At 69.3% G+C, this 227,963-nt stretch carries 202 protein-coding genes and 1 pseudogene (1 of these 203 running past the window's edge); 106 read left to right on the forward strand and 97 right to left on the reverse strand.

The features are described from left to right. Positions 1-354 precede the first annotated feature (354 nt). Complete coding sequence (locus ABJF88_12755) at positions 355-3,606, forward strand: amidohydrolase family protein (GenBank protein ID MEP0547796.1); 3,252 nt, start codon at positions 355-357, stop codon at positions 3,604-3,606. Between the two features lie 156 nt (positions 3,607-3,762). Here the strand turns inward: ABJF88_12755 and ABJF88_12760 are convergent, their stop codons facing one another. Together ABJF88_12760 and sppA are read right to left on the reverse strand one after the other, a co-directional pair. Continuing rightward, on the reverse strand, positions 3,763-5,322 hold the full coding sequence (locus ABJF88_12760; protein MEP0547797.1) for an FAD-dependent protein: 1,560 nt from the start codon (positions 5,320-5,322) through the stop codon (positions 3,763-3,765). Positions 5,323-5,623: 301 nt separating this feature from the next. Then, positions 5,624-7,414 (reverse strand): signal peptide peptidase SppA, encoded by a 1,791-nt coding sequence (gene sppA, locus ABJF88_12765; protein ID MEP0547798.1) that lies wholly within the window; start codon positions 7,412-7,414, stop codon positions 5,624-5,626. Between the two features lie 104 nt (positions 7,415-7,518). Here sppA and ABJF88_12770 point away from each other — a divergent pair, with 104 nt between their 5' ends. The 5 genes from ABJF88_12770 to ABJF88_12790 all read left to right on the forward strand — a co-directional run bounded on the left by ABJF88_12770 (position 7,519) and on the right by ABJF88_12790 (position 11,759). Continuing rightward, positions 7,519-7,971, forward strand: coding sequence for a DUF2231 domain-containing protein (locus ABJF88_12770; GenBank protein ID MEP0547799.1), 453 nt, complete (start codon positions 7,519-7,521; stop codon positions 7,969-7,971). 120 nt (positions 7,972-8,091) lie between these two features. After that, positions 8,092-9,183, forward strand: a complete 1,092-nt coding sequence (gene hrcA / locus ABJF88_12775) for a heat-inducible transcriptional repressor HrcA (GenBank protein ID MEP0547800.1) — start codon at positions 8,092-8,094, stop codon at positions 9,181-9,183. Positions 9,184-9,263: 80 nt separating this feature from the next. Further along, complete coding sequence (locus ABJF88_12780) at positions 9,264-9,860, forward strand: nucleotide exchange factor GrpE (GenBank protein MEP0547801.1); 597 nt, start codon at positions 9,264-9,266, stop codon at positions 9,858-9,860. Positions 9,861-9,967: 107 nt separating this feature from the next. Continuing rightward, positions 9,968-11,128: a molecular chaperone DnaJ gene (dnaJ, locus tag ABJF88_12785; protein ID MEP0547802.1), complete on the forward strand. Its 1,161-nt coding sequence runs from the start codon at positions 9,968-9,970 to the stop codon at positions 11,126-11,128. Between the two features lie 61 nt (positions 11,129-11,189). After that, the gene (locus tag ABJF88_12790; GenBank protein ID MEP0547803.1) at positions 11,190-11,759 is read left to right on the forward strand and encodes a flavin reductase family protein; all 570 of its coding nucleotides are present in this window, start codon (positions 11,190-11,192) and stop codon (positions 11,757-11,759) included. 71 nt (positions 11,760-11,830) lie between these two features. On the opposite strand, the gene ABJF88_12795 is transcribed toward ABJF88_12790, so the two are convergent. Continuing rightward, positions 11,831-12,547, reverse strand: a complete 717-nt coding sequence (locus tag ABJF88_12795) for an FKBP-type peptidyl-prolyl cis-trans isomerase (protein MEP0547804.1) — start codon at positions 12,545-12,547, stop codon at positions 11,831-11,833. A gap of 218 nt (positions 12,548-12,765) precedes the next feature. On the opposite strand from ABJF88_12795, the gene metG reads away from it, so the two are divergent. The 4 genes from metG (at position 12,766) to ABJF88_12815 (ending at position 19,953) form a co-directional block, all read left to right on the forward strand. Next, positions 12,766-14,853 (forward strand): methionine--tRNA ligase, encoded by a 2,088-nt coding sequence (gene metG / locus ABJF88_12800; GenBank protein MEP0547805.1) that lies wholly within the window; start codon positions 12,766-12,768, stop codon positions 14,851-14,853. Between the two features lie 375 nt (positions 14,854-15,228). Further along, positions 15,229-16,932, forward strand: a complete 1,704-nt coding sequence (locus ABJF88_12805) for a M1 family metallopeptidase (GenBank protein MEP0547806.1) — start codon at positions 15,229-15,231, stop codon at positions 16,930-16,932. Positions 16,933-17,104: 172 nt separating this feature from the next. After that, a complete protein-coding gene (locus tag ABJF88_12810) occupies positions 17,105-19,432 on the forward strand; it encodes a reprolysin-like metallopeptidase (protein ID MEP0547807.1) in 2,328 nt (775 codons plus the stop codon). Between the two features lie 191 nt (positions 19,433-19,623). Continuing rightward, positions 19,624-19,953, forward strand: a complete 330-nt coding sequence (locus ABJF88_12815; GenBank protein ID MEP0547808.1) for a hypothetical protein — start codon at positions 19,624-19,626, stop codon at positions 19,951-19,953. Between the two features lie 223 nt (positions 19,954-20,176). On the opposite strand, the gene ABJF88_12820 is transcribed toward ABJF88_12815, so the two are convergent. Beyond that, a complete protein-coding gene (locus ABJF88_12820; protein MEP0547809.1) occupies positions 20,177-21,316 on the reverse strand; it encodes an endonuclease/exonuclease/phosphatase family protein in 1,140 nt (379 codons plus the stop codon). A gap of 96 nt (positions 21,317-21,412) precedes the next feature. Here ABJF88_12820 and ABJF88_12825 point away from each other — a divergent pair, with 96 nt between their 5' ends. Then, a complete protein-coding gene (locus ABJF88_12825) occupies positions 21,413-22,237 on the forward strand; it encodes an SDR family oxidoreductase (protein MEP0547810.1) in 825 nt (274 codons plus the stop codon). A gap of 62 nt (positions 22,238-22,299) precedes the next feature. On the opposite strand, the gene ABJF88_12830 is transcribed toward ABJF88_12825, so the two are convergent. Both ABJF88_12830 and ABJF88_12835 read right to left on the reverse strand, forming a co-directional pair. Further along, positions 22,300-22,635, reverse strand: a complete 336-nt coding sequence (locus ABJF88_12830; GenBank protein ID MEP0547811.1) for an SCP2 sterol-binding domain-containing protein — start codon at positions 22,633-22,635, stop codon at positions 22,300-22,302. A 131-nt stretch (positions 22,636-22,766) separates the two neighbouring features. Beyond that, positions 22,767-23,381 (reverse strand): septal ring lytic transglycosylase RlpA family protein, encoded by a 615-nt coding sequence (locus tag ABJF88_12835; GenBank protein MEP0547812.1) that lies wholly within the window; start codon positions 23,379-23,381, stop codon positions 22,767-22,769. 202 nt (positions 23,382-23,583) lie between these two features. Between ABJF88_12835 and ABJF88_12840 the strand changes: the two genes are divergently transcribed. After that, on the forward strand, positions 23,584-24,435 hold the full coding sequence (locus tag ABJF88_12840; GenBank protein ID MEP0547813.1) for a hypothetical protein: 852 nt from the start codon (positions 23,584-23,586) through the stop codon (positions 24,433-24,435). An 83-nt stretch (positions 24,436-24,518) separates the two neighbouring features. Here ABJF88_12840 and ABJF88_12845 read toward each other — a convergent pair whose 3' ends face one another. After that, on the reverse strand, positions 24,519-25,862 hold the full coding sequence (locus ABJF88_12845; protein MEP0547814.1) for a DUF3999 domain-containing protein: 1,344 nt from the start codon (positions 25,860-25,862) through the stop codon (positions 24,519-24,521). 191 nt (positions 25,863-26,053) lie between these two features. Next, the gene (locus ABJF88_12850; GenBank protein MEP0547815.1) at positions 26,054-28,789 is read right to left on the reverse strand and encodes a DUF2339 domain-containing protein; all 2,736 of its coding nucleotides are present in this window, start codon (positions 28,787-28,789) and stop codon (positions 26,054-26,056) included. A 122-nt stretch (positions 28,790-28,911) separates the two neighbouring features. Here ABJF88_12850 and ABJF88_12855 point away from each other — a divergent pair, with 122 nt between their 5' ends. From ABJF88_12855 to ABJF88_12865, 3 genes are all read left to right on the forward strand, one after another. Next, on the forward strand, positions 28,912-30,288 hold the full coding sequence (locus ABJF88_12855; protein MEP0547816.1) for a M28 family metallopeptidase: 1,377 nt from the start codon (positions 28,912-28,914) through the stop codon (positions 30,286-30,288). Between the two features lie 98 nt (positions 30,289-30,386). Next, complete coding sequence (locus tag ABJF88_12860) at positions 30,387-32,027, forward strand: PA domain-containing protein (GenBank protein MEP0547817.1); 1,641 nt, start codon at positions 30,387-30,389, stop codon at positions 32,025-32,027. Positions 32,028-32,059: 32 nt separating this feature from the next. Continuing rightward, positions 32,060-32,557: a hypothetical protein gene (locus ABJF88_12865; protein ID MEP0547818.1), complete on the forward strand. Its 498-nt coding sequence runs from the start codon at positions 32,060-32,062 to the stop codon at positions 32,555-32,557. Positions 32,558-32,584: 27 nt separating this feature from the next. On the opposite strand, the gene ABJF88_12870 is transcribed toward ABJF88_12865, so the two are convergent. From ABJF88_12870 to ABJF88_12880, 3 genes are all read right to left on the reverse strand, one after another. After that, complete coding sequence (locus tag ABJF88_12870; protein ID MEP0547819.1) at positions 32,585-32,815, reverse strand: hypothetical protein; 231 nt, start codon at positions 32,813-32,815, stop codon at positions 32,585-32,587. Between the two features lie 138 nt (positions 32,816-32,953). Further along, complete coding sequence (locus ABJF88_12875; protein MEP0547820.1) at positions 32,954-36,277, reverse strand: hypothetical protein; 3,324 nt, start codon at positions 36,275-36,277, stop codon at positions 32,954-32,956. Beyond that, on the reverse strand, positions 36,274-37,626 hold the full coding sequence (locus tag ABJF88_12880) for a mechanosensitive ion channel domain-containing protein (GenBank protein MEP0547821.1): 1,353 nt from the start codon (positions 37,624-37,626) through the stop codon (positions 36,274-36,276). Before ABJF88_12880 ends, ABJF88_12875 begins: the two co-directional genes overlap by 4 nt. Before the next feature lie 139 nt (positions 37,627-37,765). On the opposite strand from ABJF88_12880, the gene uvsE reads away from it, so the two are divergent. After that, positions 37,766-38,722: a UV DNA damage repair endonuclease UvsE gene (gene uvsE, locus ABJF88_12885; GenBank protein ID MEP0547822.1), complete on the forward strand. Its 957-nt coding sequence runs from the start codon at positions 37,766-37,768 to the stop codon at positions 38,720-38,722. 12 nt (positions 38,723-38,734) lie between these two features. Here uvsE and ABJF88_12890 read toward each other — a convergent pair whose 3' ends face one another. From ABJF88_12890 to ABJF88_12910, 5 genes are all read right to left on the reverse strand, one after another. Further along, positions 38,735-41,461, reverse strand: a complete 2,727-nt coding sequence (locus ABJF88_12890; GenBank protein ID MEP0547823.1) for a T9SS type A sorting domain-containing protein — start codon at positions 41,459-41,461, stop codon at positions 38,735-38,737. 188 nt (positions 41,462-41,649) lie between these two features. After that, positions 41,650-44,370: a T9SS type A sorting domain-containing protein gene (locus ABJF88_12895; GenBank protein ID MEP0547824.1), complete on the reverse strand. Its 2,721-nt coding sequence runs from the start codon at positions 44,368-44,370 to the stop codon at positions 41,650-41,652. A 143-nt stretch (positions 44,371-44,513) separates the two neighbouring features. Next, positions 44,514-47,252: a T9SS type A sorting domain-containing protein gene (locus tag ABJF88_12900; protein ID MEP0547825.1), complete on the reverse strand. Its 2,739-nt coding sequence runs from the start codon at positions 47,250-47,252 to the stop codon at positions 44,514-44,516. A gap of 89 nt (positions 47,253-47,341) precedes the next feature. Next, a complete protein-coding gene (locus ABJF88_12905; protein MEP0547826.1) occupies positions 47,342-50,080 on the reverse strand; it encodes a T9SS type A sorting domain-containing protein in 2,739 nt (912 codons plus the stop codon). 110 nt (positions 50,081-50,190) lie between these two features. Continuing rightward, positions 50,191-50,412, reverse strand: coding sequence for a hypothetical protein (locus ABJF88_12910; GenBank protein MEP0547827.1), 222 nt, complete (start codon positions 50,410-50,412; stop codon positions 50,191-50,193). 138 nt (positions 50,413-50,550) lie between these two features. On the opposite strand from ABJF88_12910, the gene ABJF88_12915 reads away from it, so the two are divergent. Both ABJF88_12915 and ABJF88_12920 read left to right on the forward strand, forming a co-directional pair. After that, positions 50,551-52,839 (forward strand): TonB-dependent receptor, encoded by a 2,289-nt coding sequence (locus ABJF88_12915; GenBank protein ID MEP0547828.1) that lies wholly within the window; start codon positions 50,551-50,553, stop codon positions 52,837-52,839. Positions 52,840-52,989: 150 nt separating this feature from the next. Beyond that, the gene (locus tag ABJF88_12920; GenBank protein MEP0547829.1) at positions 52,990-53,916 is read left to right on the forward strand and encodes a DUF4249 family protein; all 927 of its coding nucleotides are present in this window, start codon (positions 52,990-52,992) and stop codon (positions 53,914-53,916) included. 85 nt (positions 53,917-54,001) lie between these two features. Here ABJF88_12920 and ABJF88_12925 read toward each other — a convergent pair whose 3' ends face one another. The 5 genes from ABJF88_12925 to ABJF88_12945 all read right to left on the reverse strand — a co-directional run bounded on the left by ABJF88_12925 (position 54,002) and on the right by ABJF88_12945 (position 58,537). Next, complete coding sequence (locus ABJF88_12925) at positions 54,002-54,616, reverse strand: fasciclin domain-containing protein (GenBank protein MEP0547830.1); 615 nt, start codon at positions 54,614-54,616, stop codon at positions 54,002-54,004. A 162-nt stretch (positions 54,617-54,778) separates the two neighbouring features. Continuing rightward, positions 54,779-55,315: a fasciclin domain-containing protein gene (locus ABJF88_12930; protein MEP0547831.1), complete on the reverse strand. Its 537-nt coding sequence runs from the start codon at positions 55,313-55,315 to the stop codon at positions 54,779-54,781. A gap of 145 nt (positions 55,316-55,460) precedes the next feature. After that, a complete protein-coding gene (locus ABJF88_12935; GenBank protein MEP0547832.1) occupies positions 55,461-55,790 on the reverse strand; it encodes a hypothetical protein in 330 nt (109 codons plus the stop codon). A gap of 27 nt (positions 55,791-55,817) precedes the next feature. Then, positions 55,818-56,015, reverse strand: a complete 198-nt coding sequence (locus ABJF88_12940) for a hypothetical protein (GenBank protein ID MEP0547833.1) — start codon at positions 56,013-56,015, stop codon at positions 55,818-55,820. Positions 56,016-56,170: 155 nt separating this feature from the next. Next, complete coding sequence (locus ABJF88_12945) at positions 56,171-58,537, reverse strand: DNA polymerase domain-containing protein (protein MEP0547834.1); 2,367 nt, start codon at positions 58,535-58,537, stop codon at positions 56,171-56,173. A 181-nt stretch (positions 58,538-58,718) separates the two neighbouring features. Here ABJF88_12945 and ABJF88_12950 point away from each other — a divergent pair, with 181 nt between their 5' ends. Beyond that, positions 58,719-59,264 (forward strand): GNAT family N-acetyltransferase, encoded by a 546-nt coding sequence (locus tag ABJF88_12950; protein MEP0547835.1) that lies wholly within the window; start codon positions 58,719-58,721, stop codon positions 59,262-59,264. A gap of 351 nt (positions 59,265-59,615) precedes the next feature. On the opposite strand, the gene ABJF88_12955 is transcribed toward ABJF88_12950, so the two are convergent. Together ABJF88_12955 and ABJF88_12960 are read right to left on the reverse strand one after the other, a co-directional pair. Next, a complete protein-coding gene (locus tag ABJF88_12955; protein ID MEP0547836.1) occupies positions 59,616-60,572 on the reverse strand; it encodes a DUF5715 family protein in 957 nt (318 codons plus the stop codon). A gap of 138 nt (positions 60,573-60,710) precedes the next feature. After that, positions 60,711-61,304, reverse strand: coding sequence for a superoxide dismutase family protein (locus ABJF88_12960; protein MEP0547837.1), 594 nt, complete (start codon positions 61,302-61,304; stop codon positions 60,711-60,713). A 97-nt stretch (positions 61,305-61,401) separates the two neighbouring features. Between ABJF88_12960 and ccmA the strand changes: the two genes are divergently transcribed. Beyond that, positions 61,402-62,049 (forward strand): heme ABC exporter ATP-binding protein CcmA, encoded by a 648-nt coding sequence (gene ccmA, locus ABJF88_12965; GenBank protein MEP0547838.1) that lies wholly within the window; start codon positions 61,402-61,404, stop codon positions 62,047-62,049. Here the strand turns inward: ccmA and ABJF88_12970 are convergent. After that, positions 62,046-62,771, reverse strand: coding sequence for a phosphoribosyltransferase family protein (locus tag ABJF88_12970; protein ID MEP0547839.1), 726 nt, complete (start codon positions 62,769-62,771; stop codon positions 62,046-62,048). The genes ccmA and ABJF88_12970 overlap by 4 nt on opposite strands. A gap of 127 nt (positions 62,772-62,898) precedes the next feature. On the opposite strand from ABJF88_12970, the gene ABJF88_12975 reads away from it, so the two are divergent. Further along, positions 62,899-63,132, forward strand: coding sequence for a hypothetical protein (locus tag ABJF88_12975; protein ID MEP0547840.1), 234 nt, complete (start codon positions 62,899-62,901; stop codon positions 63,130-63,132). Positions 63,133-63,166: 34 nt separating this feature from the next. Beyond that, positions 63,167-64,300, forward strand: coding sequence for a DUF3524 domain-containing protein (locus ABJF88_12980; GenBank protein ID MEP0547841.1), 1,134 nt, complete (start codon positions 63,167-63,169; stop codon positions 64,298-64,300). Here the strand turns inward: ABJF88_12980 and ABJF88_12985 are convergent. From ABJF88_12985 to rplU, 6 genes are all read right to left on the reverse strand, one after another. Continuing rightward, positions 64,255-64,674: an SET domain-containing protein gene (locus tag ABJF88_12985; protein MEP0547842.1), complete on the reverse strand. Its 420-nt coding sequence runs from the start codon at positions 64,672-64,674 to the stop codon at positions 64,255-64,257. The two genes, ABJF88_12980 and ABJF88_12985, sit on opposite strands and share 46 nt — an antisense overlap. A 166-nt stretch (positions 64,675-64,840) precedes the next feature. Then, complete coding sequence (locus ABJF88_12990) at positions 64,841-65,605, reverse strand: FliA/WhiG family RNA polymerase sigma factor (protein ID MEP0547843.1); 765 nt, start codon at positions 65,603-65,605, stop codon at positions 64,841-64,843. A 65-nt stretch (positions 65,606-65,670) separates the two neighbouring features. Then, positions 65,671-65,904, reverse strand: a complete 234-nt coding sequence (locus tag ABJF88_12995) for a hypothetical protein (GenBank protein ID MEP0547844.1) — start codon at positions 65,902-65,904, stop codon at positions 65,671-65,673. 383 nt (positions 65,905-66,287) lie between these two features. Next, positions 66,288-67,532: an aminotransferase class V-fold PLP-dependent enzyme gene (locus tag ABJF88_13000; GenBank protein ID MEP0547845.1), complete on the reverse strand. Its 1,245-nt coding sequence runs from the start codon at positions 67,530-67,532 to the stop codon at positions 66,288-66,290. Positions 67,533-67,630: 98 nt separating this feature from the next. Further along, entirely contained in the window at positions 67,631-67,891 is a 261-nt protein-coding gene (gene rpmA / locus ABJF88_13005) for a 50S ribosomal protein L27 (GenBank protein ID MEP0547846.1), read from the reverse strand. 78 nt (positions 67,892-67,969) lie between these two features. Beyond that, positions 67,970-68,305 carry a 50S ribosomal protein L21 gene (gene rplU / locus ABJF88_13010; protein MEP0547847.1) on the reverse strand — a complete coding sequence of 112 codons (336 nt, stop codon included), beginning with the start codon at positions 68,303-68,305 and terminating at the stop codon, positions 67,970-67,972. A 251-nt stretch (positions 68,306-68,556) separates the two neighbouring features. Between rplU and ABJF88_13015 the strand changes: the two genes are divergently transcribed. The 5 genes from ABJF88_13015 (at position 68,557) to ABJF88_13035 (ending at position 73,325) form a co-directional block, all read left to right on the forward strand. Further along, positions 68,557-69,231, forward strand: coding sequence for a fumarylacetoacetate hydrolase family protein (locus ABJF88_13015; protein MEP0547848.1), 675 nt, complete (start codon positions 68,557-68,559; stop codon positions 69,229-69,231). Positions 69,232-69,234: 3 nt separating this feature from the next. Next, positions 69,235-69,651 carry a hypothetical protein gene (locus tag ABJF88_13020; GenBank protein ID MEP0547849.1) on the forward strand — a complete coding sequence of 139 codons (417 nt, stop codon included), beginning with the start codon at positions 69,235-69,237 and terminating at the stop codon, positions 69,649-69,651. Positions 69,652-69,817: 166 nt separating this feature from the next. Next, complete coding sequence (locus ABJF88_13025; protein MEP0547850.1) at positions 69,818-72,235, forward strand: DUF5686 family protein; 2,418 nt, start codon at positions 69,818-69,820, stop codon at positions 72,233-72,235. Positions 72,236-72,345: 110 nt separating this feature from the next. Further along, the gene (locus ABJF88_13030) at positions 72,346-72,828 is read left to right on the forward strand and encodes a hypothetical protein (protein MEP0547851.1); all 483 of its coding nucleotides are present in this window, start codon (positions 72,346-72,348) and stop codon (positions 72,826-72,828) included. 107 nt (positions 72,829-72,935) lie between these two features. Beyond that, positions 72,936-73,325 carry an MmcQ/YjbR family DNA-binding protein gene (locus tag ABJF88_13035; protein ID MEP0547852.1) on the forward strand — a complete coding sequence of 130 codons (390 nt, stop codon included), beginning with the start codon at positions 72,936-72,938 and terminating at the stop codon, positions 73,323-73,325. 228 nt (positions 73,326-73,553) lie between these two features. Here ABJF88_13035 and ABJF88_13040 read toward each other — a convergent pair whose 3' ends face one another. Beyond that, positions 73,554-76,580, reverse strand: a complete 3,027-nt coding sequence (locus ABJF88_13040; protein MEP0547853.1) for a PQQ-binding-like beta-propeller repeat protein — start codon at positions 76,578-76,580, stop codon at positions 73,554-73,556. 172 nt (positions 76,581-76,752) lie between these two features. Here ABJF88_13040 and ABJF88_13045 point away from each other — a divergent pair, with 172 nt between their 5' ends. The 3 genes from ABJF88_13045 (at position 76,753) to ABJF88_13055 (ending at position 80,935) form a co-directional block, all read left to right on the forward strand. Continuing rightward, positions 76,753-77,469, forward strand: a complete 717-nt coding sequence (locus tag ABJF88_13045) for a superoxide dismutase family protein (GenBank protein ID MEP0547854.1) — start codon at positions 76,753-76,755, stop codon at positions 77,467-77,469. A 140-nt stretch (positions 77,470-77,609) separates the two neighbouring features. Then, entirely contained in the window at positions 77,610-80,360 is a 2,751-nt protein-coding gene (mutS, locus tag ABJF88_13050) for a DNA mismatch repair protein MutS (GenBank protein ID MEP0547855.1), read from the forward strand. A 68-nt stretch (positions 80,361-80,428) separates the two neighbouring features. Continuing rightward, positions 80,429-80,935 (forward strand): hypothetical protein, encoded by a 507-nt coding sequence (locus ABJF88_13055; GenBank protein ID MEP0547856.1) that lies wholly within the window; start codon positions 80,429-80,431, stop codon positions 80,933-80,935. On the opposite strand, the gene ABJF88_13060 is transcribed toward ABJF88_13055, so the two are convergent. Together ABJF88_13060 and ABJF88_13065 are read right to left on the reverse strand one after the other, a co-directional pair. Next, the gene (locus ABJF88_13060) at positions 80,932-81,366 is read right to left on the reverse strand and encodes a BLUF domain-containing protein (protein ID MEP0547857.1); all 435 of its coding nucleotides are present in this window, start codon (positions 81,364-81,366) and stop codon (positions 80,932-80,934) included. The two genes, ABJF88_13055 and ABJF88_13060, sit on opposite strands and share 4 nt — an antisense overlap. A gap of 96 nt (positions 81,367-81,462) precedes the next feature. Then, entirely contained in the window at positions 81,463-81,900 is a 438-nt protein-coding gene (locus tag ABJF88_13065; GenBank protein MEP0547858.1) for a BLUF domain-containing protein, read from the reverse strand. Between the two features lie 176 nt (positions 81,901-82,076). On the opposite strand from ABJF88_13065, the gene ABJF88_13070 reads away from it, so the two are divergent. After that, positions 82,077-82,637, forward strand: coding sequence for a YetF domain-containing protein (locus ABJF88_13070; protein MEP0547859.1), 561 nt, complete (start codon positions 82,077-82,079; stop codon positions 82,635-82,637). Positions 82,638-82,748: 111 nt separating this feature from the next. On the opposite strand, the gene ABJF88_13075 is transcribed toward ABJF88_13070, so the two are convergent. From ABJF88_13075 to ABJF88_13105, 7 genes are all read right to left on the reverse strand, one after another. Continuing rightward, positions 82,749-84,971: an amino acid permease gene (locus ABJF88_13075; GenBank protein ID MEP0547860.1), complete on the reverse strand. Its 2,223-nt coding sequence runs from the start codon at positions 84,969-84,971 to the stop codon at positions 82,749-82,751. Between the two features lie 116 nt (positions 84,972-85,087). Beyond that, a complete protein-coding gene (locus ABJF88_13080) occupies positions 85,088-85,606 on the reverse strand; it encodes a hypothetical protein (protein ID MEP0547861.1) in 519 nt (172 codons plus the stop codon). 72 nt (positions 85,607-85,678) lie between these two features. Then, positions 85,679-86,164: a hypothetical protein gene (locus ABJF88_13085; protein MEP0547862.1), complete on the reverse strand. Its 486-nt coding sequence runs from the start codon at positions 86,162-86,164 to the stop codon at positions 85,679-85,681. A gap of 55 nt (positions 86,165-86,219) precedes the next feature. Next, positions 86,220-86,597 (reverse strand): hypothetical protein, encoded by a 378-nt coding sequence (locus ABJF88_13090; GenBank protein ID MEP0547863.1) that lies wholly within the window; start codon positions 86,595-86,597, stop codon positions 86,220-86,222. A gap of 44 nt (positions 86,598-86,641) precedes the next feature. After that, on the reverse strand, positions 86,642-87,304 hold the full coding sequence (locus ABJF88_13095; GenBank protein ID MEP0547864.1) for a hypothetical protein: 663 nt from the start codon (positions 87,302-87,304) through the stop codon (positions 86,642-86,644). Between the two features lie 99 nt (positions 87,305-87,403). Beyond that, the gene (locus ABJF88_13100; protein MEP0547865.1) at positions 87,404-87,679 is read right to left on the reverse strand and encodes a polyhydroxyalkanoic acid system family protein; all 276 of its coding nucleotides are present in this window, start codon (positions 87,677-87,679) and stop codon (positions 87,404-87,406) included. Between the two features lie 28 nt (positions 87,680-87,707). Next, on the reverse strand, positions 87,708-87,875 hold the full coding sequence (locus ABJF88_13105; GenBank protein MEP0547866.1) for an alanyl-tRNA synthetase: 168 nt from the start codon (positions 87,873-87,875) through the stop codon (positions 87,708-87,710). 77 nt (positions 87,876-87,952) lie between these two features. Here ABJF88_13105 and ABJF88_13110 point away from each other — a divergent pair, with 77 nt between their 5' ends. The 6 genes from ABJF88_13110 to ABJF88_13135 all read left to right on the forward strand — a co-directional run bounded on the left by ABJF88_13110 (position 87,953) and on the right by ABJF88_13135 (position 93,876). Further along, positions 87,953-88,504, forward strand: a complete 552-nt coding sequence (locus ABJF88_13110; protein ID MEP0547867.1) for a gamma carbonic anhydrase family protein — start codon at positions 87,953-87,955, stop codon at positions 88,502-88,504. 422 nt (positions 88,505-88,926) lie between these two features. Next, positions 88,927-90,204, forward strand: coding sequence for a M48 family metallopeptidase (locus tag ABJF88_13115; protein MEP0547868.1), 1,278 nt, complete (start codon positions 88,927-88,929; stop codon positions 90,202-90,204). A 40-nt stretch (positions 90,205-90,244) separates the two neighbouring features. Then, positions 90,245-90,964 carry a hypothetical protein gene (locus tag ABJF88_13120; GenBank protein ID MEP0547869.1) on the forward strand — a complete coding sequence of 240 codons (720 nt, stop codon included), beginning with the start codon at positions 90,245-90,247 and terminating at the stop codon, positions 90,962-90,964. Between the two features lie 172 nt (positions 90,965-91,136). Beyond that, positions 91,137-91,703, forward strand: a complete 567-nt coding sequence (locus tag ABJF88_13125) for an NfeD family protein (protein MEP0547870.1) — start codon at positions 91,137-91,139, stop codon at positions 91,701-91,703. 73 nt (positions 91,704-91,776) lie between these two features. Then, positions 91,777-93,288 (forward strand): flotillin family protein, encoded by a 1,512-nt coding sequence (locus ABJF88_13130; GenBank protein MEP0547871.1) that lies wholly within the window; start codon positions 91,777-91,779, stop codon positions 93,286-93,288. 60 nt (positions 93,289-93,348) lie between these two features. Next, a complete protein-coding gene (locus ABJF88_13135; GenBank protein ID MEP0547872.1) occupies positions 93,349-93,876 on the forward strand; it encodes a gluconokinase, GntK/IdnK-type in 528 nt (175 codons plus the stop codon). A 9-nt stretch (positions 93,877-93,885) separates the two neighbouring features. Here the strand turns inward: ABJF88_13135 and ABJF88_13140 are convergent, their stop codons facing one another. Then, positions 93,886-94,431, reverse strand: a complete 546-nt coding sequence (locus ABJF88_13140; protein ID MEP0547873.1) for a hypothetical protein — start codon at positions 94,429-94,431, stop codon at positions 93,886-93,888. A 188-nt stretch (positions 94,432-94,619) separates the two neighbouring features. Then, positions 94,620-95,444 (reverse strand): DUF1206 domain-containing protein, encoded by an 825-nt coding sequence (locus tag ABJF88_13145; protein ID MEP0547874.1) that lies wholly within the window; start codon positions 95,442-95,444, stop codon positions 94,620-94,622. 150 nt (positions 95,445-95,594) lie between these two features. Between ABJF88_13145 and ABJF88_13150 the strand changes: the two genes are divergently transcribed. Continuing rightward, complete coding sequence (locus ABJF88_13150; GenBank protein MEP0547875.1) at positions 95,595-96,371, forward strand: DUF2071 domain-containing protein; 777 nt, start codon at positions 95,595-95,597, stop codon at positions 96,369-96,371. Positions 96,372-96,385: 14 nt separating this feature from the next. On the opposite strand, the gene ABJF88_13155 is transcribed toward ABJF88_13150, so the two are convergent. Beyond that, positions 96,386-96,979 carry an HmuY family protein gene (locus ABJF88_13155; GenBank protein MEP0547876.1) on the reverse strand — a complete coding sequence of 198 codons (594 nt, stop codon included), beginning with the start codon at positions 96,977-96,979 and terminating at the stop codon, positions 96,386-96,388. Between the two features lie 241 nt (positions 96,980-97,220). Here ABJF88_13155 and ABJF88_13160 point away from each other — a divergent pair, with 241 nt between their 5' ends. Beyond that, a complete protein-coding gene (locus ABJF88_13160) occupies positions 97,221-97,877 on the forward strand; it encodes a hemolysin III family protein (GenBank protein MEP0547877.1) in 657 nt (218 codons plus the stop codon). Positions 97,878-97,935: 58 nt separating this feature from the next. On the opposite strand, the gene ABJF88_13165 is transcribed toward ABJF88_13160, so the two are convergent. From ABJF88_13165 to ABJF88_13185, 5 genes are all read right to left on the reverse strand, one after another. Continuing rightward, positions 97,936-99,099, reverse strand: coding sequence for a glycosyltransferase (locus tag ABJF88_13165; GenBank protein MEP0547878.1), 1,164 nt, complete (start codon positions 99,097-99,099; stop codon positions 97,936-97,938). Further along, the gene (locus ABJF88_13170) at positions 99,096-99,785 is read right to left on the reverse strand and encodes a polysaccharide deacetylase family protein (protein ID MEP0547879.1); all 690 of its coding nucleotides are present in this window, start codon (positions 99,783-99,785) and stop codon (positions 99,096-99,098) included. Before ABJF88_13170 ends, ABJF88_13165 begins: the two co-directional genes overlap by 4 nt. Beyond that, positions 99,782-100,984, reverse strand: coding sequence for a glycosyltransferase (locus ABJF88_13175; GenBank protein ID MEP0547880.1), 1,203 nt, complete (start codon positions 100,982-100,984; stop codon positions 99,782-99,784). The genes ABJF88_13170 and ABJF88_13175 overlap by 4 nt, the downstream gene beginning before the upstream one ends. Continuing rightward, a complete protein-coding gene (locus ABJF88_13180) occupies positions 100,984-101,949 on the reverse strand; it encodes a lysylphosphatidylglycerol synthase transmembrane domain-containing protein (protein ID MEP0547881.1) in 966 nt (321 codons plus the stop codon). Before ABJF88_13180 ends, ABJF88_13175 begins: the two co-directional genes overlap by 1 nt. Before the next feature lie 296 nt (positions 101,950-102,245). After that, positions 102,246-103,448, reverse strand: a complete 1,203-nt coding sequence (locus ABJF88_13185) for a hypothetical protein (protein ID MEP0547882.1) — start codon at positions 103,446-103,448, stop codon at positions 102,246-102,248. 341 nt (positions 103,449-103,789) lie between these two features. Here ABJF88_13185 and purD point away from each other — a divergent pair, with 341 nt between their 5' ends. The 6 genes from purD to ABJF88_13215 all read left to right on the forward strand — a co-directional run bounded on the left by purD (position 103,790) and on the right by ABJF88_13215 (position 113,490). Then, the gene (gene purD, locus ABJF88_13190) at positions 103,790-105,091 is read left to right on the forward strand and encodes a phosphoribosylamine--glycine ligase (GenBank protein MEP0547883.1); all 1,302 of its coding nucleotides are present in this window, start codon (positions 103,790-103,792) and stop codon (positions 105,089-105,091) included. Continuing rightward, complete coding sequence (locus ABJF88_13195; protein MEP0547884.1) at positions 105,088-106,023, forward strand: hypothetical protein; 936 nt, start codon at positions 105,088-105,090, stop codon at positions 106,021-106,023. Before purD ends, ABJF88_13195 begins: the two co-directional genes overlap by 4 nt. Then, complete coding sequence (locus tag ABJF88_13200) at positions 106,020-106,367, forward strand: tRNA-binding protein (GenBank protein ID MEP0547885.1); 348 nt, start codon at positions 106,020-106,022, stop codon at positions 106,365-106,367. The genes ABJF88_13195 and ABJF88_13200 overlap by 4 nt, the downstream gene beginning before the upstream one ends. Positions 106,368-106,462: 95 nt before the next feature. Beyond that, positions 106,463-108,043, forward strand: a complete 1,581-nt coding sequence (locus ABJF88_13205) for a PA domain-containing protein (protein MEP0547886.1) — start codon at positions 106,463-106,465, stop codon at positions 108,041-108,043. A gap of 38 nt (positions 108,044-108,081) precedes the next feature. Next, positions 108,082-109,683 (forward strand): PA domain-containing protein, encoded by a 1,602-nt coding sequence (locus ABJF88_13210; GenBank protein ID MEP0547887.1) that lies wholly within the window; start codon positions 108,082-108,084, stop codon positions 109,681-109,683. Positions 109,684-109,956: 273 nt separating this feature from the next. Then, a complete protein-coding gene (locus tag ABJF88_13215) occupies positions 109,957-113,490 on the forward strand; it encodes a hypothetical protein (GenBank protein MEP0547888.1) in 3,534 nt (1,177 codons plus the stop codon). 35 nt (positions 113,491-113,525) lie between these two features. On the opposite strand, the gene ABJF88_13220 is transcribed toward ABJF88_13215, so the two are convergent. From ABJF88_13220 to ABJF88_13240, 5 genes are all read right to left on the reverse strand, one after another. After that, positions 113,526-114,959 carry a PP2C family protein-serine/threonine phosphatase gene (locus ABJF88_13220; GenBank protein MEP0547889.1) on the reverse strand — a complete coding sequence of 478 codons (1,434 nt, stop codon included), beginning with the start codon at positions 114,957-114,959 and terminating at the stop codon, positions 113,526-113,528. A gap of 120 nt (positions 114,960-115,079) precedes the next feature. Then, on the reverse strand, positions 115,080-115,247 hold the full coding sequence (locus ABJF88_13225; GenBank protein ID MEP0547890.1) for a DUF2256 domain-containing protein: 168 nt from the start codon (positions 115,245-115,247) through the stop codon (positions 115,080-115,082). Between the two features lie 100 nt (positions 115,248-115,347). Next, positions 115,348-116,250, reverse strand: coding sequence for an SDR family oxidoreductase (locus ABJF88_13230; GenBank protein ID MEP0547891.1), 903 nt, complete (start codon positions 116,248-116,250; stop codon positions 115,348-115,350). Positions 116,251-116,357: 107 nt separating this feature from the next. Next, positions 116,358-117,161, reverse strand: coding sequence for a CPBP family intramembrane glutamic endopeptidase (locus ABJF88_13235; protein ID MEP0547892.1), 804 nt, complete (start codon positions 117,159-117,161; stop codon positions 116,358-116,360). Between the two features lie 62 nt (positions 117,162-117,223). Then, on the reverse strand, positions 117,224-117,706 hold the full coding sequence (locus tag ABJF88_13240; protein ID MEP0547893.1) for a peptidylprolyl isomerase: 483 nt from the start codon (positions 117,704-117,706) through the stop codon (positions 117,224-117,226). 117 nt (positions 117,707-117,823) lie between these two features. Between ABJF88_13240 and ABJF88_13245 the strand changes: the two genes are divergently transcribed. Further along, positions 117,824-118,348 carry a TonB-dependent receptor plug domain-containing protein gene (locus tag ABJF88_13245; GenBank protein MEP0547894.1) on the forward strand — a complete coding sequence of 175 codons (525 nt, stop codon included), beginning with the start codon at positions 117,824-117,826 and terminating at the stop codon, positions 118,346-118,348. Here ABJF88_13245 and ABJF88_13250 read toward each other — a convergent pair. The 3 genes from ABJF88_13250 to murA form a co-directional block, all read right to left on the reverse strand. Then, entirely contained in the window at positions 118,345-118,773 is a 429-nt protein-coding gene (locus tag ABJF88_13250) for an ester cyclase (protein ID MEP0547895.1), read from the reverse strand. The genes ABJF88_13245 and ABJF88_13250 overlap by 4 nt on opposite strands. Before the next feature lie 68 nt (positions 118,774-118,841). Continuing rightward, positions 118,842-120,659, reverse strand: coding sequence for an ABC transporter transmembrane domain-containing protein (locus tag ABJF88_13255; GenBank protein MEP0547896.1), 1,818 nt, complete (start codon positions 120,657-120,659; stop codon positions 118,842-118,844). A 66-nt stretch (positions 120,660-120,725) separates the two neighbouring features. Next, a complete protein-coding gene (gene murA, locus ABJF88_13260; GenBank protein MEP0547897.1) occupies positions 120,726-122,048 on the reverse strand; it encodes a UDP-N-acetylglucosamine 1-carboxyvinyltransferase in 1,323 nt (440 codons plus the stop codon). A gap of 212 nt (positions 122,049-122,260) precedes the next feature. Between murA and ABJF88_13265 the strand changes: the two genes are divergently transcribed. Then, positions 122,261-123,430, forward strand: a complete 1,170-nt coding sequence (locus ABJF88_13265) for a cysteine desulfurase family protein (protein ID MEP0547898.1) — start codon at positions 122,261-122,263, stop codon at positions 123,428-123,430. A 6-nt stretch (positions 123,431-123,436) separates the two neighbouring features. On the opposite strand, the gene ABJF88_13270 is transcribed toward ABJF88_13265, so the two are convergent. From ABJF88_13270 to ABJF88_13285, 4 genes are all read right to left on the reverse strand, one after another. Then, the gene (locus tag ABJF88_13270; GenBank protein ID MEP0547899.1) at positions 123,437-124,012 is read right to left on the reverse strand and encodes a mechanosensitive ion channel domain-containing protein; all 576 of its coding nucleotides are present in this window, start codon (positions 124,010-124,012) and stop codon (positions 123,437-123,439) included. Positions 124,013-124,118: 106 nt separating this feature from the next. After that, on the reverse strand, positions 124,119-124,667 hold the full coding sequence (locus tag ABJF88_13275) for a YqgE/AlgH family protein (GenBank protein ID MEP0547900.1): 549 nt from the start codon (positions 124,665-124,667) through the stop codon (positions 124,119-124,121). 75 nt (positions 124,668-124,742) lie between these two features. Further along, the gene (locus tag ABJF88_13280) at positions 124,743-125,609 is read right to left on the reverse strand and encodes a hypothetical protein (protein MEP0547901.1); all 867 of its coding nucleotides are present in this window, start codon (positions 125,607-125,609) and stop codon (positions 124,743-124,745) included. Between the two features lie 110 nt (positions 125,610-125,719). Continuing rightward, positions 125,720-126,418, reverse strand: coding sequence for a diacylglycerol/polyprenol kinase family protein (locus ABJF88_13285; protein ID MEP0547902.1), 699 nt, complete (start codon positions 126,416-126,418; stop codon positions 125,720-125,722). A gap of 51 nt (positions 126,419-126,469) precedes the next feature. On the opposite strand from ABJF88_13285, the gene ABJF88_13290 reads away from it, so the two are divergent. After that, positions 126,470-127,345 (forward strand): dienelactone hydrolase family protein, encoded by an 876-nt coding sequence (locus ABJF88_13290; protein MEP0547903.1) that lies wholly within the window; start codon positions 126,470-126,472, stop codon positions 127,343-127,345. 9 nt (positions 127,346-127,354) lie between these two features. On the opposite strand, the gene thiE is transcribed toward ABJF88_13290, so the two are convergent. Continuing rightward, positions 127,355-127,987, reverse strand: coding sequence for a thiamine phosphate synthase (thiE, locus tag ABJF88_13295; protein ID MEP0547904.1), 633 nt, complete (start codon positions 127,985-127,987; stop codon positions 127,355-127,357). Positions 127,988-128,170: 183 nt separating this feature from the next. Here thiE and ABJF88_13300 point away from each other — a divergent pair, with 183 nt between their 5' ends. Then, positions 128,171-128,383, forward strand: coding sequence for a cold-shock protein (locus ABJF88_13300; GenBank protein MEP0547905.1), 213 nt, complete (start codon positions 128,171-128,173; stop codon positions 128,381-128,383). A gap of 116 nt (positions 128,384-128,499) precedes the next feature. Here ABJF88_13300 and ABJF88_13305 read toward each other — a convergent pair whose 3' ends face one another. The 6 genes from ABJF88_13305 to cruF form a co-directional block, all read right to left on the reverse strand. Beyond that, positions 128,500-128,931, reverse strand: a complete 432-nt coding sequence (locus tag ABJF88_13305) for a LapA family protein (GenBank protein ID MEP0547906.1) — start codon at positions 128,929-128,931, stop codon at positions 128,500-128,502. A gap of 78 nt (positions 128,932-129,009) precedes the next feature. Continuing rightward, positions 129,010-130,080 (reverse strand): glycosyltransferase family 2 protein, encoded by a 1,071-nt coding sequence (locus tag ABJF88_13310; GenBank protein MEP0547907.1) that lies wholly within the window; start codon positions 130,078-130,080, stop codon positions 129,010-129,012. A gap of 96 nt (positions 130,081-130,176) precedes the next feature. Beyond that, the gene (locus tag ABJF88_13315; GenBank protein MEP0547908.1) at positions 130,177-130,800 is read right to left on the reverse strand and encodes a hypothetical protein; all 624 of its coding nucleotides are present in this window, start codon (positions 130,798-130,800) and stop codon (positions 130,177-130,179) included. A gap of 219 nt (positions 130,801-131,019) precedes the next feature. Beyond that, a complete protein-coding gene (locus ABJF88_13320) occupies positions 131,020-131,760 on the reverse strand; it encodes an acyltransferase (GenBank protein ID MEP0547909.1) in 741 nt (246 codons plus the stop codon). 1 nt (position 131,761) lies between these two features. Continuing rightward, a complete protein-coding gene (locus ABJF88_13325) occupies positions 131,762-132,766 on the reverse strand; it encodes a phytoene/squalene synthase family protein (protein MEP0547910.1) in 1,005 nt (334 codons plus the stop codon). Continuing rightward, complete coding sequence (cruF, locus tag ABJF88_13330) at positions 132,763-133,650, reverse strand: bisanhydrobacterioruberin hydratase CruF (protein MEP0547911.1); 888 nt, start codon at positions 133,648-133,650, stop codon at positions 132,763-132,765. Before cruF ends, ABJF88_13325 begins: the two co-directional genes overlap by 4 nt. A 339-nt stretch (positions 133,651-133,989) precedes the next feature. On the opposite strand from cruF, the gene ABJF88_13335 reads away from it, so the two are divergent. The 17 genes from ABJF88_13335 to ABJF88_13415 all read left to right on the forward strand — a co-directional run bounded on the left by ABJF88_13335 (position 133,990) and on the right by ABJF88_13415 (position 155,217). After that, positions 133,990-134,289, forward strand: a complete 300-nt coding sequence (locus tag ABJF88_13335) for a DUF4235 domain-containing protein (protein ID MEP0547912.1) — start codon at positions 133,990-133,992, stop codon at positions 134,287-134,289. A 22-nt stretch (positions 134,290-134,311) separates the two neighbouring features. Continuing rightward, positions 134,312-135,490 carry a thioredoxin domain-containing protein gene (locus tag ABJF88_13340; protein MEP0547913.1) on the forward strand — a complete coding sequence of 393 codons (1,179 nt, stop codon included), beginning with the start codon at positions 134,312-134,314 and terminating at the stop codon, positions 135,488-135,490. Between the two features lie 94 nt (positions 135,491-135,584). Next, complete coding sequence (locus tag ABJF88_13345; protein MEP0547914.1) at positions 135,585-138,101, forward strand: ATP-binding protein; 2,517 nt, start codon at positions 135,585-135,587, stop codon at positions 138,099-138,101. Then, the gene (locus ABJF88_13350) at positions 138,094-139,578 is read left to right on the forward strand and encodes a sigma-54 dependent transcriptional regulator (protein MEP0547915.1); all 1,485 of its coding nucleotides are present in this window, start codon (positions 138,094-138,096) and stop codon (positions 139,576-139,578) included. The genes ABJF88_13345 and ABJF88_13350 overlap by 8 nt, the downstream gene beginning before the upstream one ends. A gap of 235 nt (positions 139,579-139,813) precedes the next feature. Continuing rightward, complete coding sequence (locus tag ABJF88_13355; GenBank protein ID MEP0547916.1) at positions 139,814-141,058, forward strand: hypothetical protein; 1,245 nt, start codon at positions 139,814-139,816, stop codon at positions 141,056-141,058. 52 nt (positions 141,059-141,110) lie between these two features. Further along, complete coding sequence (locus ABJF88_13360) at positions 141,111-143,000, forward strand: choice-of-anchor J domain-containing protein (protein ID MEP0547917.1); 1,890 nt, start codon at positions 141,111-141,113, stop codon at positions 142,998-143,000. A gap of 58 nt (positions 143,001-143,058) precedes the next feature. After that, positions 143,059-143,475, forward strand: a complete 417-nt coding sequence (locus ABJF88_13365; GenBank protein ID MEP0547918.1) for a hypothetical protein — start codon at positions 143,059-143,061, stop codon at positions 143,473-143,475. A gap of 125 nt (positions 143,476-143,600) precedes the next feature. Continuing rightward, positions 143,601-144,368, forward strand: coding sequence for an NRDE family protein (locus tag ABJF88_13370; GenBank protein MEP0547919.1), 768 nt, complete (start codon positions 143,601-143,603; stop codon positions 144,366-144,368). Positions 144,369-144,447: 79 nt separating this feature from the next. Then, the gene (locus ABJF88_13375; GenBank protein MEP0547920.1) at positions 144,448-145,512 is read left to right on the forward strand and encodes a formate/nitrite transporter family protein; all 1,065 of its coding nucleotides are present in this window, start codon (positions 144,448-144,450) and stop codon (positions 145,510-145,512) included. Next, positions 145,505-146,503, forward strand: a complete 999-nt coding sequence (locus tag ABJF88_13380; GenBank protein ID MEP0547921.1) for a zinc-binding dehydrogenase — start codon at positions 145,505-145,507, stop codon at positions 146,501-146,503. The genes ABJF88_13375 and ABJF88_13380 overlap by 8 nt, the downstream gene beginning before the upstream one ends. 8 nt (positions 146,504-146,511) lie before the next feature. Then, positions 146,512-147,294 (forward strand): glucose 1-dehydrogenase, encoded by a 783-nt coding sequence (locus ABJF88_13385; GenBank protein ID MEP0547922.1) that lies wholly within the window; start codon positions 146,512-146,514, stop codon positions 147,292-147,294. 133 nt (positions 147,295-147,427) lie between these two features. Continuing rightward, positions 147,428-148,621: an acyl-CoA dehydrogenase family protein gene (locus tag ABJF88_13390; protein MEP0547923.1), complete on the forward strand. Its 1,194-nt coding sequence runs from the start codon at positions 147,428-147,430 to the stop codon at positions 148,619-148,621. After that, positions 148,621-149,703, forward strand: coding sequence for a phosphotransferase family protein (locus ABJF88_13395; GenBank protein MEP0547924.1), 1,083 nt, complete (start codon positions 148,621-148,623; stop codon positions 149,701-149,703). The genes ABJF88_13390 and ABJF88_13395 overlap by 1 nt, the downstream gene beginning before the upstream one ends. 94 nt (positions 149,704-149,797) lie before the next feature. Next, entirely contained in the window at positions 149,798-150,442 is a 645-nt protein-coding gene (locus ABJF88_13400) for an NAD(P)H-binding protein (protein MEP0547925.1), read from the forward strand. 127 nt (positions 150,443-150,569) lie between these two features. Next, positions 150,570-151,289, forward strand: coding sequence for a hypothetical protein (locus ABJF88_13405; GenBank protein MEP0547926.1), 720 nt, complete (start codon positions 150,570-150,572; stop codon positions 151,287-151,289). Positions 151,290-151,392: 103 nt separating this feature from the next. After that, a complete protein-coding gene (locus ABJF88_13410) occupies positions 151,393-152,793 on the forward strand; it encodes an NAD(P)/FAD-dependent oxidoreductase (protein MEP0547927.1) in 1,401 nt (466 codons plus the stop codon). Positions 152,794-153,006: 213 nt separating this feature from the next. Beyond that, positions 153,007-155,217, forward strand: a complete 2,211-nt coding sequence (locus ABJF88_13415) for an amino acid permease (protein ID MEP0547928.1) — start codon at positions 153,007-153,009, stop codon at positions 155,215-155,217. Positions 155,218-155,241: 24 nt separating this feature from the next. On the opposite strand, the gene ABJF88_13420 is transcribed toward ABJF88_13415, so the two are convergent. Then, positions 155,242-155,466, reverse strand: a complete 225-nt coding sequence (locus ABJF88_13420) for a cation transporter (GenBank protein MEP0547929.1) — start codon at positions 155,464-155,466, stop codon at positions 155,242-155,244. A 65-nt stretch (positions 155,467-155,531) separates the two neighbouring features. Continuing rightward, a complete protein-coding gene (locus ABJF88_13425; GenBank protein MEP0547930.1) occupies positions 155,532-155,705 on the reverse strand; it encodes a hypothetical protein in 174 nt (57 codons plus the stop codon). 201 nt (positions 155,706-155,906) lie between these two features. Here ABJF88_13425 and ABJF88_13430 point away from each other — a divergent pair, with 201 nt between their 5' ends. The 3 genes from ABJF88_13430 (at position 155,907) to ABJF88_13440 (ending at position 159,981) form a co-directional block, all read left to right on the forward strand. Continuing rightward, on the forward strand, positions 155,907-156,581 hold the full coding sequence (locus ABJF88_13430; protein ID MEP0547931.1) for a hypothetical protein: 675 nt from the start codon (positions 155,907-155,909) through the stop codon (positions 156,579-156,581). 90 nt (positions 156,582-156,671) lie between these two features. Beyond that, the gene (locus tag ABJF88_13435; GenBank protein MEP0547932.1) at positions 156,672-157,730 is read left to right on the forward strand and encodes a bifunctional oligoribonuclease/PAP phosphatase NrnA; all 1,059 of its coding nucleotides are present in this window, start codon (positions 156,672-156,674) and stop codon (positions 157,728-157,730) included. A gap of 43 nt (positions 157,731-157,773) precedes the next feature. Continuing rightward, the gene (locus ABJF88_13440; protein MEP0547933.1) at positions 157,774-159,981 is read left to right on the forward strand and encodes an FG-GAP-like repeat-containing protein; all 2,208 of its coding nucleotides are present in this window, start codon (positions 157,774-157,776) and stop codon (positions 159,979-159,981) included. Positions 159,982-159,997: 16 nt separating this feature from the next. Here the strand turns inward: ABJF88_13440 and ABJF88_13445 are convergent, their stop codons facing one another. The 10 genes and pseudogenes from ABJF88_13445 to ABJF88_13490 form a co-directional block, all read right to left on the reverse strand. Further along, entirely contained in the window at positions 159,998-160,624 is a 627-nt protein-coding gene (locus ABJF88_13445; protein ID MEP0547934.1) for a class I SAM-dependent methyltransferase, read from the reverse strand. A 6-nt stretch (positions 160,625-160,630) separates the two neighbouring features. Further along, positions 160,631-161,470, reverse strand: a complete 840-nt coding sequence (locus ABJF88_13450; GenBank protein ID MEP0547935.1) for a neutral zinc metallopeptidase — start codon at positions 161,468-161,470, stop codon at positions 160,631-160,633. Positions 161,471-161,551: 81 nt separating this feature from the next. Then, the gene (locus tag ABJF88_13455) at positions 161,552-162,139 is read right to left on the reverse strand and encodes a DUF3124 domain-containing protein (protein ID MEP0547936.1); all 588 of its coding nucleotides are present in this window, start codon (positions 162,137-162,139) and stop codon (positions 161,552-161,554) included. A gap of 22 nt (positions 162,140-162,161) precedes the next feature. Next, on the reverse strand, positions 162,162-163,871 hold the full coding sequence (locus ABJF88_13460) for a M20/M25/M40 family metallo-hydrolase (protein ID MEP0547937.1): 1,710 nt from the start codon (positions 163,869-163,871) through the stop codon (positions 162,162-162,164). A 270-nt stretch (positions 163,872-164,141) separates the two neighbouring features. Then, positions 164,142-164,219: pseudogene (locus tag ABJF88_13465) on the reverse strand (isocitrate dehydrogenase). 109 nt (positions 164,220-164,328) lie between these two features. Beyond that, positions 164,329-164,628 (reverse strand): putative toxin-antitoxin system toxin component, PIN family, encoded by a 300-nt coding sequence (locus ABJF88_13470; GenBank protein MEP0547938.1) that lies wholly within the window; start codon positions 164,626-164,628, stop codon positions 164,329-164,331. Then, complete coding sequence (locus tag ABJF88_13475; GenBank protein ID MEP0547939.1) at positions 164,625-164,876, reverse strand: hypothetical protein; 252 nt, start codon at positions 164,874-164,876, stop codon at positions 164,625-164,627. Before ABJF88_13475 ends, ABJF88_13470 begins: the two co-directional genes overlap by 4 nt. A 211-nt stretch (positions 164,877-165,087) precedes the next feature. Then, entirely contained in the window at positions 165,088-165,624 is a 537-nt protein-coding gene (locus ABJF88_13480; GenBank protein ID MEP0547940.1) for a hypothetical protein, read from the reverse strand. Further along, the gene (icd, locus tag ABJF88_13485) at positions 165,624-166,886 is read right to left on the reverse strand and encodes an NADP-dependent isocitrate dehydrogenase (GenBank protein ID MEP0547941.1); all 1,263 of its coding nucleotides are present in this window, start codon (positions 166,884-166,886) and stop codon (positions 165,624-165,626) included. Before icd ends, ABJF88_13480 begins: the two co-directional genes overlap by 1 nt. 44 nt (positions 166,887-166,930) lie before the next feature. Then, complete coding sequence (locus ABJF88_13490; GenBank protein ID MEP0547942.1) at positions 166,931-167,704, reverse strand: polyprenol monophosphomannose synthase; 774 nt, start codon at positions 167,702-167,704, stop codon at positions 166,931-166,933. Between the two features lie 216 nt (positions 167,705-167,920). Here ABJF88_13490 and pdhA point away from each other — a divergent pair, with 216 nt between their 5' ends. The 5 genes from pdhA (at position 167,921) to ABJF88_13515 (ending at position 173,983) form a co-directional block, all read left to right on the forward strand. After that, complete coding sequence (gene pdhA, locus ABJF88_13495; GenBank protein MEP0547943.1) at positions 167,921-169,084, forward strand: pyruvate dehydrogenase (acetyl-transferring) E1 component subunit alpha; 1,164 nt, start codon at positions 167,921-167,923, stop codon at positions 169,082-169,084. A gap of 105 nt (positions 169,085-169,189) precedes the next feature. Then, positions 169,190-170,188: a pyruvate dehydrogenase complex E1 component subunit beta gene (locus ABJF88_13500; protein MEP0547944.1), complete on the forward strand. Its 999-nt coding sequence runs from the start codon at positions 169,190-169,192 to the stop codon at positions 170,186-170,188. A gap of 76 nt (positions 170,189-170,264) precedes the next feature. After that, on the forward strand, positions 170,265-171,680 hold the full coding sequence (locus tag ABJF88_13505; GenBank protein ID MEP0547945.1) for a pyruvate dehydrogenase complex dihydrolipoamide acetyltransferase: 1,416 nt from the start codon (positions 170,265-170,267) through the stop codon (positions 171,678-171,680). 110 nt (positions 171,681-171,790) lie between these two features. Beyond that, positions 171,791-172,651 (forward strand): metallophosphoesterase, encoded by an 861-nt coding sequence (locus ABJF88_13510; GenBank protein ID MEP0547946.1) that lies wholly within the window; start codon positions 171,791-171,793, stop codon positions 172,649-172,651. Between the two features lie 66 nt (positions 172,652-172,717). After that, positions 172,718-173,983, forward strand: a complete 1,266-nt coding sequence (locus ABJF88_13515) for a L,D-transpeptidase family protein (protein MEP0547947.1) — start codon at positions 172,718-172,720, stop codon at positions 173,981-173,983. On the opposite strand, the gene ABJF88_13520 is transcribed toward ABJF88_13515, so the two are convergent. From ABJF88_13520 to pckA, 5 genes are all read right to left on the reverse strand, one after another. Beyond that, positions 173,955-174,746: a M23 family metallopeptidase gene (locus ABJF88_13520; GenBank protein ID MEP0547948.1), complete on the reverse strand. Its 792-nt coding sequence runs from the start codon at positions 174,744-174,746 to the stop codon at positions 173,955-173,957. The two genes, ABJF88_13515 and ABJF88_13520, sit on opposite strands and share 29 nt — an antisense overlap. Positions 174,747-174,856: 110 nt before the next feature. Further along, positions 174,857-176,104: an OFA family MFS transporter gene (locus tag ABJF88_13525; GenBank protein MEP0547949.1), complete on the reverse strand. Its 1,248-nt coding sequence runs from the start codon at positions 176,102-176,104 to the stop codon at positions 174,857-174,859. 29 nt (positions 176,105-176,133) lie between these two features. Continuing rightward, positions 176,134-176,925: a pyruvate formate-lyase-activating protein gene (pflA, locus tag ABJF88_13530; protein MEP0547950.1), complete on the reverse strand. Its 792-nt coding sequence runs from the start codon at positions 176,923-176,925 to the stop codon at positions 176,134-176,136. 85 nt (positions 176,926-177,010) lie between these two features. Continuing rightward, the gene (gene pflB / locus ABJF88_13535) at positions 177,011-179,269 is read right to left on the reverse strand and encodes a formate C-acetyltransferase (protein MEP0547951.1); all 2,259 of its coding nucleotides are present in this window, start codon (positions 179,267-179,269) and stop codon (positions 177,011-177,013) included. A 309-nt stretch (positions 179,270-179,578) separates the two neighbouring features. Continuing rightward, on the reverse strand, positions 179,579-181,177 hold the full coding sequence (gene pckA, locus ABJF88_13540) for a phosphoenolpyruvate carboxykinase (ATP) (protein MEP0547952.1): 1,599 nt from the start codon (positions 181,175-181,177) through the stop codon (positions 179,579-179,581). 546 nt (positions 181,178-181,723) lie between these two features. On the opposite strand from pckA, the gene ABJF88_13545 reads away from it, so the two are divergent. The 5 genes from ABJF88_13545 to ABJF88_13565 all read left to right on the forward strand — a co-directional run bounded on the left by ABJF88_13545 (position 181,724) and on the right by ABJF88_13565 (position 186,004). Then, positions 181,724-183,160, forward strand: a complete 1,437-nt coding sequence (locus ABJF88_13545) for a GWxTD domain-containing protein (protein ID MEP0547953.1) — start codon at positions 181,724-181,726, stop codon at positions 183,158-183,160. Further along, positions 183,157-183,786, forward strand: coding sequence for an L-threonylcarbamoyladenylate synthase (locus tag ABJF88_13550; protein MEP0547954.1), 630 nt, complete (start codon positions 183,157-183,159; stop codon positions 183,784-183,786). The genes ABJF88_13545 and ABJF88_13550 overlap by 4 nt, the downstream gene beginning before the upstream one ends. Before the next feature lie 189 nt (positions 183,787-183,975). After that, positions 183,976-185,484: an asparagine--tRNA ligase gene (locus ABJF88_13555; protein ID MEP0547955.1), complete on the forward strand. Its 1,509-nt coding sequence runs from the start codon at positions 183,976-183,978 to the stop codon at positions 185,482-185,484. A 2-nt stretch (positions 185,485-185,486) separates the two neighbouring features. Then, positions 185,487-185,750 carry a DUF4160 domain-containing protein gene (locus ABJF88_13560; protein MEP0547956.1) on the forward strand — a complete coding sequence of 88 codons (264 nt, stop codon included), beginning with the start codon at positions 185,487-185,489 and terminating at the stop codon, positions 185,748-185,750. After that, positions 185,735-186,004 carry a DUF2442 domain-containing protein gene (locus tag ABJF88_13565; protein ID MEP0547957.1) on the forward strand — a complete coding sequence of 90 codons (270 nt, stop codon included), beginning with the start codon at positions 185,735-185,737 and terminating at the stop codon, positions 186,002-186,004. Before ABJF88_13560 ends, ABJF88_13565 begins: the two co-directional genes overlap by 16 nt. Before the next feature lie 62 nt (positions 186,005-186,066). Here the strand turns inward: ABJF88_13565 and ABJF88_13570 are convergent, their stop codons facing one another. After that, positions 186,067-186,534: a hypothetical protein gene (locus tag ABJF88_13570; protein MEP0547958.1), complete on the reverse strand. Its 468-nt coding sequence runs from the start codon at positions 186,532-186,534 to the stop codon at positions 186,067-186,069. A 191-nt stretch (positions 186,535-186,725) separates the two neighbouring features. Here ABJF88_13570 and ABJF88_13575 point away from each other — a divergent pair, with 191 nt between their 5' ends. The 4 genes from ABJF88_13575 to ABJF88_13590 all read left to right on the forward strand — a co-directional run bounded on the left by ABJF88_13575 (position 186,726) and on the right by ABJF88_13590 (position 191,274). After that, positions 186,726-187,400: an SIMPL domain-containing protein gene (locus tag ABJF88_13575; protein MEP0547959.1), complete on the forward strand. Its 675-nt coding sequence runs from the start codon at positions 186,726-186,728 to the stop codon at positions 187,398-187,400. Positions 187,401-187,407: 7 nt separating this feature from the next. Next, positions 187,408-187,887: a nucleoside deaminase gene (locus tag ABJF88_13580; GenBank protein MEP0547960.1), complete on the forward strand. Its 480-nt coding sequence runs from the start codon at positions 187,408-187,410 to the stop codon at positions 187,885-187,887. 112 nt (positions 187,888-187,999) lie between these two features. Continuing rightward, positions 188,000-188,614: a nitroreductase family protein gene (locus ABJF88_13585; protein ID MEP0547961.1), complete on the forward strand. Its 615-nt coding sequence runs from the start codon at positions 188,000-188,002 to the stop codon at positions 188,612-188,614. A gap of 113 nt (positions 188,615-188,727) precedes the next feature. Beyond that, the gene (locus ABJF88_13590; protein MEP0547962.1) at positions 188,728-191,274 is read left to right on the forward strand and encodes a proprotein convertase P-domain-containing protein; all 2,547 of its coding nucleotides are present in this window, start codon (positions 188,728-188,730) and stop codon (positions 191,272-191,274) included. Between the two features lie 78 nt (positions 191,275-191,352). Here ABJF88_13590 and ABJF88_13595 read toward each other — a convergent pair whose 3' ends face one another. After that, positions 191,353-192,192, reverse strand: a complete 840-nt coding sequence (locus ABJF88_13595) for a lysophospholipase (protein ID MEP0547963.1) — start codon at positions 192,190-192,192, stop codon at positions 191,353-191,355. Between the two features lie 76 nt (positions 192,193-192,268). Between ABJF88_13595 and ABJF88_13600 the strand changes: the two genes are divergently transcribed. From ABJF88_13600 to ABJF88_13650, 11 genes are all read left to right on the forward strand, one after another. After that, complete coding sequence (locus ABJF88_13600) at positions 192,269-192,556, forward strand: family 4C encapsulin nanocompartment shell protein (protein MEP0547964.1); 288 nt, start codon at positions 192,269-192,271, stop codon at positions 192,554-192,556. 49 nt (positions 192,557-192,605) lie between these two features. After that, positions 192,606-192,887, forward strand: coding sequence for a DUF427 domain-containing protein (locus ABJF88_13605; GenBank protein ID MEP0547965.1), 282 nt, complete (start codon positions 192,606-192,608; stop codon positions 192,885-192,887). 120 nt (positions 192,888-193,007) lie between these two features. Next, the gene (locus tag ABJF88_13610) at positions 193,008-193,550 is read left to right on the forward strand and encodes a hypothetical protein (GenBank protein MEP0547966.1); all 543 of its coding nucleotides are present in this window, start codon (positions 193,008-193,010) and stop codon (positions 193,548-193,550) included. 178 nt (positions 193,551-193,728) lie between these two features. After that, positions 193,729-195,684 (forward strand): protein translocase subunit SecD, encoded by a 1,956-nt coding sequence (gene secD, locus ABJF88_13615; protein MEP0547967.1) that lies wholly within the window; start codon positions 193,729-193,731, stop codon positions 195,682-195,684. A 66-nt stretch (positions 195,685-195,750) separates the two neighbouring features. Beyond that, the gene (gene secF / locus ABJF88_13620) at positions 195,751-196,665 is read left to right on the forward strand and encodes a protein translocase subunit SecF (protein MEP0547968.1); all 915 of its coding nucleotides are present in this window, start codon (positions 195,751-195,753) and stop codon (positions 196,663-196,665) included. Between the two features lie 95 nt (positions 196,666-196,760). Further along, on the forward strand, positions 196,761-197,120 hold the full coding sequence (locus ABJF88_13625; GenBank protein ID MEP0547969.1) for an STAS domain-containing protein: 360 nt from the start codon (positions 196,761-196,763) through the stop codon (positions 197,118-197,120). 258 nt (positions 197,121-197,378) lie between these two features. After that, positions 197,379-198,671, forward strand: a complete 1,293-nt coding sequence (locus ABJF88_13630) for an adenylosuccinate synthase (protein MEP0547970.1) — start codon at positions 197,379-197,381, stop codon at positions 198,669-198,671. A 32-nt stretch (positions 198,672-198,703) separates the two neighbouring features. Then, positions 198,704-199,087, forward strand: coding sequence for a hypothetical protein (locus tag ABJF88_13635; GenBank protein MEP0547971.1), 384 nt, complete (start codon positions 198,704-198,706; stop codon positions 199,085-199,087). Between the two features lie 217 nt (positions 199,088-199,304). After that, complete coding sequence (locus tag ABJF88_13640; GenBank protein ID MEP0547972.1) at positions 199,305-200,690, forward strand: HAMP domain-containing sensor histidine kinase; 1,386 nt, start codon at positions 199,305-199,307, stop codon at positions 200,688-200,690. An 18-nt stretch (positions 200,691-200,708) separates the two neighbouring features. Continuing rightward, positions 200,709-201,983, forward strand: a complete 1,275-nt coding sequence (locus ABJF88_13645) for a sialidase family protein (protein ID MEP0547973.1) — start codon at positions 200,709-200,711, stop codon at positions 201,981-201,983. Continuing rightward, positions 201,980-202,807 carry a lysophospholipid acyltransferase family protein gene (locus tag ABJF88_13650; protein MEP0547974.1) on the forward strand — a complete coding sequence of 276 codons (828 nt, stop codon included), beginning with the start codon at positions 201,980-201,982 and terminating at the stop codon, positions 202,805-202,807. The genes ABJF88_13645 and ABJF88_13650 overlap by 4 nt, the downstream gene beginning before the upstream one ends. Here the strand turns inward: ABJF88_13650 and ABJF88_13655 are convergent. The 3 genes from ABJF88_13655 to ABJF88_13665 form a co-directional block, all read right to left on the reverse strand. Next, entirely contained in the window at positions 202,782-203,579 is a 798-nt protein-coding gene (locus ABJF88_13655) for a hypothetical protein (GenBank protein ID MEP0547975.1), read from the reverse strand. The two genes, ABJF88_13650 and ABJF88_13655, sit on opposite strands and share 26 nt — an antisense overlap. 23 nt (positions 203,580-203,602) lie before the next feature. Continuing rightward, positions 203,603-204,598: a hypothetical protein gene (locus ABJF88_13660; GenBank protein MEP0547976.1), complete on the reverse strand. Its 996-nt coding sequence runs from the start codon at positions 204,596-204,598 to the stop codon at positions 203,603-203,605. Positions 204,599-204,661: 63 nt separating this feature from the next. Beyond that, positions 204,662-205,459 carry an SAM-dependent chlorinase/fluorinase gene (locus ABJF88_13665; protein MEP0547977.1) on the reverse strand — a complete coding sequence of 266 codons (798 nt, stop codon included), beginning with the start codon at positions 205,457-205,459 and terminating at the stop codon, positions 204,662-204,664. Positions 205,460-205,595: 136 nt separating this feature from the next. Between ABJF88_13665 and ABJF88_13670 the strand changes: the two genes are divergently transcribed. The 3 genes from ABJF88_13670 to ABJF88_13680 are packed head-to-tail and all read left to right on the forward strand — an operon-like array spanning position 205,596 to position 207,572. Beyond that, positions 205,596-206,210, forward strand: coding sequence for a hypothetical protein (locus ABJF88_13670; GenBank protein ID MEP0547978.1), 615 nt, complete (start codon positions 205,596-205,598; stop codon positions 206,208-206,210). Continuing rightward, positions 206,203-206,595, forward strand: coding sequence for a YraN family protein (locus ABJF88_13675; GenBank protein ID MEP0547979.1), 393 nt, complete (start codon positions 206,203-206,205; stop codon positions 206,593-206,595). Before ABJF88_13670 ends, ABJF88_13675 begins: the two co-directional genes overlap by 8 nt. Continuing rightward, complete coding sequence (locus ABJF88_13680; protein MEP0547980.1) at positions 206,592-207,572, forward strand: isoaspartyl peptidase/L-asparaginase; 981 nt, start codon at positions 206,592-206,594, stop codon at positions 207,570-207,572. Before ABJF88_13675 ends, ABJF88_13680 begins: the two co-directional genes overlap by 4 nt. A gap of 1 nt (position 207,573) precedes the next feature. Here ABJF88_13680 and ABJF88_13685 read toward each other — a convergent pair whose 3' ends face one another. From ABJF88_13685 to ABJF88_13695, 3 genes are read right to left on the reverse strand one after another with little or no spacing between them, the layout of a single operon-like run. Next, positions 207,574-208,863: a SpoIID/LytB domain-containing protein gene (locus ABJF88_13685; GenBank protein ID MEP0547981.1), complete on the reverse strand. Its 1,290-nt coding sequence runs from the start codon at positions 208,861-208,863 to the stop codon at positions 207,574-207,576. Between the two features lie 56 nt (positions 208,864-208,919). Then, on the reverse strand, positions 208,920-209,762 hold the full coding sequence (locus ABJF88_13690) for a LytTR family DNA-binding domain-containing protein (protein ID MEP0547982.1): 843 nt from the start codon (positions 209,760-209,762) through the stop codon (positions 208,920-208,922). Positions 209,763-209,801: 39 nt separating this feature from the next. Next, positions 209,802-212,378 carry a histidine kinase gene (locus ABJF88_13695; protein MEP0547983.1) on the reverse strand — a complete coding sequence of 859 codons (2,577 nt, stop codon included), beginning with the start codon at positions 212,376-212,378 and terminating at the stop codon, positions 209,802-209,804. 112 nt (positions 212,379-212,490) lie between these two features. On the opposite strand from ABJF88_13695, the gene ABJF88_13700 reads away from it, so the two are divergent. The 4 genes from ABJF88_13700 to ppdK all read left to right on the forward strand — a co-directional run bounded on the left by ABJF88_13700 (position 212,491) and on the right by ppdK (position 217,878). Further along, positions 212,491-213,306, forward strand: coding sequence for a TatD family hydrolase (locus tag ABJF88_13700; protein MEP0547984.1), 816 nt, complete (start codon positions 212,491-212,493; stop codon positions 213,304-213,306). An 83-nt stretch (positions 213,307-213,389) separates the two neighbouring features. Beyond that, a complete protein-coding gene (locus ABJF88_13705) occupies positions 213,390-214,199 on the forward strand; it encodes a PA domain-containing protein (GenBank protein ID MEP0547985.1) in 810 nt (269 codons plus the stop codon). Between the two features lie 37 nt (positions 214,200-214,236). Next, positions 214,237-215,049 carry a PA domain-containing protein gene (locus ABJF88_13710; GenBank protein MEP0547986.1) on the forward strand — a complete coding sequence of 271 codons (813 nt, stop codon included), beginning with the start codon at positions 214,237-214,239 and terminating at the stop codon, positions 215,047-215,049. A 141-nt stretch (positions 215,050-215,190) separates the two neighbouring features. Further along, on the forward strand, positions 215,191-217,878 hold the full coding sequence (ppdK, locus tag ABJF88_13715) for a pyruvate, phosphate dikinase (protein ID MEP0547987.1): 2,688 nt from the start codon (positions 215,191-215,193) through the stop codon (positions 217,876-217,878). Position 217,879: 1 nt separating this feature from the next. On the opposite strand, the gene ABJF88_13720 is transcribed toward ppdK, so the two are convergent. The 4 genes from ABJF88_13720 to ABJF88_13735 form a co-directional block, all read right to left on the reverse strand. Continuing rightward, positions 217,880-218,581 carry a hypothetical protein gene (locus ABJF88_13720; protein MEP0547988.1) on the reverse strand — a complete coding sequence of 234 codons (702 nt, stop codon included), beginning with the start codon at positions 218,579-218,581 and terminating at the stop codon, positions 217,880-217,882. A gap of 141 nt (positions 218,582-218,722) precedes the next feature. Next, on the reverse strand, positions 218,723-219,733 hold the full coding sequence (locus tag ABJF88_13725) for a sugar-binding domain-containing protein (protein MEP0547989.1): 1,011 nt from the start codon (positions 219,731-219,733) through the stop codon (positions 218,723-218,725). Positions 219,734-219,831: 98 nt separating this feature from the next. Continuing rightward, a complete protein-coding gene (locus tag ABJF88_13730) occupies positions 219,832-220,536 on the reverse strand; it encodes a response regulator transcription factor (protein ID MEP0547990.1) in 705 nt (234 codons plus the stop codon). 10 nt (positions 220,537-220,546) lie between these two features. After that, on the reverse strand, positions 220,547-222,190 hold the full coding sequence (locus tag ABJF88_13735) for a HAMP domain-containing sensor histidine kinase (protein MEP0547991.1): 1,644 nt from the start codon (positions 222,188-222,190) through the stop codon (positions 220,547-220,549). A 188-nt stretch (positions 222,191-222,378) separates the two neighbouring features. Between ABJF88_13735 and ABJF88_13740 the strand changes: the two genes are divergently transcribed. Together ABJF88_13740 and ABJF88_13745 are read left to right on the forward strand one after the other, a co-directional pair. Then, positions 222,379-222,783 (forward strand): hypothetical protein, encoded by a 405-nt coding sequence (locus ABJF88_13740; protein MEP0547992.1) that lies wholly within the window; start codon positions 222,379-222,381, stop codon positions 222,781-222,783. Positions 222,784-222,873: 90 nt separating this feature from the next. Further along, positions 222,874-224,031, forward strand: a complete 1,158-nt coding sequence (locus tag ABJF88_13745; protein MEP0547993.1) for an AI-2E family transporter — start codon at positions 222,874-222,876, stop codon at positions 224,029-224,031. Between the two features lie 125 nt (positions 224,032-224,156). On the opposite strand, the gene dnaK is transcribed toward ABJF88_13745, so the two are convergent. Beyond that, positions 224,157-226,067, reverse strand: a complete 1,911-nt coding sequence (gene dnaK, locus ABJF88_13750; protein MEP0547994.1) for a molecular chaperone DnaK — start codon at positions 226,065-226,067, stop codon at positions 224,157-224,159. Positions 226,068-226,314: 247 nt separating this feature from the next. On the opposite strand from dnaK, the gene pgsA reads away from it, so the two are divergent. The 3 genes in view from pgsA to ABJF88_13765 are tightly spaced (at most 60 nt apart) and all read left to right on the forward strand, a layout consistent with a single transcriptional unit that may run on beyond the window. Then, the gene (gene pgsA / locus ABJF88_13755) at positions 226,315-226,935 is read left to right on the forward strand and encodes a CDP-diacylglycerol--glycerol-3-phosphate 3-phosphatidyltransferase (GenBank protein MEP0547995.1); all 621 of its coding nucleotides are present in this window, start codon (positions 226,315-226,317) and stop codon (positions 226,933-226,935) included. A 14-nt stretch (positions 226,936-226,949) separates the two neighbouring features. Beyond that, complete coding sequence (pyrE, locus tag ABJF88_13760; protein MEP0547996.1) at positions 226,950-227,615, forward strand: orotate phosphoribosyltransferase; 666 nt, start codon at positions 226,950-226,952, stop codon at positions 227,613-227,615. A 60-nt stretch (positions 227,616-227,675) separates the two neighbouring features. Further along, positions 227,676-227,963: the 5' end (the start) of a competence/damage-inducible protein A gene (locus ABJF88_13765; GenBank protein MEP0547997.1), read on the forward strand. Its footprint extends 999 nt past the window's final position; the window shows 288 of its 1,287 coding nt (coding positions 1-288); its start codon is at positions 227,676-227,678; its stop codon lies off the right edge, out of view.

Here is a 227,963-nt window from a genome sequence, read left to right on the forward strand (position 1 = left end):
CGGTGGCGTCGACGGTGAGGGCGAAGACGGAGCGCTTGTGGAGGTCGAGGCCGGTGTAGAGTGTCGTGGCAGACATGGCAGCGGGCGGCTGATGAGAGGGACCTATCCATGAGGCGCTGTACCTTGTTGGAAAGATCCCGCGCTCGTAGGCCGACGCTAGGCTGTGCGGTTCTGCCCGTTACGGTCGCCGCGCCTACTTTGTCACTGTTCCATCGCTTGTGCCACCCGGCGCGGCTGAAGCGAATCATGTTATCGCCTGAGGGGCAGCAGACAGGGCGGATTCCTTTGCCGTGATCGCCACGACAGCCGACGATGCGGTAAGTTCGGGCTCCCGTTCAACCCGCTTCCGCCGCCATGCTCGCTCGTGCCCTCTGCCTCGGTCTGCTCGTCTCCTTCGCCTTTCCCGCTGCTGCCCAGGATGAGGAGGAAGCGACGTGGGACGTGAACGCCGCCCACGGCCCGACGCGCTCCATCGAATTCACGACGACGGAGGGGACGTGGATGAACCTCGACGTGCACCCCGACGGCACCGAGATCGTGTTCGACCTCCTCGGCGACCTCTACCTGCTCCCGATCGACGGCGGGACGGCGCGGCGGATTACGAGCGGCCCGGCGTTCGACATCCAACCCCGCTTCTCGCCGGACGGGACGGAGATCGCGTTCACCAGCGACCGCGCGGGCGGCGACAACCTCTGGGTCGCGGACCGCGACGGCGAGAACCCGCGGCAGGTGACGGAGGAGGACTTCCGCCTCGTCAACGGCCCGGCGTGGACGCCGGACGGCTCTTACCTCCTCGGCCGCAAGCACTTCACGAGCACGCGCTCGCTCGGTGCGGGCGAGGTGTGGATGTACCACACGGCGGGCGGCGCGGGGCTGGGACTCACCGAGCGCCGGAACGACCAGCAAGACCAGGGCAACGAGGTCGCCGTCTCGCCCGACGGCCGCTACGTCTACTTCTCCGAGGACGCCACGGGCGGCTCGTTCTTCGAGTACAACAAGGACCCCAACGCCGGGATCTATCGCATCCGCCGGCTCGACCGCGAGACGGGCGACATCGAAACGGTCGTCGGTGGGCCGGGCGGCGCGGCGCGGCCGACGCCGAGCCCGGACGGGCGGCACCTCGCGTTCGTCCGCCGCGTGCGCGACGAGGAGGTGCTCTTCCTCTACGATTTCGAGACCGGCGCGGAGATGCCGCTCTTCGACGGCCTCTCGCTCGATCAGCAGGAGACGTGGGCGATCTTTGGTGTCTACCCGGCCTTCGACTGGACGCCCGACGGCGAGCATCTCGTGTTCTGGGCGCACGGCGGGCTCCACCGGATCGACGTAGCTAGCAAGACGGTGACGCCGATCCCGTTCTCCGCTGAGGTCGAGTTGACGACGACGGAGCCAGTGACGGGGGACTACGAGGTCGCGCCCGAGCGCTTTCGCGTCCGCATGCTCCGCGACGCGGCGACCGCGCCCGACGGCCGGACCTTCGCCTTCCATGCCGTCGGCGATCTGTGGACAGCGGCCGGGGTGAGCGCTGAGCCGCAGCGCCTCGCGACGAGTGATGCGTTCGCCTACGACCCCGCGTTTTCGCCGGACGGCCGACGGCTCGTCTACACGACGTGGAGCGACGACACGTACGGGCACATCGAAGTGCGCGAGCTCGACTCGGGCGCGACGCGGCGGCTGACCGAGCGGCCCGGCCACTACGCCACGCCGCGCTTCTCGCCCGACGGCCAGCGGATCGTGTTCGCCCGCGAGACCGGTAACGGCCTGCGCGGCGCGCTCTACGGCGTCGACGACGGTCTCTACTGGATCGACGCCGACGGCGGGCCGATGACGCTCGTCGCGGACGACGGCCGCGAGCCGCGCTTCTCCGCCGATGGCGAGCGCGTCTATTTCCTCAGCGGCGGCGGGCTCGAGAAGGAATACAAAAGCGTCCGCCTCGACGGCGGCGACGAGCGCACGCACTTCACGCTGAAATACCCGACCGACGTCGTGCCGAGCCCGGACGGCGAGTGGGTCGCGTTCACCGAGGCGTTCAACGTCTACGTCGCCCCGTTCCCCAAGACCGGCGGCGCGGTCGAACTCAACAAAGACACGAAGTCGATCCCCGTCACGCGCCTCAGCCGCGACGCCGGGACCGACCTCCACTGGGTCGGGAATGACCGCGTGCGCTGGCTCATCGGGCCGGAGGTCTACACCCGCTCGCTCGACGACGCCTTCGCCTTCCGCTCCGACGCGCCGGACGATCTGCCCGAGCCCGACTCGGTCGGCGCCGCCATCGAGTTGATGATGCCGTTCGACGCGCCGAGCGGGACGGTGGCGTTCGTCGGTGCGCGCATCATCACTGTCGATGGCGACGCAGTGATCGAGGACGGGACGATCGTCGTCGACGGCAACCGGATCGCGTCGGTCGGGTCGAGGGCGGACGTGGACGTGCCGGCAGGGGCGACGGTAATCGACGCCGCCGGCCACACGATTATGCCGGGGCTCGTGGACGTGCACGCGCACTCCGGGCATTTCTACGACGGCGCGCTCCCCGAGGCGAACTGGACCTATTACGCGAACCTCGCTTACGGCGTCACGACGATGCACGACCCGTCGGCGACGACGGAGACCGTCTTCAGCCTCGCCGAACTCGTCAAGGCAGGCGAGGTCGTCGGCCCCCGCGTGTACTCGACGGGGACGATCCTCTACGGCGCCGACGGCGACTTCCGCGCCACCGTCAACTCGCTGGACGACGCGCGCAGCCACCTCCGGCGGATGAAGGCGGTCGGGGCGCACTCGGTGAAGAGCTACAACCAGCCACGCCGCGACCAGCGCCAGCAAGTCCTGAAGGCCGCGCGTGAGCTAAACATGCTCGTCGTGCCCGAGGGCGGCTCGACGTTTCACCACAACCTCAACCAGATCGTCGACGGGCACACCGGGATCGAGCACGCGATGCCCGTCGCGCCGCTCTACGACGACGTGCTGACGCTGTGGGGCGAGAGCGGCGTGGCGTACACGCCCACGCTCGTCGTCGGCTACGGCGGGCTGTGGGGCGAGAACTACTGGTACGCGACCGAGAACGTGTGGGAGGACGAGCGCCTGCTCACGTTCACCCCGCGCGGCCTCGTCGACGCCCGCTCGCGCCGCCGCACGCTCGTCCCCGACAGCGAGTACTGGCACCAGACGCTCGCCGCCTCCGCGAAGGACTTGAGTGATCGAGGCGTCGGGGTCAATCTCGGCGCGCACGGGCAGATGCAGGGCGTCGCGGCGCACTGGGAGCTGTGGATGTTCGGGCAGGGCGGGATGACGCCGCTCGAAGCGATCCGCGCCGCCACGCTCAACGGCGCGCGCTACGTCGGGCTCGACGGCGACATCGGCTCCATCGAAGCGGGCAAGCTCGCCGACTTCGTCGTCCTCACCGCGAACCCCCTGGATGACCTCCGCCACACGCGCGACATTCACTACACCGTCGCCAACGGCCGGGTCTACGACGCCGCAACGATGGACCAGGTGTGGCCCGTCGCCGCGCCGCGCCCGCCGCTGTGGTTCGAGCGCGAGGGCGCGAGCGATGCCTCTGTCTGGCGCGACGGCGAGGTGCGCGCCTTCGGCTGCTCCTGCGGCACGCACTGACGCTGACAAACCCCCTTCACTTGTCATTGCGAGCGACTGAAAGGAGCGCGGCAATCTCCCGATTCCAGCAGCCTGAAGGAGATTGCCGCGTCGCTGCGCTCCTCGCAATGACAAGCGGGGGTGTTAGGGGACGACCATGCGCTTCGGCATGAGCGCTCACCGGCCGACCATCTGCACGATCGCATCGGCGCAGCGCTCGCCGTCCATCGCCGCCGATGCGATGCCCCCAGCGTAGCCCGCGCCCTCGCCGCATGGGAAGAGCCCCGGCACGCCCACATGCTGGAGCGTCTGCGGGTCGCGCGGGATGCGGACGGGCGACGACGTGCGCGACTCCGGCGCGTGTACGACGGCCTCGTTCGTCAGGTAGCCACGCATCGAGCGGTCGAACTGCCGGAAGCCCTGCACGAGCGCCGCGTGGATGAAGTCCGGCAGCACCTCCCCCAGCTCCACCGACGCGATACCGGGCGCGTACGAGGTGTTCGGCAGGTCGGCCGAGACGCGGCCCTCCACGAAATCGACGAGGCGTTGCGCGGGGGCCACCTGCGTGCGACCCCCGGCCTCCCAGGCTCGGCGCTCTACGGCCTGCTGGAACGCCATCGCCGCGAGCGGGCCGTGCTCCGCGAAGGGCGCGAAGTCGGCCTCGCGTAGCTCGACGACGATGCCCGAGTTGGCCGTGGCGCGGGCGCGTCGGGAGGACGACCAGCCGTTCGTGACGACCTCGCCGGGGCGCGTGGCGCAGGGCGCGATCACGCCGCCGGGGCACATGCAGAATGAGTACACGCCGCGCCCGTCCACCTGCTTCGACACCGCGTAGGGCGACGGCGGCAGGTACGGCCCCCGCTCGGGGCAATCGTACTGAATCGCGTCGATGAGCGCCTGCGGATGCTCGACGCGCACGCCGATTGCGAGGGGTTTCAGATCAATTGCGATGCCGCGCCGGTGGAGGAGCTCGAAGATGTCGCGCGCCGAGTGGCCCGTGGCAAGAAGGGCGGCGCGGGCCCGGTGCACTGTCCCGTCGAGCGTGCGAACGCCGGCGAACGCCCCGCCCTCCAGCACGAAGTCGTCCACGCGCGTGTCGAACAAGACCTCGCCGCCGTGGTGGCGGATGCACTCGCGCATCGCCGCGATGATGGGCGGCAGCTTGTTGGTCCCGATGTGGGGGTGGGCCTCGACGAGGATCTCGTCCGTCGCGCCGAAGGCAACGAGCAGTTCGAGCACGCGCAGCACGTTGCCCCGCTTCTTGGACCGGGTGTAGAGCTTGCCGTCGGAGTACGTGCCGGCCCCGCCTTCGCCGAAGCAGTAGTTTGAGTCCTCGTTGACCTCGTGGCGCGTGTTGATCCCTTTGAGGTCCGCGATGCGCGCGCGCACGTCCTTCCCCCGCTCCAGCACGATCGGCCGCAGGCCCCGCTCGATGAGGCGCAGCGCGGCGAACAGGCCGGCCGGCCCCGCCCCGATCACCAGCACCTCCTCGGCGTCGCGCACGTTGGGGTAGTCCGGGAGCGCGGGCGGCGACGGGGCGTACGGCTCGTCGGTGTACACGTCCACGGTGAGGTTAACGTAGATCGTGCGCTGTCGCGCGTCGATGGAGCGGCGCACGGGGACGACGTGGCGCACGTCGGCGGGCGCCACGCCGAGCGTGCGGGCGACGTGCTCGGCGAGCGCGACGGGCTCGCCGGCTACTTCGGGAAGGACGCGTAGCTGGAGGGAATGAGGCATGGGCTGGAGGCTGCTGGGGCGGGCTCGGTGCAACGCACGGGCCGACCTCGGCGTGCCCCAAGCTCCGCGATACAACGGATTCTTCTCCCTCGCAACGGCAGCGCGGATCGGTTCGGGGCACGTCCGAGGTGCGCACGAATCACCCTTACATGTCATTGCGAGGAGCGAAGCGACGCGGCAATCTCCTCCATATCAGCAGACCGAAGGAGATTGGCTCCGCCGAACCCTTCGGTATTGCCACGTCGCTACGGGACAAGTCCCTGCGCTCCTCACAATGACAGGGCTAATGGGTATGAGACGCTCAGCGTACCTGCACGTCGGAGAGGAGGCGGGCTTGCGGGGTGGCGTGGAGCGTGGCCGCCTCACGGAGAAGCGTGACCTGCTGGCGGAACGCCCGCTCGTGCAGCGTCTCCCGACGCGCCTGCACGGTGCCGAGTGCGGCCTGCACGAACGCGCCGTCCGTGAGTAGTTCGAAAAACCCTTTCTCTTCGGGCAGCACACGGAGGCCGTAGTCGGTGTCGAGCCCGGCCATCGCGGCGGCGACAGTGAGCGCGCCGTCGAGGTCGGCGAGGCCGTCGATGAGGCCGAGTTGGAGGGCGCGGGCGCCGGTGTAGACGCGGCCCCCGGCGAGCGCGCGGACGGAGTCGGGCGAGAGCCCGCGCCCGCTCGCGACGCGGTCCACGAAAGCGGTGTAGACCTCCTCCGTCGTCCGTTCGAGGATTGCCCGCTCCTGCGGCCCGAGCGGCTGGCCGAGCGCGCCGAGGTCGGCGGCGGGGCCGGTCTGCACGGCGTCGAACGTGACGCCGAGCTTGTCGTTGAGGAGCTCCGTCGCGTCGAAGAGGACGGAGATCACGCCGATCGAGCCCGTGATCGTGTTCGGGTCGGCGAGGATCGTGTCGGCGGCGGCGGCGAGGTAGTACCCGCCCGAGGCCGCGACGCCGCCCATCGAGACGACGACGGGGACGTGCCGCCGCGCTTCGCGGACGGCGTGCCACATCGCGTCCGACGCCGTCGCCGCTCCGCCCGGCGAGTCGACGCGGACGACAATTGCGCGGACGGTCTCGTCGCGGACGGCCTCGCGGAGGGCGTCGGCGAAGGTGTCGGCCCCGAGGATCGCGCCGCTGCCGGTGTCGGGCGTGCTCTCGCCCGGCATGATTTGCCCGACGGCGTAGACGAGCGCGATCCGCTCGCTCGCATCGCCGAGCGCGAGTCCGGCTTCGGAGGGCGTGACGGCGGCATAGTCCTCGAACGCGACGGTGCGGAGTTCGTCATCGGCGTCTTGATCGGTGTACGCGCGGAGTCCGTCGCGCACCGCTTCTTCGTAGCGGAGGCCGTCTACGAGCCCGGCAGCGAGCGCGGCCCTGGCGTCGTAGAGCCCGCCGGCTTCGACGATCCGGTCGAGGTCGGCGAGGGTGACGGGGCGCGAGGCGGCGATGGCGGTGCGGAACGTCGTGCTCACGCCGTCGACGAGGTCCTGGTATTGCTCGCGGTTCTCGGGCGAGAATTGGCGGTTCGTAAACGTCTCGGCGGCGCTCTTGTACGACCCGGCGCGGATCACCTCGGGCTCCACACCGAGCTTGTCGAGCGCGCCGGCGAAGAACGGGACGGTGAGGTAGAAGCCGTTGAGTTCGAACGTCGCCTCGGGCGGGGTGAAGACGGAGTCGGCAGCCGAGGCGAGGTAGTAGGCGGCCTCGCTGAAGCCGTTCGACCCGCTGGAAGCGATCAGTGGCTTCCCGCTCGCGCGGTACGTGTCGAGTGCGCCGCGAATCTCCGATAGCACGGCCCACGACGCGCTGACGCCCTCGGGCCGGAGCCACACGACCTCGATCCGGTCGTCGGCCGCCGCTTTGCGGAGGGCTTCGGTCACGTCGCGCAGCGTCAGCCCTTCCTGCCCGATGAGGGCCCCGACGGGGTCGAGCGGGGCGATCTCGGGGATGAATCCGCCGAGGTCGAGGTCGAGGACGGAGTCGCTCGCGACGGGCGGCGTGGCCTCGCCGCCGACGAGCGCGGCGGTGACGAGCAGGAACAGGAAGAAGAGCGCCGCGAGCGTGCCGAAGAACGCGGCAGTGAGGTACAGCAGAAAACGCTTCATGAACGGGGTGATAGCGAGAAGGAGGGCGGGAAGCTACGCGCGTCCGATATTGCCGGGGCGGCGAACGCGCGGTTCGCCGGTTTCTACCCGCTCCGTAGCGCCTCATGCCGAACGTCGAGATCCCGTACTGGCACCCGGTCATCGTGCACTTCCCGATTGCCCTGCTCATCTTTGGGGCGGGCATGGCGGCGGTGTACGCCGTCGTCGGGCGGGCGTTCTGGCGCGGCGTGACGCTCCTCGCGTTCGCGGCCGGCACGCTCGGCGCGTGGGCGGCCGTGTGGACGGGCGAGGCGATCTACGAGGGGGTCGAGGGAACGCCCATCGTGGAAGCCCTCGTGGAAACGCACGAGGAGTTCGGCGAGTGGGCGCTGTGGCTGGGCGTCGCGACGACACTCGTGCTCGTCGGCGTCACGGTGTGGGCGCGGCACACGAAGCGCGACGCGGCAGACCCGGTGGCGGTGCGGCTCATCGTGCTCGCGCTCGCGCTCGCGGCGGCGGGGCTCGTCGCGCGTGCAGGGCACCTCGGCGGGACGATGGTGTGGGGCGTCGCCGGTTGAGACGCCCTGCCAGCGGCCGGCGCTCCATAAAAAACACACTCACGCCCCTGAACACACCGAACGGAGCCCGGTATCAGTGGGGCTTACCCCGACCGACTGAGTGGTAGCTTTCGACCCGTCATGGCAGAACCCGAATCCCAGCAGACAACGTCCGATGAGCGCCCGCGCTTGAACGAGCGCGAGGCCATCATCCTGCGCTCCGTCGTCACGCGGTTTATCCAGACGGCGGCGCCCGTCGGTTCGAAAGTGCTGGCGGAGCAGGGGATCGTGGACCTCTCGTCGGCGTCGATCCGCAACACGCTGAGCGCGCTCGAGTCGCACGGCTACCTCGACCACCCGCACACCTCGGCGGGCCGGATCCCGACGGACCTCGGCTACCGGGCGTACGTGGACGATCTGACGGACCTGCCGGGCGTATCGCCGGCCGAGCAGCTCCTCCTCCGCACCGGGCTGCAACAGCTCTACGGCGACGTCGAATCGCTGATGCGCGAGGCGTCGCGCCTGCTCGGGCAGTTCACGAACCTCCTCGGCGTCGTCCTCAGCCCGCGCCTCGCGACGGGCGTGTTGGAACGGCTCGACGTGGTGCGGCTGTCGTCGTCGCGGCTGATGTTCGTCGTCTCCGTGCGCGGCGGCCTCGTCAAGACGATCGTGGCCGAGCTCGACGCCGAGATGCAGCGGACGGACCTCGACCGCGTGGTGTCGGCGATGAACGAGCGGCTGGTCGGGCTGACGCTCGAAGAGATCCGGCAGACGGCCGTCGAGCGGATGCGCGACCTCGACGCGGGCGACGGCACCGGCGTCGTGCGCCTCGTGCTGCACCAAGCCGCGGCGCTCTTCGCCGACCTCCCCGAGGAGCGGCAGGCGGAGCTCGGCGGCGCGCAGCAGATCGTGACGCAGCCGGAGTTCCAGGAGCCCGGCGAAGTCCGCAGCGTGATCGAGCTGATGGAGAACCACGACGTCGTCGTCCACCTGCTGGAAGCGGGCGTGCAGCAGCCCACGTCGGCAGGCCGTGCCGTCGTCCTCATCGGCCACGAGAGCGACGACGCGAACCGCTTCGGCGGCAAGTACTCCGTCGTGAAGGCGCAGTACCGCTTCGGCGACACGACGGGCTCGCTCGGGGTGATCGGTCCGAAACGGATGGACTACGCCTACGTTATCACCCTCGTCGAATACCTCGCGGGCTTGCTGAGCGGCGCCACGTCCGAGGCGTGAGCGGCGCGCACCCCGCTACTTCCCACTTTATGACCGTGCGGCCCGGCCGCGCGGAAGACCCAAGCCGAAGACCCAGACGCATGACTGAGAAGGACACGCAGACCCAAACCGCTCCCGAGAACTCGGCACCCGAACCGCAGGAGCCCGAAGCCGCTGCGCCGCAGGATGCCGCCGACGGCCCGACGGCGACGTCCGTCGACGACCTCGCCGCCGAGCTCGACCGCCACCGCGAGCAGACGCGGCAGCTCGAAGAGCAGCTCCTCCGCCGCGCCGCCGAATTTCAGAACTACCGCCGCCGCACCGATACCGAGTTGGGCCAGGCCACCGAGCGCGGCCGGGGCGAGGTCGTCGTCCAGATGCTCGACGTGCTCGACGACCTCCAGCGCTCGCTTGCCGCCGCCGAGACCGCAGCGGAGACGGAGCAGGGCGGCCCGACGTACGAGGCGCTCAAGACCGGCGTCGACCTCGTGTACAAGAAGTTCGGCGACACGCTCCGCAGCCTCGGCGTCGAGGAGATCGACGCCGTCGGCGAGCCGTTCGACGAGCATTTCCACGAGGCGATGATGCAGCAGGAGGTGCCCGGCACTGACGCGGGCACCGTCGTCGGCGAGGTCCAAAAGGGCTACCGGATGGGCGACCGCGTGCTGCGCCACGCCCGCGTCATCGTCGCGCAGTAGGCAGCACGCGGCCTGAACCTCGGGCAGCGTGGCGCGTAGCTCGGCGCTGCTAGGCGGCCTCGGGCTCGTTGTTGACCCTCTATTTTTCAAGCAGAAGCAGCAATAGTATGGCAAGCTCCACCGACGCGATGGACTACTACGAGGTGCTCGGCGTCTCGCGCACGGCGCAGCCGGACGAGATCAAGAAGGCGTACCGGAAGAAGGCGCTCCAGTATCACCCGGACCGCAACCCGGGCGATGCCGAGGCAGAGTCGCGCTTCAAAGAGGCGGCCGAGGCGTACGAGGTCCTCTCGAATCCGGAGAAGCGCCAGCGCTACGACCGCTTCGGCAAGGCCGGCGTGAACGGCGGCGGCGGCGGCGCGCGGCCCGGCGGCTTCCAGGACATCTCCGACATCTTCAGCGCGTTCTCCGACATTTTCGGCGGTGAGGCGGGCGACGCCTTCGGACGGCGCGGCGGCGCTCGGCGACGGACCGGCAGCGACCTCCGCGTCCGGCTCGCGCTCACGCTCGAAGAGATCGCCGAAGGCGTCGAGAAGAAGATCAAAGTCAAGAAGTTCGTCGTCTGCGACGAGTGCGACGCGACGGGTGCCGAGGGCGGCGAATCGGGCTATCAGGTCTGCCCGACCTGCAAGGGCTCCGGCGAGTTTCGGCAGGTGTCGAGCACGTTCTTCGGCCAGTTCGTCAACGTGCAGCCGTGCCCGGCGTGCCGCGGCGAAGGCCGGATCGTCACTGATCCGTGCTCCAATTGCAGCAGCGAGGGCCGGGTGAAGGGGGAGGAGACCACGACGGTCGAGATCCCCGCCGGCGTTCGCGAGGGCCACTTCCTCTCGATCCGCGGCGCCGGGAACGCGGGCCGTCGCGGCGATCCGGCCGGCGACCTCCGCGTTGAGATCATCGAGACACCGCACGAGGAGCTGACGCGCGACGGGCTCGACGTCCGCTGCGACCTCCACCTCTCGTTCCCCGACGCCGCGCTCGGGACGGAAGTCGAAGTGCCGACGCTGAAGGGCCGCGCCCGGCTGCAGATCGACGCCGGCATCCAGAGCGGGCGCGTGCTGCGGATGCGCGGGCGCGGCATTCCCGAACTCGGCAGCGGACGGCGCGGCGATCAACTCGTCACGGTGCAGGTGTGGACGCCGACGAAGCTCACGAGCGAGCAGCGCGAACTCATCGAAGAGCTCCGCGGCGCGCCGTCGTTCCAGCCCCGGCCCGACGAGCCGGAGGAGAAGAAGTCGTTCTTCAGCAAAGTCAAAGACGTGTTCTCGTGATGCGTAACGCGTGACGCGTGGGCTTGGAGACGAGCGCCGCGTCTCCCGAATCCCCCTGCCCGTGGCCCTCGACCTTCGCCATCCCGATCACGCTCCGACCGATGCGCCCGTCCACGACGACGAGGCGCACGCGGGCGAGGGCGGCGCAGGCGGCGAGATGCTGCGCGCGGTGATGCGCCGCGTGGCGTCGCCGGTGACGGTCGTCACCGCAGCGTCGGGCGGGGAACGGCGCGGGGCGACGATCGGCTCGTTCACGAGCGTCTCGCTCGACCCGCCGCTGATTTCGTTCAACGTGCAGAAGGACTCGTCGCTCCACGCCGCCCTCCTCGGGGCCGACACGTTCGCCGTCCACCTGCTGAGCGAGACGCAGGCCGACCTCGCCAACCACTTCGCCGTGCCGGACCTGACGAGCGAGGAGCAGTTCCGCGACGTGGCCCACGGCACGGCACAGGGCGGAGCGCCGATCCTGCCCGATACGTTCGGCGTGCTCCACTGCGAGCGTTACGCCGTCCACGACGCGGGCGACCACTCGCTCTTCCTCGGCCGCGTCCTCCGCGTCACCGAGGCCGAGGCGGCGGGGCCGCTGCTCTACTACGACCGCTCGTACCGCGCCGTCGGTGGCGAAGTGTGACGGGGCAGAAACGAACGTAGGGGCGCAGCATGCTGCGCCCCTACGGCGAATCTCGATGGGGGAAGAGGGGGCTAGTTGCCCGCCTGCGGTGCCGCTCCCTTCATCACGTCGAGTAGCTCCACGTCGAACACGAGCGCGCGGTTCGGGCCGATCTGCGGCGGGGCCTGCTCGCCGTAGGCGAGGTCGGCCGGGATGAACACCCGCCACTCGGAGCCGACCTGCATCAGCTGCAGCGCCTCGTTCCAGCCGGGGATCACCTCGCCGACGACGAAGCGGGCCGGACGGCCGCGGCGGTACGACGAGTCGAACTCCGTGCTGTCGGGGAGCGTGCCGCGGTAGTTGACGAGGACGGTGTCGCCGAGCGTCGGCGACTCGCCCTGACCCACCTGAATCACCTTGTACTGCAGGCCGCTCTCCGTCACCTCGATGCTGTCGCGGCCAGCGTTGGCGGCGAGGAATTCCTCGCTCGTCCGCATGTTCGTGACGGAGGCGCGGGCGGTAAGGGTATCCTGGAAGGCGCGCATGATCGAGTCGACCTGGACCGTCGTGAAGCGGAGGGAGTCGCCGTTGAGGCCGGCGCGGACGGCCGTGAGGATCAGTTCGTCGTCGAGCACGATGCTCTCGTCGATCTGCTCCATCTGGTCGTGGAGGGCCGTGCCGAGGTCGTGGCCGACGATGTACGCCACCTGATCGTCGAGCGTGTCGAGGCTGCCGGGGTCGGCGGAGCGCTCGCACGCGGCGAGGGTGAGGGTCGCGGCGAGGAGGGCAAAGACGTAGCGTCGGGTCATAGGGGGAAGGCGGGGTCGGCCCGCATCGGGTGTCGGTTGCTCGAGCGTGAGGACGGGGGAGCCCCGCCAAAAGCGCAGCGCGCAGTATACCGATGGGCCGCCGACGCATCCAAGACGCGGAGCCGCCGGCGGGCATTTCTGCTCAAACCTTCGCGAGCGAATCGGACCCGGCGTTGCGCGGCTCCGTAGCTTTTGGCCCTCGCTTTCACCGCCCCGCCATGTCTGAACGCATTCTCGTCACGTCCGCCCTCCCGTACGCCAACGGCCCGCTCCACGTCGGCCACCTCGCCGGGGCGTACCTCCCGGCCGACCTCTACTGCCGCTACCAGCGGCTCCGCGGGCGGGACCTCCTCTACGTCTGCGGCTCCGACGAGCACGGCGTCCCGATCATGCTCCGCGCCCGCGAGGAGGGCGTCGATCCTCAGGACGTCGTGGACCGCTACCACGCGCAGATCGAGGCCAGCTTCGAGCGCCTCGGGATGTCGTTCGATTATTACGGCCGGACGACCTCGGCCACGCACCGCGCGACGAGCCAGGCCTTCTTCCGCACGCTCTACGACGCGGGCGTGTTCAAAGAGAAGACCGAGGAGCAGCTCTACGACCCCGAAGCCGGCCTCTTCCTCGCCGACCGCTTCGTGCGCGGGACGTGCCCCGTCTGCGGCTACGAGGATGCCTACGGCGATCAGTGCGAGAACTGCGGCTCCTCGCTCTCGCCGAAAGACCTCATTGACCCGCGCAGCGCGCTCACCGACGCCGTGCCCGAAGTCCGCACGACGACGCACTGGTACCTCCCGCTCGGCGACCTCCAGCCCCGGCTCGAAGCCTATGTCGAGACGCACCCCGAGTGGAAATCGAACGTGCGCGGCCAGGTCAAAAGCTGGTTCGCCGACGGCCTCGCGGACCGCGCCATGACGCGCGACCTCCCGTGGGGCGTACCCGTGCCCGTCGAAGACGCCGACGGGAAGGTGCTCTACGTCTGGTTCGACGCGCCCATCGGCTACATCTCGGCGACGAAGGAGTGGGCCGCGCGGCAGGGCGACCCCGAGGCGTGGCGGCGCTACTGGCAGGATGAGGGCACTGACCTCGTCCACTTCATCGGGAAGGACAACATCGTCTTCCACGCGCTCATCTTCCCGGCGCTCCTGATGACGCACAACGAGGCCACCGCGAGCGGGCCGCGTTTCGTGCTCCCGGCGAACGTCCCCGCGAACGAGTTCCTCAACCTCGAAGGCCGCAAGCTCTCGACGAGCCGCGGCTGGGCCGTCTGGCTCCACGAAGTCCTCGACGACTTCGAGCCCGACCTCCTCCGCTACGCCCTCGCCGCGACCCTGCCCGAGTCGAAGGATGCTGACTTCTCGTGGGCCGACTTCCAGGCCCGCGTCAACTCCGAGCTCGCCGACATCTTGGGCAACTTCGTCAACCGCACGCTGACATTCGCGCACCGCTTCGGCGACGGCGTCGTGCCGCCGCTCGTGGAGCCGAGCGAGACGGACCAAGCCGTGCTCGACGCGCTCGCCGGATTCCCGGACCGGATCGGCGCGGCGTACGAAGGCTTCCGCATCCGCGAGGCCGTGCAGGAAACCCTATCGCTCGCGCGGCTCGGCAACAAGTACTTCAACGACACCGAGCCATGGCACACGCGCAACACGGACCCGCAGGCGATGCGGAACACGATCCACGTCTGCCTCCAACTCTGCGCGTCGCTGTCAGTGCTGATGGATCCCGTGCTCCCGTTCTCGGCGGCGAAGCTCCGCACGATGCTCCAACTCGAAAACGTCCGCCCGAGCACACCCGATGGGACGCCCGGCACGATCGGCTGGGAGGCGGCCGGCATCGCGCTCCTCCCCGAAGGCCACGTGCTCGGCGAACCGCAGATCCTCTTCGAAAAAATCGATGACGACGCGATTCAAGCGCAGCTCGACAAGCTGGAGGCGCGAGCGGGCGAGGTGCAGCAGGAAGGGCTCCCGTATGAGCCGGTCAAAGACGAGATCACGTTCCCCGATTTCGTCGGCCTCGACCTCCGCGTCGGCCGGGTCACGCTTGCTGAGCCGGTCGAGAAAGCCGACAAGCTGCTCCGGCTCGAGATCGATCTCGGCTTCGAGCAGCGACAAGTGCTGGCGGGCGTGGCAAAGCACCTCGAGCCAGAAGCGCTCGTCGGCAAGCACGTCATCGTCGTGGCGAACCTCGCGCCGCGCACGATGATGGGGCTCGAAAGCCAGGGGATGGTGCTGATGGCTGAGGACCGGGAGGGCAAGCTGACGCCGGTGCTCGCGCCCGATGGGGAGCCGGGCAGCGTCGTCCGGTAGCGGGAGCGCGCCCGCACCAAAACAGAGATAGGCCGCCTCTCTCCCCAGAGAGGCGACCTATCGTGACGGCTGCGAGCCGTCTGGAAAATCGGGTGGCAGGCCCCACCACCAAGCCTGCCACCCGAATAGCGCCCTGGTTGGACCTGTCGGGCGCTATAGTGATTACGTCTCCATCCATCGACGTAATGGCACCTGTTGAGCGGAGAGTGCGGAGGACACCGGCCGCTCATCTACATATACGCGAGGGAGCCGTGCAGGAGGTCAAAGAAGGACGAAAAGTTTTTATTCCCTGATCTTTACTACGGATACGACCGGGCGGAGATGCAGGGTCTCAGGGTAGGAATCGCTGGCTTCCCGATGCCGGGGGCATTGCTCGTGTCCGTAACGTCCGGCCGTACCTTCGCCCTCTCCGAACGCTCTGCCTACGCCGTGATGTACCGATTCCTCCTCGTCGCCCTCCTCACCGCCGCCTCGCTGCACGCGCAGCCCGCTCCTTCCGACCCCTCGTCTTCCGGTGGGCTCCTGATCCTCGAGCAGGCCGCGTTCGACGTGCACTACTACGATCTCGAGATTGAGGTCGAGCCTGTTGCGGAACGCATCGAGGGGCACCTCGGGATGTACGCGACGATGGTGCTCCCGAGCGACGCCATCGCGCTCGACCTCGACACGACGTTCGCCGTCGCGCAGGTCACCGACGTAAAGAGGGGGGAGACCCTACCCTTCGAGCGGTTGGGAGGGCGGCTCCTGATCGACCTCGGCTGGACGATGCAGCCGGGGGATTCAGTCGCCGTTCGCGTGGACTACGCGGGCAAGCCTCGTGTCGCTCCCAACCCGCCGTGGGACGGGGGTTTCACGTGGGTCGACCGAGCGGACGGGACCCACTGGGTCGGCGTTTCCTGTCAGGGCGAGGGGGCGGACCTGTGGTGGCCGGTGAAAGACCATCCGTCGGACGAGCCCGATTCGCTGCGCATCCGCGCTACCGTCCCCGCCGGTCACACCGCCGTCTCCGCGGGCCGTCTCCGGGGCGTCGTGGAGAACCCCGACGGCACGCGCACCTTCGACTGGTTCGTCTCGACGCCGATCAACAACTACGGCCTCTCGCTCTACGTCGCGCCCTACGAAACGGTCGAGGCGGACTACACCAGCGTCGCGGGCGAGGCGCTGCCGATCCGGTTTTACGTGCTGCCGGAGGACCGGGCGAAGGCCGAAGCGCTGATGCCGCAGATCGTCGAGCAGATGCGGTTCATGGAGGAGACGTTCGGGCCGTACCCATTCCGCGCGGACAAGTACGCCGTCGTCCAGTCACCGTACCTCGGGATGGAACACCAGACCGCGATCGCGTACGGCGACACGTTCACTGACAACGCGTTCGGGTTCGACTGGCTCCACCTCCACGAGTTCGCGCACGAGTGGTGGGGCAACCTCGTCACCGTGCCGGACTGGAGCCATTTGTGGATCCACGAGGGGTTCGCGATGTACGTCGAAGCGCTCTACGCCGAGCACCTCGGCGGGCGGGATGCCTACCTCCGCTACCTCCAGTCGAAGCGCGGGCGGATTCTCAACGCGCGGCCCGTCGTTCCGAGCCGGACGGTGGATACGCAGGAAGCCCACTTCGGCACGAGCTCGACCGACGCCGACGTGTACTTCAAAGGGATGTGGTTCCTCCACACGCTGCGCTACGCCGTCGACGACGACCCGGCGTTCTTCCGGGCGCTCCGTCGCATGGCCTATCCCGACCCCGCCATGGAGGCCATGACCGATGGGCGGCAAGCCCGCTTCGCGACGACGGAGGACTTCCAGCGGATCCTAGAGCATGAGACCGGGAGGAATCTCAGCACGCTCTTCCGGCTCTACCTCTACCAGCCCACGCTTCCGCGCCTCGTAGCCGAGCGGGAGGGCCGCCGGCTCCACCTGCGGTGGGAGACCCCCGAAGGGTACCCGGTCGAACTTCCGGTCGAAGTCGCCGTCGATGGCGAGGTGCGCCGGGTCCCGATGCGGGCCGGACAGGGACAGGTCTTGCTGCCGCCGGACGCCGAGGTAGCGATCGACCCCAACGGCTGGGTGCTGAAGGCGGAGTGAGCGTATCGCTGCTAGCGATCGATCTCGGGGCGTGAGGGGTCGGTTCTCCACACGCCCTTTACAAACCTCTGACTGGGCCTATATTCTACGTCTTCGCAGGCGGGAGAGACCGGTCGGGCTCTCTGTACCATCATGGGCCTCGAATCGTCCTCTCACTCAACCCAGGCGGACTATGCATAGCGCACCCTCCTTCTCACTCTCTCGCACCTTCCTCGCGACGGTGCTCGCTCTCCTGTTGGCCGCGTCGCCTGCGTTTGCGCAGGATCTCGCGGATCGCCTCTGGACGGATGTCGTCTCGGCGTCGGTCACCACGGGCGCGGAGCGGCAGATCGTCCCGAACGCGTACCGGAGCGTCCGGATGGACGGGGCGCTGATGGCGAGTCTCTTGGCCGAGGCCCCGCTCGAAGCCGCCCCGTTTGACACCCGCAGTGGCGTGATCGTACCGTTGCCGACGCCCGACGGGGGCTTCGCGTCGTTCCGTGTTGTGGAAGCGCCCATCATGGAAGCAGGGCTCCAGGCGCGCTATCCCGAGCTGCGCACCTACTACGGCCGCGGCGTGGAAGCGAAGGGCTCTATGGTTCGCATCAGCGCCACGCCAGAAGGGTTCCACGCATTTGTGCTCGGGAAGGGCGGCAGCATGCTGATCGACCCGATGCAGGCCTTGGACACCGAGCACTACGTCGTCTATCGCAAGCGTGACTACGTGCCGGACCAGGCGCGCGTGCTCGAAGCCTTCGGCAACGAAGAAGTCATCGAGGCACCGGGCGATGACGAGCCGGTTGACGTGACGACGGCGCGGCCCGAGAACGGGGAGTTGCTCCGGACCTACCGCCTCGCGATGGCCGCCACGGGCGAGTACACCGCCTTCCACAGCGCGCGCCGGAACCGGCCGTCGAACGTAGCCGATGGCCTCGCCGCGATCATCATCGCGATGAACCGGGTCAACGGCATTTACGAGCGCGACCTCTCTGTGCGCATGGTGCTGATCGACGAGACTGACCAGGTCATCTATACCGACGGGACGTCGGATCCGTATACGAACAACAGCGGGGGGGCGATGCTCGGGGAGAACCAGTCGAACCTCGACGCCGTCATCGGGTCCGACAACTACGATGTCGGCCACGTCTTCTCGACGGGCGGCGGCGGCGTGGCCGGGCTCGGCGTCGTGTGCCGGACCGGGCAGAAGGGGCGCGGTGTGACCGGCCTTGGTTCGCCCATCAACGACATCTTCTACGTCGACTTCGTCTCCCACGAAATCGGCCACCAGTTCCGCGGCAACCACAGCTTCAACGGGAGTTCCGGCAACTGCAGCGGCGGCAACCGCAACGGCTCGACGGCCTACGAACCGGGGAGCGGCTCGACGATCATGGCCTACGCCGGCATCTGCAACCCGCAGAACCTACAGAACACCAGCGACGACTATTTCCACGCCGTATCGCTCATCGAGATCGTGAATTACATCTCGGTCGGCGCGGGCAACGACTGCGCCGAGGAGACGGAGACGGAGAACAGTCCGCCCGTCGTGATGTCCGACGTCGACGGCCTCTCGATCCCGATCGAAACCCCCTTCGTGCTCACTGGCAGTGCGGAGGACGACAACAACGACCCCGAGGATCTCACGTATACGTGGGAAGAGTTCGACCTCGGCCCGGCCGGCCCCCCGGCCGGAGGGACGGGGTGGAACGGGACGCCGCCGTTCTTCCGCTCGTTCGACCCCGTGGATGAGCCCGTCCGCTACTTCCCCGCCCTCGACCGCCTCATCGCAGGTAACCCGCCGGTGATCGGGGAAGGGCTCCCCTCTTCTGACGGGAGGCTCCGGTTCCGGCTCACCGCGCGCGACAACGCCGGCGGTATTGGCGACCTCCAGGTCACGCTCGACGTCGTCGAGGACGCCGGGCCGTTCGAGGTCACGTTCGCCAACGAAGGAGACCTCGTCTACGGCACGGGCTCCGAGCAGGAGGTCACGTGGGACGTGGCCGGCACCGACGCCGGCGACGTGAACACGCCGACCGTGGACATCCTCTTCTCCGCCGATGGCGGCGACACCTTCGACATCGTCCTCGCAGAGGGCACGGACAACGACGGCGCCGAACTCGTGACAATGCCGAGCGAGGTGACCGACGAAGCTCGCATCATGATCCGGGCCGTCGACAACGTTTTCTTCGCCGTGAATCGGGAGGAGTTCGCCCTCGAGATCGGGGTGGCGAACGAGGCCCGTCCCGAGGCCACGCACTCGCTCAGCGCCGTCTACCCGAACCCGTTCGGCGTGACGTCGTCGCGCGCCACGCTGAACCTGACGGTGGAGCAGAGCCAGGCCGTGCGCGTCGCGGTCTACGACGCGCTCGGGCGGCAGGTGGCCGTGCTCCACGACGGCACGCTCGCCGCCGGGCAGAACCGCCAGCTCTCGCTCGACGCGGCAGCGTTGGCGGGCGGCACGTACTTCGTCCGCGTCGTCGGCGAGACGTTCACCGACGTGCAGCAGATGACCGTCGTACGCTAGCGGACGGACAAGCCACAGGCAGGGCGGAAGGGGTTCCTATCCCTTCCGCCCTTTCTTTTTGGGCGGCGTGAAGAGGGAATGGACGCGAAACGTTCGCACCCTGACAGGGTTGTACCGGGCCACCACGAACGACGATACAGATGATGGAACGGCTCAAATGCAAGGCCTGCGGGTGCTATAGCATGGTCCCCGTGGCAATCGACAGCGATACGGAAGAGGACGAACTCCTACTCTTCACCGACGAACAGGAGTCCCGATTTTTCACCTGCCACGTGTGCGGCGACAACTGGCTCTCCGTGAAGCAGGTCGAGGAGGGAGACTGCCAGATCACGTTCGTCCACCAGATGGGGATGCAGCCCCTCCTCAAGCGCACCGCCCACATGGCGACGCCCATCGTGCTCAACGAAGGCACCGTCGGCCAGTGGAGCTACTACCTCGGCGACGACGAGGTCGCGGAGAGCGAGTGGCGTCACGTCCTCGGCAAGCGGCGCCGGGTCCTACGCGCGATCTGTACGAACTGAGCGCGCGGAGCGGGGAGTACAAAAAAACTGCTCGACTCGCCGGTCACCTCTCAAGGCTTCGGCGAGTCGAGCAGTTGTTCTTCCCGCATTAATAGGGTGGGGCGTTCTTGGCCCGCGACTACAACATAGGGGAATCCCCCAGCGAAGTCAAGGGCGTTCCACCAAAACGACGAGAAAGAGTTCCAGCGTGGGGCTCTTTCTCGCCGCTTGAGGGGCGGCCTGCTCAGTTCTCGATACGCAGCGTGGCGATGACCCCTGCGTGGTCGCTGGGCCACAGCAGGTCGCTGCCGACGGCGACGCGGTCCTCCGATTCATCTCCGACGATCTCAGCCGACAGCGTCTCTACGTTGCCGCGGTGGAGGATGAGGTCGATCCGCGTAGCGAACTCGGAGGTCATGTTGCGGAGGTCGGGAGCCTGGCAGCACGTCCCGCCATCGACACCGGCTTCAACGAAGGAGTCGGTATAGGTGACGTCCAGCAGGGCGTAGCTCCGGGTGCCGGAGCCGTCCGCCGGGCTGTTGAAATCGCCGACGAGCACGACGGGATTGGTTTCACTGCCGAGCGCTTCGATGAGTTCGAGCGCCTGGCCCTCCTGCGGCTGGCCCGGCGCGCCCGGCGGAAGCTGGACCTCCACCTCGAGGTGGGCATTGGCGAACGTGAACGTCACGTCGCCGACCGTCGCATCGACCCACTGCGCGCTCCGCGTGAACTCCAGCGTGTTGCCGCTGGCCGGGGGGACTTCGAGTCCGACCTGGATCTCGAACGTGCGGACCATCGGGTTCGCCGTCGTCACGCCCGAGCGGGCGAGGATCACGTCGCGGTCGGTGAGGCGGACGTCGAGGAAGTCCGTGGGGAGCATCGGGTTGGCGACGAGGGCCGTGGGCAGTTCCACGTCCGCGTTGTCCTCTTCGAGCACGACGCGGTAGTCGAGTCCACGCTCGCCCAACTCTGCCATGAGGATCGCGAGGAAGTCGATGGCGGGCGTCGAGGCATTGGGGGTCCGGGTGCCGGTGACGAAATCGCTCGGAGTCTGCGTCTGGTAGCGCGTGACCTCCTGCAAGCCGATGAGGTCGGGCGTCTCGGCCTCGATGATGTCAGCGATGGCCTCGGCGCGGAGGTCGAAGCGCGATGCTTGGACGGTCGCCCAGAGCGCGGTCGCCGCCGCGATGGCTTCGGCTTGGGTCGTCGTCGCCGTGACGGGGAAGAGGTCGCCGCCGAGGTAGAGGTTGTAGCTCATCACCTTGACGTCGGCGGAGACGCCTTCGGGTTCGGGGTCGTCGCTGTCGCAGCCAGCGAGGGGGAGGACGGCGAGGAGCAGGAGCGTGGCGAGGCCGACAGGCCATGCGTGGAGCAGTCGTTTCATGTCGAGAAAGGGCGTAGTGGGTATAATCGTGGGGCGCCCGGTGTCGCGGCACCCCACGTATTGGCTATGTTAGACGGACAAGATAGGAGCGCAGATATGAAACTCCGAACGATCAGCGTGCTCGGCTGTGGCTGGCTCGGGCTCCCCCTCGCCGAGGCCCTCGCACGCACGGGACATACCGTCCGCGGCAGCACCACCTCAGCGGAGAAGCTAGAACGGCTCGAAGCCGCCGGCATCGAGCCCCACCGCATCGTCCTCGGCGACGAGGTCGAGGGCGACGACCCCGAGGCCTTTTTCGAAGCTGACGTGCTCGTCTTCTGCGTCCCGCCCTCGGGGAGCACCGCTTCGTACCCGGCCGTGGCGAGCGCCGTCCGCCGCGCTGCCGAGAGGGCCGGCACGGGCTGGGTGCTGATGACGAGTTCCACCTCCGTCTACCCCGACCTCGACGGCGTCGTGACGGAGTCCGATGCCGGGGCGCACGAGGGCGTCCCGCTGCGGCGGAACGGAGAGGACGTGCTGGTCGCCGAGCGTGTGTTCTACGGGGCGACAGCGTTCGATACGACGATCCTCCGGCTGGCCGGACTGTACGGATACGGCCGGCACCCGGCCCGCTACTTCGCAGGAAAACGCGACCTCGCGGGCGGTGAAGCCCCCGTCAACCTCGTCCATCGCGACGACGTGATCGGGGCGGTGATGGCCGTGCTGGAGCATGAGGCGCGCGGCGCGACGTTCAACGTCTGCGCCGACCATCACCCGACGCGCAACCGACTCTACCCCGCGACCGCGGAGCGCCTGGGGCTGGAGCCGCCGACGTTCAACGGCGCCGAGGCCGACGGCTACAAGATCGTGTCGAGCCAACGGCTCCGGGACCGGCTCGACTTCCGCTTCGCGTACCCCGACCCAATGACCCCTGCGCCGTAGCGGCAAAAAAGAAGAGGGCGCTCGTCGGAGCGCCCTCTTCGGCATTCGGGGGACTCAGTCGTTCAGCCTTTGCCGCCGAACATCCCCATGAATTTGGTGGCGAAGGGGACCGAGCCGCGGAGTTTCACTTTGCCCGACATCATCGCCATCATCGGGTTGGTCTGGCCGTTCTCGACGCTGAGCCACACGTCGGCGGGGGCGCTGAGGGTGAGCGTCGGGTCGTCGACGGTGCCTTCGGAGACGTCAACCTGCTGATCGTGGACGTGGATGACGTAGTTGCCGCCGCCCTCGCCGCTGAGGTTCATCTGCACGGTGTCGTCAACGCCTTCGGCCTTGTCGGCGTTGAAGCGCTGGGGGTAGGAAGCGATCACTTCGTCGATGGAGCTGTAGCGAGGCATAGGAGTGCGAGGTGGGCGAGCGGAAGGGGAGGCCCAAGACGAACGGGCTGCGACGGGAAGATAACACCGTTAAGCGCGTGTCCGAAAGCCCGCACCGAAAGACGATGCGGGGCGGGCCGACGCGGACGGCGTCAGACGTTCCGGGGGAGGAGTTCGAGCTTCACGCGCGCGGTGCCGCGCTTCAGCATGCCGATCTGCTTCGCGGCCGCCTTCGAGAGGTCGATGACGCGCTGGCCGTGGAAGGGGCCGCGGTCGTTGATGCGGACAACGACCGCGTCACCGGTACGCGTGTTCGTGACGCGGACGCGGCTGCCGAGCGGGAGCGTCCGGTGGGCGGCGGTCAGCTTCGTGGGGTCGAAGCGTTCCCCGCTGGCCGTGGGGTTGCCGGCGAGTTCCTCGCCGTAGTAGCTGGCGTCGCCATCGCCGAGCGGCTTAGCAGGCGCGGCCTCCGGTGCGGCTTCGGCCGAGCGAGCCGGCGCTTCCGGCGCAGTAGCGTCGAGCCCGCGTGGGGCATTCGTGACGCCTTCGACGCCGGCCTTGCCTGTGCCGAGCGGGACGGGCTCCGGCTGCTCGTTGGCCTGGACGACCGTGAAGGCCGCTAGCGCTACGAGCGCGACGGCTGTGGTCGCGGCGACGGTGCGGTAGAGCGTAATGCGACGACGGAGTCCGCGGAACGCCCGTGCGAGCGGGACGCGCTTCCGTCGTGTAGGGAGGGATTCGTGGTCGCGGTGGGGAGCGTCATGCATAAACGAGAGCCCGAGGGCACTTGTGAGTGTGGCGCTAAAACTAACAGGTCTTGTACGGGCGCGGCCCCCGTGCTCGTTCCGCTACGGCTCCAGACTCACGATACCTCCGCGGAATGCGCCGAAACGGAGTCAATTTCGGAACTGCATCAAGGTGTCGAGCCGTACAACACGTCCCATCTCTCCTTCGCCTATCATCCGATCCATGTCGCAATTCATCTGTGCCGTCAGCACCGCCGCTTCGTCCAACACCCCCGCCGCCTACGTCCTCACCGAACAGGCCACGCGCAACGGGGACGATCAGCCGGGGTATTACATCCGGGATGTCGGTCACTTCGGCGACGACGACCCGGTGGAGACGATTCAGGATCTCCTCGCCGATGAGGAGCAGTACGCCGGGCGCGTCACCGTTGTGGTGATGGGCGGGCAGAAAATGGCCGACCGCTTCGGCAAAGTTGGACTGAGCGCCGTGCCCGTCGAAGTCGGCGGGAGCGGGGGCGATGACACGCTCCGCGTAACGGAGCAGACGCTCGTCGACACGTTCGAGGCCGTGTACCGGCACCGCACCGTCGAGATGCCGAACGAGGACGAGAAACTTTCGGCCGTGCTCGCTGCCCTTTACGGCGCGATGAGCGACGACGCCGGGGCGACCGAGGCCTCGCCGCAGATGGAAGCCCTCGCCCGCGAAGAGACGACCGGCATTCCCACCGAGACGATTCCCGAGGACGGCCCGAAGCCGGCCGTGCCCGAGCTCTCCGGTTCCAGCGCCGCGGTCGGTGTCGCCAAGATCGGCGGTGACGCCGACGACCGCACGGCGACCGTAGCTGAGGCGATGACGGCTCCGCCGCGCCGCCACGGGCTCGAAGACGACAGCAACGCCGGGCCCGCCAGTCTCGGCGAGCACCGGGACCTCGCCCTCGCCCTCGCGCTCTCGTGCTGGTACGGTGAGTACGACGCCGACGAGCTCCCGATGACAGACCAGGCCGACGAGACGGCGCGCGACGCCCGCGTGCGCGAGAAGCGCCGTCGGCAGGCGCAGGACAAGAAGAATCGGTAGGGCGAGCGCAGACACACGGGCGCGGGGCGACGGGAGTGTATCCCCTCGCCCCGCGCTCATTTCGTATGACTACGCACTGTCGTTTACGCGCCGTGCTCGGTGCGGATCTGCCGGGAGAGTCGCCACGCCATCCAGCCAAGGAACCCGACACCCAGGACGAGTACGGCCCACAGCAGGAGCCGCTGTGTCGGGATCTCGTCCGACGGTCGGAGCGCGGCCGGACCTGCGAGGTCGAACGGTTCGCCGACGCTTGCCGGAGAAACCAACGCGGAAGCTCCGACGCGGGGCACACTGCCGAGTACGGTGGATGGGCTGAGTCCGGCCGGCTCTGCCGCATAGCTGCCGAAGGCGAGGCGGAACGGGTCGGTTCCGCGCGCGACGAATAGCACCGTCTCGGGCACGTAGCCAACCTCGAGCGCTGGCGGCTGCTGGCCGAGAGCCCCCTCGGGCTCGACCGTCAGCCGCCAGTAGCGGGCGGACGTGGGGGCGAACGAGAAATCGGGCGTCGTCAGTTCGGTGCCGTCGATGCGGAGGCGGTAGATCGGGCCGGAGGCGCGCGTGCGCCACGGGCCGTCCGGCGTCTCCGCGGATGCGAGCGTGGCGCTCGCGAGCGTGTTGACTTCGGGCAGCGCGATGCGTGCGCCGTCGGCGGGCGGCCGGGCGTCGAGGTCGAAGGTGTACATGGAGCCCGACGCGTCGAGCAGCGGGGCCGGCAGCCACGCGCGCTCCACCGGCCGCTCGGCCTCGACGACCTCGGCTTCGGCGCGGGTGAGCGGCGGCAGCGTTTCGTCCTCGGGCCACGTCACGCGGAGAAAGCGCGCCGTCGTCGGCACGTCGAAGGCGACCGTGCGGCGGACGAGCCGCTGATCGCCCTGCCGGAGATCGGCGAGCGCGGCGTCGCGGACGAGCGGCGTCCACCGGGCGAGGTCGGAACTCGCGCCGATCTGCACGGACGTCACGAAGCTCGGCGCGTCGTCGGCCCACGAAAAGGTGAGGCGGCGGATCGGGCGATCGGTGCCGCGGGTGTCGAGGAGGTAGGCTGCGCGCGGTCGGTCGGCACGATCGGTGCGCGGGGCGAGTTCGACGACCGTGCCGGTGGCGTCGCGGCGGACAGTGAGGGCGGGATCGCTCGCGCGCGTCGTATCGCTGAGGACGAAGAAGGGGAGGGCGACGGTGCGGACGGAGCGCGTGCTCGACGCCGGGCGCTCGACGGCGTGCGGCACGGGCTCGTCGGAGGCGTTGAACACGCGGAGGTCGCCGAGGTCGGTGCGGACGGCGCTGCGGTAGACGGCGGGCGGCACCGTGACGCGGTAGATCGGCCCGTCGCCGTCGAGCGTGAGGTCGGCACCGAACGCGAAGTCGGACGGGGCGACCTGCGCCGTCGCGACGGACGCGGCGAATAGGAAGAGGAGCGGCAGCAGACGCATCGGCGGGCGAGAGTTTGAGACTGTTTAGTAACTATCGATGGGAAGTCCCCCTCCTGACAGGAGGGGACAGGGGTGGTAGAAAGCGGGCCGCGGAAGCGTTCCTGGTCTACCCCCTCCCCGCTGCGCGGGACTCCCCCTGTCCAGGGGGAGGGCACTATTGCCCGCTGCCACATAGTATCTAAACTGCCTGCTTAGGATAGGACCATTGGCTCGGGCTCGACGTCTTCGGGCTCATCGCGGCGGGGCGGGGCGGGCGAGAAGTACCCGATCAGGAGGACCAGCAGGCCGACGCCGACGAACGACACGATGCGCGCGAGCGTGCCGGCGTTCGAGAGGTCCACGACGAGCAGCTTGACGCCGACGAGCGCGAGGAGCGCCGCGCCGACGAACCACGGCGTCCGCAGCCGGAGCCGCGTCGCCGCGATCATCACCGCCATCGCCAGCAGCGCCCACGTGATCGAGAGCGCGGTCTGGAAGAGCGTCGAGGCGAAGAGGATGTCCGGGTCGAACGGGACGGCAGCGAGGTGGTGCACCGCGCGGGCCACGAACCCGCTGACGGCGACGAACACGCCGAGGCTGAGTGCGCTGTAGAGCAGCGATGCCGTAGCGGGCGTCGTGCGCTCGGCGCGGATGAGCACGCGGACGTAGAGCGCGAGCACGAGGAGCGAGGCGATGTGGGCGAGGTCGAACGGGTTGAGGAGCGGGAGGTACGGCAGCGGCGACGGATCGCCCGCGCTGTAGAGGTCCGTGAGGATCGACCACCCGAGGAGGGCCACGGCGAGCCCGCCCGCGCCGATCCGGAGGTAGGCCGTTCGGTGCGACGCCATCCACCGCGCGAGCACATCCGGCGGGCGCATCACCGCGAGCACGAGCGCGGCGAGCACGACGCCGACGCCGGCCTCGGCCCAGCCTGCGCCGCCGTCGGTCCACCGGTCCAGCAGCCACGCCACTTCGCGCGTAGCGACGAGCGCGAAGAGCCACAGCGCCGCCGCGTGCGCGACGCCGAGGCGGCGGGGGAGCGTCGCGCCCTCGCGCCGCCACAGCACGACGCCGAGGAGGACGAACGCCAGCGGCCACGCCAGCCAGCCGCCGTGCGCGAGGGGGTGCTCGTGGAAGAAGAGGAAGAACGGGAGGAGGAGGTAGCCCGCGCCGAGCCCGAGCGGCAGCGCCGTCGCGCCGAGCGCCGGCCACCGCAGCGAGCGAGCCAACTCCACGAATCCCCACACCGAGACGGCGAAGAATGTCAGCAGCACGCTCGCCACGGAGTCGTCGGGAATCCGGTCGGCGAAGAACGTCAGCCCGCTCGCGCTCCAGAGGTAGACGCCGAGCAGGAGAACGACCGGGCTTAGCCGGCGCTCCCACGGGCGCACGCCGTCGCTCGCGTGGAGCCAGTACGCCGACGCGCCGAGCGTGAGCGCGGCCAGCCAGCCCGAGAGCCGCACGCCGAGCGGCACCGCGTCGAACGCGAGCGCGTCCTCGCCGACGAGCAGGAAAACAGCGACGAGTTGGAGCCCGAGGCCGGAGATCCGCAGCCACAGTCGCCGCTGCCGCACGCCCGTCCACACGAGCGCCGCCCCTTCGAGCAGCCACAGCGCGCCCGACCACACGGCGTCGAGCGCGAACGGGATCGTGAGCGTGGCAAACGTCAGCCCAATCGCGAAGAACGCCTCGACGAGCGGGCGCGTCTCGGGGCGCTCCGACCGCGCGAGCGCTGTCGCCGTGCCGAGATAAATCAGGGCGAGGGCGAACGCGCTCCACGCCCGCCCGAACTCGAACGGCTCGACGAGCACGGCTTGCAGCGCGAACGCCGCGACGGGCAGGCCGAACACGAGCGAGCCGTCAATCGGCGCGTTGAGGCGCGGGGCGCGGCGGCGCGTGGCGAGGACGGGGATCGCGAAGTAGAGCGCGAAGAACAGGAGCAGGAACGGCTCCGTTGAGGCGAACAGCGCAGGCTCGTAATTCAATCCGCCCCAGAGGCCGCCGATGACGAACGTGCAGACGAAGCCGACGAGGTAGAGCGAGCGCCACGACTTGACGTACGCGATCGCGAACACGCCCGCGTTGAGCACGGCGTAGTACGAGAAGAGCAGGACGTGGTCGCCCTGCCCGGTCGAGGCCAGCACGGGGGCGCCGAAGCCGCCGAGCACGCCGACGACGGCGAGGACGGGCGCGTTCTGCACGATCGCGAGCACGGCCGAGAACGCGGCGATCGCAGCCAGCAACACGAACGCGGGCGCGGGCGGGAGCACGTCGTAGAGTTGGAATGCGGCAAACACCGTGAGGTACATCACCGCCACGCCGCCGCCCTGCAACGTCACCGCGTAGACCTCGGCCCGGCGGCGCAGCAGCCACCCCGCGACGACGAGCGCGAGCCCGGCCGCGGCCGTCGCCAGGAGGCGGATCTCGATCGAGAGGTAGCCCTGCTCGGTCGCGTAGCCGATGAGGAAAACGAGCCCCACGAACAGCATCGCAATCCCGATGCGCGCGAGCGGGTTGCCGCCCGTCAACAGCGTCCACGCCTGCGCGACGAGCGACGGCTCGGCGGGCTCGCGCTCCACAACAGGCGGCGGTACCGGGCGCGGATCCGCCGCTGGCTCGGCGTCGAACTCGGGCGGCGGATCGTGAGCCGAGATCGGGTCGCGCAGTTCGACGGGCTTCGCGACGGGCTCCGTCGGCACGAACTCCTCCGGCATCGCTTCGGGCGAGACCTCGTCCACCGGGATGTCAGCGGTCGCAGAGACGGGGGCGGCGGTGCCGCGCGTTTCGAGGTCGAGGACGCGGTCGGAGAGGGTCTCGATCTCTTCCCGCATTTCGAGGAAGAGGGCCGCTGCGAACCCGATCGCCGCCCCGATCAGCAGGCCGGACGAGGTGAACGTCGAGACCCCGGCGAAGGCACCGAGCGCGGTCAGCAGGATGCGGCGTTTCATAGGCGGGGCTCGTGGGGAAGCCCGAAATTAGATCGGCGGAGGTCGGGAGGCAACGCGGGCGACCTTTTCGACGCAGAGCGGGGAGGCGTACCTTCCGCCGCCCCTCCACTATTCGCCCCGCCATGCGCTCTCTCGCTCTGCTCCTCCTCGCGCTCGCCGCCCCCGTCGTCGCGCAGCCGACCCCCGATGCCTCGCCCTTCCGCGCCACCGCCGACCGCATCATCGACGCCGCCCTCGCCGACAGCACAGCGTACGTCCGGCTCGCGGAGATGGCCGACGCCTTCGGCCATCGCCTCAGCGGAAGCCAGGCCCTCGAAGACGCCATCGACTGGATGCTGGAGATGATGGAGGCCGACGGGCTCGACAACGTCCGAGGCGAGCCGGTGATGGTCCCGCACTGGGTCCGCGGCGAGGAGTCGGTGACGCTCATCGAGCCCCGGCGCGAGCGGCTCGCGATGCTCGGCATCGGGAATAGCGTCGGGACGCCGGAGGGCGGCGTCACGGCCGAGGTCCTCGTCGTCGGCTCCTTCGATGAACTGGCGCGGCGGGCGGACGAAGTGCCGGGCAAGATCGTCCTCTTCAACGTGCCGTTCACGACCTACGGGCAGACGGTGCCGTACCGCACGCGCGGCGCGAACGAGGCCGCCCGCTACGGCGCCGTCGCGAGCCTCGTCCGCTCGGTCGGGCCGGTCTCGCTCCAGACTCCGCACACCGGCACGCTCGTCTACGACGACGACCTCCCGCGCATCCCCCACGCCGCGCTCACGATCGAGGGGGCCGAGATGCTCCAGCGGATGCAGGACCGTGGCGACCGCGTCGTGGTGAACCTCGACATGGAGGCCGAGATGCTGCCCGACGCGCTCTCGCACAACGTCGTCGCCGAGCTTCGCGGGCGCGAGACGCCGGAGGAGATCGTCGTCATCGGCGGCCACATCGACTCGTGGGACGTGGGGCAGGGCGTCGTGGACGATGCCGGCGGCGTCGTCGCGTCGTGGGAAGCCGTGCGGTTGCTCAAAGAACTCGGGCTCCGGCCGCGCCGCACGATCCGCGTCGTCGGGTGGACGAACGAGGAGAACGGGCTGCGCGGCGGCCGGGCTTACCGCGACGCCCACCTCGACGAACTCGACGACCACGTCCTCGCCGTCGAGACCGATGGTGGCGTGTTCACGCCCGTCTCTTTCGGCGTCACGGCGAGCGACGAAGCGTTCGCCATGCTGGATCCGTTGAACGAATTGCTTGCGCCCGTCATGGCGGCGACCGAGGCGCGGACGGAGACGGGGATCACGCGCGGCGGCGGTGGGGCCGACATCGGCCCGATCATGGCGGAGGGCGTCCCCGGCGCGGGCCTCAGCGTGGACGGCTCGACGTACTTCTGGGTCCACCACACCGAGGCCGATACGATGGACAAGATCGACGTGCGCGAGCTGCAGCGGTGCGTGGCGGCGCTCGCCGTCCTCGCCTACTACGTCGCCGAGCTGCCCGAGCGGCTGCCGCGCTGAGGGGCGTACGGTTTCGTTTGGATTCGGGTGAGTAGAGGGTTTACTTGGTGTTAGGGGCGGCGCTCGCCGTGCCGTCCGCTCACCGACCGGGCCTCGCCATGAACGCCGTTCGCTACGTCCTGCTCGCCCTCTTCGCGCTCGCTCCTGTATGCGCCTCCGCGCAGGGGCCGGACAGTGTCCACGTTGAATACCAGGGGACTGAGTATCCCGGTTACGGGGCCGCCTTCGGCCAGCGATTTAACCTCGGAGAGGAGATCGGGCCGCTTCCGCTCGTCACCGTCGAGTCCGGTCCAACGGGAGAGTTCCCCGATTCGCCTCCGGATGAGGGCTGCAACCCTTACACGCCCGAGAGCGCGGCCGAGGTCGAGGGCAACATCGCGATCGTCGAGCGCGGCGTATGCACGTTCGTCCTCAAGGTGCAGAATGCGGTCGCCGCCGGTGCCGTCGCCGTCGTCGTCTTCAACGACGAGCGCGAAGGGCCCGAGAGCGAGACGCTCGTTCAGATGGGCGGCGACTGCGAACCAGAGGAGGGCTGCACGATCCCAGCGGCCTTCATCTCCCGCGCCAGCGGTCTGGAGATCCTCACGAACTTGGAGTTCGGCGGGCCTGCTATCATCATCCCGATTCGCGTGAGCTATGAGCTGCCGTGCTTCCACTGTGTGGGCACGCACGACACGGGCACGGTCAAGTTCGACGTGTTCGACCAAGGCTTCCTCGGTACAGACATTGGGTTCGCTGGACAAGGCTTCGTCTTCGATGGGGTCAACGGCCTCTTCGTGAGCACCGTCCTCGTCGGCGTGGACGGCAACGTAGCTACGAACCCCTACGACGGGGCGTCCGAATGGACGAGGTTTGGTGACGGGATGATGCTCCCCGCTCCGTTCCCGGAGCCGTTCGACGACTTCGACCAGGGCTTCATCGCCGCGTTCGAGAACACCGACCTCGGCGTCCGCGTGACGGAGCGCTCGTACTCCCGCGCGGGCGATCCCTTCGTGATCGTCGAACTCGAGGTGGAGAACGTCTCGGGCAGCGATCTCGAAGATGTCTACGTCGGCATCTTCGCCGATTGGGACGCGGGCACGACGTCCGCCGACGATCGCGGCGGGGTGAACGAGGAGTTGGGCCTCGTCTACGTCTTCGACCCTGTCGAGGCTGGGCCGTACTTCGGTGTATCCTGGTCCGAGAAGGCCATGGGCCCGCTCTCCGGCTACAGCACCGACACGGCGATGGGCACGGACGCCCAACTGTGGGAGGCGCTCACGACGGCGGTCGCGCCGGGCGCTGAGCCGGCCGAGCGCGCGGCCGTCACCGGCACCGGCCCGTACGACCTCGCGGCGGGCTCGTCGCAGACGGTCCGCTTCGCCTTCGTCGCGGGCGTGGACCTCGCCGACCTCCTCGCGAATGCGCGGCGGGCCCAACTCCCCATCGCCACATCCGCGGAGGCGACGCCGGCCGGCACGTTCGCGCTCGGCGCGGCGTACCCGAACCCGCTCTCGGACCGGGCGACGATCGGCTTCACGCTGCCGACGGCGCAGCGCGTCCGGCTCGCGGTCTACGACGTGCTCGGGCGCGAGGTGGCCGTGCTCGTCGATGGCGCGCGGCCGGCCGGGGCACAGGCGGTGGCGTTCGACGCGGCGGGGCTTCCGAGCGGGGTTTATCTTTACCGGCTCGAAGTCACGGACCCCGCTCGCGGTGCGGGCGGGACCGTGCTCACGCAGCGGCTCACGCTCGTCCGCTGACGCCGTCCCGCATTCCCATCGCATCGCCCCGCATGTCCCGCAACCTCACGGTCCTCGTCTTCGCCATCGCCACGCTCGTCGCCTGCAACGCAGAGCCGGACCGGGCCGAGCCCACCGTCACCGAGGCGACCGTCCCCGACGTGCGGGCGGACACCCTCATCGCCGACCCGCGCCCGAACACGGAAACCGACGCCGACCCGAAGGCGCAGGCGCTCAACGTCGCGCTGGACTCGCTCGAAGCGTTCGTGAGCGTGCTCGCGCGGGTGGAGGGGCCGATCGCGGCGTGGAACCAGGCGGAGGATGCGGCCCGGCTTCTGCGCTACCTGGAGCAGAACCGCGCCGCATTCGCCCTCGACATGTCGGAGGAGGAGGCGATGGAGCGCTACCCCGCTCAGATCCGCCGGCTCAACGAACTGGAAGCGCGCCGCTCGGCCGAACTCAGGCGGATCGACAGGGACGGCGTCGCCGGGCGCGTGCTCGTGGAGGAGATGGCGAAGGCGGACGCGGCGGCAGAGGCGGCCGGGCAGTAGCGCGTCGCCGAAGCGGCGCCCTGCGACTCAGCGGACGCGGCGCACGGGAGTCCAGCGAGCGCGGACGACGGGCGGGCGGAGCGGGGCACGGTCGCGCCGGCGCGGGGCCGGGGGCACGGTCGGGAGCGGCGACTGCGGATCGGGCGGCGGCGGGGGCTCGTCGGGTCCGTCTTCGCCGCGTCGCCGGACGAGGTGCCACGCGTACACCCCGATCAAAAATGGCATCAGGCCGAAGAGGAGAAAGAGAGCGCCGAGCATGGCAGGCTGCCGGGAATCGTCATTTTCTAGCAGATAGGTACGGGGTCTACTTCAATCCTTCATCGAAGGTTCTACCCGGGCGTGATTTTGCACGGCCTCGCCCGAAGCCACCGCCTCCCGCCGTCCGTCGGGTCCCGGTCACAGCATATTCTTCGCACGCAGCGCGTCCGTCACCGGGGCGACGGCGAGGGGGTGGAGCCGGTAACGTACCCCTTCCTGCACGGGCTGCGACACGCCGGGCACGCCGTTGCGCCGGGCCGGCAGCCCCGCCTCGGTCCCGTCCGTCGGCTGGATCAGACGGAGGTTGTGGAGCGACTCGAAGATGAGGAAGCTCTCGTCGCGCGTCGTGCGGAAGATGCGGTCGTGCTCGGAGAGGGTGAGCGTGCCGTGCTGGAGGAGGGCCTTGAGCGCGAATGAGCGCGGGAGGTCGAACGCGCCGACGAAGGCGAAGTCGAGCGGGCGGACGGGGCGGAGCGTGAGGGTGTCAGCCGTGACTTCGAAGTCGGCGGCGCGGAGCCAATAGAGCAGGGCCAGCATCATGTTCGGTCCACTCGCGCGGTAGAGCCCATCGAAGAACTCGCCGTGGAGGATCTCCTGCCGGGCCTCGGGAGACGTGGCTTTGCTCAGCCGCCGCGCCAAGAGCGGCGACGGCTCGGCGGGCTCGGCGAAGGTGAGGGGGAGGCCGCTGCGGGCGTGCCGCTTCATGAGGGCCGCCTCGACCTGGGCCCGCGTAAACGGCGGGAGCACGACGGCGTCGACGAGCCCGGTGATCTGCGGGGCCGTCCGCTCGACGAACCGCCACCCCGGCAGCACCATCGTCCCGACCCACAGCACGGGCGCGTCGGTGCGGGACATGAAGATGAACGTCCGCTCGACGAGGTCGAGCCCGCCCGGCGCGCGGAGGAGGAGGTGTTCGAGCCCTTCGATGAGGCAGACGCGCTTGCGGCCGACGTGCTCCGGCGCGAGGAGGTGGGCTTCGAGCGCTTCGAACGACGCGGCCCCGTCGACGCCCAGCGTCTCGCCGATCAGCCGGGCGAGGGTCGCCTCGTCCGCGGTGCGGTCCGTGAGGTCGAGGTGGACCGTCTCGTCGTCGGCGAAGGTCGTGGCGCGGAGGAGGTTGAGGAACGACGTCCGCCCGCTACCGGGCTCGGCGGTGACGATGAGGGCGCTGGAGTCGCGGTCCTCGCGCCAGCGCTTCGCGTGCTCGGCGGCGCGGGCGAGCTGGTCGGCCCGGTCCTCGAAGAGTGTCGCGTCGGTGAGGGGGGCGAAGGAGAAGAGGCGGCGGTAGACGAGCGGGAGGCCCGCATGGAGGCGGGCGGCCTCGGCGAGGGCGTCGAGCGTCCGCTGCCGGTCCGCCTCGGTCTGCGCGGCGAGGCCCGCCGCGGCCTGCCCGATCTGCACGAGCCGCTTGGCCCCGACGCGGCCGAAGCGCAGCCACTTGCGGAGCGCGAGCGCGGTGCGCTCGCCCGTCTCCCGCGTCTGCCGCTGCGCCCGCGTGAACGTCTGCTGCGTGCGCGTCTTGAAGTCGAGGAACTGCGCCTCGACGAGGTTGGCGGCGTTCGCGCGGCCGTGGAGCGTGGTCCAGCCGTTCTCGAACGTCTCGGTGGCGCGGCGGATGAACGCCTGCCACGGCTCGCCGAGGGGAGCCGTGATGCTGTGGAGCCGCTCCTCGGCCCGCGCGAGCCCGTCGACGGTCAGCTCGCGCGCGTTCGCGAAGGCGTCCTCGCCCTCGTCGTCGCTCCTGGCGGCCGTCTCCGTAGCCGGGTGGCTGGCGACCGCTTCCAGCTCTTCGATCGCCGTCTCGATATTGTAGCGGACGACATCGCGGATGCCCTCGGCCCCGGAGATCGCTTTGAAGAGGGGCTGGCGGAGGGCATCGGCGCTCTTGAGGAGGTAGGCGACGAACTCCTCGCTGAGCGTCGTGCGCACGATGCGCTGGAGCTCCACCTCGGCGGTGCGGCCCGCGTGGCCGGCGCGGTCGGGGCCGAGGCTCGCGTAGAGCGTGACGCGCTCGGGGAGCGCCGCGACGGCCTCGTTCAGCCGCCCGCGCATCGCGGCGAGCGCCTCCTCCACCGCGCGGTCGAGCGAGAGGGTCTGGAGCGCGGGCAGCATCGCGCGGTCAACGTGGTGGAGGGCCGTGTCGAGCACGCCGCGGAGCGCGTCGGCGAGGGCCGCCGGGTCGTCGATCCGGTCACAGACCTCGGTGGCCTCGGCGCGCAGCGTGCCGAACACGCCCGCTGCCGCCTCCACGGTCTCGATCACGGGCAGCACGACGGCGTCGGTTACGCCGTCGATCAGGCGCTCGACCTCCTCGACGAGCCGCTCGCGGAGGTACAGCAGCAGGCGGTCCACGCCCATGCGGCGCACGACCATCCGGTGCCAGTCGGCCCAGCGCTCGACGTCGCTGCGGATCTCGGCGAGGGGTTCGCCGTCGCCCGGCGCCGCGACGCGGTCGCTGTCGTAGCCGCTGCGGCGGACGCGCTCGACGAGGGCGTCGCGGGCGGGCGCGAGCGTGTCCTCGTCGTCGAGCGACGGGGCGAGGGCGAAGCCGTGGAGCGCGGCGTCGAGGGCCTGCGCCACCTCGCGCACGCGGCGGACTTCGGCGATGGGTACGGGCGGCGGCGGCGCCGGAGCACCGTCGGGCGCGGCGTCGGGATCGGCCGGAGCGGGCGCGGCCCACGCGAGGGCGTCGGTGGCGTGGAAGCGCGGCCGGTCGAGCTTGGACTCCAGCCGGAGCAGCTCGTTGGCCCACGTCGCGAAGGCGTCTTCGAGCCGGGCGACGGCGCGGCCGAACTCGGCCTGCACCCGCTGGTGCTCGGCGGCGAAAGCGTGGGGCAGCCGGACGCTGACCTGCTCCTCGACGAGGGCGCGGAGCGGGACCGACTGCGCGACGGGCTCGGCCGGGCGCGGCGCTTTGCGGACGACGCCGCGGAGCCCGTTCGTGACGGAGCGGCCGAGTTCGCGGCTGCGGCGGCGCGTTCGCTCTGTGAGTTTCCGGCCGAGGAGGGCGACGCTGTCTCCGGCCTCGGCGGCGACGAGGCCCTCGGGCTCGGGGCGGAGGACGACGGCGGGCTGGTCGTCGGCTAGCGTCGCGAGCGAGGCCAGCATCTTCGTGTACCGGCCGCCGAGCGTGGCGCCGAGGTCGAGGGCTTCGAGCCCGTCCCGAAATGCGGTGTGCGCGTCGGTCATCTCCCGGCGGTACGCGGTGAGCGCGTCCCACAGCACCTCGGGCGGGCGCGGCGGGGCGTCGAGCGGGCGGTCGAAGCCGTAGACCTCCATCGTGCGCCGGTGGACGGCTGCGGCCTCGGCGGTGAGGGCGCGGAGCGGCTCAGCGGCGTCGGCGCGGACGGCGTCGCGCAGCACGGCGTGGGCCGCGCGGGCGTCCCGGTCGAGGGCGTCGAGTCGGAGCTGGAGATCGGTGTCGGCGTCGAGCCAGGCGTCGGGGGGGAGGGCGTCGGTCATGCCGTGTCGGGCGGGGATTCGGGCTGCGGATGGGGGGCGGCGCGGCGGGCCGAGGCGCCGTCGCCGTTCGCGCCGTCCCCGCTGGGGCGTTCGCCCGAGCGCTCGTCGACGATCTCCTCGTTCATGTCGTTGAGCGCGTCCACGTACGCATCGACCGTCGGCATGGGCCGGAGGAGGCCGGTGCGGAGGAACTCGACCTTCGCCGCCTCTGTGACGTCGCTCATCAGGAGGAACTCGTAGCGTGTGTCGAGCACGTAGGCCTTGACCTTGAGGTGGAGCAGGAACGTCTCCTTGAACTCGTCCTTCACGATGACGACGATGGGCTTGTCGAGGTAGACGTACTTCGAGTTGGCGGCGGCGGCGTAGGCGATCCGCTTGGCGAGGGCGACGTCGACCCAGCCGGGGAGGTAGAGGTCGGTGACGACTTGGAGGTTCAGCTCGCCCGCGTTCGCGTTCGCCACCTGGTCGGCGACGACCTGCGAGTTCGGGACGGAGACGAGGTTGTCATCGGGCGTGACGATCCGCGTCGAGCGGAGGCCGATGGAAACGACCTCGCCATACGTCCCGCCGACGGCGATCTTGTCGCCGACCTGGAACGGCTGGTCGAGGATGATGACGATCCCGCCGAAGATGTTCTTGAGTACCTCCTGCGCCGCGAACCCGACGGCGACGCCGACAGCGGCAGCCGCGGCGAGCAGGCTGTTCCCGGGAATGCGGAAGACGGCGGTGATGACGAGGTAGACCGTGAAAGCCCAGACGAGCAGGCGGACGATCGGGATGAGCTTTTTGTAGAACAGGCGCCGCTCGGCCCCGCGCGCGGCGAGTTCCTCGAGCAGCCAGACGAACCCGCGCACGATGTAGAGCGCGAGGATCACGAGGAGGATCGACACGAGCAGCTTCGGCCCGAAGTTCTGGAGCGCCTGCGTCGCCGTGCCCGCGACGTCGTCGATGGTCGCCTGCGCGGTGGCGCGGGCCGTCGTATCGCGGGCGGGGCGCCGCGCGAGGGCCCGCGCGAGGCTGTCGTTCCGGGCGGCCAACCCGGCGACGGTGCCGAGCGATCGCATCAAGCTGTCGTTCTGCGCCGCGAGCCCGAGAACGGCGGCGCGGAGTGTGGCGAGTTCGGCGCGCACGTCGTCCGCCGTCTGCGGAGGGACCGTTTCCCGAGTCGCCGGTGCGGCTTGAGGCACTACAGCGGTGGCGGGGGGCGAAGCCGCAGTGTCGCGCGCGGTGGGCGTCGGCGCGACGGTCTGGGGTGCGACCGAGTCGGCGGCCTGCTGGGCCGCGGCGGGGCCGCCGAGCGCGAAGGCCAGAGCCAGTACGAGAGACAGCGCGAGGCGCGGGAGGACCATGGGAGGCAGGTGGGCGACGGAACGATGCCCGAATGTACGGCGGCGCTCCAACTTCGGGGGGCGCCGGAGTTCTCGGCGGGCACGGACGCGGGAATGGTCCGTACAACGTGCTCCCTTCGCCCCATTTCGCCCCTCCGCCATGCGCCTCCGTCACCTCGGCTACGCCTGCATCAACCTCACCCTCGGCACGAAGAGCCGGACCCTCCGCCTCGCGAACCTCCGCACGGAAAGGCTCATCCCCGTCATCACCCAGAACCTCCAGTCGATCCTGGACATGCTGCGGTGGAACGCCGAGCACGGCATCCACTTCTTCCGCGTCTCGTCCGACGTGATCCCGTTCGCGACGAAGCCGGAGTTCCCGTTCGACTGGGCCGAGGCCTACGACTGGCTGTTCCGCGACATCCGCCGCGTCGTCAAAGCGGAGGGCATCCGCGTCTCGTCCCACCCCGGGCAGTACACCGTGCTCAACTCGCCGAAGCGGCGCGTCGTCGAGGAGTCGATCGCGGAGCTGGAGCACCAGGCCCGCTTCCTCGATCTCATCGACCCTGTCCACGGGACGCTCACGCTCCACGTCGGCGGGGCGTACGGGGACAAGGCGGCGGCCGTCGAACGGTTCGTGGAGACCTTCGGCCGCCTCTCGGACCGGGCGCAGCAGATGCTCATCCTCGAAAACGACGACACCACGTATTCGCTCGACGACGTGCTCCCGCTCTGCGAACGGCTCGGCATCCCCCTCGTCTTCGACTACTTCCACCACCAGTGCCTCCACTCGGGCGACGACTACCGCGAGGGGCTGACCGAAAAGCTCGACCGCGTCGTGGCGACGTGGGGCGGGCGCGTCCCGAAGTTCCACCTCTCGTCCGCCCGCCCCGACGGGCCGCCCACCGCCCACGCCGACTACGTCCGGCCCGAAGACCTCGACGAATTCGTCGCCCTCATGGACACGGTCAGAGGCGACGGGGAGTACGACATCATGCTGGAGGCGAAGGCGAAGGAGCGCGCCACGCTCGCCCTCGCCGACTACCTCCGCGACGGCACGGTGCCCGCACCCCTCGGCCCGGCCGAAACCGTGGCCGAGGGGGTGGACGCCGGCTGAACTGACGCTGGGCTAGCGGACGACGAGCACTTTCGACGCCTGCCGCTGCCCGCCCGCTTCGAGCACGACGAGGTACACCCCCGTCGCCAGCCGCGAGCCGTCGAATGTGGCGCGGTGCGGGCCCGCTGCCACGTCGCCCTCGACGAGCACGGCGACCTGCCGCCCGAGCACGTCGAAGACGGAGAGCCGGACGGGGCCGGGGCGCTCGACCTCGAACGGCACCGTGGCCGTCGTCGCGAACGGGTTCGGGAACGCCGCGCCGAGCCGGAATGCGGTGGGCTGCGTCGGGCCGTCGTCCTCAGCGTCGACCGTGAGCCGGTCGTTGGAGTCGAACCGGATCACGGTCCCGGCGGGCGGCGTGGTGCCGTCGCCGGCGAGGTCGGCGAGGACGAGCCCTTCGAGTCCGCCAATCGGGGCAACAACGCGGACGAAGCCACTCGTGGCGCGGTAGCAGAAGTTGGTGTAGAAGTTCTGGCTGCGGCAATCTCTCCCGTCGGGGAGCATGTCGACCTGCTCGTCGCCGTCGGTCGCCGGATCATACGTCGCGCCCGGCCCGCCGAAGCCGTTCGCGGCGGCCTCGAAGAGGGCGTAGCCGTTCGGGCGGTCGGGCATCACGCCAATCACGCGCTGCGTGACCGGGATCGTGAGCGTATCGTCGCCTGCGATGACGTCTCGCTCAGCGGGGAACGTGTCGACCCACGCGGCGGCCGGCTCGGTGCCGGAGAGGGCGCGGAGGAGAGGGATCATGCGCACGTCATCCTCCGGTATGTCGACGACGGCGCTGCCGACGTTCCACAGCTCGAACGGCACGCTCGCGATGAGGTTGGAGCCGTCGGGGAGCGTAGAGGCGTAGACGCCGAGGCAGGCGCCGGGCGCAGCGCAGGCTTCCGTAAAGCGAATCTCGAAGTCGTCGCCGTCGAAAACAGCCCCATCGACGAGGAGGTCGGAGAGATCGTTGTCTGGGTTGGTGAGGACGTAATCGGCTGTTGAGTTCGGGTCACGCCAGACGGTGTTGCCGGAGTAGCCCTCGGTGCAGCCCGGGTCGTCCGCGTCGGGGCAGACGTTGGTGCCGGGGGAGGCCGTCTCGATGACGCCGACGCCACCGGCGAGGCCGTCGAAGGCGTAGCGGTAGAGTGTGAACGAACGGGCCTCCGAGTACGATGTCGATGCGAGGCCCGCCCCAACCGCCTTGACGCGCCAGTAGTAGGTTTCTACTTCGTTCGTCGGCCCGGTAAACGTGAGCGCCGGGTCGGTGGGATACGACACTTCGAGGTCGATGAAGTCGGGGTCGGTGGCGATCTCGACGCGGTAGCTCGTAGAACCGAGCACGGTCGACCAGGAGAGGTCCACAGGCTCGTCGATGACTACGGCACCGTCGGCTGGAGACTCGAGCGTGGGGGGGAAGCCGGCCGGCGGGGGCGGGGCGAAGCCGGGGGCGAAGAGGGAGCCGCTGTCGTAGCGGGGTTGCACAGCGTCGGAGGCGTCCCGCAACTCCGTCACCGAGTCGAGGTTGTTCGTGCCCTGCGCGAAGAGCAGCGCGAGGTCGAACACGCGGCTCTCGCCCGGAGCCAGCGTGAAGGCCTCCGACGCGAGGAGGTTGCGGCGGTCGCCGGGGGAAGTGTTTGACCCCGTGCCGTCGCGGTTCACCTCGCTCCAGAACTGCTCCGTGACGGGGTCGCCGGGGAACGCCCGCGTTGTGATGGGTCCCGAGGTCATGTACCCGTCGCCGCCCTCCGTCACGGGCGTGCCGTCCTTCCACAGCCCGCGCAGGTAATTGTAGACCTCGTCGCCGTCGTCGGGGTCCGAGGTCGGAGCACTTGGATTGTTGCTGAAGTACATCGCCACCTCGGCACCGGAGAGGAGGTCGTACCCGAAGGCGGGCGGCATCGTGCCGTAGCCGCCGTTGAGCCCGCCGAAGTCGGCGTTGTCGGCGTTGTAGACGATGGCCATCCCCCGCGTCGAGTCGCTCCCGACGTAGTCGTCGGCGGGGTCACCGAGGTCGGGGTCGGCGAAGAACCCGAACCGCGCCGCCTCGAAGGGCTGGCTGTTCCGGTTGACGAGTTCGTACCGGTAGAACGTGTGCTGGTCGAGGAGGGCCTCGGCCGAGGTGAACGCCGTGACGCGGACCTCCAGCCCGATGGGTTCTGTGAGCGAGTTCTCGTGCTCGTTGCCGACGTCGTTCATCACCCAGAACGCCGTCTGGTGGCCGTACACCTCGGGCCGGTCGCCCGCCGCGAGGTCGTAGTTGTCGGGGTTGCCGTCGCCGTCGACGACTGGCGCACCGAGATGGAAGGGCCAGTTTAGCATGTCGCTCGTTGCCTCGCCGGTCGCGTCATAGCGCTGGAGGTCGAAGGCGTCGACGACGTAGATCCGGTCGAACGCCGAGCAGTCGTCGTCGGGGAGCGTGGCGCCGGGCTCGAGGGGGCCGGGCCAGAACTCGAAGTCGGCATACGTCGCTCCGGCGACCCGGATCTCGCCGCCGATGAGCCCGCCGACCCAGATCCCCGCGGCGAACAGGGGCGAGCGATCCGGACGGTCCGAGATCTTCGGCGCGATGTAGCCGTCGCCGCTGACGGTGCTGTTGCCGAAGAAGAGGGAGCCCGTGTTGAAGAGGCGGGCGCGCACGTCGGCGATGGCGAGGTCGGCCTCCGCGCGGCCGGTCTGGCAATTGCCGGGCGTCTGCGCGAGGGCAGGAACGGCGCCACAGAGGGTGAGGACGAGGGCGATGAACAGGCGCATGAGCGAGGAGGTAAGGGTCGATAGCCGGATGATGCGTCGCCAGGATACGGTGTCCCAAAGATAGAAGCCACTCGATTAGGGATAGGCCGCGCCGCACCGTGTTGCAACGCGCGACCCTCGTCGGATCGAGTCCGACGAGGGCCGCTTGCAGGGATACCGAGACTCGCTGCACGGAAGCATTGACAGGGTCAACGCACGACGAGGACCTTCGACGCCTGCCGCTGCCCGTCCGCTTCGAGCACGACGAGGTACACCCCCGTCGCCAGCCGCGAGCCGTCAAACGTGGCACGGTGCGGGCCTGCCGCCACGTCGCCGTCGACGAGCACGGCGACCTGCCGCCCGAGCACGTCGAAGACGGAGAGCCGGATCGCGCCGGCGCGCTCGACCTCGAACGGCACCGTCGCCGTCGCGGCGAACGGGTTCGGGAACGCGGACCCGAGCCGGAACGCCTGCGGTGCCGTCGGGGCTTCGCCCTCGGCATCCACGAAGAGGATGTCGTTGGAGTCGAACCGGATCACCGTTCCGGCGGGCGGCGTGGTGCCGTCGCCGGCGAGGTCGGCGAGGACGAGCCCTTCGAGCCCGCCGATCGGGGCGACGAAGCGGTTGTTGCCACCGCGGTAGCAGAAGTCGGCGTAGAAGTCCTGGCTGCGGCAATCGCGGCCGTCGGCCGGATTGATGTCGACCTGCTCGTCGCCGTCGGTCGCGGGGTCGTAGGTCGCGCCCGGTCCGCCGAAGCCATTCGCGGCGGCCTCAAACAAGTCATAGCCGTTCGGCCGGTCGGGCATCACGCCGATCACGCGCTGCGTGACGGGGAGCGTGGGCGCGTCGTCACCGACGAGGACGACCTGGGAGCCGGGGAAGACGTCGGCCCACGCGGCCGTCGGCGCTGCGCCTTCGAGGGCGCGGAGCATCGGGATCATGCGCACGTCGTCCTCCGGCACGTCCTCAGCCAAACGGCCCACGTTCCACAGCTCGAAGGGCACGCTCGTGATGAGGTCGGAGCCGCCGGGGAGGGCCGAGGCGTAGACGCCGAGGCAGGCGCCGGGCGTGGCGCACGCTTCCGTGAAGCGGATCTCGTAGTCGTCCGGAACCGCGACGTCGAGGTAGCGGAAGAGGTCGCCGAAATCGTTCTCGGGCGTCGTGAGGACGTAGTCAGACGTCGAGTTCGGGTCGAGCCAGACGGTGTTGCCGGGGTAGCCCTCGGAGCAACCGGGATCGTCGCTATCCTCACAAACGTCGGCGCCGGGGTAGGCCGTCTCGATGATGCCCGTGCCGCGGCCGAAGTCATCGGACTCGTAGCGGTAGAACCGGAACGAGCGGCTGTCGGAGAACTCGCTCGTGGCGAGCCCGTCCGCCACGGCCTGCACGTGCCAGAAGTAGTCGATCACGGCGTTGGATACGCCTTCGAACGTGAGCGACAGATCGGCCGAGTAGAACACCTGGCGGTCGCTGAAGTCGGCGTTGGTCGCGACCTCGATGCGGTAGCTCTCGGCGCCGGGCACGGCCGACCATTCGAGGACCGCTTCGTCGTCGAAGAAGGCCCCGTCGGCGGGCGATACGAGTTCAGGCGTGGCGAGGCCGCCGGGCTCGGGCGGCGTGAAGCCGGGAGCGAAGAGGGTGCCCGCGTCGTAGCGGAACTGCACGGCGTCGGATGCATCGCGGAGTTCGCTGACGGAGTCGAGGTTGTTCGCGCCCTGCGCGAAGAGGAGCGCGAGGTCGAAGGTCCGGCTCTCACCCGGCGCAAGCGTGAAGGCCTCCGACACGAGGAGGTTGCGACGGTCGCCGGGGTCGTTCTCGTCGCCGGTGCCGCCGATGTTCACCTCGCTCCAGAACTGTTCGGTGACGGGGTCGCCGGGGAAGGCCCATGTCGTGACGGGCCCCGAGGTCATGTACCCGTCGCCGCCCTCCGTCACCGGCGTACCGTCACCCCAGAGCGCGCGGAGGTAGTTGTAGATCTGTTCCGCGTTGTTGGGGTCCGATGTCGGACCACCTGCAGTGTTCGTGAAATACATCGCCCCGGCAGCGCCGGAGAGGAGGTCGTACCCGAAGGCCGGCGGGTTCATCCCGTAGCCGCCGCCGAGTCCGCCGACGTCGTCGTTGTCGGCGTTGTAGACGAAGGCCATGCTCCGCGTCGAGTCGCTCCCGACGTAGTCGTCGGCGGGGTCGCCGAGGTCGGGGTCGGCGAAGAACCCGAACCGCGCGGCCTCGAAGGGCTGGCTGTTCCGGTTGATGACCTCGTAGCGGTAGAACGTGTGACGGTCGAGCACGGACTCGGCCGAGGCGAACGCGGTGACGCGGACCTCGAGCCCGATCGGCGCCGTCAGCGAGTTCGTGTGCGCGTTCCCCACGTCGTTCATCACCCAGAACGCCGTCTGGTGCCCGTAGATCTCGGGCCGGTCGCCGCCCTCCAAATTGTAGTTCCCCTCGACGCCGTCGCCGTCGACGACGGGTGCGCCGAGGTCGACGGGCCACGCGGCGAGGTCGTCGGAGGCCGTGCCGGTTTCGTCGTAGCGCTGGAGGTCGAAGGCGTCGACGACGTAGATGCGGTCGAACGCCGAGCAGTCGTCGTCGGGGAGCGTGGCGCCGGGCTCGAGGGGGCCGGGCCAGAACTCGAAGTCGTTGTACGTCGCCGCCGCTACGCGGAGACTATCGTCGATGCGCCCGCCGACCCAGATGCCTGCGGCGAACATGGGGGCGCGGCCGGAGCCCTTCGGCGCGATGTAGCCGTCGCCGCTGACGGTGGTGTTGCCGAAGAAGAGGCTGCCGGTGTTGAAGAGACGGGCCTGCACATCGGCGAGGTTGAGGTCGGCCTCGGCCGTGCCGGTCTGGCAAGTACCGGGCGTCTGCGCGAGGGCAGCGGGCACGGCCAGGAGGCCCCAGAGAAAGAGGAAGAGCGTAGCGAGTCGCATGATGAGTGGGGGTTGGTGAGCAGGGATTAGAGCTTAGCGAGTGAGGAGTTAGGAGGCAAGGCGAATGGTCGTGCCCTTCTGCGCTGGAGCCAGAGCCTCGGGCACGCTCCCCCGGCTCCGAGCGCATCCGAAGCCCCGTGCCGCTAACGCACGACGAGGACCTTCGTCGCCTGCCGCTGCCCGTCGGCGTCGAGCACGACGAGGTACACCCCCGTCGCGAGGCGCGACCCGTCGAGCGTCGCCCGGTGCGGGCCGGCCGCCACGTCGCCGTCGACGAGCATCGCTACCCGCCGCCCGAGCACGTCGAAGACGGAGAGCCGGACCGGGCCGGGGCGCTCGACCTCGAACGGCACCGTCGCCGTCACCGAGAACGGGTTCGGGAACGCCGCGCCGAGCCGGAACGCCTGCGGTGCCGCCGGGCCGTCCTCCTCCGCATTCACAGGGGCGCGGTCGTTCGAGTCGAGGCGGATCGTGGTGCCGGCGGGCGGGGTCGTGCCGTCGCCGGCGAGGTCGGCGAGGACGAGCCCTTCGAGCCCACCAATCGGGACGACGATGCGGTTGCTCCCGCCGCGGTAGCAGAAGTCGGCGTAGAAGCGCTGGCTCCGGCAGTCGGCGCCGTCGGCGGGGTTCGGGTCGACCTGCTCGTCGCCGTCCTCGGCCGGGACGTACGTCGAGCCGGGTCCGCCGAATCCGAGCGCGGCAGCTTCGAAGAGGGCGTAGCCGTTCGGCCGGTCCGGCATCACGCCGAGCACGCGATTTGTCACGGGGAGCGTGAGCGTGTCGCCGCCGGCGATGACGGCCTGCTCGATGGGGAACGTGTCGGCCCACGCTGCCGTCGCTGCTGCGCCTTCGAGCGCACGGAGGAGCGGGATCATCCGCACGTCGTCCTCGGGCACGTCGTCGGCGGCGCTGCCCACGTTCCACAGCTCGAAGGGCACGCTCGCGATGAGATCCGAGTTGCTGCCTGCCCCTCCAGGCAGCACCGAGGCGTAGACGCCGAGGCAGGCGCCGGGCGTGGCACAGGCCTCGGTGAAGCGGATCTCGAAATCCTCTCCGTCGAAGATGTCGCGGTTGCGGAGCAGGTCGCGGAACTCATTGTCCGGGTTGGTGAGGACGTAGTCGCCGGTGCTGTTCGGGCTCAGCCAGACGGTGTTGCCGGGGTAGCCGGCGGCGCAGCCGGGGTCGTCGGCGTCAGGGCACACGTCGGCACCGGGGTAGGCCGTCTCGATGATGCCGATGCCACCGGCGAGGCCGTCGAAGACGTAGCGGTAGAACGTGAACGAGCGCGTCTCGGAATCGACGCTCGACGCGAGCCCGTCGCCGAGCGCCTGCACGCGCCAGCGGTACGGGCTCACCTCGTTCGTCACCCCCTCGAAGGTCAGCGTCGGCTCGATGGGGTAGAACGTCTCGGTGTCGGCGAAGTCGGGGCCGGTGGCGACCTCGACGCGGTAGCTCTCGGCGCCGGGCACGGCCGTCCACGTGAGCACGGCCGGCTCGTCGACGAAGACCGCGCCGTCGTCGGGCGTGAGGAGCGCGGGCGCGGAGAGGGCGCCGGGCGGCGGCGGGGCGAAGCCGGGGGCGAAGAGGGTGCCTGCGTCGTAGCGAGCTTGCACGGCGTCCGAGGCGGCACGCAACGCGACGATCGAGCCGAGGTTATCCGCGCCCTGCGCGAAGAGGATCGCGAGGTCGAACACGCGGCGCTCGCCCGGTGCGAGCGTGAAAGCGGGCGAGGCGATGGTATGGCGCCGATCACCGGGAGGGTTGGGGTCACCAGCTGGATCTGGGTTCACCTCACTCCAGAACTGCTCCGTGACGGGGTCGCCGGGGTAGGTCCACGGGAGGACGGGCCCCTCGGTCTCATAGCCGTCGCCGCCCTCCGTCACCGGCGTACCGTCTAGCCACAGGCCGCGGAGGTAGTTGTAGATCTGGGGGCCATTGTTCGGGTCCGAATTCGGAGCGCCTGCCGTGCTTGCGAAGTACATCGAGACGGCGGCTCCAGTGAGGAAGTCGTAGCCGAGGGCGGGCGGCGTATCCCCGTAGCCATTGTTGAGCCCGCCGCGGTCGTCGTTGTCGGCGTTGTAGACGAACGCCATTCCCCGAGTCGAATCCATCCCCACGTAGTCGTCGGCGGGATCGCCGAGGTCGGGGTCGGTGAAGAACCCGAACCGCGCGGCCTCGAAGGGCTGGCTGTTCCGGTTGACGAGTTCGTACCGATAGAACGTGTGCTGGTCGAGGAGCGCTTCGGCTGAGGTGAACGCCGTCGCTCGTACCTCCAACCCGATCGGCTCCGTCAGCGAGTTGTCGTGCTCGTTGCCGACGTCGTTCATCACCCAGAACGCCGTCTGGTGCCCGTACACCGCCGGGCGGTCGCCCGCCGCGAGGTCGTAGTTGTTCGGGTTGCCGTCGCCGTCGATCACCGGTGCGCCGAGGTCGGCGGGCCAGCCGGCGAGGTCGTCGGAGGCGACGCCGGTGTCGTCGTAGCGCTGGAGGTCGAAGGCGTCGACGACCCAGAAGCGGTCGAAGGCGGAGCAGTCGTCGGGATTGGGGAGCGAGCCGTCTTCGTTCAGCGGCCCCGGCCAGAACTCGAAGTCGGCGTACGTCGCTCCGGCGACCCGGATCTCGCCACCGATGAGGCCGCCGATCCAGAGCCCGCCGGCGAATAGGGGCGAGAGGCCGGAGCCCTTCGGCGCGATGTAGCCGTCGCCCGCAACCGTCGTGTTGCCGAAGAAGAGGCTGCCGGTGTTGAAGAGGCGGGCCCGCACATCGGCGATGGCGAGGTCGGCTTCGGCGCGGCCGGGCTGGCAGTCGCCGGGCGTCTGCGCGAGGGCAGCGGGCGCTGCCGTGAGGCCCGACAAGAGCAGGAAGAGCGTAGCGAGGCGCATGGTGCGAGGGGATAGATGCGAAGGGGAGAACAGCGCGAGGCGCGAGGCGATTCGACGGTCGTCGAGTACCGTGTTCACGTGGCTCTGGGCTAGCGGACGACGAGCACTTTCGACGCCTGCCGCTGCCCGCCCGCTTCGAGCACGACGAGGTACACCCCCGTCGCCAATCTCGACCCGTCGAGCGTCGCCCGGTGCGGGCCCGCTGCCACGTCGCCCTCGACGAGCACGGCGACCTGCCGCCCGAGCACGTCGAAGACGGAGAGCCGGACGGGGCCGGGGTGCTCGACCTCGAACGGCACCGTCGCCGTCACCGCGAACGGATTGGGGAAGGCCGCGCCGAGCCGGAACGCCTGCGGGCTCGCGGGCGCGTCGTCCTCGGCGTCGACCGTGAGCCGGTCGTTGGAGACGAAGCGGATCGTGGTGCCGGCCGGCGGCGTGGTCCCGTCGTCGGCGAGATCGGCGAGGACGATCCCTTCGAGCCCGCCAATCGGCGCGACGATGCGGTTGCTGTTCCCCCGGTAGCAGAAGTCGGCGTAGAAGCGCTGGCTCCGGCAGTCGGCGCCGTCAGCGGGGTTCGGGTCGATCTGCTCGTCGCCGTCTTCGGCCGGGACGTACGTCGCACCGGCGCCGCCGAAGCCATTCGCGGCGGCCTCGAAGAGGGCGTAGCCGTTCGGCCGATCCGGCATCACGCCGAGCACGCGGTTCGTCACGGAGAGCGCGAGCGTGTCGTCTCCCGCGATCACGTCTTGCTCGGCGGGGAAGGTGTCGGCCCATTCCGCGACAGGCTCGGCGCCGGTGAGCGCGCGGAGGAGCGGAATCATCCGCACGTCGTCGGCCGCGTCGTCGCTCGCCCCGAGCCCACCGCGAACGTTCCACAGCTCGAAGGGCACACTGGCGATCAGGTTGTTGCCGCCCGGAATCCGTGAGGCGTAGACGCCGAGGCAGGTGCCGGGCGTAGCGCAGGCTTCGGTGAAGCGGATCTCGAAGTCGTCGCCATCGACCGTGAGGATGTCCCGGAGGAGGTCATTGGGGCGATTCGCGGGGTTCGTGAGGATGTAATCGCCAGTCGAGTTCGGGTCGCGCCAGACGGCGTTGCCGGGGTAGCCCGCGGCGCAGGCGGGGTCGCTGCCGTCGGCGCAGACCGTGACCCCGGGATAGGCCGTCTCGATGAGGCCGAGGCCGTCGCCGAAGAAGTCGCCCACGTAGCGGTAGAACGTGAACGAGCGGACGTCGGAGAACGCGCTCGACGCGAGGCCGTCGGCGAACGCCTGCACGCGCCAGCGGTAGGCGAAGACCTCGTTGGCCCGGTCGTCGGCGAAGGTGAACGCGGGCTCGAGGGTGTAGAACGCGCGGCGGTCACTGAAGTCGGGCTCGGTGGCGATCTCGATGCGGTAGCTCTCGGCGCCGGGCACCTCGGTCCACGTGAGCGTCGCGGACTCGTCGATGAAGACGGACCCGTCGGCGGGGGTGAGGAGGGCGGGCGCGGCGAGGGCGCCGGGCGGCGGCGGGGCGAAGCCGGGGGCGAAGAGGGTGCCGCTGTCGTGGCGGAACTGCACGGCGTCGGAGGCCTCGCGGAGTTCGGCGACGGAGTCGAGGTTGTCCGCGCCCTGTGCGAAGAGGATCGCGAGGTCGAACGTGCGGCGCTCGCCGGGGGCGAGCGTGAAGGCCTCCGAGGCGATGACGTTGCGGCGGTCGCCGGGAGCCGTGTCCGCCCCGGTGCCGTCGATGTTCACCTCGCTCCAGAACTGCTCGGTCTCGGGCGCGCCCGGGAACGCCCACGTGAGGACGGGGCCGCCGGTCATATACCCGTCGCCGCCCTCCGTCAACGGCGTGCCGAACCGCCACCTCGCTCGGAGGACGTTGTAGATCTCAGGCCCGTTGTTGGGGTCTGCGATCTCTGTCCCGGCGACACCCGAGAAATACATCGAGGCCCCGGCGCCGGTGAGGAAGTCGTAGCCGGCCGCCGCGGGCCGGTCGCCGTAGCCACCGTTGAGCCCGCCGTTGTCGTCGTTGTCGGCGTTGTAGACGAACGCCATCCCCCGCATCGAGTCGCTCCCGACGTAGTCGTCGGCAGGATCGCCGAGGTCGGGGTCCACAAAGAGGCCGAACCGGGCGGCCTCGAACGGCTGGCTGTTCCGGTTGACGAGTTCGTAGCGGTAGAACGTGTGCTGGTCGAGCACGGACTCGGCCGAGACGAACGCCGTCGCTCGCACCTCCAGCCCGATGGGTTCCGTGAGCGAGTTGTCGTGCGCGTTCCCCACGTCGTTCATCACCCAGAACGCCGTCTGATGGCCGTACACCGCCGGGCGGTCGCCTGCCGCGAGGTCGTAGTTCCCCTCGACTCCGTCGCCGTCGATCACCGGTGCGCCGAGGTCGGCGGGCCAGCCGGCGAGGTCGTCGGAGGCGACACCGGTGTCGTCGTAGCGCTGCACGTCGAAGGCGTCGACGACCCAGAAGCGGTCGAAGACGGAGCAGTCGTCGGGATTGGGGAGCGAGCCGTCTTCGTCGAGGGGGCCGGGCCAGAACTCGAAGTCGGCGTACGTCGCCGCCGCCACGCGGAGGTCGCCGCCGATGAGCCCGCCGACCCAGATCCCGGCGGGGAAAATCGGCGAGAGGCCGGCGCCCTTCGGGGCGATGTAGCCGTCGCCGCTGACGGTGCTGTTACCGAAGAAGAGGCTGCCGGTGTTGAAGAGGCGGGCCTGCACATCGGCGAGGTTGAGGTCGGTCTCGGCCGTGCCGAGCTGGCAATCGCCGGGCGTCTGGGCGGAGGCGGGGACGGTGCCGAGCAGGAGGACGAGCGCGACGAGGCGAGCGGTAGCGAGGCGCATGGGACCGGAGGTGGATGAGCAGGAGCTACAGCCTAGCGCCTAGCTAGTTAGGAATCAATCCCATCCTCCGTGCCCTCCGCGTACCTCCAGCCGGAGCCCGCGCGGCACCGTCAGGCGGCGAGCAGCGGGGCGGCGTCCGGCGCAAAGCGGGACCCCGTCGCGTCCTGCGTCCCCGGCAGCGGGCCGTCCGGGTCGATGATCTCTTCCATGTCGTTGGGCTCGTGGCAGCCGCGGACGGAGATGATCGCGCCGACGATGAAGATGACGACGAGGGTCGCGATGATAAAAATCGTGGTGGATTTGCGGTTGGTCTCTTGCTGGGAGTCGGCCATGAGAGGAGAGAGGCGAAGAGGAAGTGAACGAATAGTCAGCGCGGGGCCGCTCGGGGTACGGGATCGGGGGCACGCCGCGTTCCCACAGAAACCGGGCGGCACCCGTCGCGTTCCTGCCGCCCTCTCCATCGCCCCGCTATGCTCCGCGCCCTGCCGCTCGCCCTGCTCCTCCTCTCGCTCACGCCGACGGCCGCGGCGCAAACGGCTTCCGTCAGCGGCACCGTCCGCGACGCTGAGACGGGCGAGACGCTGATCCAGGCGACGGTCGTCGCCGAGGGCACCGGGCTCGGCGTGGCGACGAACCGCGAGGGGTTCTACGGGCTCACCGGGCTCGGCGCGGGCGAGGTCGCGCTCGTGGTGTCGTACGTCGGCTACGAGCCGTTCCGCACGACGCTGAACCTCGGGCCGGACGAGCGGCGGCGGCTCGACGTGGCGCTGCGCCCGTCGGCCGTCGAGGGTGGCGAGGTCGTCGTCGAGAGCGAGGCGCCGCTCGAAGAGGAGAAGGCCGTCGGCGTGCAGAACGTGCCGATCCGGCTGATCCAGCAGATCCCGTCGGCGATCGAGAACGACCTCTTCCGCGCGCTCCAACTCCTCCCCGGCGTCAAGGCCGCGAGCGACTTCTCGTCCCGCCTCTACATCCGCGGCGGCTCGCCCGACCAGACCCTCATCCTCCTCGACCAGACGACGGTCTACAACCCGACCCACTTCTTCGGCTTCTTCTCGACGTTCAACACCGACGCCATCAAGGACGTCCGCGTGTTCAAAGGCGGCTACCCGGCGGAGTACGGCGGCCGGCTCGGCTCGGTGATCGACGTGAGCAACCGCGACGGCAACCGGAACGCGCTCGACGGCAAGCTCAGCGTCGGCCTCCTCGCCTCGCGCGTCAACGCCGAGGGGCCGTACCGCCTGCCGAAGGCGCTCGGCGGGGCCGAGGGCTCGTGGTTCCTCGCCCTCCGCCGCTCCACGCTCGAACCCCTCCTCGCCGCCCTCCGCGACTCCGAGGAGTTCATCCCCGACGGGTTCTACTTCCTCGACTTCAACGGCAAGGTGAACCTCGACCTCTCGCCCAACGACCGGCTCTCGGTCTCGGGCTACGCCGGCGTCGACGACGTGGACTTCCCCTTCGCCGAGAACGCCCGCTTCAACCTCCGCTACGGCAACCAGACCGGCAGCGTCCGCTACACCCGCATCTTCTCCGACCGCGTGTTCTCGACGCTCCGGTTCACTGGCTCGCGCTACTTCAGCTTCCCGAAGGCGGAGGTCGCCGGGACGGAGTTCGAGCAGCGCAACACGATCGACGACGTCTCGGCGAAGGCGGACGTGGAGTGGCTCGCGAGCCCGCAGTTCGAGGTCAAGGCCGGGGCGTGGGGCGGCGACCTCTCGCTCCGGCTCAACAACTTCTTCGACGGGCGAGAGACGCTCGACTCCCGCATCGAGAGCCGCTATTTCTCGGGCTACGGGCAGGCGACGTTCCGCCCGACGCCGGCGTGGATCCTCACCGGCGGCCTCCGCGCGGCGTACTTCTCCTCGGGCGACTACCTCCGGCTGGAGCCGCGCCTCTCCGTCGAGCGGAAGTTCGGCGAGCGCGTCCTCGCGCAGGCCGCCTACGGCCGCTACTACCAGTTCCTCACCCTCGTCTCGAACGAGGCGTTCTCCGCCTTCGACGTGTGGGTGACGGCCGCCGAAGCCGTGCCGCCGTCGTACGGCGACCAGTTCGTGCTCGGGCTCAAGACGCGCCCGCTCGACAACTTCGGCGCCGACGTCGAGGTCTACTACCGGACCCTCCGCGACCTCTTCGAGATCGACCCGAACCTGCCCGACGTGGCGGGGCTTGAATACGCTGACATCTTCCGCTTCGGCGAGGGCTACGCGACGGGCATCGAGATGCAGCTGGAGCGGCCGAAGGGGCGCCTCAACGGGTTCATCGGCTACACGCTCGCGCTCACGCAACGGAAGTTCATCGGCGCCGACGGCGACCCGGTCAACCCCGACGCCAACGGCGAGCCGCAGTACTACTCGCCGAAGTACGACCGTCGCCACGACCTCTCGCTCGTGGCGAACCTCGAGCTCGGCCGGGGGTGGACGCTGACGGGCACGTTCGTCTACGCCACCGGGCAGGCCTACACCCGCGCGAACGGCCGCTACGACGTGGACCTCCCCGTCGGCAGCATCGAGGGCGGCGCCATCGAGACCTCGGGGCTCAACCGCGCCCGCCTCCCGGCGTACCACCGCGCCGACCTCGGCTTCACACGCGAGGGCTCGTTCTTCGGACTCGGCGACTACGAGCTCCGGCTCCAGACGATCAACCTCTATTCGCGCCGCAACGTGTGGTTCATCCTCACCGACCTCGACGAGGAGTTCGCGGCGCAGGACCCGGTGCGGATGCTGCCGCTCCTCCCGAACGTCTCCCTCACCGTCGATTTTTAGCGCCCTACCTCAAAAATCTGAGTGTCATTGCGAGCGGAGCGAAGCAACCCCTCAGGGCTCGGCGCAGCCAATCTCCAAAGGGATAAGGAAGCCTCAGGAGGTTGCCGCGTCGCTTCGCTCCTCGCAATGACAGCCCTTTTTAAATCCGCCATGCGCCGCTCCCTGCTTGCCCTGCTCTTCGCCCTCGTCCCCCTCGCCGGCTGTGATCTGAACGAGGACGACTTCGAGCCCCGCGTCGTCGTCGAGGCGTTCCTCGTGGCCGACGAGTTCTTGCCGACGATCCGGCTCTCGGAGACGGCCCCCATCGACGCGCGCTACACGTTCGAGGCGTACGCGCTGACGGGGGCGGAGGTGGAGGTGGCCCTGCTCGACGGGAGCGGCGAGGTGGAGCAAACGTTTGGGTTCTACGAGAACGTGGGCGTCCCCGGCAACGAGGGCAGCTTCCCCGGCAACTACGTTCCGACCGACGGCCACCGCGTCCTCCCGAACCGGCGCTACCGCCTCACCGCCCGCGTACCCGACCGCACCGACCTCGTCCCGTCCAGCGAACTCGTCCGCGCCGAAACCCTCGTGCCGGACACGTTCCGCGTCGTCCGCTTTCCGCCCGACACGATCCGTTACAACATCCTCGCGCCCTCGCCCGCGCTCGACGTCACGCCGAGCGTCGGCGAGGGGCAGGCCGTCTACATCTTCAGCATCGAAGCCCTCGACCCCGACAACTACGAGTTGACGCCGACGATCGCCTCGCTCCTCGAAAACGCCGACGACGTGGACGAGAGCGACTTCGTCACGACCTCGTCGCCCCTCCTCAACGAGGGGAACTACGAGCGGAACCCGGACGGCACGCTCCGCCTCCGCGTCCCGTGGTTCGCGATCGCTTACTACGGCCCCAACCGCCTCAGCGCGAGCGCCCTCGACGACGCGCTCTACGATTTCATCCGCTCCCGCGACGCGCAGTTCAACCCGACCACGCTCTCGCCGGGCGAGATCCAGCGCGTGCTCTCGAACGTGGAGAACGGCACCGGCGTCTTCGGCAGCCTCGCCACCGTCCGCACCGAGGCGTTCATCGCCGAGTAGGGCGCACGCGCAAACGGAGCACAGAAGAGGGCGACCGGCACGCGGCCGGTCGCCCTTCGTAGTGGCAGTCGTGGGGCCGCTGCGGCTAGAACCCGTCGGGGTTGAGGACGAGGTTGATGAGGTGGATCACGCCGTTGCTCGACTCGACGTCGTACACGATGAAGTCGGCGTTGCCGATGCGCTTCGCCGTGAGGTCGTTCTCGTCGCGGCCGATGGGGAACTCCTCGCCGCTGAGCATGACGACCATCATGCCCTCGTTGAGCGAGCCGTACATCGTCGCATCGTCGGCGACGTGGGACTTCAGCAGCATCTGGAGATTCGCCTTCTCATCCTCCGACATCGTCATGCTGAACTCGTCCATGTCGGCGCGGTCGAACGCCGCGTTGATGGGAGCGAAGACGGTGAACGAGCCGGGGCCGTTGAGCGTCTCGGCGAGCCCCGCAGCCTGCACGGCTTCGACGAGGTTGGAGAGGTTCGGGATCGCCAGCGCGTTCTCGACGATCGTGTTCGAGGGCGACGTGGTGGCGCCGAGGAGCTCCATCGCTTCTTCGGTGCCGGCCTCGACGGGCACAGGGATGACGGCGCCGTCGGCCATGGTCATGTCGCCGTCGTTCATCATCTCGCCGCTGCGGGCGCAGCCGGTGAGCACGAGCGGGAGGGCGATGGCGAGGAGCAGGAGGGGATAGGCAATGCGTTTCATGGAAGTGGAGGTGATGAGAAGAGAGGGGAGAAGAGAGCTAGGTATACGTGCGTAACCGGATACGGTTCAACGTCCAACGACTACACGCCGCCCGCCCCGGCACCAACTAAAGGAGGGGGCGACACGTCGTGCCGCCCCCTCGTCCCTACGTGGTTCCGTCGATCAGTACGAGCTCGACGCATCCTGCATCTCGGCCGGCGGCAGCAGCACGCTGTCGATCACGTGCGCAACGCCGTTCGAGGCGGCTACGTTCGGCGTGACGACGGTCGCGCCGCCCACCATCACGGTGCCGTCTTTGATGGTCACGCGGAGCGGCTTGCCGTTGAGCGTCTCCAGCACCTGCCCGTCGCTGAGATCGGCGGCCATGAGCTTGCCGGGGACCACGTGGTAGGTCAGGATGCCTTTGAGCTGCTCGATGTTTTCGTCTTCGAGGAGCCCGGCGACGGTGCCTTCGGGGAGCGCGCCGAACGCGTCATCGGTGGGGGCGAAGACGGTGAACGGGCCTTCGCCGCTGAGAGCGTCGACAAGGCCGGCTTCCTTGACGGCCGTTTCGAGTGTGCTCAGCGCGTCGGTGCTGACGACGACTTCGACGAGCGAGGGTTGCGTGTCCGCCGCGCCGTACTGCGCGAGGACGACGGGGGATGAGAAGAGGAGCGCCGCGAGAGCGACGAGGGCGGAGAAGCGAGTGAGGGTAGACATGGCAGAGGAGGGTTGAGAGGAGGATGAACGTTTTGAACGTTTTGCTCCTCTGGTACCACACACCACGCCCTAAGTTCTGTCTATTCGTAAGTCCCCGAGCCTGGGGCATGGCAAGCGGCCTCTCCCCCCTCGGGAGCCCGATCGCTCAGTACAGGATCTCTCGTTTCAAGTCCTCTTCACACACACCGACCGGCTCGCGTTCGCTGTCCAGCCCGCGCTGCCGTAGCCGCCAGCACTCGCCATAGACCGAGCAGTAGCACAGTTCGAAGGCAAGGCGAGGGGCCTCGGTGAGGTAAGCATCACGGACGCGGGCGGCACGCTCGCCCCCGGCGGCCGAGAGCGTGTTGAGCGACGACTGAGCCGGGAGGACGCGGCCGTTCGTGAGGTCCTGCGCCCACGAACTGTCGGCCACGCCAAGCGCTCCGAACATGTCCTCCCAGGAATAGACGAGCGCCCCGTCCACCTCCACGCGCATCGAGCGGATGAGCGCTGGCCCGATGCCTTAATTGTACGTCTTAATGTGGAAGCCACCGCCACTGAAGCCTGGTCCGATCTCGACGTAGGGCCACGCCGCCGCGCGCTGCTGCTCGCGCATGACCCGCGCCTCGTAGAGCAGGACGACGAGCGTGCAGAGGCTGATGAAGATGGCGGCTCCGGACACGATGAGGTCGGTATTGATACGGCGGGGCGAGTCGGGCACGGGCGTGTGGGCGGGAGCTGGGAAAGCTACCGAAAGGGATATTTTTCGGACCACGGACCACGGACCACGGACCACGGACCACGGACCACGGACCACGGACCACGGACCACGGACCACGGACCACGGACCACGGACCACGGACCACGGACCACGGGCTAAAATGGCACGTCGTCCTCGACCTCTTCCGGCGCCCGCTCCGTCCGCTGGAGCGTAATCCCGCTCGGGTCAAAGCCGAAGAGGTCTTCGGGCGAGAACACGAGGCGGAAGTCATGATCCCCCGCGAAGAAGGGGGCGAACTTGGCGGCGAACTCGTCGAGCCGCTTGAGATAGTAGGCCGTGTTCTCGTCGGGCGCGGCGGGGGCCCACGCGTCGGCGAGGCGGGCGTTTTCGAACGCCGTGATATTCGCACTCGTGCCAGTGAGGTAGTAGCTGATCCGGTCGCCTTTGACGATGGGCTGGCCCGTCGCCTCCATCCGCTGGATCGCGAGCTCGTACGAGGCCGCCCGCGTCCGCTTGCCCGCCTCGACGTCGGCGCGGTACTGCTCGACGGAGTCCTTGATCGTCTCCGTCCGCTGGAACGACTCGACGCCCTCCCAATCGTGGGCAATGACGGCATCGCGATAGCGGAGGTAGAGGTCGTGCAGGCCTTGGATGTCTTCTTCGAGCAGGAGCGGGACGGCCTGCCGGAGGAACCGCCGCCCGAACCGCTCCGACGAGCGGGAGACGAGCGACGAGCCCTTGAACTTCAGCGTGCCGTCGTAGCCGAGGAGCGCGTAGTTCTTCTTCTTGTACGAGAGCATCTTCTGGAACCGCCCGTCGAAGCCGACGCGGATGCCGTCGGGGAGCGCGTCGCTGAGGGCGGCGACGAACGCCCGCTCGGCCGCGTCGCCGCGCACGTCGTCGGGCGGGACGAAGAGTACCCCGTCGGTGTCGACCTCGACGACGGTGCCGCCGCGCTCGCGGATCGTGCGGATGATCCGGCGGAGGAGGTCCTGCCCGACGCTCGCCACGCGATCGGCCTCGGCGAAGTCGTTGAAGAGGGCCATCCCAAAGCCCATGTTTCCGTAAAAGCTATTGATGATGTTCTTGTAGGCGGTCTGCCGGGCGTCGAGCTCGCCGCGCTGCTCGTCGGAGGCGGCGGTGCGCATGAGCGCCTTCGTGGCGAAGCGGAGCTCGGTGAGGGTGCGGAGCAGGCCGGGGAAGAGCCCGAGCGTGTCGCCCTTCGGCTGCACGCCGTAGTTCAGCATGATCGACGGGTAGAGGCTCTCGACGTCGGCGTAGACCACGGGGCCGACGACGCCGGTGACGAACACGTCGGTGTAGCCGCCGACAACCTGGCTGCCCCACTCGGATTTGGGAAGCGCCTGCCGCCGCCGGAGGTACTCGCGCACGAAGAGGGCCTCGATCTTCGACGCCGGGCCGGTGCGAGCGCACTGGTCGTAGGGCATCGGTACCATCTGGGTGAGGTAGAACGTGCTCCCCGAGAGGTGCCGGCTCAGCCGCTCCGTCTCGATCACGTCGTCGAGCGCATACGCGAGGAGGCGCTCGGGGTCCTCGTCCCACACGCGCGGGATGTCGCCGCCGTCGACGTAGGTCCGTCCCTCGGGTGCGAAGCCGAAATACTTCGCCGCCGCTTTCAGCCCGTACGCCGGGAGGTCGCGCTTGAACACGTCGTAGCTCATCACCTGGAAATACGTGTCGATCACGTGCCGCCCGGCGATGTCGAGCGCGGGGAAATCCACTGTCCGCTCGGCGAAGCGCATGGACGACGGGAAGCTGCGCGGCACCGACCCGTCGCGGCCGATGGCGAACGGCACGCCCCAGCGTGCGCACCGCGTCATCAAATACGGGAAGTCGAAGGCGTATGCGTTGTGGCCCTCGATCACGTCGGGGTCTTTCTCGCGGATGAGGCGGACGACCTCTTGCAGGATCGTCTTCTCGGGGAGGCTGCGTGCGTCGAGCAGGCGCGTCCAGCCCCGATTGTCGGAGAGCGAGACGATGATGACGGCGTCGCCCGGCCGCTCGGCGTCGGGGAAGCCGCCGGCGCTGGCGTACGTCTCGATGTCGATCTGCATCCGGTAGAGGTCCTCGAAGGGCATCCCTTTGAAGAGCGTCCGGCCCGTCTGCATGAGGTACTGCTGCTCGGGCGAGCCGGCGAAATAGACCTCCTCGGGCCGCTTCGCGTTCGTGTCCGTCACGCGCTCGATGTGGCGCAGGGCGTCCCAGTACGCCGAGCGGTTTGGGAAGACGACGAGCCAGCGGAAATATCCCTCACCGGCCAGCTCCTGAAACTGGAAGCGGTCGCGCGGGAAGTCGCGCAGTAGCTCAGCGTCGGAGAGGAAGAAGAAGGGATAGAACGGGACGTCCTCGTGCTCGACCGTGTCCGGCCCCGTGCGGCGATAGACCCGCATCTGCTCCGCGCCGTCGCCCGCCGCGACGAGGTGGAGCCCGACGATCCGCTCCGTCCGGTCGCGCCCGTAGAGGGCGACGTCGTAGGCATCGGGTTCGGGCACGTCAGGCATCAGGCGTGGAGCGGGTTGGGGAGAACATAACGCGCAGGGCCTGTCAACGCTCCGTCGCGGGCGCAGCGTCGAAGATCGGGCGAAGCCCGAGCGAGGTGCGGATGAATTGACGCGGTGCGGCGAACCCTTCCGTCCGGCGGGGATAACCCTCGCTTCCCCCACGGACCAACAGCTAGCCCGCATGCACTGGTACGAGAAGCTGAATCAGTATTTCCCCGTCGAAGAGATGAAGTCGCAGCGCCACATGGAGACGTTGCTGCGCGAGAAGCCCGAGGTCTATCACAAAGACGAAGGTCCGCACCACGTCCTGATGTACGTCGAGGCTGACGACTTCGTCTTCATCGACTACGTGTTCGTCGCGGCCGAGGCGCGCGGGCAGGGGATCGGCCGCAAACTGATCGACACGCTCAAGGCGAAGGGGAAGCCGATCCTGCTCGAAGTGGAGCCGCTCGATTACGAGAACTCGGACACCGAGAAGCGGCAGCGGTTCTACACCCGCGAGGGGTTCCGCCACGCCACGCGCGTCGGCTACCGCCGCCGCTCCCTCGCCACCGACCGCGTCAACGAGCTCGAGATCCTCTTCTGGACGCCCGGCACGCACGGCGAGGACGACGTGTTCGACGCCATGCGCCGGACCTACGAGGGCATCCACACCTTCCGCGACGTCGAGTTCTACGGCAAGCCCTACCAACCCGTCCATGAGGTGCTGACACTGGACGAGGCGTAGGATACTGGGTAGTTCACGCCGGGTGGATCGTCGCGCGTCCCGCGCTCTGTCATCCTGAGCTTGCCGAAGGATCTGTTCGGGCACGGATCTAACAGGCTGGCAAGGTTTCGCCCGGAGAGATCCTTCGACTTCACTCCGTTCCGCTCAGGATGACGGGCATGAGGTACAGCTTGGGCTTAGAACGCCTAACAAAACCCAACAACGCTGTCATTGCGAGGAGCGCAGGGACTCGTCCCGTAGCGACGCGGCAATCTCCCTCGGTCTGCTAGAATCGGGAGATTGCCGCGCTCCTTTCAGTCGCTCGCAATGACGGCATGGGGTTTTGTTAGGGCCTCTTAATCCATCAGGCCCTTATGGGGCCGCTGTCGGCTCGGCGAGCGGCCGGGCGACGGTGGTGTGGAAAACGGGCTGCCGCCGCTCCATCACGGTGATGAGTTTGCCCTCGTCCTCCAGTTCGATCATCGTCTCGCCGAGGAGGGCGAGGAGCCGCGATCGGTACAGCTCTTCCATCCGGGCGTAGAACGCGGTGAGCTCTGCCGCGAACTCCTCTTTGAGGAACGGGAACGCCGGCTCCCACAACTCATCGGCGGGGTCGCCCGCGTAGCGGTAGGCTCGGAATTGGAGGTCGAACGTGGTGCCGAACTCGTGGCTCGACGTGCCCTGCGCGGCGTTCACGTTCACCCCGCGCAGCCGCTCCTGATCTTCTTGCGTGCGGAGGACCGACGTAACGAAGAACTTGTAGGGTGGCAGCCCAAAGCTCGCGAGCTTCTGCTGGAACCGCACGCCGATGGAGTCGAGCGCGGCGGCGGCGTCGGGCGTCGCGTAGGGGACGGAGTGCGTGAGGTCGTCGACCCAGTAGTACGGGTTCTCCGTGTTCACATTCACGAGCCCGGCTTCGTCGGCCTGGTCGAGCACGTCGTCGCGCTCGGCGACGGGGGTGATGCCGAGGCGCTGCGCGGCTTCGACGTGGACGGCGTTGGTAGAGCGGCGGAGCTGGGCGCGCTGCCGGTCCGTCAGCAGGCCGATCTTGAGGTAGCGCGCCTCCTGCGCTTCGAGGTAGTCCGCGAACCGGGCACGCTCGGCGAGGACGATCTGCCGCCGCTCTTCCGCCTGCTTCGCGAGGTGCGTCACGACCGCAAACGCGCCGAGGGCGACGAGCAGCAGCCCGATGGGAATCAGGAACCGCTTCTTCCGGTACAGCGGACGCGACCGCTTCTCAGGCCGTGGCATCGGCGACGGCGCGGACCGACGCGGAGGCGTCGGGCGGTTGGCAGAGGGCTTGTACGGGTGGCCGATCAGGTCGGGCACGGGCTTGGCGGACTGGTTCGAAGAGAGAGGGGAGGGTAGCAGCAGGCCGTCTTCGAACGCTGCCACCCCTGCCAAATTGCATGGCTTCGGCCTGCCGGGGGTTCCAGCCTTTCGTGCGAAAGACAGCGCTCGCAGCGGCTAGCCCGCGATCGTTTCGATGACGCCGCAGGCGACGCGGCCGCCCGCGTCGCCGCTGGGCTGCGAGGTGAAGTCGTCCTGTCCGGCATGGACGATGACGGCCTTACCGATGACGGACGCCGGCCCGCTCAGCGCCACGTTCGGATCGATGCGCTCGTAGCGGGCGATGCCGTCGGCCCCGGCTTCGAGGTTGCCGAGGTCGCCGTCGTGCCGTTCGGGGGCGGGCGCTTCGGGTGCGCCGTGCGGGGTGTCGTCGGGGTTGAAGTGGCCGCCGGCCGAGGTGGCGTCGGGCGCGCTGCAGTCGCCGGTCTCGTGGACGTGGAAGCCGTGCATCCCCTCGGAGAGCCCGCTGATCTCGGCGACGATGCGGACGCCGTCCGGGGTATCCGCGAACGTGACGCGCCCGCGCACGTCGTTCCCTTCCGTCGGGCTGAGGGTGGCGACGGCGTCCGCCGCTGCACGGCCGCCATCCATGCTCATCGGGGTTGAGGTCGTGTCGAGGCTAGTCGTCGGGTCGGGCGTGTCGGCGTCGGGCCGGTCGGCGCAGGCGGCGAAGGAGAGGGCGGCGAGCAGGAGGAGCGGGCGGAGAGGCATAGCGGAAGCGGATGGGTGAGAGAGAGGCCGCGCCGGGTCGGTGGGCCGCGGGTATTTTACGACTCCGCCCGCCTCCCCCGTTCCGTCCTCGCCGATTATGCTTTCCGAGCCGAGGCTCTCTGAGCCGCGCCTTTCCGTCGAAGGCCTCGCCAAGCGCTACGGCCGGCGCTCCCTGTTCCGCGGGCTCGACTTCGACCTCGGGCCGGGCGACTCGCTCGCCGTCACGGGAAGGAACGGGGCGGGGAAGTCCACGCTGCTGCAGATCGTCGCGGGCGTGCGGACGCCGACGGCGGGGACAGTTCGGCTATGGCTGCGCGGCGAAGAGGTGGAGCCGGAGGCCCGGCCGCTGCGGACCGGCTTCGTCGCGCCGTACCTCAACCTCTACGACGCGTTCTCCGCACGCGAGAACCTCGACTTCCTCGCCCGCGCCCGCCGCCTCGCCGATGCCGAGGCGCGGATCGAGGCCGTGCTCGACCGCGTCGGGCTCGGGGGGCGGGGGGACGACCTCGTGCGGACCTACTCCTCGGGCATGAAGCAGCGCGTCCGCCTCGCCGCGGCGCTCCTCGCCGGCCCGTCGCTGTTGCTGCTCGACGAGCCGACGGCGAACCTCGACGCGCCCGGCCGCGCCGTCGTCGAGGCCGTCGCGGGCGCGCACCGCGAAGCCGGCGGCATCCTCCTCGTCGCGACGAACGTGGACCACGAGGCGGCGCTGTGCGAGCGCGCCATCGAGGTCGGCGGCGATTAATCCCGCGTGCAGGCGAGCACGGCGAGGTCGACCTCGGCCCCGGCGGATCGGAGGACGCGCGCTGCGGCGACAGCGGTAGCACCGGTCGTGAGCACGTCGTCCACGAGGAGGACGCGGCGTCCGGCGACGGCCTCCGCGTCGGGCACGGCGAAGGCGGCTTCGACGTTGCGCCAGCGCTCGGTTTTGGAGAGGCTCGTCTGCGAGTGCGTGGGGCGCGGGCGCGTCAAGCCGTCCGCCCGGACCGGACGGCCGAGCACGGCGGAAATTCCGGCGGCGAGGCGTTCGCTCTGGTTATAGCCGCGTTCCAGCCGTCGCCGTCGGTGGAGCGGGACCGGCACGACGAGGTCTGGCGTCGGCGCGCCGCGCGCTCGCCACGCTTCGCCGACGAGTCGGCCGAGGCGGACGCCGAGCGTCGGGCGGTTGCCGTACTTCAGGGCGTGCTGGATCCGCTGGAGCGTCCCGCCGTCGTCGAAGAGCCAAAGCGCGTCAGCGTGGCCGAAGGCGGCGGGGCCGCCGGGGAGGTCGGCGAGGCGGGGGCGGAGGAGGTCGGGCTCGGCGGGGGGGAGGGCGCGGAGGCAGTCGGGGCAGAGGGGCGGCGCGGCGGTGTCGGGCGGTAGGCGGCCGTCGCAGCCGAGGCAGAGCGAGGGGTAGACCACGCCGAGGAGGGCGCGGCCGAGGCGGCGGAGCAGGAGGACCGGGCCGGATGGAACCGCTTCATTCACTCGATTTTCCTCCGTTTCGGGGCAGGTCTTCAGGTCGGATTGCGGGGGCGGGGATATCTTGCGTACTCTCCAATCTAGCCCGTTCGCGCTAGCGCTGTCCCCTCGCACGCTTCACCCCTCTCCGACTATGGCCCGAGACCGCCGCGGCATGCTCATCAAGAACCTTAGCGAGCAGTCGCTCACCATCCGTATGGCGACGCGGAAGCTGGAGCTCGACGCCGGCGAGGAGATCGCCGTCACCGCCGAGGAGGTCCGCGACGCCGTCCTCCGCGACCACCTCCAGGTCCGCACGATCGCCGTCGTCCGCCCGACGACCGCCGAGGAGAACGACGACCTCGAGCGCGTGCTCGCTGGCGAGTAGCGCCCACGTCCCCTCGTAGAGCCGAGCACCCCCGATGAACGTCCTCGCGCTCGAACCGTGGTACGGCGGCTCCCACCGTCACTTCCTCGACGGCCTCGCCCGCCACAGCGCGCACGACCTCCGCCTCATCACGATGGCGGACCGCTACTGGAAATGGCGGATGCAGGGTGGGGCCGTGACGCTCGCCGCGAAGGCGCGGGAGGCGGCCGACGAAGGCTTCGTCCCGGACGTGATTTTCGCCACGGGGATGGTGAACGTGCCGGCGTTCCTCGCGCTCACGCGCGACCGGTTCGCGGACACGCCCGTCGTCCTCTACTTCCACGAGAATCAGCTCACGTACCCCCTCCGCGACGGGCAGCAACGCGACCTCACGTACGCGTACATCAACTACCTCTCGGCCCTCGCCGCCGACCGCGTCGTGTTCAACTCGGCGTTCCACCGCGACGAGTTCTTCGAGGCCCTGCCCGAACTGCTCCGCCGCTTCCCGGACTACACCCACCTCCGCACGGCGCAGCGCCTCCGTGACAAGAGCGAGGTGCTCCATCTGGGCCTCGACCTCGACGCGCTCGACCGGAACGCGCCGCTTAGGAAGAAAGATGGCGGCGCGCCCATCGTGCTCTGGAATCAGCGGTGGGAGCATGACAAGAACCCCGAGGCGTTCTTCCGCACGATGAACCGGCTCGACGACATCGGCGCCCCGTTCCGGCTGATCCTCGCGGGCGAGCGGTTCGAGGAGCAGCCGCCGGCGTTCGAGACGGCCTTCCGCCGCTACGCCGACCGCATCATCCACTACGGCTACGCCGAAGACCTCCCCGAGTACGCCCGCCTGCTCCACCGCGCCGACCTCGTGGTCTCGACGTCGAAGCACGAGTTCTTCGGCGTCGCCATTATGGAGGCGATCCGCTGCGGCTGCCACCCGCTTCTGCCCGACCGGCTGACCTACCCCGAGTTGATCCCCGCGCAACTCCACCGCCCGCTCCTCCACGCGCCCGTGCTCTACGAGGACGAGAACGAGCTCTTCGAAGTGATGCGGCGCATCTTAACGGGGGAGGAGCAGCCGCTCCCGCCCCCCGTGCTGCGCGCAATCCCCGAGCACCTCGCGTGGTCCGTGCAGATCGGTGCCTACGACGCGCTGTTCGAAGAGGCTTCCATCTCGGCCTCGTCGTAGAGCGTGATGCCCTTCTCGGCCGACTCGGCGTCGAAGGTGAGGTAGTTCGAGGTCAGCTCTTCGCCCGCCTCGATGTCCCGGTTGGCGATCGTGTAGCGGCCCTCGGGGTCGTCGCAGTTGGGCGAGAGGGAGTGGTTCATGAACTTGGCGTTGTCGCCGCAGAACACGTAGATCCCTTCGGGCGAGAGGTAGCAGTACATCCGAAAGCGGGACTGGTACGGCTCCGGGAACAGCTCGAGCTCCTCCGGGCTGATCTTCCAATCCGTGGCGGGGTTGAACTCCCAGAGCAGCGTGCCCTCGGCGATGGGATGGGGCGTGTACACACCGATGCCGTGGATGGAGCTCTCTTTGAGGAAGGTCGGGACGAGGAACATGGGGCTGAGCGAGGGGAAATTTGGTGGGCTGCTATTGGGCGTCCCAATACTAGCAAAAGCGCGAGCGATCCCTGCACGTCCACGAGGGCGATCCATAAAAAAAGGAGGTGCGACCGCATGGCGGCGGCGCACCCCCTCGGAGGGAAGCCGGGAAGTAAAGCGGGGCTCAGGCGGCGGTCCGCGTCTCGACGAGGCAGCCGCGGAGGGTGCCGAGCATCTTCGAGAGGATCTGCGAGATCCGTGCCTCGGTGAGCCCGAGCTGGCCGGCGATCTCGCGCAGCGTGAGGTCCTCGAAGTAATAGAGGTTCACGATCCGCTGCTCGCGCTCGGGGAAGCACTCGATGAGCTTGGCGACGTGCTGGTAGAGCGAGTGGCGCTCGAAGCGCTCGTGCTCCTCGGCCGCGGCCGGGTGCGGGATCGTGTCGATGGGGGCGACGCCGCGCCCGCTCTCGCTTTGGTGCTCGGCGTGGAGCGAGAGGGTGAAGCGGCGCTGCGCGTCGGAGAGCAGCCCGTGGTAGTCCTCGACGCTGAGGCCGAGGTGGTCGGCCACCTGCTGGTCGTGCGGCTCCCCTCCGAGCTGCTGCTGGAGCTGGTCGGCGGCGTGCTGGGCCTCGGCCACGCGGCGGCGGCGGTCCCGGCTCAGGAGGTCGATGGAGCGGAGGAAGTCGATGAACGCGCCGCGGATGCGGGCGTAGGCGAACGAGGCGAACGAGGTCCCGCGCTCGGCGTCGTAGCTGTCGAGCGCTTGCAGCATCCCGAACATCCCGGCGTTGACGAGGTCTTCCCGTGTGGCGAGGGGGTGGTCGGGGAGCGTGATGCGCCGGGCGATCGAGCGCACGAGCGGGAGCGCGGCGACGGCGACGGCCTGCCGGTTCTCAGGCGTGGGGGAGGCGGCGTAGCGTTCGGCAGCGGGCTGGAGCTCGTAGGCCATGGGGGAGTCGAGGGCTGAGGCGCGGCGGCGGTCCGGCCTGGGGTGTGCGAGAGAGTGGGGGTGGATCAGGCGTCGTGACCGGGCGAGGACGGCTCCGCGGCGTGCTGCCGACGGGCGGGCGCTTCCGCGGCGGCTACACTTCCGAGCACCGCATCCACGGCCAGCAGCGCGACGGCCACCGTCGCCGTCGCGAGCAAGCCGGCGACGAAAGCGTCGGTGAGCGATGCGAAGACGTGCAGGCGACCGACGAAGAACAGGATGCCGGCGAGCAGGGCGTAGTGGGCGAAGAAGTCACGCATGGGAGTCGGGGGTGAGAGGCGCTCGGTGAGGTCTGCCTATGCCCTCGACAACATGGGTGCCACTCTCTCCCGCAGGCCTTCGCTGCCCCGTGCGGACGGCCCCTCGGTGGCGCACCCGGGCCTGACCTCGACCGGCTTAAACGGGGCTGAGAAACGCCTGAGCCGCTTTCCAATTGCCGATGCTGAAGCCGCGGCGCTTTACGAACGGCTCATCCAAAAAAGTTTTCGGCGCCCCGTCCGATACCCCCGCATGGGGGAAACTCCGGTACCAATCGTAACAGGCCCGGTAGTTACCGTAACGGGAGCGTGGCGGGCAGACACGAAACGAGCGGCCCGGGGCATCGCGCTCCGTCCGCTCGTTCTCTCTCAGCATGGTTGGGTACTTACGTCACCGGCCCGGCTTCGGCGGGGGCCTCGTACCGGAGGTAGTCCCCCGTTCGCAGCCCTTCGGCGATGACGTCGAACGCGCGGTCCACCTCGTCGGCCGTGTTCCAGACCCACGGCGCGAGGCGGAGGTAGCGCCGCTGACGACTATCGGTGAACACGCCCCGGCTCTTTAACCACGCGCACAATAGGTCGGCACTTTCGGCCTCTAGGATGACCATCGCGCCGCGTCGTTCGGCGGCGCGTGGGGAGCGGAGGGCGAGCCCGGCGGCCTCGGCGCGCTCGATGCAGCGCGCGGTGAGGGCGAGCGAGTGCGCCCGCACGGCGTCGAGCCCGGCGTCGAGCAGGAGGCGGACCCCTTCGACGGCGTGGTAGAGCGAGGCGACGGCCGTCGTTCCCCCGAGGAAGCGGCGGCGCACGTCGGGGTGCGGCTCCGGGGCCGTGTGGAACGCGAACGGCTCGGCGTCGGCGAACCAGCCGGCGAGGCGCGGGGTGAGCCGCAGGCCGGGGCGGACCCAGAGATAGCTGTTGCCCGACGAGCCGCACGCCTCTTTCAACAGACCGCCGAAATAGACGTCGGCCCCCGTCGTCTCCACGTCCACAGGCATCGTCGAGGCCGCGTGGTACCCGTCGACGGCGAAGAGGGCACCGTGCGCGTGGGCGCGCTCGGCGACGGCGCGGAGGAAGTTGTGTTCGAGCCGCTCGCCCGTCGTGAAGCCGACGTGGCTGACGAAGACGAGCGCGGTTTCGGGCCCTATTGCGGCGAGCACGGCATCGCGGTCGACGAACCCGTCCGCCGCGGCCGGGAAGATGCGGGGGGCGAGGTCGCGCAGCCCAGCCCACTGCTGGACGGAGTGGAGCACGGACGGGAACTCGTTCTCGGTCAGCACGACCTCGCGCCGGCCGTCGGCGAAGGGCTCATCGCAGGAGAGGAGCGCCTGCACGGTCCAATGCACGTGCGGCTGCATGATGCAACTCCCCAACGTCGCGCCGAGGAGCGGCGCGACGAACGCGTCGCCGAGGTATTCGGGCAGCGTCCACCACCCGACGCGGTCGCCGGAGCCCGGCCGCCAGCGGTTGGGCACCTCGTTCCACGCATCGACACCACGCGACTTCCAATCCTCGACGAAGCCCTCCATCATCGCGGGCACCGTTTTCGGCATCAGCCCGTGCGTGAAAGCGCGGAACTCCACCGCGTCGTCTGGGAGGAAGAAGTGGTCGCGGAGGTTCATCGGGAGCGGCATCAGTGGCGGGGAAGAGCGGAAGCTACCATCGCCCCAAACAAAGAAGCCGCGCCGGAAAGAACCGGCGCGGCTTCGGGAGTCGCGGGGGCAGCATCGACCTACGCTTCGGCGGGGTCGATGTGCACGAACTTCCTGTCGCGCTGGCCGCGCGTGAAGCGGACGGTGCCGGCGGACTTCGCGAAGAGCGTGTCGTCGTTGCCGCGGCCGACGTTGAGGCCGGGGTGGAACTTGGTGCCGCGCTGGCGGACGATGATCGAGCCGGCGGTGACGGTCTCGCCGCCGTACGCCTTGACGCCGAGCATCTGCGGGTTCGAGTCGCGACCGTTTTTGGAAGAGCCTACGCCTTTCTTATGTGCCATGAGTCGGGGGGTCTGGAGACGCAGCGGGCTGCGTCTGTAACGGGATCGGGTTCGTTCGGGCCGAGCAGCGGCCGGGGCTTACGCCTCGGAGCTACCGTTCTTTCCGTTGAGGTTCAGCGCGTCGATCGAGATCTGCGTGTAGGGCTGGCGGTGGCCGTTCTTGACGCGGTAGCCCTTGCGGCGCTTCTTCTTGAAGACGATCACCTTGTCGCCCTTCATGTGGCCGAGCACCTTCGCCGTGACGGACGCGCCGCCGACAGTCGGAGCGCCGACCTGGATCTCGTCGCCGGAGACGAGGAGGACGCGGTCAAACGTGAGCGTGTCGCCCACTTCTGCCTTCTGGCGGGGGATGTAGAGCTTGGCGTCCTGCTGGACTTTGAACTGCTTGCCGGAGATATCGACGATGGCGTACATAAACGTGTGCGGGCTTGGTGAACCCTCTGCGCGGCGGGCGCGGCCCGTTCGGGGGCGGCTGGCCTGCAGAGGAGCGCGGTGGGCAAAGACTTGCTAAGCTACGATCCGAAACGAGCCGGCGCTAGCGCTGGGACCCTGCTCGGCCCCCGGCGCGGGGGAATTCAAACAGGCTTGACGTGGCGGGGGCGCGCGTAAAAGTCGGCGCTGCCGTACCCTTCGGCACCGTTCCTGTTCCGCTCCTCCCCGCGCCGATGCTCCTCACCCTGCCTCCCACCGGCCCTACGCTCACCCCCGGCAAGCTCCTCTGCATCGGCCGCAACTACGCCGAGCACGTCCGCGAGATGGGCGACGTGAAGGACCTGCCCACGGAGCCCGTCGTCTTCCTCAAGCCGTCGACGGCGCTCGTCGCCTCGGGCGGGGAGATCGTGATCCCGCCGCAGTCGGAGGACGTGCATCACGAGGTCGAGATCGTGGCGGTAATCGGGCGCGGCGGGAAGGACATCGACGAGGCGAAGGCGCTGGAGCACGTCGGTGCGTACGCCGTCGGCCTCGACATGACGGCGCGGGACATTCAGCGCAAGGCGAAGGAGGCCCGCGCGCCGTGGTCGGTGGCGAAGGGGTTCGACACGTTCGCCCCGCTCGGGCCGCTCACACGAGCGGAGGACGTACCGGACCCGCAGACGCTCAGCCTCCAACTGACGGTCAACGGCGAAGTCCGGCAGGCGGGGCACGCCCGCGACATGATCTTCCCCCTCCCGTTCGTGATCGCCTACCTCTCGCGCATCTTCACGCTCGAGCCCGGCGACCTCATCTTCACGGGCACGCCCGAGGGCGTCGGCCCCGTCCACCCCGGCGACGAACTCGTGGCGACGGCAGAGACGGACGATGGCGTCGCCCTCGAGCCCCTCCGCGTGACGGTACGCTAGCCGATGGTTGCAGGCTACACCAGGCGGCTCTTCTTCCGCAGCGCCGTCGTCACGGCGGGGCTGCCCCTCCTCGCCCTCCCGTTCTGGATCGCCGACGCGCGCGTCGGGGAGTGGGCAGGGTCGCTCGGGCTTTACGAAGTCCTCGTCGCGCCCCTCCTGCTCGTGCTCGTGGCGTTCACGTTTTACCGCAAGACGCGGTGGCTGCGGGTTCGGTGGTACATGCTCGCGATGGGCGGGGCGTCGGCGCTCGGCATCGGGCTGTGGTACCTCGGGCTCGGGATCCACGGCGGCACGCTCTTCCGACCGGACGCGCTGACGCTGGAGCTGATGGGGATCGCGTTCGCCGCCCACATGCTGGCGGCTTACGGCGCGGTGATGGTCATCGCCGGGATGCGACGGATTCGGGAGCGTGAGGCGTAATACGTGATGCGTGAGTCCGAGCCCAACGGCAGCACTCGATCTCACGCATCACGCATCACTCGTCATGCATCACGGAGGGCGTTACGCCGTGCCCTCTCGGGGCGGCCTCCGGTGTAACCGCCCCGCGCTGCCCGCGTAGCAGCGTCCCCTCCAGCCTCCGCCCGCCATGCCCGTTTCTCGGCTCGTCCCGCTGCTCCTCCTCGCCCTGCTCACCGTCGCCTCGGCGCAGGCGCAGCACGTCCTCACCGGCCGCATCACGGACGCGCAGACCGGCGACCCGCTGCCCGCCGCGACAGTGCAGGTCGAGGGCACGTACACGGGGACGATCACGAACGGAGCCGGGGCCTACGAGCTCCGCGTCGGCGCAGTCCCCGCCGTGCTCGTCGTACGGTTCATCGGGTACGAGACGGCACGGCGGACCGTCGCCGAGGCGGGCGCGGTGGACGTGGCGCTCGCGCCCGTCGCGCTGCAGGCACCGGAGATCGTGGTGACGGGGGAGAACCCGGCCATCAACATCATGCGCCGCGTGATCGAGCGGAAGCAGGTCTGGCAGGCCGGGCTGCACTCGTGGCGGGCCGAGGCCTACGCCCGGCAGGTCCTGGGCCGCGACACGAGCATCGTCGGGATCTCCGAGGGCGTGACCGAGGCGTACTGGCGGCGCGGCGACGGCGTCCGCGAGGTCGTCCGCGGCGTCCGGCGGACGGAGAACATGCAGGACCTCAGCGCCGAGTTCGTCAGCGCCGCCGACGCGATTCTCAACTTTTACGACGACGAGATCGAGCTCGCCGGCTACGACCTCATGGGGCCGACCTCGCCCGACGCGCTCGGCTTCTACGCCTTCACGCTCGAAGGCACGCGCTACCTCGACGACGAGATCGTCTACGACATCGCGCTCAAGCCGAAGAACCGCTTGCAGCCCGGCTTCGTCGGCCGCGTCTCCGTGCTCGGCGGCGCGTATGCGCTGCTCGACGTGGCGCTGCGGCCGAGCGAGTCGGTCCGCATCCCTCTCGTGACGGCGTTCGACCTCGCGTTCGGGCAGCAGTTCTCGTCGTTCGGGCAGGAGGTGGCGGGCGAGGCCGTCTGGCTCCCGGCCGACTTCCGGCTCGAAGGCCGCGGCCAGTTCGGGATGCTCGGCCTCCAGTTCCCCGAGATGCGCTTCCGCGTCGTCGCCCGCCTCACCGACTACGCCGTGAACGTCGCCGTGCCGGACTCCCTCTTCGATTCCGACGAACGCTCCGTTGTCGACTCGGCAGCCGTCGCAGCGGACACCGTCCTCGCGCGAGCGGGCGTCGTCGTCCCGCTCGAACCGCGCGAGGCGGTGGCGTACGCCCGGATCGACAGCACGGACACGATTGCGAAGGCGTACCAGCCGACCGGCTTCTTCGCCCGCTTCGTGGACATGGAAGACAACGACGACGGCGGCACGACCGTCAACGTCGGCGGCGGGCGCAGTGGGGGCCGGGCGCTCCGGTTTGACTACGAGCCGAAGCTGTGGTACAACCGCGTCGAGGCGGCGCACCTCGGCGGCGAAGCGACGGTCGGGCTCGGCGGTGCGCGGCTGCGGGGCGAACTCGGGTATAGCACGGGGCTCGAAACGCTGACGTACGAGTCGGAGCTGTCCTACCGCGTCCCGCTCACGCGGCGCGACGGGCTGCGGCTCGCCGTCGGCGTGCGGCGCGAGATCGCCCCGCGCATCGGCTCGCTGGCGTACGGCCGCCTCGTCAACTCGGTCGCCACGCTCGTCGGCGAGCCGGACTACTTCGACTACTACCGGCGCGAAGGCGCGTTCGCCGAGGCGAGCGGCACCATCCGTCCCCTGCGCACGCGCGTCCGCGTGTTCGGCCTCGCCGAAGTCCACCGCTCGGTCCGGGCCACGTCGGGCTACGACCTCTTCGGCCGCAACGAACTGCCGCTCTTCAACCCGCTCATCCCCGAAGGCGACCTCCGCTCGCTCGGTGCCGAAGTAACAGTCGGGAACGTGTCGAGCGGCGTCGAGGCTGCGCTCACCGGGCAGCGCGGCGTCCGCCTCCGCGTCGAGGCCAGCGACGGCGCGCTCGGCAGCGACTTCGACTTCCTCCGCGCTGACGCCGTCGCCGCCGTGCGTGTCCCGACGTTCCTCCGCCGTCGCCTCTTCCCGAACACACTCGACCTCCGCCTCGCGGGCGGCGTCCACGGCGGCGACCTCCCGCTCCAACGCCACTTCGGGATCGACGGCACCGTGCTCGGCTACGCGCCGAGCGGCGTTTTCCGCTCGCTCCGGGGCCGCCCCGTCGAGGGCGACCGCTACGTCGCGGCGATGTGGGAGCACGACTTCCGCAGCGTCCCGTTCGAGCTCCTCGGGTTCGAAGCGCTCGCCGCCCGCAACATCAGCCTCAGCGTCTTCGGCGCCCACGGCCGGACGTGGCTCGACGGCTATGACCCCGACGCGCTCGCGCTGTGGGTGGTGCAGCCATCCGACGGATGGATTCACGAGGTCGGCGTCTCGCTCCACGGCGGGTTCTTCCTCCCCGTCCGGCTCGATCTCGCGTATCGGATCGACGACCCCGGTCTCTTCGTGTCCTTCGGCGTGGCGCGGCTGTTCTGAACCGGCTCCGTCGTGTGGCGAGATTTCGAGTTGTGCGTAACTCGTGAAGGAGGAGGCCCGTAGCGCAGATACACCAACCCTGCTAAAAATTTAGCAAAGAGGTTTCTGCCATGACACGCGCCATCGCCCTTCTCCTCGTCCTCGCCGTCGCCGCTCCTGCCCTCGCCGGCCCTCTGTCCCCTGAAACCCCCGAGTGGCCCACGCCGGAGGCCACGTGGAAGAAGGCCGATTGGGACGCCTTCAGCCAGAACCTCGTCGTCGGCCTCGCCACGGAGAACGACGGGCTCCGCGCGAGTGCGCTCCAGATGATCATCCGCTACGGCGACAACCTCGACGTTCGCGACGCGACGTTCGACGTCGTCGAGATCTACCGCAGCCATCCGAACGAGCGGATGCGCCGCCTCGCCGCCGTGACGTGCCTGCACCTGAAGAATGAGTGGGCGATGAGCTTCCTCCGCATGTCCGAGCCGTTCGAGGGCTCCGACACCGTGCTCCACACCGTCCGCGCCCTCCTCGCCGAGCACGACGCCCGCAAGCAGGCACGGGTCGAAGTCGGCTCGCTCGGCATGATCGCCGACGAGACCGAGCGCTAGCCCCGCCGGGGTTCGGCGCGTCCGCCGGGGGGTGGCGTGCCGACCCCCGACGACGGCGCGAGGGCTACCTTCCATGTCGCAGCCCTCACCGCCACCGCTTGACTCCGATGCGCCTCGACCGCCTCCGCGACCTCTGCCTCGCCCTCCCCGAAACCACCGAAGGATTGCCGTTCGGCCCCGACCCACTCGTGTTCAAAGTCGCCGGGAAGATGTTCGCCCTCCTCTCGCTCGACACGATCCCGAACCGCGTCGGGCTGAAGTGTGACCCCGATTGGGCGCTCACGCTCCGCGAGGAATACGACGGCATCGGCACGAGCCCGTACCTCCACAAGCGGCTGTGGAACTCGGTGACGCTCGACGGCAGCGTACCGTCGGCGCTCGTGCGCGACCTCGTCGAGCATTCGTACCGCCAGGTCGTCGCCGGGTTGAAGAAGGCGGATCGGCTTCGGATCGAGGCGGCCGAGGGCTACCCGGCCGCCTCTTCGGAGTACGGTTGACGAGGGGACGGAACACACCTCGGAACTGGCATAAGGTGCGAGTCCAAGCGCTATGCCTTTCCACTCGTCATCCCCGCGCAGACACGAGTGTCGTAGGCGGGGACCCACAGGAATAAGCCAGCCGGTGGGTCCCCGCCTGCGCGGGGATGACCCTGTATTGAGGATCGGAGCACAGTTGACTCACGAAGCCGTTCGCCTGAGTGGGCTCGTCCGAGTTCGTGGCCCGGTTTAGCGGACGAGCACGAGCCGCTGCGTGGCGGCCGAGCGGCCCGCTTCGAGCCGGGCGATGTACACGCCCGAGGCCGCGCGAGCACCGGCCGCACCACGCCCGTCCCACACCACGTTGTACGTCCCCGCCGCCTGCGGCTCGGCGACGAGCGTGCGGACGCGCCGACCGAGCACGTCGTACACCGTTAGCCGGACGTCGACCGCTTCGGGGAGCGTGTAGCCGAGCGTCGTCTGCTCGCGGAACGGGTTGGGGTAGCCGCCGTCGAGCGAGAACGCCGTCGGAATCGCGTCGTCGTCGGAGGCCGTGAGGATATCGCCCGTCGAAGCAAGCAACGCGAGGCGGCCGTGGCGCGAGCCGACGGCGATCTCCGGCGCGCCGTTCCCGTCGATGTCGGGGACCACGGCGACGACTTCCGCAGCCTGATCGAGCGTGCCGTTGCCGATGGTGTAGCCCCACACAGTCGAGCCGTCGGCACCGGAGAGGAGGAGGGCACGGCCGCCGCCCGTCGCAGCCGAAAGGTCGGCGATGCCGTCGCCGGTGACATCGCGAAGCGCGGCGACGCCGAAGACCTGCGTGAAGCCGGTCACGGCCCAGATCGGTGTGCCGTCATCTCCGTCGACCACGCGGAGCGCGCCCGACGAGGTGCCCACCGCGACATCGGCGGAGCCGTTTCCGTTGAGATCGTCGGTGACGGCGATGGCCCAGCCCGTCGCGAGGCCCGTCTGCTGCCAGACGACTTCGCCCGTCAGCCCGTCGAGCCGGACGAGGCGGTTCGTGCTGCCGAGCCCGTTATTGCCAGTGTAAAGAAGGTCTTCGCCGCCGTCGCCGAGCGGGTACGGGGCGAACACGAACGGCGTCGTCTGCGGTTCATGTGTCCACAGGAAGAGTCCGTCGTCGGCGGCCCACGCCGAGACGAAGCGGTTCGGGTCCTCGCCGCCGCCCGCCACCGCGAGCACCTCGCCGTTGGCGAGCGCGATCTGCTCGACGACGAACGAGGGGAGGCCCGGCGTCCGCGACCACAACTCCTCGCCCGTCGCCCCGTCGAGCCCGTAGACCCGGCGGTTGTTGAACGGGTTCGGGCTCTGCGCGCTGGCGGTGCCCGTGCCCGTCGCCACGTCCGGCACGCCGTCGCCGGTCACGTCGAAGCGGGCCGAAACGGAGTAATACGACGCGAGGAACGGGTCGGTCTCGGAGCCGACCTCCCAGATCACCGAGCCGTCGACGCCGCTGAGGGCGAAGACGTGGTCGTTGCCGCCGTCGGTCGAGAAGATCACGTCGGGCGTGCCGTCGCCGTCGAGGTCGTGGCCGGTTTCGAGCGCGGTCTCGAAGAGGCCGTCGGTGCCGGAGATCGCGCCGCAGTTGTTGTTGTCGGTGCACGTGTCGAAGGACCACAGCACGTCGCCCGTGCCCCAGCCGTTGCCGTTGACGGCGAAGACGAGGTAGTTCTCCGTCCCGACGATGAGGTCGTCGTTGCCGTCGCCCGTGAGGTCGCCGGCCGAGGCGATGTGGGTGATTTTGAGGTCGTCGAAGCTCGTGTTCGGGTTGTCCGGGACGGTGAGCGTCCACAGCGCGTCGCCGCCCTCGATCTCCGGGTCGACGCCGATGCCGGTAAGGGTGACGTCGATGGTCGGCTCGTTCGGGTTCTCCGTAGCGAGCGTGAGCGTCGCCGCATACGCGCCGACGGCCGGGGGCGCGAAGGCGACGAGGACGGTGACGGTGTCGAAGGTGGCGATCTGGAGCGGGTAGTCGAGGTCGGGAATCGAGAAGGCGTCAGCGTCGCCGGAGATCGTGATGCCCGTGACCGTCGGGTCGAGGTCGCCCGTGCCGATGATCTGGAGCGGCCAGAGCGCCTGCGCGAAGCTGCCGTACGGGTTCTCGATGCGGACCTCGCCGAAGTCGTGCTCGTCCTCCGCCACGCCGACGTCTGGCTCCGCGATTACCCCGAAGCCGACGACGGAGATCTCGACCGTCGCGTTCGCCACATCGTTCGTCGTGAACGAGAGAGTCGCTTCGAGCGGCCCATAGTCGAAAGCCAGCGCGAATAGCTCGACGGCACCCGATTCGCCCGGCGCGAGCGTGAACGGGTCTCCGTCGCTGGCGAGGACGAACGCGCTGCTCCCGGTGAGCGTCTGCTCGCCGATTTCGAGCGGGGCGTCGCCCTCGTTCGTGATCGTCACGGCTCCGCCCACCGGCAGCGATGTGTCGACGACGCCGAAGTCGAGCACGTCCACGTCGTCGGCATAGACCGGCGTGCCCTCGGTCGAGAGGTCGATCTTGTAAATCACGTCGTCGAAGCCGCCGGGCTCGTCCATCACGGCGTAGAGGAACTGCGCGCCGTCGTAGGCGAGGCCACGCGGCCGGCCAGCGCCCGTCGGCACCTCCAGCGTGTCGAGCACGTCACCCGTGATGCGGTCGAGCTTCCAGAGGACTTCGATATCGGAACCGGAGTCATCGCCGACGTTCGTCGCCCACATCGTCCCATCGTAAAGGAGCGCGATCCCGCCGGGCTGCGTCGAGGGGAAGGGTAGGGTGTTGAGTACATCGCCATTGAACGCGTCGATGACGACAATCCCAGCCTCGTCGTCGGGGTGCGCCTTCGCCACCAACAAGGCCTGATCACCTCCAAATCCTTCAATAAAGGCAAGCCCATTCGAGAGCTGGCTGGGCGCGGGGATCTGATCGAGCACGGCACCTTCTGGGCTCACGGTGAAGATCTCGGGCGACGACGTGAAGCTCTCGCTCACGCGGAAGTTCTCGCCGTCCCACGTCAGGCCGAGCGGCGTCGGGAATGCCTCCCCGAGAGAAATCGTCGAGAGCACCGAACCGTCGTCGGGATCGATCTGCAAGATGCGGGGCTCCGACGACGAGCGGACGACGGCCCACAGCGAGCCGTCGTGGAAGTCGAGTCCGTGGAGCGTCGGGTTGCCGGGGATCTCGAAGAACTCGACGTAGGTCTGCGCGCGGACGGAGCCGGCGGCGAGTGTCGCGAGGGCAGCGCAGAGGAGGAATGCGTAGCGGAGAGGCATGGGACCGAGGGTTAGGTCGACGGGAGGGCCAAGGTAGGCGCTGCACGGTATAGCCGCAACGGGGCGATGCCGTCCGGCTGAACATCGGGGAAGGGTGGGCCGTTACAGGTCGGGAAGGCGCGAGTGATAGCGCCTCGGACACTTCTCTCTATCCATTCTCTCCTCTACCGCCATGAACGCCCTCTCTCTCTCCGCACGACGGCCGCTCTTCCTGGCCCTCTTCGCCCTCCTCCTCTTCCCCGCCTGCTCCACGACCGAGCGCGCCGCCGACACCACCGCCGACGCCGCCGAGGACGTAGGCGACTTCACGGTCAACGCCGCCGAGGAAACGGCCGAGTTCGCCGCCGACGTCGGCGAGACGGTCTACGATGCGGCCGGCACCGCGTGGGATGCCACCACCGACCTCTTCGACGACGACGACGACCTCGACGCCGCCGCACTCGTCCGGCCCACCTCCGCCGGCTCGGCGCAGGGCACCGTGAAGTTCTACGAGATGGACGACGCCCTGCGCGTCACCATCAGCCTCCGTGACCTCGACCCAGGGATGCACGGCTTCCACATCCACCAGAACCCCTCGTGTGACGCCGCCGACACCGACGGCGACGGGATGATGGAGCCCGCCGGGGCCGCCGGTGGTCACTGGGACCCCCACAACACCAACAACCACGGCGCGCCGACCGAGAACGTGAGCGACAAGCACGCCGGCGACCTGGGCAACATCGAGGCCGGCCCCGATGGGACCGCCACTACGACCTTTACCGTCACCGATTTCGATCATGATGTGGACGGCCGCGCTATCGTGGTGCATTCGGGCCGCGACGACCTCGAGACCGACCCCGCCGGCGGTGCCGGGACGCCCGTCGCCTGCGGCGTCATCATGGACCGCTGAGGGCGGGACGGTGGGGGATAGAAGGTAGAGGACGGATCTGCCACCCTCCATCCTCTACCTTCTCCCCACGCGCCCGCTGCCACGTCGTTGGCAGCGGGCGCGTGTATTTTAGCGCGACCCTCCCCGCGCCCGACCGACCGATGCCCGACGAGACTCCGAGCCTATTCCCCCTCTCCGAGAAGGAAGAGAAGAAGCGGAAGAAGAAGGCCGGCAAATCCGCCACGCCGCTCATGCGGCAATACTGGAAGATCAAGAACCGCCACCCCGGCGCGATCCTCCTCTTCCGCATGGGCGACTTCTACGAGACCTTCGAGGACGACGCGAAGATCGTCTCCGACGTGCTCGGCATCACGCTGACGAAGCGCTCGAACGGCGCGGCCGACGACGTGCCCCTCGCCGGCTTCCCGCACCACGCGCTCGACGCGCACCTCCCGAAGCTCGTGCAGGCCGGCTACCGCGTCGCCGTGTGTGAGCAGACCGAGGACCCGAAGTACGCCAAGAAGATCGTCAAGCGCGACGTGGTCGAGGTCGTCACGCCGGGCGTGTCGTTCCGCGACGGGCTGCTCACGCCGAAGCAGAGCCACTACCTCGCCGCCGCCGTGTGGGGCCGGGAGAAGAACGAGAAGGGTTGGGTCGGCTTCGCGTTCGTGGACGCGACGACGGGCGAATTCTTCGTCACCGAAGTGCCCGAGGCGCGGTTCGAGGAGTTGCTGCTGACCGTCGACCCGGCCGAACTGCTCGTCGACAAGCGGCAGAAGGAGGAGGCGAAGCGGATCCGGGGGACGCACTTCGCGCTCACGCCGCAGGAGGACTGGGTGTTCGGCTACGACTTCGCCTACGAGACGCTCCTCCGCCACTTCCAGACGCACTCGCTCAAGGGCTACGGCGTCGAGGAACTGGGCCTCGGGCTCGTCGCGGCGGGCGCGGCGCTCTACTACCTCGGCGAGACGCAGAAGGGTCGCGTCCCGCACGTCCGCCGCATCCAGCGCTACGCCGCCGACGACTACATCGCACTCGACCCGCAGACGAAGCGCAACCTCGAACTCGTCGCCTCGATGCAGGGCGGGCGTGAGGGCTCGCTCATCCAGATCCTCGACCGGACGAACACGCCGATGGGCGGGCGGATGCTGCGGCAGTGGCTCGTCCGCCCGCTCCGCTCCGTCGACAAGATCCAGCAGCGGCTCGACGCCGTCGACGCGCTCTTCACCGGGGCGCGCCTGCGCCGCGCGCTCCGCGACGAGCTGAAGCACGTCGGCGACCTCGAACGGCTCGCGGCGAAGGTCTGCACGGGGCGGGCGACGCCGCGCGACCTCGTCACCCTCAAGCTCACACTCCGTCAGATTCCGCTCCTCAAACAGGCGCTCGAAAGCGAGACGTGCGAGACGCTTGCGAAGGTCCGCGACGGACTCACGCTCTGCACCGGCCTCGTCGAGCGGATCGGCGCGGCGCTCGACGACGAGCCGCCGGCGAAGACGGACGCGGGCGGCTACATCCGAGCCGGGTTCTCCGAAGAGCTCGACGACCTGCGCGGGATCGCGTCGTCGGGGAAGGAGACGCTGGCGCGGTTGCAGGCCGAGGAGAGCAAGCGGACGGGGATTCCGAGCCTGAAGGTCGGTTACAACAGGGTGTTCGGCTATTACCTCGAAATCACGAACGCGCACAAGGACAAAGTCCCCGACGACTACATCCGCAAGCAGACGCTCGTCAACGCCGAGCGTTACATCACGCCCGCGCTGAAGCAGTACGAGGAGAAGATCCTCACGGCCGAGGAGCGCATCGTCGAACTCGAAGCGCAGCTCTTCGCCGAGCTGCGGATGGAGGTCGCCGAGGCGGTCGAGCCCGTGCAGCGCAACGCCCGATTCCTCGCGCTCCTCGACGTGTTCTGCTCGCTGGCCGAAGTCGCTGAGCAGCACGGCTACGTCCGCCCCGCGATCGACGACAGCCGCGTGCTCGACATCACCGACGGCCGGCACCCCGTCGTGGAGCGGGCGCTGCCGGCGGGCGAGGCGTTCATCCCCAACTCCGTCCGGCTCGACGACGACGAGCAGATCCTCATCATCACCGGGCCGAACATGGCCGGCAAGAGCGTCGTGCTCCGCCAGGTCGGGCTGATCGTGCTCCTCGCCCAAGTCGGCGGGTTCGTGCCGGCCCAGCGGGCGCGCATCGGCGTGGTCGACAAGATTTTTACGCGCGTCGGCGCGAGCGACAACCTCGCGGCGGGGGAGAGCACGTTCCTCGTCGAGATGAACGAGACGGCGAGCATCCTCAACAACGCCACGCCGCGCTCGCTGATCTTGCTCGACGAGGTCGGGCGCGGCACGTCCACGTTCGACGGGCTGAGTATCGCGTGGGCCGTCGTCGAGTACCTCCACGAGCACGCCGAGGTGGCCGCCCGCACGCTCTTCGCCACGCACTACCACGAACTGAATGCGCTCGCCGACCGGCTCGGGCGCGTCCGCAACGCTCGCGTGCAGGTGCAGGAGCACGACGGCAAAGTCATCTTCCTCCGCAAGCTGATCCCCGGCGGCGCCGACCACTCGTACGGCATCGAGGTCGCGCGGATGGCGGGGCTGCCCGAGGCGGTGATCCGCCGCGCAAAGGCCGTGCTCCACCACCTCGAAGCGCACAACGTCGCCGAGGAGATCGCCCACGCTGGCGGCCCGCCGCCTGATTCACCGGACGCCTCGGGCGACGGCGCGATGCCCGCCGCTCACGCCGCGCGCCCTGCCTCCGTTGCTCCCGCCGTGCCGCCCGCGCTCCCCGAAGCCGCCCACCCGGACCCCGCCATCATCGAAGTCATGGACCGGCTCGACGACTTCGACCCCGACCGGATGACGCCCATCGAGGCGCTGATGGCGCTCGCCGAGCTGAAGCGGATCGCCGAGCGCTGACGGCCCGGTGATCGGCACGGCTCGGTGCGGTACTTTCCCGGAGTCCCTCGTGCCCTGACGCCGTCGCCATGCCTGCCCGGATGCGCCCCCGCTTCGAGTTCGTCGCCCCGTGCCCGCCGGCGCAGGCGGCGGAGCGTCTGCGCGAAGCGCTCGGCCGGCCCGAGGCGTGGTGCCGGGGGAATGTCTACCGCGGCCACGCCGTGTTCTACGTCCCCGCCGCCGAGGAGCGCGTCTGGTCCCCGTTCCTCTCGCTCGACTTCGACGGCGTCCACGAGCAGACGCGGGTGCGGGGGCTCTACGGCCCGAAGCCCGCGACGTGGAGCCTGTTCATCGCGGGCTACGCCATCTGCGGGTGCCTCGCCCTCTTCGCCCTCGTCTACGGCTGGGCGCAGTGGTCGATCGATCAGACGCCGTGGGCGTTCGCCGTGCTGCCCGCCTCTGCCCTCGGCGCGCTCGGTGTCTACGGCCTCGCCCGCTATGGGCAGTGGCGCGGCCGGGCGCAGATGGAAGCCCTCCGCCAGTTCGTCGACGAGGCGGTCGGGGCGCCGGCCGAACCTGAGAGCGTGCGCGGCTAGACCTGGTGGTCGTGGCGCTGCTCGGCGAGGCGCTCGACGTCGGCGACGGTCTCGGGGAGGGCGCGGACGGTTTCGAGCGCCATCGACCAGTGGGGGAAGAGGCGGCGCTCGCGCGTCCCTCGGGCAAGGACCTCGACATCGGTGTGACGGCGGTCTGCGTCGATCCGGTCGTAGGTAGCGCGGACGGCGGCCTCGGGGCCTTCGAGCCACTGCACGAACACGCCCGGCCCCTCGAACGGGACGAGCGTGGTCGGCGGCGGGGCTTCGGGGTCGGGCTCGGGCAGCGGGGTGGGCGGGCCGTAGAGCAGCAACCCCGTCACGCCGACGCGGGCGTTGTTGCGCATCGACGACATCAGGATGGGCAGCAGATCGCGCTCGTCGAGTTCGCGGGTGGCGCGGGAGCGGTAGAGGAGCGTGTGCAGGAGGGACATGCGAAGAGGGCGCTAGCGAGGGGGACCGCAAGGTAACGGTGTCGCACCTCTTCGGGCTCCCCACCGCACCGACGACGTTCCACGGGTATCGGTGGGCTACGGGGTGGGCTGGTGGCGGGCCGCGGCGAGGCGTGCGATCGCGTCGGCGGAGGAGGGGAGAGCCCCGCTCGGCTCCAGGGCCATCGCCCAGTGAGGGAAGAGCCGGTGCGTGCTCGTGCCGGTCCCGAGGAGGACGAGGTCCGTGTGGCGGGTGTCGTGGGCGATGCGGTCGAAGTAGAGCGCCCGCACTGCGTCCTCGGGCCCTTCGAGCCATTGGACGAACGCCCCCGGCCCGTCGAAGGGGACGACGCTCGTGAGCATCGTCAGGTCCGCCTCGGCGTTGGGGAGCGACTCCTTCGGGCCGTAGAGCAGGACCCCGGTGATGCCGTCGCGCGCGTTGTTGCGCAGCGAAATCATGAGGAGGCGGAGGAGGTCGTGCGCGTCGAGGACTCGGACGGAATGGGACCTGTAGAGGAGCGTGAAGAGGTCCGGCATGGGCGTCGGGTTCGGGTCTAAGCGCAAAGTACAAAAACCTTGATCGAAGGGTGTGGCAGGCTCCGGCATGCCTGCGGCGAGCCGTAGCCGGGGGCGTCTCGGTTTCTCGATCGCGAGGACCAAATAGGACGGGCAGGAGGTTAGACCTCTCCCTTCTCCCGGTTAGCCCTTCCGCCATGTTCTTCAACTCCTGGGACGCGCTCGGCCGCATCCTCCTCGTCGGCACGCTGGCGTACGTCGCGCTCGTCTTCGTCCTCCGCATCTCCGGCAAGCGGACGCTCTCGAAGATGAATGCGTTCGACTTCGTCGTCACCGTCGCCCTCGGCTCGACACTGGCCTCGACGATCCTCTCGAAAGACACGGCCCTCGCCGAAGGCGTGCTCGCGCTCGCGCTCCTCATCGGTCTCCAGTTCTTCATCACGTGGTGCTCGGTCCGCTGGGAGTGGTTCCAAAGCCTGGTCAAGTCCGTGCCGACACTCATCTACTACCGGGGCGAGTTCCAGCAGGCGGCGATGAAGCGCGAACGTGTGACGACGGAGGAGGTCCGCTCAGCCGTGCGGAAGCATGGGAACGCGAAGATGGCCGACGTCGCCGCCGTCGTGCTCGAGAGCGACGGGTCGTTCACGGTGATGAGCGACCTGGAGAAAGGCGATGCCCACGATGCGCTGGCGAACGTGGAGGGAACCAGCGACCGACCTCACCTCCAGCCCGGCCAGACGAAGGGGGCTGTCGCTTGAGACGTGTGGAGGTATGGAGGTGTGGACGTAAGCTTGGAGAGGTATCGACTCAATAAATTCTAGCCACGGACCACGGACCACGGACCACGGACCACGGACCACGGACCACCGTCAGGCCAGCACCTGCCCGAAGGCGATCTCCTCGGCGGCGAGGACGAAGACGGTCGAGGGGAGCCCCGCCGTGCGCTCGCGGAAGCGGGCGTAGTAGGCCTCGAAGTCGTCCCCCTCCGTCGGGGCTGCCATGCCGAGGAAGACGAGGTCGGCGTTGGCCGAGGCCGTGCGCAGGATCTCGTCGAACGGGCGGCCCTCGGCGACGATCACGTCGAGCGCCGCGCCGGTGCGCGTCCGGGCGATGATGGGGAGGAGGCCGGCGCGCGTGGCCTCGGCGGCGGCGGCGTCCGGGGCGACGATCTTCAGGCGGATCTCGCTGCCGCGCCACGTCAGGCTCGTCGAGAGGAGGTAGGCGAGGATCAGCATAAGCCCGCCGTTCCCCTTCAGCCCGCCCCACCACACGTCGATCCGCTTGCGCTCTCCGTAGCCTCGGTCTTCGTCGTCGCGCACGATGACGACGTTGCGGCGGGCGGAGTAAAAGTGCTCGATCATCGCGCAGTAGCGAGCGCGGAGGGCGGGGTCCTGGCTGTCGCCGAGGAGCACGGTGTTCGGCGTGAGCGAGCCGAGCCCGTACGACTCGACGAGGCGCTCGGCGCCGACGAACGGGTCGGGTGCGGCGATGACGCGGGCGAGGCCCTGCACGGCGCGCTGGGCGAGGTACTCGCGGATGTTCTTCTCCATCGCTTGCTGGCGCTCGGCCGAGACGCCGGGCGTGGTGAGCACGGTCGAGACGGTGAGGAGCGCGCGGTTGTGCGAGATGGCGCGGGCGAGGTCGATGAGGTGCCAGCGCCGCGTCGGCGCGCCGGAGAGGACGAGGAGGTGGGGCCGCCAGTTCTTCGCATCGGCCTCGTCGCGGAGCCGCATCAGCCCGGCGCGCGTGATCGCCATCCACAGCCCGCTCCGCACGTCGCCCCACGCCGACTCCAGGCTCCGCCGCTCCAGCCACACGTAGACGCCGAGCACGAAGAGCACGGCCACGACCGTCGCCGCCGCGTTGATGAGGAACATCACGGCCACGCAGCCGAGCGCGCCGAGGAGCGAGAACGCCCAGTGGACCTGGAACGTCGGCCGGAACGACGGGCTCCGCAGGAACCGCTCGATGCCCGCCGCGATGTTGAGCACGCCGTAGGTCGTGAGGAAGAACATCGTGAGGACGGGCGCGATCAGGTTGAGGTCGCCGAAGTAGACGGCGACGAGCGCGAGCGCGAGCGTGAGGACGGTCCCGGCGCGCGGCGCGTCGTCGTCGCCGGAGCCCTTGCCGAGCCAGCCGAGCTTGCGCGGCAGCACGCCGTCGCGCGCGAGGGCCTGCAGCACGCGCGGCGCACCGAGGACCGAGCCGAGCGCGCTCGACAGCGTTGCGCCCCAGACGCCGAGCAGGATCGCGTCGCCCCAGTACGCCATCTTCCGCATGATGAGCGGGTCCGCGATCAGCGTCGCCGCGTCGGCGCGCATCGCGAGGAGGACCGGGAGCGCCATGTAGATGAGGTAGCCCACGCCGACGGCGGCGAACGTCCCGCGCGGGATCGAGCGGCTCGGGTCGCGGAGGTCGCCCGACATGTTGACCCCGGCCATGATCCCCGTGACGGCGGGGAAGAACACGGCGAAGACGACCCAGAACGGCTCGCTCAGCCGGTCCGCCGCGCCCCACATCTCGATACTCGTCTCCTCGATCGGGCTCCCGAAGAGGAGGGAGACGAGCGAGAGCGCAATCGCGGCCATGATGAAGTACTGCGCCCGGATCGCCGTCTTCGCCGAGACGAGCGCGAGCACGGCCACCGCCACCGTCGTCACGAGCCCGACGACCTTCTCGTTCACCGCCGGGAACGCCCGCCCGACGCTCTCCGCGAAACCGATCGTGTAGAGCGCGATCGAGAGCGCCTGCGCGAGGTAGAGCGGGATGCCGACCGCCCCGCCCGTCTCGATCCCGAGCGAGCGGCTGATCATGTAGTACGCCCCGCCCGCCCGCACCCGCTGGTCCGTCGAGATCGCCGCGATCGAGAGCGCCGTCAGAAACGTGATCGCCGTCGAGAGCGTGACGATGAGCAGCGCCCCGAGCAGGCCGACGTTGCCGACCACCCACCCGAAGCGGAGGTACATGATGACGCCGAGGATCGTCAGGATCGACGGCGTGAAGACGCCGCCGAACGTGCCGAGCCCGCCCTCTTTGCCGGGGGCGACGAGTTCGTGCGGGGGACGGAGGCGCTGACGGAGACGGCGGAGCATGAGCCGGGGGCGGGGCGAGCGGGCCGCGAAGGATAACGCAGCGGGCCCTCCGAATGCACGACTCGGAGGGCCCGCCTGTCACGTGGCGACCCGCGAAGGCCGCTGACTCCGTGCGCTCACTTCGGGTCGAACTTCGTCCCCGGCGTGCGCGAGGCCGCGTTCGGCTTCACGTCTTTGATGTCGGCGTTCGTGCCCGAGCCCTGCGGCATCGGCCCGGCCGCGCTGGAGTTCTCCTGCACCACGCCGGGGTCGTCGGCTGTTCCGACGCGCGGGTTCGGGACGCCGCTCCGGCCGAGCGCCCGCCCAGCACTCGCGAGCAGGCCCCCGAGCCGTTCGATCTTCGACGTGACGGCGTCGTCGTCGGCCTGGTCGGCGGCCTCGGTCGTCTGCTCACCGAGGCGTTCGAGGATGCGGCCCACCTCGCCGCCGTCGATGGGTTTGGCCGCGAGGGCGGCGCGCAGCTCGCCGAGGACGGTGGCGACGCCGTTCATCCCGTCGTGGTCGGCGAGGGTGTCGAGCCAGCGTTCGATCGTGGAGCGGGCGGCGGCGGGGGAGAGCGCGGCCACACCGCCGTCGAGGACGCCGAGGGTGGCGTCGAGTTGCTGGCGGGCGTCGGTGGTCTGGTTCGAATTCATAACGGGAGAGGGGCGAATAATGAAGAGATGAGGTGCTGCACGCAGACGGGCGGGTCCGCAGACGGGCGGGTCCTACGAGTCGCGCTCGTCGGGATCGGGCGCGAGGCCCTTCTCGGTCTGCGAGACGGGCGCGCTCGCCGGGCCGTCGAGGACGTTTTGCTGATGGGCCTCGACGGGTTCGGCGCCGAGCGTCGTCCCCGCGCGGGAGAGGAGGGTGCCGAGGCGTTCGAGCTTCGGCGAGAGGCGGGCGTCGTCGGCGTCGGCCGCCGCGCTCGTGGTCTGCTCGCCGAGGCGGAGGAGGAGGCTGCCGATGGCGGGACCGTCGAGCCGATCGGATTGGAGTTCATCCTTGAGCTCAGCGAGGAGGTTGGCGATCGCGTGGAGGTCGTCGCGCTCGGCGTTTTTTAGCGTGCCGTACCACGTGTCGATCACGCCGATCGCGGTGCCCGGAGCGAGCGAGGTGACGCCGGCTTCGAGCGCGGCCGACGTGTTCTCGAGGTCGCGCTGGTACGTGTCGTCGAGGCCGGAGCCGCCGGTGATGTCGGAGGAAGTAAGCATGAGAGAGGGGAAAGGAGAGGAGGGGAATAGAGAAGAGAGGAGAAGCAGGGAGCGGTCAGGCGTCGGCGGCGCGGGGGCCGCGGAGGGCGTGGCCGGCGTGGAGGAGCACGTTCCCGAGCCGCTCGACGGCCTTGCCGATCTCCTCGCGCTCGGCCTCCTTCGCCGCCGCGACCGTCTGCTTGCCGAGCCGGGCGAGGATCTCACCGATGGCGTCGCCGTCGAGGTCGGGGCCGAGCAAGCTGGCCTTCAGCTCCCCGAGCCCGTTGGCGATCTCGTTGAGGTCGGCACGGTCGGACTCGTCGAGGATGCGGTGCCAGTCGTCGATCCGGTTGACGGATTTGGAGAGGGAGAACTGGTCGAGGCCGCGTTCGAGGTCGTCGATCGTAGCGTTGAGTTCGGCGGCTTGCACGCCTTCGGGGAGGGACTCGATCATGGGGAGAGGGGCGGAGAGAGGAGAGGAGGGAAGCGGGGCGGGCGTCAGCCGGCCCCGTCGCCGGAGGCCAGCTCAGCGGGGGTGAGGAGGGGCTTGCCATCGGTCAGGAACGTCTGGCGGGCGGCCTCGGCCACCTTCCCCGTCGAGTAGGCGTCCGACGCCCCGCCGATGAACCCGCCGAGGATGGGGAGGCTGCGCCGCGGGAGCCGGCTCGTGACGACCTTCTTCGCCGTCCACTTCGTCGCACGCGTCGCCACGCCGACGGCGCCTTCGGCGAGGAAGCGGATGCCGCGCTCGGCGAGCTTCACGGCCGAGCGGTCGAAGACCTCCGCTGCCTCGTCGCTCTCCTGCAGGTGCTCGGCGTCGGACCCGCTGACGAGGCAGGCAATCGAGCGCTTGCGGACCTCGTCGTCGTGGATGTCGTGGCCGCCCATGAACGCCGTCGCGGCGCAGAGGTGGAGTTGGAGCGTCGCCACGCCGATGATGTTGGCGGGGAGCGTGATGGGGAGCGTGATGAACCCGCCGAGCCCGAACACGAAGCCGGTGCTGCCGCAGAGGAGGGTGTACGTGCCCGTCATCTCTTCGGCGCGTTCGTGGAGCGTGCCGGGGCCGGCGAGGAAGCGGGCGGCGGTTTCGGCGGGCGTTCCGAGGACGGGGAGGCCGTCGACGGCGCGGTTATAGAGCGGCTTGAGGAGGAGTGATTTCATCGAAGGGCGGGGGAAGGAAGGGAAGTGGAGAGGTATACCGGCGGGCCGTGCGATGGGTTGCGTGCCGGGCCGGAAGTGGTGCCGGAAGCCGCCCCGGTCTCACGCCGTGTAGCGGTCGAGGTAGTCGTCGATCTCGGAGCGTATCGTGCGGCGGAGCGGGCGGAGCATGAGCCCGAGGCGGACGGTGACGCGGACGGAGTCGGGCGCGGCGTGGAAGTGGCCGTCGAACCCCGGCCCCTGCGCGACGAGCGTGTCGCCCTCCCAGTACGCCTCCAGCGTCATGTGATCGGCCAGCTCGTGGACGACTTCTTCGGCGGCGTGGCGGGCCCCGTCGAGGCCGAGGTCGTGGCGGCGGGTCACGTCGATGTGCGCCATGGTCAGAGCAGGTTCGGTGGGAGGGAAGTCAGCAGCCGAAGTAGAGGAGAATGGCGGGGAGTGTCAGCCAGAGGAGGCCTTTGACGAGGAAGAAGAGGAACCCCGCCGCCCCGAAGCGCTTGAGCCACGTCGTACTTTTGCGCGCTCCAGCAGCGGGCGGACGGTCAGGAGAGTCTGGCTCGAGAGGTTCGGACATCGGGCGTAGGCGGCTGACGAGGTCCAACGCCGTCTCCCGCGCTCGTGATTCCAACCACCGCTTTCCCGCTCGTCCCCATGATCGAACCCTTCCTCGGCCTCCACCCCCGCCTCGACGGCGCCAACTTCGTCGCTCCCACCGCCGCCGTCATCGGCGACGTGACGCTCGGCCGCGACGCGAGCATCTGGCACGGCGCGAGCCTGCGCGGCGACGTCCACTTCATCCGCATCGGCGCAGGTTCGAACGTGCAAGACAACGCGACCGTCCACGTCAGCCGGGGGACGCACCCCTGCGTGATCGGCGACGGGGTGACGATCGGGCACAACGCCGTCGTCCACGGCTGCACGGTCGAGGACGACTGCCTGATCGGGATGGCTGCCGTCGTGCTCGACGGGGCGGTCATCGGGGCGGGGAGCCTCGTCGGGGCCGGGGCGCTCGTCACCGGCGATACGATCATCCCGCCGCGCTCGCTCGTGCTCGGCTCGCCCGCGAAGGCCGTCCGCTCGCTGACGGACGAGGAGGAGGAGCGCATCCGCGCGAATGCCGCGCACTACGTCCGCATGAGCGCGATGTACCGCGGTGAGGTGACGCCCGAGGTGAACCCGTTCTACGAGCGCGCCGACGGCTGAGACGCCGATGAGGATCTCGCTCTTTTGAGAAGCTCAGCGAACCGTTTCTACGTGTCATCCCGAGCGCAGCCGAGGGATCTCTAACGAGTAACGCGGTGCCTTGGAGAGATCCTTCGACAAGCTCAGGATGACACTGATGAGCGTTTCTCAACAGAGCAAGAGGCCCTAACAACCCCCCCCACCTTGTCATTGCGAGGAGCGCAGGGACTCGTCCCGAAGTGACGCGGCAATCTCCAGTTTGCTGTACTTCAGTTTGCTGTAATCGGGAGATGGGCTGCGCCGAGCCTTCGGATTGCCGCGCTCCTTTACTCGCCTCCGACGACGTAGGATGTGCAGAGAATGTGAGACAGAAAAGGGAGAGGGTTGTAATCGTGGTTAGGGATAGCGTATTCTCGGCGCTGAATTTCTAACCCGGTGCTCTCTTGCTACGTGCTCTGCCCCTCCGTATCGCCGCGCTCCTGCTGCTCCCGCTCGTCGCCGGGTGCAGCGGCAGCCGCCCCGCCGCGCCGGCCGTCCCGCTCCCCGCCGGCCTGAGCCCGTCCGAGCAAAAGCTGTGGACGACGAGCGCGTACGAAGTCGAACGGCTGCAGCGGAGCGGCCTCGTCAACGCCGACCCGGCCCTCACCGCGTACGTGCAGGAGGTGGGAATGCGCCTCGTACCCGAGCGGCTGAACGTCCCGGCGACGTTTCGCTTCCACGTGGTGATGGACCCCGACGCGAACGCCTTCGCGCTGCCGGACGGCAACATCTACGTCCACCTCGGCCTCCTCGCCCGGGTCCAGCGCGAGGATCAGCTTGCCCAGGTGCTCGGCCACGAAGTGCGCCACGTCACCGGCCGCCACTCGGCTGTGAAATACGACCAGGCGCGCGGGATCGCGGGCGCCACGCAGGTGCTCAGCGTGGCAGCGGCCATCGGGTTCGGGGCGATGGGCGGCGGCGGGGTCCAATTCTGGGGCGGCGTCTCCCAGCTCGGCCTCGCGCTCACCGCGAGCGCCGCGATCAACGGCCACGGCCGCGCCGCCGAGGAGGACTCCGACCTCTACGCCGTCCAAGCGATGGATGCCGAGGGGTACGACCTCTGCGCGGCGACCGAACTGTTCGAGTTGCTCCTCGCCGAGCACGGGCAGGCATCGGCCGCGACGACGTTTTTCTACGGCAGCCACCCCCAACTCACGAAGCGAATGGCGTACACCCGCGAGCGCGCCGAGCACCTCCACGGCGGCGACCTCGCCTGCGAGCCGGCCCCGCGCGACAGCGTGTACCTCGCCCGCACGGCCGGCGTCCGCGCCGCCCAGGTCGAACTCTGGGTGCGGTCCGAGCGCTTCGACCGCGCGTTGGAGGCCGCGGACCGCGCGCTCGCCGTTGACTCGACCGACGCGTACCTCCGGTTCTGGCGCGCCGAAGCGCTCCGCCTCGGCCCCGAGGACGCGGCATCGCGACAGCAGGCCGAGGACGACTACTGGCGCGCCACCGAGCTCGACACGACGTACGCCGCGCCGTACCGCGGGATCGGCCTCCTCGCCGAAGAGGACGGTGATGCCGAGGCGGCCATCGATGCCTACGACTACTACCTCTACCTCGACCCCGAGGCGAAGGACCGGCGCTACATCCAACACCGCATCGCCACGCTGCGCGGTGCGGGCAGCGACGCTGTCGAAACCGAATCCACCGAAACCAACGAGTCCACCGACGGGGAGTAGCCCACGCGCGCCCTCGCCTCAACCAACGTTTACGACGAATATGCACCACGCACGCTCCCTCTTCCTCCTCCTCGCCGTGGCGACGCTCGCCGGGTGTACGACCACGCTCCGGACGAGCGAGAGCTTCGACCAGGAACGCGCTTCCATCGAGGCGATCGCCGTCATGCCGCCCGAGGTGAGCTACCAGCTCCGCACCGCGACGCTCAGCGAGATGTCGCCCGAGACGGCCATCGAGGTCAACGCCGTCGTCCTGCAGGCGCTCGAAAACGTGCTCGCCGAGTCGCGCTTCGCCGTCGCCCCGCTCGCGCTCACGGACAGCCTGCTCGCGGCCGACGCCGACCTCGCGCTCGGGCTGACGCGGGCGCGCGAGAGCTTCGGCCTCGCCGCCGACTCGCTCCGGGCGACAAAGCACAAAGTGCTCACGCTCACCGTCGACCCCGAAGTCGGGCAGTTCGCCGACCAGGCCGACGCCGACTACCTCCTCTTCGCTCGCGGCGCCAGCTTCGGAAGCTCGACGGGCGCGTCGGCGCGCGACGCCGTCGTCGCCGTCGCTAGCCTGCTGCTCTTCGGCGGGGCCGGGATCTCGCAGCAGAAGGGTATCGTGCTGGAGCTCGCCCTCGTCAACGCGAATACGGCCGAGGTCGTGTGGTACAACCGCAACAAGCCCGGCCAGACGAGCTTCGACCCGCTCGACGTGGACAGCATCGAGAAGCTGTGCACGGCCCTCCTCAAGCCGCTGGCAGGGCCGAAACGGTCGTAGGCTGCGAGGGCTAACCGGCAGGCCTCGGGGCCGGGGCAGAGGGCGCCTCGGCCCCTTTCTGTGGAGCGCGCGTGAAAGCCGTTATTCCAGCCGGCGTCGGTGTAACAGCCTCCGTTGCGCCCCCGTATCGCAGGCCGTATCCTGTCAGTCCGTTCCACGATCCGGGCGCGCCATGCTGGATGTTTATTGGATCTGCCTCGTCGGAGGATTGATCTTCTCCGTGCTCACGCTCCTCCTCGGCGACGTGCTCGACGGGGTGCTCGATGGGCTCGACGGGATCGACTTCCTCGACCCGCTCTCGATCGTCGGCGGGCTGACGGTCTTCGGCGGCGCGGGCGTTGTGCTCACGGAGTCGATGGACCTTGGCGGCGCAACGACGACCGCTGCCGCCGCCCTCATCGGCGTCGGGCTCGCCGTGCTGATGCACTTCGTCTACGTCCGCCCGATGAAGCGGAGCGAGAACTCGACGGGCTTCTCGCTGCGCGAGTACCACGGCAAGCTCGGCGAGGTCATCACCACGATCCCGGCGACGGGCTACGGCGAGGTCCTCGTCAAGATGGGCGCGGGCAACACGTTCCGCACCGCCGCCTCGTTCGACGGCGCGCCGATCCCGCAGGGGACCCGCATCGTCGTCGTCGAGATCCGTGACGGCGACCTGCTCGTGACGCCGTTCGACGAGTTGACGCCGGTGGATGGTTCGCCTCCGTCCGGCTCGCCCTCTCGCCTGCCCGCCGCCTGATTTCGACCAACCGTGCCATCCCGTACAGACGCAGCATGCTGCGTCTCTACCTGCAACCCGACTCGGAGGATTTATGGACCCGACCCTGCTCGCGCTCATCATCACGATTTCCGCCATCGTTCTGCTCGTGATGGTCCTCGCGTCGCGGTATAAAACCGTCAGCCCGGACGAGGCCATGATCATCACCGGCGCGGCGATGGGTGGCAAGAACGTCCTCACCGACGAGTCTGGCCGCCGCGTCAAGATCGTGCGCGGCGGCGGGGCGTTCATCGTCCCGATCGTGCAGCAGCGCGAACGGCTCTCGCTCCTCTCGCACAAGCTCGACGTGATGACGCCGGAGGTCTACACCGCCGAGGGCGTCCCCGTGATGACCGACGGCGTGGCCGTCATCAAGGTGGGCTCATCGGTGGAGGACGTGGCGACGGCGGCCGAGCAGTTCCTCGGCAAGCCCGACGAGGAACTGCGGGCCGAGGCTCGCGAGGTCCTCGAAGGCCATCTCCGCGCCATCCTAGGGACGCTGACCGTCGAGGAGGTCTACCGCAACCGCGACAAGTTCGCGCAGGAGGTGCAGTCTGTCGCCGCGCGGGACTTGAAGAAGATGGGGCTCCAGATCGTGAGCTTCACGATTAAAGATGTCCGCGACAAGAACGGCTACCTCGAAGCGCTCGGCCGCCCGCGCATCGCCGCCATCAAGCGCGACGCCGACATCGCTGAAGCCGAGGCCATGCGCGACGCCAGGATCAAAAAGGCCGAGGCCGACGAGAACGGCCAGAAGGCCGAGCTCCTCCGCGACACGAACGTGGCGGAGGCGACGAAGGACAAGGAACTGAAGGTCGCCGCGTTCAAGCGCGATCAGGACACGGCCAAGGCCGAAGCCGACCTCGCCTACGCCGTGCAGGAAGCGACGAGCCAGCGCCTCGTCGTCGAGGAGCAGATGCAGGTGGAACTCGTGCGGAAGCAGCGCGAGGTCGAGCTCGAAACCCTCGAGATCGAGCGGCGCGAGCGGGAGTACGACGCCGAGGTGAAAAAGAAGGCCGACGCCGAGCGCTACCGCGTCGAGCAGGCGGCGGAGGCCGCCAAGAGCCAGCGCATCCGCGAGGCGGAGGCCCAACAGTTCGCCATCGAGGCCGAGGCGAAGGCTCGCGCCGAGGGGACCCGCGCCGAAGGCTCCGCCGAGGCCGACGTCATCCGTGCGAAAGGCCTCGCCGAAGCCGAGGCCAAAGAGAAGCTCGCCGAGGCGTTCGAGAAGTACGGCGAGGCGGCCGTGCTCGATATCCTCGCGAAAATGCTGCCCGAGCTCGCCGGCCGCATCGCCGAGCCGATCGGGAAGATCGACAAGATCTCGGTCGTGGACGGCGGCGGCGGGCAGGGTGCGACGCGCGTCGCGGGCTACGTCACCGAACTGATGGCGTCGTCGAACGAGATGCTGAGCAACGTCGCCGGCGTCGATCTCAACGCGCTTGCCCGCCGGCTCGTCGGTGCGTCGGACGACACGCCGCGCGTCCCACCCCGGCTCGCCCAACCCCCGGCGCCCGCCCGTGGCGACGGCGACTCGGTGGAGCCGGAGCCGCGAGACAACACATAAACCCTCTGCGCGCGCCCAAACCAGCCCGACCTATTCGTTCTCTCCTGATTTCCCCGTCGCATGCACGACGCGCCCCACCCCACCGTTCTCGTCCTCATCGGTGTGTCCGGCATCGGCAAGACGAGCGTGGGGCGCGCCGTGGCGGAGCAACTCGGCTGGGCGTTCTTCGATGCCGATGACTTCCACCCGGCCGCGAACGTGGCAAAGATGCGAGCGGGGGAGGGGCTGACCGACGCCGACCGCGACCCGTGGCTCGACGCCGTCCGAGCGGTCATTGAGCGGGGGCTCCGCGAGGGCACGCCACTCGTTCTCGCCTGCTCAGCGCTGAGGGCGTCGTACCGTGCGCGCTTACACGCGGGCCATCCGCAGGTGCAGTTCGTATGGCTCGACGTAGCAGCGACGGAGATCGCGGAGCGGTTGGCATCGCGGGAAGACCATTTTGCCGGCCCCGATCTGCTGGCGAGTCAACTCGATACGTGGGAGCCCCCGGCACGCCACGAGGCCGTGCACGTCCGGGCCAACGGGACCGTGAACGAGGTCGCGCGACGCGTGGTCGCCACGCTCGCACTCCCACGCATCTCGGAGTAACGACGCCGGCTAGCTCGACCGAACCCGCTTCTTGACCGGCTTGTCGTCGTACTCGACGGGCTGCCCGAGGTGATCCTTGCCTTCCTCGAACAGTTCGAGGTACGACGTGACGGGATAGCGGTCCCCGTAGATCTCCTTCATCTTCTGGTAGCGCAGCTTGCACGCCATCTTGAAGGCGGTCTCCTCGCCGTACTTCCGGATCGAGAACGACGTCCCGCGTGCTTCGCCGGGGGCCGGATTCCAGGAGACGGCGTAGACCTCGTGGCGGTGACCGTGACGATCGCGCTTAAACGTGCGCGACACGCCGAGTACGCCCGTGGCGTTGTTCTTGTTGTGCCGGATGAGACGCCGTTTCGGCTCGCTCTCTGGCATGGCATCGACCTCTTCCTTCAGGCTCTCGCGGTACTTCAGGGCTTGCTGGAATGCGTCCTCTTTGCTCCCGCACTTCCGATCGCTGAAGAGCTTGGAGTAGGTCTTTCCGTGCCGATAGACACGGACTTGCCACCCGTGAGTCGAGTCGGAATCGATACGAATAACTCCCTTTGCTCTCGGCATGGATCTGGGTCTCCTGGTGGACTAAGTTGGGCCTGGGTGGGACAATATATGGCGTACCCACGGAGAATACACCCCTTTTCCTAATTGCGCACCGCAAGCAGCGGATTTTAAAGTACTCCGCTTTAGTAATGAACCTGGACCCTAACTAGTATGATGCCGACTACGGGTTTTGACCCGGCCGTTAGCCATCACGACCCGGCCGGGATCCGTCGGTAGCGGGCGAGGACGCCGCAGTACACGCCGTACGCGACGAACCCGAGGGCAACGACCCCGAGCAGGTACGGCCCATAGGGCTGTGCGGCGAGCGTGTCGAGCGCGCCTTCTAAGCCACGCGCTTCTTCCGGGTTCGCGGTGAGAGCGGCCTGGATTAAGAAAACGCCGATGATGCCGAACACCACGCCGCGCGCCGCGAGCCCGGCCTGCCCCACGCGCTTCGTCCACGTCCGCTCGGTCGCGCTCATCTCGCCGGTCTTCAGCTTGTCGAAGAACTCGGCCTCGTACGCCTTGTAGAGCTGGTAGAGGCCGATCCCAATCGTGATGGCGCCGGCGATGCCGACGAGCCACACGCCAAACGGCTGTGCCATGAGTTTCGCCGTCCACGTGTCGGCCCCGCTCTCACCCCCGCTTCCACCGTTGCCGAGTAGGAGCCGCAAGGCCGCCCACCCGAGCCCGGCGTAGATCACGCCGCTGCCGAAGTAGCCGATCCGTTTGATGACGCCCTCGGCGTCGGTCCCTTTGTTGTCCGGGTCGAGGAAGGCCTGGACGAAACGCCAGAGGGCATAGCCGAACAGCCCGATGGCGGCGGCACCGACGAGGATTTGGCCGAAGGGTCCGTCCGCGATCGTCCGGAGCACGCCGCGCGACCCGCTCGTCTCGCCGCCCGAGCCGAAGGCCGCCATCACGGCGAGCACGCCGATAAGGCCGTAGACGACGCCTTTGACGGCGTACCCGAAGCGGGCGAGTTTCTCGACGGTATCGCTGTGCGCAGCCTGTTGCGGAGAGGGGTGATTCATGACGAGAAGAGATGAGGTGAGAAGAGAGGGGAATGGACAAGGCATTGGAGCCGAGCGCGCCCTATCCTCCCCTTCAACCTGTCAGCGTGCCGCTGGTTCGATGCGGTTAGCTCGCGCGGACCGGGTTCGTTACTCACGCAGAGACCCACGATGAATCTCCACGACTTCGCCTCGTCATTCCCGTCCTCCCTGTTGGACGAGGTGGGGCATCGGCCCTACCCCGTTCCCGGTCGGCCGTGGGTACTGCGGCAGACGTGGCGGAGGCTGCTCTTCCTCCACTGGCCCGTCCCGGTCGCGGTACTGCGGGGCTTAATTCCTCCGGTGTTCGAGGTGGACACGTTCGACGGGGAAGCATGGCTAGGCGTGGTCCCGTTCGAGATGGAGGGCGTCCGTCCACGCGGTCTGCCCGCCGTCTCACGCCTCTCCGACTTCGCCGAGTTGAACGTGCGAACGTACGTCCGGCATCGCGGGAAGCAGGCCGTGTATTTCTTCAGCCTCGACGCGGCGAGCCGCCCGGCCGTGCGGATAGCGAGGGGGCTATTCCACCTCCCATACTTCGATGCGCACATGGCCGTGGCGGAGTCGGACGCGGCCGTGCACTACCACAGCTACCGCACGCATCGGGGAGCGAGACCGGCGACATTTGTCGGCGCCTACCGGCCGACCGGACCCGCGGCGCAGAGCGAACCGGGCACGCTCGATCACTGGCTGACGGAGCGGTACGCGTTCGGGACGACGGACCGGCAGGGGCGCGCCGTGCTCGGGGAGATCCACCACCCGCCGTGGCCGCTCCAGCCCGCCGAGGCCGAGGTGCAGACAAACACGATGGCGGAGGCGGCCGGCATCGGGTTGCCGGACACGCCGCCGCTGCTGCACTACGCCGAGCGGATCGACATGCTCGGCTGGGCGCCGAAGCGGGTCGAGTGAATCGGCTGGAAGACTCAGCGGAGTTGTCGGGAGCCGTCGGTCTGGAAGAGGTAGCGGAACGTGTAGTAGCGGAAGCCCACGTCGGGGGCGATCTCGGCAGGGCCGGGGGCACCGAGGTAGTAGCTGTCGATCTGCACCTTCGCGTAGCGTCCGTCGGCGGTGCGGACGGCGAGGACGACGGGACGCGGTGAGACGATGCCGGTCGCGAAGTCGTAGTCGTACCACCCGTTGCCGGCGCCGCCCGGAATCGCCGTCTCCATTCTGTCGATGCCCTGGTCTACGACGTAAGCCTCCGATGGCGGCGCTTCGGTGACGGCCGCGAAGCTCGTGTCGTGGAGCACGACGACGCCCCCTTCGCCCGGTCCGGACGAGCCGCCGTTGACGAGGATCGTCGTGGACTTGAAGGCAAGGTCCCACTTCGCAGAGGCGGAGTCGGCGGCGGGGACGACGGTGCCATCGCGGAGGCTGTAGAACGTGTAATGGCCGTCCTCGCCCCGGGCGTCCAGGTCTGCCACGGTCACCACAGTGGGTGTCGGCGCAGGCCGCGTGGAGAGGCACGCCGTGAGGAGGAGGGGGAGGGCCGCGAGAGCAAGATAACGGGGGCGCATGGCGTGGGGAGTCATTCGAGAGCGGGAGGAGGCTACGTTGCGTAATCCGTTCGGGTCGCGGCGGTTGAATGAATTTTCTGCGGGGGGCGATGGCATGGTAGGTGCTCGTCGTCCGTTGTACCATGAAACGGGTTGCTGTTTCGCGCGTCGTAAGCGGTAGCCCCTCTCCACTCCGACCGCTCCCCCCGTGCACCGCATCGCCGCCCGTAACCGTTTGCTCGCGCGCCGCTCCCGCCAGCGGATGCGGCAGGCACGGGCCGCGCTCGCTGCCCAGCGGCAGCGGCTCCGCGAGGAGATCGCCAGCGGGGTGACGCACGGGATCGGGTTGCTGCTGGCCGTCGCGGCGGTGCCGGTGCTCATCGTGCTCGGCGCGCTCCGCGGCGACGCCGTCCACGTCGCCGGCTTCACGGTCTACGGCTCCTCGCTCGTCCTCGTCTACGCGACGTCGACGCTCTACCACGCCTTCCAGCAGCCGCGGCTCAAGCACGTCTTTCGCATCCTCGACCACGCGGCGATCTACCTCCTCATCGCGGGGACGTACACGCCGGTCACCCTCTTGAGCATGAACGGGCCGTGGGGGTGGACGCTGCTGACGCTCGTGTGGGCGCTCGCCGTGTTCGGCTGCGTGTTCAAGCTGTTCTTCGTGGACCGCTACGAGGGCTTTTCAACGGTGCTCTACCTCGTGATGGGGTGGCTCGTCGTCCTCGTCATCAAGCCGTTCCTCGCTGGGGTGCCGACCGTGCCGCTGCTGTGGCTGATCGCGGGCGGGCTGTGCTACACCGTAGGCGTCGTGTTCTTCGTGTGGGAACGGTTGCCGTACAACCACGCCGTGTGGCACCTCTTCGTCATCGGTGGGAGCGCGTGCCACTACGTCGCGATGCTGCTCTATGTGTGGTGAGTCGCGACGTGTGGGGGTACGGAGGGGTGGGAGTAAAATCACGTCCACACGTCCACACCTAAAGCTTCCGATCCTTCCAGTTGATCTCGGGGAAGAAGAGGAGGACGGTGGGGAGCGTGACGAGGTAGAAGAACAGATACGCTTCGAAGGCGGGGAACGTCCGCAGCAGTCCGCGCCGCCGGCTCGGGCCGAGGGCCGTCCAGAGCACCGCGAAGTCCGCACCGACCTTGACCGCGAGGACCGCGAGCGTGGGGCCCGGCGCGACGAACAGGCCGACTAGCGGGAGGAGGTGTGCGAGGTGCGTGAGGGCGTACGCGGCGTAGACCGCCGGCCGCGCTTTCATTCCCCCGCGCGCCCAGCGCCGACGCTGTTGGTACACGTCGGTGATGCGGTGGAGCGGAAGCGTGACGTTGCGGAGCGCGGGGTCGGCGGGGTAGCGGAGGCGGGCGTCGGTCTGCTCGTGGATGCTCTTGAAGAGCATGTAGTCCTCGGTCACCGAGAACGGGAGCGCGGGGTAGCCGCCGACGGCCTCGTAGAGCGAGCGGCGGAACGCCATGTTGTTACCCATCGCGGTGAGCGGCCGGCCGGCCTCGGCGAGGACGGAGGAGACGGCGAGGAGGTACGCCCAGTCGAGCGCCTGCAACTCGCTCAGCCGGTCATCGGGCGTGTCGATGTACGTCTGGCCGCAGACCATCCCCGTCTCGGGGTCGTCGAAGTAGGCGACGAGGCTGCGGGCCCACTCCGGCGGCGGCGCGCAATCGGCGTCGGAGACGAGGAGGATGTCGTGGTCGCAGGCCTCGACGGCGGAGTGGATGGCGAGGGCCTTGCCCCGGAGCGTGCCGTAGGGCGCGGGCACGTCGACGGCGTGCACGGTTGGCAGCACGGCCGGAGGCCCGCTTTGGTCGTCGTCGAGGTCGTCGCCCGCGAGCACGGCGGCGGCGGTGCGGACGCGGTAGCGCTCGATCACGGCCGCCGTCCCGTCCGTCGAGTGGTCGTCGGCGACGAAGATGTCGATCCGGTCGGCGGGGTAGTCCTGCGCGAGGAGGGCGTCGAGGCAGCGCGAGAGCCGGGTCTCCTCATTCCGCGCCGCCACGAGCACGGCGATGCGCGGGAGTGGAGCCGTCGCCACGGGCCGATGCCGCCGCGACAGCCGGGCCGTGAGCACGGCGAGGCCGAGCATCAGCGCGGCGTAGATGGCGGTGGGAAGGAGGAGGAACGTCATGCGGGGGCGCGGTCGAGCGAGGCGCGGTCGAACGAAGCAGGGTCGAGCGAGGCGAAGCGGTAGCCGTCGGCCAGGAGGTAGGGGAGGGCGCGGGCGAGGGCCGTCGGCGTCACGCGCCGGGCGTGTCCCCCCTCGTGCAGCACGATCACGGAGCCCGGCCGCGCACTCCCGACGACGCGCTGAAAGACGACCTCCGCAGTGGCCGAAGATAGGAAGTCCCCGGGCATCACGTCCCACATCACCATCCGCTGCCCGCGCGCCCGGCACCACGCCCGCATCGCGAACGTGAAGTGGCCGTACGGGGGCCGCATCCACCGCACGGCCTCGCCGGTCACGTCCTCCAGCGTCGCCGTCGCCCGCTCCATCTCGGCGGTGACGGTCGCGGCGGGCGTCTTCCACGGGTCGGGGTGCGTGTCGGTGTGCTGCCCCACGACGTGCCCCGCGTCGCGGATGGCGCGGACGAGGTCGGGGCGGCGGCGTGACGGGGCACCGAGCAGGAAGAACGCAGCCGGGACCTCATAGCGAGCGAGGAGGTCGAGGAGGGCGGGCGTCGCCTCGTCGGGGCCATCGTCGAAGGTGAGGTAGAGCGTGCGCGAGCCGTCGTTCCGCCGCCAGAGGAGGTCGGGGAAGAGGCGGGCCGCCGTGCGCGGGGCCGCAGCGCCGAGAAAAAGCGTGAGCGCGCTCATCGGTCGATCCGCCGGCCCTTCCACTCGTAGCCGCCGAGGGCGCCGGCCGCGCCCATCGCCACGATGTACGGGAGGTGGAGGAGTTGAGCGGGGAGGAAGTACGCCATCAACCGAGCGCGTCCGAAATGGCGACACGCAGGGCCGAGCAGGGCCGCTTCGGGGAGGGCTTTGAGCGCGAACCCGGTCAGCAGCGGGAGCGCCAGCCCCGGCACGAACGGCAGCGCGAGCAGGCCGCCGAGGAGCACGACGTAGAACGTGTAGATCGCCCCGATGAGCGCGACGAGCGCGGGGTGCGGGTAGTGCGCGCCCTTCGACGCCCACCGGCGGCGCTGCTCGAAGAAGGCGCCGGGGCTGTCCGGCGCATCCGTCAGCACGGCGGCGTTGGGGTCGGGGCAGAAGCGGACGCGCCAGTCCGTCGTGTACGCGATCTTCTGCATCAGCAGTTCGTCGTCGCCCGAGGTCAGGTGGTCGATCCCGCTAAACCCGCCGAGGTCGTGGAACACGTCCCTGCGGTACGCCACGTTCGCCCCGTTGCACAGGTTCGGCCGGCCGATCCCGATCGCGCCCGCGCCGACGGCGACGAGCCCGAGGAATTCGAGCGCCGCCACGTCCGCGGCCGGACTGCCGGTCGGGTAGAGCACCGGCCCGGAGACGAGCGCCGTGCCGTCGTCGAACGTCGCGGCCATCGTCCGAATCCAGCCGGGGGGGACCGTGCAGTCGGCGTCGGTCGTGAGGATGATCTCGCCGCGCGCGTGCTCGATGCCTTTCTCGATCGCGCGCTTTTTGTGGGCGCGGGCGCGGTCCTCGTTCTCCGGCATCGAGATGAGACGGAGGCGCGGTGGCTCATCGTCCGATTCGAACCCGGCCGGGATGGCGGCCTCGTTGTAGCGCGCCATCGCCCGACGCACGAGGTCCGGCGTCGCGTCGCCCGAGAGGTCGTCGACGACGAGGACTTCGAAGCGGTCCTCGGGGTAGTCCCCGGCGAAGATCGAGTCGAGGCAGGCGGTGATCGACGCCGCTTCGTCGCGCGCCGGAACGATGACGGTAACGTGTGGGGGTGTGGACGTGTGGAGGTGTGGACGTGGGGAGGGCCCGTCCTCCCTTTCCCGCACGACGCGGCGGAAGCCGACGGCGAAACTGCCGATCGCGAGGGCGTAGACCAACCCCGACCCAAGCAGGATCGCCGCGAATACGCCCATCACGAGCGGACCTCCACCGGCGCGGGCACGGGGCCGTCGTCCGGCGTCAGCCGCAGCTTCAGCACGAACGGCAGGCCGACGAGCGACGGCAGCAGGAGGTTGACGCAGAACAGCAGGAACGCCGCGTTGAACGCCGCCGCCGCCGCGATCCCGAGCGCGCCCATGAAGTAGACCGCCGCGCCCTCGCGGATGCCGAGGTCGGCGAGCGTGAACGACGGGATCGCGCTCTTGGCGAAGAACACGAGCGCCACGCCGCCCGCCGCCGCCAGCCAGCTCGCCGCCGGGGCGAAGGCGAAGACGAGGAAGACGAACTGCGCCGAGAAGATGCCGTAGCGGACGGCCGAGAGCGCGAGGAGCGACCGCGCATCGCGCCGGTCGAAGGCGTCGAGGAAGGCGAGGCGGTGCGCGAAACGCTGCGGGACGACGAGCGCGAGGAGCCGTCGGGCGATGCGCGGGTGCAGCAGGAGGTAGACGAACGCCGCCGTGCCGACGAGTCCAACGCCGAGCACCGTCGCCCACGCGAGCGCCGGCACATCGGTCCGCGTCAGCAGGAACGGGACGAGGGCGGCGAGGCCGACGACGAGGCTGCACGCGAGCGTCGCCATGCGCTCGGCGAACGTGAGCGCGGCCAGCTCCCACGCCGGGGCGTCGCGGAGGTAGAAGGCGCGGCCCGCGTAGTCGCCGAGGCGGCCGGGTGTGACGAGCCCGAGCGGGTAGCCGCTGAGCACGGCCGCGAGCGTCTCCGCGAAGCGCACGTCGGGCGCGATCCGTCGCACGAGCCGGTGCCAGCGGTACGCCTCCAGCCCTACGTTCGCGGGCAGGAGCGCGAGCGCCGCCGCGATCCACCACCCGTTCGCCGTCCGCGTCGCCGCGAGGATCTCCTCGCCGTCCACGAGGTGCGCCACGTACACGACCGTCGCGACGGCGAGGACGAGCTTGAGGACGAAGAAGGCGAACGAGCGCACGCGGCGGACGGGGCGGGTGGGGAGATCGGCCGAGAAGATAGAGCCGTCGCGCAGGGGACGGGGTGAAGAGCGGAAGAGTCGAAGAGCGGAAGAGTCGAAGAGCGGAAGAGTCGAAGAGCGGAAGAGTGGAAGAGAGGAAGAGTGGAAGAGAGGAAGAGTGGAAGAGAGGAAGGGTGGAAGAGAGGAAGGGTGGAAGAGACGGCGCGTTCCGTGTCGCTGTCCTCGATTCGTCGCCGTCCCCGATTCGTCGCCGTCCCCGATTCGTCGTCTCCCCGATCGTCGCCCCCTCTCAGCCGTCAGCGCACGACTGGGTAGAGATCGCGGATCTCGTAGACCAGCCGCACCGTGCCCAGCCGGAACCCCTCGGGCGAGAGCCCCACCTGCCCGCTGATCACGACGCGCTCGCGTTCGAGGTTCACGAACTGCAGGCCCAGCGATAGCGCGGGGCGGAGCCGCGTCCGCGTACCCTCATCCGAGAAGTCCGTCCCGAAGGCGATGCCGGGGGCGAACTGCTCGAACACGTCGTCGTAGGCGTTCGCCGCGCTGACGGCGACGTTCGCGTCGAAGGCGAACCAGTCGAGGAGCGTGAGGAGGGGAAAGTGGTAGCCAGCGGTGAAGACGAGGAGATCGTGCCCGTGGAAGCGCGTCGAGGTGTAGGCGTCGAGGAGGTCGTCGTCGAGCACGGGGAGGGCGTAGAACGGGAGTACGTCGTCGCCGATGGGCCGCGTGAGGGCGAGGATGGCGCGGCCGAAGAGGACGTGGCGCTCGGCCGGGAGCGGGACGAAGCCGTAGGCGCTCGCCGTCCCGGCGTAGTAGCGGAAGGCGTCGTCGCCGAGCCCGTCGTAGCGCCGCCCCGTCAGCAGGAAGAGCGCGCCCCGCGAGCTGTACCGCGGCTTGTCGCGCGTGTCGACGGCGACTTCGAGCCCGTACGTGACCCCCGTTGTCGGCGTGTTGACGGACTCGAAGAGCGTCCGTTGCGAAGCGGCGTCGAGGCGGAGGAAGGCGTCGGGATCGCGGTCGCGGAACGAGTGGACGTTCGTGTGGAGGAGGCGGACGACGGGCTGGAGCAGGAGCGGCCCCGTCCCGAGCGGGTACCACCCCACGCGGAGTTCGGCCTCGACGCGTTCGAGGTCTACGAACACGTTGTCGTCGGCGCTCGACTGCGGGCCGAGGCCGTAGAACCGGTAGACCTGATCCGTCACGTACTGTCCCGCTACGCCGGTATAGAGCGGCGCTTCGAACGGGTCGCTCGTGAAGAACGCCGCGCGGTAGCGCCCGAACCGCTGCATCGCCTGCGCCGTGACGAACAGCTCCGTCCCCGGCGCGAACACGTTTTTGAGCGCGACGCCTCCGCCGACGCCGAACCCTTTCGTCGAGGAGTAGAACGCGTTGGGGATGATGCGGAAGCCGACTTCGATGCCGTCGTCGGTGGTGTCGGCGGGGACGAGGGAGGGCGGAGCGAGGGGGAGGAGGAGCGCCAGCAGGAGGCAGAGCAGCATGGAGGGGCAGTGCGCGTCCGGGAGAAGACTGTTGGAGAGCGTCGGCCGCCCTATTGCAAAGCTCAAAGAAGTGTCATCCTGAGCGAACGCGAAGAACCCGAAGGCTCGGCGAAGCCCATCTCGCCGCCACTCTCGCGCGCTGTCGTGGTCGGTAGCGACGGTTCAGACCTCGCGTTCGAGATCCTTCACTGTGTTCAGGATGACTAAGGTGCTAGGCTTTGCAAGAGAGCGAGCATCGGTCAAATATAGGCGGTGCCAACTGCCCGGCGTCCGTCTATTCGCGCCGGCTCGTTCGCTCGACGCCCTATCTTGCGGCTCGCCCTCTCCCCATCGCCACGCCCATGCACGTCCTGATCATCGGCGGCGGCGGGCGCGAGCACGCGCTGTGCTACGCCCTCGCCCGCAGCCCCCGCCGCCCCACGCTCACCTGCGCCCCCGGCAACGCGGGCACTGCCGCGCTCGCCACGAACGTCGCGCTCGACGCGAGCGACGTGGACGGCCTCCTCGCCTTCGCACAAGAGCATGCCGTCGACCTCACGATCGTCGGGCCGGAGGCGCCGCTCGTGGCCGGGCTCGTGGACCGGTTCGAGGCCGCCGGCCTCGCCGTCGTGGGCCCGACGGCGGCGGCGGCGCAGCTCGAAGGGAGCAAGCAGTTCGCCAAAGCCTTCATGGAGCGCCACGGCATCCCGACCGCCGCGTCGCGCTCGTTCACGGCGAACGACTACGACGCGGCCGTCGCCTACGTCGAGGCCGGTTCGTTCCCCGTCGTGCTGAAGGCGGATGGGCTCGCGGCGGGCAAAGGCGTCCACATCTGCGAGAGCGCCGACGCGGCCCGCGCGTCGCTCCGCGAGATGCTGCTCGACGAGGCTTACGGCGAGGCCGGCGCGACGGTCGTCGTCGAAGAGTTCATGCGCGGCGAGGAGGCCAGCGTCTTCGTGCTCACCGACGGGGCCGACTACGTCCTCCTCCCGCCCGCGCAGGACCACAAACGCATCGGCGAGGGCGACACGGGGCCGAACACGGGCGGGATGGGGGCCTACGCGCCCGCGCCCGTCGTGACGCCGTCGGTGCTCCGCGCCGTCGAAAAACAGGTCGTGCGACCCGTGCTCGAAGGCATGGCCGAGGAGGGGACGCCGTACCGTGGCGTGCTCTACGTCGGGCTGATGATGACGGACGAGGGGCCGAAGGTCGTCGAGTTCAACTGCCGCTTCGGCGATCCCGAGGCCCAGGTCATCCTCCCGCTCGTCGCCTCCGACGTGGTCGACCTCTTCGAAGCGCTCGGCGCGCATCGTCTCGGCGAGGTCGACGTGACCGTAGCCGAGGAGACGGCGGCGTGCGTCGTCCTCGCCTCGGCGGGCTACCCGGGCGCGTATCCGAAAGGCCACGCGATCTCCGGCTTCGACGCCGTGCCGAAGGACACCGTCGTGTTCCACGCGGGCACGGCCGAGCGCGACGGCGAGATCGTGACGGCCGGGGGCCGCGTGCTCGGCGTGACCGGCTTCGGGCCGGATCTGCAGCACGCGCTCGACGCGGCCTACGCCGGGGTCGACGCGCTCCACTTCGAGGGCGTGCAGTTCCGCCGCGACATCGGGCAGAAGGGGCTTGGCCGCGCCGCCGAGGCGAAGCAGGCCGTCGCGGAATGAGGCGGCTCACGCTCGCGCTGTTGTGCGCCGTGCTGCTCGCGGCGTGCGCGCCCCGGCCGGTCGAGGCGCCGCGCGACGAGGCGCCGGCCGACACGCTCGCGGCGCAGCCGTTCGGGCCCATCTTCGAGGATGCCCGCGCGCTCGGCTCGGACCCGGCGGGGCGGCTCTACGTCGTGGACGCGGGCGCGGCGACGGTCGTCACGCTCACGGCCAAGGGCCTGCCGCTCGGCCTGCTCGGCGGGCCGGGCACCGGCGATTACGCCCTCCTCGATCCCTCCGACCTCGACCCGACGAACGGTCTCCGGCTCGACATCGCGGACACGGGCAACGCCCGCATCCAACGGTTCTCCAGCGATGGCCGCCTCCTCGCCAGCCTCCCCGTCCCCTCCGACCTCCGCGACGGCGACGCCCGCCAGCGCGCCTTCCGAGACACGCCGGCGGCGGATCGGGGCGCCGGGCAGGGGCGACCGATCGCCGTCGCCACCGCCGTTTCGGGCGAGGTCTACGCCGTCGAAGAGGTGCAGGGCCTTGTCGTCCGCTGGGACGACCAGCGGCGCTTCGACCGCGTCGTGGGCGGGCTCGATGCGGGGGAAGGCGCGCTGAGCCAGCCCGTCGACCTCGCGCTCGGCCCCGACGGCCGCCTCTTCGTCGCCGACCGAGGCCACGCCGCCGTGCTCGTCTACGACCGCTTCGGCCTCTACCTCCGCCGCATCGCCGACGGCACGGCCCGCGACCTCCGCGCCGTCGCCGTCGTCGGCGACCGGCTCGTGCTCGTGCTGCCGCGCCGCCTGCTCGTCTACGGCCTCGACGGGCGGCTGCTCGACACGCTTGCAGTTGTGCTCTCCGAGCCGCTCGTAGACGTGACCGGGAGCGAGGGCCGGCTCATCCTGCTCACCGCGACGCGGCTCTACGACGCCGGAATGCTGCCATGACCGATTCGCCCGCCGAGATCACGTTCGACGACTTTCTCCGCGTGGAGCTTCACGTCGGGACGGTGCGGAGCGCGGCGCTGAACCCGAAGGCGCGCGTGCCGGCGTACGTGTTAGAGATCGACTTCGGCCCGCTCGGGACGCGGACGAGTTCGGCGCAGCTTACGGAGCGGTACGCGGCGGACGACCTCGTCGGGCGGCAGGTCATCGCCGTGCTCAACTTCCCGCCGAAGCGGGTGGCGGGCGTGAAGTCCGAGGTGCTCGTGCTCGGCGCCGTGGGCGATGCGGCGGGCACGACGCTGCTCACCCTCACGCATCCCGTCGCCGACGGCACACGCGTGGCGTGACGGGCGGCGCATCTTGACTTGGTACGGTCAGGAGGTTTAATTGGGAGAGCCGTGCGCCGCCGTGCGCGGTGTCCTCTCCTCGTCCGGTATGTGCCATGCGCACGATTCGAATCTCTGCCCTCCTCTTCGCGCTCGCTCCGGCACTCGCCCTCGCGCAAGGCCCAGACAGCATCCGCGTCGAGCACAACGGGGTTCAATATCCTGGCTACGGGGCCACGTTCGGTGCCCGATTCCCTCAGCCAGGCACTACCATTGGCCCCGATACCCTCGTGCACGTCGCCGGGAGTGGCGAGACGGCGCCGGCCGGTCAGGGCTGCGATCCGCTCGTCAACGCGGACGAGGTGGAAGGGAACATCGCCATGGTCGAGCGCGGCACGTGCACCTTCGTGCTGAAAGTCCAGAACGCGGTAGCGGCTGGAGCCGCGGCTGTCATCGTCTATAATGACGTGGATGACAAACCCGGTATCGTCGTGATGGGTGGGGAGTGCGAGCCCGATGTGTGCTCGGTCCCTGCTGTATTTATCTCCTACCGAAGTGGGCTTAACATCCTCGCCGAATTAGAGTCTCCCAAGATCGTCACGCTTATTCCGATCCGGGTCACGGAGCCCCCGCCGCCCCCCTCCGTCGGCACCCACAACACGGGCGTCGTACAGTTCGACGTGACCGACTATGGGTTTCTCGGTACCGATGCCCAGTTCGACGGGACGGGCTTCGTCTTCAACGGCGAGCAGGGGCTGTTCGTCAGCAGCGTGCTCGTCGGCATCGACGGGGAGGTGGTGTCGAACCCCTACCGCGGCGGGTCCGAGTGGACGGCGGTATCGGAGGTCACGCCGATCGCGCCTCCGTTCCCAGCTCCGTTCGACCATTTCGACCAGGGCTTCGTGACGGCGTTCGAGAACGCAGACCTCGGCATTCGCGTGATGGAGCGCTCGTACTCGCGGGAGAACGATCCCTACGTGATCGTCAAACTTGAGGTGGAAAACATCTCGGGCAGCGACATCTCGGACGCCTACCTCGGTCTCTTCGCGGATTTCGATGCGGGGACGACGTGGGACGACGACGCGGCGGGGTTCGAGCAGAATCTCAACCTCGTGTATGTCTTCGACCCAGTTGAGGCTGCGCCCTTCTTCGGCCTAGTGGCCATCACAGCGCCGGACCTCTCCGGGTACAGTACCGTCGCCGCAACGGCCGACGACGCCCAACTCTGGGAAGCGCTCACGTCAGAAGTAGAGATCAGCCCCGACCCTGCCCAGCGCGCGGTCGTGATCGGCACCGGGCCCTACGCGATCGCGGCGGGGACGAACGCTGTGGCACTCTTCGCCTTCGTCGGCGGTACGGACATCGAGGATCTCCTCGTCACCGCACAGGGCTTCTTTGTCATTATCGATTCTGCGGAGGCGACGACGCCGGAGGGCACGTTCGTCCTCGGGTCTGCCTACCCGAACCCGTTCGCGCAGGGCACAACGATCCCGTTCGACCTCCCGACGGCGCAACGCGTACGCCTCGCCGTCTACGACGTGCTCGGGCGCGAGGTGGCCGTCCTCGTCGACGGGCCGCGCCCGGCCGGGGAGCAGGCGGTGGCGTTCGACGCGGCGGCGCTGCCGAGCGGGGTGTACCTCGTACGGCTCGAAGCAGGGGCGATGCGGCTCACCCAGGCACTCACCGTCGTCCGCTAGGGTGCTCGCCCACCGCACGCTCACAGGGAGATGAATCGATGACAACCGTCCGCTACGCGCTGCTCGTCTTTTCCACCCTCGCGCCGGCGCTAGCCCTCGCGCAAGGGGCGGATACCGTCAACGTCGAAGTCGCCGGCGCGACGTATGGTGCTTGGGGAGCCAACTTCGGTCCCCGGTTCCCGAGCGGCCTGGTCATTGGACCCGACACGCTCGTCCATGTCGCGGGAACGGGCGAGACTGCTCCGGCCGAGCAGGGCTGCGATCCGCTCACCAACGCGGACGACGTCGCCGGCAACGTCGCGATGGTTCTGCGGGGCACGTGCACCTTCGTGGTGAAGGTGCAGAACGCCGCCGCGGCGGGGGCCGTGGCCGTCGTGGTCTACAACGACGACCGCAATGGGAACGAAGACGAGTCCCTCGTCCAGATGGGCGGTGACTGCGACGAAGAAGAGGGGTGCACGATCCGGGCGGTCTTTATCTCGCGAGCCAGCGGGCTCGCCATCCTCACCGAATTGGATTTCCCCAAGATCGTCACCCTCTACTCCGCGCGCCTCTGCGAACCCACGGGCAATGCGCTCTCCACGGGTCCCGTTACGACATTCCTCTACAGCAATGGATTCGTGGGTGCCGCGCCGAACGTGTTCTGCAACTCAGGCTTTAGGTTTCATGGAGCCGAGGGAGGAGAGAATGGTTTAGCCGTCGCTTCGGTGCTCGTCGGTCAGGCTAGCGAGACTGACACGACCGTGACGGGGAGTCCTTACGTGAGCGAGTCGGAGTACGAGTGGGGGTCTCTGGATTTCGTAGCTCCCCCATTTGCTCCTCCTTTTGAGAATTTTGACCGCGCATTGACGGCGTCGTACGCTTCGGCTCAAGGGGTAGTGGCGAGCGCATACACCAGGGAAGGAGACGCTTTCATCGTCCTCGACCTCGGCGTGACGAACACGACAGATGGCGACCTTGCTGGTATCTACGTCGGCCTCTTTGCCGACTGGGAGGTGGGCGATGCCGGGCAGAACCTCGGCGGGTTCGACGCGAGCACGAACCTCCTCTACGTCTACGATGACAGCGGCACGTCGGAGAATTACTTCGGCGTGGCGGCCCTCGACGTCGATGGGGTGTCGGGGTGGACGCTGGCGACGGACGAGGACGCCACCGATCCCAGCCTCTTCGCGGGGCTCACGATGCAGGGCGAGGCGCTGAGTGAGCCGCAGGACGCGCGCACGGTCGTCGGCGTCGGGCCGTTCGACCTCGCGCCGGGGGACGCCGTCAACGCCCGGTTCGCCATGCTCGCGGGAACGGGCCTCAGCGACATCGTCGCGAGCGCGGCGGCGGCGCAGGCGGCGGTGACGGTGGCGGCGGAGGACGGCGTGCCGGAAGAGGCCTTCGCTCTCGACGCAGCCTACCCGAACCCGTCTGCGGATCGCACGACGATCCCGTTCACGCTGCCGACGGCGCAGCGCGTCCGGCTCGCCGTCTACGACGTGCTCGGGCGCGAGGTGGCCGTGCTCGTGGACGGGGCGCGCCCGGCCGGGGAGCAGGCGGTAACGTTCGATGCATCGGCACTGCTGAGCGGTGTCTACGTCGCGCGGTTGGAAGCGGGGACGGTGCAACTCACGCAGCGGGTGACGGTCGTGCGGTGATGGACCCCCCGTCCCGTTCGCATCGTGCTTCGCACTCAGCGCTCACGGGACTGCCCCCCTTCAAGGGTACAGCCGCGCGTTGCCGGGAGTGAACGGAGGGACGCGTCCCGGAATGAGCGACCGCGAGCGCGGCGGGGGGGCGCGCACCGCCTTGCCGCGCCGCGCCGCAGAGGCTAGCTTAGCGGCCCCGCCCACGCCACGAGGAATCGCCCCGGTCGTTCGTTACTCCCCGCTCCCGCTGTCCGCGCCCGGCCCCGCCGCCGCGAACGACCGATGCTCCGCCGACTTCTCCCGCTCCTCCTCGCCCTCGTGTGCGCGCCCGCGCTCGCACAGACGCCCGTGGCGGACGGCGACCTCGGCGCGTTCCGCGACACGCTCGACCTCCGGCAGCCGCTGAAGCTCCGCCCGTTCGTCCTCCCGCAGACGCTCGCGCTCCGGCTCAACCGCGTCCGCCTCGACACGACGCAGTTCGCGCTCGACGCCCGCTCCGGCGACCTCCGACTCACGCTCGACCCGCGCCCGCAGGTCACCGACACGCTCGTCGCCGTCTACCGCACGCTCCCATTCGCCGACCTCGACCGGACGTTCGCGCGGCGGCGCGTCGAGGCCGAGACCGACACGCTCGGGCGGCGGCGCGTGGTCGAGGCCGTGCGCGACCCCCGCGACGAGCCGCTCTTCGCCGAGGCGCCCCGGCTGCGGCGGCGCGGGTCGATCTCGCGCGGGATCGTCGCCGGCAACCGGCGCGACGTATCGATTGAGTCCGGCCTGCGTATGGAGCTCTCCGGCGATATCGCCGACGGCGTCGAGGTCCAGGCCGTGCTCACCGACGAGAATACGCCGATCCAGCCCGAGGGCACGACGCAGCGGCTCTCCGACTTCGACCGCGTCTACGTCCAGCTCGACACGCGGCGCGGGCAGGCCCGGCTCGGCGACATCGACGTGGCGTTCACCGGGACCGAGTTCGCGCCGTACGTCCGCAAATTGCAGGGCGCGGCCGTCACCGCGCGGGCTCCGGCGCTCGGTGGCGTGTTCGCGGGCGGCGAAGCGACGGTCGCCGGGGCGACGGCGCGGGGGCTGTTTCAGAGTCAAGACATCGTCGCTGTCGAGGGCGTGCAGGGGCCGTACCGGCTGGAAGGGCGCGACGGCGAGCAATTCATCATCGTCATCGCGGGCTCGGAGCGGGTCTACCTCAACGGCCTCCTCCTCACGCGCGGCGAGGCGGCCGACTACGTCATCGACTACGCGACGGGCGAGGTCACGTTCAGCCCGCGCCGACTGGTCACGTCTGAGAGCCGGATCACGGTCGATTTCGAGTACACGACGAGCGAGTTCACGCGGACCGTCATCGGGACCGAGGCCGAGGCGCGGCTGTGGCCCCGCGCCGACGGGACGGCTCGCGCGCGCATCCGCGGCACGCTCCTCCGCGAAGCCGACGGCGCGGCGTTCGCCGACGAACTCGGCCTCACTGAAGCCGACCTCGACCTCATCGCCGCTTCGGGCGACGCGCCCGCCGTCCGCCCCGGTGAAGAGCGCGTGCCGTTCGACCCGGAGAGCCCGTTCGTGCTCTACACTCGCCGCGACACCCTCTTCGCTGGGGTGCCGTACGCCATCTTCGTCCCCGCAACCGCCGCCGCCGACTCCGTCTTCCGCGTCCGCTTCTCGCGCGTCACGCCCGGCACCGGGACGTATCAGCGCGCCGGCCGCGCCGTCAACGGCATCCTCTACGAGTGGGTCGGGCCGACGGGTGGCGACTACGTCCCGCTCCGCATCCTCCCGAAGCCCGCGCTCCAGCAGGTCCTCGACCTCACGGCGAACGTCGAGATCCTGCCCCGGCTCGAACTCTTCGGCGAGCTTGCGCGCTCCACGAACGACCCGAATCGACTGAGCGATGGGGAAACCGCGAACGACGGCGGCGGGGCGTACTACGCCGGGCTGCGCCTGCAACCGACGCCGCTCCAGTTCGGCCAGCGGGAGTTCGGGCGGCTCTCGGCCGAGGTCGTGGGGCGCTACAAAGCGGACGAGTTCCGGCCGCTCAGCCGGATTCGGCCCGTCGAGTTCAACCGGAAGTGGAACGTGTCGCGGGCGGGCGCGGGCTTCGCCGGGCTCGACACGCTCGCCGAAGCGACGGCCGAGGGGTTTGTCCGGCTCGACCTCGCCGAGACCTCCTTCGTGCAGGCCGAGGCGGGGCAGATCGAGATCGGCGACCTTTTCCGAGGGCAGCGCGGTGCGCTCGACCTCGCCCTCCGCCCGGACCGCCTGCCGGGCCTCGCATACCGGCTCGACGTGATCGACTCCGAGAACGGCTTCGCCGCCGAGGACGGGCAGTGGCTCCGCCAACTCGGCCGCATCGACTATCCCGTCTTGCAGGACCGGCTCGTGCCCTTCGTCGAAGTCGAGCAGGAGCGGCGGGACCAACGCGCGCTCGGCACGGACAGCCTCGTCGCGGATGCGCTCGCGTTCGTCGAGGTCCGGCCCGGCGTGCAGTGGGTGAGCCCGACGCTCACGGCCGGGGCGGGCGTCGAGTGGCGTGACGAGCAACTCCCGCTCGGCGGCGCGTTCGCCGACGCGGCCACGGTGTACACGATTCGCACGGATGCGCGCTTCCGTCCGTCGGCGACGTACACGACCGAGGCGCAGGTCGCGTACCGCACGCGGAGCTACACCGACGCCTTCCAGCGCGAAGGGCTGCTCGACAACGAGAGCGTCGTGCTGCGGTGGACGAACCGGTGGTCGCCGCTCGCCCGGGCCGTCGAGCTGAACACCGTCTACGAGGCGCAGACCGAGCGCTCGCCCGTGCTGCAGGAGATCTACCTCCTCGTCGGGCAGGAGCTCGGCGAGTACGTGTGGGAGGACGCGAACGGCGACGGCGTGCCCCAACTCGACGAGTTCCGCGAGGAGGTGACGCCGCTCGAAGGCGACTACCTCCGCACCTTCGTCCCCGGCGACGAGCTGATCCCGACGATCGGCGTGCAGGGCCGCGTCCGCCTCCGGCTCGATCCGGCGCGGCTCTTCGACGGCGACGTGACGGGGTGGCGGCGCGCGCTCGCGAACGTCACCTCGCTCACGACGCTCGACGTGCAGGAGACGTCCGAGGAGCCCGACCTCGCCGACGTCTACTTCCTCCGCCCGAGCGCGCTGCAAGACCCCGTGACGACGCTCAACGGCCGCTTCCGCGTCGGGCAGGAGTTCGCGTTCTTCCCGAGCGAGACGCGCTACGGCGGGCGGCTCTTCGGCCAGCACCTCCGCAGCACGAACCGCCTCGCGACGGGGCTCGAACGGCGGCTCGTGCAGCAGGCCGAGGCCGAAATCCGTGGCGCGCTCTCAGGCCCGCTCACCGGACGATTACGCGGCGCGTTTGACCGCAGCCAGTCCGAGAGCCCGTTCGCCTCGCGGCGCTTCGACATCCGCGGCGTCGAGGTCGAGCCCGAGGCGACGTGGCGGTTCGGCCCGGCGCTCTCGCTCACCGGCGGCGTCCGCTACGCCCGCAACCGCGACGTGGCAGGTGAAGAGCGGACGGCCCGGATCCTCCTGCTCCCTGTCCGTGCCCGCATTGCCGTGGCGAACCGGCTGCAACTGCTCTTGCAGGGTGAGCGCGCCGACGTCCGTCTCGACGGCCCCGAGGCGGTGGGGCAGACGGCGTTCGAACTGACCGAGCGGCGCGGGCGCGGCGTGTCGTACCTGTGGAGCGCGAGCGGGCAGTACAGCATCAACCGCTTCCTCCGCGCCTCGCTGAACTACGAGGGCCGCGCGCCCGCCGAGGCGCCCGTGATCCACAACGTCCGCGTCCAACTCAGCGCCGTGTTCTGATGGTGCAGGGCGCCGGCTCGGATGCCGTGCGTTGCTCAGGCTGGTACGTGGCTCAGCTGGCGCGGGAGCGGCCGGGCGGCATCTGACGGAGCCAGCTCGGGCTTCATCTGCAATACGAGGAACGTCACGTCGTCGCGGAGGGGGTGGCCGCCGTTCCAGTCGGCCATGACGCGGCGGAGGTGGGCGATGAGGGCGTCGGCCGAGCCGGCGATCCCCGCCCGGACGTGGGCTTCGACCTCGCCGTAGCCGAGCATCTCGCCCGCGTCGTTGAACAGCTCCGGGAAGCCGTCGCTCATCAGCACGACGGTGTCGCCGGGGTCGAGCCGGAGCGCCTGCGTCGTGTATGGGTAGTCGGCGAAGCCGCCGAGGGGCATCCCTTTGAGCGGGACCGACTCGACGGTGTTGGTGGCGGCGCGGTGAATGAGCGCGTGCGGCATCCCGGCCCCGGCGAGTTCGAGCGTGTCCCCGCGCAGCCGCCCGAGCGCGAGCGCCATGAACAGCCGGCCCTGCCCGATCCGCTTCATCGGGCCCGAGGCGTGGCTGAGGATCTCGTGGAGGTCGTCGTCGGCCGAGCGGCAGGCGAAGAACATCTTCGTCGCCGTCACCATCACGCCGGCCTCGGCCCCGTGCCCCGTCGCGTCGCCGATGGCGAAGGTCAGCGTGCCGTCCTCGGCGAGGTCGACATCGTAGTAATCGCCGCCGACTTCGGTGGCGGTCTCCATATGGACGGCGAGGTCGGCGTGGGGGAGGGCGGGGAGGGCGCGCGGGAGGAGCGAGATCTGGAGTTGGCGGCTGGCGTCGAGCTCGGCCGACTTCCGCGCGTGCTCGGCCGTGAGCACGCGGTTCTGCTCGTCGAGCACCTGGTTCTTGGCGAAGAGCTTCCGCGCGTAGAACTCGAGGGCGTAGCTGGCGACCATCCCGCTGGTGTTCGCCGACGCGAGGAAGAACGCGTTGTTCGTCAGGACGTGGAGCGGCGTCGGGATGAGCAGGAGCGTCACGAGGTAGTAGATCCCGATGATGGCCCAACTCACCGCCGTGGCGTAGACGAAGCGGAGGCGCAGGAGGGCGTGGACGTAGAACAGGATGAGCATCAGCCCCGCGTAGTAGTCGTAGTACCCGTTCGGGTCCTGCCCGACGTAGGCCAGGACCGCGGCCCCGATGCCGGCCACGAGCGGGACGAGGCTGACGATCCGCTGCATCGTCCGCGCCGTGAACGCGCGGGTGTACGTCACCCCGAGGAGGACGAGCAGGAGGGAGCACACCACCACGCGGATCACCCGGACCTCGGCGAGGGAGTCCGGGATCATCACGGCGTCGAGGAAGCCGAAGAGGGCGTACTGCCCGCAGCCGAGCAGGATGGCCAATCGGACGAGCCGGACGGACTTCCGGTAATAATCTCGCCGGAAGCTCGCTTCGCGGTCGGGCGAGGCGAAGCGGAGTGTCAGCGGGTGGAGCGCGGCGTGATCCATCGGTGCGGCCTGAGGCGCAACCCTCGGCGTGCAAGGGGTTGGGGAAAATAGACTCGACGTAGCCCGCCGTCGTTATGTGGCGCGGCGACGGTGAAATTTTAGCGCTGCTGCCAGGCTCTCCTATCGGGGGCCGGGCCTACCGATCACGGCCGGCGCTTTCACGCGGCGGCACCGCTCGCTGCAATAGACGACGCGGTCCCAGTCACGCGCCCACTTCTTCCGCCACGCGAACGGACGCCTGCAGACCGGACAGACCTTCGTTGGGAGGTGGGGTTTACGGTGGGCCATCGGCTGCGGGGATGGGGGCGAGCTGGGACACAACGCGAACGGGCGGACCGAGAAAGAATCTCCGCCCGCCCGCATTGTTCGTTCGGCGTCCGCCCGAGGACTACATCGTCGGGTTGCCGCCGGTGACGCCGAAGACTTCGCCGGTGATGTAGCCGGCCTCCTGCGTGGCGAGGAAGACGAACGTCGGCGCGATCTCGGCGGGCTGGCCGGGGCGCCCGAGCGGCACACTCGACCCGAACTCCTCGATGTTGTCCTGTGGCTGGCCACCGGAGGGCTGGAGCGGTGTCCAGAACGGGCCGGGCGCGACGGCGTTGACGCGGATCCCGCGCTCGGCCATCTGCTTGGCGAGCGCCTTCGTGAACCCGATGATTGCCCACTTCGTCGAGGCATAGTCGAGCAGGTTCGCCGACGGCTTGTAGCCCTGAATCGACGAGACATTGATGATGGAGGCACCGGCGGGCAGTTTCGGGATCGCGGCCTTCGCGAGCCAGAACATCGCGTAGACGTTGGTCTTGTACGTCTGGTCGAACTGCTCGGTCGTGATGTCGAGAATGCTCTCTTGGAACTGCTGCTTGCCGGCGTTGATCACGAGGACGTCGAGCCCGCCGAGGGCCTCGCGCGCGTCGTCGATGAGGGAGGTGCAGAACGCCTCGTCGGTGAGGTCGCCGGGGAGGCGGACGAGCGTGCCGCCCTCGCCCTCGATCAGCTCTTGCAGCGACTCGGCGTCGTCGCTCTCGCTCGGGAGGTAGTTGATGGCGACGGCGGCGCCCTCGCGGGCATACGCGATCGCGGTGGCGCGGCCGATGCCGGAGTCGCCGCCGGTGATGAGCGCCTTGCGGCCCGTCATCCGGCCGAAGCCGCGGTAGCTGTCCTCGCCGTGGTCGGGGCGGGGCTCCATCTTCTCGATCGTGCCGGGGGCGTCCTGCGGCTGACGGGGAAAGGGGGGCTGCGGATACTGCGTCCGCGGGTCCTGCATGGCGTACTGGTTCGGCGTGTCGGACATGAGAGGGGGGAGATGAGAGAGGGGAAGGGAGCGGGCTAAACGGCGCAACGCGGCGCGGGTTCGCCTAACCCGCGCGTCTTCACCGGGTCTGTCCACCGGCGGACGGACTATTGGACGAGCGTGACGACGAGCACGTCGTAGAGCGCGTGCGTCCACGCGGCGATGCCGAAGCCGCGGACGAGGAAGACGGCGTTGAGCGCGAGCCCGAAGAGAAACCGGAACGTGAACGACGGCAGCGCAAACGGGTCGCCGAGTGGGCCGATGTAGTGGACTGCGCTGAACACGAGCGCGCCGACGAGCGCGGCGACGACGTACGCCCGGCCCCGCGTCCACGGCGTCAGCCGGTGGAGGGCAGCGAACAGCCCGCCGACGAGGAAGACGCGGAACACCAGCTCCTCGTAGATCCCGGCCCCGAGCGAGAGTGCCAGCATCATGAACCGCCCCGGCTGTCCTACCTGCGCCGCCATCACGTCGGGCGCCACGGCGAAGAGCACGCCCACGACGTAGCCGACGAGGGCCGCGAGCACAACGGCATAGACGAGGCTCTCGGCCACCATCCACCCGAAATACCGCCGCCGGATCGGGATGTCCTTCTTCCGCTCCGCCACGAACACGACGAGTCCCGCGACGAGGACGGCGACGCCGAGCGCGAGCATCCCCGTCGCGCCAAACCACGCCAGCAGCCGCGTGATCCACACCTCGGCCCCGACGCGGACCTGCACCGGCCCGCTGCCCGCGTTCGCGACGAGGATCAGCACGTGGTAGCCGACGAGGAGCGGGAGCGCAGCGAGGAAGCTGTACGTCGCCGTGCGCGAGAGGGCGACGTACTCGCGCCGGCCGGGCCGCAGCGGGAGGCGGTCGAGCCACGCGGGGCCGGGCGTGCTGGAAGGCGAGGGAGAGGAATCAGGCATCGTCATAAAAAAGTCGGGACGCACAGAAGTACGTCCCGACGGAAGCAGAGATGCGGGGCACTCTAGGATTCGGTGATCGTCACTTTATCCATCGTGTCGCCCTGCTCGACGGCATCGACGACGTCCTGCCCGTCCATCACCTTTCCGAAGACGGTGTGGCGGCCGTTGAGGTGGGGCTGCGGGGCGTGCGTGATGAAGAACTGGCTGCCGTTCGTGTTCGGGCCGGCGTTCGCCATCGAGAGCGAGCCGGTCTCGTGCTTGAGCGGGTTGTCGCGGACCTCGTCCTCGAACTGGTAGCCGGGGCCGCCTCGGCCGTTGCCGTCGGGGTCGCCGCCCTGGATCATGAAGTTGGGGATCACGCGGTGGAACGTGAGTCCGTCGTAGAACCCGTCGCGCGCGAGCGAGACGAAGTTGTTGACGGTCTTGGGCGCGTGCTCGGCGTAGAGCTTGATCTCGATCGTGCCCTTGCCGGTCTCGATCGTCGCCGTGTAGTTCTTGTCGGTGTCGATTTGCATCGCGGGTGGGCTGTCGTAGGAGGTAGCCATGCGGGGAAGTGGTTGGGTGAGGAGGGGAAGGGACTGCAACGGAGGAACGGACGGCGGGTTCGGCGAAACGGCGTGCCCCTGTTGGGCGACGGGCGATACGGCGCTATCCTGTACCCCATGCACCGCTCCGCCCTCATGCTCTGCTACCTGCTTCGCCCGGTCGGTCTGATCTTCGCCGTCCTCCTCGCGCTCGGCAGCGTCCCCGAGTGTCGGGCGCAGTCGGCCCCCACCGCAGCCGACAGCATCGCCGCGCAGCGAGCGGAGGACGAGCACCTCGCCCGGCGCGGATTTTACCGACGCCGGGCTACCGGCGTGGGGTGGTTCGCAACACGGTCCGATCCAGTGATGGCACGGAGCCTCCGGCTCAGCGACGTGCTCCGCATCGTACCCGGAATCAACGTGATTGAGCAGGGCGCGGGCGCGCTCGTCGTGAGCGGGCGGAGCCCCGGCCACTGCCCGCTCGCCGTGTTCGTGGACGGGACGTACACCACGATCCGAAACGTGGACGAGCTATCGGTCGAAGACACCGCGGCCGTCGAAGTCTACCGGGGACCGACAGACATCCCGGCCGGGTTCCACGCGCCGGGGTACGACCGGACGTGCGGGGCCCTGCTCGTCTGGAGCCGGATGCAGGTGGATTAATCGTCGTTCGGCACGTCGACGAGGCCGAGCTGTTTCAGGATCTGGAGCTGATCGGTGACGCCCCAGCGCTCGACGCATTGTCCGTCCTCGAATCGGGCCATCTGCATGGCAGAGGTCTCGAACCGGCGGCCGGTCGGGGCGAAGCCCATGAACTCGCCTTTGTGCGTGCCGCTGACGTTGTAGCGCATCGTGACGTAGCCATTGTCGTCGGCGTGTAGCTCGATGGGTTCCGGCTTGAGGTCGGGGAAGGCCTGGCGGAAGCCGCGGAAGAACGCCTTGACGCCCTCGCGGTCGGGGCTCTGGTCGCCGGGGTCGTGGTCCACGAAGTCGTCGGCGAGGATGTCGTCGAGCTTGTCGAGGTCGCCGCTGGCGACGGCGTCGCCCCACTGTTTCTGGAGGTCGAGGTTGCGCTGCTTGTCGGTCATGGAGAGGGGAGAAGAGGGAGAGAGAGGAGAAAGGGGTAGCGTAAACGGGCGCGCGGCGCGTGGGTTCGTTACGACGGAGAGGGCACGGGCGCGAGGTCGCCAGCGGGCTCGCGGAACTGGAGGTCGGCGAGGCGGCGGTAGAGGCCGTTGAGTGCCATCAGCTCGGCGTGCGTGCCGTCCTCCACGATGCGGCCGCCGTCGAGCACGAGGATGCGGTCGGCGTCGCGGACGGTGGAGAGGCGGTGGGCGATGACGAACGCGGTGCGGCCCCGGAGCAGGCGGTCGAGGGCCTCCTGCACGAGCGCTTCGCTCTCGGAGTCGAGCGCGCTCGTGGCCTCGTCGAGGAGGAGGATGCGCGGGTCTTTGAGGAGGGCGCGGGCAATCGCCACGCGCTGGCGCTGGCCGCCGGAGAGCTTCACCCCGCGCTCGCCGACTTCGGTTGCGAAGCCCTCAGGCAATGCTTCGATAAACCCTGCGGCGTTCGCTGTCTCGGCGGCGACGCGCACGTCTTCGTCGCTGGCGTCGAGCCGGCCGTAGCGGATGTTCTCGGCGATCGACGCGCCGAAAAGCTGGATCTCCTGCGAGACGAGGCCGATCTGGTCGCGGATGGTCAGCGTCTGCACGTCGCGGAGGTCGTGGCCGTCGAGGAGGATGCGCCCGGCGTCGGGGTCGTAGAACCGGGGGATGAGGTTCATCAGCGTCGTCTTCCCCGCCCCGCTCGGCCCGACGAGGGCGACGGTCTGGCCGGGTTCGACCGCGAACGACACGTCGCGCAGGATCGGCTGGCCCGCGTCGTAGCTGAACGTCACGGCCTCGAACGTCACGCGGCCGTCGAGGCGCGGGAGCGGGCGGGCGTCCGGCGCGTCGCGGATCTCGGGCTCGGTATCGATGAGTTCGAACACGCGCTCCGACGCGCCCGCCGCCGAGCTGTACGACGTGTAGAGCCGTGAGAGTATGCCGACGCTCTGCGCGATCGAGAAGGCGTAGAAGATGAACGCCACGAGGTCGCCCGCCGTCAGCCGCCCGGCGAGGACTTCGACGCCGCCGTACCAGAAAATCGCGACGAGCACGCTGAAGAACAGCAGCCCGACGACGGACCAGAACGCCGAGCTGATGAGCGCCTGCCGCCGCGACGTGCCGAAGAGGTCCTCGACGGCGTCGCCGTAGCGGCCGGTCTCATAGGCCTCGCGCGCGAAGGCCTTTACCACGCGGACGCCCGAGATCGCCTCCTCCGCGATCGCCGTTGTCTCGGCGAGGCGGTCCTGGATCTGCCGGGCGTAGCGGCGGACGATCGCCCCGAAGTAGCGCGAGAGCAGGATCACGACGGGCACCGTCCCGAACACGACGAGCGAGAGCCGCCAGTTCAGCACGAGCATCAGCGCGACCGAACCGAAGAGCGTCAGCGACTGCGAGACGAGCTGGCTGAGGTCGGTCGTCGCCGCCGAGCGGAGGCTGCCGACGTCGTTCGTGAGCCGCGACGTGATCTCGCCGGTCCGGCTGCCGGTGTAGAACCGGAGGTCGAGCCGGTGGAGGTGGGCGTAGATCTGCTGCCGCAGGTCGGCGATGATCCGCTCGCCGACCCACGCCATCCAGTACGAGCCGACGAAACTGACGGCGGTGCGGAGGAGGAAGAGGCCGAAGAGCGCGAGGGCGAGGAAGTCGAGCGTCCCCCGGTCGCCGTTCTGGAACACGGCGTCGAGGAGTTCGCGCAGCCCGAGGGGGACGACGAGCGAGACGAGCGAGCCGACGACGGAGAGGCCGAGCGCTGCGAGGAGCCGGACGCGGTACGGTCGAGCGTAGCTCAGGATGCGCCGCAACATCCGGCCGAGCGGGGGCCGGGGGGCGTCTTTGTCGTCCTTCGTGTCCTTTCGGTCGGTCAGGGCCATAGGCAGGGGGCGGTCGCCTCAGCAACCGCCCCCGCCGAACCCGGTTCCGCCTGACGGCGGCGGGGGCTACTCTTCGTACTGCTCGCGCTCGATGGCGATGCCGGCGCCGGAGAGCTTGCCTTCGAGGTCCTCGTAACCGCGGTCGAGGTGGTAGACGCGGAGGACGTGGGTCTCGCCGTCGGCGACCATGCCGGCGAGGACGAGGGAGACGCTCGCGCGGAGGTCCGTGCTCATCACGGTCGCGCCGCTGAGGCCGTTCCGGCCGTGGCCCTGCACCGCCACCGTGTGGTCCGTCACCGAGCATTCGACGCCCATCCGGCCGAGCTCGGGGATGTGCTTGAAGCGGTCGGTGTAGATCGTGTCGGTGATCTCTGACGTGCCCTCGGCCTGCGTCATCATCACGGTCCACTGCGCTTGGAGGTCCGTCGCGAAGCCGGGATACGGGTCGGTCACGATCGAGACGGGCTGGATTTTCTCGGGGACGGTGACGGTGACGATCTCGTGCGGGCCGTCCGATTCGGGGCGGACGGAGAAGTCGGCGCCGGTAGCGCGAAAGGCTTCGGGGAAGGCGTCGCCGAGGTGCTCGGCGCGGGCACCCGTGATCTCGAACGTGGCGCCGGGTTTACCCGCCATCACGGCGGCGATCATGTACGTCCCGAGTTCGATCCGGTCCGGGCAGTTCCAGAAGTCGACGGCGTTGAGCCGCTCGACGCCCTGGATCGTGAGCGTCTTCGTGCCGAGCCCATCGATCTGGGCGCCCATCTGCTGGAGCATCTCGCCGAAGACGACGACGTCGGGCTCGGCGGCGACGTTGTCGAGCACGGTCTCGCCGTCGGCGAGGACAGCGGCGAGCATCACGTTGATCGTCGCGCCGACGGAAACGGGGTCGAAGCGGAAGTGGCCACCTTTGAGCCGGCCTCCGGGCGCTTTCGCCACGACGTCGCCCTGTTCGAGGGTGACCTCGGCGCCGAGCGCTTCCATCCCCTTGATGTGGAGGTCGACGGGCCGGGGACCCCACGCGCAGCCGCCGGGGAGCGAGACGCGGGCTTTCCCGCAGCGGCCGAGGAGTGCGCCGAGCATGTAAAACGAGGCCCGCATCTTCTTCACGAGGTCGTAGGGCGCCTCGGGGTGGTTCACGTTCGTCGCGTCGATCACCATCGAATCCGGCGTCGAGGGGTCGTCGTCGGGCTTGTAGTTGACGGCGCAGCCCGAGACGCGGAGCACGTTCGCGAACGTGCTCACGTCGTTGAGGACGGGCATGTTGTGGAGCGTCGTGACGCCGTCGGCGAGGACGGCGGCGGCCATGAGCGGGAGGGCTGTGTTCTTCGATCCGCCGACGTGAATGGAGCCGGTGAGGGGGCGTCCGCCCTGAATGACGAGCTTGTCCATGAAGGGATGTGGGTGCATATCCGGCGAGCGCCGGACGTGGAGGGGAGGCGTGGGTAGCCCGCAGCGAGGAGCGTCGGAAGATAGAGCCACGGGCAAGAGAACAGAAACGGGTATCGCCCGGCGGGGGTCCGACCTGTTCATAACTTCGAAGACGCGAGGGAACGACGGGCTAGCCGGGCGTGTGGACGGGTACACCACGCGACGCCTTCCCGATGCCCTCCGTCTACCTCGACCACGCCGCCACGACGCCGCTCGACGACGCCGTGCTCGACGCGATGCTGCCGTACCTCCGCGAGCACTACGGGAATGCGTCGTCGGTCCACGCGCTCGGGCGGCGGGCGCGGTTCGCGGTGGAGGACGCCCGCGAGCGCGTCGCGGCGCTCCTCGGCGCGGAGCCGGGCGAGATTGTCTTTACGAGCGGCGGGACGGAGGCGGACAACGCGGCACTGCGCGGTGTGCTCACAAGTCCGGACCGGCGCGGCCCCGGCCTCGTTACGTCCGCCGTCGAGCACGAGGCGGTCCTCCGACCGGCCGAAGCGCTCGAAGTCGCCGGGCATCCGGTCACGATCCTCACGCCGCAGCCGTCGGGCGCAGTGACGGCCGCGCAGGTCGCCGATGCGATCACGGACGCCACCGGCCTCGTCTCGCTCATGGCGGTCAACAACGAGCTCGGCACGCGGAACCCGATTCGGGACATTGCCGCCGTTTGCCACGCGCACGGCGTGGCGTTCCACACCGACGCCGTGCAGGCCGCCGGGCTCTACGATCTCGACGTGAACGAACTCGGCGTGGACCTCCTCTCGCTCTCGGCGCACAAGGTGTACGGACCGAAAGGCGCCGGCGTGCTCTACGTCCGCGCGGGCACGCCGTTCGCTCCGCTGATGCTCGGCGGGTCGCAGGAGCGAAAGCGGCGCGGGGGGACGGAGAACGTCGCCGCCGTCGTCGGCCTCGCCGCGGCATTCGAGCGGGCGCAGGCATCGGCCGAGGCCGAGCGGACCCGGCTGCGCGGGCTCCAGACCCGGCTCGCCGATGCGATCCGCGCGCGCTTTCCCGACGTCCGGTTCAACACGCCGCTCGCCGACGAGGCGGACACCGCGCCGCACATCCTCAACGTGTCGTTCTCACCCACAGAAGGGCGCGTGGTGGACGGCGAGATGTTGCTGCTCGGGCTCGACCTCGCCGGGGTCCACGCCTCCAGCGGGAGCGCGTGCACGAGCGGGGCCGTCGAGCCGAGCCACGTCCTCCGCGCGCTCGACGTTCCGCGCGCGACGGCGAACGCGACGGTCCGCCTCTCCCTCGGCCGGAGCACGACGGAAGCCGACGTGGACTTCGCGGCCGATCAACTCGCCGTCGTCGTCGGGAGGATGGGCGGCGCGGGCTGATCGGCGTCAGTCGGCGGCTTGGGCGTCGGTGTCGGCCTCGCGGGCGGCGGCCTCGGCCTTCTCGCGGGCGCGCGTCTCGGGGTTGAAGCGGCGGAAGGACTTCTGGAAGAACACGTTGTTCGGCACGTACGTGACGTGGCCGCCGTCCTCCTCCAGCATCACGAAGAGCGGGCGGATGTCGCGCACCTTCCCGCCGAGTTCCACCTCGGGCAGTTCGATCTCATCGTTGATCTTGAATGGGTCCGAGAGGAAGAGAAAGAGGCCCGCGACGATGTTCGAGAGCAGGCTCCACACCGCAAAGAAGCCGATCGCGACGAGGCCGAGGAAGCCCGTCACGAACACCCACAGCTTCTCCTGATCGAAGCCCCAGACGTAGGCCAGCGAGAAGGCGATGAAGATCAGCGTGAAGACGCGGGCGATCCGATAGACGAACCGGCCCCGTAGCCGGTGCATCTGCCGCACGTTCACGAACCGGACGATGGCCGTCTTGAGCGCGTAGAGCCCGAGCGCCGCGAGCACCACGATGCCTGCCGTGACGACACTGCGCAGCAAGAAGTCGGTGGTGTGGACGACGTCTTGCACGAACAACGAATCTGTAACGAAGAGCGAGTCCACGGAGAGGGGGAGGGCTGGATGGGCGGAGCCCTACGCTACGGGCGAGGCCAACGGACGCGCCACCGCCCGCGCGCTAATTCATCTGCGGATCATCGGGGTAGTTCGACAGCAGGGCGTACTCGCCGCCGAGCCCGCGCATGATGTCGCGCCACAGCACCGCCGGGTCGCCGTCGAAGACCTGCGGGGCCGAGGCGGGGAGGACGACCCACCCGCCCTCGTCGACCTCCGTCGCGAGCTGGCCCGGTCCCCAGCCCGAGTAGCCGACGAAGAACCGGAAACCTTCGCCGTCGAGCTGCCCGAGGCGAACGCGCTCGACGATCTCCTCGAACGGCCCGCCCCACCCCACGCCGTCGAGCACGGCGACGGCGTCGTCCACCTCGTCGGCGTAGGCGTGGAGGTAGTGGAGCGTGTCCATCTGCACGGGGCCGCCAAGGTAGAGCAGGTGGTCGAGCCCGACGGGCTCGGCGAGCACTTCGGGGAGGTGGAGCTCGGTTGGCCGGTTAAGCACGAGGCCGAAGGAGCCTTCGGCGTTGTGGTCGCAGAGGAGGATGACCGTCCGCCGGAAGTTGGGGTCGAGCAGGGCCGGATCGGCCACGAGGAGGACGCCGGGAGCGAGGTCCATGCCGGAGCGCGGTGGAAGAGCGGGAGGGGCGGCGGAGCGAGCAAAATAAGCGATGCCCCGTTGGGGCGCCCGCCCTCAGAACCCCTTCGCGGCGAGGTGGTGGGCGATCTGGAGAAAGAACGCCTTCGAGTCGAAGGCGCCGGGGGCGAGGCGGAGGCCGATCTGCCGGGCGTGGTCGGCGTCGAGCAGGCCGAGGAACGTGCCCCACTTCGCGCTCTCGACGGGGACGAGGCCGTCGTTGATGCCGGCGGCGTCGTAGAGCACGCGGTTCGGGACGATGAGCGGGGGGTAGATCGGCAGGTCCGTGCCGCGCCCGGCGTGCCCGGCGTACGAGGCGTAGTACACGTCGGGGTGGTCGGGATGCGCGGGGTTGAACGTGTTGCACACCCAGTCGGGCGCGAGCTCGCAGAGGGCGTCCTCGGTGTGGGGCGCCTCGCGCTCGTAGGCGGCGCGACCGATGAAGTCCATGAAGCCGACGGCCCAGCTCTGCAGCCGCTCGGGCTGCGCGTGGAGGTAGTCCACGACGGCGCTGCCCCGGTGCGGCGTCGAGATCGTGACGAGCGAGGCGACCTCGGCGGCGCGGCCGAGCGTGCCGATGAGGTAGCGCCCGTCGAGCCCGGCCGACGAGAAGGCGACGAGGTTGACGCGCTCGGCCCCCGTCTCCGCCCGCACGCGGTCGATCCGCTCGGCCCACGCCCGGGCGCGCGTGGCGATCGTGTCGTAGGGGTTGACGTGGGGGGCGTAGGCCCAGATGCCGTGCCCGCGCAGGTGCATCGCCTCGGCGTGGAGCACGCCGCCCTGCATCAGGTTCGCGAGGGCCCCGAACCCGTGCATCAGCACGACGGGGTAGCGCGTCGGCACGAGCGGCGGCTGCGGGAACGGTACGAGCTCGACGGCGCGGCGGGCGAGGGTTTCGGCGCGGTGAGCGAGGTGTTCGAGCATGGGCGACCGAGCAGGCGGGACGGGGAGCGTGGGATGCGCGGGGGAGGAGACGCCGCTAACGCCGCCGCTCCGCCCTCGGGTCCACGACAGCTCGCGGCGAAAGGGCGGCTTCAAACGAGCCCCGTCGCCAGCAGCATCGCCGCGCCGGCCACGACGGGCACGCGGACGTTGTCGTTGATCGGCACGGGGAGTGCTTCGACGAACGCCGCCGTCAGCGCCCCGACCGCGAGTACGACGACGGCTACGCCCGGTACCGGGATCAGGCCGAAGGGGAGTGCCGCCAGCAGCCCCGTCACGAAGAACGCCGCCGAGCCCTCCACCGACTTCTCGGAAAACGGGTAGCGCGTCCGCCCGAACCGCCGCCCGATGACGGCCGCCGCGCCGTCGCCGACCATCAGCATCGCAAGCGACGCGGCCGCAATTGGCTCGGGGAAGAGGAAGGTGCAGACGGCGGCCGAGACGCACATCCACGTCGCCCCGTTGATCACGATGGGGCCGCCGAACGGGGGCTGTTCCTCCGGCCGCATGATCGGGGCGAAGAGCCAGTTGATGAATCGGTGCATCCAGCCGACCCGCAGCCGCGCCACGTCGCACGTCACCGCGAACACGGCGAGGGGGACGAGCAGCCAGAGCGATACCTCGCGCCCGAGCACGACGATGCCGAGCGGCATGACGAGCGCGCCGAGGTGGAGCGCTTTCCGCTTGAGTTCGGCGGAATACGAGATCAGAGGGGGCGAGTCGCTCAAAGCGGAGACCGTTGGGAAGAGGGCGAGCGGCGCGCCGCCGGGCGGGATCGGGAGCCTCGGCAAAGCTACGGGGTTCCACCCGTCTCGCCAACGTCTCTCCTCACCCCCGGTCTCATGCGTTCGCTCCTCACCCTCCTCATCCTCTGTCTCCTCCCCCTCGCCGCTTGCTCCGACCGCGGGGACGACTACGGCGACGCCATGTCCCGCGAACACGCCGACGATACCCCCACGGCTACTCCGCTCAGCACGCCGTCCGGCACCGCAGACGTCGTCACCGAAGAGGTCGTCTACGCCACCGTCGATGGCACGCGCATGATGGGCTTCGTCGCGCGCCCCGCCACGGACGGCGACGTCGAGGCGGGGTCGACACCCGGCCTCATCGTCATCCACGAGTGGTGGGGGCTCAACGACAACATCCGCGCGATGGCCGAGAAGCTCGCCGCCGAGGGCTACGTCGCCCTCGCCGTGGACCTCTACGGCGGCGACGTAGCCGAGACGCCGGAGCAGGCTCGCTCGCTCATGAGCGCGTCGATGGAGCGCGAGGCGGCGCTGACGTCGAACGTGACGCAGGCGTACGACTACCTCGCGGCGCAAGGCGGCGTGGAGAACGTCGGCGTGATCGGGTGGTGCTTCGGCGGCGGGTGGTCGCTACGGACGGCGCTCGCCCTGCCCAACGACATCGACGCGGCGGCGATCTACTACGGCCAGCTCGTCACCGACCCGGACCAGCTCGCGACGCTCGACATGCCGATTCTCGGCATCTTCGGCGGCGAAGACCAGGGCATCCCCGTCGCCCAAGTGCGCACGTTCGAGCAGCGGCTCGACTCGTTGGGCGCGAACGCTACGGTCGAGATTTACGAAGGGGCCGGCCATGCCTTCGCGAACCCGTCCGGCGAGCGCTACGTGCCCGAGGCCGCCGAGGACGCGTGGCAAAAGACGCTGGCCTTCTTCGACCGCTACCTCAAAGGGGACGGCAGCGACACGATGTAGCCGCGTGCGTCATCCGTCCGTCGCGCGGTCGATTTCGCGTCGGAACGCGGCGGTGGCGGCCTCGGGGTCGTCGGCTGTCGTGACCGCCGTCATCACGGCGACGCCGTGGGCGCCGGCGTCGAGCACGGACGCCACGTGCTCGGGCGTGATCCCCGCGATCCCGATGACGGGGATCGACACGGCGGCGCACGCGGCGGCGAGCCCGTCGAGCCCTTTCACCGAGGCCGGGTTCCGCTTCGACTGCGTTGGGAAGACGGGGCCGAAGCCTAGGTAGCTGGCACCGGCGGCCTCGGCGTCGCGCGCCTGCGCTGCGTTTGTAACCGTCGCGCCGACGACCGCGTTGGGACCGAGGATGCGGCGCGCCACGGCCACCGGCAGGTCGAGCTGCCCGAGGTGGACGCCCGCCGCGCCGACGGCGAGGGCGAGGGCGGGGTCGTCGTTGACGAGGAGCGGGACGCCGGCGGCGTGGCACGCCGCGGCCGTCTGCTCGGCTTCGTGGAGGCGGGCACGGAGGGTGGCGACTTTGTGGCGGAACTGAACGGTGTCGGCACCGCCACGGGCGGCGAGAGTGGCGAGGTCGGCGTTAGAGAACCGCTGCTGGAAGACGAAATCGGTGAGGACGTGGAGGCGGCCGACGGGCATGGAAGGCGGATTGGGAGCGGCGAAGGGCGATTAGAAACTTTTTTGTCGAAAACAAAAAAATTCCTACTTTATACATCTGCAAGCAGAAGTTCGATGCCGAAGCTCTACGATCGCTCGATCAACAGGCCGGTTATTGAAACGCCTCTGCTCCCTTATTCCTACCACGCAAGACGCATCACTACCATGGGAGAACGCGAGACCGGTAAGGTCAAGTGGTTCAACGCTGACAAAGGCTACGGCTTCATCGAGCGCGAGTCCGGCGGCGACATTTTTGTTCATCACAGCGAGATCCGCATGGAGGGCTATCGGACCCTCGAAGAAGGCCAGGCGGTCGAGTTCGTCGTCGGCCAGGGTCGCAAGGGCCTCCAGGCGCAGGAAGTGACCGCTGCTCCCTGACCTCCGCAGTACGGACGCTCCCCTCGCGGGACGTTCAAAGGGCTGACCCTCTTCGGGGCAGCCCTTTTCTTATGAGTGCCGTCGATGTTCGCGGGCGCTCAAGCGTGTGGCGATGCTCAGGGGGTGTCGTCGCTGGCGCGGCGCTCGGCTTCGGCGGCGCGGCGTTGCGCGTCGGCGGCCATCCGCTGCGTCTCGGCGGCCATCCGCTCGGTCTCGGCCGCCCCGCCCGACGCGACGGGTGGCGGCGTCCCGGCAGGGCGCTCAACGACGTCGCGCTCCACGACGACGGTCTCGTGCGGCGTCGTCTCGAGTTCGGCGACCCGCTTCTCCAGCTTCTTGATGCGGCCGCGCGAGCGGATCCGGCCCGGCACGGAGAACAGCGCGCCGACGAGCACGCCGCTCAGGAGAGTGACGATGATGACGAGGGCGAGCGGGCTCGTGAGGACGTAGTTGGGGCCGATGTGGATCTCGGTCGGGTCCGGGTTGTAGAGCGCGAACACGACCGCGAGAATGGCGATGAGGAGGGAGAAGACGAGCGCGAAACGCATGAGGAAGCCTCGATGGGGTGGGTTAGACGGCGCACTCCGCAATTAACGAAAAAAGATGCTGCCGAAAGCAGCGGGGCGTCAGCCGACGGTGCGGCCCTTCCAGCGGACGCGGCCCGTCCAGTGGCTCACGGCCGAGTCGATGGGGAGGAGGCCGCCGAGGAGGAGCGAGAGCGGGGCGAGGAGGCAGACGCGGAGGGGGAACCGGCCGGCGGCGTCGGTGCCGGCTTTGAGCGCATAGAGCGAGAGGAGGAACCACGGCGAGACGAGCGGGGGCAGCACGAAGGCGACCCAGAACAGCGAGTGCGCCGCCACGAAACGCAGCGGCGTCCCGCCTTGGAGGAGGTAAGCGTTCTTGCGGAACCCCGCCCACGCCTCGCCCAGGCTCCGGTACATCCACACCTCGACATCGTCTTGCAGGTCGCGCAAGGCGACTCGCATCCCTTTCGATTTGAGGTAGCGCCCGATCCGCACGTCTTCGAGCACGGCGTCGGGGAGCGCAGCGTGGGGCTCGTGCCGGTGGTACGCCTCGGCGCGGAGGAGCCAGCACTGCCCGTTGAGCGAGGCCAGCGACGGCGCTTTCGTGCGCGGGACGAAAGCGAGGGGGAGCGCCGTCATCATCGCGAACGGGACGAGGCTTGTGAGGAGCATACCGCCGCCACGCAGATGAGGAAGCCCAGTGAGGACGCCGCCCGCCTCGCCCGCCTTCCGCTCCACGGCTTCGAGCCGCTCGACGAGCCGACGCAGCGCGCCCGCGTCTTTCAGCGCCGCGTCGGCGTCGAGGAAGAGGTAGACCTCGCCGCGAGCCGAGCGCGTGGCCTGGTAGAGCGCGTGGACTTTGCCGACCCAGCCGGGTGGCGGCCCGTCGCCCCGGAAGCCACGCACGACCCCGCCCGCACTCTCGATCACGTCCCACGTTCCGTCCTCGGAGCCGTCGTCGTAGACGAGCACTTCGAACTCCGGGTAGTCCTGCTCGACGAGGGTCGGGAGCAGGCGGCGGAGGTTGTCGGCCTCGTTCCGCGCCGGGATCAGCACCGACACCGTTGGCAGCGTGGCGGGGGCGACGCGGGCCGAGCGCGTCCGCCGCAGGTAGAACAGGTTCGCTGCGAGGACGCTCAGGAACAGAGCGTGGAGGCTGAGGAGAACGGTCATCCGGGGGAGGCAGAGGAGAGCGGAGGGCGCGAAGCGTCGAACGAGGCCGGTCCGCATCCCCCGGGATACGGCTGGCAGCAGGCGGGGTCCCCGAACTTACGGAGGGTCGATGAGGAACTGGCGGAAGAGCGGCGGTGGGTCCTTGGCGAGGAGGCGGTCGCGGACGCGGTCGGTGTTGGGGCGGCCGAGCTTCTGGAGCGTGTACCAGATCCACACCTCGGGCTCGAACGGCGAGATGCCGGGCGTCGGGCGCTGGCGCAGCACGGTCCGCAGCCGCTCGAACACCTGGAGCGCTCGCTCGCTGCTCCCGCCGAAGAGGCCGGGCCGGTAGAGCAGCGATTGGCCGTCCACGAGCAGGACGTACGGCTCCTCGGGGTCGAGGGCGCGGGCGCGTTCGAGCAGGCGGTCGGAGCGCATGCCGAAGACGGCGAGCTTCCACGGCGGCGCTTCGGCAGCGCGGTAGGCCCAGAGCGCGGCGAGGAGGGCGAAGTCACGGGCCGTACGGCAATCGCTCTCTTCGGGGATGCCTTCGAGGTAGCGGGCGTCGAGGGTGAGCGGGTAGAGGCGGTAACGGTAGAGGAGTTCGTCGCTCGCGGTGTGGGCGCGCTTGTGTAAGCGAACGAGGCCGGCGGAGTCGTTCTGAGCGTAGAGCGAGGCGAGAGTATCGGGCGGGCTCACGGAAGGGCTCGCGAAAAGGAGGAGCGTCAGCAACAGCGTCATGGACGGGGCAGGAAGCAGGCGGTCACGAGGGAAGCTGCCGTAGGGGCCGGAGCAGAGCCGGGAGGAGTAACAAAGGGAGGCGGAGGTGCAGGGCCGGGGAGGGGAAGGAGGGGAAGGAGGGGAAGGCAAGCAAAACCGTTCAAGGTAGCGAAGCCGTCGCGCTCCGGTTTACTCTCCATCCCCTCCACTCTCTCCACCCCCTCCACTCTCCAAATGTGATCACGTCCAGCGGCGAAGCAGGGGAGCGAGGCGACCGAGGTCCCACCGTTCGTGCGCGCTCGGCCGGCCTTCGACGAGGGTGCGGCCCGACCCCGGCTGCGTAGAACAGAGGGTGTCGATCGCGTGGCGGAGGCGGTCGCGCTCGCCGCCGTCCGGCGCGTCGTGCGGGGCGCTGCCGCCGAGGAGGACGGTCGGGCGGTCCTCGCCCCACCACGTCACCCGGATGCCGACGGGCCACCACTGCGTCTCGTCCGGCAGGAGTTTAGCCAAACGGCTGAAGGCGGACGGTGAAAACTCCGCGACGCCCGCGTCCGGCGGGCCGAGCTCGCCCTCGGGGAAATAGAGGAACGCGTGCTCGGGCCGGTCGCGCAGCCGCCGCGCCGTCTCGCGGATCGTCGCGAGGCGCTGCGCCGGATCGTCGAGGGGAAAGGGGAGCGCGCCGAGCGGGCCGAAGAGCGGCGTCCGCTCCCACTCGTTCATCCACAGCAGCGGCGGCCGGTCGAGCACGCGGCGCGCGAGCAGCCACAGGAAATAGCCGTCGTGGAATGAGTGGTGGTTCGTGTAGATCACGAGCGGGCGGTCCGGCGCGAGCGTCGCCCCCGCCCCGTGCCACGGCTCCGGGCCGACCCACACGACGCGGCGAAACGTCCGCCCGAGATCCCGCTCGATCAGCCCTTCGACGAGCTTCACCGCGACGCGCTTGCCGAGCGGGGCGGCGGTCCGGGCGTCGTCACGGGCCATGTCAGCGCGCAGTTTCGGGATGCGCCGCGATCCTATGCGCCGCGCGAACGCCCTCCGTCAGTCGCGCTTTGCGGGGGAGGTAGGCGTCGTGGACGACGAGGCGCAGCTTGCGCGGGAGCCTGACGTAGTTGCGGCGGCGGAGGTTATCGTAGCCTGCAGCGCGGACCTCGTTCATAATCTCGCGGTACATCCGAGCCGCCGCCGCGATCCCAACGCGCGAGCGGAACGGGAGTCCGCCGATGCCGCGCTCGGCATCGTCGTAGAGCGCCTCAGTCTCGCCCATCACCGACTCCATCAGGTCGACGTATTCGGCGTCGGGGCCGTGGCCGTTGCGGGCGACGCCGAGGAGGTCGGCCCGCGTCAGCCCGTAGCGACGGAGGGCGTCGGCCGGGAGGTAGAGGCGGTCGAGTTCCTGGAGGTCCTCGCCCACGTCGCGGAGGATGTTCGTGACCTGCATCGCCTTGCCGAGCGCCCGCGCCGGCGCTTCGAGTGGAGCGATCTGCGCCCGCTCGTCGACGAGGAACGGCAGCATCATCGCGCCGACGCTGCCCGCGACGAGGTCGGCGTAGGCCAGCAGGTCGCCCATGTCGTCGATACCGCGGCCGCGGAGGTCCCACTCGGCACCGTCGAGGAGTTCGTGGAGCGGCTCGGGCAACAGGTCGAAGCGCTCGTGGATCTCGGCGAGGCGCCGCCACAGGAACGTGTCCGGCGGCCGGCCCGCGAGCGTCCGGTCGAGCGCGTCGCGCGCCTCGTCGACCTCGCGCAAAGCGCGGGCCGGCCCGACGGCGAGCACGCGCTCGTCGGCGATCGTGTCCACGGTCCGGCAGTAGAGGTAGAGCGCGGCGATGGGGAGGCGGACCTCGCCGGGGAGCAGGCGCGTCGCGAGGGAGAACGTGCGCGAGTGGTAGCGGAAGGCCCGCCAGAGGTAGCGGTCCTCGGCGTCGCGTCCCGCCCCGGCGGGCGGGGCAACGGGCGGTGCAGTCGGGGATGGGCGCGGCGTCGTCATACGCGGGCAGGCACGGGCGGGCGGGCGGCGGGTAATGTGGTCCCGCGAAAGCGGACGAGGCCGAGCACGACGGCGAGGGCGACGAGGCCGAGGACGCCGGCGAGCGCCGCGCCGTACGCGAAGCAGATGAACACGGGGAACAGCACGTTGACGGCGTAAAGCGTCGGTGCCCAGCGCGGCGCGGCGCGCAGCCCGCCGAGGAGCCGGTCGTACCCCCACATGATAACGAGCGAGGTCCCGAGCCAGCCGAGCCAGTTCACGAGCGGCATCCCGAAGAACACGCCGCCGCCGGGGTACGACCAGAAGCTCCACCCGCTGTGCGCGCCTGCCGTCATCGCCGGGTCGAGCGCGACGTCCCACAGCACCATGAACACGGCCGCCGTCACGACCCGGCCCCATCGCCCGATCCCGAGCCGCCCGGCGAGGTCGTAGCTCAACAGCGACATCGCGTACCACGACGGCGGGATGAACCACGGCACGTGGTCCGCGATCTTCGCGCCGAGGAGGTCGCTGTAGACGTAGGCCCCAAACGGGAAGCCCGTCTGCGTCCCCACGAGCTCGGCCGCCGCGCCGATCGCGCTGCCCCAGAGGAGGAAGAGGACGGAGCGCCGCGCGCCCAGCGCCGGGAGGTAGAGCAGCAGCGTCAGGAGGGGCATCAGCGCCATGTACGCCCACGTCGAGCCCTTCACCATGTCGAGGAGGCCGACGCCGAGGTTCTGCGCGATCCATCCGAGGGCGACGGCCGCCTCGGCGGGGAAGAACGTCAGCAGCAACGTCCCCGCCACGCTGAACAAGATGGAGCCGACGAACACGCCGAACGCGACGGCGAACACCCGCTCGACGGGGCGCGGCGGGGCCGGGGAGAAGGGAGGCAAAGCGGGCATCGCGGGAGCGGTACGGACGGGGTGCGGACGGAAAGGGGCGGGCTCGACCGCGCGTGCGGTCGGGGAGTTCAACCCGAAGGCGGGCTCCCTGATCCGAGCGTTTTCAGGGTTCGGTGAAAGGAGGGCCGGAGGCGTCTTAAGCCAGCCGCGAGACGACGGGACAGAGGCGAGCACCGGCCCTCGCTTCGCGCTACCCGTCACGGGCCGTTCATACACATCGGACGAACGGCGCAGTGAAAAATCCGATCGGTCGAGGACAGAGTACGGCCGTGAGCGGACCCTGTGCCGGGAGTTCGACGTGTAGTGCGTCTACACTTCTCGCACGCACCTCTACGATTCATGTCCGACCTCAACCCGACTCTCACCGACAAAGCGAAGTGGCTCGCGCTCGCCGTCGGTTCCGCCTTCATCGCTAGCTTCGCCGTGAAGAACCTCATCCGCGCCGGGTGGCGCACCGTCGCCGACGACGACCCGCCGCTGAACCCCGCCTCGCTCGACACCGATTGGAACGAGGCGATCACGTGGACGGTCATCACCGGCATCGCCGCCGGGCTCACGCGCCTCGTCGTCCGGCGCGGCGCCGCCGCCACGTGGCGGAACGTCACCGGCACGCACCCGCCGGGCCTCGAAACGCAGTAACCTCCACGCTCCCGATCCGCCCATGCCCACCTCCAACCCCGACGCCCTCCGCGAAGTCTGCGCCGGCCGCAGCGGCGTCGACCCCGACACGCTCGAAGCCGTCGTCTCGCTCGCCGTCGAGATCGCGCGCGAGGGGCGGGAGGGGCGGAAGATCGGGACGCTCTTCGTCGTGGGTGACACCGACGCCGTGCTCGCGCAGAGCCGGCCGCTCGTGCTCGACCCGCTCTACGGCCACCCCGACGACGCCCGCCGCGTCGCCGACCCCGCCTTCCGCGAGACGGTCAAAGAGCTCGCCCAACTCGACGGCGGCTTCGTCGTCCGCAACGACGGCGTGGTCGTCTCCGCCGCGCGGTACATCGACGCCTCCTCCGACGGCGTCGACATCCCGCTCGGGCTCGGGAGCCGGCACATGGCCGGGGCGTCGATCACGCTCCGCACCCAGTCCGTCGCCGTCGTCGCGTCGGAGAGTTCGGTCGTGCGGATGTTCGACCGGGGCGAGATCGTGGCCGAGATTCTGCCCGAGCTGTGGATGCTCCGCCGCTACGCCGCCGACCTCGGCCTGCCGAGCCTCCTCGATGGCCGCGCCGAGCGCTCGCAGTCCGACGACGGCTCGGTGATCGTGAGCCGCCCGTCGAGCGCGCGCACCGGCCCCGCCGCCCGCGTTCCCGTGCAGGACCGCCGTACGCTCGCGCCGCCCGTCAGCGACCGCGATCACCGCCTCGGGCCGGACGACGCGGCCGTGACCGTCCTCGTCTACGGCGATTTCGAGTGCCCGTACTGCGCCCGCGTCCACGGCCTGCTCGAGACGCTCCGCGACGAGCTAGGCGACGACCTCCGGCTCGCGTACCGGCACTACCCGCTCGTCCGCGTCCACCCGCACGCGCAGCGCGCCGCCGAGGCTTCGGAGGCCGCCGGGGCGCAGGGCCAGTTCTGGCCGATGCACGACGCCCTCACCGCCCACCACGACGCCCTCGGCGCCGACCGCATCGATGCGCTCGCCGCCGACCTCGGGCTCGACATGGAGCGGCTCCGCGAGCAACTCGCCACCCACGCCTTCGCCGACCGCGTCCGCGCCGACTACCGCAGCGGCGTGCAGAGCGGCGTCGACGCCACGCCCGCGCTCTTCGTCAACGGGCAGCGCTACCCCGGCAAGCTCCGCCTCGACCCGCTGCGCGCGGCACTCGCCGCCGTCAGGGGTTGAGCGACTGCGGTACGGCAGCCAAGTTATTGTTTTAGCAGTATCATCGAATAGTATTCGTTTCGGTTTAACGCTATTCGATAGATCGGGGAAGACGATGCGCCCGTTCCTCCCGCCACTGCTCCTCGTCGCGCTCTGTGGGGCCTCGCTGATCGCCTGCTCGTCGGAGGGCGGCACGCACGACCCGAAGGCGCTCCCGTACACGCTCGTACCTGTCCGCAACCTCGGCATGGGGGTGCAGGCAGCGGACCTCAACGGAGATGGGATCGATGAGGTGGTGATCTCCAAATTGCCTGGCGGGCGACCACCAGGCGTGATGGCCGTATGGCTCCAGACCTACGACGGGCGGACCATCGAGCAGGCCAACTTCGAAGGCCAGATTCTGCGTCTGCACTTCCTCGATCTCGATGGGGACGGCACTCTCGAAACCCTCGTCCCGTACATCCGCAGCGACTCCCTCTTCCTCGGTATCGTCGACGTGCGGGGCCGGAAGCGCGGCGGGTTCTTCCTCGTGGCGGGAGAGCCGCGGGAAGAGCCCGAAGGGGCGCTCCCCTGGGACCCGAATATCGAAGCGTTCTACGCCGTCGACGCCGACGACGATGCGAGAGGCGAGCTCGTGACCGTCGTCCAAACCGGGTACGCTCGGCTCCCCCGAGGCGTGCTGGTTCACGATCTGCCAGACGGCGAGCCGCTCGGGCAGGTCATCATCGGAGGTCGGCCGGAGTCCTCCTTCCTGAGCGATGTCGGTGGAGATGCTGCGCCGGAGCTAGTGGTGAGCACGTGGTCGCCGAACAACGGAGCGGTGGCCGGAGGCTTCGACGACGCGCACTCCTACGTCATCGCCTTCGATCTGAATCCGGCGCTAGAGGTGCGGTGGTCGAAGGAGACGGGCGGGCTATGGAGCGGGACCTACGTTGCCTCCGCCGACTTCGACGGGGACGGGCACCGCGAACTACTGATATGCACCACGACGGCGTCCTCGAAGCCGGAAGAGGCGCGCTTCGAAATCGTAGAGTCGGGCACGGGGCGCACCCTCCGGCACCGAAGCATCGCCGAGCCGCTGCGATGGGCACTGGCCGTCGACTTGGATCGGGATGCCCAACCGGAGATCGTAGCCGTTCGGTCGCCGGACGAGGTGTGGGTCTTTGATGGACGGCTCGAACGGGTTCAGCGCCGCCGGATCGCACGGGAACTGGGGACCCTCGGCGTCTGGCCGGACATGGACGGCGACGGGGTGGACGAGCTTACGGTGGGCTCAACGGAGGGGGAACTGTTGCTCGACCCGGCGCTTCGAGTGAAGGCGATCATGCCCGGCGAGGTTGTCGGCGTCATGCGACGAGGGATCGGCCGGTCGCCGTACCTCCTCGTCGGACACGGGGAGCAGGTCTGGGCGATGGAACTCGTCGAGAACCGGCTCTGGTGGGTCTACCGGTACGGGCCGCTCGCGCTGTGGGTGCTCGGGGTCGCCGGTGCGCTCGGGGCCGTGGCGGGCGGACGTTCCCTCTACCAGCGCACTCGATTGCTGGAGCGGGTCTACCCCGTCGCCGTGGACGGGGCGGCGAACGGAGTGCTCGTGCTCGACGACGCCGGGCGCATCGTGCTGATGAACGCTGCCCTGTGCGAGTGGCTCGGGCTTGCCGAGGCGCGGCCGGTGAAGGGGGGGGCGGTCGGCGCGGTGCTCGGCGAGGCCCCCGCCCTTGCTGCGTTCCTCCGTCAAGCGCTCGCCGATGACCCACCCCGCCACCACGCCGAAGAGGTGGCGCTGGGGGCGAACGGGCAGCAGCACGTCCACTACGTCGCGGCCGATCCGGTCGCCCTCCAGAACGGGCGCGCCCCGCACTGGCTCGTCACCCTCGCGCCGGGCCGACGGGACGCTACCTACCTCGACGCTCGGCTGTGGGCGGCGATGGCCGAGGAGATCACCCACAAGCTCCGCAATGCGCTCGGAGCCATCTTGCTGGAGGCCGAGGAATTGCAAGTCGCCTACCGGCAGCAGGCCCCGGCGTCGTCTGGGACTCTCGACCCGTACACCGAGCGTATCGCCGAACGCGTCAACACACTCCGACGGGAGACGCTTCAACTCCTGAGCATCCACGACGTGGAGGCCCTTACCCTCACCCGGTCGGACCTCAGCAGCGTGGTGCGCGACGTGGAGGAGACCCTTGCGCGGGACCGCCCGCCCCGTGCCGAGCTTCGTTTCCGGCTGGAAGACGGGCTCCCGGCCGTCGCCGTAGATCGAGAGCGGATGCAGGCCGCGCTGGAAAACCTCGTCTCGAACGCCTTCCGCGCCGTCAGCGGCGGGGGCATCGTCACGGTCTCCACCTACGCGGTACCGAATTTGCAGCGGGCACAGACAGCCTTCGAACCGGCCGACTACGCGGTGCTGGAGGTCCGGGACAACGGGACGGGGATCGCACCAGCGGACCTCCGCTCCATCTTCGAGCCGGGCTTCTCGACCGCCGAGTTCGGGACGGGCCTCGGGCTGGCGCTCGTACAGCGCATTGCCGCACACCACGGCGGCTTCGTCAAGGTGGAGAGCGAAGCGGGCGTCGGCTCGCTCTTCAGCCTCTATCTCCCCGTCGCAGACGCAGGACCCGTCCAACGGAATGCGTGAGCCGCACCCCATAGCCGCAAAGGAGGAGCCCGGTAGCGGCCCCCGTCCGCGCATCCTCGTCGTAGACGACGAGCAGGCCTTCCGCGAAGCGATCTGCCGCACGCTCCGCACCGAGGGCTACGACGCCGTCGCTGCCGTCGAGGGGCAGCAGGCCCTCGACACCCTCGGCGCGCAGCCCGTCGACCTCGTCCTGCTCGACCTCAAGCTCGATCACTCCGCGCTCTCCGGGATGGGCGTGCTGCGCGCCGTCGTCGAAGACCACCCGCAGACGCCGGTGGTGATGATCTCGGGCCGGGGCACGATCCGGGCGGCGGTCGAGGCGACCCACCTCGGCGCGCACGACTTCCTGGAGAAGGACGTCGGCCGCGAGCGGATCCTGCTCACCGTCCGCAACACGCTCGAAAAGGCCCGGCTGGAGCGCCAGCGTGACCGGCTGCTCGACGAGGCGAACTGGCCCTACCGGCTGGCGGGCTCCAGCACGGCCATGGAGACGGTCCGCCGCGCCATCGCTCGCGCCGCCCACACGGATCTGCCGGTGCTCATCACCGGCGAGCGCGGGGTGGGCAAAGAGCTCGTCGCTCAGAACATCCACCGCCAGAGTGCGCGGGCCGAGGGGCGCTTCCTCGCGGTCAACGTCGCTGCACTCTCGGAGGGGCTCGTCGAGAGCGAGCTGTTCGGGCACGAGAAGGGAGCCTTCAACGACGCCGTGCAGCGGATCGGGAAATTCGAGGCGGCCGAGGGCGGCACCCTCTTCCTCGACGAGATCGCCGACATGACGCTTGCCACGCAGGCGAAGGTGCTCCGCGCCCTTCAGGAGCACGAGGTCACCCGCGTCGGTGGGAACGGCGTGATCCGAGTGGACACCCGCGTCATCGCAGCGACGAACAAAGACCTGCCGGCGGAGATCGAAGCGGGGGCCTTCCGCGCCGACCTCTACGACCGTCTCGACGTTCTTCGTCTCTACGTCCCGTCCCTGCGCGAGCGCTCCGAAGACGTCTCCGAGCTCGTCGAGCACGTCGTGGCGCAGCATTGGACGGAGAAGGGGCGGCCGTTCAAGCGGTTCTCGGTGGAGGCGCTGGCCGCGATGGCCGGGTATGACTGGCCGGGCAACGTCCGCGAGCTCGTCAACGGCGTCCACCGCCTCATGGCGAACGTGGAAGGCGATACGATCCACCCCCGACACGTAGCGGCGCATGTGAGCCACCGATGGCGAGGGAGATCGGGTACGTCGGTGCCGCGCGTTGAGGCGCCGGTAACTGCACCGCCGCTCCTCCTGATCCGACCGCTCGACGAGGCGGCGAAGGGCTTCGAGCGTCGGTACCTCGTGCAGGCGCTCATCGTGAACGGATGGAAGAAGGTGAAGACGGCCGCTGCGCTTGGGATCGACCGCGCGACGCTCTATCGCAAGATGCAGGAGCACGAGATTGAGGTCCCGGAAAAGCATGGCGGGCTCAGCGGCGACGGCGCTGGTGCGTAGCCCGACGTTGCAGCGACGCGACAGTTTGGAGCAGCGCGATGATGCACGGTTGCACCACGGGCATCGGCGGGTTGCTCGGCTCGGTGAGGGTGAGCCGCCGCGATAGTGCGGCCCGCTCTTTCAGTGCTGAACTTTAAAGGTTTAGTAGGGGGGAGGACCTGCTGTGGCATCCGGTTTGAACAGCCGGGAGGGGGACGACGCATTCCATCTCGCTCAGCCATCGCCCAGAGGCCCTATGCAACACGCTACGCTGACCGCACTCGCCCTGTGTCTATTCATCCCGTGGCCTGTGTTCGCCCAAGAGGCGGGCACTCAACACGTGGGAGTGGAGGGGAGTACATCCGCTCCCGACGCTTCCCTGTCCATCATCCCACAGGCGGACTGGCGAGGCGGTCTCTGGACCACGCCCGGTTCCGAGTTCGAGGCCTCGCGCTCGGACACGACGGAGGCGGCCACCATCGAACTGAGGAGCGGGTTCTTTCAGGCCGACCAGTTCGTCTACGGGGAGAACAAACCGCAGAAAGTGTTCACCACGTTCGGCCTCCGGTCCGAGTTCAAGCAGGTCATGGGGGCCCACCCGGAGGCGCTTCAGGCGGCGGAGGGGGCGGGCTCCTACAAGGCGCTTGCGCTTGCTGGGAGCGTAGCGACGCTGCTCGGCTCCGTGCTCTACCTGTCCAACACCCTCAGCGACGCGAACGAGATCGACCAGGGCAACCTGGAGACCTCCGACAACGGGGGGGCGTTCGGCCTCATGATTGGCGGAGCCGTCGTGAGTGGGATAGGGGGGCTGATGGCCCGTTCCCGCGTCCGAGAGGGCGTCCGCATTTTCAACGAACGGCAAGCAGCGGACGAGTCGCCAAACAGAGCCGAGCCGGTCGTTCGGAACGAGGAGGTAGCGCCGAGTTCCGAGGCGGCGAGTCCAGTGGCAGAGACGCAGAGAGCACCCGTCGAAGCACGGCCCGCCGGGCTGGAGTCGTGGTACACCTACTGGGGGCTCGGCTGGGCCAATCCCGGCTACCCCGGTGAGGTGGATCAGACGCTCGATGTGCTACGAGATCTGGATGGTGTGAGCAACCTCACGCTTGGCCTCGACCTGCTCGGCTTCTACTTCCCGCTCGGCGGCGACAAGACGATCGTGGGCGGCATTGTCAACGCGGCCGGGGAGCGGTTCGAGGTCGAGGGGGAGTCGTTCCAGATCAACCAGTACCTGTACTCGGCCAGCGTGATGCACTTCTTCAACCAGTACGTCGGGCGTGGCTTCTTCGCACGCGGCGACGTGGGGCTGGCGCGGGTCGCGGTGGACAGTTCGTTCGGTGAGGACGGGGCGAGCGAGAGCGGCTTCGGCTTCCTCCTCGGCGGCGGCTACGCCTTCCCCGTGACCGCAGGCACGCGCCTGTTGCTCAACGCGAACTTCGCCCGCCGGAGCGTCGAAGGCGAGAGCTACAGCGCCTTCAGCCTCAGCCTCGGCGGGCTGTTCTGAGGGCTCAAATCAAGTGCAGATACACCGACACGAAATACGACGAGGCTCTACCATGCGAATCAATACAAGGCGCACACTCTGCATCCAAACGATCTTTTGCAGCCTGTTCCTCTCGGGCCTCGTGCTCCTCACCCTCCCTGCTGCCGCGACGCAAGCCGATACGCTGTGGTCTGAGAATTGGGAAGGCGACTTCACTGACAACTGGTTCGTGGACAACGGTTCCTGGGAGGTAGGCGAGCCGACGAGCGGGCCGGGCAGCGCCTACGAAGGGGGGAACGTAGGGGCTACGGTGCTTGACGGGGACTACTCCGACTCTGCGCCCGACAGCCGGCTCATCCGTTTTACATCCTTCGTAGTCCCCTCGGCGGAAATGAACCCGGCGCTGCGATTCTGGCACTACGTGAGCTTCGGTGGCGGCGACTTTGGGCGGGTGGATATCAGCACGGACGGAGGAAACATATGGGAATCGCTTTCGCCGAATTATTTCCCACACAGCACGGAGCGGTGGACGAACCCTCGGCTCGATCTCAGCGCCTATGCGGGGCAGGAGGTGCAACTCGCCCTCTTCTTCCATTCCGAAAACCTCGGGGGTGGGAGCGCGGACCCCAGCTCCGGTTGGTACGTCGACGATATTGCCGTCATTACGGGTCCGCCTCTGGAATTCGATAACCCACAGAATTGGGAGGCTGGTATTGGCGATTGGGTCGTCGCTGAGCTCGGCACATGGGAAGTAGGGGAGCCCACGAGCGGCCCGGGAGGTGCCTTTGCAGGAACGCAGGCCGCGGCCACAATACTCGATGGGAATTATGCCGACTCTGCGCCGGACAGCCGCCTGATCAGCCCACTCTTTACAGTCCCTGCCTTAGCTGAGAACCCACGGCTGAGGTTCTGGCATTGGTGGAGCTTTGGCGGTGGCGACTATGGGCGCGTCGAGATCAGCAACGACGGGGGTACGATGTGGGAAGCTCTATCGCCGAACTACACCTCCCATAGCACGAGCCGCTGGACGAGGCCGTTGCTCGATCTCAGCGCCTATGCGGGGCAGGAGGTGCAACTCGCCCTCTTCTTCCATTCCGAAAACCTCGGGGGTGGGAGCGCGGACCCCAGCTCCGGTTGGTACGTCGACGATATTGCCGTCATTACGGGCTCCCTCCCTCCGGTGAACATCCCAGAAGGTTGGGAAACGGGTGTTGGAGGGTGGCATGCTGACTTTGGGACGTGGGAGGTTGGTATCCCCACAAGCGGGCCGGGAAGTGCTAATACAGGGGAGCAAAGCGCCGCCACGATCTTAGATGGTAACTACTCCGATTCCGCATTAGATAGTCGACTCATCAGCCCAGTCTTCGTACTCGACGGTACTGCGACTTCTCGTGTTTGCTTCTGGCACTGGTTCAGCTTCGGAGGAGGCGACTTCGGGGAAACACAGATCCGAGAGATAGGAGGCGAATGGACGACCATCGGTGGACCGTTCACGAGCAATAGTAGTGGAGTCTGGACCTTCTTCTGCACCAGCTCTCTACCTGCTTACGCGGGGCAGGAGGTGCAACTCGCATTCTTCTTCCACTCCGAGAACCTTGGGGGTGGGAGCGCAGATCCCGGCGTCGGATGGTACATCGACGACATCGGTGGGCTCGTTACCGTTGCCTCGGAAGAGCAAGCCACCTCAGGCTCTTGGAACCTCCGTGGCGTGTATCCGAACCCCTTTGCTAGGGAGACCATCTTCGCTTTCTTTCTACCGGGATCAGCGGAGGTTATGCTCCGTGTATTCGACGTGCTCGGGCGCGAGGTGGGGACGGTGACGCCGGGGCTGTTGCCGGCGGGCGAGCACCGAATCCCGTGGCGCGCGGCGGGGCTGGCGAGCGGAGTCTACCTCTACCGCGTCGAGGCGAGGATGCCCGGCGGGACGGAGGTGCGGTCGGGGCGGCTCACGGTGATGCAGTGATTGGGGCAAAGCGTGAGAGGGAGCACGAGCAACGAACGATCACAACACGATGACGGCCATGCGACGACACCTCCAGCTAGGCTTTTGCACCGCATTACTCACCGTCGGTCTACTCGCGGGGGGGTGCGACAGCAGCGAAGAAGGATCGGACACGCCGCCGGAGGGGTTCACGCTCGTCGGGGCGTGGGAGGTCACGGCGATCGAGGGCGCGCCGGGTTCGGTGGACGGCTCCAACAGCACGTGGACACTCCGGGAGAACGGGACCTACTCGTGGTTCCTCGACCTCCCGCCCTTCGACCTCAGCGGCGGCGGGAACTACAGCCTCGACGGGGGCACGCTCACTGTCAGCGGTGTCGTTGCTAACACCGTTCTCTCCGAAGCGACCGACGGTCGGGTAGCACTCTCGTTTGGGAGCAACACGTTCAGCTTCCGCGACGACGACGGAGACCGATGGACCTACCGAAGGGCGGAGTGAGGGGGCGATGCAGCCGAGGCCCGTGCGGTCGGGAGCTCCTGCCTCTTGCGTAAGCCGAGTGGCGTGGCATGGGAAACCGTTGCTTCGGGTGATGGTTGGCAGCAGCCCCTACGCCGTCTGTTGCCATGTGCGTTCTCTTCGTCGCCCGCGAGGTGCACCCGCGTTACCCGCTCGTCATTGCGTCCAATCGGGACGAGGCGCACGCGCGGCCGACGGCCCCGGCGGCGTTCTGGGACGACGCGCCGCACGTCCTCGCCGGACGCGACCTCAAAGCCGGCGGCACGTGGTCGGGTGTCACGACGACCGGCCGCTGGGCGGCGCTGACGAACATCCGCGCGCCCGAGTGGATGGGCACGGAAGCGCCCCGCTCGCGCGGCGCCCTCGTCGCCGACTTCCTCCGCGGCGACGCCGCGCCCGCCGACTACGCCGCCGACGCCACGGCCGAGCGACAGGAGTACGGCGGCTTCAACCTGCTCGTCGGCACGCTCGACGACCTCTGGTACAGCTCGAGCCGGATGGCGACGCCGCGCCGGCTGGGGGCCGGGCTCTTCGGGCTTAGCAACGGCGCGCTCGACGACCCGTGGCCGAAGGTGGCGCGCGGTGGGCAGGGGTTCCAGCGGTGGGTCGAGGACGATGGGCTCGGCGAGGAGGACCTCTTCGCCCTCATGCGAGACGAGACGCGGGCGCCGGACGACCTGCTGCCCCTCACCGGCGTCGGCGTCGAGACGGAGCGGTTCCTCTCGCCACTTTTTATCGTCAGCCCGGCGTACGGGACGCGGGCGACGACGCTGCTCACCGTCCGCGGCGACGGCACCGCGCGCGTCATCGAGCGTTCGTACCGGCCGGACGGCGCGGCGGCGGGCACGGTCGCCTACGATTTTCGCCTCGCGTGAGTCCTGATCCCGGTTCGGGCGTGTACCTCCCCGCCCCGCATTTCGCTGCGGCTCTCGCCCCCTTTCTTCGATATCCCACATGGCCCAACCTCCCCCTTCTCGTACGAGCCGCCGCGCCGTGATCAACGCCCAGGAACCGGCCCGGCCCGGCGAGGAAATGCGCGCCACCCTCGACCGCGCGAAGAGCGGCGCCCCGGCCTCCGGCCACGCCGTCCGCGACCTCTTCTCGACCGACGAGATCTTCCAGCGCCTCGTCGCCACGGCCGACGAGGAGTTCGTCCGCTCGACGCGGCTGCTGTTCCTCTCGGGCCTCGCCGCCGGGCTCTCGATCGGGCTCACGCTGATGGCGCGGAGCGCGGGCACGGCCGCCGTCCCCGGCGACGAGAGCGGGCTCATCGGGAATCTGCTCTACCCCATCGGCTTCCTCCTCATCGTGCTCGGGCGCTATCAACTGTTCACCGAGAACACGCTCACGCCCGTGACGCTCGTGCTCACGCGGATCGCGGCGATCCCCCAGCTCCTCCGCGTGTGGGGCGTCGTGCTCGTAGCGAACGTGCTCGGCGCGGCGCTCGTGGCGTTCATGCTCGCGAAGACGGGCGTGCTCGACGCCGACTCCGCCGCCGCTGCGCGGGCCTTCGGGCTGCACGGGATCGAGACGGCGTGGGGTCCGCTGTTCTGGAAAGCGGTCATCGCGGGCTGGCTCGTGGCGAGCATGGTGTGGCTGAACCACGCCGCGCGCGACACCGTGAGCCGGTTCTTCATCGTCTTCTTTATCATGTTCATCATCCCGAGCGCCGACCTCTTCCACTGCATCACCGGCGCCTGCGAGGTGTTCTATCTCATGTTCCAGGGCGAGGCCGGGTTCGGCGACTTCGGGCACTTCTTCAGCGCCGTCGTGCTCGGCAACACCGTTGGCGGCGTGCTCCTCGTCGCCATCCTCAACAACGCGCAGACGCGCGAGCGCCGCTTCCCCGACCGCGACTGCGGCGAGCTCACGCTGACGTGGCGGGAGTTCCTCTTCGGGCTCGAACCGGGCGAGGCGAAGAAGGCCCAGCCGCCCGGCGACCGGCCCGACCGCGCCGTGGAGGAGGAGAGCATGCTCGACCGCCCGATCCCCACCGATGAGACCCCCGCCCATGCCTGATACCTACCGCAAGCTGATCGCCACGACCCTCACGCCGCACTTCCGCGAGGCCGCCGAGCTCGTCGAAGCGTCGGTCCCTGAGCCGGGGCCGGGCCAGCTCCTCGTCCGCAACCGCTACGCCGGTGTCAACGCGACCGACGTGAACATCACTGCCGGCCGCTACGCAGCGGACCCAACGCTCCCCTTCGATCTCGGTGCCGAGGCGGTCGGTGTGGTCGAGGCCGTCGGGCCGGACGTGAAGGGATTTAGCCCCGGCGACGCCGTCGCCACCGGAGGCTTGGGCGGTGGATACCGCGAGTTCCAACTCGTCAACGTGCGCCACGCCGTGCCCGTCCCCGAGGCCTCGCCCGAGGTGCTGTCGATCTTCGTCAGCGGCCTCACGGCGTCGATCGCGCTCAATGAAGTGGCGCGGATGGGGGAGGGCGAGACGGTCCTCGTGACGGCGGCGGCGGGGGGGACGGGGCAGTTCGCCGTCCAGCTCGCGCACCTCGCCGGCAACCACGTCATCGGGACGTGCGGGAACGACGAGAAGGCCGACCTCCTCCGCCGCCTCGGCTGCGACCGCCCGGTCAACTACCGCGCGGAGGATGTGGCATCGGTGCTGAAGCGCGAGTACCGGAAGGGCGTGGACCTCGTCTACGAAAGCGTCGGGCGCGGCCTCTTCGACGCGGCGCTCGGTGCGCTCGCCCAGCGGGGGCGGATGCTGTGCATCGGCTACGTCAGCGAGTACGTCGACGGCGTCGAGGCGGTCGAGCGGCCCCGGATCTACACCCAACTCCTCGGCCGGTCGGCGTCGATCCACGGGTTCTTCCTGCCGCACTTCCGCGAGCAGTATCAGGCGCACACGCTCAAGCTGATGGGCCTCGTCCGCGAGGGTAAGCTCGACGTCGCCATCGACGAGCGCTTGTTCGAAGGCGTCGAGTCCATCGTCGACGCCGTCGAATACCTCCACAGCGGGCAAAGCAAAGGGAAAGTCGTCGTCAAACTCTGAGAGGCTCTATGCAGACATCATCCAGCATCGCCCAGCGTTTCCGGCTCGATGGGAAAATCGCCGTCGTCACGGGGGCGTCGAAAGGCATCGGCGAGGCGATCGCGCGCGGGCTCGCCGAGTTCGGCGCCCACGTCGTCGTCAGCAGCCGGAAACAGGATGCCGTCGACGCCGTCGCCGAATCGATCCGCACCGACGGCTACGAAGCCTCGGCCCTCGCCTGCCACATGGGCGACGTCGAAGCCATCCACGCGTTCGTCGACCGCGTCGTGGACGAGCGCGGCGGGATCGACATCGTCGTCAACAACGCGGCGGCGAACCCCGCTTTTGGGCCCGTCGAGGACACCGACGGCGACGCCTTCGACAAGATCTTCGACGTGAACCTGCGCGGGCCGTTCGAGCTGTGCAAGCGCGCGCTCCCGTCGATGCGCGCGCGCGGCGGCGGCAGCATCGTCAACATCGCCTCGATCGGCGGGCTGAATCCGGAGCGGGGGATCGGGATGTACAGCGTGAGCAAGGCCGCGCTGATCAACCTCACGCAGACCTTCGCGAAGGAGTGGGGGCCGGACGGCGTCCGCGCGAACGCGATCTGCCCCGGTTTCATCCAGACGAAGTTCAGCCGGGTGATGTGGGAAAACGACGCCCTCCTCGGCAAGCTGGAGAGGCGGCTGCCGCTCGGGCGGATCGGACAGGCCGAGGAGATGGCGGGCCTCGCCGTGTTCCTCGCCTCCGACGCCGCGAGCTACTGCACCGGCGGCGTCTACCTCGCCGACGGCGGCTACATGCTGATCTGACGCGGCGGGTGGCACCTCTGCTCCGGCCGCGTACCACAGCATTTTATGGCCGTGTGCCACTCCGTAGAGACGCGACATGGCGCGTCTCTACCTTCGCCTCAGTAGCACATCATCCCCAAGCAGATCCGATTCGATGCCCGACATTTCTGACCTCCTCCCGCGTGTCCGCGACTTCGTGCGCGACACCGTCCGGCCGCTCGAAGAGCACCTCCTCGCGCACGATTACGACGCGCTTGAAGCGGGCATCGAAGCAGCGCGGGCGGAGGCGAAGGAGGTCGGGCTGTGGAACCCGCAGTTGGCGGAAGCTGCGGGCGGGCTCGGGCTGACGCTGCCCGAATTTGGTCGCGTCAGCGAAGCGCTCGGGACGAGCCCGCTCGGGCACGTCGTCTGCAACGCGCAGGCGCCGGACGCGGGCAACATGGAGATTCTTCTGGAGCACGCGACCGACGACCAGCGCTCCCACTTCCTCGAACCGCTCCTCCGGGGCGACGTTCGCTCCTGCTTCGCGATGACGGAGCCCGAGCACGCCGGCTCGAACCCCGCCGTCCTCTCGACGACGGCGCGGCGCGACGGCGACGACTACGTGATCGACGGCCACAAATGGTTCACGACGGCGGCCGACGGCGCGGCCTTCGCAATCGTGATGGCGGTGACGAATCCCGAGGCGGAGAGCCGCTACGCCCGCGCCAGTCAGTTCATCGTGCCGACCGACACGGCGGGCTTCGAGCACGTCCGCCGTATCCCGGTGATGGGCGACGAGGGGCGCGGCTGGTTCTCGCACTCCGAAGTCCGGTTCACCGATTGCCGCGTGCCCGTGGCCAACCGGCTCGGCGACGAGGGCGCGGGCTTCCTCATCGCCCAAGAGCGGCTCGGTCCGGGGCGCATCCACCATTGCATGCGGTGGATCGGTGTGTGCGAGCGGGCGCTCGACCTGTTGTGCCGGCGCGCGGCGGAGCGGGAGCTGTCGCCGGGCAAGCCGCTCGCGACGCGGCAGGCCGTGCAGTTCTGGATCGCCGAGAGCCGCGCCGAGATCGACGCCGCCCGACTTCTCGTGCTCGACGCCGCCGACCGCGTCGAGCGCGACGGCGCACGCGTGGCCCGCGCCGCGATCTCCGCTATCAAGTTCCACGTCGCGGATGTGCTGATGCGGGTGCTCGACCGGGCCATTCAAACGCATGGTGCGCTCGGCGTCACCGACGACACGCTGCTGTCCTTTTGGTACCGCCACGAGCGCGGCGCGCGGATCTATGACGGCCCCGATGAAGTCCACAAATCCGTCGTGGCCCGTGAGGTGATGAAGGGCTACGGGCTCGATCTCCGGAACTGATGCCCGACGCGCCCCGCGATTGGATCGACCGGCCGAAGCCCGTCCGCACGGGCGAAGCGCTCGACGAACGCGCGCTCGCCGCGTTCCTCCGCGAACACGTCGAGCTCGATGGCGACGTGACCGTTGAGCAGTTCCCGAGCGGGTTCTCGAACCTGACGTACCTCGTTCGCGTCGGCGAGCGCGACCTCGTCCTCCGCCGCCCGCCGTTCGGCGCGAACGTGAAGGGCGGGCACGACATGGAGCGAGAGTTCACGATCCTCCAGCGGCTCCACGGGCGCGTCCCCGTCCCCGAGCCGCTCGCCTTCGACGGCGGGGATGTGCTCGGCGCGCCGTGCTACCTGATGGAGCGTGTGCGCGGCGTGATCCTCCGAGGCCAGATGCCACCCGCGATGCAGCCCGACCCCGCGACGATGGCGGGCATCGCCGACGCCTTCGTCGACACGTTCGCCGACTTGCACAGCCTCGACCTCGACGCGGCCGGGCTCGCCGACTTCGGCCAGCCCGAGGGCTACGTGCAGCGGCAGGTCGACGGCTGGACGCGGCGCTACCAGCGGGCGAAGACCGACGACGTGTCCGAGATCGACCGCGTCGCCGCGTGGCTCGACGCCAACCTGCCACCGGAGTCTGGAGTCACTCTAATCCACAACGACTACAAGTGTGACAACCTCGTCCTCGACGCTGGGGATTGTACGCGCGTCCGCGCCGTGCTCGACTGGGAGATGGCGACGGTCGGCGACCCGCTGATGGATCTGGGCTCGACGCTCGGCTACTGGGTCGAGCCCGACGACTCGCACGTGCTGCAGATGCTCGCGCTCAGCCCGACGACGCTGCCGGGGAATCCGACGCGCGAGGCACTCGTCGCGCGCTACGAACGGGCGACGGGACGGACGGTCGAGCAGCCGGTGTTCTACTACGTCTACGGCCTGTTCAAGCTCGCCGTGATCGTGCAGCAGATCTACAAGCGCTACGTGCTCGGCCACACGGCGGACGAGCGGTTCGCCGGGCTGATCCACGCCGTCCGTGTCTGCGGGCAGACCGCCGAGCGAGCGATCGAGCGCGGCCGGATCAGCGGGCTCGGGTGACGGGCTGCCCGGCTAACCCGGCCGTACGGCAGGGCGGGAACAGGAGGGGGGACCCCGCGCGTGTCTCCGCCCCCTCCACTTCACCGCTCCGATCATGCGAATCGCCGTCTTCGGCGCCACCGGCCGCACCGGCCGGGAGGTCGTCACGCAAGCCCTCGCCGCCGGCCACACCGTCACCGCCTTCGTCCGCAACCGCGACAAGCTCGCCGCCCAGCAGGACCTCTCGAACGAACGCCTCACCGCCGTCACCGGCGACGTCCGCGACTACGACGCCGTCGCCCGCGCCGTCGAGGGCGCCGACGCCGTCGTGTCGTGCCTCGCGCCCGTTCCGAAAGAGGGCCTCGTGCAGACCGAGGGCACGCGGAACATCGTCCGGGCGATGGAGGCCCACGGCGTCCGCCGCATCGTGAGCGAAACCGGCGCCGGCGTCGAGGCTCCCGGCGACCCCGAGCGCTCGCTCGGCGGGAAGCTCATGCGCGGCGTGATGCAGCTCGTCGCCGGGAAGATCCTCGCCGACGGCGAGGGCCACGCCGAGGTCCTCCGCGCCTCTGACCTCGACTACGCCGTCGTCCGCCCGCCGCGGCTCACCGACGCCCCGCACTCCGGCCGCTACCGCCACGGCATCCTCGCGCTCGGCCCCGGCGCCAGCGTCGCCCGCGCCGACGTCGCCGATTTCATGCTAGCCGAGGCGACGGGCGGGGAGTACCACCGCGCCGAGCCCCACGTGACGGGTGCGTGACCGCGCAGGTCGCGGGGCCGGTGTGCCGAGCGAGGAGGGAGGCACGGAATTGAAAATATTTAGGTTGGCACCCGTTGCGCACAGCTTGCGGTGGATGCACATTTGCTGCAACCAGCCGCCGCCTCCGATGCGCCTCGCCCTCGCCGTCACGCTTTCCTGCGCCGCCTTGCTCGGGTGCGCCTACGCCCAAACTCCCGTTGAAATCGCCGACGGGCGTAGCGGTAGTGAATGGGTCGATCTGTCGGCGTGGGCGACGGCCGCGCCGATGCAGCAGGCGAGCGCGGCAGCCCGGTCGTACTGGCAGGGGAAGGACGCGAGCTACGAGGAAGACCTGCGCATCTTCGCCGTCGCGGAGGGCGCATTCACCGAGCCCGGTGCCCAGCAGCAGGCAGTCCTGTTCGTTATGAGCGTGTGGCCCCGCTGCTGTCCGAAGACGGGCCTCGCCGTCGTCGAAGGCGACCGGCTCGTTCGCAACGTTGCGTTCGAGGGCGTTGCGCAGGGGCTCTCCGCTGTACCCGACCTCGACGGCGACGGGCGCGACGAACTCGCGCTCACCGGGGAGTTCGGGATGGGAGGGCAGGTGAGCCGGAGCGTGACGCTCGCGTCCTTCGGGACGGAGGGGCTGGCCGACTGGGGGTCTACGTCCCTCCTCGACGACTCCTGCGCGGCGGGGTACGATGGGTCCTCGGCGACCCACGTGACGGCGCTTCCGGGGCCGACGTTCACGGTCGAGCGCTACGCCCGCGCCTCGTGCGAGTCCGAGACGTGGGAGCCCGTCGGTGGGCCGGAGGCGCTCGAACTCGTCGCGCCCGAGACCAGCCCGTACGTCGATCTGCGGGTGCCGTAGTCGCGCGAGGGCGGGCCGGTTCTGTTAAGCTTCGGCGGGGAGGTCAACCCCGCGGAGTCTGGGTCGTACAGAGACGAACCCCGCCACCCGCCGAGATGATCTGATGCCTCACCCCACTCCCATTCGCTCTGTCGATGCCGCCCCCGCCGCCGACGGGATGCAGCCGCGCCCCCGCGTCGTCGTCGTCGGAACGGGCCACGGCGGGCTCGAAGCCGTCCGCGCGCTGCGGAAAGCGCCCGTCGACGTGCTCCTCATCGATCGCAACAACTACCACAAATTCCAGCCGCTGCTGTATCAGGTCGGCACGGCGGGGCTCCAGCCGGGGCAGATCACACAGCCCGCCCGCCACATCTTCCAGGGGCAGGAGAACTTCGACTTCCTCATGGCGAAGGTGCTCGGCGTCGACTTCGACGCGCGGCAGGTGCTCGTCGACGTCGGCCCGCCCGTCTCGTACGACTACCTCTTGCTCGCCGCCGGAGCCTCGACGGCGTACTTCGGCGTCGAAGGGGCCGAGACGTTCTCGTTCCCGCTTAAGAACGTCTCCGACGCCGTCAACCTGCGGAGCCACGTCATGGGGCAGTTCGAGGCGGCGAACCGGAACCCCGGCCTCATCGAAGAGGGCGCGCTCACGTTCGCCGTCGTCGGCGGCGGGGCGACGGGCGTGGAGACGGCGGGCGCACTCATCGAACTCTTCGACCGTGTCCTCGTGAAGGACTTTCCCGGCCTCGACGTGGACCGGGCGCGCGTCGTGCTCGTCGAGATGGGACCGGATCTGATGGCGGCGTATCAGCCGGAGCTGCGGGCGTACACGCGGCGTGTGCTGGAGAAGCGTGGCGTCGAAGTGCGCACCGAGACGGCCGTCGAGCGCGTGACGGCGCGCGGTCTCAACTTGAAAAGCGGCGAGACGCTGGCGGCGCAGACCGTCGTGTGGGGCGCGGGCGTCCGCGCGAACCCGCTCGCCGACGAACTCGGCGTCGAGCAGACGCGGGGCGGGCGCGTCGTGGTCGACGAGCACCTCCGCATCCCCGGCCGGCCCGACGTGTTCGTCGTCGGCGACATGGCGGGGGGGACGAGTCCCGAGGGCGAACTCTACCCGCAGGTGGCGCAGGTGGCGATCCAGCAGGGCATCCACGCTGCGCGCACCGTCGAGCGCGAGCTGCGCGGGCTCGCGCCCGAGCCGTTCCGCTACCGCGATCTCGGCATGATGGCGACGATCGGCCGCAACGCCGCGATCGTCGAGTTCCCCGGCGGGTTCACGCTGAAGGGGTTTCCGGCGTGGCTCGCGTGGGCCGGGCTCCACGTCGTCAAGCTCGTGGGGTTTCGGAACCAGGTCGGCGTCCTCCTCAACTGGGTCTACAACTACTTCACGTACGACCGCGGGCCACGGCTCATCCTCACGACGTTCCCCGAGACGGACGAGGTGGAGCCCGAGCGCCGCGCCGTGCTCGCGACCGCGCCGACCTCGCCCGCGCCGGGCGGCTCGCACGACGCGAGGCTGGGGTAGCGTGGTCACGAACGGGGCGGACCCCCCGCCACGCTCGCGGTCGCTCGCAGGGCTCGCTCCCCGCTACGCGCGGCTGTCCCCCTCGCCGAGGGGGACAGTTTTTCGCGCCAGGGAGCGCAGCGATCGCGCGAAAAACGGGGGGTCCGATGATGCCCCACGCTGCCGTAGCTTGCGCCCCGCTCCCGTCCCGGCTCCTCTCGCTCCACTTTTCTGATGGCTGACCGCCCGGCCCCCACGTCTTCTCCCGCTGCCGGTCGGTTCGGCACCTTCAAAGGGGTCTTCACCCCGAACGTCCTCACGATCCTCGGCATCATCCTGTTCTTGCGGACGGGGTGGGTCGTCGGGCAGGCGGGGCTGTGGGGCGCGCTCGCCATCATCGTGCTCGCGAACGCGATCTCGTTTCTGACCGGCCTCTCGCTCTCGGCGATCGCGACGAGCATGGACGTGAAGGCGGGGGGGAACTACTACCTCATCTCGCGCTCGCTCGGGCTCGAAATCGGCGGGGCGATCGGGATCCCGCTGTATCTGTCGCAGGCGATCTCCGTCGCGTTCTACATCATCGGCTTCACCGAGGCCGTCTCGGCGATGCCGTTCTTCGCGGCCTACAGCCCGGCTGTCATTGCCACGGTCGTCGCGCTCGTGTTCGTCGTGATCGCGTGGGTCGGGGCCGACTTCGCGCTGAAGATCCAGTACGGCATCCTCGCGATCCTCGCCGCCGCGCTCGTGTCGTTCTTCACCGGCGGCTGGGGCGATTTCGTCGAGCCGAACCTGATGCCGCAGTTCACCGAGGGGATCAACTTCTGGATCGTCTTCGCCGTGTTCTTCCCGGCGGTGACGGGGATCGAGGTCGGCATCTCGCTCTCGGGCGACCTCAAGGACCCGAGCCGGAGCATCCCGCGCGGGACGATCGCGTCGATCGTCGTGACGGCGCTGATCTACATCGCCGCCGCCGTGTGGTTCGCCTTCCAACTCCCGGCCGACGTGCTCATCGCCGACAACCTCTCGATGGAGCGGATCGCGAGCGTGCCCGCGCTGATTCTCGCGGGCGTGGCGGCGAGCACGCTGTCGTCGGCGCTCGGCAGCGTGCTCGCCGCGCCGCGCACGCTGCAGGCCGTCGCGAACGACCGCGTCACGCCGAAGTGGATGGCGGCGAACCTCGGCAGCCCGACCGAGCCGCGCATGGCCGTGCTCATCACCGGCGCCGTCGCCGTCGGCGTGATCTGGATGGGCGACCTCGACTTCGTCGCGCCCATCATCACGATGTTCTTCCTCAACACGTACGGGATGGTGAACCTCGTCGGCGCGATCGAGCGGCTCGTCGGGAATCCCAGCTTCCGCCCGCGCTTCGACATCCCGCTGTGGGTGTCCCTCCTCGGCGCGCTCGGCTGCTACGGCGCGATGTTCCTCATCAACGTGCCCGCGACGGCGGCGGCGATCGTGTTCTCTTACGGCCTCTTCTTCGCCCTAAGTCGGCGGCGGATGGTGCGGACGTGGGGCGACGTCCGCAGCGGGATCTGGACCTCGCTCGCGCGCTACGCCCTGCTCCACCTCGAACGGCAGCCGGCCGAGCACGCCCGCAACTGGCGCCCGAACATCATGGTGTTCACCGGGCAGCCGCACAACCGCGAGCACCTCGTCGCCCTCGCCGAGTGGCTCAGCCTCGGCCGCGGCATCGTGACGTTCTCCCAGCTCATCACCGGGGCCGTCGATCAGCCGAACAAGCCGAAGCTGCGCGAGACGGCGCGGCGCCACATCCGCTCGTACATCAAGGACCGGCGGATGGCCGCCTTTGCCGAAGCGCAGATCGTGCCCGACTTCGCGCGCGGCGCCGTCTCCGTAGCCCAGGCGCATGGCATCGGGCAGCTCGAATCGAACGCCGTGATGATGGGGTGGAGCGGGACGCCCGAGGGCCGCGCCCTGCTGATGGAGGTGCTCCGCAATATGACCGACCTCCAGAAGTCCGTCCTCTTCCTCAACGTCGATTCCGCGCGTGGATTCGGACAGCGGCGCGTGATCAATGTGTGGTGGGGCGGGCGCGGCGGGAATGCCGACCTCATGCTGCTCCTCGCCCACCTCGTCCACGAGCACCGCGCGTGGGACCGCGCCGAGCTCCGCGTCCTCCGCATCGTGGACAGCGAAGAGGGCGTCGAGCAGACGCAGGCGGCGACGGAAGCGCTCCTCGCCGAGGTCCGCGTGGAGGCGACGGTCCGCATCATCGTGCGCAAAGACCCGGCGCGGCCGATCGCGGACCTGCTGGCCGAGCACAGCGCGGAGGCCGACCTGACGTTCCTCGGCATGCAACGGCCCGATGCCGATGCGTCGAAGGCTTACGGTGAACGGCTCCACACGCTCGCCCAAGCCGTGGGCAGCGTGGTCATGGTGTGCAACGGACAGCCGCAGGGCGCCCTCTTGCAGGGGGAGTGACCCGGTGGGCGACGGGCCCGAACCTCAGGCGATCTGCTCGACCGACTGCACGCTGTAGCCGGCTTCGTCGATGGCCGCTTCGATGTCGGACGGCGTGACGTCGTTCGCTTCGTAGCGCACGCGCGCCCGACCGATGGCGACCTCCTCGACGGCGAGGCCGTCGATCTGTTTGAGCTCGCCTTCCACCGCGTCGATGCAGTGGCGGCAGCTCATGCCTTCGATGTGGTAGTCCGCTTTGATGGTGCTCATGAGAGAAGGGGGATGGGGGAGAGGCGAATACGCCCCTTCAACCCCCGGCGGACACGCGGGTTCGGCTAGAGACGGACCGTATCGGACGCGGCGGGCGTTACGGGCACGTCCGGCACGCTCTCGACGACGACGTGCGAGGGCGTCGCTTCCTCCGTATTCGCAGCCTGATTGAGAGTCACCGCCGCGACGCCAATGAACAGGACGGCGACGAAGAGAAGGAAGAACTGGTACGGTGCCATGGGAGCGGTAGGGTTGGTGAGTGTCATGCCCACGCAATCACGCACCGTGCCGAGGCCCGTGCAGCCGCAACACGCGAGGGCTCAGGAACTGGAATAGGTGCCGCCGCCCGTGTATACTGTGGATATCGCCGCGCGCCGCCGCTCGCTGTTCCAGCATCGGGCCGCGCGTATCACTCCGAGTCTCTCTTAACGAGAACCACGATGGGACGCCTTCTCCGCCTCGCGCTCTGCCTGACCCTCCTCCCCTTCATCGGCTGCGGCTCCGACAGCAGCGGCGACGAACCCCGCGATTCCGACGCCGCCCGGGACGTCCGCGATGCCGAGCGCACGCCGCAGGCCGACCCCGACGACATCGCCGGCTCGATTGCCGACGCTTTCGGCGGAGCCTTTGGCGGCGAGGGGCGCGCGGCGGAGACCGTCGACTTTCGCACGCTCCGCGACCTCCTCCCGGAAGAGTTGGACGACTTCGAGCGCACCGACGCGAGCGGCGAGCGGACCGGCATCGCCGGGTTCTCCTTCTCCCAGGCCGAGGGTGAGTACCGCAGCGACGACGGCGAGCGCCGCATCTCCCTCCAGATCGTCGACGCCGGCGGGATCGGGCAGATGACGATGCTCGGGGCCTCGTGGATGCAGCTCGACGTTGACCGCGAGAGCAGCGATGGGTACGAGCGGACGACGGAGTTCGAGGGCTATCCCGCGTTCGAGAAGCTGCGCAGCGGCGAGCGGCCGCGCTCCGAGTTGCAGCTCGTCGTCGCCGACCGGTTCTTCGTCTCGGCGAACGGGCAGAACGTGGAGATGGACGACCTCAAAGACGCGCTCGAAGAGGTCGACTTCGATGAGCTGAAAGACCTCCGGGACGTGGGCGTCGAGAAGTAGGGCGCGGCGAACGCGGGGGCGGCGCGGGTCGAACCTTTGGACACGTCGACCGTTGGCACCTGCCTCGCCCCGTTTACCGCTCGAACCGCCATGCTCCCCACGGTCCTCTCGCACCTCCTCGACGCCGAGCGCGTCGTCATCACCACCCACCTCCGGCCCGACGGCGACGCGCTCGGCTCGCAGATCGGCCTCGGTCTGTTCCTGCGGAAGCTGGGCAAAGACGTCACGCTCATCAACTCGGACGCGGCCCCGCGCAACCTCGAGTGGATGATGGACCTCGCCGAGGTCACGACGTTCACGGGCGCGCTCAAGCAGCTCAAGCGGATCGCCGAGGCCGACGCGCTCGTCGTCGTCGATACGGGCGTGGAGGAGCGGATCGGGAAGCTCGGGCCGAGTTGGCGCGACGCGCCGGGCGTGAAGCTGCTCATCGATCACCACCCGAATCCCGAGACGTGGTTCGACCACCAGCTCCTCAGGACCGAGGCCGCCGCGACGGGCGAGCTGATCTACGACCTCATCGCGGCGCACGACGCCGACCTCATCGACGGCGAGATCGCCACGGCGCTCTACGCCGCGATCATGACCGACACCGGCTCGTTCCGCTACGGCTCGACGACGGCCCGCGTCCACCAGATCACCGCCGACCTGCTGGAGCGCGGCGACATCGCCCCCGAACCCATCCACGTCGCCATCTTCGACACGCGGATGCCGAGCACGTTGCGGCTGCTCTCCCGCGCGCTCGACACGATCACGACGGTCTACGACGGGCAACTCGCCTACGTCGTCGTCTCGCTCGACGCGATGAACGGCGTCGGGGCGCGCTCGGACGAGGCGGAGGGGATCGTGAGCTACCCGCTCTCGATGGAGGGCGTCCGCGCCGCCGTCATCTTCCTCGAAACGCCGTCGGGAATCAAGTGCTCGTTCCGCTCCAAAGGTGCGCTCGCCATCAACGGGTGGGCGCGTGCATTCGGCGGCGGCGGCCACCGCAACGCGGCCGGGGCGTACATCCGCGAGCCGCTCCGCGAGGTCATCGACCGCGTCATAGCCGCCGCGCCGAAGCACCTCGATCTCGGCGAGGAGTACGAGGTCAGCGACGAGATCAAAGACGAAGACCTCGCGCTCCTCGCCTCGTTCCAGGGCAAGCTCTGACCCGCTTCCCCGTCCCGTCCCGGTTACGCTCTCTTCCTCGCTCATGCTCCGACCTCTCCTGCTCCTTCTGCTTTTCGCGCCGGCCGTCGCTGCGCAACCGCTCGACTTCGAGCGGCAGATCACCCCGTTCCCCGTGCTCGGCAGCGACGGCGAGCCGTACGCGCTGCCCTTCGCGGGCGGCTTCAACAACCCCCGGACGCAGCTCGCGGACATCGACGCGGACGGCGACGCCGACCTCTTCATCCTCGAAGAGCAGGGGCGCGTGACCTACTTCGAGAACGTCGGCGGGAGCGCGGGGCCGACGTTCGCGTGGCGCACGGATCGGTACGCCGCCGTCGACGCCGGCTCGTGGTTCCAACTCGGCGACCTCGACAGCGACGGCGACCTCGACCTGCTGACGCAGCGCTCGTCGGGGCAGGTCCGGTTCTTCGAGAACACCGGCTCGGCGACGGACGCCGCGTTCGAACTCCGCGCCGATCCGCTCCTCGACACGGCGGGCGAGCCGGTGAACCCCGAGGACCCGAACGTCCCGGCCCTCGCCGACATCGACGCCGACGGCGACCTCGACCTCTTCCTCGGCCGCGCCGACAGCGGGAAGATCCGCTGGTACCGCCACACCGGTCTCGCCGATGGCGTCCCGCAGTACGAGTTCGCGGGCGAGCAGTTCAGCGACCTCGTGATCTTCGAGTCGAACCCAACGTGCGGAGGCGGGGGAGACGAGCCGTTCTTCATCATGCCCGACGGTCCGGTGAACGGGACCTCCGGCGGCACGTCGGGCGGGCGCGGCACGCTCCACGGGCAGAACGCGCTCGCCTTCGCCGACCTCGACGGCGACGGCACCCTCGACCTGTTCTGGGGCGACTTCTTCACCCCGAGCCTCTACTTCTTCCAGAATACGGGCACGCCGACGGACCCGAACATGGTGCTCGTTTCGGAGACGTACCCCCTCGGCAATCCCGTCACGTCGGGCGGCTACAACGTGCCGACGTTCGGTGACGCGGACGGCGACGGCGACCTCGACCTCGTCATCGGCATCGTCGGCGGGTTCTGCTCGACGACGGTGAGCATCGCGGCGAACCTCTACTACCTCGAGAACACGGGCACGCCGACGGAGCCGGACTTCGTCGAGCGGACGAGCCGGCTGATCGACGCCGTCGACGTGGGCCGCGCGAGCTACCCCGCGTTCGAGGACCTCGACGGCGACGGCGACGCGGACCTCCTCGTCGGCAGCGGGTTCGACCCGAACCCGGACGGGCCACAGCGCGGCACGCTCTTCCGCTTCGAGAACGTCGGTACGGCAACGATGCCGTCATACCGCCTCGCCGAGGACGACTACCTCGCGCTCGACGTGGATTTCGCCAACCACTACGCCCCCGTCTTCGCTGACCTCGACGGCGACGGGCAGCGCGACCTCCTCGTCGGCACGTTCGGCGGGCGGCTCGCCTTCCTCCTCAACACCGGCTCGGGCTATGAGCTGACCGTCGAGGCGCTGCAAGACCTCGACGTGGGCTCCGTCGCGACGCCGACGCTCGCCGACCTCGACGGCGACGGCGACCTCGACCTCCTCGTCGGCGAGTTCGCCGGCACGCTGAACTATTTCCGCAACGACGGCTCGCCGCAGGTCCCGAACTTCGTCGAGACCGACGTGACGGCGCTCGGCCTCCCCGACGGCTTCGACGTCGGCCGCTTCAGCGCGCCGCACCTCACGGACCTCGACGGCGACGGCGACGCGGACCTCCTCGTCGGGACGGAGACCGACGACATCCTCTTCTTCCGCAACGTCGGGACGCCGACGGCGCCGCAGTTCGAGCAGCAGCCGCTGGAGGCGGGGACGCTCCGCTACAACACGGCCCCCGCCACGGCCGACCTCGACGGCGACGGCGACCTCGACATCCTCGCGGGCGACCTCGCCGGGGGCCTGCTCTACCTCGACAACCGGCGGATCACGACGTCGAGCGCCGCGCCGCTCCCGGCGCCGAGCGGCGCCCGCGTCGAGAGCTTCCCCAATCCCTTCGGCGAGGCGACGACGCTGCGGGTCAGCGGGGGCGAGGCGCCGATGACGCTGACGCTCTTCGACGCCGTCGGCCGGGCGCTGCGGGCGTGGCCGCTCCGCTCCCCGGCGGCGGTCCACACCGTCGCGTGGGACGGGACGACGGCGGCGGGCGTGCCGGCCCCGAGCGGGGTGTACGTCGCCCGCCTCACCGCCGGCGACCGCGTGCTCGACACGCAGAAGCTGCTGCGGCTGCGTTAGCGCGCGCCGCCGGTCCCTACTCCCGATCCGGTGCCGTCGCCGAGGTCAGGATGAACGAGCGGCGCGCGTCCACCGTCTCGTCCGATTCAATCGCCTCGAACCCCGCGCCGCGGAGGAGCGATTCGACCTCGTCGCGCTCCCAGAGCCGGAATCCGTACTGCGTGGGCGGGAGGCGCTGGAGATCCTCGACGCGGCCGTACGCGATGCAGAGCCGGCCGCCGGGCGTCAGCACGCGGGCGAGTTCGCGTGCGGCCCGCTCCGGGTCGGACCAGAAGTAGATGGTGTTCACGGTGAAGGCGCGGTCGAAGCTCGCGTCGCCGAACGGGATCGCCTCCACGGAGCCCCGCTTGAGATCGAGCCGGCCCTGCTCGATCGCCAAGCGGAACTGGCGCTCGGCCCGATGCCGCATCGTGTCCGAGAGCTCGAGGCCGGCGACCGCGCCCTCCGGCGTGCGCCGGAGGAGCTCGTCGAAGAGGGAGGCCCCGCCGAAGCCGATTTCGAGAACGCGGTGCCCGGCTTCGAGGCCGAGGGCTTCGAGCGTGGCGCGGTTCATCGGGCGGTTGCCCACGTTCATCAGCCGAGCGATGAGCCGCCCGAACAGGCCGTCTGGCGTGCGGAGGTGGCGCGCGATCAGACGGAACACCACGGCCTACCTCTGCAAGTCAGCGAAGGTGTCGCAGGAGCCGACGTCGCCGCTGCGGAACCCGCTCTGGAACGCCTCGACGCGCTGCGCCGACGTGCCGTGCGTGAACGAGTCCGGAGACGCGGCGTCCCCCTGGATGCGGTCGTCGCCGACGGCCCCTGCCGCGTCGATGCCCTCTTGCACGTCGCCCGTTTCGAGGAGGTCGCGCTCGGTCTCGGCGTAGTACGCCCAGACGCCCGCGTAGCAGTCCGCCTGCAGCTCGGTGCGGACGGAGAGCTCGTTTGCCTGCGCCTGCGGGAGCCGCTGCTTCATCTGCTGAACTTGGGAGAGCGTGCCTTCGAGGTTCTGCACGTGGTGGCCGATCTCGTGGGCGATCACGTACGCGATCGCGAAGTCGCCCGACGCGCCCATCCGCTGGAGCTGGCGGAAGAAGCCGAGGTCGAGGTAGACCCGCTGGTCGGTGGGGCAGTAGAACGGGCCCGTCGCCGCGCCCGCGATCCCGCACGCCGACTGCACGCGGTCGGTGAAGAGCACGAGCTCGGGCTCACGGTACTGCGCGCTCGCCTGCTGGAAGATCCGGCCCCACGTGTCCTCGGTGTCGGCGAGGATGACCTGGACAAACTCGCCGGCGTCGTCCTGCGGTGGCACCTCGCCCGAGGTCTGCGTCTCGACGGTCGCCGCGCCGCCTCCGCCGCCGAGGAGCGCGAGGAGCTGCCCCGGATCGACCCCGAAGAGGAGACCGAGCAGGACGATGAGGAGGGTGCCGCCGCCGAGGGCGGCTTTGCCCTTCTTGCCTCGGACGTCGATGACGTTGGAGCTACGCCGGCGACCACGCCACTGGACCATGAGAGGAGGGGAAAATGGGAGAGGAGAAACGCCGCGCCGAATACGCCGGCGTCGTGGGTTAGTCAGGGGTTAAGCAACGTGCTACTCGTTCGGTTCCGCAGACGACTCCGACGCGGAGCGGGCGCGGTGCAGCACGCGGCCCTGCGTCACGAACGAGATGCCCTGCGAATTGGACGCGCTGATCATCACGGCCTCGACGACGGGCGGCGTCACAGCGAGATCGGCCTGCCACTCGACGATGAAATTGGCACCGACGCCGCCGCTGTCGTCCTGCTGTTCGACGAGGAAGTTCGTGCTCGCCATCGGGCCGACGGAGACCGGCGTGTCGATGTATCGCCGCACGAGCGCTCCGGCGTTGTCGTAATAGCGGACGGCGGTGAGGCGGATCGGCGTCGTGCCGTCCGTGTTGCGGACGCTGAGCGTCGCGGCGAGGTCGATGTCGCGGCGGCTGTCGCGGAAGTAGATGTGGGAGTAGATGGGGACATAGACGCGCTCGCCGAGGGCCATCTCCACAGGGTCCCACGCCTTGCCCGTCCTGTCTCCACCCGTCTCGCTCTCGCCCGACCCCGGCACGTCCTCGACGAAGGTGGGCGGCGGCGAGTCTTGGGCCGCACAGCCCGCCCCGAAGGCGGGGAGGATCAGGGCGAGCAGGAGGGCGATGCGAGGCATGGAGGGACTCAGAGGGAGGGCGCTACTCGTCGCGCAACGCGGCCTCGGACTGCGCCCGCGTCTCGGCGAACGCCTCGCTCGCGTTCCACTGCGGGCGGACGGTCGAATTCGCGATGGCGTAGCCGAGGCGGAGCGCGACGCGCGTCTGCTGGACGATTCCGGCGAAGGGCATCGTGTCGCTCAGCTCGTCGGCCGGCTGGTGGTAACGGGTCGCCCGGTAGTCGGCGGCGAGCTGGTCGGCGTAGTCGGCGGGCTGGCCACGGAAGGAACGGCCGGTTTTGACGAACACGGCGGGGACGCCGCCGCGCGCGAACGCGAGTTGGTCGCTGCGGAAGAAGATGCCCTGGTTCGGCTGGTTATCCGGCGTCACCGACATCCCCTCGGCCGCCGCCGCCGTGCGGAGGAGGCCGAGCATCTCGCTCCGCTCCGCGCCGATGCCGACGATGTCCTCCGTCGCGCCGTCGAGGTTGCCGGAGTCCACGTTGATGTTGGCGATCGTGTTCGCGAGCGGGATCGCGGGGTTCTCGGCGTAGTAGCCCGAGCCGAGCAGGCCGGACTCCTCCGCCGTCAGCGTGATAAAGACGACGGTCCGCGCCGACGGCCCCGCGGCCACGAACGCCTCGGCGAGTTCGAGCATCATCGCCACGCCGCTCGCGTTGTCGACGGCGCCGTTGTAGATCCCGTCCTCGCCCGCCGCCTCCAGCTCCCGGTCGATGCCGAGGTGGTCGTGGTGCGCGGTGTAGACGATCGCCTCCTCGGGCCGTGCCGTGCCCGCGAGCTTGCCGATCACGTTCGTCCCCTCGAACCGCCGCCGCTCGAACTCCATCGCGAGGTCGGCCGTGACGGGGAGTTCCTGCGGCTGGAAGTCGCGCGTGGCGGCGGCCTCCATCCACGCGTCCAGCGTCGTCCCGCTCATCGCGGCGAGCTGCTGGGCTACGGGCTCGGTGATCCAGCCCTTGAGTTGGAGCGGGTTGTCGGGCGGCGTCGTGAGCTGGATCTGCTCGCCACGTGCGCCTGACGAGAGAACGGTGAACGGGTAGCCCGCCGTCGGCTCGGTGTGGATGAGGAGGATGCCGGCCGCGCCCCGCCGCCGTGCTTCCTCGTACTTGTACGTCCATCGGCCGTTGTACGTCAGCGTGTCGGCCTGGAAGAGGTCGGGCTCCTCGGCCGTCGCGGGCGGGTCGTTGACGAGCGAGACGAGGACTTTGCCGCTCACGTCGACATCTTTGAAGTCGTCCCAATCATAGCCCGGATTCGAGATGCCGTAGCCGACGAACACGAGCGGGGCGTCGAACGAGGCGGCGTCGGCGTCGAGGTCCGTCGACGCGATGAAGTCCTCCACGAAGTCGAGCGCGACGGGCGCACCGTTTTCGGGCGTGAACGTCAGCGCGCCGATCTCCGTCGGCGTCGAGCCGAGGAGGGGAACGGGCTGGTAGAAGCTGCCGTCGGCGGCGCCGCCTTCGAGCCCCGCCGCCTGCATCTGCTCGCGGATGTACTCGATGGTCTTCTGCTCACCCGGCGTCCCCGTCCCGCGCCCCTCGAACGAATCGTCGGCGAGGACGGCGACGTGCGCGCGGAGTCCCGCGCTGTCGATCTCGGCGAGGGCGGCGTCGGGCACCGGCGGTGCTTCGGCGGGGATAACGTCGGTGCCGGCGGCGGGCGGCGAGGTCGTGTCGTCGCAGCCGGTGAAGAGGAGCGGGACGAAGAGGGCGAGCCAGAGCGTGCGGCGCATGGGATACGAGGCGGGTGGATGCAAAAGGGGCGCGGCCGACAGTTCGACCGCGCCCCGCAAAATAAGGGGAGAAGCGGACTGCTACCGTGACCGCCTCACCTTGTCCTGTCATCCTGAGCGGAACGTCCTGTCATCCTGAGCGGAAGGGAGTGGAGTCGAAGGATCTGTTCGGGCATGGCTTCAACAGGCTGGCAGGGCCTCTCCCGGAAAGATCCTTCGACTGCGGCCTGCGGCCTCCGCTCAGGATGACAAAATGGGACGGTTGGAGCACTACCCCATGTTCTCGATGAGGGCGTCGCCGAACTCGCTCGTCTTGAGGAGGGTCGCGCCGTCCATCAGCCGCTCGAAACGATTGCCAGGAAGTCAGTCGGGGCGAGGATGGGGATTCCTCGGAACGGGTGGAGCACGAGGAGATCCTCATCGCCCGTCACGAGGTAGTCCGCCCTCCCGCCGACCGCTACGTCGAGAAACTGTCGTCCCTGGGGTCTCGGCACGCCTGGATCGATTCGTTGGGCACGACACGAGAGGCCACGGTCACGACGCGCTGGGCGAACCCCGCTGCGCTCTCGGCCGGGAGGAACTTCCGCAGCCGAGGCCGTGCCAACACCTCGATCAATTCGTCATAGGTCGCCTCTGAGAAGAGGAGGAGTCCCTGCCGGGCCACGAGATCGACCGCTCGCTGGGGCTTCCCGCCCGGCGTGAGCAGGGCGCTGACGGGGACGTTCGTGTCGAGGACGACGCGGAGCGAATCCGTCACTTCTCGTCGCTCGGCGGGTCCTCGCTCAGCATCTCATCGAGGAGTTCGGGCGTGAGGCCCCGCTCCTGCGCCGCGCGTCCGACTTCATCCATGTACCGGCTGAGTTCCTCCGCGGCTTCGCGCTTCCCCCGGAGGGAGAGGGCAAAGGCGGACTCGGCACGCTCGCGGTCGGCCTGCGAGGCGTCGTGATAGGCGCGAGCGGTAGTCGGGTCCACACAGAGAGTGACGCGAGACGGAGGAGCAGGCATGGCGCGCGGGGTTAGTTCCCTTCGAAAACGCTGGGGCGGTCAGATCGTTTCGCGGTGTGCCGCAAGGGGCCTTCGTGTCTCGGCGCTGCAGGGGCAACGCATGCGTCGCCCCTGCGACGGAGGTCACGCGAGCAGCAGCCGGTGGCCTCTCGGCTCGGGGGGCAGCACGATCCTCCACTACGGCATCACATTCATAATCCCAGGGCCAGCGCTAATCTCGAAAGTGTAGTGCTGTCGAGTCCGTACTTGCAGTAAGCTCGAACACGTCTCGCGCTTCGCTGCCGTAGCCGATCAGCAACCCGGTGAGTCCCCCGAGTCCGGCGAAGAGCAACGCGCCTGCAAGTGCACTGTCGCCGCGACTGCTGATCACGATGTCCGGCCCTTCGTACGTGCTGAGGCCGACGACGTACCCGAGCGCTGCTCCACTACCGAAGCCGATGGCAAATCCCTCTCCGGCATGGCGGCCTCCGGTTGGGAATGAGATGGACTCGATCCCGCCTGTGGCGACGGTGCGGACCTGTCGCGCTTCGGGCTCCAGCCAGGACGTGGAGTCGGTGGCGATGCGGAGGGCATCGGCTTGGAGACGCTGTCCGTCGCGGAGCGTCACCGTGGCCTGCTGCCCCTTCGCCCGCTCGTTGACGGCAGCGCGTTCCTCCGGGGCTCCGTTATCGAACGGGATCGTGTGAGCACAGCCGGAGAGGAGGAGCGCAAGCAGCCACGCGGCTTTAGCCACGGGGAACGTGTTCATCAGTCCATGTTCTCGATGAGGGCGTCGCCGAACTCGCTCGTCTTGAGCAGCGTTGCGCCGTCCATCAGCCGCTCGAAGTCGTAGGTCACGCGTTTCTGCGAGATCGTCTTGTCCATCGACGAGATCAGGAGGTCGGCGGCCTCGGTCCAGCCCATGTAGCGGAACATCATCTCGCCCGAGAGGATGACCGACGACGGGTTCACCTTGTCCTGCCCGGCGTACTTCGGCGCCGTGCCGTGCGTGGCCTCGAAGATGGCCTGCCCCGTGTCGTAGTTGATGTTCGCGCCCGGCGCGATCCCGATGCCGCCGACCTGGGCGGCGAGGGCGTCGGAGATGTAGTCGCCGTTGAGGTTCATCGTGGCGATCACGTCGTAGCTCTTCGGCCGCGTGAGGATCTGCTGGAGCATGGCGTCGGCGATTACGTCGTTGACGGTGATCTCGCGACCGTCGTCGGTCGTGATGACCTGCCACGGGCCGCCGTCGAGGTCGGTCGCGCCGAACTCGTCGCGGGCGACCTCGTAGCCCCACGTGCGGAACGCGCCCTCGGTGAACTTCATGATGTTGCCCTTGTGTACGAGCGTGAGCGTCTCTGCGCCCGTCGCAATCGCGTAGCGGATGGCGGCGCGGACGAGCCGCTTCGTGCCCTCCTCGGAGATCGGCTTGATGCCGAGCCCGCTCGTGTTGGGGAAGCGGATGCTCGTCACGCCCATCTCGTCTTCGAGGAAGCGGCGGAGCTTCTCGACCTGCTCGGTCCCGGCGGCGAACTCGATCCCGGCGTAGATATCCTCCGTGTTCTCGCGGAAGATGGTCATATTCACCTCTTCCGGGTTGCGCACCGGGGAGGGCACACCGTCGAAGTAGCGGACGGGGCGGACGCAGGCATAGAGATCGAGCTTCTGGCGGAGCGCGACGTTGAGGCTGCGGAAGCCGCCGCCGACGGGCGTCGTGAGCGGGCCTTTGATGGCGACGAGGTAGCGCTCGATAGCCGTGAGGGTGTCCTCGGGCAGCCACTCGCCGAAGGTGTCGAACGCCTTCTCGCCGGCGTAGACCTCGAACCACTCGATCTGGCGGTCGCTGCCGTATGCTTTCTCCACGGCGGCGTCGAGCACGCGGCGGGAGGCGGCCCAGATGTCAGGGCCGGTGCCGTCGCCCTCGATGAACGGGAGGATCGGCCGGTCGGGGACGTCGAGCGAGCCGTCGCGCATCGCGATGGCTTCGCCGTCGGTGGGCGCGGTGAGTTGGGTGAAGGCGGCGTCAGACATGGGCGTTTCGGTAGAGGAGGAAAGGGTGAGAGGGTAGGTCGTACTCACAGCCGGCCGAAGAGGTCGCGGAAGCGGAGCTCCCAGACTTTCAGCGCGGCCTCGCGGACGATGGCCTTGCTCATCTTGCTCTGGCCCTCCGTCCGCTCGGTGAATGTGATGGGCACTTCGACGACGGTGAACCCCTTGCGCCACGCCCGATACGTCATCTCGATCTGGAACGAGTAGCCGTTCGAGGAGACGCGGTCGAAGTCGATGGCCTGGAGGACGCGGTGGTGGAAGCACTTGAAGCCAGCCGTGACGTCTTGGACCGGCAGCCGGGTGATGGAGCGGGTGTAGATCCCCGCGCCGTACGAGAGGATCAGCCGCGAGAGCGGCCAGTTCAGCACGCGCACGCCGTCGACGTAGCGGCTGCCCACCGCGACATCCGCGCCGGAGCGGACGGCTTCGACGAGGAGCGGGAGGTCGGCGGGGTTGTGCGAGAAGTCGGCGTCCATCTCGCAGATGAAGAGGTAGCCGTGGTCGCGGGCGTAGCGGAAGCCGGTGAGGTAGGCCGTCCCGAGCCCTTGCTTCCCTGCACGCTCGATGAGGTGGACGCGGCCGGGGAACTCGTTTTGGATCTCGCGGACGAGGTCGGCCGTCCCGTCCGGCGAGCCGTCGTCGACGATGAGCACGTCGTAGCCGTCCGGCAGCGCGATGACCTGGCGCAGGAGGGGGCCGACGTTCGCCGCCTCGTTGTAGGTCGGGACGACGACGAGCACGCGCGGCGCGTCGGGGGCGTCGCTGGGGAGGGCGGGGGCGATGGGGGCGGTGTCGGGCAACGGGGAGCGAGAAAGGCGGAGTCGGAAACTAAGGAGGGCGGCGTTGATCGGCTAGGGCGGCGGCGTGGCTAAATGCGCCGGCGAAGGCGTCCTCCTTCACGCAGGGTTTCCACCGCGTGCGGGACCGCATCGCGCCCTCCGTGGTATATTGCAGCCCGCGCCGCGAGGCCTCCCTCTGCGCGCCGAGCACCTCCTCTTACGAACCCGCACGCTCCGATGGCGAACGAGACGAAGAAGGCCCCGCGCAAGCGCGCAGCCAAGGGCAAGAGCACCCCTCCCGACACGACCTCCGACGCCAAGAAGCCGAACGGTCAACTCCCCACCGAACCCCCGAAAGGAACGCCCGACGACGCCGACTTCCGGTTCTACACGAAGGGCGGACACACGCACGAGTCCCTCGGGCTCAGCGAGGACGACCTGGTCGGGATGTACCGGAGCATGATGCTCCAGCGCCGCTTCGAGGAGCGCGCCGCGCAGATGTACGGCCGCCAGAAGATCTCCGGCTTCCTCCACCTCTACATCGGGCAGGAGGCCGTCTCGACGGGCACCGTGCAGGCGCTCCAGCCCGCCGACCCGATCATCACCGCCTACCGCGACCACGGCCTCGGCCTGGCGCGCGGCATGACGGCCAACGAGTGCATGGCCGAACTCTTCGGAAAGATCGACGGCTCGTCGCGTGGCAAGGGCGGCTCGATGCACTTCTTCGACGTCGAGCATCACTTCTACGGCGGGCACGGCATCGTCGGCGGGCAGATCCCCGTCGCCGTCGGGCTCGGCTTCGCGGCGAAGTACAAGGAGACGGGGAACGTCGCCGTCGGCTTCTTCGGGGACGGCGCCATCAACCAGGGCGCGTTCCACGAGGCGGCCAACCTCGCCTCGCTCTACGACATCCCCGTGCTGCTCTGCTGCGAGAACAATGCGTACGGCATGGGCACGAGCGTCGAGCGCTCGACGGCGCAGCCCGAGCTCTACAAGAAGGCGTACGCCTACGACATGACCGGCGCCGTCGTCAACGGGATGGACGTGTTCGAGGTCTACTACGCGATGAGCGAGCTCGCGAAGCAGGCGCGCGAGCAGAACCGGCCCGCCCTCGTCGACATCCGCACGTACCGCTACCGCGGCCACTCGATGTCGGACCCGCAGAAGTACCGCACGAAGGAGGAGATGGAGTCGAAGAAGAACGAGGACCCCATCATCCGCCTCAAGTCCTACATCGTCGACCAGGGCTTCAGCGACAACGAGGCGCTCGACGGCATCGACGAGGAGGTGAAGCAGGTCGTGCTGGAGTCGGTCGAGTTCGCCGAGAACAGCCCGTTCCCCCCCGTCGAGACGATGTACGAGGACGTGTACGTGCAGGACGACTACCCATTCATTGTGTAGCGCCACCCATTCCACCCGTCATCCTGAGCGGAGCGAAGGATCTCCTCAGGGCTGACTCATCCCCCTCGGGAGATCCTTCGTCGCTCCGCTCCTCAGGATGACAAGCTGAATCGTAGAGACATGGCTGAAATTCAATTCAGAGAGGCCCTCCGCGCCGCGATGGTCGAGGAGATGGAGCGGGACGAGGACGTGTTCCTCATGGGCGAGGAGGTGGCCGAGTACAACGGTGCCTACAAGGTTTCCGAGGGCATGCTCGACCAGTTCGGGCCGAAGCGCGTGATCGACACGCCGATCTCGGAGAACGGCTTCTCCGGCCTCGGCATCGGCGCGGCGATGATGGGGCTCCGCCCGATCGTCGAGTTCATGACGTGGAACTTCACGTTCGTCGCCTTCGACCAGATCGTCTCGAACGCGGCGAAGATGCGCTACATGTCGGGCGGCCAGCTCAAGGTGCCCATCGTGTTCCGCGGTGGCAACGGGGCCGCCGGCCAGCTCGCCGCCACGCACAACAACTCGACGGAGGCGTTCTACACGAACGTCCCCGGCCTCAAGGTGATCGCCCCGTCGAACCCCGACGACGCGAAGGGCCTCCTCAAAGCCGCCATCCGCGACGACGACCCCGTGCTCTTCATGGAATCCGAGCTGATGTTCGGGATGAAGGGCGAGGTCTCCGACGACGAGGACTACATCCTCCCGATTGGCAAGGCCCGCGTCGCGCGCGAAGGCGACGACGTGACATTCGTCGCCCACTCGAAGAGCTACTGGCTGGCGATGGAAGCGGCCGAGGAACTCGCGAAGCAGGGCTACGAGGCGACCGTCATCGACCCCCGCACGCTCCGCCCGTTCGACACCGAGACGGTGCTGGAGTCGGTGAAGAAGACGAACCGGCTCGTCATCATCGACGAGTGCAGCCCGTACGGCGGCATCGCTTCCGAGGTCGCCTTCCGCATCCAGCAGCAGGCCTTCGACCACCTCGACGCACCGATCGCGCGCGTGACGGCGAAGGACACGCCGGCCCCGTACGCCAAGAACCTCATCGAAGCCTGGATGCCGACGGTCGACGAAGCGATCGCTGCGGCGAAAAAGGTGATGTACGTGGACTAGGTTCGAGGTTGGAGGTTCTGAGTTTTGAGTGCTTAGACATCCGACCCACAACCCCAAACTCACAACCCCAAACCCGATGGCCGTAGCCGTAGAAATGCCCAAAATGAGCGACACGATGGAGGAGGGCGTCCTCGTCGCGTGGCTCGCAGAAGAGGGGGACGCCGTCTCCGCCGGCGACGTCGTCGCCCAGGTCGAGACCGATAAGGCGACCATGGACCTCGAGGTTTACGACGACGGCGTGCTGCTGAAGCGGGTCGTCGCAGACGGCGCGAGCGTGCCGATCGGCGGACTGATCGCCGTCCTGGGGCAGGAGGGGGAGGACATCTCCGACATCCTCGCGAAGTACGGCGGTGACGGCGGGAGCGAAGCGGCCGAGCCGAAGGCGGAAGAAGCACCCGCCGAGGAGGCGCCCGCGAAACAGGGCGACGCGCCCGCTCAACCCGCGGCCCCCTCCGGCGATGGCGCGGCGGGCGTGCCCGAAGGCTACGGCCACGAAGGCCAGCAGCCGGAGCCCATGCCCACGCCCGCCGGCGGCTCCGCCTCTGACGGAAGTCGCGTTAAAGCGTCGCCCCTCGCGCGCCGCATGGCGACCGAAGGCGGCCTCGACCTCGGCTCGGTGCAGGGGAGCGGGCCGGAAGGGCGGATCGTCAAGCGCGACGTAGAAGCGGCCCTTTCAGGCGGAGCGCCCGCCGCCAAGCCAGCCCCGGCCTCCGCGCCTGCCGAAGCCCCGGCCGAGCGTGCGCCCGACCGTGCCCCGCGCCCGGCGTCGTCGCCCGCGCCGTCCGTCGGCGACGGTGGCTACGAGTCCGTGCCGATCACGCAGATGCGGAAGACGATCGCTCGGCGGCTCGCCGAGAGCAAGTTCACCGCGCCGCACTTCTACCTCACCGTCGAGATCGACATGGCGCGGTCCGTGGAGATCCGGTCGCAGCTCAACGATATGGCCGAGGCGCAGGGCCGCCCGAAGATCTCGTTCAACGACCTCGTCACGAAGGCGTGCGCCGTCGCGCTCCGGCAGCACCCGAACGTCAACGCATCGTATCTGGAGAAGGAAGGCGAGATCCGGCGGCACCACGTCGTCCACGTCGCCGTCGCCGTAGCGGTCGACGAAGGGCTCCTCACGCCCGTCATCCGCAACGCCGATCAGAAGGGGCTCGCGCAGATCTCGGAAGAGACACGCGCTTTCGCCCAGAAAGCCCGCGACCGTCAGCTCCAGCCGCAGGATTGGGAGGGCTCGACGTTCACCACGAGCAACCTCGGGATGTTCGGGATCGAGGAGTTCACGGCCATCATCAACCCGCCGAACGCCTGCATCCTCGCGATCGGCGCGATCCGCGACGTGCCCGTCGTCGAGGACGGGGCCGTGGTGCCGGGCAAGCGCATGAAGGTGACGCTCTCGTGCGACCACCGCGTCGTGGACGGCGCCACCGGCGCGGCGTTCCTCGGCGACGTGCAGCGCTATCTCGAGGAGCCGATGAACCTGCTGCTGTAGCGACGCGGCGTGCTGCGTCAACGAAGGTCGGGAGAGCGGCGGGGCGAACGCCTCGGCCGCTCTCGGCGTATACTCCGTCCCCTCTCGCGTCGTTAGCTCCCAATCGATTCGTGGAACCGACCCCTCCCGCTCAGCGCTCGGCTCCGGACGCCCCGTTCTTCCGGCTCGCCCACCTCTCGGACATCCACTTCGGCAAGATCGCGCATGAGCGCGTCGTGCCCGCGCTCGTGGAGGAGGTGAACGACGGCGGGCTCGACCTCGTCGTGATCTCGGGCGATCTCACGCAGCGCGCCCGCACGAGCGAGTACGAGGCGGCGCGCGCGATGATCGACGCCTTCCGGCCGCCCGTCCTCGTCGTCCCCGGCAACCACGACGTGCGGGCGTGGTGGCACAACCCGTTCGAGCGCATCTTCCGCTCGGCCTCCCGCTTCCGCCGCTTCATCGGCGACGACACGACGCCGTCGTTCGCGGCCGACGGCGTAGCGGCGTTCGGGCTGAACTCAGCCCACGGGCTGACCATCAAAGGCGGTAAGATTCGTCCGCGCCACCTCGACCGGATGCGGACGTTCTTCGAGGCGCAGCCGCCCGAGGCGTTCCGCGTCCTCGTCGTCCACCACCACCTCACGCGGCTGCGGGCGCTGGGCTCGCACGACATCGCCCACGGCGCGAAGAAGGCGCTTCAGGCGGCCGGGAGCGCGAACGTCGAACTCCTCCTCTGCGGCCACCTCCACATGAGCCACGTCGAGAACGTCGAGATCGACGTCGAACTCGGGCAGCGGATCGTGATCGCGAGCGCGGGCACGGCGACGAGCAGCCGCGGCCGGGGCACGAACCGCGACGTGAACTTCTACAACCACGTCTGCGTGTGGCCGGACCACTTCACCGTGGCGGAGCGGCGGTTCGTCGCCGACGCGGGCGCGTTTGAGCCGGCGCGTGAGACGCGGTTCGAGCGCGTTACCGAGGCGGTATGAGCGCGGGAAACTGCGGGGCGGTGCGGCGTTAGAGGGGCATCGTTCCCTTCTCCCATCGCATCGCTCATGGCCCCTCGTCTGCTCGTCCTCCTCAGCCTCGTCCTCCTCGCGGGCTGCCAGCTCGAAAACCGCTCGGCGGATCGTCCCGACGCGCCGCCCGTCACGAACGCCGACGCCGAGGTCTCTGTCTACGGCGACAGCGACCGCACGCCGACGGACGCCGACGTCGAGGCCGGCCGCCGCGATACGTCGTGGCGCGGCTTTGCCGGGCGCGAGGCGGACTACGCCGTCGATACGGCGCAGCCGGACTCGATGCGGGCGCCGCAGCCTGCCGCCCCCCGTCCGACGCGGGCGGACACGGCGGCGTACGCTGAAGCCCTCGCCGTCCCGCTCTCGGCCGACACCGACGGCCGCGCCGTGCTCTACGCCCAGATCCTCCTCGACCGCGCCCGCTTCTCGCCTGGCCAGATCGACGGGCGGTGGGGGCAGAACACCGAGAAAGCCGTCTACTGGCTCCAGCGCCGCGAAGGGCTCGACGCGAGCGGCACGCTCGACCGGCCGACGCTCCAGCGCCTCGTCCAGCTCGCCGACGCGCCGCGCTCGCCCGATTCGCTCCTCGTCCTCCGCACGCTCACCGAAGACGACGTGGAAGGGCCGTTTGAGGAGATCCCGGACGACATCTACGCGAAGGCTGAGATGGAGCGGCTGACGTACCAGAGCGTCGGTGAAAAGCTGGGCGAGGCGTACCACGTCGCGCCGTCGCTCCTGCGCGAGTGGCGCGGCGGCGCGCTCGACGGCCTCGCCGCGGGCGACACGCTCCGCGTTCCGAACCTCCGCCCGCCCACGTTCGAGGCCGAGATCGACCGGCTCGTCGTCTCCGACGGCGGGCGCTACCTCCACGCACTCGACGCGCAGGGCCGCATCCTCGCCCACTTCCCGTCCACGCTCGGCTCAGACTACGACCCCTCGCCGTCGGAGACGCAGGAGATCGTCTCGATCACCGACTATCCGGGCTGGCACTATCAGCCCGACATCCTCGCCGATGTGGACGACAGCGAGGAGGATGCGCACATCCCGCCGGGCCCGAACAACGCCGTCGGCGTGGTGTGGATGGAGCTCTCGAAGGAGCACTACGGCATCCACGGCACGGCCTACCCCGAGACGATCGGGCACACGGCGTCGGCCGGCTGCGTGCGGCTCACGAACTGGGACGCGCAGACCCTCGCGAAGCACGTCGAGCCCGGCATCGAGGTCGCGTTCCGCGGCACCGACGGCCGCGGAGAGCAAGCGACGAGTGCCGATTCTACGGCTGCGCCGCGCTCCCGCCCGTAGCGCTGCTCGGGTCCGCCGCATCGCGCAGAAGCGGGTAGGGGTTGATCGGCTCGCCGTCCCAGAACCGCGCCGGGTCGGTGACGGTCCACATCGCGAAGTGGAGGTGGGTGTTGCCCGGCGCGGCGTTCCCGCTGTCGCCGACCGTGGCGATCGTGTCGCCGCGCTGGACGGCGTCGCCCGCCGCCAGGCCCGGCGCGTACGCGTCGAGGTGGGCGTAGTAGTAAACCGTCTCGCCGTCGAGGCCGAGCTGATAGATCGTGAGCCCGCCGCGCTCGCTCTCGAAGAGCCGGAGGACGGTGCCCGGCGCGGCGGCTACGACGGCTCGCCCGCGCGGCGCGAGGATGTCCACCGCGTTGTGGACGCGGCCCTGCCCGCGGGCCGCCGTAAACGTGTCCACGAGGTCGCCGGGCCGAATCCCCGTGACGGGCACGGCGAGGCCCGCCGCAGGCTCGACTTCGGTCCGTGCGGGCGGTGCGCCTTCGATCTCGACGCTCGGCGGGTTGACTTCGCGCGGGTTCGGCGCGGCGGAGTCCGGCGGTACGGCGTCGGGCAGGGCGAGGGCGCGGTGGGCCTCGTCGCGGCGGGCGGCGAAGAGCACGCGGCTCGTCGAGTCGTCGGGCGGCACGTCGAACGCGCCGCAGGCGAGCGTCGTGTCCGCGTCCGTGAGGCGCACGAGCGGGTCGGCGTCGGGCCGCCGCTCGATCTCGCACGCAGCGAAGGCGGCGACGAGCGCGAGGAGGAGGGCGGAGCGGAGAGCGGCCATGGGCAACGGGATAGGGGCGCTCCGGCGTGGAGCGCCCCAACGTTACGGCACCATAGCAGGGCTGGGCAAGCGGGGAATCCATGCCGCCTGCCGCACGGCCAGGGATGCGCTCACGCCGCGGCGGTCAGGGGCGCGCGCCGGAGGCGACGGATGTTCGCCGCCATCACGAGCGACGTGAAGAACGCCACGCCGAGGAGCCCGGCGAAGAGGTAAAACGAGAGGTCGTAGCTGCCCGTGTGGTCCACGATGTAGGCCACGAGCATCGGCCCGACGATGCCGGCCATCGACCAGGCCGTGAGGAGGAGGCCGTGAATGGCCGCGAGCTGGCGCGTCCCGAAGAGGTCGCCGATGAAGGCTGGCAGCATCGCGAACCCGCCGCCGTACATGGTCAGGACGGTGAAGAGGAGGACTTGGAACAGGAGCGGGTCGGTCGTCCCGGGCAGGAGGAGGAACGCGACGAGCTGGACGGCGAAGAACAGGATGAAGACGTTCCCCCGTCCGACGTAGTCCGAGAGCGAGGCCCAGCCGATGCGGCCGCCGCCGTTGAAGAGCCCCATCAGCCCGACGATCGCTGCCGCCGCGACGGCCGTCATCCCGACCTGATCCTGCGCGAGCGGCGAGGCGACGGAGATCAGCTTGATCCCGGCTGAGATGTTGATGAACATCATCACCCACAGCAGCCAGAAGCGCGGCGTGCGCAGCGCCTCCCGCGACGTGAGCTGCCCGAGGTCTTCGAGGACGAGCGTCCGCGGCTTCTTCCCGTCCGCGAGCGTCGCCGGTTTCCATCCCTTCGGCGGCTTCGCGATGTAGCTGGCACCCGCCGCCATGAGGATGAGGAACGCCCCGCCGAGGATGAAGAACGTTTGCGGCACGCCGAGCGTCACGATCAGCCGCGCGGCGACGGGGCTCGCGACGAGCGCGCCCGCGCCGAAACCGAGGACGGCCATGCCCGTCGCCATGCCGCGCCGGTCCGGGAACCAACTCACGAGCGTCGACACCGGCGAGATGTAGCCGATCCCGAGCCCGATTCCCCCGACGACGCCGTAGCCGAGATAGAACACCGCCAGGCTTCCCGCTCCGACGCCCAGCCCGGCGATCACGTGGCCCGCGGAGAACAGCGCGGCCGCGACGAGCGCCGAAATGCGCGGCCCTTTCCGCTCGACGAACGGCCCGAAAAGCGCGGCCGAGAGGCCGAGGAAGACGATCGCGATCGTGAAGGCCAGCGAGGTCTCCGTGCTGCTCCAGCCGAGCGCGTCGGCGAGCGGGCGCTTGAACACGCTGTAGGCGTAGGCCGAGCCGATCGAGAGGTGGATCGCGACGGCGGAGAGGGCGATGAGCCAGCGGTTCTTCGTGACCATAAGAGGCGAATGTTGAGCGCGAGCGGGCGTTACCGGACCGGCAGGCCGTAGGCGCGGAACTGGTCTTCGACGCGCGCGACGAGCGCATCGTCGGGCGGCGGCGTGTCGGCGAGCGGATACGAACGGCCGAGGCGCTCCCATTTGTCGCGTCCCATTTGATGGAACGGCAGCACCTCCACGCGCTCCACGTTGTCGAGCCCGGCGACGAAGGCGGCGAGGCCGTCGACGTTGGCTTCGTTGTCGGTGAGGCCGGGGACGAGGACGAAGCGGATCCACGCCGGCTTGCCCAGATCCGAGAGTCGCCGCGCGAACGCGAGCACGTCGTCGACCGGGTAGCCCGTCGTGCGTTTGTGCGTCTCCGGGTCGAACGACTTGATGTCGAGCAAGACGAGGTCGACGTCCTCCAACTCCTCGTCCGAAATCCGGTGGCCGAGGTAACCGTTCGTATCGAGGACGGTGTGGAGCCCGAGCGCTTTGCATGCGCGGAAGAGCCGCGTCACGAACGGGGCCTGCACGAGCGGCTCGCCGCCGCTGATCGTGACGCCGCCGCCCATCATCTTCAGCACGCGCTCGTACTTCCCGATCTCGGCCATCATCTCATCGACCGAGGTCGGCTCTCCGTGCTTGAGATGCCACGTGTCGGGGTTGTGGCAGTACAGGCAGCGCATGAGGCAGCCCGTCGTCCACAGCACGAAGCGGACGCCCGGCCCGTCGACGACGGAGCCCGTCTGGAACGAGTGCACGTAGCCGCTCGCGCCGTCGTCTTTCACGGCGGCGCGTAGCTGGCAAGCGGCAGGCGGCGGGGCGGGGGCGGCGGGCATCGCGTCGTCGGGTCTCGCGGGTGGTTCGGGAAAAGGGAAAAGCCCCCGGCGGCGGAGTCGCCGGCCGGGGGCGTGCCCCTCCAGATTACATCTGCCCGTGGAACGTCCGGTTCACCACGTCGAGCTGCTGCTCGCGCGTCAGCTTGATGAAGTTGACGGCGTAGCCCGAGACCCGGATCGTGAGCTGCGGGTAGTTCTCCGGGTGCTCCATCGCATCCAACAGCGTCTCGCGGTTCAGCACGTTGACGTTGATGTGGAAGCCCTGCTCGGTGAAGTAGGCGTCGAGCACGTTCGCGAGGTTCGTGACGCGCTCCTCGGTCGTCGCGCCGAGCCCATTCGGGATGACGCTCGCGGTGAACGAGATGCCGTCCTGGGCGTGCTCGTACGGCAGCTTCGCGACGGAGAGCGCCGAGGCGAGGAAGCCGTGCTCGTCGCGCCCGTGCATCGGGTTCGCGCCGGGTGCGAAGGGCTCGCCCTGGCGGCGGCCGTCGGGCGTGTTGCCGGTGTACTTGCCGTAGACCACGTTCGAGGTGATCGTGAGTACGGACTGCGTGTGCTCGGCGTCGCGGTACGTCGGCCGGGCGCGGAGCTTCTCCATGAACGTCTCGAGGACATTCGCGGCGAGCGTGTCCACGCGGTCGTCGTTGTTGCCGAACGTCGGGAAGTCGCCGTCGGTCTCGAAGTCGACGATGAGGCCGCGCTCGTCGCGGATCGGGCGGACCCACGCGTGCTTGATAGCCGAGAGGCTGTCGGCTACGACCGAGAGGCCGGCCACGCCGAAGGCCATCGTCCGCTTCGGGTCGTAGTCGTGGAGCGCCATCTCGATGCGCTCGTAGGCGTACTTGTCGTGCATGTAGTGGATGACGTTCATAGCCCCGACGTAGATGTCGGCGAGCCAGTCCATCATCTCGTCGAGCCGCGCTTTGACCTCGTCGTAGTCGAGCACGTCGCCCTGCACCGGGGCCAGCTCCGGGCCGATCTGGTCGCCCGAGATCTCGTCCCGGCCGCCGTTGAGGGCGTAGAGCAGGCACTTGGCGAGGTTGACGCGCGCGCCGAAGAACTGCATCTGCTTGCCCATCTCCATCGCCGAGACGCAGCACGCGATCGCCGTGTCGTCGCCGTAGGTCGGGCGCATGAGGGCGTCGCTCTCGTACTGGATCGAGGAGGTCTCGATCGAGAGCTCGGCGCAGAAGCGCTTGAAGCCGTCGGGGAGTGCCGGGTCCCAGAAGACGGTGAGGTTCGGCTCGGGAGCCGGGCCGAGGGTGCGGAGCGTCTGGAGGAAGCGGAAGCTCGACTTCGTCACGAGCGGGCGGCCATCGAGGCCGACGCCGCCGATGACTTCGGTGACCCACGTCGGGTCGCCGGAGAAGAGCGCGTCGTACTCCTTCGTCCGCAGGAAGCGCACGATGCGGAGCTTGATGACGAAGTCGTCGATGATCTCCTGCGCTTCGGTCTCGGTCAGCGTGCCGGCGGCGAGGTCTCGCTCGAAGTAGACGTCGAGGAACGTGGAGGTGCGGCCGAGCGACATCGCGGCGCCGTTCTGCTCTTTGACGGCGGCGAGGTAGCCGAAGTAGAGCCACTGCACGGCCTCCTTCGCCGTCGTCGCCGGGCCGGAGATGTCGAACCCGTAGGCACGGGCCATCGCCTTCAGCTCGTCGAGGGCGCGGAGTTGCTCGGAGAGCTCTTCGCGGTCGCGGATGATGGCGTCGGTCGCGGGCGCGGTGTCGAGGCTGCGCTGCTCGGCCTCTTTGGCTTCGAGGAGCGCATCGACGCCGTAGAGCGCCACGCGGCGGTAGTCGCCGATGATGCGGCCGCGGCCGTAGGCGTCGGGCAGGCCGGTGACGATGCCGGAGCGGCGTGCGTTCAGGATCTCGGGCGTGTACGCGTCGAAGACGCCGTCGTTGTGGGACTTCCGGTACTTCGTGAACACCTCGGTCACGAGCGGGTCGACCTCGAAGCCGTAAGCCTCGAGCCCGGCCTCGACCATGCGGTAGCCGCCGTTGGGGAAGATGGCGCGCTTGAGCGGCGCGTCCGTCTGCAGCCCGACGACGAGTTCATTCTCGCGGTCGATGTAACCGGGTTCGTGCGCGAGGATGCTGCTCGGCACCTGCGACACGTCGAGCACGCCGCGCTCGCGCTCTTTCTCGAAGAGGTCGCCGAGGCGGGTCCAGAGACGCTCGGTGCGCGCGGTCGCTGAGGCGAGGAAGGCGGCGTCGCCCTCGTACGGGGTGTAGTTGCGCTGGATGAAGTCGCGCACGTCGATCCGTTCCGTCCACGGGCCGGGGGTGAAGCCGCGCCACGCCGGCGCGGTGTCGAGGGTGAGGTCGTTCGAGAGAGTGGGCATAGCCCTGGGGCGTTGAGTGGAGGTACGAAAGAGGGCGGCTTCGGGAGGCGTCCGACCCGGGAGGGCGGCCCTTCTCACCCGAAGGCAGAGCAGCATACGGAGCGGTCTGGACCCGGCGCTGCAGCGTATCCCTCCCCACGGCGTAGGGGATTCCCGCCCCCCGCTGAGAGGCCTGATAGCGCGAATGGGAGCGGAAGCGCTACCGAAAGGGCACGTCCTCAGCGCTTGCATCTGGGTACGAAAAAAGAGCGCGCACCCACCGTGCGAGTGGGTGCGCGCTCCCGTTGCGTTTCAGCGACGTCTCGGGCGTCAGGCCTCCTGCTGCACGGCGGGGCCGGCCTGCCGGATCTCCTCGCTCGCGCCCTCCTCGAACTTCTTGAAGTTCTCGGCGAAGCGCCGCGCCAGCTTGCTCCGCTGCGCGTCGTAGGCGTCGGGGTCCGACCACGTGTTGCGCGGCTGGAGGATCTCGTCCGGCACGCCCGGGCACGAGGTCGGGATCTCGAAGCCGAAGACGGGGTCGGTCTCCGTCGGGGCGTCGGCGAGCGAGCCGTCGTGGATGGCGTCGATGATGGCGCGGGTGACCTTCAGGCTCATGCGCTCGCCGGTGCCGTACGGCCCGCCGGTGAGCCCGGTGTTGATGAGCCACGTGTCGACGCCGTGCGTCCGCATCTTCTCAGCCAGCAGCTCGGCGTATTTGCTCGGGTGCCAGACCATGAACGGCGCGCCGAAGCAGGCCGAGAACGCGGGTTGCGGCTCCGTCACGCCCACTTCCGTGCCGGCCACCTTCGAGGTGTAGCCGCTGATGAAGTGGTACATCGTCTGCTCGGGCGAGAGCTTCGCCACGGGCGGGAGCACGCCGAAGGCGTCGTAGGTCAGGAAGATGACGTTGTTCGGGTGCCCGGCCACGCAGGGGATCTTCGCGTTCGGGATGAACTCGATGGGGTACGAGGCCCGCGTGTTCTGCGTGAGCGAGATGTCGTGGTAGTCCACGTCGCGCGTGCGCTCGTCGTAGACCACGTTCTCGAGCACGGTGCCGTACTTGATGGCGGCGAAGATCTCCGGCTCCTTCTCGGCCGAGAGGTCGATGGCCTTGGCGTAGCAGCCGCCCTCGATGTTGAAGACGCCGTCGTCGCTCCAGCAGTGCTCGTCGTCGCCGATGAGGGCGCGGTGGGCGTCGGCCGAGAGCGTGGTCTTGCCCGTGCCCGAGAGGCCGAAGAAGAGCGTGACGTTGCCGTCCTCGCCCTCGTTCGCCGAGCAGTGCATCGAGAGCACGTCCCGCTTGGGCATGAGGTAGTTCATCACGGTGAAGATCCCCTTCTTCATCTCGCCGGCGTACTCCGTGCCGAGGATGACCATCTCGCGCTGCTCGAAGTCCACGTCGACGCTCGTCTTCGAGGTCATGTGGGACGTGCGGCGGTTGGCGGGGAACTGCCCGGCGTTGAAGACGACGAAGTCCGGCTCGCCGAAGGCGGCGAGTTGCTCGTCCGTGGGGCGGATGAGCATGTTATGCATGAAGAGGGCGTGGTAGGGCCGCGTGCAGACGATGCGGACCTTCAGCCGGTACGTCGGGTCCCACCCCGCGAACCCGTCGACGACGTAGAGGCATTCGCGGGTGTTGAGAAAGTCCACCGCGCGCTCGCGGTTGACGAGGAAGGTCTCCTCGTCGAGCTCGATGTTGACGCTGCCCCACCAGATGTCGTCCTCGCTCTCGGGGTTGCGCACGACACGCTTGTCGGCCGGGCTGCGGCCCTTCTTCTCGCCCGAGCCCACGCGGAGCGCGCCGCTGCTCATGATCGCGGCCGTGGGGTCGTTACGGACGGCTTGCTCGTAGAGCTTGGCCGGGGCCACGTTGCGTAGCACGTTCGCCACGTCGATGCCGTACTGCTTGAGATCAATATTCGAGTCCATGGACCTAGTCCTCCTGATGGGTGGCTTGTTGGTGCGGGCCGAGCATGTGTGATGGGCCGGGGGCGGTCACGCGTCGTCTCATGGTACCACGCGGGCGCCGTCGCGGGTGTCGGTGCGGGTGCGCCGGCAGATGTGGGGCATCCGTTGCTACGGACGTAGGGCGGAACATGACCCCGTCGGGAACGCGGGGGAGGGGAAAGATCCCCAAACCCGGCGACGCGCGCAACTGCTCCGGGGCCGGACGCCCTCGCGGCACAGCGGCCGCCGGCTTCTCCGCCATCGGGTCGGCACGTCGGAGCGCCTCGGCGGTGGCTCGAACGCCTTTCCGATGGAGAAACGGGGCGTGTACGAAGGATACGACCGATACGGATAGGGCGAGGGTGGCGTTTCTGAAGACGCATCAAAGTCGGGTACCGCTGCCGGCCGGGGGGGCGGTACCGACCGGTGGGGAGTGGGCAGAGACCGTTCGAGATCGTACTATGGACCGCTCGCCCCGCGTTGATACCTTACCTCGTTCCGCCTCTCCGCCACCCGGTTCGCCGTCTCATGACCTTGCTACGCGCGCTCTGCGTCTTCGCCTGCACCTCCCTCGCCGTGGGCACGGCCCCCGCCCAGGTCGCCGAGCTCCCCCTCCAGCTCGACATCGACTACGCCACGTTCCAGTACGACGAGGGCGCGTCGCTCGTCGAGACGTACCTCGCCTTCGAGGCCAGCTCGCTGCCCTACGTCCGCGCCGTGGAGGGCTACGAGTCTGCCCTCCCCGTCGTCGTGACGCTCCGGCGCTCGGACGCAGCGGGGCCGCCGCAGGCCTCCGACGCCCTCGCCTTCGCCGACACCCTCGCGCTCCGCTTCGCCGTGGCCGACACGGCCGGGCTCGTGCAGGGGCAATACTTCGTGCAGCAGGTCCGCGCCGCCGTGCCCCCCGGCGAGTACGAGCTCGAAGTCACCGTGCCCGGCGACTCCGCCACGAGCCGGCCGAACTTCCGCGCCACGCCCGGCGACGTCACCGTCCCCGACTTCACCGCCGCCGGCGACGCGGGCCGGGCCATGATCTCGGACGTCACGCTCGCCTCCGCGATCGGCCCCTCCGACGACCGCGCCGCCACGTTCTACAAGAACGGGCTCCTCGTCCAGCCCAACCCGAACGGCCTCTTCGGGCAGGGCCTCCCGACGCTGTTCTACTACGCCGAAGCCTACGGGCTCGCCGAGGCGCTCGGCACCGGGGCGTACACGCTCTTCGCCTACCTCGCCCCGTCGAACGTCGCCGCGCCGATGGAGGGCTACCAGCAGCGAACCGAGCGCGCGGCGCAGCCCGTCGACGTGCTGGTCGGCTCGTTCGACCTGCGGCAGTTGCAGAGCGGGGCGTACTACCTTCGCCTCGCCGTGCTCGACGCGAACAACGAAGCCCTCGCCGAGCAGAGCCGGAAATTCTACGTCTACAACCCGGCCGTCGCCGCACCCGTCGCCGCCGCCGCCGATGAGTCGTACGAGGCGAGCCTCTACGCGGTGATGCCCGAGGCCGAGATCGACGACAACCTCCGCCACGCCGAGGTCATCGCAAGCGGCCGCGAGCGGGACCAGATCAACCGGCTCGGCAGCCTCGACGCCAAGCGGGACTTCCTCACCGAGTTCTGGCGCAAGCGCGACGAGGAGCCCGCGACGCCGATCAACGAGAGCCGGATCCGGTTCTACGAGCGCGTCCAGTACGTCAACGACCGCTACTCGACCTCCCAGACGGAGGGGTGGAGGACGGACCGGGGACGGACGGTGCTGAAGTACGGCCAGCCCTCCCAGGTCGACCCCACGCTCTACGATAACCAGTCGCTCCCGCACGAGACGTGGACGTACGACAACATCCCCGGCTCGGGCCGCGCCCTCTTCGTCTTCGTCGACCGCGTCGGCTTCGGCGACTTCGAGTTGATCCACTCGACGGTGACGGGCGAGGTGAGCATGCCCGACTGGCAGCGCCAGCTCCAACGGTGAGCGCGAGCGGAGATCGGATATCGGTCGAGCGCGCCTCGGTCGAGCACGCCGCCGAGGTGGTGTGGGGCGGCGGCGTGCTCGTCTACCCGACGGAGACCGTCTACGGCATCGGCTGCAACCCCCACGACGTGCACGCCGTCGACCGCGTCCGCGCTGTCAAAGGCCGCGACGCCGACCGCCCGATGCTGGCGCTGACGGACGAGTGGGACCGCGTCGAGGCGTGGCTCGCGAGCGTGACGGCGGCGCACCGCCGCTTGATGCAGCACGATCCGTTGCTGCCTGTGACGCTCCTCTTCGAGGCCTCGGAGAAGGCTCCGCCCGGTCTCGTGAGCGCGAGCGGGGAGATCGGCCTGCGGCGGACGCCGGACCCGTTCTGCCGCGCGCTCGTCGCCGCCGCCGACGTACCGCTCCTCTCGACCTCGGCCAACCGCGCCGGCCAGCCGCCGGCCCATCGCTTCGCCGATCTCGACCCCGCCGTGATCGACGCCGTGGACCTCGCCGTGGACGCCGGACACGATCTCGGTGGTACGCCGTCGACCGTCGTGCGCATCGAGTCGGGCCGCGTCGTCGTCCTCCGCGAAGGCGCTGTGGATGCCGCAACGCTCCGGTCGATCATCGAGGCGTAGGGGCAGACCCGCGTGTCTGCCCGGCCCGGGCGTGGTGGCGAATCCGACCAGGGCGGACACGTGGGTCCGCCCCTACGGGGACGATGCTACGGGGACGATGCGTCTGTCGGTTCTTCCGCTCTTTGGTTCTCCCGGTCCGTGCTCCGGGTTAACTTCCGCCGCCCGTTTCCCCCACATCGCTCCCCGTCCATGACCGACCCGTTTACCCCCATCCGCGCTCTCGCTGCTCACGAAGGCGAGACCGTCACGCTCGCCGGCTGGCTCTACAACAAGCGCGGCTCGAAGGGCCTCTACTTCCTCATCCTCCGTGACGGCACCGGCCTCGCGCAGTGCGTCGTCAACGAGGAGCAGGTGGACGCCGAGTCGTTCGCCGCGGCCGACGCGGCGACGCAGGAGAGCGCGCTCCGCATCACCGGCCGCGTCGTCGCCGACGAGCGGCAGGTCGGCGGGTTCGAGGTGCAGGCGACGGGCGTCGAGCTGCTGAGCCAGGCCGAGGAGTACCCGATCACGCCGAAGGCGCACGGCGTCGAGTTCCTCATGAACAACCGGCACCTCTGGCTGCGCTCGCAGCGGCAGTGGGCCATCATGCGCGTCCGCAACCGCATCATCCAGTCGATCCACGCCTACTTCCAGGGCGAGGGGTTCATCCAGATGGACCCGCCGATCCTCACCGGCAACGCGGCTGAGGGCACGAGCACGCTCTTCGAGCTCGACTACTTCGACGAGCCCGCCTACCTCACCCAGAGCGGCCAGCTCTACGGCGAGGCGATGGCGATGGCGCACGGCAAGATCTACACCTTCGGCCCGACGTTCCGCGCCGAGAAGTCGAAGACCCGCCGCCACCTCACCGAGTTCTGGATGATCGAGCCCGAGATGGCGTTCTACGACCTCGCCCTCGACATGGAGGTCGCCGAGGAACTCCTCGGCCGCATCGCCTCCGATGTGCTCGCCGACTGCGCCGACGAGCTCGCGACGCTGGAGCGCGACACGACCGCGCTCCAACGGGCGGCCGAGGGCGGCTTCCCGCGCGTCCACTACTCCGAGGCCGTCGACCTCCTCAAGAGCGACGAGACGCAAGAGATGCTCGACCGCGAGATCGCCGACCTCGAAGCCGAGCAGGAGCGGATCACCGCTGAGCGCGACGAGAATCGGTCCCGCTACAACAACGTCAAGAAGGGGGAGAAGCGGCGGATCGACGCCCGCGAGATCGAGATCAACGGGCGGCTCGAAGAGATCGAGGAGATGCTCCGCAACCTCCCACAGTGGAAGGAGAGCGCCGCCAATTTCGAATGGGGCAACGATTTCGGCGGCTCCGACGAGACCGTCCTCACGCGCCACTTCGACCGGCCGATCATCGTCCACCGCTTCCCCGCCGTCATCAAGGCGTTCTACATGAAGCGCGACCCCGACGACGACCGGCTCGCGCTCGGGATGGACGTGCTCGCGCCCGAGGGCTACGGCGAGATCGTCGGCGGCGGCGAGCGGGCGACGGACTTGCAGTTCCTCAAAGCGCAGATCGCCGAGCACGGGCTGCCGCAGGACGTGTTCGAGTGGTACCTCGACTTGAGGCGCTACGGCTCGGTGCCACACGCAGGCTTCGGGCTCGGGCTGGAGCGGACGGTGGCGTGGGTCTGCGGCCTCCCGCACGTCCGCGAGACGATTCCCTTCCCGCGCCTCCTCGGCCGGCTGAACCCGTAGGCATGCCACGCATCTCCGAGTTCTACGGCATCTTCGTCTACATGTACTTCCTCGATACGCGGCAGCATCACACCCCGCACGTCCACGTCCGGTACGGCGAGTACAAGGCGTCGTTCTCGATTGAGACGGGCGATCTGCTCGCGGGAAGGCTCGGACCGAAGCAGACACGGCGGGTACAAACGTGGATCGCAGCCCGCCGGATGGCGTTAGAGGCGAACTGGCACCGCGCTCTGTGCGGCGAAACGCTCGAATGGATAGATCCCTGAAGCCGATGAACCCCGACGTGCTAGACGTTCAGCCCCTCGACGACTACGTCCTCCGTCTCATCTTCGAGGGCGGTGCAGTGCGCGACTTCGACGTGAAGCCTTACCTCGAACTCGGTGTCTTTCGGGAACTACGGGACGAGTCCTACTTCCGTGAGGCCTACGTGGAATTTGGCTCCGTGGAATGGCCGCACGGGCAGGGGTTGAGCTACGACACGCTCTACCTCGAAAGCAAGCCCGTGGAAGTGGCAGCATAACATGACCTGCGGCCTCCCGCACGTCCGCGAGACGATCCCCTTCCCGCGCCTCCTCGGCCGGCTCAATCCCTGAAGAGCTGGCTCTGTACGGCCTTCACGAACGTAGAAGCTTCTTGGCGTGTCCAGGGGAAGCCGATCGCCGGTCGGAGGTCGCTCCCTGCTGTATTCAGCACTACGCGGGGGGACCCCCAAAGCAGCAGGACCGCGATGACGATCATCAGCGTGCCGAAGAACGCCTGATCCGCGTTGAACGCGAAGAAACCACCTAATAGCAACAAGAGCCCTAGGAGGACATGGCGATTGATCTCCATGCGAACCGAGGTGATGTGCTTGAGCGGGAGATCTTCCTGAGAGCCGCCGCTGAACCAGCCTTTCTTTGAGCGGAAGACTACCCGGCGGTCCGTGACCGTGCCGTAGCCGGTGGACGCGATCTGTTGTTCGTTTCCATGCAGGATTGACTGAGTCATGCCTTCCTCGCCGAGTCTTGGTTTATCGTAGAGGATATTATGAATCAAGATTTTATCAGGCAAGAGGAGCGTTATTGGTATCGGCTCTATGCTGCTTGGCGCGAATGGTCGTTATGATGAGATATCAGAATCGGGTGCGTAGTACGTTATGGAGGACGCGCCGCGTGCGCGCTCCCTCTCGATCAACCCTTTCCCATTTTATCATGTCTCGCCTCGCCTCCTTCCTCACCTTCTTGTTGCTCGCCCTGCCAACCATGGCCCAACCCGCTGATCCCGCTCTTTACCATCTCCCGCAGGCGCGCACCGTGACGGTCAGCGGCGTCGGTACGGTGGACGTGGAGCCGGACGAGGCGACGGTCATGTTCGCCGTCGTGACGCGGGCGGAGACGGCGGAGGACGCGCGCCGCCAGAATGCCGAAGCGGCCGAATCCGCGATGGACGCCGTCCGCGCCCTCGGCATCGCCGACCGCAAAATCCAGCTTCTCAGCCTCCGGCTCGACGAGGAGTGGGACTACCAAAACAACCAACGCATCCGCAAAGGCTTCATCGCCCGCCGCGACGTGAGAGTGGTGATCGAAGACCTCGACCTCGTGCCCGACCTCGTCGCGACGGTCGTGCAGGAGGGGGCGAACGAGTTGAACGGGATTCAGTACGGCTTGCAGGACCGCGATGCCGTCGAAGATCAGGCGTTGCAGGCGGCGATCGTTCGGGCGCGGGAGAAAGCGCAACTCATGGCCGAGGCGCTCGGGGTCGGGCTCGGCCGCGTCGTGCAGGTCGCCGAAGGCGGTGTGCAGTTCCCGCAGCCGCCGCCGGTGATGTTCGCCCGCGCTGAGATGGCGATGGACCAGAGCGAGAGCAACCCCGGCGCGTATGCCGCCGGCGAGATCGTCGTCCGCGCCACCGTCACCGTCACGTTCGAACTCGACTAACCCCACTATGGCTGACGCTAGCGACCTCGACTACATGCGCCTCGCCGTCGAGCAGGCCAAGCAGAGCGTCCACGACGGGCAGAGCCCGTTCGGCGCCGTGATCGTCAAAGACGGCGAGGTGGTCTGCGCCGTCCACAACGTCGTCTGGGCAACGACCGACATCACGGCGCACGCCGAGGTCCACGCCCTCCGCGTGGCCTGCGAGCGACTCGGCACGATCGACCTCAGCGGCTGCACGATTTACTCCTCGACCGAGCCCTGCCCGATGTGCTTCGCCGCGATCCACTGGGCGAACTGCGACCGCATCGTCTTCGGCACATACATCGCCGACGCCGACGCGGCGGGCTTCCGCGAGCTCTCGATCTCGAACGAGCAGATGCGCACGCTCGGCGGCAGCGACGTGGCCGTCGAGGGCGGCGTCCTCCGTGATGAAGCGCAGGAAGCCTTCGACCTCTTCGCCGAGGTCAGCGACGGCAAGCTGTACTGAACCGTTCTGCCAAATTGTAGGGGCGCAGCGTGCTGTGCCCCTACGCATCCCCACCGCTGTGTCCGAGTTTCCCCACGTCCCGCACCACTTCCGCCTGCTCCCCGAGGAGGAGATGGAGGCGCGTGCCGGAGCGTTCTTCCGCGAGATGGACACGCGCCGCTCCACGCGCCACTTCGCCGACAAGCCCGTGCCGCGCCGCCTCATCGAACTCGCGATCCGCACGGCGAGCACGGCCCCGAGCGGGGCGCACAAGCAGCCGTGGACGTTCGTCGCCGTGAGCGATCCCGAGGTCAAGCGACGCATCCGCGAGGCGGCTGAGGAGGAGGAGCGCGCGTTCTACGCCGAGCGCGCCACGCCCGAGTGGCTCGAAGCCCTCGCGCCGATCGGGACGGATTGGGAGAAGCCGTTTCTGGAGACGGTGCCCTACGTCGTCGTCCTCTTCGCGCAGACCACGGGCGTGGACGCGGCGGGGGAGAAGGTCAAGCATTACTACGTGCAGGAGAGCTGCGGCATCGCGGCGGGCTTCTTCATCGCCGCGCTCCACCGGATGGGCCTCGCCACGCTCACGCATACGCCGAGCCCGATGAAATTCCTGAACGAGATCCTCGGCCGCCCCGCGCACGAGCGCCCGTTTATCCTCTTCCCCGTCGGCTATCCGGCGGACGACTCGACGGTGCCAGACCTGAAGCGGAAGGGGTTGGATGACGTGGCGGTGTGGGTCGAATAAGGTCGCGTCACAGGGCGAGATCGCGTGCGGGGCGTGCAATTCTCATTTGCAGATCGTGCGAAGATGTGGGAGCTTGGGCGGGTCATTCTGCCGTGCCCCCAATCCTCACGCTCATGCCTGCTCTCTACCGCTTCACCCTCCTCACCGCGTGCCTGCTGCTCGCGACCGGCCCCGCGCTCGCGCAGCAACGCGCCGCCGAGCGCCCGGCGACGCAGCGCGCCTCAGACGTCCTCCCGCTCGACCGGATCGCCCGCGTCGAGATGCCCTCGGTCGATAACGACGCGCTGATCGCGCGCGACGAAGCGACCGCCGCCCGCGCGACGGAGCCCCGCCCGTTCCGCTTCGCCGAGCCGTTCGAGGTAGCCCTCACCACCGGCAGCGCCGGGACGTGGGAGACGCTCGACGACGGCACCCGCGTCTGGCGCCTCGTCATCGCCTCCGGCGATGCGTACTCGATCAACCTCGGCTTCAGCCGGTTCCGCCTGCCCGACGGCGCGGCGCTCTGGCTCTACCCGGCCGGCGAAGCCCCGCATTTCCGCGCCTTCACGGCGGCCGACAACGAGGAGCACGGTGAGCTGTGGTCGCCGATCATCCGCAGCGATGAGGTCGTCGTCGAACTGAACCTGCCGGCGGCGAAGCCCGGTGCCGAGCCCGACTTCGAACTCGAACTGGCGCAGGTGAACCATGCGTACCGCCCGTTCGGCGTGCGCATCGAGACGCCGCAGGATCAGGCCCGCTCCGGCTCCTGCAACGTCGACGTCGTCTGCCCCGAGGGGAACGGCTTCCGCGACATCATCCGCAGCGTCGGCGCGTACACGCGCGGCGGGGTGGACATCTGCTCGGGCTCGGCGATGAACACCACGGCCGGCGACGGCAGCCCGTACTTCCTCACGGCCGACCACTGCGGCAACAGCGCGGGCAACGCCCCGAGCGTCGTGATCTACTGGAACTACGAGAACTCGACGTGCCGCCCGCCCGGCTCCCCGCAGAGCGGCGGCCCCGGCGACGGCCCGCTCGACCAGTTCAGCTCGGGCACGATCTTCCTCGACACCTCCGGCGGCGGCACCTCCGGCGGCCCCGACTGGACCCTCCTCGAAACCGACGACCCGATCCCGCCGGAGTACAGCGTGTTCCTCAACGGCTGGGACCGCCGCGATCAGGCGACGAGCAGTGCCATCGCCATCCACCACCCGCAGGTGGAGGAGAAGCGGATCTCGTTCGAGAACGATCCGACCTCGATCGACTCCTACCTCGGCAACCCGAACAACCCGGCGAACACCCACATCAAAGTCACGGACTGGGATCTGGGAACGACCGAAGGCGGCTCGTCGGGCTCGCCGCTCTACAGCCCCGAGAAGCGCGTGATCGGCCAGCTCTCGGGCGGCTTCGCCTCGTGCACGAGCCAGACGGCGGACTGGTACGGCCGCATGGCCCGTAACATGACGACGGGCCTCGAAGTCTTCCTCGATCCGGGCAACACCGGCGCCCTCTTCATCGACGGCGCCGAAGCCGGCAACCCGCCCGGCCCGATCCAGCTCCTCGCCGCGATGGACGCCGATCCGATCTCGGTCTCGCCCGGTGGCACGACGACGATCTCGGTCGAGGTGTTCAACAATGGGACGGAGACGGGCGAAGCCGTGACGCTCGAGAACGTCCTGCCCGACGACCTCGCCTTCGCGGGCAACCTCGCGGCGTCGAGCGGCGATGCGTCGGAGAGTGACGGGACGATCTCGTGGACCGTGGACGTCGGCGACGACGGCTCGGAGACGCTCTCGTTCGACGTGACGGTGGACGAGAACGCGCCCGGCCTGCCGATCGTGAACACGGCCGTCGTGAACCACCCGAGCCTCAACCTCCCGCTCCAGCCGAGCGTCACGATCGACGTGTTCGTCGCGCCGGACTTCTTCTACTCCAACGAGACCGGCGTCCCGATCCCCGACAACCAGTGCCCGAGCTTCAGCACGAGCGAGATCGAGGTCACGGACACGTTCGAGCCGATCAACATGGAGGTCGGCGTGAACATGCAGCACACGTGGCGGGGCGACCTCATCATCGAGCTGACGAGCCCGGCGGGGACGACCGTCCGCCTGCTCGAGCGCGTCGGTGGCAGCGCCGACAACCTCGACGCGCTGTTCTCGGACTCCGGTCCATCCAACGCCTTCGGTAGCGGTAATCACGACCCGGCTGCGCCGTTCTACGACGTGGAAGGCCAAACGCAGGGGGCGAATGTCGGCCCGCTCGCGCTGTTCCTCGGCGAGGACCCGCAGGGCACGTGGACGCTCGGCGTCTGCGACGGGGCCGGCCAGGACGTGGGGAGCGTCGGGCAGTGGGCGCTCCTGTTTTACACGGAGAACCAGCCGCCCGTCGCGATGGAAGACGCGTCGGCGATGGCGGCGGCGTACCGGATCGACGCGGCGTACCCGAACCCGTTCGCCGAAGAGTCGGTCGTGCGCTTCGCGGTGCGAGACGCGCAGACCGTCCGGGCCGAGGTCTACGACGCGCTCGGCCGCCGCGTGCAGGTGCTCCACGACGGCCCCGTCGCGGCCTCGGCCGAGCAGACGCTCCGCATCGATGGGCGCGGGCTCGCGGGCGGCGTCTACGTCGTCCGGTTCGCAGGCGAGACGTTCACGGCGAGCCAGAAGGTGCTGCTCGTGAAGTAGCGGGCCGTACCCGACGGAAAGATTGAGGCCCCGACTGCGCGATGCGGTCGGGGCCTCAATCTTTCCGCTCTTCCGCCCCTAAACGTGCGCGTCGAGCCAGTCGGTGAGGTCGGTGAGGACGCGCTCGCGGCCGGGCTCGTTGTGGGTCTCATGGTAGAAGCCGTCGTAGAGCGTCAGCGTCTTGTCGTCGGCGGGGGCGCGGTCGTGGAGCAGGCGGCTGCCTTCGGGGTCGGTGACCTTGTCCGCCGTGCCGTGGTAGAGGTAGAGGGGGAGCGTGAAGGCGTCGGCGTGGGCCTGCACGTGGTCCGTCACGCGGAGGACTTCGGCTCCGACGCGCGGGCGGATGCCGCCGTGGTAGACGAGCGGGTCCTGTTCGTAGGCGCGGACCACGGCGGGGTCGCGGGAGAGGTCTGCGGTGTCGAGCTTCGTGGTCGGGAGCTTGGGGACGAAGCGGCTGAGCACGCCGGCCGCTTTCTGCAGGATCGGCGAGAGGTCGGCGGGAATCTTCAGCGCGGCGGAGGAGAGGACGAGCCCGGCGAGGCCGTCGGTCCCGCGCTCGGTGACGTAATAGGCCGCGATCGCGCCGCCGAGGGAGTGGCCGTAGAGGAAGAGCGGGAGGCGGGGCGCGTCGGCGTGGACGTAGTCGAGGAAGAGCGCGAGGTCGTCGGTGTACTCGTCGAACGACTCGACGTAGACGCGGGGCTCGCCCTCGGAGCGGCCGTGGCCGCGGAGGTCGAAGGCGTGGACGGCGTAGCCGTGGAGCAGGAGGTGGGTGGCGACGTGGGCGTAGCGCCCGCTATGCTCGGCGATGCCGTGGACGAGCGCGACGACCGCTTTCGGCCGCCCGCTCGGCGTCCATCGTCGGGTGGCGAGGGTGAGGCCGTCGTCGGTGGTGAGCGTGCTGGCGTCGTGCTGCATGGGCGAGAGGGGAGGAGGAACGGCGGCGGCGGTGCGTAGTCTATGGTCCCAATCGTAAAGCCCGACCGAAGATCCCATGACCGTCACCGAAACCACCGCCACCGCCGAGGGCGTGCTCGCGTTCATCGACGAGAGCGTGCGGGCGTTGCAGCAGGACGGGCTGGAGCCGCGCACGATCCTCGTCGGCCCCGATGCCTACGACCTCCTCCGCCACGCCATCGCCCGCCAGTTCAACCGCTCGCCCGGCCTGTTCGAGACGTACCAGTACCTCGACGTCGTGCTGGACCCGTTCCGCGGCGACGCCGTTTGCGTGGTGCCGGCCCCGCGCGAGCTCGCCGACGGCGTTCGCCCGGTTCGGATCTAGTCCCCGTTGCCCTCCACCCGAGCGATCCGTCGCTCTAACCCGATCCCTCATGAAAGCCATCTGGAACGGCGTCGTCATCGCCGAGAGCGACGCGACGCGCAAGGTCGAAGCGAATCACTACTTCCCGCTCGACGCCGTGAACACGGAATACCTGAAGCAGAGCGATTACCACACGACGTGCCCGTGGAAGGGGGAGGCGAGCTACTACCACGTCGTCGCCGGCGGCGAGACGAACGAGAACGCGGCGTGGTTCTATCCCGACCCGTCGGAGAAGGCGTCGGAGATCAAGGACTACGTCGCGTTCTGGCGCGGCGTGAAGGTGACGGAGTGACCGAGCCGCGGTCGGGGGACGCGGTCGGGATCGGCAAACTCTGGTGAACTCCGGCGCGCTCCGTTGACAGCGGGCGACGGCGACGGTACTTTCTGCCGCCTTTTCCCGCCGACCCGTTCGATGCGTTTCCTCCGTCACGCCGCCGTGCAGCGCCTTTTCAGCGTCGGGCTCTTGCTGAGCCTCGGGCTGTGGCTCGCCGCGCCCGCCGCCGGCGCCGACGTCGGCCGCGCGCTCGCGTCGCAGGTCGAGTGGCTCGGCCCCGCACCGCCGACCGTCGAGGCCGCCTTCGAAGAAGCCCTCGTCGCGGCGGCATCGCAGGGTGCGCGGACGCCCGAAGCGTTTGCGGCGGCCTTCGCCGATGCGCTCGCCGCGCAGTCGGACCCCGCCCTCGCGCAGTTTCTCGGCTCCGATGCCGGGGCGGACGCCCTACTGTCCGTGCTCTACGGGCAGCTTCTCCGCGCGTTCAGCCACCACACGGGGCTCGAAGCCGCGCCCGCCCCGCCCGTCGCCTCGCCGGTGGGCGGCACGTCGTCCGGCCCGCTCGGTCGGCTGATGCGGGCGGAAGCGCCCGCGTCGCTCACGGCTGCCCCAATCCGTCCGGTCCACGACGCGCCCGTCGTCCCGCTCGCCGAGCGGTCGGCGGCGCAGCCGCTCGGCCCGTAGGCCCAGGTTTCCGCCGGCCCGTCTCGCCGGCTCTCGCTCGCCCGCGCGCCGTCTGCGCGGGCCTCTCGCCATGTCCGCAGGTGCGAACCGCGCGCCTCGGACGCTCAGGCTTCGATCCCCGTACCCCGATCCCCGTACAGATGCCCCGCCGGGGCGTCTCTACCCCGACCCCGATCCCATGCAAGACAACGGATTTAAAGTTTTCGTCACCCTCGCGTTTCTGGGGCTCTCGCTCTGGTACCTCTTCCCGACGCTCCAGAGCTACTTCATGGAGCAGCGCATCGAAGAGCTCTCGGATACGGAGCGCGTGGACTACGTCAACGACAACTACACCGAGATCCGCGACGTGCGCGAGCGCGCGCTCAAGCTCGGCCTCGACCTCCAGGGCGGCATGCACGTCACCCTCGAAGTCCGGATGGACGCGCTCGTCCGCGCCCTCGCCACCGACGTCGACGCCGCCTTCGAGCAGGCCCTCGCCGCCTCCCGTGAGGAGGCGAATGCCACCGGCAACGACTTCGTCGAGATCTTCGTCGACACGTTCGAGGAGCAGGACCCCAACGTCCGCCTCTCGCGCTACTTCCGCAACACCGGCGCCAACATCACGAGGCGCTCGGATAACCCCGAGGTCGCGTCTTACCTCCGGGCCGAGGCCGACGAGGCCGTGACGCGCGCCATCTCGATCGTCCGCGAGCGCGTCGACCGCTTCGGCGTCAGCGAGCCGTCGATCCAGCAGCAGGGCTCGCGGCGGATCGTCGTCGAACTCCCCGGCGTGGACGACCCGCAGCGCGTGCGGGACCTCCTCCGCGGCACGGCCCGCCTCGAGTTCCGGCTCATGGCCGACCCCGGCGAGCTGAACGCGGCCCGCAACCGCATCATCGCGTACTTCGACAACGCGCCCGGCGACGCGGTCGAGGCGCCCGTCGCGGTCGTCGACCCCGTAGCCGCCGACACGTCCACCGTCGTAGCGGACACCGCTGCCGCGCTCGAAGCCGACGATCTTGCCGAGGACGCCGCCGCTGACACCGCGGCCAACCTCGACGACCTCCTCGGCCTCGACGAAGGGGTGGCCGAGAGCGAGAACCCGCTGCTCCGTGTGCTCTCGCCGATCCCCGGTGAGTCCGTGATCTTCGGCGCCGTCGCCGAGCAGGACACGGCCGCGGCCGGCGCGCTCCTCCGACGGCCCGCCGTGCAGCAGATGCTCCCGCCCGGCGTGAAGCTCCTCTACACGGCGAAGGCCGAGGCCACGACCGAGACCGGTGCCGACATCTACTACCTCCTCGGCGTGCGCGGCGGTGACCCCGAGCTGACGGGCGAGGTCATCACCGAGGCCCGGCCCGACTTCGACCCGTACACGAACGAGCCCGAGATCTCAATCACGATGAACTCCGACGGCGCGCAGACGTGGAGCCGCCTCACCGGCGCGAACGTCGGCCGCCCCGTCTCGATCGTGCTCGACGACCTCGTGTACTCGTACCCGACGATCATCGACAAAATCCCCGGCGGCCGGACCTCGATTACGGGCGTGACCCGGACCGAGGCCGAGGACGTCGTCGTCGTGCTGAAGTCCGGCGCGCTCCCCGCGCCCGTCGACATCGTCGAAGAGCGGACGGTCGGGCCGAGCCTCGGCGCGGCGTCGATCCGGGCGGGCACGGTGAGCGTGCTCGTCGGGCTCCTGCTCGTGGCCTTCTTCATGGTGTTCTTCTACCGCACGGCCGGGCTCGTGGCGAACCTCGCCCTGCTCCTGAATATCCTGTTCATCTTCGGCATCCTCGCCGCCTTCGGCGCGACGCTCACGCTCCCCGGCATCGCCGGTATCGTGCTCACGATCGGTATGGCCGTCGACGCGAACGTGCTCATCTTCGAGCGCATCCGCGAGGAGATGACGAGCGGGAAGACGCTCAAGGCCTCGATCGACGGCGGCTACGCGAAGGCGCTCTCCGCCATCGCCGACGCCAACATCACGACGTTCTTCGTCGGCGTGATCCTCTACAGCTTCGGCGTCGGCCCCATCCAGGGCTTCGCCGTCACGCTGATGGCCGGCATCCTCTCGTCGCTCTTCACGGCGATCGTGGTGACGCGGATCGTCTTCGACTACTTCGTCGCCGAGCGCCGCTCCGTCGTCGCCTTCGGCTGATCCGTCCGTTTTCTGTAGGGGCGCAGCGCGCTGCGCCCCTACCCCCCAATTTGACCGAGAAGCACCATGCGCATCTTTGAAAACACCGACTACAAGTTCATCTCCAAGCGGCGGACGGCCTACGTCGTCTCCGGCGTCCTCCTGCTGATGAGCGTGTTCGGGCTCCTCACGCGCGGGCTCGAGACCGGGATCGACTTCCAGGGCGGGACCGAATTCGTCATCGAGACGGGCGAGGTGCTCCCCATCCCCGGCGTCCGCGACGCGCTCTCCGCCGCCTTCGGCGTGCAGCCCGAGGTGAAGACGTACGACAACGACCACACGCTCCTCATCCGCACCACGGCCGGCGGCGACGACATCGACGCCATCCAGCAGAGCGCCGTGACGGCGGTGAGCAGCGCGTTCCCCCAGGCCACCGTCTCCGTCATCAAGATCGACTCCGTCGGGCCGCGTTTCGCCGAGGACCTCAAGCGGGGCGCGTTCTACGCCGTCATCGCGTCGCTCTTCGTGATCTTCCTCTACGTCTGGCTCCGGTTCGAGTGGCAGTTCTCGCTCGGTGCCGTGGCCGCGCTCGCGCACGACGTGACGATCACCCTCGGGATCTTCGCCATGTTCCACCACCTCCTCCCGTTCTCGCTCCAGATCGACCAGGCCATCATCGCGGCCCTGCTCACGATCGTCGGGTATTCGCTCAACGACACCGTGGTCGTGTTCGACCGCATCCGCGAGTTCACGAACCTGTTCAAGACGGAGCCCTACGCCGAGATCGTGGACCGCTCGATCAACTCGACGCTCTCGCGCACGCTCGTGACTTCGGGCACGACGTTGATCGTCGTGCTGACGCTGTTTATCTTCGGGGGCGAGGTGCTGCGTGGCTTCGCGTTCGCCCTCCTCGTCGGCATTGTCATCGGGACGTACTCGTCGATCTTCGTAGCGTCGCCGATCCTGGTGGAGCTGAAGACGCGCGCCCTCGCCGCCCGATGATCAATGGGTGATTGAGAGCTTCACTGATTGGGTGATCCCCTTTCACCCAGTCACCCAATCAGCCATTCACCCAATCACCCAACAGGAACACCGCCATGCGATTCAAAACAGAAGAGCGCTACAACGCCGTCGTCCTCCAACTCAAAGGCGACGTGATGGGCGGGCCGGACGGCTCGAAGCTGCACGACCAGCTCCGCGAGATGAAGGAGGCGGGCCAGATGAACGTCGTGATCGACCTCTCGAAGGTCCGCTTCATGAACTCCTCCGGCCTCGGCATGCTCATCGGCGGGCTCTCCACGATGCGCAACGCCGGCGGCGACCTCCGCCTCGCGAACGCCACCGACCGGATCCAGTCGCTCCTGATGATCGCCAAGCTGCTCACCGTGTTCAAGCACTTCGACTCCGTGGACGAAGCCGTCGAGAGCTACAACGAAGAGCCGGCTTCTGAGGGTTGACGTCTGCCGTGTTTCTCACGAAGGCGGCGGGGCCGGCCCCGCCGCCTTCGTTATTGCTCTCCGTTCCGCCACCGGACCCCCTGCCACGCTAGCGGTCACTCGCAAGAGCGGTCACTCGCAAGCTCGTTCCCGACTTCGCGTGGCTGTCACCCTCAACGAGGGGGACAGCTTTTCGAGCGAATGCGAGAAAAGCAGGGGGTCCGGCGGCAGTCCGCTCTCGGTGCTCTCTCTGTCCCCTCTGTCATACACCTCTGAATCATGCCTGTAACGATTGTCATCGGAAGCCAGTGGGGCGACGAAGGAAAGGGGAAGGTCGTCGACCTCCTCGCCCCGGAAATGGACATCGTCGCCCGCTACCAGGGCGGCGCGAACGCCGGCCACACGATCGCGTGGGAAGACAAGCAGTTCGTCCTCCACCTCGTGCCCAGCGGCATCTTCCACGCGGGCACGACCTGCGTGATCGGCAACGGCGTCGTCATCGATCCGGTGGCGCTGATGGAGGAGATCCGCACGATCAAGGAGCTCGGCTTCGAGGTCGAGGGGCGGCTGTTCATCAGCCACAACGCCCACCTCATCATGCCCTACCACAAGGCGGTGGAGCAGGCGCGCGAGCGCTACCGCGACGCCGGGGCGATCGGGACGACGGGCCGCGGCATCGGGCCGGCGTACGTCGACAAGTTCGCCCGCACCGGCATCCGCGTCGTCGACCTCCTCGACCGCGACGTGCTGCGGAAGAAGCTGAAGGACGCCATCGAAGAGAAGAACGCGATCCTGCGCTCGGTCTACGGCGCCGACGGGCTCGACGTGGACGCGCTCATCGAGGAGTACGTCGAGTTCGACCGGCACATCGATCCGTACGTCAAGAACACGCCGGAGTACCTCAACAACGCCCTCAAGGAGGGCAAGCGCGTGCTCGCCGAGGGCGCGCAGGGCTCGCTCCTCGACGTGGACTTCGGGACGTACCCGTTCGTCACGAGCAGCCACCCGACCGCGGGCGGCTGCTGCACCGGCCTCGGCGTCCCGCCGACGGCCGTGGACCGCGTCATCGGGATCGTGAAGGCGTACTCGACGCGCGTCGGCAACGGCCCGTTTCCGACCGAACTCGACGGCGACGCCGACCACGACCCGCACGGCATCGGGCAGAAGCTCCGCGACGTCGGCCACGAGTACGGCGCGACGACGGGCCGCCCCCGCCGCTGCGGCTGGCTCGACCTCGTCGCCCTTCGCTACACGGCCTCGATCAACGGCTTCACCGACATGGCGATCACGAAGCTCGACGTGCTCTGCGGTCTCGACGAGCTGAAGGTCTGCACGCAGTACCGCATCGACGGCAAGCTGACGGACCGCTTCCCGAACGACCTCGCCACGCTCGAGCGCGTCGAGCCGGTCTACGAGACATTCCCCGGCTTCGCCGACCTCGGCGGCGCGGACTCCGTGGACGGCCTCCCCGAGACGGCCCGCGCCTACCTCCGCTTCATCTCCGACTCCCTCGATGTCCCGATCTCGACGGTCTCGACGGGGCCGAAGCGCTCGGAGACGTTGCAGGTTTAGTCGGAATTCTTATACCAGAGTCGTGCTCCAACATGTCCTTCGACGCTGATGCTGTAGCAGACGAAGTCTTATCGGCCGCTGCCGAGGACTGGCTCGGACTATACGAGGTCGTGTGGTGCCTCAATACACTCCAGCCGATGGCAACCGTCACGGAGAAGTATGCTGCGGCTGAGGAGGCAGTCAGGTCGCTGCTTCGTTCCGGCTCTGTCAGTCTCTACCGCCTTCCGTGGCAGGAGCCTTCAACGGTAGCCGATCTGGTCGAGACGGCAGAGGTAGAGGCAGTTTTAGCGAATCCGCAAAGCTGGTCTCCCAGTCTCGGCACAGACCCGCCGACTTACATCGGGCTTGCTACGACAGAGGAGGGGGAGCGTGAGCTAGCGCGCCGCGCGGTCGGTGGACCGAAGCAGGGCGAATAGCTTCTTTCTCCCGACCATCAAACAAGTCATTCCCGCGTAGGCGGGAACCCACAGGACGTGCTAGCCCGGTGGGTCCCCGATCAAGTCGGGGATGACTTTTCGGGAGGCGTGAAACGATGCAGGCCGTCGTGCCGTGTTGGGCCACCGGTCGAGGAGCGGGAGTCCGTGTTGTACCTTCGTCCTCTCGACTCGTGACTCCCGACCCTCGCCGCGCCGCGTGAAAGCCTACCGCACCTCGGTCAAGATCAAGCTCGGCCTCATCGTGGCGGCCGTGCTCATCGCCGTGGCGTCGCTGTGGTACACGAACGACCTCGCCAACCGGCTGATGCGGCAGGAGCGCTCCGCCATCCAACTCTGGGCACGGGCGCAGGAGTACGTCACGCAGGTCGACGCGACGAACCCCTATCAGGAGGACTTCGTCCGGCTCGAACGACTCCTCGAAAGCGCCGGCCCGCTCCCGCGCCGCACGGCCGACTCGCTCCGGCAGGCGCTCCGCTGGGCTCGCTCGATGCCGGCCTCGGACGAGATCAACTTCGTCTTCAACGAGATCGTCGAGCCCGAGGCGCGCTTCAACGTGCCGGCCATCATCACGGATACGAGCCTGACCACCATCGTCACGAGCCGGAACGTGGCCGTGGACTCGTCGCAGACGCAGGCCGAGATCGACGCCGACCTCCTCCGCACGGCCGCCGAGATGGACGCGATCCACCCGCCGATCCGGCTCGACCTCGGCGGCGGCCTCGCCGTCCAACTCATCCACTACGGCGAGAGCGCCACCGTCCGCTCGCTCCGGTGGTTCCCGTTCGTGCAGTTCGTGTTCGTCGGCCTGTTCATCTTCGTCGGCTACCTCGGCTTCTCGTACGTCCGCCGCAGCGAGCAGTCGAGCCTGTGGGTGGGGATGGCGAAGGAGGCGGCGCACCAGCTCGGCACGCCGATCTCCAGCATCATGGGCTGGATCGAGCTGCTCCGCGTTGGCGAGAGGGCCGTCGACAACGAGCAGGTGGCGGACGAACTGGAGAAAGACGTGGGCCGCCTGCACCGCGTCGCCGATCGGTTTCAGAAGATCGGGTCGGTGCCGACGCTGGAGGCGCAGCGCCTCGCGCCCGTGGCCGACTCCGTCGCCGATTACATCCGCCGCCGAATGCCCTCGGCCGGCAACCGCGTCCGCCTCGACGTGGACGTGCCGGCGGACCTCTGGGTCGCGCTCAACCGAGAGTTGTTCGAGTGGGTCGTCGAGAACCTGCTAAAGAACGCGCTCGACGCGATCGAGGGGCACGGTGTGATCTCGGTGCGGGGGTACCGGACGCCGTCGCGCTCGGGTCGCGGCGCGGGTGCGGTCACGCTCGACGTGAGCGACACCGGCAAGGGGATCGAGCGGAGCGCGGCCCGCCACATCTTCCGTCCCGGCTTCTCGACGAAGAAGCGCGGGTGGGGGCTCGGCCTCAGCCTCGCCAAACGCATCGTCGAGGACTACCACGGCGGTACGCTCACGCTTGCCGAGTCGAAGCCGGGGCAGGGCGCCACGTTCCGCATCACGCTCACCGAAGCGAAGCCGGTGGCCGAGGTGGAGCGGCCGGTCCCCACCCGATTGCAGGAGGCCTGAGCGATGCGGTGTCGATGGGTGCTCATCGTCCTCGTCGGGGCGCTCGGCTGTCAGACGGAGCCGCCGCCGGTCGTCGCGCCCGCTGCCGACGAGGTGTTCCGCGACGTGGCGACGCCGGCGCGGCCGGGGAGCAGCGTGCCCGGACTGTTCCGTATCGGCAATCGCGTCGCGATGAGTTGGGTGGAGGAGGCAGACGGGCACGCCGCGCTCCGCTTCGCTGTAAGAGAAGGCGAAAGCTGGTCGGCCCCTCAAACGGTCGCCGAGGGCGACGACTGGTTCGTCAACTGGGCCGACCGGCCGGGCGTCGTCTCCCTCGGTGACAGCGCGCTCGCGGCGTATTACCTCGTCGAGCACGGTGGCGACAATCCGTACGCCTACGACATCCGGCTCGTCCGTTCCGCCGACGCGGGGCGGACGTGGAGCGCCCCGATCACGCCGCACCACGACGGCACGCCGACCGAGCACGGATTCGTCGGTGCCGTGCCGCAGCTGGACGGCTCGCTCCTCGTCGCGTGGCTCGACGGGCGGGGCTACCACCCGGTCCAGCAGGCGCACGATGGGCACGACCACGCGCCGACCGATGAGATGTCGCTGCGCACGGCCACGCTCGGGCCTGACGGCCAACTCACCGACGAAGCCCAACTCGACCACCGGACGTGCGACTGCTGTCCGACCGCCGCCGTCGCTGTTCCCGGCGGGGCACTCGTCGCCTACCGCGACCGCTCCGCCGACGAGATCCGCGACATCGCTGTCGTCCGGCGGGAGGGGGACGCGTGGTCCGCGCCCGCGCTCGTCCACGCCGACGGCTGGCAGATCGATGGCTGCCCCGTCAACGGTCCCGCGCTCGACGCCGCCGGGGAGCGTGTCGCGCTGGCGTGGTTCACGGCTGCGGACGGTGCCGCCCGCGCCCGCCTCGCGTTCTCCGACGACGCCGGGAAAAGTTGGGGCGAGCCGGTTACGGTCAGCGACGAGCATCCCGTCGGCCGGGTGGAGGTGGTCGCGCTCGGCGATGGCGGGGCGCTCGTGAGCTGGATCGAGCAGATTGGCGATGCTGCTGAACTTCGGGTCCGCGCCGTAGCGGAGGACGGGACGCTCGGCGTACCCATCACCGTGGCTGGCATCGCGGCCGAGCGCGCGTCGGGGATGCCCCGGATGATCCGCGACGGCGAGTGGGTCCTGCTGGCGTGGACGGAGTCTGGCGATGCGTCGCAGATCCGTGTGCGGGCGGCGCGGCTGGAAGACCTCCGGCCGACGGATGCAGAACTGGATCGGCGTGCCGGGGCCGGAGCATGAACGAATCGAACGAGCCTGACGAGGCGAACGCTCGCGATCCGCTCGGAAGTCTCGTCGGTGCGGCCCGATTCGCAGCCGCTGGTTTCGTCGTTGTGGTTGGCACCGTGGTCGTACTGGCGACGGGGTGGGCGCCGCTGCGGGTCCGTGGGGCGCGGCTCGCGGGGTGGGTCGTGACGGGGATGGCGCGCACGGCGACGACGCTCTTCGGCGTCCGCATCGTGTGCGATCAGCCCGAGCGGCTCCGGCTCCACCGGGGCTTCGTCTTTCCGAACCACGTCTCGTTCGTCGACATCCTCGTGCTCCTCCACCTCTTCCCGCTCCGCTTCCTCAGCAACCACGTCGTCGAGCGGACGCTGTTCGTCGGCTGGGTGGCGAAGGCGATCGGGACGGTGTTCGTGGACCGGCGCGATTCGGAGGCGCGGGCCGAAGCGCGGCGCGAACTTGCCGACGCCCTCGCCGAGCAGGACCACCCGCCGCTCGTGCTCTTCCCCGAGGGGCGGATCGGCGAAGGGGAGGTGCTGCACCCGCTCCGGCGCGGCGCGTTCGAGGTCGCCGCCGAGGGTGCGATTCCGTACCTCCTCTGCGCGATCCGCTACAGCGACCTCGACGCGGTCCACTGGCGGCGGCGCGAGCCGTTCTTCGCCGCGCTCTGGCGGCTGGCCCGGCACCGCGGCCCGCTCACCGCCCGCCTCGTCTTCCTCGGCTCCGTCCACCCCACGCCCGCCGACGACCCCGACGCGCTCGTCCGCCACGCCGAATCCCTCCTCGGCGCTGCCATCTCTACTCCTCGTGGCGACGCTACAGCCGGGGCTGCGGGTCCGTGAAGAGCGTCGAGTCGACCGTCGCGGGGGCCACGAGGTTGTCGGTGAGGATGGCGATGGGACCGCCGATGGCCTGCTTCCGCGCCGAGAGCAGCACGCGGCCCTCGGGGCTCTGCAGCGTCTGGTACGCCGTCCACTCGAACGAGCGCGGCGTCGGGTTTCCTTCGAGCACGAACGCCCACTTCGTCAGCCGCCCCGTCTCGCGGTCGATGAAGAGCCAGTACTGGTCGCCCGGTGTCAGGCCGACGCCGTCGAACGAGAGCCGGATCACGTCGGTCGCGGCGTCGGAGGAGTCGGGGACGAAGGTGCGGGTGACGCCGTCGTCGAAAAGCTTGAGCGGGGCGAGGAGCCAGTACGTGTCGTTGATGGTGCGGCTGCGGGCGGTCTCCATCGCCTCGGTCCCAGCTTCACCGTCGAGCGGCGTGCCGTTGACGAAGGCGCGCCCGCTGTCCGGCCATGCCGTGAAGAGCGCGACGTAGGTCGAGTCCGCGCCGCCGGGCCACTCGACGCGGTAGCGGTTCTGCTGCTTGTCCCAGTAGTGCCGCGCCGCCGTCTGCTGCTGCCCGCCGCGCTCGACGCCGAAGTCGAAGCGGAGCGCGGGGAGCGCGTTCCACGCATCGAACCCGCCCGATGCGGCGATGGCCTGCAGCGCGACCGAATCGGCGCGCGTCTGGATCGGGACCGGGGCGGACTCGACGGGCGGTGCGGCGGGGGCGGGCGCGTCGGCGCACCCGAAGAGGGCAAGGGCGAAGCAGAAGCAGAGAAGGCGGAGCATGGGCGAGGGGGAGGAGGGAAGAGTCAGCGGTCCATCGAGAGGCCGTCGGTGAGCGCGTCCGGCGGCAGGTCGGTGACCGCGACGTAAATGTCGTCGCGGTCACGCCAGAGGATGACGTCGCCGAGGTCGGTGCCGCGGATGACGGGGCCGCCTTCGGCGAGGTCGTAGTAGTCGTCGCCGGTGAGGCGGAGACGGTCGGGGACCTGGTCGAGCAGGGCGTAGCTGTAGGCGAAGACGGCGACGTTCCGGTCTTCTTCATCGGCGTAGAGAAACACGGGGACCTCGACGGCCGCCGCCGCCTGCGCGATCGCGACGCCGGTGAGCGAGACCGCGTCGAAGGTGGGCACGCCGACGCGCCAGCCGAATTCCTCGCGGACGAACTGCCGCGCCTCGGCGGGCACGTCCGTCCGCAGGAGCAGCCGGAGGTTGCCCGCGGCCTCGACCGAGCGGGCGAGCGCGTCGGGTTCGTCGGAGCCCTCGTCGGTCGTCGAGAGGACGTAGCCGATCATGCCGGCGGCGGCGATGAGGAGGATGGCGAGGATAGCCCGCTGCAACGGCGGGCGCTTCGGTACGGGCACCGGCTCGGGTAGGGGAGCCGGCGGGGGCTCCACAGCGCGCGGGGTGTCGCGGGACGGCGCCGCAGCGGGCTCCCACGCGGAGTCGGGCGAGGGATCGGACGCGGGCGATGGGATAGCCTCCGGCTGCGGAGGGCTCATCTCCAACGAGGATGGCGGGGTAATCTCGGGCTGATTGGGCGGGGGAATCTCCGGCGCGGACGGAGGCGCAATCTCCGGCGCGGACGGAGGCGCGATCTCTGGTTGATCGGGCGGCGTGATCTCCGGCTGCTCGGGTGGCGTGATCTCGGGCGAGGGCGGGGCCGTCGGGTCCGGCATATCTGGAAGGTCCGGGACGCCCGGCTCGATCTCCGGCGTTACATCCAGGCGGGGCGAGGGGTCGGGCGCGTCGTCGGCGTCGGGGCGGCTCGGGACGTCGGACAGGGCGAGGGCGAACGGGATCATAGCGGTCGGGCCAGCAGGGGGAGGGACGTCCGGAGGCGCGTGGCGCGGCGCAAGATACCAGGCCTACTCGCGATCACCGAATACGACGTTGATGGCGCCGCCGTTCGGGATGCTCAGCAATTGCGCCGCATTCCCGCCACGGACGCCCACCTCCAGGAAGCCCGACGAGCCGACGAGCACGACGGGCTCGCCCGCCTCGACGTCGGCGTACGTCCGGTGGATGCCGGTGAGGATCGTCGAGCCGACGTAGCACTTCACGCTGCGGTCGGCTCGGTGCTCGGCGAGGAGAGCGGCGGGGATGTTCGTGATCGCGTTTCCGAAGCGGTCGACGTGGACGATCCAGCCACGGATGCCCTGCTCGTCGGCGAGGGGTTGGACCCAGTGGAGCCGTTTGATCTCGTCGGTCGGCGAGCCGATCTCGGCGAGGGCACGGCCGGCGGCGAGGTGGGCGGCGGCGGGGGCGAAGATGTCGCGGCCGTGGAAAGTCGCGCTCGGCGTCGGGGTGCGCCAGAACGCGGGGCGGTCGAGCACGACGATGGCGTCGGGCTGCACGCCGTCGAGGAGGAGCGAGAAGAGCCCGTTATCCGGCCCCACGAAGAACTGCTCGCCGATGCGGAGCGCGAGCGCGCGGCGCTCGGTCCCCACGCCGGGGTCGACGACGGCGAGATGGACCGTGCCGGCGGGGAAGAGCGGCGCGGCCTCGCGGAGCACGAACGCCGCGCCCATCACGTCCTGCGGGCCGACCCCGTGGGAGAGGTCGACGAGGCGGAGCCCGGCGTCGATGGAGAGGGCGACGCCCTTCATCGCGGCGACGTAGGCGTCGTTCAGGCCGAAGTCAGTCGTGAGGGTGAGGAGGCGCACGGCGGGAGCGGATGGGGGAGGACGCGCGGAATATAGGGGCGACGGCGGTGGCCGGACCGTGCAGATTGGGGACGGCACGCCGCGCCGAATCGTCCTATCTTCCAGCGTTCGTGTCCCCCACGCCCTAGCCTCCCCGATGCCCGCCGATTCCCGCGACTCCTCCGCTTCCGACGGGGCCGATGCCCTGAGCGAGCGTCACCACCAAGCCCTCCAGCAGTTCATCCTGCTCTGGGGCGAGATGGCGACGTACTGGGGCATCAACCGGACGATGGCGCAGATCCACGCCCTCCTCTACGCCGTGGAGCGCCCGCTCGACACCGACGAGATCATGGAGCGGCTCCAGATCAGCCGGGGCAACGCGAACATGAACCTCCGCTCGCTCGTCGACTGGAACCTCGTCCGCAAGACGCACCAGCTCGGCAGCCGGAAGGATTTCTACGTTGCGGAAAAGGACATCTGGAAGATCACGACGACGATCATCCAGGAGCGCCAGCGCCGCGAGATCGCGCCCGTCGAGGAGGCTCTCACGTCGTGCATCGCCGAGATGCAGGGCGGCGGCGCGCTCTCCGACGAGGAGGCGCGCTTCCTCGAGCGGATGGAGAACATGCAGGAGTTCATGCGGGTCTTCGACGAGTTCACCGAGGCGCTCCTCCCGTTCCTCCACGAGCGCAACGCGCGGAAGGTGCAGAAGCTCACCGGCTTCGCCGCCCGCCTCGGCCAGAAGAAACCGGCGAACGGCGACCATGGCTGAGGTGACGACGAAGGACACGGGCGACCACGGTGAGAACCTCGCGGCGGATTATCTCGAAGCGAAGGGCTACCGCATCCTCGAACGCAACTACCGCTTCAACCGCGAGGAGGTGGACCTCGTCTGCTTCCAGCCCTACGACGACTACACGCAGGGCGGCGAGCTCGTCTTCGTCGAGGTGAAGGCGCGGCGTGGGCTCGGCTACGGACGGCCCGAGGCGGCGGTGACGCGCGACAAGCAGGAGGCCATCATGCGCGTCGCCGAAGCCTACCTCCACGAGACCCGGCTCGAAGGCGCCCTCGCCCGCTTCGACGTGATCGCCGTCCTTCTCGGCGGGCGGGAGCCCGAGATCGAGCACTTCGAGAACGCCTTCGGGATGTTCGGATGAGCGCGCCACGTGCCGCGTCCGTCGATCCGCCCGAGCCGGGGCGACCCGCGCTCCTCGTCCACGGCGGCGCATGGGACATTCCCCAGGACGAGACGGCGGCGCACGTCGAGGGGCTGACGCAGGCGCTCGCCCGCGGACGCTCGCTTCTCGAAGCCGGGGCATCAGCGCTGGAAACGGTCGTCGAAACCGTCGCGGTGCTGGAGGCGCATCCGGCGTTCGACGCGGGCCACGGCGCCGTCCTCGACCGCTCCGGCCGGGCGCAGCTCGACGCCGGGCTGATGTGCGGCGCAACGCATCGCTGGGGCGCGGTGGCGAACGTCCGCCGGATCGCGCACCCCGTCCGCGTCGCCCACCGGCTGCTCGACGGCGATGGGCAGGAACGCTTGCTCGTCGGCCCCGGCGCCGAAGCCTTCGCCGAAGAAGCCGGCTTCAATCTCGTCGACAACGACGCGCTCGTCGTCGAACGCGAGCGTGAGCGGTTCGCCCGGCTGAAGGACGAGGCCGCGTTCCACACGAGCCGCGCGTTTTCGGGCGAGGGGAGTGCGCCGCGCGGCACCGTCGGCTGCGTCGCGCTCGACAGCGCCGGCCGCCTCGCCGCCGCCACCTCGACCGGCGGTGCCCCGTTCACCCGGCCGGGCCGCGTCGGCGACTCGCCCCTCGTGGGCTCGGGCTATTTCGCTGACACCGACGCCGCGGCGAGCGCGACGGGCTGGGGCGAGGCGATCGCCGCCGTGCTCCTCTGCGGACGGGCCGTGGATGCCGTCGCCGCCGGCGCGACGCCCGACGCGGCGGCATCGGCCGGGCTGGACCGGATGCGGCGCGACGTGCAGGGTCCGGGCGAGCGCGGCGTGGCCGGCCCTGCCACCGGCGGCCTCATCGTGCTCGACCGCCACGGCCGCGGCGGCTGGGCGTTCACGACCCCGCGCATGGCCCGCGGCGGCTGGCGCCACGGCTCCGACCCGTGGACGCTGCTGTGACTCACCAGCCCGTGCGGATCGTCGGGGCGGAGGCTGGGCGCTCAGAGGCGGTGGGGAGGACGGGGATCGGTTCGACCGGAACAGAGCGGGTGCGGGTGGCGGGGCGGACCGCGTCGGCGTAGGCCGGGGCATCGGTCGTGACGGCGGCGAAGGGGGCGAGGCGGGCCCCGCCGAAGTAGAACGCGAGGATGTCGCGGTAGCTGTAGCCCTGTCTCGCCTGTTCGCGCGCGCCGTACTGGCTCATCCCGACGCCGTGGCCGAAGCCGCGCCCCTCGAACACGTAGCGGTCGCCGCGCCGCTCGACCGAGACGAACGTGCTGCGCATCAGCCGGGACCCGAGCGCGTTGTTGATGGCGAGCCGGACCGCGTTCGCCTGCACCGTACGCGGGCGGCTCCCGAGGAGGCGGAACGTGCGGACGCGCCCCTCGCGGCTCCGGTCGCCGACCTCGAGCCCGGTCACGGCCGTGCCGAAGTGGCTGGAGAGGGCGCGCAGCAGGCGCCCGCGCTCGACCTCCGTCCGCCACCGGTGGTCCGGCGCGGCGCGGTCGAACGGGTCGTCGCGGCCCCGGAGGTAGGGGAGCGGCGGGCCGTCCCAGATCGACTCGTTGTCGGCGGTGTGGCCGCCGGAGGACGAGGAGTAGACGGCCTCGACGAGTCCGCCCGCGTACGTCAGGACTTCGCCGCGCGTGGCCTCGGCGGCGCGGCGGGCAGCGGGCGTCTCGCTCCCGATGCCCCGGTAGACCTGCGAGCCGACGTGGTCGACGAGGTCGTAGCCGCCGTACTTGCCGCGCGCTTTGAGCGCGTACGTTCGTGCGAGCACGGCCTGCGCCTTCACGCCCTCGATCTCCTCGAACGGATACTCCGACGACACCACGCTCGCCACGTAATCGGCGAGTTCGACGGTGTTGACGAGGCGGAGCGGGGCGCGCCCGCCCCGGCCGTCGGCGGAGACGGCGAGGCTGCCGTGATACGTCCGGTCCACGGAGCCCGCGCGGAGGCGGAGGTGCGTGCCGCGGAGCGGGACGAAGTCCACGGTTGGGACCGTCTCGATGACGGAGAGGAAACGGACCGTCACCGCGCCGCGCGCCGACTCGATCGTCGCCGCATTCCCGGGCGTGAGCGTGCCGAGGAGGGCGTCGCCGACGCGGACCTGCAGCGGGCCGCCCTCGGCGCTCACCGTCACCGTCGTCGGCGCCTGCCGTTCGAGGAGGCGGACGCGCACCGTCGTCCCCTGCGCCGAAGCGTCGAGGCCGAACGCGAAGAGGAGGAAGAGGGTAGCGAATGCGCGCATAGACGCTGGGAAACAGGGAATGGACGGCGAAAGCGAAGGATACTGCGAATCGACGATCAGAGACTCAGCCGGTCGCGGAGTTCTTTCGAGCGGCTGCGGCTGGCGATGACCTCGTGTCCGCCGGTGAGCACGAGCTTGTAGCGCCCGCTGAACCACTGGATCATCTCGCGGATGTGGTCGAGTTGTACTATCGACGATCGGTGGACGCGCATAAAGCGCTCGGGGTCGAGCCGGCGTTCGAGGGCGTCGAGCGTGTGGGAGACGATGTGGCGGCCGACCTGCGGCGTGCGGCCGGGCGTCGTGCCGGGCGGCCCGCTCGGGGCGTCGTTGAGGACGTAGAGCCGCGTGATGCCCTCCTCCACTTCGGCCGCGAGGAGTTGGTCGACGGAGACGATCGTGAGGCGGTCCGCGCCGGGGATCGAGAGCTGCTTGAGGTAATCGGCGGGCTCCGGGGCGGGTTTCTGCACGGCCTGCCGGTCGAGGTATTCGAGGAGCTCGCCGAGGCGGTCGTCGCCGTCGCGCCGAGCCCCATCGGTCAGCTTCTCGGCGCGCTCCACGGCGGCGGCGAGGCGGTCCTCGCGGATCGGCTTGAGGAGGTAGTCGACGGCGCTCGCCTCGAAGGCGCGGAGGGCGTAGGCGTCGTGCGCCGTCGTGAAAACGACGACGGGGCGGCGCTCCGGCGGCAGCCGGTCGAGCACGTCGAACCCGTCGAGCCCCGGCATCTGGATGTCGAGCAGGAGGAGGTCCACGTCCTCGTCCCCGAGGAGGTCGAGCGCCTCGACCCCGTCCGCCGCCTCGCCGACGATGCGGACGCGCCCGGCGTCGACGAATGGCTGGAGGAGGCGAGCGAGCCGGCTGCGAGCCGGCGCTTCGTCGTCGACGAGGAGGGTGCGCAGCATCAGGTGGGGCGGTGAGTCACGAGGAGCAGGAAGCGAAGTTTACGACGAGGCCCGGGACACACCCTCCATCGGGATCAGCAGGCGGGCCGTCGTGCCCGACTCGGGCGTGCTCGCTAGCTGGAGCAGGTCGCTCCGCCCGTAGAGCCGTTCGAGCCGGGCGGCGACGTTGCGCAGGCCGATCCCGTAGAAATCCGGCGGGTCGAGGGGGACGGCTGTGTCGGCGGGCACCGCGACGCCGTCGCCGCCGGCGAAGAGGGCGGGGATGCCGAGGCCTGTGTCCACGACGCGGATCTCGGCGAGAGCCTGGTCCGAGGCAGGGTAGGTGAGGAGGCGGGAGGAGAGAGCGAGCGTGCCGCCGCCGCGCTTCCGCTCGATCCCGTGCTTGACGGCGTTCTCGACGAGCGTTTGCAGCGCGAAGGCGGGCACCGGGAGGTCGGTGAGGGCCGGGTCCCACGCGCGCTCGACCGTCAGCTTGTCGCCGAAGCGGACCTGCTCGATGGCGAGGTAGTCGTCGACGAGGCGGACCTCGTCGGCGAGGGGGACGAAGGGGTGGCCGCCGGTGCGGAGGACGTGGCGGAAGATGCTGGCGAGGCGCTCGACGGTGCCCTCGGCCTCGCGCGGCATCTCCTCGATGAGCGCGGCGATCGTGTTGAGCGCGTTGAAGAGGAAGTGCGGGTTGATCTGCGCGCGGAGGGCGACGAGTTGGGCCTCGGCGCTCTCCTTCGCGAGCGCCTTCTCGCGCTCGATGAGGGCGAGGCGTTCGGCGGCGAGGGCGAGCTGGCCGCAGAGGCTCCGCAGCATCGCCACGTCTTCGAGGTTATAGACGGCCCGCCGCCGCTCCTTCCGCCCGAGCACGAGCAGCCCCGCCGGCTCCGTCTCGCCCCCCGCGACGGGGACGGCGAGCGCGACGCCGTAGCTGGTGAGGAGCCGGTCGTCCTCGGGCCCGAGGTCGCTCTCGTCGAGCTCGGCGTTGCGTGCCCAGACGGTGCCCTGGTGCTGGATCGCGTTCCACACGCGGCGGAGCTCGGCCTCGGTGAAGAGCGGCGGCTCGGCGCGGTAGCGGGCCTGCGTCCACGGATCGCCGCTTTGGGTGGGCACGGCGTCGGGCAGGCGGAGGAAGAGGACGGCCGAGCGGGCGCCGAGCGCGTCGCCCGCCGTCTCGACAGTCTCTTCGGCGAGACGCTGCGGGTCGAGGATGAGCCGCATCCGCTCGCTGAAGTCGCGGAGCCGGGCGCGGGCGCGCTGTCGGTCCGTCACGAAGAGGTTGCCGACGCGCTGCCGAAGCGGCCCGGCAAGCCGCTCGGCCACGAAGAGGAGGAACACGACGTAGAGCCCCGCGATGATCGAGCGCGGCCAGCGCGTCGTCTCCGGGGGGAGCGCCCGTCCGAGCACGATCAGCCCGCCCGCCACGACGAAGAACACGAGGCCGTAGACGGCGACGTACGCCAGCGCCCGCGTCACGACGGTGTCGGCCCGCCCGTGCCGCAGCGTGGCGACCGAGGCGAGGCCGACGGGGGCCAGCGAGAGGAGCTGGATGAGGACGATGAGCCCACCCACGGTCGCGTCGGAGACGGCGCCGGGCACGGGCACGATGCCGTAGACCGAGAGCGCCCCGAGCGCGGCAATCGCAAACACGGCAGCGCTGCCCGCCCGGCTCCACGCCGTCGAGGCGGGGACGGCGTCGCCCTCCGGCGTCACGGCCGGGACGCGGACGGCGAGCGTGAGCCCTGTCGCTGCCGCGACGTAGCAGCAAACGTAGAACAGGATCGGCGCGATGAGCGCGTCGAGCGTGAGCGGCCCGATCGACCCGGCGAAGACGGCGACGCCGACCGCGCCGCCGAGCACGAGCGCGGGGAGGAAGATCGCGGCGACGAAGGGGAACGGCCGCAGCCGGCCGAGGTCGGCGAGCACGGTGCGCAGGAGGAGGGCCGGGAAGAGGATCCATCCGCCGAGGGCGACGAGCGTCAGCGCCTGGAAGAACGTCGCGTACGCCCCGTCCATCGGCGGGCCGAGAAGCGTCAGGCTCAGCAAACGGACGAGGTTGCCGAAGACCCACAGCGAGGCCGCCGCGAAGAGCGCGAACGACCGCCTGGCGCGGGGGCTCCGCCACACCAGCGGTGCGACGATGATGAGCCCGAGCAGGTGGAGGAACGCGACGACGGCGAACCCCCACAGCGATAGCTGCCACAGCATCCCGCTGAGCGGGTAGAGGAACGTCGGGTAGCGTGTGATCCCGATCTCGAACGACTGGAGCTGCCCGTACTGCGCCACGTCGTAGACGAGCACGTCGCCCGGCACGACGCCCTCGACGGCGCGCTTCACGTCCTCGGCCGAGAAGAACTGCTGGAACTCCCACTGGTAGAGCACGGCGTCCTCACGGAGCCCGGCGGCGTAGGCCGTCCCGCCGGGGTAGACGTAGACCGCCACGATCTCGCCGTCGCGGTCCTGCCACTGCACCCAGTCGAACCCGCGCGGGGCGGAGGCGCTCGGCGCCTCGCCCGTCACGCGCGCGATCTCCATCCAGTCCGCCACGAGCCGCCCCAGCATCAGGAGCGACACGAGCGGGACGAGCACGACGAACGCCCGCAGGGCGATGGAGGACGCGCGAGAGGGCACGGGGGAGAGCGGGAGGGCGAACCGGAACGGGAGGCGTAAAGTAGAGCCGATATTGCCTCCGGCGAAAGTCGCCCCCGCGCCCCTCCGTGCCCGCCCATTCCCCGCCCATCCCGTGCCCCTCCTCGACACCCACGCCCACGTCTACCTCGACCGCTTCACCGCCGACCTCGACGCCGTCGTCGAGCGCGCCCGCGCGGCGGGCGTCGAAGCCGTCGTGCTCCCCGCCATCGACGTGCCCTCGATCCACGCCGCGCTCGACCTCTGCGCCCGCTACCCCGGCTATTTCTACGCGATGGCGGCCCTCCACCCGTCCGAAGTGAAAGACGCGACGGACGCCGACTTCGAGGAGGTGAGGGCGCTCTGCGACCGGCCCGAGGTCGTGGCCGTCGGCGAGAGCGGGCTGGACTATTACTGGGACCGCTCGTTCAACCCCAAGCAGCACGATTACCTCCGCCGCCACGCCCGCCTCGCCATCGACACCGACCTCCCGCTCGTGCTCCACAACCGAGATCAGAAGGGGAGCGAGGCGTCGTCGCGCGACCTCGTCGAGATTCTAACGGAGGAGCGTGACCGGCACCCCGAGGGCGAGCGGCTGCGCGGCGTCTTCCACTGCTTCGGCGGCCCGGCGTGGCTGGCCGAGGCGGCGCTCGACCTCGGCTTCCACGTCGGACTCGGGGGGACGCTCACGTTCAAGAACGGCGGCGTGCCGGAGGTGATCGACGCCGTGCCGCTGGAGCGGGTCGTGCTGGAGACGGACGCGCCCTACCTCTCCCCGGAACCGCACCGGGGCAAGCGGAACGAGCCCGCCTACGTCCGCCACGTCGCCGAACGCCTCGCCGAAGTGAAGGGCGTCCCGCTCGATGAGGTGGAGGCCGTGACGACGGCGAACGCGCGGACGCTCTTCAGGCTGCCCGGCCCCGTGGCTTGATCTGCCGCCTCGATACGTTTGGAATCGGCCGTTGCACGCTGTACCATGAGAAACACGAACGTCGCACGTTAGAGGCTGAGCCTATGAGACGCGCCCGCTACGCCCTCCCGCTGCTCTTCGCTGTGGCGCCGGCGCTCGCCCACGCACAACTGGTGCTCGACAGTGTTCACGTTGAGGTGGCGGACGGCGTGTATCCGAGTTACGTCTACTCCGAAGTCACGATCCCCGACACACTGGGGCCGATTCCGCTGGTGCTCGTCGAAGGCGATGGGACGACGGCACCGCCTTCCCACGGCTGCGACCCCCTCGTTAACGCCGACGAGGTGGCGGACGCCATCGCCCTTGTCGAGCGCGGGACCTGCGCGTTTCTGACTAAGGTGCAACGAGCAGTCGACGCCGGGGCCGTGGCTGTGGTCATCGCCCTCAACGGTACGGCCGACCCCGACTACATTGGTCCGCCTGTGCTCTGTGGGGACTGCCCCCCTTGGGAGGCCGCCGGGCCCTTACTCCTCGTCTCGTACAATAGCGGGCAGGCGATCCTCGCCGAGCTAGCGTCCGGTCCCACAGACGTCACTCTCGTCCCCGTTCGCGTCGCCTCCCCGGTCGCCGTAGAGGAGACCACGCAGGCGGGGGCCTTCGTGCTGCCCCCGGTCTATCCCAATCCGCTCGCCTCGCACGCGACGATCGGGCTCAACCTGCCGACGGCGCAGGCGGTCCGCGTGGCGGTGTTCGACGTGCTCGGGCGCGAGGTCGCCGTGGTGCACGACGGGCCGCTTGCGGCGGGCCGTCACGACCTCGCGCTCGACGCCTCGGCGCTGCCGAGCGGGGTGTACATCGTGCGGGTGGAGGCGGGATCAGCGCGGCTCGCGCAGCCGCTCACCGTCGTCCGCTGACGCGCGCCCTCCGAATCCTCCTGAAGGAGTCCATGCCATGAAACCCGGCCGCTACGTCTCGCTGCTCCTTGCCCTCATGCCGGCATTCACGCTTGCGCAGGAGGTGCCCGACAGCCTCCACGTCGAGGTGGCTGGCGTGGCGTATCCCGCCTACGGTGCTGTCTTCGGGGCGCGATTCTCCGCGGATATGTCTCTCGGTCCGCTCCCCATCGTACGAGTTGAAGGGACGGGCGAGACAGCACCTCCGTCGGAAGGGTGCGACCCGCTCGTGAATGCCGACGAGGTCGCCGGCAACATCGCCTTTATTCGTCGTGGACGCTGCTCTTTCGTGGACAAGGTGGAGAATGCCTTGGCAGCCGGGGCGATTGCAGTCGTCGTTTACAACGATGCGTTCGAGCCGGATAATGAGTTCATCCTCCCGATGGCTGGAGACTGCGAACCCGACATCTGCTCGATCCCGTCCGCATTCGTCTCGCGCGTTAGCGGAGACGCCATCCTCGAGGAGATCGCGGCGGGCCCCACGGACGCGACGCTCATCCCCATCCGAATCGCGTCCCCGGTCACCGTTGAGGAGGACACCGAGGCGAGGGCCTTCGTGCTGCATCCGGTCTATCCCAATCCGCTCGCCTCGCACGCGACGGTTGTGATCAACCTGCCGACGGCGCAGGCGGTCCGCGTAGCGGTGTTCGATTTGCTCGGGCGGGAGGTGGCAGTGCTCCACGACGGGTCGCTTCCGGCAGGCCCGCATACGCTGACGCTCGATGCGACGCGACTGCCGGCAGGGCTGTACCTCGTCCGGGCAACGGGCGCGGGGCACCGCGCGACGCGGAAGCTGATGATTACCCGATAGAATCCAAGGCAGTAAGAGTGCGGCGGCTGAGCGCGGTGTAGGGATCGCCCCTACCGGCCGGGGCGGAGGTGTCGGGTAGCGCGCCGGAAGCGCGGCCGAATACTTTGGGGGCATCACATTCGTCACCATCCTCCTTCCGTCATGGCTTCCTCGCCGCACCGCCCGCACGCCGACCACTACGTCTTCCGCTTCGGAAATGGCACCGCCGAAGGGGACCGCACCATGAAGCACCTCCTCGGTGGCAAGGGCGCCAACCTCGCCGAGATGAGCAGCATCGGCCTCCCCGTGCCGCCCGGCTTCACCGTCACCACCGAGGCCTGCGCCTACTACGCCGACCACGACGGCGCGTGGCCCGAGGGGCTCGACGCCGAGATCCGCGGCGGCATCCGCCACCTCGAAGAGGCCATGGGCCACACCTTCGGCGACCCCGAGCGCCCCCTCCTCGTCTCCGTCCGCAGCGGGGCCGCCGTCTCGATGCCGGGCATGATGGACACCGTCCTCAACCTCGGCCTCAACGACGCCGTCGTCGCCGGGCTCGCCGAGGAGAGCCACAACGAGCGCTTCGCCTACGACGACTACCGCCGCTTCATCGACATGTTCGGCGACGTGGTGATGGGCGTGAAGCACGAGCATTTCGAGGCCGCCTTCGAAGGGCTCAAGCACGAGCGCGGCGTCGACGCCGACGTGGACCTCACGGCCGACGACCTCAAAGAACTCGTCGACCGCTACAAGGCGATCTACCGCCGCCACACGGGCTACATGTTCCCCGAGGACCCGCGCGAGCAGCTCCGCTTCGCCATCAACGCCGTCTTCGGCTCGTGGAAGAGCGACCGCGCCGCGCGCTACCGCAAGATCAACCGGATCACCGGGCTCCTCGGCACGGCCGTCAACGTGCAGGCGATGGTCTACGGCAACATGGGCGAGACGAGCGGGACCGGCGTCTGCTTCACGCGCAACCCCTCGACCGGCGAGAACAAGCTCTACGGCGAGTTCCTCGTCAACGCGCAGGGCGAGGACGTCGTCGCCGGCATCCGCACGCCGCAGCCGATCAGCGAGATGCAGGACCGCTTCCCCACGTCGTACCGCCAGCTCCTCGGCCTCACCGACCGGCTGGAGCGGCACTACGGCGAGATGCAGGACATCGAGTTCACCGTGCAGGAGGGGACGCTCTACATCCTCCAAACCCGCACCGGCAAGCGGACCGGCACGGCCGCCGTCCGCATCGCCGTCGAGATGGTCGAGGCCGGCCTCGTGGAGAAGCACCACGCCGTCGGCCGGATGGTCGAGCCCGGCCACCTCGACCAGTTGCTGCACCCGCAGTTCAAGGACCGGCTGGCGTATGCCGACTCCGTCATCGGGACCGGGCTCCCGGCCTCGCCCGGCGCCGCCGTCGGCCGCGTCGTGTTCACGGCCGAGGACGCCGAGGCGAAGCGGAAAGAGGGCACGCCCGTCGTCCTCGTCCGCATCGAGACGAGCCCCGAGGACGTGGGCGGTATGGACGCCGCTGAGGGCATCCTCACCTCGCGCGGCGGGATGACGAGCCACGCCGCCGTCGTCGCCCGCGGGTGGGGCAAGCCGTGCGTGGCGGGCTGCGACGACATCATCATCAACTACGGCACGAAGTCGTTCACGAACGGCACCGTCACGGTCCACGAGGGCGACTGGATCTCGATCAACGGCTCGACCGGTGAGGTCATCCGCGGCCAGCAGGAGGTCGAGGAGCCGGGCATGAGCGATGCCTTCGCCACGTTCATGGGGTGGACCGACGCCTTCCGCACGATGAACGTCCGCGCGAACGCCGACACGCCCGAGGACGCCGCCCGCGCCGTCGAGTTTGGCGCCGAGGGGATCGGGCTCTGCCGCACCGAGCACATGTTCTTCGAGGGCGACCGCATCCAGTCCGTCCGCCGCCTCATCCTCGCCGAAGGGGACCGCGAGCAGCACGCCGCGCTCGCCGAGCTGCTGCCCCTCCAGAAAGAGGACTTCAAGGGCATCTTCCGCGCGATGGCAGGCCGCCCCGTCACGATCCGCCTGCTCGACCCGCCGCTCCACGAATTCCTCCCGCACGACGCCGAGGGGCAGCGGGTAATGGCCGAGCGGCAGGGCGTCTCCGAAGCGACGATCCGCTCCAAAGTCGCGGCGATGTCCGAGGCGAACCCGATGCTCGGGCACCGCGGCTGCCGCCTCGGCGTGACGCACCCGGCGCTGACGGCGATGCAGACGCGCGCCATCCTCGAAGCCGCCGTCGAAGTCCAGGCCGAGGGCATCGAGGTCCACCCCGAGATCATGGTCCCGCTCGTCGGGACCGTCGCCGAGTTCGTCGATCAGAAGACGATCATCGCACGCACGGCGCAGACCGTCTTCGAAGAGAAAGGTGACGAGGTCGAGTTCCTGATCGGGACGATGATCGAGGTCCCCCGCGCGGCGCTCGTGGCCGACCGGATCGCCGAGGAGGCCGACTTCTTCTCCTTCGGCACGAACGACCTCACGCAGATGACGTTCGGCTACAGCCGCGACGACGTGGTGACGTTCCTCCCGACCTACCTCGACCAGAAGATCCTCCGCGACGACCCCTTCGAGGTGCTCGACCAGGAGGGCGTCGGCCAGCTCGTCCGGCTCGGCACCGAGCGAGGGCGCGAGGCGAAGCCGGACCTCAAAGTCGGCATCTGCGGCGAGCACGGCGGCGAGCCGGAGTCGGTTGCGTTCTTCTACGAGACGGGGATGGACTACGTCTCGTGCTCGCCCTTCCGCGTCCCGATCGCGCGGCTCGCGGCGGCGCAGGCTCACCTCCGCGACGAGCGCGTGAAACCGGAACTCGAACTCGCATAGCTCAGCGCACGCGGTCGGCGACGAGCGTGCTCACGGCGTTCTGCACCGTGAGCCGCCCGTCGCCGAACGTGAGGAGCACCGAGGGTGTGCCCGCCGCGTCGAGCACCGCGTAGCGGCGGGCGTCGCCCTCGACCGGGAGCGCCGTCACGCTCGGGAGCACGCCGCGCGTGACGAGGGCGAGGTGCCCGTCGCGCCACTTCAGCTTGAGGACTTCTTCGCCGTCGGCGAACGTCACGCGGACGAACGTTGCGGCCATCCCGGCGGCCTCGTCCGCGGTGCCGAGCGCGCGGACGGACTGCACGGCGCCGCGCCGATCTGTGAGGGCGTCGAGGATGCGGGTGAAGTCGCGCGTCCCGGCCTCGCGGCGGTGCTCGGGGAGGGCGGCGGCGAGGCGGTCCGTCGAGCCGGCGAAGGCGTCGCGGAGGAGGGCTTCGGCGCGGGCGTTGAACGCCGGGTCGCCCGGCGCGTCGGCGAAGGCGTCGAAGGCGGGCTGGCCGGTGAGCGTCAGCACGAGGGCGCGTCCGTCGCGGACGACGGCGAGCCAGGCATCGGCGGACTCGTAGGCGCCGGGGAGCGGCGCGGCGCTCGGCGCTTCGTCCTGCACGACGAGTGCGGCGACGCGGAACGAGTCGGTCGGCTGCGCGGAGAGGGCAGCGGGGAAGAGGAAGGCGGCGAGGAGAGCGGCGGAGAGGAGGGAGCGCATGGCGGCAGCGGGGTTGGGGTGAGGTTCTGTCCCAGGCTACGGAGCCCCCCGGGGCGGGTTGTCACCCGGTCGTCGCGGCCTGTCACGAGGCCGTCGGGAGTTGTCACCGCTTGTCACCCGCGCCGAGCGGCCGCGCCGGCCTCAGCCGTCGAGGCGGAAGAAGGAGCGGAGCCGGTCGATCAGGCCGCCGCCCGACTGCCAGCGGTCGAACGCGGCCTCGGTCATCACGCCGACGGGGCCGTCGTAAATGCCGCCCTCGTACCCGGCGTCGTAGACCCGGACGACGATCTCGTTCTTTTCGCGGAGTGGGACGTCGTCGAGCCGGTACGCGCGGAGCGCTTTCCACTCCGTCCCGCGCACGGCCCGCGCGTCCATCCCGCCCGACCCGCCGAGGCGGCGGCCGTTGAGCGTCGCCTCGTGGAGGTCGTCGATGCGGCCGAGCACGAGCACGAGCGATTCGCTGCGGAGCCGGTCGGGGAGCGTGAACGAGCGGCGGTACCACGCGTAGCCGTCGAGGCGGGGGAAGCCCTGCGGCTCCCACCGCGCCGGGACCGTCAGCGTGGTCCACCCGCTCCGAGGAAGCGAGCGGGTGTCGTCGCCGGGCCGGAAGTCCCACGCGCCGGCGAGGTCCACGGCGAGGTCGGGGCCGTTCGTAAGGGCGTAGACGCCGATCCGCCCTTCGAGGAGCCCGCCGTCGAGCCCGTCGTCGTAGACCCGCACGGCGACGACGTTCGCGCCCGCGCGGAGGTACTCGGCGGGGACCGGGTAGACGCGGTCCGCGAAGTAGGCCGACTCGTAGCCCGACTCGGGGAACCTGCCGGTGGAGCCGACGAAGTGCCCGTTCACCCACACCTGATCGGCGTCGTCGACGCGGCCGAGGTGGAGGTAGAGCGGGCGGTCGAGGTCGCGCTTCGAGAGCCCGAAAGTCCGGCGGTACCACGCGGTCCCGTCGTAGCCCCAGAACCCCTCGTCCTCCCACGCGGCGGGCACGGAAATCGACTCCCAGGCCTCGTCGTCGTAGCCGGCGCGGGCGCGGTCGAGGTCGTCGCCGAGGTGGAAGCGCCACGCACCGCGGAGGTCCACGACGCGCTCCCACGCCGGGTCGGCATCGGCGGCGGGAAACAGGGCGAGAGCGAGGAGGAGCAGGAGCATCAGGCGGGGGACGAGGAGAGCAGGATCAAGCTAGTCGGTGCGCGCGGCGGCTTTGTCACGAGCCCGTCGCGAGGTGTCACCGTCTGTCACGGCATCGGTCACGGGACGAGCTTGTAGCCGACGCCGTGGACGGTGAGGAGGTGGCGCGGGCGCGACGGGTCGGGCTCCAGCTTTTGCCGCAGCTTGAGGACGAAGTTGTCGACGGTCCGCGTCGTCGGCTGGTCCTCGTAGCCCCACACCTCGGAGAGGAGGTCGTCGCGGCTGACGGCGGCGTGGGGGCGCGCGGCGAGGTAGCGGAGGACTTCGAGTTCGAGGTGCGTCATCGGCACATCCGCGCCGTCGCGCGTGGCCGTGTGCGTGCGGAAGTCGACGGCGAGCCGGCCGAGCTGTGTCGGCCCATCGGCAGCGGGCGCGTCGGGCGCGCCGCGGCGGAGGACGGCTTTGATGCGGGCGAGGAGTTCGCGGAGGCTGAACGGCTTGACCACGTAGTCGTCGGCGCCGAGCTCGAGGCCGAGCACCTTGTCGAACTCCTCGCCTTTCGCCGTGAGGAAGATGATCGGCGTCGTGACGCCCTCGCGCCGGGCGAGCTTGCAGACGTCGAGGCCGGAGCGACGCGGCATCATCACGTCGAGGAGGACGAGGTCGTACGCGCCGGCGAGCAGCTTCCGCAAGCCTTCCTCGCCGTCGGCGGCTTCGTCGACGGTGTAGCCCTCGAACTCCAGGTTGTCGCGGAGGCCGAGGCGCATCGCGGGCTCGTCTTCGACGACGAGGAGGTGGGGAGGTCGGTCGGGGGCGTCGGTCATCGGGCGGGCGTCAGGCGGTGGGGAGGGCGGGGACGGCGTGCGGCACGGGCGCGGCGGGGAGCGCGAGGCGGAACGTGCTTCCGTGACCGGGCGCGCTGCGGACGGTGACGCGCCCGCCCTGCGCTTCGGCGAGGTGCTTCACGAGGGCGAGCCCGAGCCCGGTCCCCTTCGCGTTGTGGACGGCGCCCGTCGGCACCCGGTAGAACTCGTCGAAGATCCGCTTCTGCTCGCGGAGTGCGATGCCGGGGCCGCGGTCCTGCACCTCGACCCACACCGCGCCGTCGTCCGTGCCCGTGGCGACGGTGAGGTGCCGCTCGGCCTCGCTGTACTTCACCGCGTTGTCGATGAGGTTGAGGAGTGCCTCGCTCGTCGCCTCGCGGTCGCCGAGGGCGACGGGCGGCGGTTCGGCGAGCGCGGAGTCGACGGCGAACCCCTCGCTGTCGAGGTGGAAGCGGTAGAGGGCGAGGGCGTCGGCGGCGAGGGCGTTGAGGTCGAACGGCGCGGCGGCGACCTCCTTCCGCCCGGACTCGATGCGGGAGAAGTTGAGGATGTTGTTGACGAGGCGGGTGAGGCGGCCGGCCTCCTGCGCGATCGTCCGCACGTAGTCACGCTGCCGCGCCTCGGGCACGCGGCCGAGTTCGAGCGTCTCGGCGTACATCCGGATGAGCGCGAGCGGCGTCCGCAGCTCGTGGCTGACGTTTTGGACGAAGACGGCCTTCGCCTGCCCGAGCTCGACCTGCCGGCGGATCGTGCGGAAGAGGAACGCAGCGCCGACGGCGAGCGCGAGGGCGAGGAGCCCGACGAGCAGCAGGCTCCGCTGCGTCCGGTCGGCGACGATCGATCCGATCGTCGTGCCTGCGGGGCGGATGCGGAGGGTGGCGTTGGGGAACACCCAGAGGGCCCGCTCTTGCACGTCCGGCCCGCCGAGCAAGTGGGCGGCGGCGGTCGTCGGCGGGCCGCCGAAGCCGTCGCTGAGCGGGACGCCGGCCGTCGCGGGGGCCTCGGCGTAGCGCACCTCGTCGTCGACGGCGATGCCGACGACGAAGTGCTCCTTCGCCACCTCGCGCAGCTTCGGCGTCAGTTCGGACTCGATGCAGGTCCACGCGTCGAGGACGAAGCCCGCGACGCGGAGGTCGTTGCCGGAGCCGGTCACGAAGGCGAGCGCGACCGTCGCGTTCGGGTGTTCGGCGTAGAGCGGGATCGGGAGGAGGCGGCGGTAGCCCGCCGTGCGGTCGGCGAGGAGGCGGCGGGCGTGCGTCGGGCGGAGGGCGAGGGCCCGCTCCACGCTCGGCACCCCGCCGCGCGCCGCACGGCGTACCGCCTCGGGCGAGGCGGCGAGGGCCTGCAACGCCGCAGCCGTGTCGGCGACGAACGCGGCCTCTACCGAGGGATGCGCCGCGACGAACTCGGCGAGCGCGGCGTCGGCGTCGGCGCCGTCGGCGAGGCGGCGGCCGAGGTCGTCGGCCCACTCGTTCGCCACGGTCCACACGTGCTGGTTGATGCCGGAGAGGACGGTCTCGACGTGGCGGTCGTAGATCTCACGCAGCACCCGCTCGTTCTCGCCGAGCGCGGCGAGCTCCGCGAACGCCACCACGCCCACAGGCACGGCGACGAAGACGAGGAGGAGCAGGCCGATCTTGCGGAGTGGGGGCACGGCAACGCGGGGGCGAGACCGACAAACTTAGCACGGAAGCGCGTCGCCCGGCGTCACGCGATGTCACGAGTTGTCACGCGGCCTGCCTCGCCCGCCGTGTTGGAGCCCCCTGCGGTACAGCGGGAACGCGGCCCGATACCGTGGTTTAAGGGAGATCAAACCAAGCGATCTACCCTATGAGACTGCCCGTGATACCGCTCTTCCTGCTCCTCCTTTCGTGGACCGCCTGCGACAGCGCGCCCGACCGGGACACGTTCCGCGTCACGCTCTCGGACGCGAGCGGGGAGGCCGTATACATCGGCGAACTCGAACTCGCGATCGAGCCCCCGGGGCCGGCGGATGAGCCGGGCGAGGTAACCGGCCGCTGGCAACTCGACGGCGTGGGTGGGACGCCCGACCCGACGCCAACCTCGGGTGCCGTGGTCGGAAGTACGGCGGAGGGGACCATCAACTTCGTGCTGGACATGGACGCCTCCGACACCGGGTTTTTGCTGTGGGGGCGGTACGAGGTCGACCAGATGACGGGGACGTGGGAGACGATCACGATCGCCGGGCCGGTTCCGAGCGGCACGTTCGAGGCCGTGCGCGAGTAGGGCAGGCTGGAAACTTCGTCCCCCTCCGACGACGGTCGCTCCGACGACCGTACCGTCGCTACCTTGGCACCTCACCTCTCGACCGGCCGCATGCGCATTCGCACGCTCGAAAACGCCTCCTTCCTGGCGCTCGTCGTCCTCGTCACGATCGCCTTCACGCTGATCATCGGCGTGTTTCTGGAGCCGGTGTTCTGGGCCATCGTGCTCGCCATCCTCTTTGGGCCGACGCACCAAAAGGTCCGCCGGTGGTTCGGCGGGCGGGAGACGCTGGCGGCCGTGGTATCGCTGCTCGCCGTCCTGCTCCTCGTGATCCTCCCCCTCGTCGGGATCGGCGCGGCGGTGACGGGCGAGGCGACGACGCTCTACGCCCGCATCGCGAGCGGCGAGATCGACGTGGCGGCGGGGCTCCACACCGTCGAGCAGTGGGTGCCCCGTGCCACGGGCCTGCTCGAAGGACTGCAGATCGACCTCGACCGCGTGCGCGAGGGGCTCTCGAACGCGGCCGTCACGATCAGCCAGTTCGCCGCGTCGCAGGCGATCGTGCTCGGGCAGAGCGCGATCAGCGTGATGGTCCTCTTCATCCTCACGCTCTACCTCCTGTTCTTCTTCCTCCGCGACGGCGACCGGATCATCGAGGGGCTCATCCGCGCGATGCCGCTCGGCGACCCGCGCGAGCGCCGGCTGTTCTCCCGCTTCGCCCAAGTCTCCCGCGCCACCGTCAAGGGCACGCTCGTCGTCGGGATCGTGCAGGGGACGATGGGGGGGCTGGCGTTCTGGATCCTCGGGCTCAACGCGCCGGTGCTGTGGGGCGTCGTGATGGCGGTGCTCTCAATGCTGCCGGCCGTCGGCTCGTTCGTGATCTGGGGGCCGGCGGCGGTCTACCTCTTCGCGACGGGCGCGATCGTGAAGGGGATCGTGCTCGTCGTGCTCGGCGCGCTCCTCATCGGAACCGTCGACAACGTGCTGCGCCCGCTCCTCGTCGGGCGCGACACGCAGATGCCGGACTACCTCATCCTGCTCTCGACGCTCGGCGGTATCGTGATCTTCGGGCTCTCCGGCTTCGTGATCGGCCCCATCATCGCCGCCCTGTTCATCACGGTCTGGGAGATGTTCGTCGAGGAGTTCGGCGGGCTCGACGACGCGGGAATGCCGGAAAATGCCTCGCCGGGCATTCCGGGCGAGCGCCCGCCGGTGCCCTCGGTCGAAGCCACGCCGCCGATCATTGAGGAATCGACCTCGTCGGAGTAGACGCAGCATGCTGCGTCGCTACGGGATGGCGCTTCGTTCGGACTCCAATAAAGAAGCCCCGGCCGCCGTGCTCGGATTCGAGCGGGCAGCCGGGGCTTCCGGTTGGGTCGAGGGCTGGCGCGAGGTTATTTCGCGTCGTCCTCGTCGACGACTTCGAAGTCGACGTCTTTGACTTCGTCGCCGGCGTCGGCGGTCGGCTCGGAGGCGGGGGCGCCGTCGCCGGCGGCCGCTTCCTGCTGGGCCTTGTAGATGTCTTCCGAGGCCTCGCTCCACGCCGTGTTGAGCTGCTCCATCGCCGACTCGGTCTGGTCCACGTCCTGGTTCTTCTGGACCTCCTTGAGCCGTTCGAGGGCGGCGTCGATCTTCGCGCGCTTCTCGGCCGGGATCTTGTCGCCGTAGTCCTTGAGGTTCTTCTCGGTCGAGAAGATGAGGGTGTCCGCGGCGTTCAGCTTGTCGGCCGACTCGCGGCGCTTTTTGTCTTCGGCGGCGTGCTCACGCGCGTCGCGGCGCATCTTCTCGATCTCCTCCTCGTTGAGGCCGGACGAGGCCTCGATGCGGATCGACTGCTCCTTGCCCGTCGCCTTGTCTTTGGAGACGACGTTGAGGATGCCGTCGGCGTCGATGTCGAAGGTTACCTCGATCTGCGGGAGGCCACGCGGGGCCGGGGGGATGCCGTCGAGGTGGAAGCGCCCGATCGTCCGGTTGTCGACGGCCATCGTGCGGTCGCCTTGGAGGACGTGGATCTCGACGGAGGGCTGGTTGTCGGCCGCCGTCGAGAACGTCTCCGACTTCCGCGTCGGGATCGTCGTGTTCGCCGGAATCAGCGCCGTCGTCACGCCGCCGAGCGTCTCGATGCCGAGGTTCAGCGGGGTTACGTCGAGGAGGAGCACGTCGGTCACGTCGCCCGAGAGGACGCCGCCCTGGATGGCCGCGCCGATCGCGACGACCTCGTCCGGGTTCACCGACTTGTTCGGCTTCTTGCCGAAGAACTCCTCGACGGTCCGCTGCACGGCCGGGATGCGCGTCGAGCCGCCGACGAGGATGACCTCGTCGATCTGATCCTTCGTGAGACCGGCGTCCTTGAGCGCCTTCGCCATCGGCGCCGTCGTCCGCTCCACGAGGTCGCTCACGAGCTGCTCGAATTTGGAGCGCGTGAGGTCGAGCGTGAGGTGCTTCGGCCCGTCGCTGGTGGCAGTGATGAAGGGGAGGTTGACCGTCGTCTGCGTCGAGGACGAGAGCTCGATCTTGGCTTTCTCGGCCGCCTCCTTCAAGCGCTGGAGCGCCATCGGGTCGTTGCGGAGGTCAATGCCTTCGTCCTTCTTGAACTGATCGGCGATGTAATCGATGAGGCGCTGGTCGAAGTCGTCGCCGCCGAGGTGGGTGTCACCGTTCGTGGACTTCACTTCGAAGACGCCGTCGCCGAGTTCGAGGATCGAGATGTCGTACGTGCCGCCGCCGAGGTCGTAGACGGCGACCATCTCGTCCTGCCCTTTGCGGTCGAGGCCGTACGCGAGGGCCGCGGCCGTGGGCTCGTTGATGATGCGCTTTACCGTGAGGCCGGCGATCTGGCCCGCCTCCTTCGTGGCGGTCCGCTGCGCGTCGTTGAAGTAGGCCGGGACCGTGATCACGGCCTCCGTCACCTTCTCGCCGAGGTAGTCCTCGGCCGTCTGCTTCAGCTTCTGGAGGATCATCGCCGAGATCTCCTGCGGCGTGTACACGCGCTCGTCGATCTGGACGCGGGCCGTGCCACCGTCGCCCTGGACGACGTCGTAGGGCACGGTCTTCATCTCCTCGCTGACTTCGCCGTGCTTGCGGCCCATGAAGCGCTTGATGGAGAAAATCGTGTGGTTGGGGTTCGTGATGGCCTGGCGCTTGGCGGGGGCGCCGACGAGGCGCTCGCCGTCTTTCTTGAACGCGACGATGGACGGCGTCGTCCGGCCGCCTTCCGCGTTCGGGATGACGACGGGCTCGGAGCCTTCCATCACGGCGACGACGGAGTTCGTCGTGCCGAGGTCGATACCGATGATCTTGCTCATTGTGTCGTGTCGTAACTGAAAAAGGACTGTCAAAAGGGGGGAGCGACCCGACCGCCGCCCGGGCGTGGGGAGACCCGATTCCGGTGCGGAGCGCTCTCACTCTATTTGTCAAGAACGGTGCCATCTCCGGGCCTCGGCCAGAATGGCAGGCGAGCACGCGGGCGCTCGCTCCGAACACGCCGGGCCGGCGGATTGCTTCCCTGACGAACGGCGGTCTCCGCTATATTTAGGGTTCAGCCACGCCTCGATGAAACACGTCCCCAACGCCCTTACCATCGGCCGGATCGTCGTCACGCCGATCTTCCTCGTCCTCCTTCTCTCGGGGACATTGACGGGGCAGTTCGTCGCGGCCATCCTCTTCATCGCTGCCGCGATCTCCGACTACTGGGACGGCCGGCTCGCACGGCAGTACGGCGTCGGCTCGCGGCTCGGGCAGTTCCTCGATCCGCTCGCGGACAAGGTGCTCGTGCTGGGCGCGTTCTTCGCGTTCCTCTTCCTCCCACCCGATGCGGAGGGCCGGGTGCTGATGGAGCCGTGGTGGTGGTGGGCCGTCGGGCTCATCGCTTTCCGTGACGTGGCCGTGACCGTGCTCCGGTCGTGGGCCGAGCGGAAGGGCCGGCCGATCCAGACGCGTTACGCGGCGAAGATCAAAACCGCCGTCCAACTCACCTTCCTCATCGCGGCGCAGGTGTTCCTCGTCGTCTCCAAGCTCAACGGGTTCGAGGGGTGGGTCGGGCAGGTCGGCACGTTCGCTGGCGCCGCGCTCTACAGCCCTGCCACGTCGATCCTGCTGATCATCACCGTCGCCCTGACGTTGTGGACGGGCGCGCTCTATTTCACCCGCCAACGCCCCGCCACCGCGCTGTGAACGCCACACCCGAAATCGATTCGCTGACCACGCTCCGCGAGCAGATCGCGTCCGACCTGCTCGAAATCGGCGCGGTGTCGCTCCGACCCAACGACCCGTTCACGTGGGCCTCGGGGCTGCGCTCGCCGGTGTACTGCGACAACCGGCTCACGCTGGCGCACCCTGCCGTCCGCTCCCGCGTCACGGCGGGGTACGAGGAACTGATCGGGCGGGGCGGTTATGCGCCGGATCTGGTGGCGGGCGTGGCGACGGCGGGCATCCCGCAGGCCGCGCTCGTGGCCGACCGGCGCGGGCTCCCGCTCGCCTACGTCCGCTCGGCGGCGAAGGGACACGGGAAAGGCAACCGGATCGAGGGGCGCGTCAAGGCAGGGCAGCGCGTCGTGATCATCGAAGACTTGATCTCGACGGGTGGCTCGTCGGTGGCGGCGGCGGAGGCGTTGCGCGAGGCTGGGGCTGAACCCGTCGTCGTGCTCGCGACGTTCGCGTACGGCCTCGTCGAGGCGACGCAGCGGTTCGAGGAGGCCGGGCTGGCGTACGCCACGCTCACCGACTTCGCGACGCTGATCCGCGTCGCCGAGCGCGTCGGCGTGATCGAGCCGTCGTCGCTCGGGACGCTCCGCGACTGGCGGGCCGATCCGGCTGCGTGGAGCGAGAAACATCCGGGCGGCGGGGGATCGTAGCACGGAGGGATCGCGTTGCTGCAACACGCTTCCTATCCCGTCCGACTACCCCCTCACCCCATGAACGCCACGCTCCTCACGATCGGCGACGAACTGCTCATCGGGCAGGTCGTCAACACGAACGTCGCCCGGCTCGGCGAGCAGCTCAGCGCGCTCGGGGTGACGGTCCGCCGCACGGCCGTCGTCGGCGACGAGATGGCCGATATCCGGGGCGAGCTCCGCCGCTCGCTCGGCACCTCCGACCTCGTCCTCGTCACGGGCGGGCTCGGGCCGACGCACGACGACATCACGAAGAAGGCGATTGCCGACGAACTCGGCCGCCCGCTCGAATTTCACGAGGACCTGCTC

This window comes from Rhodothermales bacterium (genome assembly GCA_039944855.1).
GTDB lineage: Bacteria > Bacteroidota > Rhodothermia > Rhodothermales > JANQRZ01 > JBBSMX01.

Excerpts from the sequence above, each read along its gene's own strand:
- ABJF88_12755 (MEP0547796.1), top strand. The coding sequence starts at position 355 with ATGCTCGCTCGTGCCCTCTGCCTCGGTCTGCTCGTCTCCTTCGCCTTT.
- ABJF88_12760 (MEP0547797.1), bottom strand. The coding sequence starts at position 5,322 with ATGCCTCATTCCCTCCAGCTACGCGTCCTTCCCGAAGTAGCCGGCGAG.
- sppA (MEP0547798.1), bottom strand. The coding sequence starts at position 7,414 with ATGAAGCGTTTTCTGCTGTACCTCACTGCCGCGTTCTTCGGCACGCTC.
- ABJF88_12770 (MEP0547799.1), top strand. The coding sequence starts at position 7,519 with ATGCCGAACGTCGAGATCCCGTACTGGCACCCGGTCATCGTGCACTTC.
- hrcA (MEP0547800.1), top strand. The coding sequence starts at position 8,092 with ATGGCAGAACCCGAATCCCAGCAGACAACGTCCGATGAGCGCCCGCGC.
- ABJF88_12780 (MEP0547801.1), top strand. The coding sequence starts at position 9,264 with ATGACTGAGAAGGACACGCAGACCCAAACCGCTCCCGAGAACTCGGCA.
- dnaJ (MEP0547802.1), top strand. The coding sequence starts at position 9,968 with ATGGCAAGCTCCACCGACGCGATGGACTACTACGAGGTGCTCGGCGTC.
- ABJF88_12795 (MEP0547804.1), bottom strand. The coding sequence starts at position 12,547 with ATGACCCGACGCTACGTCTTTGCCCTCCTCGCCGCGACCCTCACCCTC.
- metG (MEP0547805.1), top strand. The coding sequence starts at position 12,766 with ATGTCTGAACGCATTCTCGTCACGTCCGCCCTCCCGTACGCCAACGGC.
- ABJF88_12810 (MEP0547807.1), top strand. The coding sequence starts at position 17,105 with ATGCATAGCGCACCCTCCTTCTCACTCTCTCGCACCTTCCTCGCGACG.
- ABJF88_12820 (MEP0547809.1), bottom strand. The coding sequence starts at position 21,316 with ATGAAACGACTGCTCCACGCATGGCCTGTCGGCCTCGCCACGCTCCTG.
- ABJF88_12825 (MEP0547810.1), top strand. The coding sequence starts at position 21,413 with ATGAAACTCCGAACGATCAGCGTGCTCGGCTGTGGCTGGCTCGGGCTC.
- ABJF88_12830 (MEP0547811.1), bottom strand. The coding sequence starts at position 22,635 with ATGCCTCGCTACAGCTCCATCGACGAAGTGATCGCTTCCTACCCCCAG.
- ABJF88_12835 (MEP0547812.1), bottom strand. The coding sequence starts at position 23,381 with ATGCATGACGCTCCCCACCGCGACCACGAATCCCTCCCTACACGACGG.
- ABJF88_12840 (MEP0547813.1), top strand. The coding sequence starts at position 23,584 with ATGTCGCAATTCATCTGTGCCGTCAGCACCGCCGCTTCGTCCAACACC.
- ABJF88_12845 (MEP0547814.1), bottom strand. The coding sequence starts at position 25,862 with ATGCGTCTGCTGCCGCTCCTCTTCCTATTCGCCGCGTCCGTCGCGACG.
- ABJF88_12850 (MEP0547815.1), bottom strand. The coding sequence starts at position 28,789 with ATGAAACGCCGCATCCTGCTGACCGCGCTCGGTGCCTTCGCCGGGGTC.
- ABJF88_12855 (MEP0547816.1), top strand. The coding sequence starts at position 28,912 with ATGCGCTCTCTCGCTCTGCTCCTCCTCGCGCTCGCCGCCCCCGTCGTC.
- ABJF88_12860 (MEP0547817.1), top strand. The coding sequence starts at position 30,387 with ATGAACGCCGTTCGCTACGTCCTGCTCGCCCTCTTCGCGCTCGCTCCT.
- ABJF88_12865 (MEP0547818.1), top strand. The coding sequence starts at position 32,060 with ATGTCCCGCAACCTCACGGTCCTCGTCTTCGCCATCGCCACGCTCGTC.
- ABJF88_12870 (MEP0547819.1), bottom strand. The coding sequence starts at position 32,815 with ATGCTCGGCGCTCTCTTTCTCCTCTTCGGCCTGATGCCATTTTTGATC.
- ABJF88_12875 (MEP0547820.1), bottom strand. The coding sequence starts at position 36,277 with ATGACCGACGCCCTCCCCCCCGACGCCTGGCTCGACGCCGACACCGAT.
- ABJF88_12880 (MEP0547821.1), bottom strand. The coding sequence starts at position 37,626 with ATGGTCCTCCCGCGCCTCGCGCTGTCTCTCGTACTGGCTCTGGCCTTC.
- uvsE (MEP0547822.1), top strand. The coding sequence starts at position 37,766 with ATGCGCCTCCGTCACCTCGGCTACGCCTGCATCAACCTCACCCTCGGC.
- ABJF88_12890 (MEP0547823.1), bottom strand. The coding sequence starts at position 41,461 with ATGCGCCTGTTCATCGCCCTCGTCCTCACCCTCTGTGGCGCCGTTCCT.
- ABJF88_12895 (MEP0547824.1), bottom strand. The coding sequence starts at position 44,370 with ATGCGACTCGCTACGCTCTTCCTCTTTCTCTGGGGCCTCCTGGCCGTG.
- ABJF88_12900 (MEP0547825.1), bottom strand. The coding sequence starts at position 47,252 with ATGCGCCTCGCTACGCTCTTCCTGCTCTTGTCGGGCCTCACGGCAGCG.
- ABJF88_12905 (MEP0547826.1), bottom strand. The coding sequence starts at position 50,080 with ATGCGCCTCGCTACCGCTCGCCTCGTCGCGCTCGTCCTCCTGCTCGGC.
- ABJF88_12910 (MEP0547827.1), bottom strand. The coding sequence starts at position 50,412 with ATGGCCGACTCCCAGCAAGAGACCAACCGCAAATCCACCACGATTTTT.
- ABJF88_12915 (MEP0547828.1), top strand. The coding sequence starts at position 50,551 with ATGCTCCGCGCCCTGCCGCTCGCCCTGCTCCTCCTCTCGCTCACGCCG.
- ABJF88_12920 (MEP0547829.1), top strand. The coding sequence starts at position 52,990 with ATGCGCCGCTCCCTGCTTGCCCTGCTCTTCGCCCTCGTCCCCCTCGCC.
- ABJF88_12925 (MEP0547830.1), bottom strand. The coding sequence starts at position 54,616 with ATGAAACGCATTGCCTATCCCCTCCTGCTCCTCGCCATCGCCCTCCCG.
- ABJF88_12930 (MEP0547831.1), bottom strand. The coding sequence starts at position 55,315 with ATGTCTACCCTCACTCGCTTCTCCGCCCTCGTCGCTCTCGCGGCGCTC.
- ABJF88_12935 (MEP0547832.1), bottom strand. The coding sequence starts at position 55,790 with ATGCGCGTGGAGGTGGACGGGGCGCTCGTCTATTCCTGGGAGGACATG.
- ABJF88_12945 (MEP0547834.1), bottom strand. The coding sequence starts at position 58,537 with ATGCCTGACGTGCCCGAACCCGATGCCTACGACGTCGCCCTCTACGGG.
- ABJF88_12950 (MEP0547835.1), top strand. The coding sequence starts at position 58,719 with ATGCACTGGTACGAGAAGCTGAATCAGTATTTCCCCGTCGAAGAGATG.
- ABJF88_12960 (MEP0547837.1), bottom strand. The coding sequence starts at position 61,304 with ATGCCTCTCCGCCCGCTCCTCCTGCTCGCCGCCCTCTCCTTCGCCGCC.
- ccmA (MEP0547838.1), top strand. The coding sequence starts at position 61,402 with ATGCTTTCCGAGCCGAGGCTCTCTGAGCCGCGCCTTTCCGTCGAAGGC.
- ABJF88_12975 (MEP0547840.1), top strand. The coding sequence starts at position 62,899 with ATGGCCCGAGACCGCCGCGGCATGCTCATCAAGAACCTTAGCGAGCAG.
- ABJF88_12980 (MEP0547841.1), top strand. The coding sequence starts at position 63,167 with ATGAACGTCCTCGCGCTCGAACCGTGGTACGGCGGCTCCCACCGTCAC.
- ABJF88_12985 (MEP0547842.1), bottom strand. The coding sequence starts at position 64,674 with ATGTTCCTCGTCCCGACCTTCCTCAAAGAGAGCTCCATCCACGGCATC.
- ABJF88_12990 (MEP0547843.1), bottom strand. The coding sequence starts at position 65,605 with ATGGCCTACGAGCTCCAGCCCGCTGCCGAACGCTACGCCGCCTCCCCC.
- ABJF88_12995 (MEP0547844.1), bottom strand. The coding sequence starts at position 65,904 with ATGCGTGACTTCTTCGCCCACTACGCCCTGCTCGCCGGCATCCTGTTC.
- ABJF88_13000 (MEP0547845.1), bottom strand. The coding sequence starts at position 67,532 with ATGCCGCTCCCGATGAACCTCCGCGACCACTTCTTCCTCCCAGACGAC.
- rpmA (MEP0547846.1), bottom strand. The coding sequence starts at position 67,891 with ATGGCACATAAGAAAGGCGTAGGCTCTTCCAAAAACGGTCGCGACTCG.
- rplU (MEP0547847.1), bottom strand. The coding sequence starts at position 68,305 with ATGTACGCCATCGTCGATATCTCCGGCAAGCAGTTCAAAGTCCAGCAG.
- ABJF88_13015 (MEP0547848.1), top strand. The coding sequence starts at position 68,557 with ATGCTCCTCACCCTGCCTCCCACCGGCCCTACGCTCACCCCCGGCAAG.
- ABJF88_13020 (MEP0547849.1), top strand. The coding sequence starts at position 69,235 with ATGGTTGCAGGCTACACCAGGCGGCTCTTCTTCCGCAGCGCCGTCGTC.
- ABJF88_13025 (MEP0547850.1), top strand. The coding sequence starts at position 69,818 with ATGCCCGTTTCTCGGCTCGTCCCGCTGCTCCTCCTCGCCCTGCTCACC.
- ABJF88_13030 (MEP0547851.1), top strand. The coding sequence starts at position 72,346 with ATGACACGCGCCATCGCCCTTCTCCTCGTCCTCGCCGTCGCCGCTCCT.
- ABJF88_13035 (MEP0547852.1), top strand. The coding sequence starts at position 72,936 with ATGCGCCTCGACCGCCTCCGCGACCTCTGCCTCGCCCTCCCCGAAACC.
- ABJF88_13040 (MEP0547853.1), bottom strand. The coding sequence starts at position 76,580 with ATGCCTCTCCGCTACGCATTCCTCCTCTGCGCTGCCCTCGCGACACTC.
- ABJF88_13045 (MEP0547854.1), top strand. The coding sequence starts at position 76,753 with ATGAACGCCCTCTCTCTCTCCGCACGACGGCCGCTCTTCCTGGCCCTC.
- mutS (MEP0547855.1), top strand. The coding sequence starts at position 77,610 with ATGCCCGACGAGACTCCGAGCCTATTCCCCCTCTCCGAGAAGGAAGAG.
- ABJF88_13055 (MEP0547856.1), top strand. The coding sequence starts at position 80,429 with ATGCCTGCCCGGATGCGCCCCCGCTTCGAGTTCGTCGCCCCGTGCCCG.
- ABJF88_13060 (MEP0547857.1), bottom strand. The coding sequence starts at position 81,366 with ATGTCCCTCCTGCACACGCTCCTCTACCGCTCCCGCGCCACCCGCGAA.
- ABJF88_13065 (MEP0547858.1), bottom strand. The coding sequence starts at position 81,900 with ATGCCGGACCTCTTCACGCTCCTCTACAGGTCCCATTCCGTCCGAGTC.
- ABJF88_13070 (MEP0547859.1), top strand. The coding sequence starts at position 82,077 with ATGTTCTTCAACTCCTGGGACGCGCTCGGCCGCATCCTCCTCGTCGGC.
- ABJF88_13075 (MEP0547860.1), bottom strand. The coding sequence starts at position 84,971 with ATGCTCCGCCGTCTCCGTCAGCGCCTCCGTCCCCCGCACGAACTCGTC.
- ABJF88_13080 (MEP0547861.1), bottom strand. The coding sequence starts at position 85,606 with ATGAATTCGAACCAGACCACCGACGCCCGCCAGCAACTCGACGCCACC.
- ABJF88_13085 (MEP0547862.1), bottom strand. The coding sequence starts at position 86,164 with ATGCTTACTTCCTCCGACATCACCGGCGGCTCCGGCCTCGACGACACG.
- ABJF88_13090 (MEP0547863.1), bottom strand. The coding sequence starts at position 86,597 with ATGATCGAGTCCCTCCCCGAAGGCGTGCAAGCCGCCGAACTCAACGCT.
- ABJF88_13095 (MEP0547864.1), bottom strand. The coding sequence starts at position 87,304 with ATGAAATCACTCCTCCTCAAGCCGCTCTATAACCGCGCCGTCGACGGC.
- ABJF88_13100 (MEP0547865.1), bottom strand. The coding sequence starts at position 87,679 with ATGGCGCACATCGACGTGACCCGCCGCCACGACCTCGGCCTCGACGGG.
- ABJF88_13105 (MEP0547866.1), bottom strand. The coding sequence starts at position 87,875 with ATGTCCGAACCTCTCGAGCCAGACTCTCCTGACCGTCCGCCCGCTGCT.
- ABJF88_13110 (MEP0547867.1), top strand. The coding sequence starts at position 87,953 with ATGATCGAACCCTTCCTCGGCCTCCACCCCCGCCTCGACGGCGCCAAC.
- ABJF88_13120 (MEP0547869.1), top strand. The coding sequence starts at position 90,245 with ATGCACCACGCACGCTCCCTCTTCCTCCTCCTCGCCGTGGCGACGCTC.
- ABJF88_13125 (MEP0547870.1), top strand. The coding sequence starts at position 91,137 with ATGCTGGATGTTTATTGGATCTGCCTCGTCGGAGGATTGATCTTCTCC.
- ABJF88_13130 (MEP0547871.1), top strand. The coding sequence starts at position 91,777 with ATGGACCCGACCCTGCTCGCGCTCATCATCACGATTTCCGCCATCGTT.
- ABJF88_13135 (MEP0547872.1), top strand. The coding sequence starts at position 93,349 with ATGCACGACGCGCCCCACCCCACCGTTCTCGTCCTCATCGGTGTGTCC.
- ABJF88_13140 (MEP0547873.1), bottom strand. The coding sequence starts at position 94,431 with ATGCCGAGAGCAAAGGGAGTTATTCGTATCGATTCCGACTCGACTCAC.
- ABJF88_13145 (MEP0547874.1), bottom strand. The coding sequence starts at position 95,444 with ATGAATCACCCCTCTCCGCAACAGGCTGCGCACAGCGATACCGTCGAG.
- ABJF88_13150 (MEP0547875.1), top strand. The coding sequence starts at position 95,595 with ATGAATCTCCACGACTTCGCCTCGTCATTCCCGTCCTCCCTGTTGGAC.
- ABJF88_13155 (MEP0547876.1), bottom strand. The coding sequence starts at position 96,979 with ATGCGCCCCCGTTATCTTGCTCTCGCGGCCCTCCCCCTCCTCCTCACG.
- ABJF88_13160 (MEP0547877.1), top strand. The coding sequence starts at position 97,221 with ATGCGGCAGGCACGGGCCGCGCTCGCTGCCCAGCGGCAGCGGCTCCGC.
- ABJF88_13165 (MEP0547878.1), bottom strand. The coding sequence starts at position 99,099 with ATGACGTTCCTCCTCCTTCCCACCGCCATCTACGCCGCGCTGATGCTC.
- ABJF88_13170 (MEP0547879.1), bottom strand. The coding sequence starts at position 99,785 with ATGAGCGCGCTCACGCTTTTTCTCGGCGCTGCGGCCCCGCGCACGGCG.
- ABJF88_13175 (MEP0547880.1), bottom strand. The coding sequence starts at position 100,984 with ATGGGCGTATTCGCGGCGATCCTGCTTGGGTCGGGGTTGGTCTACGCC.
- ABJF88_13185 (MEP0547882.1), bottom strand. The coding sequence starts at position 103,448 with ATGCTGCTCTGCCTCCTGCTGGCGCTCCTCCTCCCCCTCGCTCCGCCC.
- purD (MEP0547883.1), top strand. The coding sequence starts at position 103,790 with ATGCACGTCCTGATCATCGGCGGCGGCGGGCGCGAGCACGCGCTGTGC.
- ABJF88_13195 (MEP0547884.1), top strand. The coding sequence starts at position 105,088 with ATGAGGCGGCTCACGCTCGCGCTGTTGTGCGCCGTGCTGCTCGCGGCG.
- ABJF88_13200 (MEP0547885.1), top strand. The coding sequence starts at position 106,020 with ATGACCGATTCGCCCGCCGAGATCACGTTCGACGACTTTCTCCGCGTG.
- ABJF88_13205 (MEP0547886.1), top strand. The coding sequence starts at position 106,463 with ATGCGCACGATTCGAATCTCTGCCCTCCTCTTCGCGCTCGCTCCGGCA.
- ABJF88_13210 (MEP0547887.1), top strand. The coding sequence starts at position 108,082 with ATGACAACCGTCCGCTACGCGCTGCTCGTCTTTTCCACCCTCGCGCCG.
- ABJF88_13215 (MEP0547888.1), top strand. The coding sequence starts at position 109,957 with ATGCTCCGCCGACTTCTCCCGCTCCTCCTCGCCCTCGTGTGCGCGCCC.
- ABJF88_13220 (MEP0547889.1), bottom strand. The coding sequence starts at position 114,959 with ATGGATCACGCCGCGCTCCACCCGCTGACACTCCGCTTCGCCTCGCCC.
- ABJF88_13225 (MEP0547890.1), bottom strand. The coding sequence starts at position 115,247 with ATGGCCCACCGTAAACCCCACCTCCCAACGAAGGTCTGTCCGGTCTGC.
- ABJF88_13230 (MEP0547891.1), bottom strand. The coding sequence starts at position 116,250 with ATGTCCGACACGCCGAACCAGTACGCCATGCAGGACCCGCGGACGCAG.
- ABJF88_13235 (MEP0547892.1), bottom strand. The coding sequence starts at position 117,161 with ATGCCTGATTCCTCTCCCTCGCCTTCCAGCACGCCCGGCCCCGCGTGG.
- ABJF88_13240 (MEP0547893.1), bottom strand. The coding sequence starts at position 117,706 with ATGGCTACCTCCTACGACAGCCCACCCGCGATGCAAATCGACACCGAC.
- ABJF88_13245 (MEP0547894.1), top strand. The coding sequence starts at position 117,824 with ATGCACCGCTCCGCCCTCATGCTCTGCTACCTGCTTCGCCCGGTCGGT.
- ABJF88_13250 (MEP0547895.1), bottom strand. The coding sequence starts at position 118,773 with ATGACCGACAAGCAGCGCAACCTCGACCTCCAGAAACAGTGGGGCGAC.
- ABJF88_13255 (MEP0547896.1), bottom strand. The coding sequence starts at position 120,659 with ATGGCCCTGACCGACCGAAAGGACACGAAGGACGACAAAGACGCCCCC.
- murA (MEP0547897.1), bottom strand. The coding sequence starts at position 122,048 with ATGGACAAGCTCGTCATTCAGGGCGGACGCCCCCTCACCGGCTCCATT.
- ABJF88_13265 (MEP0547898.1), top strand. The coding sequence starts at position 122,261 with ATGCCCTCCGTCTACCTCGACCACGCCGCCACGACGCCGCTCGACGAC.
- ABJF88_13275 (MEP0547900.1), bottom strand. The coding sequence starts at position 124,667 with ATGGACCTCGCTCCCGGCGTCCTCCTCGTGGCCGATCCGGCCCTGCTC.
- ABJF88_13280 (MEP0547901.1), bottom strand. The coding sequence starts at position 125,609 with ATGCTCGAACACCTCGCTCACCGCGCCGAAACCCTCGCCCGCCGCGCC.
- ABJF88_13290 (MEP0547903.1), top strand. The coding sequence starts at position 126,470 with ATGCGTTCGCTCCTCACCCTCCTCATCCTCTGTCTCCTCCCCCTCGCC.
- thiE (MEP0547904.1), bottom strand. The coding sequence starts at position 127,987 with ATGCCCGTCGGCCGCCTCCACGTCCTCACCGATTTCGTCTTCCAGCAG.
- ABJF88_13300 (MEP0547905.1), top strand. The coding sequence starts at position 128,171 with ATGGGAGAACGCGAGACCGGTAAGGTCAAGTGGTTCAACGCTGACAAA.
- ABJF88_13305 (MEP0547906.1), bottom strand. The coding sequence starts at position 128,931 with ATGCGTTTCGCGCTCGTCTTCTCCCTCCTCATCGCCATTCTCGCGGTC.
- ABJF88_13310 (MEP0547907.1), bottom strand. The coding sequence starts at position 130,080 with ATGACCGTTCTCCTCAGCCTCCACGCTCTGTTCCTGAGCGTCCTCGCA.
- ABJF88_13315 (MEP0547908.1), bottom strand. The coding sequence starts at position 130,800 with ATGACGCTGTTGCTGACGCTCCTCCTTTTCGCGAGCCCTTCCGTGAGC.
- ABJF88_13320 (MEP0547909.1), bottom strand. The coding sequence starts at position 131,760 with ATGGCCCGTGACGACGCCCGGACCGCCGCCCCGCTCGGCAAGCGCGTC.
- ABJF88_13325 (MEP0547910.1), bottom strand. The coding sequence starts at position 132,766 with ATGACGACGCCGCGCCCATCCCCGACTGCACCGCCCGTTGCCCCGCCC.
- cruF (MEP0547911.1), bottom strand. The coding sequence starts at position 133,650 with ATGCCCGCTTTGCCTCCCTTCTCCCCGGCCCCGCCGCGCCCCGTCGAG.
- ABJF88_13335 (MEP0547912.1), top strand. The coding sequence starts at position 133,990 with ATGTCCGACCTCAACCCGACTCTCACCGACAAAGCGAAGTGGCTCGCG.
- ABJF88_13340 (MEP0547913.1), top strand. The coding sequence starts at position 134,312 with ATGCCCACCTCCAACCCCGACGCCCTCCGCGAAGTCTGCGCCGGCCGC.
- ABJF88_13345 (MEP0547914.1), top strand. The coding sequence starts at position 135,585 with ATGCGCCCGTTCCTCCCGCCACTGCTCCTCGTCGCGCTCTGTGGGGCC.
- ABJF88_13350 (MEP0547915.1), top strand. The coding sequence starts at position 138,094 with ATGCGTGAGCCGCACCCCATAGCCGCAAAGGAGGAGCCCGGTAGCGGC.
- ABJF88_13355 (MEP0547916.1), top strand. The coding sequence starts at position 139,814 with ATGCAACACGCTACGCTGACCGCACTCGCCCTGTGTCTATTCATCCCG.
- ABJF88_13360 (MEP0547917.1), top strand. The coding sequence starts at position 141,111 with ATGCGAATCAATACAAGGCGCACACTCTGCATCCAAACGATCTTTTGC.
- ABJF88_13365 (MEP0547918.1), top strand. The coding sequence starts at position 143,059 with ATGCGACGACACCTCCAGCTAGGCTTTTGCACCGCATTACTCACCGTC.
- ABJF88_13370 (MEP0547919.1), top strand. The coding sequence starts at position 143,601 with ATGTGCGTTCTCTTCGTCGCCCGCGAGGTGCACCCGCGTTACCCGCTC.
- ABJF88_13375 (MEP0547920.1), top strand. The coding sequence starts at position 144,448 with ATGGCCCAACCTCCCCCTTCTCGTACGAGCCGCCGCGCCGTGATCAAC.
- ABJF88_13380 (MEP0547921.1), top strand. The coding sequence starts at position 145,505 with ATGCCTGATACCTACCGCAAGCTGATCGCCACGACCCTCACGCCGCAC.
- ABJF88_13385 (MEP0547922.1), top strand. The coding sequence starts at position 146,512 with ATGCAGACATCATCCAGCATCGCCCAGCGTTTCCGGCTCGATGGGAAA.
- ABJF88_13390 (MEP0547923.1), top strand. The coding sequence starts at position 147,428 with ATGCCCGACATTTCTGACCTCCTCCCGCGTGTCCGCGACTTCGTGCGC.
- ABJF88_13395 (MEP0547924.1), top strand. The coding sequence starts at position 148,621 with ATGCCCGACGCGCCCCGCGATTGGATCGACCGGCCGAAGCCCGTCCGC.
- ABJF88_13400 (MEP0547925.1), top strand. The coding sequence starts at position 149,798 with ATGCGAATCGCCGTCTTCGGCGCCACCGGCCGCACCGGCCGGGAGGTC.
- ABJF88_13405 (MEP0547926.1), top strand. The coding sequence starts at position 150,570 with ATGCGCCTCGCCCTCGCCGTCACGCTTTCCTGCGCCGCCTTGCTCGGG.
- ABJF88_13410 (MEP0547927.1), top strand. The coding sequence starts at position 151,393 with ATGCCTCACCCCACTCCCATTCGCTCTGTCGATGCCGCCCCCGCCGCC.
- ABJF88_13415 (MEP0547928.1), top strand. The coding sequence starts at position 153,007 with ATGGCTGACCGCCCGGCCCCCACGTCTTCTCCCGCTGCCGGTCGGTTC.
- ABJF88_13420 (MEP0547929.1), bottom strand. The coding sequence starts at position 155,466 with ATGAGCACCATCAAAGCGGACTACCACATCGAAGGCATGAGCTGCCGC.
- ABJF88_13425 (MEP0547930.1), bottom strand. The coding sequence starts at position 155,705 with ATGGCACCGTACCAGTTCTTCCTTCTCTTCGTCGCCGTCCTGTTCATT.
- ABJF88_13430 (MEP0547931.1), top strand. The coding sequence starts at position 155,907 with ATGGGACGCCTTCTCCGCCTCGCGCTCTGCCTGACCCTCCTCCCCTTC.
- ABJF88_13435 (MEP0547932.1), top strand. The coding sequence starts at position 156,672 with ATGCTCCCCACGGTCCTCTCGCACCTCCTCGACGCCGAGCGCGTCGTC.
- ABJF88_13440 (MEP0547933.1), top strand. The coding sequence starts at position 157,774 with ATGCTCCGACCTCTCCTGCTCCTTCTGCTTTTCGCGCCGGCCGTCGCT.
- ABJF88_13450 (MEP0547935.1), bottom strand. The coding sequence starts at position 161,470 with ATGGTCCAGTGGCGTGGTCGCCGGCGTAGCTCCAACGTCATCGACGTC.
- ABJF88_13455 (MEP0547936.1), bottom strand. The coding sequence starts at position 162,139 with ATGCCTCGCATCGCCCTCCTGCTCGCCCTGATCCTCCCCGCCTTCGGG.
- ABJF88_13460 (MEP0547937.1), bottom strand. The coding sequence starts at position 163,871 with ATGCGCCGCACGCTCTGGCTCGCCCTCTTCGTCCCGCTCCTCTTCACC.
- ABJF88_13475 (MEP0547939.1), bottom strand. The coding sequence starts at position 164,876 with ATGCCTGCTCCTCCGTCTCGCGTCACTCTCTGTGTGGACCCGACTACC.
- ABJF88_13480 (MEP0547940.1), bottom strand. The coding sequence starts at position 165,624 with ATGAACACGTTCCCCGTGGCTAAAGCCGCGTGGCTGCTTGCGCTCCTC.
- icd (MEP0547941.1), bottom strand. The coding sequence starts at position 166,886 with ATGTCTGACGCCGCCTTCACCCAACTCACCGCGCCCACCGACGGCGAA.
- pdhA (MEP0547943.1), top strand. The coding sequence starts at position 167,921 with ATGGCGAACGAGACGAAGAAGGCCCCGCGCAAGCGCGCAGCCAAGGGC.
- ABJF88_13505 (MEP0547945.1), top strand. The coding sequence starts at position 170,265 with ATGGCCGTAGCCGTAGAAATGCCCAAAATGAGCGACACGATGGAGGAG.
- ABJF88_13515 (MEP0547947.1), top strand. The coding sequence starts at position 172,718 with ATGGCCCCTCGTCTGCTCGTCCTCCTCAGCCTCGTCCTCCTCGCGGGC.
- ABJF88_13520 (MEP0547948.1), bottom strand. The coding sequence starts at position 174,746 with ATGGCCGCTCTCCGCTCCGCCCTCCTCCTCGCGCTCGTCGCCGCCTTC.
- ABJF88_13525 (MEP0547949.1), bottom strand. The coding sequence starts at position 176,104 with ATGGTCACGAAGAACCGCTGGCTCATCGCCCTCTCCGCCGTCGCGATC.
- pflA (MEP0547950.1), bottom strand. The coding sequence starts at position 176,925 with ATGCCCGCCGCCCCCGCCCCGCCGCCTGCCGCTTGCCAGCTACGCGCC.
- pflB (MEP0547951.1), bottom strand. The coding sequence starts at position 179,269 with ATGCCCACTCTCTCGAACGACCTCACCCTCGACACCGCGCCGGCGTGG.
- pckA (MEP0547952.1), bottom strand. The coding sequence starts at position 181,177 with ATGGACTCGAATATTGATCTCAAGCAGTACGGCATCGACGTGGCGAAC.
- ABJF88_13545 (MEP0547953.1), top strand. The coding sequence starts at position 181,724 with ATGACCTTGCTACGCGCGCTCTGCGTCTTCGCCTGCACCTCCCTCGCC.
- ABJF88_13555 (MEP0547955.1), top strand. The coding sequence starts at position 183,976 with ATGACCGACCCGTTTACCCCCATCCGCGCTCTCGCTGCTCACGAAGGC.
- ABJF88_13560 (MEP0547956.1), top strand. The coding sequence starts at position 185,487 with ATGCCACGCATCTCCGAGTTCTACGGCATCTTCGTCTACATGTACTTC.
- ABJF88_13565 (MEP0547957.1), top strand. The coding sequence starts at position 185,735 with ATGGATAGATCCCTGAAGCCGATGAACCCCGACGTGCTAGACGTTCAG.
- ABJF88_13575 (MEP0547959.1), top strand. The coding sequence starts at position 186,726 with ATGGCCCAACCCGCTGATCCCGCTCTTTACCATCTCCCGCAGGCGCGC.
- ABJF88_13580 (MEP0547960.1), top strand. The coding sequence starts at position 187,408 with ATGGCTGACGCTAGCGACCTCGACTACATGCGCCTCGCCGTCGAGCAG.
- ABJF88_13585 (MEP0547961.1), top strand. The coding sequence starts at position 188,000 with ATGGAGGCGCGTGCCGGAGCGTTCTTCCGCGAGATGGACACGCGCCGC.
- ABJF88_13590 (MEP0547962.1), top strand. The coding sequence starts at position 188,728 with ATGCCTGCTCTCTACCGCTTCACCCTCCTCACCGCGTGCCTGCTGCTC.
- ABJF88_13595 (MEP0547963.1), bottom strand. The coding sequence starts at position 192,192 with ATGCAGCACGACGCCAGCACGCTCACCACCGACGACGGCCTCACCCTC.
- ABJF88_13600 (MEP0547964.1), top strand. The coding sequence starts at position 192,269 with ATGACCGTCACCGAAACCACCGCCACCGCCGAGGGCGTGCTCGCGTTC.
- ABJF88_13605 (MEP0547965.1), top strand. The coding sequence starts at position 192,606 with ATGAAAGCCATCTGGAACGGCGTCGTCATCGCCGAGAGCGACGCGACG.
- ABJF88_13610 (MEP0547966.1), top strand. The coding sequence starts at position 193,008 with ATGCGTTTCCTCCGTCACGCCGCCGTGCAGCGCCTTTTCAGCGTCGGG.
- secD (MEP0547967.1), top strand. The coding sequence starts at position 193,729 with ATGCAAGACAACGGATTTAAAGTTTTCGTCACCCTCGCGTTTCTGGGG.
- secF (MEP0547968.1), top strand. The coding sequence starts at position 195,751 with ATGCGCATCTTTGAAAACACCGACTACAAGTTCATCTCCAAGCGGCGG.
- ABJF88_13625 (MEP0547969.1), top strand. The coding sequence starts at position 196,761 with ATGCGATTCAAAACAGAAGAGCGCTACAACGCCGTCGTCCTCCAACTC.
- ABJF88_13630 (MEP0547970.1), top strand. The coding sequence starts at position 197,379 with ATGCCTGTAACGATTGTCATCGGAAGCCAGTGGGGCGACGAAGGAAAG.
- ABJF88_13635 (MEP0547971.1), top strand. The coding sequence starts at position 198,704 with ATGTCCTTCGACGCTGATGCTGTAGCAGACGAAGTCTTATCGGCCGCT.
- ABJF88_13650 (MEP0547974.1), top strand. The coding sequence starts at position 201,980 with ATGAACGAATCGAACGAGCCTGACGAGGCGAACGCTCGCGATCCGCTC.
- ABJF88_13655 (MEP0547975.1), bottom strand. The coding sequence starts at position 203,579 with ATGCTCCGCCTTCTCTGCTTCTGCTTCGCCCTTGCCCTCTTCGGGTGC.
- ABJF88_13660 (MEP0547976.1), bottom strand. The coding sequence starts at position 204,598 with ATGATCCCGTTCGCCCTCGCCCTGTCCGACGTCCCGAGCCGCCCCGAC.
- ABJF88_13670 (MEP0547978.1), top strand. The coding sequence starts at position 205,596 with ATGCCCGCCGATTCCCGCGACTCCTCCGCTTCCGACGGGGCCGATGCC.
- ABJF88_13675 (MEP0547979.1), top strand. The coding sequence starts at position 206,203 with ATGGCTGAGGTGACGACGAAGGACACGGGCGACCACGGTGAGAACCTC.
- ABJF88_13680 (MEP0547980.1), top strand. The coding sequence starts at position 206,592 with ATGAGCGCGCCACGTGCCGCGTCCGTCGATCCGCCCGAGCCGGGGCGA.
- ABJF88_13685 (MEP0547981.1), bottom strand. The coding sequence starts at position 208,863 with ATGCGCGCATTCGCTACCCTCTTCCTCCTCTTCGCGTTCGGCCTCGAC.
- ABJF88_13690 (MEP0547982.1), bottom strand. The coding sequence starts at position 209,762 with ATGCTGCGCACCCTCCTCGTCGACGACGAAGCGCCGGCTCGCAGCCGG.
- ABJF88_13705 (MEP0547985.1), top strand. The coding sequence starts at position 213,390 with ATGAGACGCGCCCGCTACGCCCTCCCGCTGCTCTTCGCTGTGGCGCCG.
- ABJF88_13710 (MEP0547986.1), top strand. The coding sequence starts at position 214,237 with ATGAAACCCGGCCGCTACGTCTCGCTGCTCCTTGCCCTCATGCCGGCA.
- ppdK (MEP0547987.1), top strand. The coding sequence starts at position 215,191 with ATGGCTTCCTCGCCGCACCGCCCGCACGCCGACCACTACGTCTTCCGC.
- ABJF88_13720 (MEP0547988.1), bottom strand. The coding sequence starts at position 218,581 with ATGCGCTCCCTCCTCTCCGCCGCTCTCCTCGCCGCCTTCCTCTTCCCC.
- ABJF88_13725 (MEP0547989.1), bottom strand. The coding sequence starts at position 219,733 with ATGCTCCTGCTCCTCCTCGCTCTCGCCCTGTTTCCCGCCGCCGATGCC.
- ABJF88_13730 (MEP0547990.1), bottom strand. The coding sequence starts at position 220,536 with ATGACCGACGCCCCCGACCGACCTCCCCACCTCCTCGTCGTCGAAGAC.
- ABJF88_13745 (MEP0547993.1), top strand. The coding sequence starts at position 222,874 with ATGCGCATTCGCACGCTCGAAAACGCCTCCTTCCTGGCGCTCGTCGTC.
- dnaK (MEP0547994.1), bottom strand. The coding sequence starts at position 226,067 with ATGAGCAAGATCATCGGTATCGACCTCGGCACGACGAACTCCGTCGTC.
- pgsA (MEP0547995.1), top strand. The coding sequence starts at position 226,315 with ATGAAACACGTCCCCAACGCCCTTACCATCGGCCGGATCGTCGTCACG.